This window comes from Streptomyces griseobrunneus (assembly GCF_046713465.1).
In the GTDB taxonomy this organism is placed as follows: Bacteria; Actinomycetota; Actinomycetes; order Streptomycetales; family Streptomycetaceae; genus Streptomyces; species Streptomyces microflavus.
In genome coordinates, this window is sequence record NZ_CP177080.1 from 7,612,895 (window position 1) to 7,843,580 (window position 230,686).

General features: G+C 70.9%; 170 protein-coding genes and 22 pseudogenes (2 of these 192 cut by a window edge). 119 read left to right on the top strand and 73 right to left on the bottom strand.

The genetic code is table 11. The features are described 5' to 3' along the window. Window positions 1-670 carry the end of a heavy metal translocating P-type ATPase gene (locus tag ACK8N7_RS34655; RefSeq protein ID WP_500445024.1) on the top strand. It extends 1,670 nt beyond the left edge of the window, so 670 of the gene's 2,340 nt are visible here — the last part of the coding sequence; its start codon lies beyond the left edge, outside the window; it ends in the stop codon at window positions 668-670. A 23-nt stretch (window positions 671-693) separates the two neighbouring features. Next, window positions 694-1,602 (top strand): GNAT family N-acetyltransferase, encoded by a 909-nt coding sequence (locus tag ACK8N7_RS34660; protein WP_500445026.1) that lies wholly within the window; start codon window positions 694-696, stop codon window positions 1,600-1,602. Between the two features lie 96 nt (window positions 1,603-1,698). Here the strand turns inward: ACK8N7_RS34660 and ACK8N7_RS34665 are convergent, their stop codons facing one another. Further along, a complete protein-coding gene (locus ACK8N7_RS34665) occupies window positions 1,699-2,076 on the bottom strand; it encodes an ArsR/SmtB family transcription factor (RefSeq protein ID WP_403214274.1) in 378 nt (125 codons plus the stop codon). Between the two features lie 101 nt (window positions 2,077-2,177). On the opposite strand from ACK8N7_RS34665, the pseudogene ACK8N7_RS34670 reads away from it, so the two are divergent. Together ACK8N7_RS34670 and ACK8N7_RS34675 are read left to right on the top strand one after the other, a co-directional pair. Next, a pseudogene (locus tag ACK8N7_RS34670) lies at window positions 2,178-3,217 on the top strand (Rieske 2Fe-2S domain-containing protein). Window positions 3,218-3,685: 468 nt separating this feature from the next. Next, window positions 3,686-5,212 (top strand): SpoIIE family protein phosphatase, encoded by a 1,527-nt coding sequence (locus ACK8N7_RS34675; protein ID WP_500445028.1) that lies wholly within the window; start codon window positions 3,686-3,688, stop codon window positions 5,210-5,212. On the opposite strand, the pseudogene ACK8N7_RS34680 reads toward ACK8N7_RS34675, so the two are convergent. After that, window positions 5,176-6,147, bottom strand: a pseudogene (locus ACK8N7_RS34680) (arsenic resistance protein); the annotation flags it as partial. The gene ACK8N7_RS34675 and the pseudogene ACK8N7_RS34680 overlap by 37 nt on opposite strands. A 230-nt stretch (window positions 6,148-6,377) precedes the next feature. Here ACK8N7_RS34680 and ACK8N7_RS34685 point away from each other — a divergent pair. Both ACK8N7_RS34685 and ACK8N7_RS34690 read left to right on the top strand, forming a co-directional pair. Beyond that, a pseudogene (locus ACK8N7_RS34685) lies at window positions 6,378-6,443 on the top strand (hypothetical protein); the annotation flags it as partial. A 77-nt stretch (window positions 6,444-6,520) separates the two neighbouring features. Next, window positions 6,521-6,580 (top strand): hypothetical protein, encoded by a 60-nt coding sequence (locus ACK8N7_RS34690; RefSeq protein ID WP_403214400.1) that lies wholly within the window; start codon window positions 6,521-6,523, stop codon window positions 6,578-6,580. A gap of 117 nt (window positions 6,581-6,697) precedes the next feature. On the opposite strand, the gene ACK8N7_RS34695 is transcribed toward ACK8N7_RS34690, so the two are convergent. The 3 genes and pseudogenes from ACK8N7_RS34695 to ACK8N7_RS34705 all read right to left on the bottom strand — a co-directional run. After that, the gene (locus tag ACK8N7_RS34695) at window positions 6,698-7,411 is read right to left on the bottom strand and encodes a M24 family metallopeptidase (protein ID WP_500445030.1); all 714 of its coding nucleotides are present in this window, start codon (window positions 7,409-7,411) and stop codon (window positions 6,698-6,700) included. A 116-nt stretch (window positions 7,412-7,527) separates the two neighbouring features. Further along, window positions 7,528-7,935, bottom strand: a pseudogene (locus tag ACK8N7_RS34700) (molybdopterin-dependent oxidoreductase); the annotation flags it as partial. A 41-nt stretch (window positions 7,936-7,976) separates the two neighbouring features. Then, a pseudogene (locus ACK8N7_RS34705) lies at window positions 7,977-8,732 on the bottom strand (LysR family substrate-binding domain-containing protein); the annotation flags it as partial. A gap of 11 nt (window positions 8,733-8,743) precedes the next feature. Here ACK8N7_RS34705 and ACK8N7_RS34710 point away from each other — a divergent pair. Both ACK8N7_RS34710 and ACK8N7_RS34715 read left to right on the top strand, forming a co-directional pair. Beyond that, the gene (locus ACK8N7_RS34710; RefSeq protein WP_500445916.1) at window positions 8,744-9,100 is read left to right on the top strand and encodes a DoxX family protein; all 357 of its coding nucleotides are present in this window, start codon (window positions 8,744-8,746) and stop codon (window positions 9,098-9,100) included. A 94-nt stretch (window positions 9,101-9,194) separates the two neighbouring features. Next, window positions 9,195-9,752, top strand: coding sequence for a hypothetical protein (locus tag ACK8N7_RS34715; RefSeq protein ID WP_500445032.1), 558 nt, complete (start codon window positions 9,195-9,197; stop codon window positions 9,750-9,752). A gap of 16 nt (window positions 9,753-9,768) precedes the next feature. Here ACK8N7_RS34715 and ACK8N7_RS34720 read toward each other — a convergent pair whose 3' ends face one another. Then, window positions 9,769-10,251 (bottom strand): molybdopterin-binding protein, encoded by a 483-nt coding sequence (locus tag ACK8N7_RS34720; RefSeq protein WP_403214284.1) that lies wholly within the window; start codon window positions 10,249-10,251, stop codon window positions 9,769-9,771. A gap of 186 nt (window positions 10,252-10,437) precedes the next feature. After that, the gene (locus ACK8N7_RS34725; RefSeq protein WP_055558570.1) at window positions 10,438-10,848 is read right to left on the bottom strand and encodes a TOBE domain-containing protein; all 411 of its coding nucleotides are present in this window, start codon (window positions 10,846-10,848) and stop codon (window positions 10,438-10,440) included. Between the two features lie 335 nt (window positions 10,849-11,183). Between ACK8N7_RS34725 and ACK8N7_RS34730 the strand changes: the two genes are divergently transcribed. The 8 genes from ACK8N7_RS34730 (at window position 11,184) to ACK8N7_RS34765 (ending at window position 31,457) form a co-directional block, all read left to right on the top strand. Continuing rightward, complete coding sequence (locus ACK8N7_RS34730) at window positions 11,184-12,539, top strand: lysine N(6)-hydroxylase/L-ornithine N(5)-oxygenase family protein (RefSeq protein WP_403214286.1); 1,356 nt, start codon at window positions 11,184-11,186, stop codon at window positions 12,537-12,539. Between the two features lie 87 nt (window positions 12,540-12,626). Continuing rightward, window positions 12,627-13,685, top strand: coding sequence for a FecCD family ABC transporter permease (locus tag ACK8N7_RS34735; protein ID WP_180288927.1), 1,059 nt, complete (start codon window positions 12,627-12,629; stop codon window positions 13,683-13,685). Between the two features lie 26 nt (window positions 13,686-13,711). Further along, complete coding sequence (locus ACK8N7_RS34740) at window positions 13,712-14,803, top strand: FecCD family ABC transporter permease (RefSeq protein WP_403214404.1); 1,092 nt, start codon at window positions 13,712-13,714, stop codon at window positions 14,801-14,803. Between the two features lie 77 nt (window positions 14,804-14,880). Then, the gene (locus tag ACK8N7_RS34745) at window positions 14,881-15,744 is read left to right on the top strand and encodes an ABC transporter ATP-binding protein (RefSeq protein ID WP_403214290.1); all 864 of its coding nucleotides are present in this window, start codon (window positions 14,881-14,883) and stop codon (window positions 15,742-15,744) included. A gap of 152 nt (window positions 15,745-15,896) precedes the next feature. Continuing rightward, window positions 15,897-16,946 (top strand): iron-siderophore ABC transporter substrate-binding protein, encoded by a 1,050-nt coding sequence (locus ACK8N7_RS34750; RefSeq protein ID WP_500445035.1) that lies wholly within the window; start codon window positions 15,897-15,899, stop codon window positions 16,944-16,946. 46 nt (window positions 16,947-16,992) lie between these two features. After that, window positions 16,993-18,780, top strand: coding sequence for an ABC transporter ATP-binding protein (locus ACK8N7_RS34755; protein WP_500445037.1), 1,788 nt, complete (start codon window positions 16,993-16,995; stop codon window positions 18,778-18,780). A 57-nt stretch (window positions 18,781-18,837) separates the two neighbouring features. Continuing rightward, complete coding sequence (locus ACK8N7_RS34760; RefSeq protein WP_500445039.1) at window positions 18,838-29,757, top strand: amino acid adenylation domain-containing protein; 10,920 nt, start codon at window positions 18,838-18,840, stop codon at window positions 29,755-29,757. Further along, complete coding sequence (locus tag ACK8N7_RS34765; protein ID WP_500445041.1) at window positions 29,757-31,457, top strand: ABC transporter ATP-binding protein; 1,701 nt, start codon at window positions 29,757-29,759, stop codon at window positions 31,455-31,457. The genes ACK8N7_RS34760 and ACK8N7_RS34765 overlap by 1 nt, the downstream gene beginning before the upstream one ends. Before the next feature lie 37 nt (window positions 31,458-31,494). On the opposite strand, the gene ACK8N7_RS34770 is transcribed toward ACK8N7_RS34765, so the two are convergent. After that, entirely contained in the window at window positions 31,495-32,628 is a 1,134-nt protein-coding gene (locus ACK8N7_RS34770) for an alpha/beta hydrolase-fold protein (RefSeq protein ID WP_500445043.1), read from the bottom strand. 253 nt (window positions 32,629-32,881) lie between these two features. Here ACK8N7_RS34770 and ACK8N7_RS34775 point away from each other — a divergent pair, with 253 nt between their 5' ends. After that, window positions 32,882-33,559, top strand: a complete 678-nt coding sequence (locus tag ACK8N7_RS34775; protein WP_500445045.1) for a helix-turn-helix domain-containing protein — start codon at window positions 32,882-32,884, stop codon at window positions 33,557-33,559. A 72-nt stretch (window positions 33,560-33,631) separates the two neighbouring features. Here ACK8N7_RS34775 and ACK8N7_RS34780 read toward each other — a convergent pair whose 3' ends face one another. Further along, on the bottom strand, window positions 33,632-34,390 hold the full coding sequence (locus tag ACK8N7_RS34780) for a universal stress protein (protein WP_500445047.1): 759 nt from the start codon (window positions 34,388-34,390) through the stop codon (window positions 33,632-33,634). A 251-nt stretch (window positions 34,391-34,641) separates the two neighbouring features. Between ACK8N7_RS34780 and ACK8N7_RS34785 the strand changes: the two genes are divergently transcribed. Continuing rightward, window positions 34,642-35,241: a universal stress protein gene (locus ACK8N7_RS34785; protein ID WP_500445918.1), complete on the top strand. Its 600-nt coding sequence runs from the start codon at window positions 34,642-34,644 to the stop codon at window positions 35,239-35,241. Here the strand turns inward: ACK8N7_RS34785 and ACK8N7_RS34790 are convergent. After that, window positions 35,124-35,807, bottom strand: a pseudogene (locus ACK8N7_RS34790) (response regulator); the annotation flags it as partial. The gene ACK8N7_RS34785 and the pseudogene ACK8N7_RS34790 sit on opposite strands and share 118 nt — an antisense overlap. Window positions 35,808-36,038: 231 nt before the next feature. On the opposite strand from ACK8N7_RS34790, the gene ACK8N7_RS34795 reads away from it, so the two are divergent. The 6 genes from ACK8N7_RS34795 to ACK8N7_RS34820 all read left to right on the top strand — a co-directional run bounded on the left by ACK8N7_RS34795 (window position 36,039) and on the right by ACK8N7_RS34820 (window position 42,759). Beyond that, complete coding sequence (locus tag ACK8N7_RS34795) at window positions 36,039-37,376, top strand: radical SAM protein (protein WP_015606790.1); 1,338 nt, start codon at window positions 36,039-36,041, stop codon at window positions 37,374-37,376. 272 nt (window positions 37,377-37,648) lie between these two features. Continuing rightward, entirely contained in the window at window positions 37,649-38,410 is a 762-nt protein-coding gene (locus tag ACK8N7_RS34800) for a DeoR/GlpR family DNA-binding transcription regulator (protein ID WP_032754931.1), read from the top strand. 143 nt (window positions 38,411-38,553) lie between these two features. Beyond that, window positions 38,554-39,924: an ABC transporter substrate-binding protein gene (locus ACK8N7_RS34805; RefSeq protein WP_500445050.1), complete on the top strand. Its 1,371-nt coding sequence runs from the start codon at window positions 38,554-38,556 to the stop codon at window positions 39,922-39,924. Next, the gene (locus ACK8N7_RS34810) at window positions 39,921-40,886 is read left to right on the top strand and encodes a carbohydrate ABC transporter permease (RefSeq protein ID WP_500445052.1); all 966 of its coding nucleotides are present in this window, start codon (window positions 39,921-39,923) and stop codon (window positions 40,884-40,886) included. Before ACK8N7_RS34805 ends, ACK8N7_RS34810 begins: the two co-directional genes overlap by 4 nt. Continuing rightward, entirely contained in the window at window positions 40,883-41,773 is an 891-nt protein-coding gene (locus tag ACK8N7_RS34815; protein ID WP_403214311.1) for a carbohydrate ABC transporter permease, read from the top strand. The genes ACK8N7_RS34810 and ACK8N7_RS34815 overlap by 4 nt, the downstream gene beginning before the upstream one ends. After that, window positions 41,770-42,759 (top strand): zinc-dependent alcohol dehydrogenase family protein, encoded by a 990-nt coding sequence (locus ACK8N7_RS34820; protein WP_500445054.1) that lies wholly within the window; start codon window positions 41,770-41,772, stop codon window positions 42,757-42,759. Before ACK8N7_RS34815 ends, ACK8N7_RS34820 begins: the two co-directional genes overlap by 4 nt. A 35-nt stretch (window positions 42,760-42,794) precedes the next feature. On the opposite strand, the gene ACK8N7_RS34825 is transcribed toward ACK8N7_RS34820, so the two are convergent. Further along, complete coding sequence (locus tag ACK8N7_RS34825; protein WP_403214315.1) at window positions 42,795-43,073, bottom strand: hypothetical protein; 279 nt, start codon at window positions 43,071-43,073, stop codon at window positions 42,795-42,797. Between the two features lie 397 nt (window positions 43,074-43,470). After that, on the bottom strand, window positions 43,471-45,663 hold the full coding sequence (locus tag ACK8N7_RS34830) for a pectate lyase-like domain-containing protein (protein WP_500445056.1): 2,193 nt from the start codon (window positions 45,661-45,663) through the stop codon (window positions 43,471-43,473). 356 nt (window positions 45,664-46,019) lie between these two features. Here ACK8N7_RS34830 and ACK8N7_RS34835 point away from each other — a divergent pair, with 356 nt between their 5' ends. After that, on the top strand, window positions 46,020-47,753 hold the full coding sequence (locus ACK8N7_RS34835) for a discoidin domain-containing protein (RefSeq protein WP_500445058.1): 1,734 nt from the start codon (window positions 46,020-46,022) through the stop codon (window positions 47,751-47,753). Between the two features lie 72 nt (window positions 47,754-47,825). Here ACK8N7_RS34835 and ACK8N7_RS34840 read toward each other — a convergent pair whose 3' ends face one another. Continuing rightward, entirely contained in the window at window positions 47,826-48,779 is a 954-nt protein-coding gene (locus ACK8N7_RS34840) for a DUF3048 domain-containing protein (RefSeq protein WP_500445060.1), read from the bottom strand. A 288-nt stretch (window positions 48,780-49,067) separates the two neighbouring features. On the opposite strand from ACK8N7_RS34840, the gene ACK8N7_RS34845 reads away from it, so the two are divergent. Further along, a complete protein-coding gene (locus ACK8N7_RS34845; protein WP_500445062.1) occupies window positions 49,068-49,514 on the top strand; it encodes a hypothetical protein in 447 nt (148 codons plus the stop codon). Between the two features lie 34 nt (window positions 49,515-49,548). On the opposite strand, the gene ACK8N7_RS34850 is transcribed toward ACK8N7_RS34845, so the two are convergent. From ACK8N7_RS34850 to ACK8N7_RS34865, 4 genes and pseudogenes are all read right to left on the bottom strand, one after another. Next, window positions 49,549-50,097 (bottom strand): CchlQ, encoded by a 549-nt coding sequence (locus ACK8N7_RS34850; protein WP_500445064.1) that lies wholly within the window; start codon window positions 50,095-50,097, stop codon window positions 49,549-49,551. A gap of 61 nt (window positions 50,098-50,158) precedes the next feature. Continuing rightward, window positions 50,159-50,992, bottom strand: a complete 834-nt coding sequence (locus tag ACK8N7_RS34855) for an ECF transporter S component (protein ID WP_500445066.1) — start codon at window positions 50,990-50,992, stop codon at window positions 50,159-50,161. Beyond that, window positions 50,989-52,476: an ATP-binding cassette domain-containing protein gene (locus tag ACK8N7_RS34860; protein ID WP_500445068.1), complete on the bottom strand. Its 1,488-nt coding sequence runs from the start codon at window positions 52,474-52,476 to the stop codon at window positions 50,989-50,991. The genes ACK8N7_RS34855 and ACK8N7_RS34860 overlap by 4 nt, the downstream gene beginning before the upstream one ends. Beyond that, a pseudogene (locus tag ACK8N7_RS34865) lies at window positions 52,473-53,255 on the bottom strand (CbiQ family ECF transporter T component); the annotation flags it as partial. The pseudogene ACK8N7_RS34865 and the gene ACK8N7_RS34860, both read right to left, overlap by 4 nt. Between ACK8N7_RS34865 and ACK8N7_RS34870 the strand changes: the two are divergent. The 4 genes and pseudogenes from ACK8N7_RS34870 to pgm all read left to right on the top strand — a co-directional run. After that, a pseudogene (locus ACK8N7_RS34870) lies at window positions 53,253-53,636 on the top strand (malate synthase A); the annotation flags it as partial. The pseudogenes ACK8N7_RS34865 and ACK8N7_RS34870 overlap by 3 nt on opposite strands. Further along, window positions 53,633-54,502 carry a 3-hydroxybutyryl-CoA dehydrogenase gene (locus ACK8N7_RS34875; protein ID WP_500445070.1) on the top strand — a complete coding sequence of 290 codons (870 nt, stop codon included), beginning with the start codon at window positions 53,633-53,635 and terminating at the stop codon, window positions 54,500-54,502. The pseudogene ACK8N7_RS34870 and the gene ACK8N7_RS34875, both read left to right, overlap by 4 nt. 247 nt (window positions 54,503-54,749) lie before the next feature. Next, the gene (locus tag ACK8N7_RS34880) at window positions 54,750-55,817 is read left to right on the top strand and encodes a chitinase (protein ID WP_403214330.1); all 1,068 of its coding nucleotides are present in this window, start codon (window positions 54,750-54,752) and stop codon (window positions 55,815-55,817) included. Between the two features lie 207 nt (window positions 55,818-56,024). Next, the gene (gene pgm, locus ACK8N7_RS34885; RefSeq protein ID WP_500445072.1) at window positions 56,025-57,668 is read left to right on the top strand and encodes a phosphoglucomutase (alpha-D-glucose-1,6-bisphosphate-dependent); all 1,644 of its coding nucleotides are present in this window, start codon (window positions 56,025-56,027) and stop codon (window positions 57,666-57,668) included. Between the two features lie 33 nt (window positions 57,669-57,701). Here pgm and rho read toward each other — a convergent pair whose 3' ends face one another. From rho to ACK8N7_RS34905, 4 genes and pseudogenes are all read right to left on the bottom strand, one after another. After that, complete coding sequence (rho, locus tag ACK8N7_RS34890) at window positions 57,702-58,841, bottom strand: transcription termination factor Rho (protein ID WP_500445074.1); 1,140 nt, start codon at window positions 58,839-58,841, stop codon at window positions 57,702-57,704. A gap of 280 nt (window positions 58,842-59,121) precedes the next feature. Then, window positions 59,122-59,361 carry a phosphopantetheine-binding protein gene (locus ACK8N7_RS34895; RefSeq protein ID WP_500445076.1) on the bottom strand — a complete coding sequence of 80 codons (240 nt, stop codon included), beginning with the start codon at window positions 59,359-59,361 and terminating at the stop codon, window positions 59,122-59,124. Further along, window positions 59,358-59,989: pseudogene (locus tag ACK8N7_RS34900) on the bottom strand (isochorismatase family protein). The gene ACK8N7_RS34895 and the pseudogene ACK8N7_RS34900 overlap by 4 nt, the downstream one beginning before the upstream one ends. Window positions 59,990-60,036: 47 nt before the next feature. Next, window positions 60,037-60,324, bottom strand: a pseudogene (locus ACK8N7_RS34905) (AMP-binding enzyme); the annotation flags it as partial. Window positions 60,325-60,330: 6 nt separating this feature from the next. On the opposite strand from ACK8N7_RS34905, the pseudogene fecE reads away from it, so the two are divergent. After that, a pseudogene (fecE, locus tag ACK8N7_RS34910) lies at window positions 60,331-60,447 on the top strand (Fe(3+) dicitrate ABC transporter ATP-binding protein FecE); the annotation flags it as partial. A 109-nt stretch (window positions 60,448-60,556) separates the two neighbouring features. Here the strand turns inward: fecE and meaB are convergent. Genes meaB through ACK8N7_RS34925 form a run of 3 tightly spaced genes read right to left on the bottom strand, consistent with a single transcriptional unit; the run spans window position 60,557 to window position 65,673 of the window. Next, window positions 60,557-61,561 carry a methylmalonyl Co-A mutase-associated GTPase MeaB gene (meaB, locus tag ACK8N7_RS34915; protein WP_500445078.1) on the bottom strand — a complete coding sequence of 335 codons (1,005 nt, stop codon included), beginning with the start codon at window positions 61,559-61,561 and terminating at the stop codon, window positions 60,557-60,559. 12 nt (window positions 61,562-61,573) lie between these two features. Then, on the bottom strand, window positions 61,574-63,811 hold the full coding sequence (scpA, locus tag ACK8N7_RS34920; RefSeq protein WP_403214340.1) for a methylmalonyl-CoA mutase: 2,238 nt from the start codon (window positions 63,809-63,811) through the stop codon (window positions 61,574-61,576). After that, complete coding sequence (locus tag ACK8N7_RS34925; RefSeq protein WP_500445080.1) at window positions 63,811-65,673, bottom strand: methylmalonyl-CoA mutase family protein; 1,863 nt, start codon at window positions 65,671-65,673, stop codon at window positions 63,811-63,813. The genes scpA and ACK8N7_RS34925 overlap by 1 nt, the downstream gene beginning before the upstream one ends. 291 nt (window positions 65,674-65,964) lie before the next feature. Here ACK8N7_RS34925 and ACK8N7_RS34930 point away from each other — a divergent pair, with 291 nt between their 5' ends. From ACK8N7_RS34930 to ACK8N7_RS34940, 3 genes are all read left to right on the top strand, one after another. Next, window positions 65,965-66,498, top strand: a complete 534-nt coding sequence (locus ACK8N7_RS34930; protein ID WP_500445082.1) for a DUF6325 family protein — start codon at window positions 65,965-65,967, stop codon at window positions 66,496-66,498. Between the two features lie 69 nt (window positions 66,499-66,567). Then, complete coding sequence (locus ACK8N7_RS34935; protein WP_500445084.1) at window positions 66,568-67,404, top strand: tyrosine-protein phosphatase; 837 nt, start codon at window positions 66,568-66,570, stop codon at window positions 67,402-67,404. Window positions 67,405-67,469: 65 nt separating this feature from the next. Beyond that, window positions 67,470-67,631 carry a hypothetical protein gene (locus ACK8N7_RS34940; protein WP_403214348.1) on the top strand — a complete coding sequence of 54 codons (162 nt, stop codon included), beginning with the start codon at window positions 67,470-67,472 and terminating at the stop codon, window positions 67,629-67,631. A gap of 97 nt (window positions 67,632-67,728) precedes the next feature. Here the strand turns inward: ACK8N7_RS34940 and ACK8N7_RS34945 are convergent, their stop codons facing one another. Next, window positions 67,729-68,331: a hypothetical protein gene (locus ACK8N7_RS34945; RefSeq protein ID WP_500445086.1), complete on the bottom strand. Its 603-nt coding sequence runs from the start codon at window positions 68,329-68,331 to the stop codon at window positions 67,729-67,731. Next, complete coding sequence (locus ACK8N7_RS34950; protein ID WP_500445088.1) at window positions 68,328-68,909, bottom strand: hypothetical protein; 582 nt, start codon at window positions 68,907-68,909, stop codon at window positions 68,328-68,330. Before ACK8N7_RS34950 ends, ACK8N7_RS34945 begins: the two co-directional genes overlap by 4 nt. 1,053 nt (window positions 68,910-69,962) lie before the next feature. On the opposite strand from ACK8N7_RS34950, the gene ACK8N7_RS34955 reads away from it, so the two are divergent. After that, window positions 69,963-70,691, top strand: coding sequence for a KAP family P-loop NTPase fold protein (locus ACK8N7_RS34955; RefSeq protein ID WP_500445090.1), 729 nt, complete (start codon window positions 69,963-69,965; stop codon window positions 70,689-70,691). 84 nt (window positions 70,692-70,775) lie between these two features. On the opposite strand, the gene ACK8N7_RS34960 is transcribed toward ACK8N7_RS34955, so the two are convergent. From ACK8N7_RS34960 to fxsT, 5 genes and pseudogenes are all read right to left on the bottom strand, one after another. Further along, window positions 70,776-71,915 carry a sensor histidine kinase gene (locus ACK8N7_RS34960; RefSeq protein ID WP_500445092.1) on the bottom strand — a complete coding sequence of 380 codons (1,140 nt, stop codon included), beginning with the start codon at window positions 71,913-71,915 and terminating at the stop codon, window positions 70,776-70,778. After that, the gene (locus ACK8N7_RS34965) at window positions 71,912-72,565 is read right to left on the bottom strand and encodes a response regulator transcription factor (RefSeq protein ID WP_403214358.1); all 654 of its coding nucleotides are present in this window, start codon (window positions 72,563-72,565) and stop codon (window positions 71,912-71,914) included. Before ACK8N7_RS34965 ends, ACK8N7_RS34960 begins: the two co-directional genes overlap by 4 nt. Window positions 72,566-72,628: 63 nt before the next feature. Continuing rightward, on the bottom strand, window positions 72,629-73,822 hold the full coding sequence (locus ACK8N7_RS34970; protein ID WP_500445094.1) for an ABC transporter permease: 1,194 nt from the start codon (window positions 73,820-73,822) through the stop codon (window positions 72,629-72,631). Next, window positions 73,816-74,175 (bottom strand): annotated as a pseudogene (locus tag ACK8N7_RS34975) (ATP-binding cassette domain-containing protein); the annotation flags it as partial. The pseudogene ACK8N7_RS34975 and the gene ACK8N7_RS34970, both read right to left, overlap by 7 nt. Window positions 74,176-74,221: 46 nt before the next feature. Then, on the bottom strand, window positions 74,222-76,396 hold the full coding sequence (gene fxsT, locus ACK8N7_RS34980) for an FxSxx-COOH system tetratricopeptide repeat protein (protein ID WP_500445096.1): 2,175 nt from the start codon (window positions 76,394-76,396) through the stop codon (window positions 74,222-74,224). A 197-nt stretch (window positions 76,397-76,593) separates the two neighbouring features. On the opposite strand from fxsT, the gene ACK8N7_RS34985 reads away from it, so the two are divergent. The 12 genes and pseudogenes from ACK8N7_RS34985 (at window position 76,594) to ACK8N7_RS35040 (ending at window position 93,751) form a co-directional block, all read left to right on the top strand. Then, complete coding sequence (locus tag ACK8N7_RS34985) at window positions 76,594-77,064, top strand: RICIN domain-containing protein (protein WP_403214369.1); 471 nt, start codon at window positions 76,594-76,596, stop codon at window positions 77,062-77,064. 767 nt (window positions 77,065-77,831) lie between these two features. Then, window positions 77,832-78,266: a TspO/MBR family protein gene (locus ACK8N7_RS34990; RefSeq protein WP_500445099.1), complete on the top strand. Its 435-nt coding sequence runs from the start codon at window positions 77,832-77,834 to the stop codon at window positions 78,264-78,266. Between the two features lie 436 nt (window positions 78,267-78,702). Next, the gene (locus ACK8N7_RS34995) at window positions 78,703-79,458 is read left to right on the top strand and encodes a transposase family protein (protein ID WP_500445101.1); all 756 of its coding nucleotides are present in this window, start codon (window positions 78,703-78,705) and stop codon (window positions 79,456-79,458) included. 16 nt (window positions 79,459-79,474) lie between these two features. Next, window positions 79,475-79,666, top strand: a complete 192-nt coding sequence (locus ACK8N7_RS35000; RefSeq protein WP_500445102.1) for a hypothetical protein — start codon at window positions 79,475-79,477, stop codon at window positions 79,664-79,666. Between the two features lie 860 nt (window positions 79,667-80,526). After that, window positions 80,527-81,288, top strand: a complete 762-nt coding sequence (gene mobF, locus ACK8N7_RS35005) for a MobF family relaxase (protein WP_500445104.1) — start codon at window positions 80,527-80,529, stop codon at window positions 81,286-81,288. A gap of 147 nt (window positions 81,289-81,435) precedes the next feature. Further along, window positions 81,436-82,272, top strand: coding sequence for a hypothetical protein (locus tag ACK8N7_RS35010; protein ID WP_500445106.1), 837 nt, complete (start codon window positions 81,436-81,438; stop codon window positions 82,270-82,272). A gap of 979 nt (window positions 82,273-83,251) precedes the next feature. Then, window positions 83,252-89,191: a DNRLRE domain-containing protein gene (locus ACK8N7_RS35015; RefSeq protein WP_500445108.1), complete on the top strand. Its 5,940-nt coding sequence runs from the start codon at window positions 83,252-83,254 to the stop codon at window positions 89,189-89,191. Between the two features lie 32 nt (window positions 89,192-89,223). Further along, window positions 89,224-89,433 carry a hypothetical protein gene (locus tag ACK8N7_RS35020; protein ID WP_500445110.1) on the top strand — a complete coding sequence of 70 codons (210 nt, stop codon included), beginning with the start codon at window positions 89,224-89,226 and terminating at the stop codon, window positions 89,431-89,433. Window positions 89,434-89,580: 147 nt separating this feature from the next. After that, window positions 89,581-89,787 carry a DUF8825 domain-containing protein gene (locus ACK8N7_RS35025; RefSeq protein WP_500445112.1) on the top strand — a complete coding sequence of 69 codons (207 nt, stop codon included), beginning with the start codon at window positions 89,581-89,583 and terminating at the stop codon, window positions 89,785-89,787. 1,106 nt (window positions 89,788-90,893) lie between these two features. Then, complete coding sequence (locus tag ACK8N7_RS35030) at window positions 90,894-91,214, top strand: DUF6355 family natural product biosynthesis protein (RefSeq protein WP_500445113.1); 321 nt, start codon at window positions 90,894-90,896, stop codon at window positions 91,212-91,214. Between the two features lie 1,025 nt (window positions 91,215-92,239). Further along, window positions 92,240-92,449: pseudogene (locus ACK8N7_RS35035) on the top strand (hypothetical protein); the annotation flags it as partial. Window positions 92,450-92,499: 50 nt separating this feature from the next. Then, window positions 92,500-93,751 (top strand): annotated as a pseudogene (locus ACK8N7_RS35040) (IS3 family transposase). 366 nt (window positions 93,752-94,117) lie between these two features. On the opposite strand, the gene ACK8N7_RS35045 reads toward ACK8N7_RS35040, so the two are convergent. Next, window positions 94,118-94,594 (bottom strand): MarR family transcriptional regulator, encoded by a 477-nt coding sequence (locus tag ACK8N7_RS35045; RefSeq protein ID WP_500445115.1) that lies wholly within the window; start codon window positions 94,592-94,594, stop codon window positions 94,118-94,120. A gap of 254 nt (window positions 94,595-94,848) precedes the next feature. On the opposite strand from ACK8N7_RS35045, the gene ACK8N7_RS35050 reads away from it, so the two are divergent. From ACK8N7_RS35050 to ACK8N7_RS35070, 5 genes are all read left to right on the top strand, one after another. Further along, window positions 94,849-95,331, top strand: a complete 483-nt coding sequence (locus tag ACK8N7_RS35050; protein ID WP_500445920.1) for a restriction endonuclease — start codon at window positions 94,849-94,851, stop codon at window positions 95,329-95,331. 139 nt (window positions 95,332-95,470) lie between these two features. Further along, a complete protein-coding gene (locus ACK8N7_RS35055; RefSeq protein ID WP_403219703.1) occupies window positions 95,471-96,091 on the top strand; it encodes a hypothetical protein in 621 nt (206 codons plus the stop codon). Between the two features lie 445 nt (window positions 96,092-96,536). Continuing rightward, window positions 96,537-97,769 (top strand): IS4 family transposase, encoded by a 1,233-nt coding sequence (locus ACK8N7_RS35060; protein ID WP_500445922.1) that lies wholly within the window; start codon window positions 96,537-96,539, stop codon window positions 97,767-97,769. Between the two features lie 239 nt (window positions 97,770-98,008). Then, window positions 98,009-98,805 (top strand): IS5 family transposase gene (locus ACK8N7_RS35065; RefSeq protein WP_500445117.1). Its coding sequence is split into 2 segments (ribosomal slippage): window positions 98,009-98,357 and window positions 98,357-98,805, totalling 798 coding nucleotides; the frame shifts between segments, so codons are not numbered across the junction. A gap of 533 nt (window positions 98,806-99,338) precedes the next feature. Continuing rightward, on the top strand, window positions 99,339-99,728 hold the full coding sequence (locus ACK8N7_RS35070) for a hypothetical protein (RefSeq protein ID WP_403219709.1): 390 nt from the start codon (window positions 99,339-99,341) through the stop codon (window positions 99,726-99,728). A 42-nt stretch (window positions 99,729-99,770) separates the two neighbouring features. Here ACK8N7_RS35070 and ACK8N7_RS35075 read toward each other — a convergent pair whose 3' ends face one another. Together ACK8N7_RS35075 and ACK8N7_RS35080 are read right to left on the bottom strand one after the other, a co-directional pair. Next, entirely contained in the window at window positions 99,771-100,019 is a 249-nt protein-coding gene (locus tag ACK8N7_RS35075; protein ID WP_403219711.1) for a hypothetical protein, read from the bottom strand. A 648-nt stretch (window positions 100,020-100,667) separates the two neighbouring features. Continuing rightward, window positions 100,668-101,105: a DUF4259 domain-containing protein gene (locus ACK8N7_RS35080; RefSeq protein ID WP_403219713.1), complete on the bottom strand. Its 438-nt coding sequence runs from the start codon at window positions 101,103-101,105 to the stop codon at window positions 100,668-100,670. 142 nt (window positions 101,106-101,247) lie between these two features. On the opposite strand from ACK8N7_RS35080, the gene ACK8N7_RS35085 reads away from it, so the two are divergent. Then, window positions 101,248-101,916 carry a hypothetical protein gene (locus ACK8N7_RS35085; RefSeq protein ID WP_500445963.1) on the top strand — a complete coding sequence of 223 codons (669 nt, stop codon included), beginning with the start codon at window positions 101,248-101,250 and terminating at the stop codon, window positions 101,914-101,916. Window positions 101,917-102,036: 120 nt separating this feature from the next. Here ACK8N7_RS35085 and ACK8N7_RS35090 read toward each other — a convergent pair. The 6 genes and pseudogenes from ACK8N7_RS35090 to ACK8N7_RS35115 form a co-directional block, all read right to left on the bottom strand. Then, window positions 102,037-102,219, bottom strand: a pseudogene (locus ACK8N7_RS35090) (transposase); the annotation flags it as partial. Next, a complete protein-coding gene (locus ACK8N7_RS35095) occupies window positions 102,176-102,442 on the bottom strand; it encodes a hypothetical protein (protein WP_403219734.1) in 267 nt (88 codons plus the stop codon). The pseudogene ACK8N7_RS35090 and the gene ACK8N7_RS35095, both read right to left, overlap by 44 nt. 15 nt (window positions 102,443-102,457) lie before the next feature. Then, window positions 102,458-102,556, bottom strand: a pseudogene (locus tag ACK8N7_RS35100) (hypothetical protein); the annotation flags it as partial. Between the two features lie 482 nt (window positions 102,557-103,038). Further along, on the bottom strand, window positions 103,039-103,359 hold the full coding sequence (locus ACK8N7_RS35105; protein ID WP_403219715.1) for an STAS domain-containing protein: 321 nt from the start codon (window positions 103,357-103,359) through the stop codon (window positions 103,039-103,041). A 148-nt stretch (window positions 103,360-103,507) separates the two neighbouring features. Next, window positions 103,508-104,239, bottom strand: coding sequence for a hypothetical protein (locus ACK8N7_RS35110; RefSeq protein ID WP_500445965.1), 732 nt, complete (start codon window positions 104,237-104,239; stop codon window positions 103,508-103,510). A gap of 284 nt (window positions 104,240-104,523) precedes the next feature. Further along, window positions 104,524-104,798, bottom strand: a pseudogene (locus tag ACK8N7_RS35115) (beta-glucosidase); the annotation flags it as partial. A gap of 358 nt (window positions 104,799-105,156) precedes the next feature. On the opposite strand from ACK8N7_RS35115, the gene ACK8N7_RS35120 reads away from it, so the two are divergent. The 12 genes and pseudogenes from ACK8N7_RS35120 (at window position 105,157) to ACK8N7_RS35175 (ending at window position 114,376) form a co-directional block, all read left to right on the top strand. Beyond that, the gene (locus ACK8N7_RS35120) at window positions 105,157-105,483 is read left to right on the top strand and encodes a PadR family transcriptional regulator (RefSeq protein WP_403219719.1); all 327 of its coding nucleotides are present in this window, start codon (window positions 105,157-105,159) and stop codon (window positions 105,481-105,483) included. Further along, a complete protein-coding gene (locus ACK8N7_RS35125) occupies window positions 105,480-105,836 on the top strand; it encodes a DUF1048 domain-containing protein (protein ID WP_403219721.1) in 357 nt (118 codons plus the stop codon). Before ACK8N7_RS35120 ends, ACK8N7_RS35125 begins: the two co-directional genes overlap by 4 nt. Window position 105,837: 1 nt before the next feature. After that, on the top strand, window positions 105,838-106,164 hold the full coding sequence (locus ACK8N7_RS35130; RefSeq protein WP_500445121.1) for a DUF1048 domain-containing protein: 327 nt from the start codon (window positions 105,838-105,840) through the stop codon (window positions 106,162-106,164). A gap of 289 nt (window positions 106,165-106,453) precedes the next feature. Continuing rightward, window positions 106,454-107,458 (top strand): ATP-binding cassette domain-containing protein, encoded by a 1,005-nt coding sequence (locus ACK8N7_RS35135; RefSeq protein WP_500445123.1) that lies wholly within the window; start codon window positions 106,454-106,456, stop codon window positions 107,456-107,458. Next, window positions 107,455-108,246, top strand: a complete 792-nt coding sequence (locus ACK8N7_RS35140) for an ABC transporter permease (protein ID WP_403219727.1) — start codon at window positions 107,455-107,457, stop codon at window positions 108,244-108,246. The genes ACK8N7_RS35135 and ACK8N7_RS35140 overlap by 4 nt, the downstream gene beginning before the upstream one ends. A 139-nt stretch (window positions 108,247-108,385) precedes the next feature. Further along, window positions 108,386-108,617 (top strand): annotated as a pseudogene (locus ACK8N7_RS35145) (DUF5655 domain-containing protein); the annotation flags it as partial. A 48-nt stretch (window positions 108,618-108,665) separates the two neighbouring features. Continuing rightward, window positions 108,666-109,898 carry an IS4 family transposase gene (locus tag ACK8N7_RS35150; protein ID WP_500441916.1) on the top strand — a complete coding sequence of 411 codons (1,233 nt, stop codon included), beginning with the start codon at window positions 108,666-108,668 and terminating at the stop codon, window positions 109,896-109,898. Between the two features lie 256 nt (window positions 109,899-110,154). Continuing rightward, a pseudogene (locus tag ACK8N7_RS35155) lies at window positions 110,155-111,088 on the top strand (IS5 family transposase). Between the two features lie 140 nt (window positions 111,089-111,228). Next, a pseudogene (locus ACK8N7_RS35160) lies at window positions 111,229-111,339 on the top strand (transposase); the annotation flags it as partial. Window positions 111,340-111,425: 86 nt separating this feature from the next. Next, the gene (locus tag ACK8N7_RS35165) at window positions 111,426-111,716 is read left to right on the top strand and encodes a hypothetical protein (protein ID WP_500445125.1); all 291 of its coding nucleotides are present in this window, start codon (window positions 111,426-111,428) and stop codon (window positions 111,714-111,716) included. Then, on the top strand, window positions 111,614-113,197 hold the full coding sequence (locus ACK8N7_RS35170) for a type I polyketide synthase (protein WP_500445127.1): 1,584 nt from the start codon (window positions 111,614-111,616) through the stop codon (window positions 113,195-113,197). Before ACK8N7_RS35165 ends, ACK8N7_RS35170 begins: the two co-directional genes overlap by 103 nt. A gap of 684 nt (window positions 113,198-113,881) precedes the next feature. Further along, window positions 113,882-114,376: a GNAT family N-acetyltransferase gene (locus ACK8N7_RS35175; RefSeq protein WP_403215580.1), complete on the top strand. Its 495-nt coding sequence runs from the start codon at window positions 113,882-113,884 to the stop codon at window positions 114,374-114,376. A 9-nt stretch (window positions 114,377-114,385) separates the two neighbouring features. On the opposite strand, the gene ACK8N7_RS35180 is transcribed toward ACK8N7_RS35175, so the two are convergent. Next, window positions 114,386-114,766, bottom strand: coding sequence for a VOC family protein (locus tag ACK8N7_RS35180; protein WP_403215578.1), 381 nt, complete (start codon window positions 114,764-114,766; stop codon window positions 114,386-114,388). A gap of 227 nt (window positions 114,767-114,993) precedes the next feature. On the opposite strand from ACK8N7_RS35180, the gene ACK8N7_RS35185 reads away from it, so the two are divergent. Continuing rightward, window positions 114,994-115,527, top strand: a complete 534-nt coding sequence (locus ACK8N7_RS35185; RefSeq protein ID WP_500445129.1) for a DUF6328 family protein — start codon at window positions 114,994-114,996, stop codon at window positions 115,525-115,527. A 5-nt stretch (window positions 115,528-115,532) separates the two neighbouring features. Here ACK8N7_RS35185 and ACK8N7_RS35190 read toward each other — a convergent pair whose 3' ends face one another. The 3 genes and pseudogenes from ACK8N7_RS35190 to ACK8N7_RS35200 all read right to left on the bottom strand — a co-directional run bounded on the left by ACK8N7_RS35190 (window position 115,533) and on the right by ACK8N7_RS35200 (window position 117,761). Beyond that, complete coding sequence (locus ACK8N7_RS35190) at window positions 115,533-116,357, bottom strand: VOC family protein (protein ID WP_403215574.1); 825 nt, start codon at window positions 116,355-116,357, stop codon at window positions 115,533-115,535. Between the two features lie 112 nt (window positions 116,358-116,469). Further along, window positions 116,470-117,374 (bottom strand): annotated as a pseudogene (locus ACK8N7_RS35195) (cation diffusion facilitator family transporter); the annotation flags it as partial. A 54-nt stretch (window positions 117,375-117,428) separates the two neighbouring features. Further along, on the bottom strand, window positions 117,429-117,761 hold the full coding sequence (locus tag ACK8N7_RS35200; protein ID WP_403215572.1) for a DUF6479 family protein: 333 nt from the start codon (window positions 117,759-117,761) through the stop codon (window positions 117,429-117,431). A gap of 88 nt (window positions 117,762-117,849) precedes the next feature. Between ACK8N7_RS35200 and ACK8N7_RS35205 the strand changes: the two genes are divergently transcribed. From ACK8N7_RS35205 to ACK8N7_RS35245, 9 genes are all read left to right on the top strand, one after another. After that, on the top strand, window positions 117,850-118,815 hold the full coding sequence (locus tag ACK8N7_RS35205) for an LLM class F420-dependent oxidoreductase (RefSeq protein ID WP_500445132.1): 966 nt from the start codon (window positions 117,850-117,852) through the stop codon (window positions 118,813-118,815). Between the two features lie 89 nt (window positions 118,816-118,904). After that, the gene (locus ACK8N7_RS35210) at window positions 118,905-119,294 is read left to right on the top strand and encodes a hypothetical protein (protein WP_015606738.1); all 390 of its coding nucleotides are present in this window, start codon (window positions 118,905-118,907) and stop codon (window positions 119,292-119,294) included. 47 nt (window positions 119,295-119,341) lie between these two features. After that, on the top strand, window positions 119,342-119,905 hold the full coding sequence (locus ACK8N7_RS35215) for a 2Fe-2S iron-sulfur cluster-binding protein (RefSeq protein ID WP_403215568.1): 564 nt from the start codon (window positions 119,342-119,344) through the stop codon (window positions 119,903-119,905). Further along, window positions 119,902-120,912: an FAD binding domain-containing protein gene (locus ACK8N7_RS35220; protein ID WP_500445135.1), complete on the top strand. Its 1,011-nt coding sequence runs from the start codon at window positions 119,902-119,904 to the stop codon at window positions 120,910-120,912. Before ACK8N7_RS35215 ends, ACK8N7_RS35220 begins: the two co-directional genes overlap by 4 nt. A 79-nt stretch (window positions 120,913-120,991) precedes the next feature. Further along, the gene (locus ACK8N7_RS35225; protein WP_500445137.1) at window positions 120,992-123,088 is read left to right on the top strand and encodes a xanthine dehydrogenase family protein molybdopterin-binding subunit; all 2,097 of its coding nucleotides are present in this window, start codon (window positions 120,992-120,994) and stop codon (window positions 123,086-123,088) included. Between the two features lie 170 nt (window positions 123,089-123,258). Beyond that, complete coding sequence (locus ACK8N7_RS35230; protein WP_015606734.1) at window positions 123,259-123,717, top strand: ATP-binding protein; 459 nt, start codon at window positions 123,259-123,261, stop codon at window positions 123,715-123,717. 151 nt (window positions 123,718-123,868) lie between these two features. Then, the gene (locus ACK8N7_RS35235; protein ID WP_500445139.1) at window positions 123,869-125,281 is read left to right on the top strand and encodes an NADP-dependent succinic semialdehyde dehydrogenase; all 1,413 of its coding nucleotides are present in this window, start codon (window positions 123,869-123,871) and stop codon (window positions 125,279-125,281) included. 53 nt (window positions 125,282-125,334) lie between these two features. After that, entirely contained in the window at window positions 125,335-127,713 is a 2,379-nt protein-coding gene (locus ACK8N7_RS35240) for a phosphoketolase family protein (RefSeq protein WP_403215560.1), read from the top strand. A 59-nt stretch (window positions 127,714-127,772) separates the two neighbouring features. Then, window positions 127,773-128,732 (top strand): D-2-hydroxyacid dehydrogenase family protein, encoded by a 960-nt coding sequence (locus ACK8N7_RS35245; RefSeq protein ID WP_403215558.1) that lies wholly within the window; start codon window positions 127,773-127,775, stop codon window positions 128,730-128,732. A gap of 49 nt (window positions 128,733-128,781) precedes the next feature. On the opposite strand, the gene ACK8N7_RS35250 is transcribed toward ACK8N7_RS35245, so the two are convergent. Continuing rightward, entirely contained in the window at window positions 128,782-129,897 is a 1,116-nt protein-coding gene (locus ACK8N7_RS35250; RefSeq protein WP_500445142.1) for a baeRF3 domain-containing protein, read from the bottom strand. A 135-nt stretch (window positions 129,898-130,032) separates the two neighbouring features. Here ACK8N7_RS35250 and ACK8N7_RS35255 point away from each other — a divergent pair, with 135 nt between their 5' ends. Together ACK8N7_RS35255 and glsA are read left to right on the top strand one after the other, a co-directional pair. Beyond that, entirely contained in the window at window positions 130,033-130,530 is a 498-nt protein-coding gene (locus tag ACK8N7_RS35255) for a DUF1269 domain-containing protein (protein WP_403215554.1), read from the top strand. A 191-nt stretch (window positions 130,531-130,721) separates the two neighbouring features. Beyond that, window positions 130,722-132,074, top strand: coding sequence for a glutaminase A (glsA, locus tag ACK8N7_RS35260; RefSeq protein WP_500445144.1), 1,353 nt, complete (start codon window positions 130,722-130,724; stop codon window positions 132,072-132,074). Between the two features lie 12 nt (window positions 132,075-132,086). Here the strand turns inward: glsA and ACK8N7_RS35265 are convergent, their stop codons facing one another. Both ACK8N7_RS35265 and ACK8N7_RS35270 read right to left on the bottom strand, forming a co-directional pair. Further along, on the bottom strand, window positions 132,087-132,905 hold the full coding sequence (locus tag ACK8N7_RS35265) for an endonuclease I family protein (RefSeq protein ID WP_403215550.1): 819 nt from the start codon (window positions 132,903-132,905) through the stop codon (window positions 132,087-132,089). A 218-nt stretch (window positions 132,906-133,123) separates the two neighbouring features. Then, window positions 133,124-133,678: a glycoside hydrolase family 25 protein gene (locus ACK8N7_RS35270; RefSeq protein WP_403215548.1), complete on the bottom strand. Its 555-nt coding sequence runs from the start codon at window positions 133,676-133,678 to the stop codon at window positions 133,124-133,126. 165 nt (window positions 133,679-133,843) lie between these two features. On the opposite strand from ACK8N7_RS35270, the gene ACK8N7_RS35275 reads away from it, so the two are divergent. The 9 genes from ACK8N7_RS35275 (at window position 133,844) to ACK8N7_RS35315 (ending at window position 163,774) form a co-directional block, all read left to right on the top strand. Continuing rightward, entirely contained in the window at window positions 133,844-134,056 is a 213-nt protein-coding gene (locus tag ACK8N7_RS35275) for a hypothetical protein (protein ID WP_015606725.1), read from the top strand. 139 nt (window positions 134,057-134,195) lie between these two features. Further along, entirely contained in the window at window positions 134,196-135,350 is a 1,155-nt protein-coding gene (locus tag ACK8N7_RS35280) for a methyltransferase (protein WP_500445147.1), read from the top strand. A gap of 102 nt (window positions 135,351-135,452) precedes the next feature. Then, a complete protein-coding gene (locus ACK8N7_RS35285; RefSeq protein WP_500445149.1) occupies window positions 135,453-136,631 on the top strand; it encodes an acyl-CoA dehydrogenase family protein in 1,179 nt (392 codons plus the stop codon). Between the two features lie 194 nt (window positions 136,632-136,825). Beyond that, entirely contained in the window at window positions 136,826-147,865 is an 11,040-nt protein-coding gene (locus tag ACK8N7_RS35290) for an amino acid adenylation domain-containing protein (RefSeq protein ID WP_500445151.1), read from the top strand. Window positions 147,866-147,889: 24 nt separating this feature from the next. Next, on the top strand, window positions 147,890-152,314 hold the full coding sequence (locus ACK8N7_RS35295; protein WP_500445153.1) for a beta-ketoacyl synthase N-terminal-like domain-containing protein: 4,425 nt from the start codon (window positions 147,890-147,892) through the stop codon (window positions 152,312-152,314). After that, window positions 152,307-160,676, top strand: coding sequence for a type I polyketide synthase (locus tag ACK8N7_RS35300; RefSeq protein WP_500445155.1), 8,370 nt, complete (start codon window positions 152,307-152,309; stop codon window positions 160,674-160,676). The genes ACK8N7_RS35295 and ACK8N7_RS35300 overlap by 8 nt, the downstream gene beginning before the upstream one ends. Further along, window positions 160,673-161,737 carry a ketoacyl-ACP synthase III family protein gene (locus ACK8N7_RS35305; RefSeq protein ID WP_500445157.1) on the top strand — a complete coding sequence of 355 codons (1,065 nt, stop codon included), beginning with the start codon at window positions 160,673-160,675 and terminating at the stop codon, window positions 161,735-161,737. Before ACK8N7_RS35300 ends, ACK8N7_RS35305 begins: the two co-directional genes overlap by 4 nt. Next, the gene (gene fabD / locus ACK8N7_RS35310) at window positions 161,737-162,984 is read left to right on the top strand and encodes an ACP S-malonyltransferase (protein WP_403215536.1); all 1,248 of its coding nucleotides are present in this window, start codon (window positions 161,737-161,739) and stop codon (window positions 162,982-162,984) included. The genes ACK8N7_RS35305 and fabD overlap by 1 nt, the downstream gene beginning before the upstream one ends. A gap of 307 nt (window positions 162,985-163,291) precedes the next feature. Then, window positions 163,292-163,774 carry a DUF5959 family protein gene (locus tag ACK8N7_RS35315; RefSeq protein ID WP_500445159.1) on the top strand — a complete coding sequence of 161 codons (483 nt, stop codon included), beginning with the start codon at window positions 163,292-163,294 and terminating at the stop codon, window positions 163,772-163,774. Between the two features lie 18 nt (window positions 163,775-163,792). On the opposite strand, the pseudogene ACK8N7_RS35320 reads toward ACK8N7_RS35315, so the two are convergent. Beyond that, window positions 163,793-164,441 (bottom strand): annotated as a pseudogene (locus ACK8N7_RS35320) (IS5 family transposase); the annotation flags it as partial. A gap of 514 nt (window positions 164,442-164,955) precedes the next feature. Between ACK8N7_RS35320 and ACK8N7_RS35325 the strand changes: the two are divergent. The 5 genes from ACK8N7_RS35325 to ACK8N7_RS35345 all read left to right on the top strand — a co-directional run bounded on the left by ACK8N7_RS35325 (window position 164,956) and on the right by ACK8N7_RS35345 (window position 171,030). Beyond that, window positions 164,956-165,702, top strand: a complete 747-nt coding sequence (locus tag ACK8N7_RS35325; RefSeq protein ID WP_500445161.1) for a hypothetical protein — start codon at window positions 164,956-164,958, stop codon at window positions 165,700-165,702. Further along, window positions 165,702-167,591: a hypothetical protein gene (locus ACK8N7_RS35330; protein ID WP_500445162.1), complete on the top strand. Its 1,890-nt coding sequence runs from the start codon at window positions 165,702-165,704 to the stop codon at window positions 167,589-167,591. Before ACK8N7_RS35325 ends, ACK8N7_RS35330 begins: the two co-directional genes overlap by 1 nt. 58 nt (window positions 167,592-167,649) lie before the next feature. Further along, window positions 167,650-168,075, top strand: coding sequence for a helix-turn-helix transcriptional regulator (locus ACK8N7_RS35335; RefSeq protein ID WP_403215532.1), 426 nt, complete (start codon window positions 167,650-167,652; stop codon window positions 168,073-168,075). A gap of 5 nt (window positions 168,076-168,080) precedes the next feature. After that, complete coding sequence (locus ACK8N7_RS35340) at window positions 168,081-168,497, top strand: VOC family protein (protein WP_403215530.1); 417 nt, start codon at window positions 168,081-168,083, stop codon at window positions 168,495-168,497. Window positions 168,498-168,636: 139 nt separating this feature from the next. Further along, window positions 168,637-171,030 (top strand): ATP-binding cassette domain-containing protein, encoded by a 2,394-nt coding sequence (locus ACK8N7_RS35345; protein ID WP_403215528.1) that lies wholly within the window; start codon window positions 168,637-168,639, stop codon window positions 171,028-171,030. 81 nt (window positions 171,031-171,111) lie between these two features. On the opposite strand, the gene ACK8N7_RS35350 is transcribed toward ACK8N7_RS35345, so the two are convergent. After that, the gene (locus tag ACK8N7_RS35350) at window positions 171,112-171,789 is read right to left on the bottom strand and encodes a TetR/AcrR family transcriptional regulator (RefSeq protein ID WP_403215526.1); all 678 of its coding nucleotides are present in this window, start codon (window positions 171,787-171,789) and stop codon (window positions 171,112-171,114) included. A 119-nt stretch (window positions 171,790-171,908) separates the two neighbouring features. On the opposite strand from ACK8N7_RS35350, the gene ACK8N7_RS35355 reads away from it, so the two are divergent. Further along, window positions 171,909-172,844 carry an SDR family oxidoreductase gene (locus ACK8N7_RS35355; RefSeq protein WP_500445165.1) on the top strand — a complete coding sequence of 312 codons (936 nt, stop codon included), beginning with the start codon at window positions 171,909-171,911 and terminating at the stop codon, window positions 172,842-172,844. 22 nt (window positions 172,845-172,866) lie between these two features. Here the strand turns inward: ACK8N7_RS35355 and ACK8N7_RS35360 are convergent, their stop codons facing one another. Beyond that, window positions 172,867-173,301, bottom strand: a complete 435-nt coding sequence (locus tag ACK8N7_RS35360) for a hypothetical protein (protein WP_500445166.1) — start codon at window positions 173,299-173,301, stop codon at window positions 172,867-172,869. A gap of 160 nt (window positions 173,302-173,461) precedes the next feature. On the opposite strand from ACK8N7_RS35360, the gene ACK8N7_RS35365 reads away from it, so the two are divergent. The 3 genes from ACK8N7_RS35365 to ACK8N7_RS35375 all read left to right on the top strand — a co-directional run bounded on the left by ACK8N7_RS35365 (window position 173,462) and on the right by ACK8N7_RS35375 (window position 178,389). Then, entirely contained in the window at window positions 173,462-174,349 is an 888-nt protein-coding gene (locus ACK8N7_RS35365) for an oxygenase MpaB family protein (RefSeq protein WP_500445168.1), read from the top strand. 31 nt (window positions 174,350-174,380) lie between these two features. Next, window positions 174,381-176,720 carry a serine/threonine-protein kinase gene (locus ACK8N7_RS35370; RefSeq protein WP_500445170.1) on the top strand — a complete coding sequence of 780 codons (2,340 nt, stop codon included), beginning with the start codon at window positions 174,381-174,383 and terminating at the stop codon, window positions 176,718-176,720. A gap of 76 nt (window positions 176,721-176,796) precedes the next feature. Continuing rightward, on the top strand, window positions 176,797-178,389 hold the full coding sequence (locus ACK8N7_RS35375) for a phytoene desaturase family protein (RefSeq protein WP_500445171.1): 1,593 nt from the start codon (window positions 176,797-176,799) through the stop codon (window positions 178,387-178,389). Between the two features lie 3 nt (window positions 178,390-178,392). Here ACK8N7_RS35375 and ACK8N7_RS35380 read toward each other — a convergent pair whose 3' ends face one another. Together ACK8N7_RS35380 and ACK8N7_RS35385 are read right to left on the bottom strand one after the other, a co-directional pair. Then, the gene (locus ACK8N7_RS35380; protein ID WP_500445173.1) at window positions 178,393-179,559 is read right to left on the bottom strand and encodes an SGNH/GDSL hydrolase family protein; all 1,167 of its coding nucleotides are present in this window, start codon (window positions 179,557-179,559) and stop codon (window positions 178,393-178,395) included. A 233-nt stretch (window positions 179,560-179,792) separates the two neighbouring features. Further along, window positions 179,793-181,694: a serine hydrolase domain-containing protein gene (locus ACK8N7_RS35385; RefSeq protein ID WP_403215512.1), complete on the bottom strand. Its 1,902-nt coding sequence runs from the start codon at window positions 181,692-181,694 to the stop codon at window positions 179,793-179,795. A 225-nt stretch (window positions 181,695-181,919) separates the two neighbouring features. On the opposite strand from ACK8N7_RS35385, the gene ACK8N7_RS35390 reads away from it, so the two are divergent. Both ACK8N7_RS35390 and ACK8N7_RS35395 read left to right on the top strand, forming a co-directional pair. Next, complete coding sequence (locus tag ACK8N7_RS35390; RefSeq protein WP_403215510.1) at window positions 181,920-183,029, top strand: NAD(P)H-dependent flavin oxidoreductase; 1,110 nt, start codon at window positions 181,920-181,922, stop codon at window positions 183,027-183,029. Beyond that, entirely contained in the window at window positions 183,026-184,576 is a 1,551-nt protein-coding gene (locus tag ACK8N7_RS35395) for an acyl-CoA synthetase (RefSeq protein ID WP_403215508.1), read from the top strand. Before ACK8N7_RS35390 ends, ACK8N7_RS35395 begins: the two co-directional genes overlap by 4 nt. Window positions 184,577-184,633: 57 nt before the next feature. On the opposite strand, the gene ACK8N7_RS35400 is transcribed toward ACK8N7_RS35395, so the two are convergent. Then, entirely contained in the window at window positions 184,634-187,054 is a 2,421-nt protein-coding gene (locus ACK8N7_RS35400) for an acylase (protein WP_403215506.1), read from the bottom strand. Window positions 187,055-187,240: 186 nt separating this feature from the next. Here ACK8N7_RS35400 and ACK8N7_RS35405 point away from each other — a divergent pair, with 186 nt between their 5' ends. Next, a complete protein-coding gene (locus ACK8N7_RS35405; protein ID WP_500445176.1) occupies window positions 187,241-188,740 on the top strand; it encodes an acyl-CoA synthetase in 1,500 nt (499 codons plus the stop codon). Between the two features lie 33 nt (window positions 188,741-188,773). On the opposite strand, the gene ACK8N7_RS35410 is transcribed toward ACK8N7_RS35405, so the two are convergent. From ACK8N7_RS35410 to paaK, 4 genes are all read right to left on the bottom strand, one after another. Continuing rightward, window positions 188,774-189,547 (bottom strand): amino acid ABC transporter ATP-binding protein, encoded by a 774-nt coding sequence (locus ACK8N7_RS35410; protein ID WP_500445178.1) that lies wholly within the window; start codon window positions 189,545-189,547, stop codon window positions 188,774-188,776. Beyond that, the gene (locus ACK8N7_RS35415) at window positions 189,544-190,422 is read right to left on the bottom strand and encodes an amino acid ABC transporter permease (protein ID WP_403215500.1); all 879 of its coding nucleotides are present in this window, start codon (window positions 190,420-190,422) and stop codon (window positions 189,544-189,546) included. The genes ACK8N7_RS35410 and ACK8N7_RS35415 overlap by 4 nt, the downstream gene beginning before the upstream one ends. After that, window positions 190,419-191,312 carry an ABC transporter substrate-binding protein gene (locus ACK8N7_RS35420; protein ID WP_500445179.1) on the bottom strand — a complete coding sequence of 298 codons (894 nt, stop codon included), beginning with the start codon at window positions 191,310-191,312 and terminating at the stop codon, window positions 190,419-190,421. Before ACK8N7_RS35420 ends, ACK8N7_RS35415 begins: the two co-directional genes overlap by 4 nt. Before the next feature lie 109 nt (window positions 191,313-191,421). Next, window positions 191,422-192,717: a phenylacetate--CoA ligase PaaK gene (gene paaK, locus ACK8N7_RS35425; RefSeq protein ID WP_403215496.1), complete on the bottom strand. Its 1,296-nt coding sequence runs from the start codon at window positions 192,715-192,717 to the stop codon at window positions 191,422-191,424. Window positions 192,718-192,899: 182 nt separating this feature from the next. On the opposite strand from paaK, the gene ACK8N7_RS35430 reads away from it, so the two are divergent. Next, window positions 192,900-194,423, top strand: coding sequence for an alpha/beta fold hydrolase (locus ACK8N7_RS35430; RefSeq protein WP_500445181.1), 1,524 nt, complete (start codon window positions 192,900-192,902; stop codon window positions 194,421-194,423). A 39-nt stretch (window positions 194,424-194,462) separates the two neighbouring features. Here the strand turns inward: ACK8N7_RS35430 and ACK8N7_RS35435 are convergent, their stop codons facing one another. Beyond that, a complete protein-coding gene (locus tag ACK8N7_RS35435) occupies window positions 194,463-196,088 on the bottom strand; it encodes an acyl-CoA synthetase (RefSeq protein ID WP_403215492.1) in 1,626 nt (541 codons plus the stop codon). A gap of 166 nt (window positions 196,089-196,254) precedes the next feature. On the opposite strand from ACK8N7_RS35435, the gene ACK8N7_RS35440 reads away from it, so the two are divergent. The 4 genes from ACK8N7_RS35440 to ACK8N7_RS35455 are packed head-to-tail and all read left to right on the top strand — an operon-like array spanning window position 196,255 to window position 200,253. Beyond that, entirely contained in the window at window positions 196,255-197,070 is an 816-nt protein-coding gene (locus tag ACK8N7_RS35440; protein WP_403215490.1) for a crotonase/enoyl-CoA hydratase family protein, read from the top strand. Window positions 197,071-197,093: 23 nt separating this feature from the next. Beyond that, the gene (locus ACK8N7_RS35445; RefSeq protein ID WP_500445184.1) at window positions 197,094-198,041 is read left to right on the top strand and encodes a Zn-ribbon domain-containing OB-fold protein; all 948 of its coding nucleotides are present in this window, start codon (window positions 197,094-197,096) and stop codon (window positions 198,039-198,041) included. Beyond that, window positions 198,042-199,094 (top strand): thiolase family protein, encoded by a 1,053-nt coding sequence (locus ACK8N7_RS35450; protein WP_500445186.1) that lies wholly within the window; start codon window positions 198,042-198,044, stop codon window positions 199,092-199,094. Further along, complete coding sequence (locus ACK8N7_RS35455; protein ID WP_500445188.1) at window positions 199,087-200,253, top strand: thiolase family protein; 1,167 nt, start codon at window positions 199,087-199,089, stop codon at window positions 200,251-200,253. Before ACK8N7_RS35450 ends, ACK8N7_RS35455 begins: the two co-directional genes overlap by 8 nt. A 70-nt stretch (window positions 200,254-200,323) precedes the next feature. On the opposite strand, the gene ACK8N7_RS35460 is transcribed toward ACK8N7_RS35455, so the two are convergent. Continuing rightward, window positions 200,324-201,907 carry a hypothetical protein gene (locus tag ACK8N7_RS35460; RefSeq protein ID WP_403215484.1) on the bottom strand — a complete coding sequence of 528 codons (1,584 nt, stop codon included), beginning with the start codon at window positions 201,905-201,907 and terminating at the stop codon, window positions 200,324-200,326. 294 nt (window positions 201,908-202,201) lie between these two features. On the opposite strand from ACK8N7_RS35460, the gene ACK8N7_RS35465 reads away from it, so the two are divergent. Continuing rightward, window positions 202,202-202,702, top strand: a complete 501-nt coding sequence (locus ACK8N7_RS35465) for a hypothetical protein (protein WP_214962296.1) — start codon at window positions 202,202-202,204, stop codon at window positions 202,700-202,702. Window positions 202,703-202,861: 159 nt separating this feature from the next. Here the strand turns inward: ACK8N7_RS35465 and ACK8N7_RS35470 are convergent, their stop codons facing one another. The 3 genes from ACK8N7_RS35470 to ACK8N7_RS35480 all read right to left on the bottom strand — a co-directional run bounded on the left by ACK8N7_RS35470 (window position 202,862) and on the right by ACK8N7_RS35480 (window position 207,671). Next, entirely contained in the window at window positions 202,862-205,075 is a 2,214-nt protein-coding gene (locus tag ACK8N7_RS35470) for a terpene synthase family protein (RefSeq protein ID WP_500445190.1), read from the bottom strand. Window positions 205,076-205,222: 147 nt separating this feature from the next. Further along, complete coding sequence (locus ACK8N7_RS35475) at window positions 205,223-205,939, bottom strand: transglycosylase SLT domain-containing protein (protein ID WP_403215480.1); 717 nt, start codon at window positions 205,937-205,939, stop codon at window positions 205,223-205,225. Between the two features lie 595 nt (window positions 205,940-206,534). After that, a complete protein-coding gene (locus ACK8N7_RS35480; RefSeq protein ID WP_403215478.1) occupies window positions 206,535-207,671 on the bottom strand; it encodes an aminoglycoside phosphotransferase family protein in 1,137 nt (378 codons plus the stop codon). A 231-nt stretch (window positions 207,672-207,902) separates the two neighbouring features. Here ACK8N7_RS35480 and ACK8N7_RS35485 point away from each other — a divergent pair, with 231 nt between their 5' ends. Further along, a complete protein-coding gene (locus ACK8N7_RS35485) occupies window positions 207,903-209,399 on the top strand; it encodes a DNA-binding protein NsdB (RefSeq protein ID WP_500445192.1) in 1,497 nt (498 codons plus the stop codon). Window positions 209,400-209,502: 103 nt separating this feature from the next. Here ACK8N7_RS35485 and ACK8N7_RS35490 read toward each other — a convergent pair whose 3' ends face one another. Continuing rightward, entirely contained in the window at window positions 209,503-210,927 is a 1,425-nt protein-coding gene (locus ACK8N7_RS35490) for a PP2C family protein-serine/threonine phosphatase (protein WP_403215474.1), read from the bottom strand. A gap of 446 nt (window positions 210,928-211,373) precedes the next feature. On the opposite strand from ACK8N7_RS35490, the gene ACK8N7_RS35495 reads away from it, so the two are divergent. The 3 genes from ACK8N7_RS35495 (at window position 211,374) to ACK8N7_RS35505 (ending at window position 212,486) form a co-directional block, all read left to right on the top strand. After that, on the top strand, window positions 211,374-211,856 hold the full coding sequence (locus tag ACK8N7_RS35495) for a phosphotransferase (protein ID WP_500445194.1): 483 nt from the start codon (window positions 211,374-211,376) through the stop codon (window positions 211,854-211,856). A 127-nt stretch (window positions 211,857-211,983) separates the two neighbouring features. Beyond that, window positions 211,984-212,148, top strand: a complete 165-nt coding sequence (rpmG, locus tag ACK8N7_RS35500) for a 50S ribosomal protein L33 (RefSeq protein ID WP_015606683.1) — start codon at window positions 211,984-211,986, stop codon at window positions 212,146-212,148. 77 nt (window positions 212,149-212,225) lie between these two features. Further along, entirely contained in the window at window positions 212,226-212,486 is a 261-nt protein-coding gene (locus ACK8N7_RS35505; protein WP_500445196.1) for a type B 50S ribosomal protein L31, read from the top strand. A 222-nt stretch (window positions 212,487-212,708) separates the two neighbouring features. Here ACK8N7_RS35505 and ACK8N7_RS35510 read toward each other — a convergent pair whose 3' ends face one another. Both ACK8N7_RS35510 and ACK8N7_RS35515 read right to left on the bottom strand, forming a co-directional pair. Then, a complete protein-coding gene (locus tag ACK8N7_RS35510) occupies window positions 212,709-213,359 on the bottom strand; it encodes a YoaK family protein (RefSeq protein WP_500445924.1) in 651 nt (216 codons plus the stop codon). 197 nt (window positions 213,360-213,556) lie between these two features. Then, window positions 213,557-214,057 carry a tetratricopeptide repeat protein gene (locus ACK8N7_RS35515; protein ID WP_403215468.1) on the bottom strand — a complete coding sequence of 167 codons (501 nt, stop codon included), beginning with the start codon at window positions 214,055-214,057 and terminating at the stop codon, window positions 213,557-213,559. A gap of 146 nt (window positions 214,058-214,203) precedes the next feature. Here ACK8N7_RS35515 and ACK8N7_RS35520 point away from each other — a divergent pair, with 146 nt between their 5' ends. The 7 genes from ACK8N7_RS35520 to ACK8N7_RS35550 all read left to right on the top strand — a co-directional run bounded on the left by ACK8N7_RS35520 (window position 214,204) and on the right by ACK8N7_RS35550 (window position 219,729). Further along, complete coding sequence (locus ACK8N7_RS35520; protein ID WP_500445198.1) at window positions 214,204-214,905, top strand: VanZ family protein; 702 nt, start codon at window positions 214,204-214,206, stop codon at window positions 214,903-214,905. A gap of 193 nt (window positions 214,906-215,098) precedes the next feature. Then, complete coding sequence (locus ACK8N7_RS35525; RefSeq protein WP_500445200.1) at window positions 215,099-215,887, top strand: DUF4389 domain-containing protein; 789 nt, start codon at window positions 215,099-215,101, stop codon at window positions 215,885-215,887. A gap of 88 nt (window positions 215,888-215,975) precedes the next feature. After that, the gene (locus ACK8N7_RS35530) at window positions 215,976-216,680 is read left to right on the top strand and encodes a DUF4230 domain-containing protein (RefSeq protein ID WP_403215463.1); all 705 of its coding nucleotides are present in this window, start codon (window positions 215,976-215,978) and stop codon (window positions 216,678-216,680) included. A 275-nt stretch (window positions 216,681-216,955) separates the two neighbouring features. After that, complete coding sequence (locus ACK8N7_RS35535; RefSeq protein ID WP_500445202.1) at window positions 216,956-217,471, top strand: lytic polysaccharide monooxygenase auxiliary activity family 9 protein; 516 nt, start codon at window positions 216,956-216,958, stop codon at window positions 217,469-217,471. A 194-nt stretch (window positions 217,472-217,665) separates the two neighbouring features. Continuing rightward, window positions 217,666-218,337 (top strand): TNT domain-containing protein, encoded by a 672-nt coding sequence (locus tag ACK8N7_RS35540; protein ID WP_164358075.1) that lies wholly within the window; start codon window positions 217,666-217,668, stop codon window positions 218,335-218,337. A 6-nt stretch (window positions 218,338-218,343) separates the two neighbouring features. Further along, window positions 218,344-218,577, top strand: coding sequence for a hypothetical protein (locus tag ACK8N7_RS35545; protein ID WP_403215459.1), 234 nt, complete (start codon window positions 218,344-218,346; stop codon window positions 218,575-218,577). A 144-nt stretch (window positions 218,578-218,721) separates the two neighbouring features. Further along, window positions 218,722-219,729: an alpha/beta fold hydrolase gene (locus tag ACK8N7_RS35550; protein WP_403215457.1), complete on the top strand. Its 1,008-nt coding sequence runs from the start codon at window positions 218,722-218,724 to the stop codon at window positions 219,727-219,729. 6 nt (window positions 219,730-219,735) lie between these two features. Here ACK8N7_RS35550 and ACK8N7_RS35555 read toward each other — a convergent pair whose 3' ends face one another. After that, window positions 219,736-220,101: an iron chaperone gene (locus tag ACK8N7_RS35555; protein ID WP_403215455.1), complete on the bottom strand. Its 366-nt coding sequence runs from the start codon at window positions 220,099-220,101 to the stop codon at window positions 219,736-219,738. A 73-nt stretch (window positions 220,102-220,174) separates the two neighbouring features. On the opposite strand from ACK8N7_RS35555, the gene ACK8N7_RS35560 reads away from it, so the two are divergent. From ACK8N7_RS35560 to lepB, 3 genes are all read left to right on the top strand, one after another. After that, a complete protein-coding gene (locus tag ACK8N7_RS35560; protein ID WP_500445205.1) occupies window positions 220,175-220,684 on the top strand; it encodes a mycothiol transferase in 510 nt (169 codons plus the stop codon). Window positions 220,685-220,796: 112 nt separating this feature from the next. Then, on the top strand, window positions 220,797-221,111 hold the full coding sequence (locus ACK8N7_RS35565) for a hypothetical protein (RefSeq protein ID WP_403215451.1): 315 nt from the start codon (window positions 220,797-220,799) through the stop codon (window positions 221,109-221,111). Between the two features lie 104 nt (window positions 221,112-221,215). After that, a complete protein-coding gene (lepB, locus tag ACK8N7_RS35570) occupies window positions 221,216-222,010 on the top strand; it encodes a signal peptidase I (RefSeq protein WP_500445207.1) in 795 nt (264 codons plus the stop codon). Here lepB and ACK8N7_RS35575 read toward each other — a convergent pair. The 4 genes from ACK8N7_RS35575 to ACK8N7_RS35590 all read right to left on the bottom strand — a co-directional run bounded on the left by ACK8N7_RS35575 (window position 221,987) and on the right by ACK8N7_RS35590 (window position 226,259). Beyond that, the gene (locus ACK8N7_RS35575) at window positions 221,987-223,993 is read right to left on the bottom strand and encodes a PTS fructose transporter subunit IIABC (RefSeq protein WP_500445209.1); all 2,007 of its coding nucleotides are present in this window, start codon (window positions 223,991-223,993) and stop codon (window positions 221,987-221,989) included. The genes lepB and ACK8N7_RS35575 overlap by 24 nt on opposite strands. A 100-nt stretch (window positions 223,994-224,093) precedes the next feature. Continuing rightward, window positions 224,094-225,062, bottom strand: coding sequence for a 1-phosphofructokinase (gene pfkB, locus ACK8N7_RS35580; RefSeq protein WP_500445211.1), 969 nt, complete (start codon window positions 225,060-225,062; stop codon window positions 224,094-224,096). Beyond that, window positions 225,059-225,820, bottom strand: coding sequence for a DeoR/GlpR family DNA-binding transcription regulator (locus ACK8N7_RS35585; RefSeq protein ID WP_403215596.1), 762 nt, complete (start codon window positions 225,818-225,820; stop codon window positions 225,059-225,061). Before ACK8N7_RS35585 ends, pfkB begins: the two co-directional genes overlap by 4 nt. A gap of 190 nt (window positions 225,821-226,010) precedes the next feature. Next, entirely contained in the window at window positions 226,011-226,259 is a 249-nt protein-coding gene (locus tag ACK8N7_RS35590; protein ID WP_403215443.1) for a DUF6296 family protein, read from the bottom strand. A gap of 192 nt (window positions 226,260-226,451) precedes the next feature. Here ACK8N7_RS35590 and ACK8N7_RS35595 point away from each other — a divergent pair, with 192 nt between their 5' ends. Further along, on the top strand, window positions 226,452-227,273 hold the full coding sequence (locus ACK8N7_RS35595) for a PepSY domain-containing protein (protein ID WP_403215441.1): 822 nt from the start codon (window positions 226,452-226,454) through the stop codon (window positions 227,271-227,273). Window positions 227,274-227,386: 113 nt separating this feature from the next. On the opposite strand, the gene ACK8N7_RS35600 is transcribed toward ACK8N7_RS35595, so the two are convergent. The 3 genes from ACK8N7_RS35600 to ACK8N7_RS35610 all read right to left on the bottom strand — a co-directional run. Further along, window positions 227,387-228,523: a serine hydrolase domain-containing protein gene (locus ACK8N7_RS35600; protein WP_403215594.1), complete on the bottom strand. Its 1,137-nt coding sequence runs from the start codon at window positions 228,521-228,523 to the stop codon at window positions 227,387-227,389. 252 nt (window positions 228,524-228,775) lie between these two features. Further along, window positions 228,776-229,279, bottom strand: coding sequence for a GNAT family N-acetyltransferase (locus tag ACK8N7_RS35605; RefSeq protein WP_403215439.1), 504 nt, complete (start codon window positions 229,277-229,279; stop codon window positions 228,776-228,778). Between the two features lie 20 nt (window positions 229,280-229,299). Then, a protein-coding gene (locus tag ACK8N7_RS35610; protein WP_500445213.1) for an ATP-binding protein crosses the window boundary here: on the bottom strand, window positions 229,300-230,686 show its 3' portion. Its footprint extends 647 nt past the window's final position; only the last 1,387 of its 2,034 coding nucleotides appear in the window; its start codon lies beyond the right edge, outside the window — the gene reads right to left on this strand; the stop codon is at window positions 229,300-229,302.

A 230,686-nucleotide genomic window follows, 5' to 3' on the forward strand; every position in this document is an offset into this window, starting at 1 on the left:
GACGGCGGTGGCGGTCGGCTGGGACGATGAGGTGCGCGGACTGCTCTTCGTCGCCGACGAGGCCAAGCCCACCAGTCGTCCGGCGATCGACGAGATGCGACGGCTCGGGCTGACGCCCGTACTCCTCACCGGTGACACCACCGGGGCGGCCCGGCGCATCGCCGACGACATGGGCATCACCGACGTCCACGCCGAGGTGCTTCCCCAGGACAAGGCGGCCGTCGTCCGCAGCCTCCAGGAGGAAGGCCGCACCGTTGCCATGGTGGGCGACGGCATCAACGACGCCGCCGCCCTCGCACAGGCGGACCTGGGCATCGCCATCGGAGGGGGAACCGACGCGGCCATCGAGGCGAGCGACATCACCCTGGTCCGCGGCGACCTGCGGGACGCCGCCGACGCCGTACGCCTGTCCCGGCGCACCCTTGGGACGATCAAGGGCAATCTGTTCTGGGCCTTCATCTACAACCTGGCCGGCATTCCCCTCGCCGCGTCAGGCGTCCTCAACCCGATGATCGCCGCGGCGGCCATGGTGCTGTCCAGCATCTTCGTGGTGACGAACAGCCTGCGGCTGCGCCGCTTCACGTCCTCATCGCAGACGGACGGTGGCCGCTCCAGGACGAGAGCGGCTAAGGCGCCGGCCTCTCCTCGGGACCTCGCGGGCGTCTCGTGATCGTCCACTCCCTGGGGCTGCCGGTGGCTCTCGTCGACGTGGATCAGGCCATAAGCGGTGAGTGGCGTGACCACGAGCGCCAGGTGGACGTGGTCAGGGTGCAGGACCCGCCCCACCACGCATGGCCATGGCTGAGGGAGGCGGGATTCCACCCGAAACCTCAGGTGATCATGTGGCGCGCCGAGGTACTGGAGCCGGAAGACACCTACCTCGCCGCCCTTTCCGGGAAGGACCGCTACGACATCCGCTCCGCCTACAGGCGGGCGGGCGAGGCGGGCCTCCTGATCCGCATCGAGCAGCTGACCCCCGAACTGCTCGACCAGTTCATCGAGTTGTACGAGCGACAGGTCGCCGGCATGAGACACGGGTGGGCGGTCGCAGTCCACCAGCGTGCGGACATCCTCGACGAGGCTGAGACCTATAGTGCGGTCACGGTCCGTAGTGGAAGCACCTTGGTGGGGGCCTGCCTGGATCAGGACCTGCCGGATCGTCAGGAGATGCGCGCTCGCTTCTCGGCCGTGACACCGGGACAGCGGAGCGGCAGTCTCTCCCGGGTCCTCTACTGGGAGACGATGCGAGAAGCACGGCTGAGGGGGAGGCGCTGGGCGACGCTCGGCCGGGACGTCAACCTTTACGGGCACCTGGGCAACGCGGGGCTGTTCAGCTTCAAGTCGAGGCTCGGCTTCACAGCTGTTCCCGGCCAGCTGGTGGAGCCCGGCACCGGATCTCATCAGGCCGACCGAGTGGTTGGCTTCGCCGCCCTGTCCGATCCCGCGCTGCTGCTCTCCTATGCGGATGTGGACGGCGAGGAGGCGGCCGTGTCGGCGCCGCTGCTGGGCAATCTGTTCAGTGAGCGGGAAGTGGACCCCCGCCCCTTCCGAGGAGCTGGGCTGGCAGGGCTGACTCTGCATGAAGTCCACCCACCCGCGTGAGTCGGGAATGCCGTACGACGGTGTGCGGTGCCCCTGCCGGGTGAGCGGCGGCGGGGGCTCGCGATCGGCCGGAGCCGGAGTCCAACGGCTGCCGGGTCACGCCTTTGCTGAGGCTGCGGAAAGTATGCGTCCCATCGCTGCGAGAGTTGTCGGATCGACCCGGTAGTAGATCCAGGTGCCCCGCCGCTCGGAGATCAAGAGCCCCGCCTCCCTGAGCCTCCTGAGGTGATGGGAGACCGTCGGTTGGGAGACTCCGACGTTGGATATATCGCAGACGCATGCCTCGCCGTCCTCGTGCGACGCGATGGCTGACAGGAGACGCAGGCGGATCGGGTCGCCGAGCGCCTTGAACAGCTGAGCGGCTGCCTCGGCTTCGTCACTGTTCAGAGGACGCTCGGAGAGCGGGGGACAGCACGACTCCACCGCGCGTGCGTCGGCGAACGGGGTCGTGGACAGTGCTCGCATCCTGTTCATAGCTCTATATTGACATATCTCGAATCAGGGTGACAGGGGCAGGCGCTCCGCCTCTGGCAGCGGCCAGGATGGAAGGGGCTTCCCACGTACGAGGGAGAGGTATGACCGGGAACCGCTCGGACAAGGTCGCACGCGGTCGGCCCCGGGAGCACCGGAATCCACGCTCCGGCCTGCCCGACCTGCGGCGGGTCGGGGCGAACCCGGACTTCTGGTACCCGGTCGCGCTCTCGCGGAAAGTGCGCAGCGGGCGGGTGGGCGTCACCGCGTTCGCCGGGGAGCGCATCGCGCTCTACCGCGGCCGGAGCGGTGCCGTCCATGCGCTGGAGGACCGGTGCGCCCACCGGCAGGTGCCGCTGAGCATGGGAGTCGTGGGCGGCGAGACACTCCGCTGCTGCCATCACGCCTGGGCCTACCGCGGCGACGGCCGCATCTCGCAGATCCCGTACCTGTCCAAGGGCGACGGCCGGCCGCCACGCGGCGTGCGCGCCTACCCGGTGCGCGAGGCGTACGGCCTGGTGTTCGTCTTTCCGGGCGACCCGGAGAAAGCGGCGGTCACCCCGCTGCCCGACGTACCCGGCTTCGCCTCGTCGAAGTACAGGACCATGACCTTCTCCCGGACGGTGCGCCGCCACTACTCGTTCATGCACGAGAACCTGCTCGACATGAACCACCAGTTCCTCCCCCGGGGCGTGGTCGGCAAACTCCAGCCGCAGCTGCTGGCATACGAGAGCGGCCCGCGTTCGGTGGAGGCCCGGTACCTGTTCACCCACACCGGGGGCAAGCGCAGTCGCAGTGCCCGCCTGCTCGCCGCCGAGGGTATCGGCGGCCAGGCGTCCAGCGACGTCATGACCGTCCGCACCGAGTACCCCTACCAGACTCTGGACCTGGTCCCGGAGAAGGCCGACCACCCGGCATTGCGTCTCTGGGCTGTGTACGTACCCGAGGACGCCGAGCAACGCACCTGCCACGCGTACGGCCTGCTCATGATCGAGAGCAGGGCGAGGACCGCAACCACGAGGTCTTCGCCCTGATCCTGGACGTCCGCGACGTGCTGCGCACCAACGGCGTACCTCTCGACCCCGACGTCACCGCCAACACCCGGGCGTGCGACGGCCGGGTGTGCGACGACCTGGTGCCCTGACGAGGCCCGCTCGCCGCACAACCGGGCCTCCGCAGCAGGACCCATGATCGTTCCCACGCGGACTCCGTGGCGGACGAGCGCGCAGACAGCTGATCGGGTGCTCGACGGACGCCGGGCGGCGCAGCACCTTCGCGAAGGCGTTCTGCGCGAGATCCTCGGCAGGGAAGACCGACTTCGGGACACGACAGGAGCATGCTCGTGGCCGTGAATCACCGGATTCGACAGGTCACAGACCTGCGGAAACGACCAGGGGCCCGAGCTCCCTCGCAGTCGGAACCACGGACAGCGCCCGTCCGTGATCAGAGGGTGGCGATTCGCGGGTTTCACTCGCACCGGCTCCTGCGACAGCCGTGGGTGTGCGCGTGCGCGTACCGGTGGCGCAGGGGGACGATGGGGAGGCCGGGGTGCGGACGCCCGCCGATGGTCCGCAGGCAGCGGTCCGGTCGGCGGCTGGAAGGAGCCTGGGTTATGGGTGCGACCGAGCCCTTTCGGGGCGAGCCTGGTACGGCGGGGGTGGTTCCGGCCGGACGGGGTGGCCTGCTGGATGTGCTGAACGTGGCCGCTGTCCTTCTCGACGCGGAGGGCAGGATCGACCTCTGGAGCCCGCAGGCCGAGATCCTCTTCGGCTACAGCGCCGAGGAGGCCCTGGGGCAGTACGCCGGCCAGCTGCTGATCGACAAGGAGTACCTGGACACGGTGCTGGCCTTGTTCGCCGGGGTCATGGAGGACGGCGAGAGCTGGGCAGGGGTCTTTCCCGTCCGGAACAAGGACGGCAGCACGCGGCGGGTGGAGTTCCGCAACATGCGGTTGCAGGACGACCAGCGCGAATACTGGGCGCTGGGTCTGGCCACGGACCAGGCGACGCTGCAGCAGGTGGAGCGGCATCTGGCGCTGTCGGCCCAGCTGGTGTCCCAGTCGCCGATCGGGCTGGGCATGCTGGACACCGACCTTCGGTACGTCTCCGTCAACCCGGCGGAGGAGCGGATGAACGGTGTGCCGGCCGCCGAGCACGTCGGACGGCACGTCCACGAGGTGCTGCCCCACCTGGACCCGTCCTTCGAAGCGGTCATGCGGGAGGTCCTGGCCACCGGGGTGCCGATCCTGGACCAGTACACCGTGGGCCGGACGGCAGCCGACCCGGACAATGACCACGCCTGGTCGATCTCCTTCTACCGGCTCGAGACCCCCAGCGGGGAAGTGCTGGGAGTGGCCACCTCCAGCGTCGATGTCACCGACCGGCACCGCGCCGTGGAAGAGCAACGACACACCGCTCTCACCCTCCAGCGCAGCCTGCTGCCCCATCCCCCTCCGCAGCGCCCCGGTCTCGACATCGCCTTCCGCTACCGCCCCGCACAGGCCACGATGGAGATCGGCGGGGACTGGTTCGACGTCATCCCCCTGAGCGGCGACAAGACCGCGCTCGTCGTCGGCGACGTCATGGGCAGCGGCGTCGGGGCCGCGGCCACCATGGGACAGCTGCGCACCGCCACCAGAACCCTGGCCGATCTCGACCTGGCTCCCGCCCAGGTCCTCTACCACCTCGACCACATCACCGACGGTCTCGGGACCATCGCAACCTGTGTCTACGCTGTCTTCGACCCCCGCGCCCTGCTGTGCCACGTCTCCCTCGCCGGGCATCTGCCGCCGGTCCTTCTCCACCCGGACGGCACACGCCGGCTGCTCGACCTGCCCACCGGAGCACCCCTGGGCGGCTGCGGCGTCTCTTTCGACACCACCACCATCGGCATCGCGCCGGGCGACCAGCTCGTCCTGTACACCGACGGGCTGGTGGAGACCCGCGACCAGCCCATCGACGAACGCCTGGGCGCTCTTCTCGACGTCCTCGACGACCCGGGCCGCTCGCTGGACGCGACCTGCGACCTGCTTCTGCACACCCTGCGCGCGGTGGGTGACCGCGACGACGTTGCCCTGCTCATCGCCCGGGCCGCCGCAGGCTTGTCGGCGGGGACGAGGCGGGGGACGAGGCGGACGTAGAGGACCATGGCGAGGACTTCGACGAGGGTCTGGGCGACGACCACGGCCGCCGCGACCGACAGGGCGTCGGGCAGGGCGAGCGCGAGGGGCAGGACCACCAGTGAGTTGCGGGTCGCACCGGAGAAGACGACCGCCCGGGAGGCCGGGGCGTCGAGACGGAACAGCCGGGCCACCAGCTTCCCGGCGAAGGCCATGATGATCAGGAAGGCCGCGTAGAACGGGATGACGGCGGCGACGTCGGCGAGGCTGTCGCCGAGCTCGGGGACCTGGGACGCGACCACGACGAAGAGGGTGGCGGCCATCAGCGGGACCATCGTGGTGGTCGCGGCGTCGGAGACCTTCTGCCCGGCGGGCCGACGGGCGGCCCATGCCTGAAGGGCCCAGGCCAGGGCGAGCGGGATGACGATCAGGACGACGAACGCCTCGACGAACGGGCCGGTCTCCACGATGTCGGCCAGTGCCGAGCCCATGAACAGATACAGGAACCCGGGCAGCAGGAGCATCTGCGCGACCAGCAGCAGCGGCGTGGCGGCCAGCAGGCGGCGGCCGGAGCCGCCGGCCAGCCCGGAGAAGACGATCACGTAATCCACACAGGGGCAGAGCAGGACGAGCAGCACGCCGATCCGTACGGCCTGGTCGGCGGGGAGGAAGACGAACATTCCGGTGACCGCCAGCGGTACCACCACGAAATTGACCACCAGAGCGGCGGACAGGAACCGGCCGTCGCGCAGAGAGCGGACCAGCTCGGCGGCCGGGACCTGGAGGAACGTCACGAACAGCAGCGCGCCGAGTACCGGGTTGATGGCGTGCTCCAGGCCGGGCCCGAAGGACGGTGCCGCCCACCCCACCAGGGCGCCCGCCGCCATGGCCCCGAGATACACCGCGATCTGGTGGTGTTCCATCCGCTCGACCGGACCTGACCGTTCCTGCGACACCGCGTGCTCCCTCGCCTGCCCGCCCGCACCACCTGGCGGCGGCCGTTGCCGTCATCCTCACAGGCCCGGCCTCCGCCCCCTGGCACGGGTGCCGAGATCACAGGCCCTGGTTTGCGGTGTTCCATCAGCAATTGCCTGGCAGGTGCGATGCGGTCACCACGGGGCCTTCTGCTCGGTACCACCGTCAGGGCGAAGGCCGCTGAGATCGCGGCCGGTACATCCGCGTGTCTGTGAGGCGCTCCATTGCTCTGAGCATCCGTAACCAGTTGGCCGGTACCGTCACTTCCGTCACCGCGGGCGAGGTCATGGCCGCCGTGCAGGTCCGCCTCGAAGGCCGGTCACCAAGGACGCGGTGGACGACCTCGGCCTCGCGGTGGGGACGCCCGTCATCGCCTTGGTCAAGTGCACCGAGGTCGAGCTGACCGGTCGCTGAGAGACCCTGGGGGCTGCGGTACGAGATCCTGGAGGGCCGCCTCGCCCTGTTGGGGCCGCCCGTTCCGTCCCGGCCGGGTGGGCCGCACGGGTCGTACGGCGTCGTGCGGGCGAATCCTCAGGCCAGATCGAGGAGTTGCTCGTAGAAGCCGCCGAAGCCCCGCGCCCGGTCCACGAGATGGATCTCAAGGATCCAGTGACAGGTCCGCCCGGCCTTGTCCGTCCGCCGCAGCGGGGTGTCGTTCTGCGGCGTGATGTAGGACTCCGCCTTCGCGCCGTCGTTCACCTCGTGCGGGAACTCGCCGACGAGGTGACCGGCGTGCCAGATGCCGATCTCCCAGCCGGCCTCCCCCGCGAGACGTTCCACCTCGGCGTGGAGCAGGCGGCCGGTGATGGTGGGGTCGGCGGCGAAGAAGGCCCGCCCCGCGTCGAAGATCAGGGGGAGGTCGTCGAGCAGCCGGTGCTTGTGCGGGTCGTCGCCGAAGGCGTAGGTGCGGCCGAAGTCCGCCTCGTACTCCTCGAAGATCGGGCCGAAGTCCGCGAACGCGACGTCGTCCTCGCCGATGGTCCGGTCCGGCGGGTTCTCCCGGTACGGGAGCAGGGTGTTGGGGCCCGAGCGGATGATGCGCTTGTGCCAGTGCTTGGTGGTGCCGAACATCTCGTTGGCCAGGTCCCGGATCCGGTCGCTCACCTCGCGCTCGCCCACGCCGGGCGCCACCAGACCACGCGCGGCCGTCTCGTCGAAGAGGGCGACCGCCTTCTCCTGAGCCGCGACGAGACCGGCGGCCCGGCGACTCTCGTCCGGTCCTGCCTGATCGACCCCGAACGTCATCTCGTTCCCCCGTCCAACTGCCGCCGTAGATCCCGCCCATCCTCACATATGCGAGGCCCTGTCGGGGGAAAGGTCGCACATACGTCAAATGAAGGCGGCGCGGCGGAGGCTGAGGATCAGCTCCGGAGGAGTGGAGCGGTGCCGTCGTCCTCGTACGCGTAGCGCCTGCCGGTCCATACGTCGCCGATGAGGTGGTAGCCGCGCTCCTCCCAGAACCCGGGCCGGTCGGCGGTGAGGTACTCGATTCCCCGCAGCCATTTCGGGCTCTTGTAGCCGTAGAGGTGCGGTACGACCAGGCGCAGCGGAGAGCCGTGTTCGGCGGTGAGCGGTTCTCCGCCCCGGTGGGTGGCCAGCAGGGTGGTGGGGGCGGTGAAGTCCGACAACCGGAGGCTGGCGCTGTAGCCGTACTCGGCCCAGGCCATGACATGGGTGACCCCCACGGCGGGAGGTGCGAGCCGCAGAATCGTCTCGGCGGGGATGCCGAACCACTCGTGGCCGGTCGAGGTCGTCCGGCGCGTGCCATGCGGAAGCGGCCCCCGACCGGCCGGGGGAACAACGCTGCGGGTCAGTTCACCTCACCCGCGCCCCGTCGGCCGTACGTGGCCATCGCGATGTCGATGAACGAGCGGACCAACGGGTTGGGATCGCCGCTGTTCCACGCCGCGACCACACGGCTCGGCGCCATGTCGGACAGCGGCACCACGGCCGGCTTCTCGGGCAGGTCGTGTCAGAGCGGGGCCAGGCCGGCCGTGCTGCTCCAGAGCACGGCCTGCAGACACTCCTGGACGTCGCGTACCACCGGGCCTTCGCGCGGGTCGCCACCGTGCCAGTAGGACTGCCAGACCGGGTCGGTTCCCGGCGGGAACCGGAACCAGCGGCGGTCCGCCAGGTCGGCCACCTCAAGGTGGTCGCGACGGGCCAGGGGATCGTCTGCGCGCAGCACCGCACCGACCGGATCCCTGCGCAGCTCACGCACCGCCAGGGCCGTCTCGACGAACGGCGCACGCGTCAGGGCGACATCGACCAGCCCGGCGCGCAGCCCGCAGGTCGGGTCGGTCAGGTCGGTGTCGCGGATGCGGATGTCGACGTCGGGGTGGCTCCGGCGGAAGGCGGCCGCCAGGCCGGCGATGCAGGGGTCGGAGCCGTCGCCCAGGATGCCGATGGTGATGGTCGCCTTTCCGGCCGCCGCGGCCACGCGGACGCGGACCAGGTCGGCCCGGTCGAGCAGCGCCCGCGCTTCGTCGAGCAGGACCGACCCCGCCGGGGTGAGCGTGACGCCGGTGGGCGAGCGGGCGAACAGCAGGGCACTGGCGGTGCACTCGGAACATGACCATCGCCATCGCCCACTGGACCGTTGCCGGGCTGCTCGTCGCCTTCTACCTCTACGCGGGCGCGGTCAAGGTCATCCGCAGCCCCGATCGGCTGCGTCCGATGACGGCCTGGGTGAACCGCGTACCGCTGCCCGCCGTCAGGGCGCTGGGCACGATCGAGATTCTGGGCGCCCTCGGACTGCTGCTGCCCCCGGCGACCGGCATCGCGCCGTGGCCGGCCCCGGCCATCGGGTTCGTGCTCCTGCAGATCGGCGCGATCGCCGTGCACCTGACCGGCGAGGACCGCCGGATCGCGCTCAACGCGGGTCTCATCGCCACCGCGGCTGCGGCCGGTGGGCTGGCCGTCGGCCGGCTGTGAGGCGGCCGGGGTGCAGTAGGGTCCCCTCCCGGTGGCCCCCTCCCGTACACGTCGGACCAGGCCACACCACACCGCCCCGCACCGAGGACCAGTCTTGACCCCCCGTTCCCTGGCGTTCTACGTGGACGTCGTCACCACCGGCACCATGCTCGGCGTGGGGCCCGCGGACTCTCCGGACCGCGTCACCGAGGTCCTCGGGCCGGACTTCGCCGAGAACACCTTCGGCAGTCGGAGCATGTGCCGTGACTACGGCCTCGCCGAGTTCCACTGGGACCGCGCTTTCGCGGACCGCCCCTGGTCCGGCAGCCACTTCACCCTGCAGGTGCACCGGCTCGCGTACCGGGACCGCACCCTCGTCAACGAGAAACTCCGTGACCGGTACGGACGGTTCACTCCCCGGCTCCGGTTCGAGAAGCTGCGACGTCTGCTGACGCGGCGCGGGGTCCCCCTGCTGGAGATCCCGGAAAGTCCGGGGAACGCCCCGTACTTCCGTACTTTCTGGCAGCCCGGTTCCCGTGCGGCCGTCTCCGTCATCGGCACCTACGGCGAATACAGCACGCCGGACAACCTGCGGGTCGGTGACGTGTACAGCGTCCAGGCCCCGATGGCCGCCGAGGAAGTGGAGTGGCGGCGGAAACGGGTGGCCGGATGATAAGGAGGTGCTCCGGTTACCGCGCCCCCGGCCATGCGCCGACCCAGACCCGGGTGATGGCGCTGATGTAGCGCGCCCCGCACCGGTCGACGGGTACCACCAGCTGGCTGCCTGCCGCGTCCAGGTCCTCATCGTCCAGCCGGGTGGCCAGGAGGACGGGGGCGTCGCTGAAATCGGCATCGATCTCCGCCCATGCCAGCACCGTGTGGTGCCCGTCGCCCCCGGACACCGCCAGGGCGAACCGGGACCGGTCCTTGCGCCGGCGGGTGTCGAAGAGCGGGTGTGAGGCGAGGGCGACCTCGCGCAGCAAGGGTCCTTCGAACACATGGCGCTGCGGCCCGCTGGTGGCGCAGTCGAAGACGACCTCCGCCCGGTGCTGCTTCCATCCGTCGCGCAGGTCACGCACCGTCAGGGTGGCGGGGCGGCCGACATCGCCCAGTACCGCCAGTGATGCGAGCTGTGTGGCAGGGGCGCGGTGTGGCGCACCGAGTCGGCTCATGGAGGATCCCCCAGTCGGACGGCCCGCGGGGCGGCTGCCAGGGAGGTATGCCCAGTGGGCGATCCGTCGAATCGCTCCTGCGAGGCCCTGTGCACCTACGGCCTGGCTTCTGGGAACCCGTCCAGGGGTTTCTCTTCACATCCGCCCGCCCACGGGCAGGCCCGGACCCCGATCGCGTCGACGCCGTCAGGCCTGGCTTCCGGGGCGATCGATGTGCACGTTGGTCGACTTGACCCGTGCCGTCGCCAGCACCCCCACTTCGAGGCCGAGTTCCTCCACGGACTCCCGGCTGATCAGCGACACCAGCCGGTGCGGACCCGACTGGATCTCCACCTGGGCCACGATGTCGTCCATCCTGACGGCGGTGACGATCCCGGCGAACGAATTCCGCACCGATGTCAGAGCACCGCCGTCGGGCACCGGGTGCAGGCCGGCGGCGCGCTCCGTGGCGAAGGCCGCCAGGCTCACCCCGTCGATCACCCGGTTCCCCGAGCTGCCCCGGTCCATCGCGAGGTGACCGCCGTCCGCCCACCGGCGCACGGTTTCCGGACTCACGGCCAGCAGCTCTGCGGCCTGGCCAATGCTGTACGAAGGCACCCCCGCACTTTAGGCCAACGGCGACGGCCCCGTCGTTGCACCGGCGACTCGGCGACTCGGCGACTCGGCGATCAGGCGAGCGTGGTGGAGGCCCGCTCCTCCGCGTCGCCGTGATCACGCCGTGTCATGCGCAGCTCATCACGAGCCACAACGACGTTGTCCGGCAATTCAATTGACGTGACTTCAGCCACCGGGTATCCGCTTTGCCCTATCGACAGCCCCGATCCAATTAGCTTAGGCTCACCTAAGTCGAGCTGGGCTGCTCTGTCGGCGTGCCCATCTCGCCCACCTTCCCCGGCGCCTGACAGGCGGCTTTCCCGCACGATGGGAGTGACATGTCACAGGTTCATCCTGGCGACGCACCACTGGTCCACGACCTCATTGGGATCGGCTTCGGCCCCTCCAATGTGGCCATGGCGATCGCGCTCAGAGAGCACAACACACGCGTCGGCGGGCAGGAGCCGGTCACCGCTCACTTCTTCGAGCAGCAGCAGAGCTTCGGCTGGCACCGCGGCATGCTGATCGACGACGCCACGATGCAAGTGTCGTTCCTCAAAGACCTGGTGACACTCCGTAACCCGGCCAGCGAATTCAGCTTCCTCTGCTACCTGCAGAGCAAGAACCGGCTGATCGACTTCATCAACCACAAGAACCTCTTCCCGCTGCGCGTGGAGTTCCACGACTACTTCGAGTGGGCCGCGGCCAAGGTCGACGACATGGTCTCGTACGGCCACGAGGTCGTTTCCGTGACGCCCTTCGTCCATGACGGCACCGTGGAGTACCTGGACGTGACCGTCCGGTCGGGCGGCGGCCTCGAAGTGCACCGGGCCCGCAACCTCGTCATCGGTACCGGGCTGCGGCCCGTCCTGCCGGAAGGGGTGCGGCGCGGCGAGCGCGTCTGGCACAACTCCGATCTGCTGCGCAAGGTCGACGGACTCGATGGCACCTCGCCCTCGCGGTTCGTCGTCGTGGGCGCCGGACAGAGCGCCGCCGAGAACGTCGCCTACCTCCACCGCCGCTTTCCCGAGGCCGAGGTCTGCGCGGTCTTCTCCCGCTACGGTTACAGCCCCGCCGACGACAGCAGCTTCGCCAACCGGATCTTCGACCCCGGGGCGGTCGACGAGTACTTCGCCGCGCCCGACAGCGTCAAGAGCCAGCTGATGGCCTATCACGGGAACACCAACTACTCCGTGGTGGACATCGACCTGATCGACGACCTGTACCGGCAGATGTACCGGGAGAAGGTCCTCGGCACCGAACGGCTGCGCTTCCTCAACGTGTCCCGGGTCACCGACGTCGAGGAGAAGCCCGACAGCGTCCGTACCACCGTGAAATCCCTCGTCACGGGCGAGGAGACGCCCCTGGACGCCGACATCGTGGTGTTCGCCACCGGCTACAGCCCCGCCGACCCGCTCGGACTCCTCGGTGAGGTCGCCGACCGCTGCCTGCTCGACGGCGAGGGCCGCGTCCGGGTCGAGCGCGACTACCGTATCGCCACCGACCCCGCCCTGAGCTGCGGAATCTATCTGCAGGGCGGTACGGAGCACACGCACGGCATCACGACGTCGCTGCTGTCCAACACCGCGATACGGGTCGGTGAGATCCTCGACTCGCTGCTCGACCGGAGCGTCAAATCCACCTCGGACGAGGCCCGCCCGGTCACCGACGGCACCGGCAGCGCCGTCGCGTAGGGGGGCATCAGGGGGCGCACCCGGCGGCGGGTGCGCCCCCGCCCGGCCATGGGTTTCGGTGGATCAATAGGGATAACGTACGTCCATATGAGCACGACTGCAGTCGAGCGCCCCGTGCCCAGGGGTGCAACAGAGATCCGCCGAGGGCGGGTTGTGGGATTGGGCACGCTGGTGGCGTTCCTCGCACTCGTCGCCGCCCTGTCGTTGGCCGTGGGTGCCCGTTCGCTCAGCCCCGCCGAGGTCTGGCACGGGCTGTTCGCGGCGGCGGACTCCGATCAGCGGCTGACCGAGATCCGGCTCATCGTGCAGACGGTCCGGGTGCCCCGCACGGTCCTCGCGATCGTGGCGGGGGCCGCCCTGGGCGTCGGCGGTGCGCTGATCCAGGGGTACACACGTAACCCCATAGCCGACACGGGGCTGTTGGGCGTGAACAGCGGCGCCTCGTTCGCCGTGGTGTCGGTGATCGCCGTGTTCGGCTTCACCGACCCGTTCCAGTACGTCTGGTTCGCCTTCGTGGGTGCGGCGCTCGCCGGTGTCGTCGTCTTCGGACTGGCGAGCATCGGCAGGGGAGCGGGCAACCCGCTGACCCTCGCCCTGGCCGGGCAGGGCATCACGGTCTTCCTGATGGCGATGACCACCGCGGTCGCGCTGACCGACCAGAAGTCGCTGAACGCGCTGCGGTTCTTCAACGCGGGCTCCGTGGCCGGGGTGGGATTCGACGTCATCTGGCCGGTGACCGGGTTCATCGCAGTCGGGCTCGTCCTGGCACTGAGCATGCTGCCCTCCCTCAACCTGCTCAACCTGGGCGACGACGTGGCACGCGGGCTGGGCGTGAACATCGTGCTGAGCCGGGCCGTCGGCATCGTCGCCATCACCCTGCTGGCGGGCGCGGCCACGGCGGCGTGCGGCCCGATCGCGTTCCTCGGGCTCATGGTCGCCCACGTGGCCCGGTATCTGACCGGGCCCGACTACCGCTGGCTGGTGCCGTACGCGGGTCTGCTCGGCGCCGTCGTCCTGCTGGTCTGCGACATCGTGGGGCGCCTGGTGGTGCGGCCCGGCGAGCTGGAACCGGGTGTCGTGGTCGCCCTCATCGGCGCCCCGTTCTTCGCGGTCCTGGTGTGGCGAGGAAAGTTCAAGAGCGCATGAGCAGAGCAGACATGAGCAGGGCGGACATGAGCGCGGTGGACATGGACAGGGCCGGCGTGGACAAGGCGGACGCGAACCCGGCGCTGGCGCCGGGCGTGCGGCTCGGGCAGGTGTCGTTCGTCTGGCGGCCCTGGCTCGTCCTGGTCTCACTGGTGCTGGCGGGGGCCGCCTTCCTGGTGTTCTGCCTCTCCATCGCCGTCGGGGACTTCCCCATCGGCCTGTCGCGGGTGATCGCCACACTGCTCGGCCAGGGCGAACAGGTCGACGAGTTCGTCGTGATGGACCTGCGGATGCCGCGCGCCCTGGCCGGCCTCGTCGTGGGGATCGCCCTCGGTGTGTCCGGCGCGATCACCCAGTCCGTCGCCCGCAATCCGCTCGCCAGCCCCGACATCCTCGGGATCACCAGCGGGGCCAGCGCGGTCGCGGTGTTCCTGGTGACGGTGTCGGGCGGAGCCGCCGCGGCGGTCGCGGGCACGGTGGGGCTGTCGGCGGCGGCGCTCCTCGGCGGTCTGGGCACGGGCCTGCTGGTCTACTTCATGGCCTGGCGGCGCGGGGTCGACGGTTTCCGGCTCATCCTCATCGGCATCTCGGTCACCGCCGTGATGCAGGCGCTCACGACCTGGCTGCTGGTGTCGGCCGACATCAGGGACGTGGCGCGGGCCCAGGCGTGGCTGGTCGGCTCGCTGGACGGCCGGTCGTGGGGCGAGGTCCACATCGCGCTCTGGGGCTCGCTGGCCCTTCTTCTCGTGGTGGCCACCGCCGCGTTCCAGTTCAAGCCGATGCACCTCGGTGACGACGTGGCCGCCGGGCTGGGCGTCCGGTACACCGGGGTGCGAGCCGTCCTCCTGCTGTGCGCGGTGCTCCTGGCCGCCGTGGCGGTGAGCGCGGCGGGCCCCGTCCCGTTCGTCGCGCTGGTGGCGCCCCAGGTGGCGATGCGGCTGGCGAGGTGCCCTACGCCGCCGATGGTCGCCTCCGGGCTGCTGGGGGCACTGCTCCTGATCGGTTCGGACCTCATCGCGCGGACAGCGCTGCCCATCACGCTTCCGGTCGGTGTGGTCACCGCCGCGATCGGCGGCCCGTTCCTCGTCTACCTGCTGGTACGGGCCAACCTCCGCTAGGTCGTGTCCGCAACGTCCTGAGGCGAACTCCCGCCGGAGGCAATAAGGTTAGGCGAGCCTAATTCGAGGGGGCGCTTGTGGTCGCGCAAATCATCACCGAGACCCGGACCGAGGTCGAGGGCGTCGCACGGCTGGCGGCGAGGGGCGTCACGGTCGGCTACGGCGGACGGGCGGTCATCGACGATCTCGACGTGGCCATCCCGCCGGGCGTGGTCACCACGATCATCGGCCCCAACGGCTGCGGCAAGTCGACGCTGTTGCGCACCCTGACGCGCCTGCTCAAGCCGGCCAAGGGGACGGTGGTGCTGGACGGCGAGGACATCGTCAAACTCAGGACCCGGGACGTGGCGAAGAAGCTCGGCCTGCTTCCGCAGGCGCCCGTGGCGCCCGAGGGGCTGACGGTGGGCGACCTGGTCGCCAGGGGGCGTCATCCGCACCAGAGCTGGCTGCGGCAGTGGTCGTCGGACGACGCCGGTGTCGTGGCGCGCGCGCTTGCCATGACCGGGGTGGCCGACCTGGCCGACCGTCCGGTCGACTCGCTCTCCGGCGGCCAGCGTCAGCGCGTCTGGATCTCGATGACCCTGGCCCAGGGCACCGATCTGCTGCTGCTGGACGAGCCGACCACCTATCTGGACCTCGCGCACGCCATCGATGTGCTCGACCTGGTGGACGACCTCCACGAGTCGGGGTGCACCGTCGTCATGGTGCTGCACGACCTCAACCTGGCCACGCGCTACAGCGACAACCTCATCGTGATGCGGGCGGGTTCGATCCTGGCGCAGGGGCATCCGCGTGATGTGATCACCGCCGAGCTGCTGTACGAGGCCTTCGGGCTGCAGGCCAAGGTGATCGACGACCCGGTGGGCGACCGGCCGCTCATCGTCCCGATCGGACGTACGCACGTGCGGCTCGAACCGATGGCCGATCCGTCGGTGAAGTGAGCTCGAAACAGGGGGACTTGGCTGTTATGTCGACCCCTTCTGGGTGCGGGAAAGTTATCAAGTAAGGCTAGGCTGGCCTCACTTCGGCGGGATAAGGTTTGCTCGCCCTCATACAGGGGCGCAATGGACAGCGCGAAAGCAAGGGATTCCGGATGCTTCTCCATCGAACGACGCTTGTGAAGCCGTGGCGGCGGCTGGCCGCGGCGCTTTCCGTCGCGACCCTCGGCGTCGGCCTCCTCGCGGGATGCGGTTCCGACACGGCGGCGAAGAAGAGCGACGACGCTCCGGCCGCCGACGCCGGCGCGTTCCCGGTGACGGTGGAGCACGCGTTCGGATCCACGAAGGTCGAGAAGGCCCCCAAGCGCGTCGTCTCCGTCGGCTACACGGACGACCAGGCCATCCTGGCGTTCGGCATCAAGCCGGTCGGCATGGTCGACCAGTACCCGAACCCGGTCGGCCAGACCCCCGACATCAACACCCAGTGGCCCTGGGTGAAGGAGCAGTGGGGCGACACCCGCCCCGAGGTCATCATGAACAACGGTGACGCGGGCCCCAACTACGAGAAGATCGCCTCCCTCCGCCCGGACCTGATCATCGCGGTCTACTCCGAGGTCGACCGGGCCGCCTACGACAAGCTCTCCAAGATCGCGCCCACCGTCGGCCGCACCAAGGCCGAGAAGGAGCCCTTCAGCGCTCCGTGGCAGGACAACGCGGTCCACATCGCCAAGGCGCTCGGCAAGGAGACCGAGGGCACCGCACTGGTGAAGGGCATCCAGGACAAGCTCGACACGGCCAAGAAGGACAACCCCGCGTTCGCGAGCCAGACCGCGGTCGCCCTCTCCTGGTACAAGGGCGCGGTGTACCCGTTCACCTCCACCGATGTGCGCGGCCAGCTCGTCACCGGTTCCGGGTTCGGCTACCAGACCGAGATCGACAAGATCGCCGACGGCAAGTTCTCCACCGAGCTCTCGCCCGAGCGCATCGACCTGGTCGACGTCGACCGTATCTTCGTCATCAACGACAAGGCGGACACGGAGGCGCTGAAGAAGTTCGAACTCTTCGCCAACCTGCCCGCCGTCAAGAACGGCAAGGTCTCCTACCTCCTGGACAGCGAGGGCCCCGCGATCGGCGCCGCCATGTCCCAGGGCACGCTGCTCTCCCTGCCGTACGCGATCGACGAGCTCGTCAAGTCGGCCAAGTAGAGATGACGGCCGAACCGCCCTCCCCCCACCGAGAACTGGCGATTGCGTGACAGTCACCGACACCCCTGCGGTCCCGACGAAGCTGCTTACGGCGACAGGGAGGGAGGCCACCGGCTGGGTCGCGGCGCACTGCCGCCGAGCCCCTTGGCTGACACTCTCCACCGTGCTCACCACCGTGGCCGGAGCGGCCCTCCAGGTGGTCCCCGTGCTCCTGCTGGGCCGGGTGGTCGACGGGGTGGTCGGTGGCGAATCACGCTCGGTGCTCGTCACGGTCGGGGTGCTGATGGGGGCCGCCGCGCTGTTCGGCGCGGCTGCCACCGCTGCGTCCACGTACCTGATCGGGCGGCTGGGGGCGGAGCTCCTCGCGCAGCTCCGGGAGAGCGCCGTCCGGGCGGTGCTGGGGATGCCGAGCGCCCGCGTCGAGCAGGTCGGCCGGGGCGATGTGCTCTCCCGGGTCGGCGACGATGTGGCCGTGCTGTCCAAGGGCATCCGGCAGGCCATCCCCACGGTGTTCTCGGCGGGGGTGCTGGTCGCCATCGCCACGCTCGGCATGTTCGGCCTGGACTGGCGGCTCGGCCTGGCCGGGGCCTGCGCCCTGCCGGCGTACGCGCTGGCCCTGCGCTGGTATCTGCCCAGGTCCGCGCCGCTCTACCGCGATCAGCGCATCGCCCAGGCCGACCGCGCGCAGGCGCTCATCAGCGGCCTCAACGGGATCGACACCGTACGGGCGTACCGCCTGGAGGGCGACGTCCGGGAGAAGGTCACCGCCGAGTCGTGGCGGGTGCGCAACCTCGGCGTCGAGGTCTTCCGGTTCTTCGGCCGGTTCGTCGGCCGGGAGAACCGCGCCGAGTTCATCGGTCTGGTCCTGATCCTGGTGGTGGGGTACGCCCTGCTGGAGGCCGACGCCGCCACCCTGGGCGAGGTGTCGGCGGCCCCGCTGATGTTCCACCGGCTGTTCACCCCGCTGGGCGCCATCATGTTCACCTTCGACGAGGCGCAGAAGTCGGGCGCGAGCCTCACCCGTCTGGTCGGGGTGCTGGGGGAGCCGGCCGAGGACCGGCTGGTGGGTGACGCGTCCGTCGCCCGGGCCGAGGCCGTACCGCACGCGGTGACCGTGGAGGGCCTGACCTTCAGCTACCCGGACACCGAGGAACCGGTCCTGCGGGACGTGAACCTGTCCATCCCGGCCGGCGGTTCGCTGGCGCTGGTGGGCGCGACGGGCGCGGGCAAGTCGACCCTTGCCGCGCTGATCGCCGGCACAGGGACCCCGCAGGCCGGCGCCGTACGCATCGGGGCGCGGGACCTCGCGGGGCTGGACGAGGCCGAGGCGCGCTCCCTGGTGAGCATCCTGACCCAGGAGACCCACGTGTTCTCCGGGTCGCTCGCCGACGATCTGCGGCTCGCGGCACCCGAGGCGAGCGACGAGCAGCTGATGGACGCGCTGCGGACCGTCGGCGCCGACACATGGGTCGAGCCGCTGCCCGGCGGGCTGAACGCCATGGTCGGCGAGGGCGGTGAGCGCCTGGACGTGACCAAGGTCGCACAAGTCGCTCTCGCCCGGCTGGTGTTGAGCCGTTCGCCGGTGGTGGTCCTCGACGAGTCGACCGCCGAGGCGGGCAGCGAGGGCGCCGCCGAGCTGGAGCGCGCCGTACTGGCCGCGTGCGCGGGCCGCACCACGCTGTACGTGGCCCACCGGCTGACCCAGGCGATGGCGGCGGACCGGATCGCCGTGCTGGACGCGGGGCGCGTGGTGGAGGAGGGGACCCATGAGGAGCTGGTGGCTCTGGGCGGCATGTACGCGCGGCTGTGGCGCGCGTGGCGCGAAGGTAGTTAGGTCAACCTCAGTAAGGTTAGGCTAACTTTTATGCCTTGGAAGGGTGCTGAGTCTTCGATGACGGAACCGACCGCTCCTCACGTTCTTCTCTCTCCCACCCATTTCGCCGATGTACGCCGGCGCATCGGCGACTACGGCGACCGGACCATCGCCGAAGCGTGCGCCATCGGACTGGCGTACTGGGCGACGGGGGCCGGCCCCGACGGCATCGACCTCACCCCCGGCACCTCGTTCGCCGATGTCCTCGGCTGGGTCGACAACGGCGGCGGTGGCAGCCGGGGTTGGGAGGTCGGCGCGGACGGCCTGAGCATCACCGTCCCCGACGGCGTACAGCCCGCCGAAGCGCGGCTGGCACTGCAGGATCTCGCCGACTTCCCGGACCGGCCCGTCGGCACCATCGGCCCGTCCGGCGTCGGGGCCCGGATCGAGACCCTGGCCGGATGGAACGACAACCGGGCCGACCGCATCCGCCCGACCATCATGGAGATGTTCCGCGAGCAGGCCCGCACCAGGCCCGACGCCGTCGCGATCATCGATGAGCACCGGACTCTGACGTACGGTGAGGCAGCCGAGAAATCCGCCCAGTTGGCCCACCACCTCGTCCGGCACGGCCTCGAACCCGAGGAGATCGTCGGGATATCGCTGGGCCGCTCCGCCGACATGGTCATCGGACTCCTCGCCGTGCTCCAGGCCGGGTGCGCGTTCGTGCCGCTCGATCCCCAGTGGCCCGCCGCCCGCAGGGCCGTCGTCGTCGAGGACGCCCGGGTCGTCCTCCAGCTCAACAGCTCGGGCGAGTCCGACGGGACCGAGCCGGACGCCGTCGCCGTCGACCTCGACGACTGGGCGTTCGGCTCCTGCCCGGCCGAGGCCCCCGAGGCACCGGTCCACGCCACCTCACTGGCGTACGTCATCTTCACCTCCGGCTCGACCGGGCGGCCCAAGGGCGCCATGATCCGCCACGAGGCGATCAGCGAACGCCTGCTGTGGCAGGTGGGCGAGATCCTGCGGTTCGGCCACGACGACGCTTCGCTGTTCAAGGCGCCGCTCTCCTTCGACATCTCCATCAACGAGATCTTCCTGCCGCTGGTCTCCGGCGGCAGGCTGGTGATCCTGCGGCCCGGCGGCGAACGCGACCCGCACCACCTGCTGAGCGTGATCGCCGAGCACCGGGTCACCTTCACCTACCTCGTCTCGTCCATGCTCGACGTACTCCTGGAGATCGAGGGGGGATCCGGCCGCCTCGACAGCCTCCGCCACGTCTGGTGCGGCGGCGAGGTGCTCACCCCGGAGCTGTACGAACGGTTCCGCACCCGGCTCGACATCCCCATGTACCACGGTTACGGCCCCGCCGAGACGACCATCGGCGTCTCCCACGTCATCTACCGGGGCGAGGCCGAACGCCTGTCGACCTCGATCGGCAAGGCCAACCCCAACACCCAGCTCTACGTGCTGGACGACGAACTGCGCCCGGTACCCGTCGGCGTCGGCGGAGAGCTGTACGTGGGCGGACTCCTGCTGGGACGCGGTTACGTCGGCGCGCCCGGCCTCACCGCCTCCCGGTTCATCGCCAACCCGTTCGCCTCCGACGGCTCCCGGCTGTACCGCACAGGCGACCTGGCACGGTTCGCCCCGGACGGGTCGCTCGACTTCCTCGGCCGCGCCGACAACCAGATCAAGATCCGCGGCATGCGGCTGGAGATCGAGGACGTCGAGGCCTCCCTCGCCGAACACCCCCGGGTACGCCACACCTGCGTCGTCGCCAGGAAGAACAGTGCGGGCGGCACCTACCTCGTGGGTTACGTCATCCCCTCCTCCACCGGCGAGGAGCTCACGGCGGACGCCGTCAAGGCCTGGGCCACCGCCCACATGGTCGACTACATGGTGCCCGCCCACCTCGTCGTCCTGACGGAGTTCCCGCTCACCGCGAACGGCAAGATCGACCGCGCCGCCCTGCCGGAACCCTCCCGGTCCACCGGGGCCGTCGCTGCTCCCGCCACCGAGAACGAACACCTGGTGTGCGCGGCCGTCGCGGCGGTGCTGCGCGTGGACGAAGTCGGCGTCGACCAGGACTTCTTCCAGCTCGGCGGCGACAGCATCCTGGCGATCTCGCTGCTGAGCGCCCTGCGGGAGGCGGGCCTCCATGTGACGGCACGCCAGATCTTCAGCAACAGCACGGTCGGGGCACTGGCGGCGGTGGCGAGCCGCGAGGACGTCTCCACCGTGGACCACGCCGACACCGCGACCGGCTCCGTCGTGGGATCGCCCATCGTGCAGTGGCTCGGCGAGACCACCGACGCGATCGACGGCTTCGTGCAGTCGGTCGTCCTGAACACCCCGGCGGAGCTGACCGCCGACGCCCTCGACACCGTCCTCACCGCCCTCCTCACCCGCCACGACATGCTCCGCGCCCGGCTGGTGCGCGGCGAGCGCTGGAGCTTCGACATCCCGCAGGCCGGACAGGCCACCGCGGGCTGGCAGGAGAGCGACGGGCCGCTGGAGGAGTGCGTCGAACGCGCCACCGCAGGGCTCGACCCGGACAACGGTGTGATGCTGCGCGCCGTCTGGCGCCGCGGAGCACGCCAACTCGTCCTGGTCGCCCACCACGTGGTCGTCGACGGCGTGTCCTGGCGGATCCTGATGGACGACCTGGCCACGGCCTGGCGCCAGCACGCCTCGGGCGCACCCGTCGAACTTCCCCCCGTCGGTACGTCGTTCAGGCGCTGGACCCAACTCCTCGGGCGCACGCCCTTCGACCAGGACCGCACGTACTTCCGGCGCGCCCTGCCCGGCGCCGACGCACCGATCGGCAGGCGCCCCCTCACCGAGGCCGACACCGTGGCCAGGGAGCGGACCCGGACCGTCTCCGTCGGCCCCGAGGAGACGGCCGCACTGCTGGGGGAGATCCCCGCCAGGTTCCACGCGGGCACCAACGACGTCCTGCTGACCGCCCTGGCCGTCGCCCTCGCCCGGTGGCGCCGCGACCGCGGGCAGGAACAGACCTTCGCCCACATCGAGCTGGAAGGGCACGGCCGCGAGGGCCGGTTCGTGGCGGACGCGGCCGGCTTCGACCCCGAACTGTCGCGTACGGTCGGCTGGTTCACCACCCTGTTCCCGGTGACCGTGGACCCCGGAACGGCCCCCGACCTCACCGCACCCGCCTACCTCGCCGCCGCCCTCAAGGCGGTCAAGGAGGACCTCTCCCGGGTGCCGAGCAACGGTCTCTCCTACGGCGCCCTGCGCTACCACACCGACACCGGACCGACCGTCCCCGCACCCCAGGTGCTCTTCAACTATCTGGGCCGCTTCGACGCCGGCGCCGCCGGGGAATGGCAGCTCGCGGGCACCACAGGGCAGCTGGGCGAGAAGCGCGACGCGAGGATGCGCCTGCCGCGCGCCCTGGAGTTCAACGCGATCGCCGAACCGGACGGAGACGGCGCGTACGGGCTGGTCACCACCATCTCCTGGCCCGAGGGCGTGTTCACCGACGCGGACATCGCCACCCTCGGCGACTACTTCGGCGCGGCACTGTCCGCCCTCGCCGCGCTGGAGGAGGGCGGCCACACCCCCAGCGACTTCCCGCTGGTGCCGCTCACCCAGGCCGACGTCGACGACCTCGACAGCACGGAGCTGAGCGACATCCTGCCGCTGACGCCGCTGCAGGAGGGCCTCTACTTCCACTCGGTCTTCGATGACGACGCCACGGGCAGCTACGTCGAGCAGCAACTCCTCACGCTGGACGGCGAGGTGGACGCCGACCGGCTCGCGGCGGCCGCCACCCGGCTGCTCACGCTCTACCCCAACCTGGCCGCGCGCTTCACGGCCCTCGCCGACGGCCGGGTCGTCTCCGTCGTCGAGAGCGGCACACGGGCGCCCTTCACCACGCTGGACCGCCCCGCCATCACCGACGAGGAGATCCGCGACCTCGCCGCGCGGGACCGCCGCGCCGGGTTCGACCTCGCCACCGGCCCCCTGATGCGCTACACCCTCATCCGTACCGGAGCCGGCCGCAGCGTCCTGGTGCAGACCGTGCACCACATCATCGCCGACGGCTGGTCCGTCCCGCCGATGCTCCGCACCCTGCTGACGGAGTACCACGCTCCGGGCTCGGTGTACCCGCTCGGCGGCTACCGGGACTACGTCGGCTGGCTCGCCGGACAGGACCAGGACGAGAGCGACCGCGTATGGCGCGAGGAGCTCGCCGGTCTGCCCGGTCCCTCCCTGGTCGCCGAAGGACACACCCCCTCGGAGCGGTTCGCCGACATCGCCGCCGAGCCCGCCGACGACATCGACATCGACATCGCCGCTCGGTCGGCGGGCGTCCCCCTGAGCGTGGCCGTCCACAGCGCGTGGGCGGTGACGCTGGGCGGCATTCTGCGCGGCCGGGACGTCGTCTTCGGTTCCACCGTCTCCGGGCGGGACGCCGAGGTGCCCGGCATCCGGGACATGGTGGGCCTCTTCATCAACACCATTCCCGTCCGCGCCCGTTGGGCCGCCGCCGACACCGCGTACGACCTGCTCGGCGCGGTGAAGGAGCACCAGAGCGCGGTGCTGGCACATCAGCACGTCTCGCTGGCGAGGATCGGCCGGCAGAGCGGCGCCGGTTCCCTCTTCGACACCCTGGTGGTGTTCGACGTGGCGACCGACGTGGACGCCCTGCGCGGGCCGGACGACACCCTCACCATCGCCGCCATCGTCAACGAGGGCGCCCCGCACTACCCGTTGACGCTGGTCGTCGAGCGGTCGCAGGACGGGCGCCCGCGCTTCAACCTGATCTACGACGGGGAGCTGCTGCGCCGGGAGAGCGCCGAGGCCGTCCTGTCCACGTTCACCCGGACCCTCACCGAGCTGCTGAGCCGCCCGGACGCCCTGGTCGACGCACTGACCTCCGAGGCCGACAGCGCCCCGGAGCAGGTCGCCCCGACGACCCTGGGTGAACTGTTCGACGCCGCGGCCCACCGCGACCCCGCGGCCACCGCCGTGACCCAGTGCGCTCCGGACGGCCGTACGCGCTCCCTGACGTACGGGGAACTCCGCGCTTCGAAGGGCGAGCTGGCGTCCGCCTTGCGCGCGGCCGGAGTCAGCCCCGGCCGACGGGTCGCCGTCGCCGTCCCGCGCTCCCTGGAGCAGGTCGTCGCACTCGTGGCCGTCGTCACCGCCGGAGGCGCGTACGTACCGCTGGATCTCGCCTACCCCGACGAACGGCTGGAGTACATCCTCGCCGACGCCGCCCCACAGGTCGTCCTCGTGGACCGGGAACAGCGCGACCGCTTCACCCGGCTGCTGGCCCGCGCCGGAGTGGAGGCCCGGGTGCTCGTCCAGGGCGACGATCTCCCGCCGGACGACACGACCGCCTCCGGGCCGAGGCCGCAGGACCCGGCGTACGTCATCTACACCTCCGGCTCGACCGGCCGGCCCAAGGGCGTCGTCGTCCCTCACTCGGCGGTGGCGACGCTCCTCGCCAACACCCGGCCGGACATGGGGTTCGGCCCGGACGACGTATGGGTCCAGTTCCACTCCTTCTCCTTCGACTTCGCCGTCTGGGAGCTGTGGGGCGCCCTCGCGCACGGTGGCGAGCTGCTGGTGCCGGAGTACGGGCTGACCCGCTCGCCCGTCGACTTCCACCGGCTGGTCCAGGAGCGCGGTGTGACCGTGCTCAACCAGACCCCGTCCGCCTTCCACCAGTTCATCGAGGCCGACCTGCACGCCGACCGGCCGGTCACGGCGCTGCGCCGCATCATCTTCGGCGGCGAGGCCCTGGACCTCGGGCGGCTGCGCGGCTGGGTCGAGCGGCACGGCACCGGTGCGCCCGAACTCGTCAACATGTACGGCATCACCGAGACCACCGTCCACGTCACCCACCGGGTGCTGACCGACGAGGACTTCACCGGCTCCACCGACATCAGCCCGATAGGCGGCCCCATTCCCGGTCTGGCCACCTATCTGCTCGACGACCGGCTCCGGCCGGTGCCGCCGGGCCGGGTGGGCGCCATCTACGTCGCGGGCGACCAGGTCTCCCTCGGCTACCTGGGCCGCCCCGGGCTCACCGCGAGCCGCTTCGTCGCGAACCCGTTCGCGGGCGACGGCTCCCGGATGTACCACACGGGCGACCTCGCCCGGCGGACGCTCGACGGTGAGCTGCAGTTCGCGGGCCGCGCCGACGACCAGGTGCAGCTGAGGGGATTCCGCGTCGAGCTCGGAGAAGTGGAGGGCGCGATAAGGGAGTTGGACGGTGTCAACGATGTGGCCGTCACCGTGGCGGACAGCGGCGACCACCTCGTCGCGCACATCGTGGGCGCCCCGCCCGCCGGCCTCACCGCCAGGCTCTCCGCCAAGCTGCCCGCGCACATGGTGCCGGGCCGGGTGCTGCCGGTCGACACGCTGCCGCTGACGGTCAACGGCAAGCTCGACCGCAAGGCCCTCACCGAGCGCGCCGCACAGCAGGACGGCCCACCGGGCACCACGGGCGGGTCCGACGCGCGGGGCGCGCTCACCGCCCTCGTCGGCATCTTCGCCGAGACGCTGCCCGGCGCCTCCGTGGACGCCGACACCGACTTCTTCGGCGCCGGGGGCGACAGCATCGTCGCCATCGCCGTGATCAACCGGGCCCGGGCACTGGGCCTGCCGATCGCCCCCCGCGACGTGTTCCTCCTCAGGACCCCGCGCGCCCTCGCCGGCCACCTGGCCACGCGCGCCTCCCAGGCCGCCGCGCCACCACCCTCCCGCCGCGAGGACGGCCCGCTGCCGCTCACGCCCATCATCCTGCGCCGACGTGAACTGGGCGGATCGCTCGCCCGGTTCGCCCAGGCCAGGACGGTGGCCGTCGCGGAAGGCACCGCCCTCGCCGACGTCCGGCGCGCCGCGAACGCCGTCGTGGCCGCGCACCCGGCCCTCCGGCTGCGGCTGCACGTCGAACACGGCGTGTGGGCCCTGCGCACCGACCCCGCCCGCGAGGCCACCGTCGCCGCACCCGACACCACCGACGCGACGGCCGCGGCGAACGAGGCCGCCGGACGGCTCGACCCCGAGGCCGGAGACGTCGTCGCGTTCTCCTGGCTGGCGGCGACCCACACCCTGGTCGTCACCGTGCACCACCTCGCCGTCGACGCGGTGTCCTGGCTGATCATCCTGGACGACCTGGCCACCGCCCTGGGCGGGGCAGCCCTGCCGCCGCCGACCACCCCGTACGCCGAGTACGCCGAAGCCCTGGCCGTAAGGTCCGCCGGGTCGGCCGACGGTCTCGGCCACTGGATCACCACCCTCCAGGCCCCGCCGCTGGACACGACCGAGCCCACGGAGCTGCGCGAGGCCACCGTCGTACTCCCGCCCGACGTCAGCGACCTGGTGACGCGCACCGGCCCCGGTGCCCTCGGCGTCGGCCTCACCGAGCTGCTCTGCGGCGCCCTGCGCTCCGCGCTCACCCACATCCAGCCCACCCCCACCGACCTGGCGATCGACCTGGAGCGCCACGGCCGGGTCCCGGCAGAGGAGCACCACGACTACACCCGCACCGTCGGCTGGTTCACCTCCATCGCCCCCGTACGGCTCACCCCGCACACCGACCCCGTCGCCGCGGCCCGTGAGATCAGCGAGCGCCAGCCGGACGAGGAGGGGCACGTCGCCTACGGCCGGCTGCGGTACCTCAACCCGCAGACAGCCCCCCTCCTGACCGCCCGCCCCCAGGTCCTCTTCAACTACCTCGGCCGGGGCAGCGAGTCGGAGGCCCTGAGGATCACCGACAGCGGTCAGGGCGACAGCCCGTACGCCGTCGAGGTCAACGCCTGGACCGACGACGCCACCGGCAGCCTGCATGCGGCCTTCACCCTCGCCGACGGCATCCCCGAGGCGATCACCGGCCACTGGCTCACCGCCCTGGCCCGGATCGCGAACACCTCCGCCACGGCCGAGCGCACGGCACCGGTCACCCCCCTCCAACGAGGCCTCTTCTTCCAGGCCCAGATGGCGGGCGCGGCCGGGCACTACGTCGCGCAGAGCTGGTTCACCTTCGACCGGCGCCTGGACACCGGCGCCCTGGCCGAGGCGATGGCGCACGTGATCGCGCGCCACCCGGTCGTCGGCGCCGGCTTCACCACCGACGACGACGGAAACCCGGTCCAGCTCCTCAAGGCGGGACGGCGGGTCGATGTCCGCACGGTCGAGCTCACCACGGACACCGAGGCCGAGGCCCTGCGCACCCGGGACCGCGAGAGCGGCTTCGACCCGGGGGAGCCGCCGCTGATCCGGCTGACCGTGGTGCGGCTGCCCGACGGCCGTGACGGCCTGCTGCTCAGCTACCACCTGCTGCTCTGGGACGGCTGGTCCCGCGAGATCCTGCTGCGCGACCTGTTCGAGGCGTACGAGGCCCTCGCCGCAGGGGAGCCGTGGGACGCCACCCCGGCCGTGCCGTGCTTCGAGGAGTACGCCCGGACCCTCGCCGCCAAGGACCCCGCCGTAGCGGAACGCTTCTGGGCGGAGCACCTGGCAGGGCTGCCGGGGCCGACGCTGCTCGCCGGACCGGCCCCGGCCCTCAGCGAGGAGCTGCCGCAGCCGATCGTGCACACGCTCTCCGCCGAGCTGACGGAGCTGCTCCGGGAAGCCGCCCGGGTCCACGGGGTCACCCTGAACTCGGTGCTGACCGGTGCGTTCGGCCTCCTGCTCGGCGCCCGCACCGGCCGCAGCGACGCCGTGTTCGGCGTGACCGTCTCGGGCCGGGAGGGCGAGGGGCACGGCGACATCGTCGGCGTACTCCTCAACACCGTGCCCATGTGGACGCGGGCGCGGCCCGAGGAGACGGTCGGCGCGTACCTGTCGGCCGTCCAGGCGGCCCGGGTCGCGGCGATGGACCACGAGCACCTGGGGCTCGGGGAGATCCAGCGGGCCGCCGGCCTCGACACCCTGTTCGACAACCTCTTCGTGCTCCAGAACTTCCTGGACCTGGACGCCTTCGCCGCGATGAACGCCCGCCACGGCATCACCTCCGTCCAGGCGGACGACTCCACGCACTACCCGTACACCTGGGTCGTCACCCCCGGCGACCGGCTCACCGTCAAGCTGGAGCACCGCCACGGCGACCCCGGGTCCGCCCGCCGCCTCCTCGACGACTACCTGAGCGTGCTGGAGGACGTGGCGCGCTCGACCACGGGGCGCATGGGCGCTCTGCGTGGCCTTGGACCGGACCCCGAGCCCGCCGAACGTACTGACGTCGGTACGGACACCGTCGTGGACCGCTTCGATCTCGCGGCCGACCGCGATCCGCAGCGGATCGCCCTCGTCGCTGACGGCGCGACGATGACCTTCGCCGAACTCCGTGACCGCAGCCGGGCCGTGGCGGGTGTGCTCGCCGGGCGGGGGATCGGCCCGGAGACGACCGTGGGCCTGGCGATCCCGCGCTCGCCCGACTGGATCGCGGCGCTCTTCGCCGTACTGAGGGTCGGCGCCGCGTACGTACCGCTGGAGCTGGACCACCCGGACGAGCGGATCGCGACCATCGTCGAGGACGCGCGGCCCGAGGTGATCCTCACCGTGAGCAGCGTCTCGCCCCGGCTGAGCGGCGAGCTGATCGAACTGGACCGCCAGCTGCCCGAGGCGGAGCCGTACGTCACGTTCGCCCCCGACGACCCGGACCGGCTGAGGCACCCCGCGTACACGATCTACACCTCAGGATCGACCGGGAAGCCCAAGGGTGTGGTGACCGAGTACGCCGGGCTCACCAACATGCTGATCAACCATCAGCGCCGGATCTTCGAACCGGTCCTCGCCGAGCACGGCCACCGGACCTTCCGGATCGCGCACACCGTGTCGTTCGCGTTCGACATGTCGTGGGAGGAGCTGCTCTGGCTCGCCGACGGCCACGAAGTCCACATCTGCGACGAGGAGTTGCGCCGCGACGCGCCCCGGCTGGTCGAGTACTGCGCCGAGCACGCGATCGACGTCATCAACGTGACCCCGACCTACGCCCAGCAGCTGATCGCCGAAGGGCTGCTGGACAACCCGCAACAGCGGCCCCCGCTCGTGCTGTTGGGCGGTGAGGCCGTCCCCCCGGCGCTGTGGCAGCGGCTCGCCGGGACCGAGGGGACGGTCGGCTACAACCTGTACGGGCCCACCGAGTACACCATCAACACCCTCGGCGTCGGCACCTTCGAATGCCTGGACCCGGTGGTGGGCGTGGCGATCGACAACACCGAGGTGTACGTCCTCGACCCCTGGCTTCGGCCGCTGCCCGACGGGGCGCCCGGTGAGCTGTACGTGGCGGGCATCGGCATCGCCCGCGGCTACCTGGGCCGGAGCGCCCAGACCGCACACCGCTTCGTCGCCTGCCCCTTCGGCGCCCCCGGCGAACGCATGTACCGCACCGGGGACCTGGTGGTCCGCCGTCCCGACGGGAACATCAGCTACCTGGGCCGCACCGACCAGCAGGTCAAGATCCGCGGCCACCGGGTCGAACTCGGCGAGGTGGAAGCCGTGTTCGCCGCTCACCCGGCCGTGCGGTTCGTCGCCGCGGTCGCCCAGCCCGACCCGCAGGTCGACGGTGCGTACCGACTGGCCGCCTATCTCGTCCTGGAGGGAGCGGAGTTGGCGGCGGTCGCCGCCGAAGTCGGCTCAGGCCTGCCGGACTTCCTGCGCCCGACGCATTTCGCACAGGTCGACAGCATCCCGCTGACCGTGAACGGGAAGGCTGACACCAAGGCGCTGCCGGAGGCCAGGCCGCTCGGCGCGCTGACCACGGCGGGAGAACGCGGCCCGGAGACGGAGACCGAGACCGCGGTCTGCGAGTTCTTCGCCGAGGCACTGGACCTGGACGACGACGAGGTGAGCGCGGTGAGCGACTTCGTGTCCCTCGGCGGACACTCCATGCTGGCGGTGCGGCTGATCGGGCTGCTCCGCCGCGAGTACGGTCCTGTGATCACCATCCGAGATCTGTTCACCCTGCGAACCCCGGAAGCGATTGCCCGCCACCTTGATGAAAACCGACACGCCTGATGAAAACTGACACGAAGCGGCCCCGCCCCGGGGCCGCCATCCTGCGGACCGCCCTGCGCCGCAACATCGGCGCCATGATCGCGGGCACCCTGCTCATGGGCCTGTACCAGGCGGCGGAGACCGCGTTCCCCATCGCGCTCGGACTGATCGTCGAGCACACGATGCAGGACCGCAGCCTCGGCTCGCTCGGGGTGTCGATCGGCTCGCTCGCCGTGATCATCACGACGGTCTCCCTGTCGTGGCGGTTCGGCATGAGGGTGCTGCAGAAGGCCAACACGACCGAGGCACACCGCTGGCGCGTCCAGGTCGCCGCCTGCGGGCTCCAGCCGGTGGCCAGGGACGTGGACGGCCTGAAGTCCGGCGAGATCCTCACCATCGCCACCGAGGACGCCGACCAGACCGCCGACATCATCGAGGTGGTGCCGCTGCTGATCAGCTCCCTGGTCGCGGTCGTCGTCGCGGCGGTCGCGCTGAGCCTGGCCGACATACGGCTCGGCCTGCTGGTGGTCGTGGGGACCGTCGGCATCCTGTCGACCCTGGCGGTGATGTCCAGGCGGATCGGCGCGAGCACCCAGGAGCAGCAGGCCAGGGTGGCGAGGGCCGGTGCGAAGGTCGCCGACCTCATCATCGGCCTGCGCCCGCTGCACGGCTTCGGCGGTAACCACGCCGCCTTCGGGTCCTACCGAAAAGTCAGCACGGACGCCAAGCGCCAGGCCATCACCGTCGCCCGGGTCAACGGGGCTTACGCCGGCACCGCGCTGGCCCTCAACGCCGTCCTCGCCGCCGCCGTCTCCCTGACGGCGGGCTGGCTGGCGTTCGAGGGCCGGATCTCCATCGGCGAACTGGTCATGGCCGTGGGCCTCGCGCAGTTCATCATGGAACCCCTCAAGATGTTCTCGGAGATGCCCAAGTACGTGATGATCGCCCGGGCCTCCGCCGAGCGGATGGCCTTGGTCCTCTCCGCCCCGCCGGTGACGGTCCCGGGCCCTGAACGCCCGGCCCCGGGCGGGGACCTGGAGGTCGACGGCGTCCGCCACGGGACCCTGCGGGGGCTGAAGTTCTCCGTTGCCGCCGGGGAGTTCGTGGCGATCGCCCCCTACCAGCCGCGTGCGGCGGCCGATCTCGTCTCGGTGCTCGCCGTGAATGTGGCGCCCCCGGCGTACGAGGGGGTGGTCCGGCTGAGCGGGCAGGAGCTCGCGGACCTGTCGGTCGAGGCGGTCCGGGAGCACATGCTGGTGAACCCGTACGACGCCGAGATCTTCGGCGGCACCCTCCGGACGAACATCGACCCGTCGGGCCGCAGCCGGACGATCCCCGAGGCCGTCGAGGCGTCGATGCTGACCGATGTCGTCGCCCTCCACCGCGACGGGCTCGACTACGCGGTCCGCGACCGGGGGGCGAACCTCTCCGGCGGGCAGCGCCAGCGGCTCTCCCTGGCCCGCGCGCTGGCCGCCGACACCGACGTCCTGGTCCTGCACAATCCGACGACCGCCGTCGACGCGGTCACCGAGCAGTTGATCGCGCGCAACATCGCGAAGCTGCGGCGGGGCCGCACCACGCTGGTGATCACCAGCAGCCCGGCCCTCCTGGACGCCGCCGACCGCGTGCTCGTCCTCGACGAGGGAGCCATCACCGCCGAGGACACCCACCGCAACCTGCTCGCGGGCGACGAGGCGTACTGCCTGGCCGTGGCCCGGTGAACCACCGGTGGGGGCGTTCTGCGCCCCCACCGGCGGCTCAGCCCAGTGCCCAGGCGACATCCCTGAGCAGGGCCTGCCGCCAGCCCGCCCGGTCGTGGTCCGATGCGGACCGCGAGACCCGCACCGTCGCCCCGGCCCGCTCGGTGAGCGACTCGGCCAGCTCGCAGTGGGGCAGCATCCGCTTCTCGTGCTCCCCGACGTCGAAAGCGCACCGCAACTGCGACAGGTCGGCCCCCTGGTGCAGGAGTTCGGCGATGGTGCCGCCGACCTGCCCGCCGAGCGGATCGGGCCGCTCCTCGGCGCCGGGCGCCCACCAGAACGACCCCGACTGGCAGGCGATACGGGAGACCAGCTCCGGGAACTCCAGCGCCGCGTACAGCGCGCTCAGCCCGCCCAGACTCTGCCCCGCCACCACCAGCCGGTCCACGTCCGCCCGGACACCGGATCCGGCCACCAGCGGCAGCAGTTCGTCCCGTACCGCCTCCCACAGCCCGCGCCCGCACCCGAACTCGGCCGACCGGTCCTTGGCCGGAAGGAAGACCAGGGTGACGGGTTCCAGCTCGCCGGCGGCCACGGCGGATTCGAAGGCCGTCATCGCCGGGTGGAGGTACAGCCAGTCGTCCCCGTCGAGCAGCAGGACCACCGGCCCGCCACCGGCGACCGGGTGGACACGGACGGTCCGCCGCCCGCCCAGCCGCTCGCTGCTCCACCGCAGCCGGGTGTCCGGGAGGGGCAGGATGTCGTCCGGGCCGACGGCCGGCCAGTGCGGCTGGGGCGGGGCGTCCGGGGTCGCGGCGATGGAGCGGTCGCCGCCCGCCCCGGCCGGGTTGAGGGGGTCGGCGCGGGCCTCGCCGTCCGCGAGGAACCGGTAGGTCACCCGCAGCCGCGCGGGCATGGGCACCTCGGCGTACCAGCAGTCCGTCGCGGCCCACCGCCGCAGGGACACGGGTCCCGACCAGCTCTCGAAGTCGAGGTCGGCCGGAGACCCCCGCCACAGGAACAGCGTCAGCCAGCCGTCGTCGGCGGGGACCGGCAGAGGGGTTCGCGCCGCGGCCCAGAACGCTTCGGTGCCGGGCTTGCCGGGAAGCCCGTACACGGCGAAGGGGCTCTCCGCGTCGTTGGGGAGACCGGGCCCGGGGCGGGATGCGGGGCGGGATGCGGGGCCGGTCATGGCCGGCCGGGGAGATCGAAGGCCGGGAGCCGGATGAGCAGGCGCATGAACATCTCCTGGTGAGAAGGGGAGGGGCTCGCTCTGGGTAAGGTGAGCCTAACCCGGCGGTCTTCAGCACTCCAGGGGTACTCCGCATCGCGAACTCCCCGGCCCCGGGGAGGCGTACGCCGGCCGGCTCCGCGCTGCGAGCCGTAAGGGCTCTCGCTAGCGTGGGTGTGCAGAGCCCTGCCCCGACGAGCAGAAGGACCTCACGATGGCCCGACCCCCGCATGCGGCGCGAGGCGACATCGGCCGACGCGTCGCGGCGCGCCGCCTGCAGCTCGGTCTGTCCCGGGAGGACGTGGCCCTGCGGGCGGGCGCCGCACCCGGCTACATCGAGTACGTGGAGGAGCAGTCCGCGACCCCCGGCATCGGCTTCCTGCTCCGGCTCGCCGACGCCCTGGAGACCACGGTCCACGAGCTGACCGGGGGAACCGTGGACCTGCCGGGAGGGCTCGGACGGGCGGCCCGCGAGGCCCGGATGGTCGAACTCGACGACACCGAGTGCTGGACCCTGCTCGGCGGCCACGGCGTCGGGCGGGTGGCACTCACCAACGACGACGGGCCGGTCGTCCTGCCGGTGAACTACCAGGTGCTCGACGGCGAGGTCATGTTCAGCACGGGGGACCGCTCCCCGCTCGCCCGCGCCGCCGACACCGAGATCGCCTTCGAGACCGACCACATCGACGACGCCTTCAGCAAGGGCTGGAGCGTACTGCTCGTGGGGACCGTCCGCTTGGTGGAGGACGAGGACGACGCCCGCAGGCTCAGGGAGACCGCGTACTCGACCCCCTGGGCGGGGGAGGGGCGTGAACGCGTCATGATCCTCACGCCCCGCCGCGTCACCGGGCGCAGGATCATCGTGGACGACGCCCCGGGGGAGCCCGGGTGATCCGGTAGGACCTGGAAAGGGCATGACGGTTCACTCGAAGGGCATGACGGCTCACTTCAGGATCGCGACGGTTCATTCGAAGGGCACGACGGCGACCGGGGCCGGGCTGTGATGGATCACGGCGTGCGCGACGTGGCCGAGGTGCGGGCCCACCGGGGAGCGCCGACTGCGCCGCCCCACGACCAGCAGACCGGCGCTCCGGGACGCGTCGACCAGCTCGGCCGCCGCCGGCCCGGCCACCGCCCGCTCCGTCACCCGCACGGCCGGGAACCTGTGCCGCCAGGGCCGCACCACTTCGGCCAGTCCCTCGGTGGCCTGCCGGCCGAGACCGCTGACGAGGCTCGGGTCCAGGACGGCGGAGTACCCGTAGGCCGGGGGCGGGGACCAACTGTGGACGACCCGCAGCTCCTCGTTCCGGCGGGCGGCCTCGCCGAAGGCGAAGGCGAGCAGCGGGTCGCACGGCTGCTCGATGTCGACGCCCAGGACGATGCCCGCGCGCGTGCTGCCCGAGTCCGTCCCGGACGAGGACGAATCCGACCGTACGAGCACCACCGGCCGCCGCGCCCGGCCGACGACGGCGAGCGACACCGAGCCGATCAGGAAGCCGACGACACCGCCGAGCCCCCGCGACCCCAGCACGGTCACCTCGGACTCGTTCGCGGCCGCGGTCAGCACGCCCGGCGCCCGCCCGCGCGCCATCTCGGCGACCCACTCCTCCACATGGATGAGATGCAGCGGAACGTCGAGCAGGGACGCCTCCTCCGCGGCCCACAGCGCTGCCGCGAGACTCTCGGGGGACTCGTCCATTCCGACGGTGACAGGCGGGGTCATGGCCATGGCCTCCTCGGTGCGCGGGGGCTCCGGGTGCGGAACCCTGCGTCCAGCCTCCCCGAGGCGGCGCCCGCCGGGTGAGGGGCCGAGAGGGCCGGATCGGGGCCGAAGGGCCCATCCCCGGTGGCGGCACCCCGGTGCGACCGTGGAAGGGAGCCCGCGGCCACCTCCGAGCTCCGGGCCACTCCCGAGGAGGAGCCGTGACCAGCGACCTTCCCGACCCCGCGGAACTCGGCGCCGTCGTCGTCGGAGTGGACGCGTCCCCGCAGGCGCGCGCAGCCGCCCTGTGGGCCGCCGCCGAAGCCGGCCTCCGCGGGCAGCCGCTCGGCATCATCCACGCCGCCGACATCGAGGGGCGTTCCGTGCTTACGTCGGCCGAGACCCTCCAGGCCCTGTGGGACACGGCACGCGACGTGCTGGACGAGACCGCCGGCGCCGTACGGGAGAGGTACCCGGACCTGATCGTGACGGAGGAGCTCAGCCGCGGCGACGCGGTGTCCGGACTGCGTGCGGCTGCCGGTGCCCGGGGCACGATCGTCGTGGGCAGCAGGGGGCTGGGCGGCTTCGCCGCACTGACGCTCGGCTCCGTCGGGCTGGGCGTGGCCGCGCGTACCGAGGTGCCGGTGATCGTCGTACGGGGCGAGGCCGACCGGTCGGCGACCGGGGTGGTCACGGCGGCCGTGCACGGCACGTCCGACCTCGACCGGCTGCTGATCGCCGCCGCCGACTGCTCCTGGTGCCCGTGCTCCCGTACCTCCGTCGCGATGACGGCCGCCTGGACCAGGCGCTCCACGCCGAGCTTCCTGAGCAGCCGGGAGATGTGGTTCTTGACGGTCTTCTCGGAGAGGTAGAGCCGCCCGGCGATCCGCCGGTCGGTCAGCCCCTCGCCGATGAGGTCGAGCACCGACCGCTCCCGCTCGGAGAGGACCGAGAGCCGCTCGTCCGCCACGGGACCGGCGGTCCCGGGGGCGCGCAGGGTGCGCATGAGCCGGGCCGTGGTCCCCGGGGCGAGCATCGACCGGCCCGCCGCCACGGTCCGTACGGCCGACACCAGGTCCGAGCCGTTGATCTGCTTGAGCACATATCCGGCCGCCCCGGCCATGATCGCGTCGAGGAGGGCGTCCTCGTCGTCGAAGGACGTCAGCATCAGACAGGCCAGCTCCGGCATCCGGGAGCGCAGCTCCCGGCAGACCGTGATGCCGTCCCCGTCGGGCAACCGGACGTCGAGCACCGCGACATCGGGCCGGAGCGCGGGGCCCCGGGCCAGCGCCTGGGCGGCCGTGGCGGCCTCCCCGACGACCTCCAGACCGGGCTCCGCCCCCAGGAGGTCGTGCAGCCCCCGGCGTACCACTTCGTGGTCGTCCAGCAGGAAGACCCTGACCGTAGCCCCGGCTTCGGCGGTCGGTGTGCCGGTCATGTGCGGCCCCTGGTGGTCGGTCGGCTGCCAGGGCCTCCGTGTGCACCGGACCCCGGCCCCCCGTCCTACCCGCATTGTCCCAGGGGCGGCGCCGAAGGGCCCCCGGATCCGTTCACCGCTGGTCAGTGCAGGTGGCAGAAGGCGTTGGCGTAGGCTTGCCCATCTGACTGGACAGACCTGCGCACCCGTTCCCGCGCAGGTGCGGTGGGGTGACTACGGAGGTTCGCGTACATGCCGAGCAGCAGTCGTACGGCACTGGTCGAGGACCTGATGGGGCGGTTCCCCGAGGTTCCCAGGGAAGCCGTCATCAAGGAAGACCTGCTGCGCGGCGGCATGGCCTTCGACGAGTCGGCGCTCAGCGGGTCCATCGGCGGTGCCACCGGTGACGTGAAGCCGAAGTCGTACTTCATCTTCTCCTTCGACCACCGCACGCTCCCGGAACTCGGCGCCGCCGCGCTAAACCGGCCGCCCGAGGAGATCGTACTCACCGGCGGCCCCTACGGGCTGCGCCGCACCGTCGTGTCGGTGCGGGTCAACCCCGACTCCCCGTACGTCGTGCGGGGCGGCGAGGACGGCGCGCTCGGCCTCTACCTGGACGGGGCGCGGATCGCCGACGTCGGGCTGCCGCCGATGCCGGAGTACTACCGCCACAAGCTGTCCAACGGCAAGTCCGTGATGGAGGTCGCCCCGACCATCCAGTGGGGCTATCTCATCTACCTGACGGTCTTCCGGGTGTGCCAGTACTTCGGCGCCAAGGAGGAGTGCCAGTTCTGCGACATCAACCACAACTGGCGCCAGCACAAGGCGGCCGGCCGCCCGTACACCGGGGTCAAGCCGGTGGAGGAGGTGCTGGAGGCCCTGGAGATCATCGACCGGTACGACACGGCCGGTGTCTCCCGCGCCTACACCCTCACCGGCGGATCCATCACCTCCCAGGTCGCCGGGCGCGACGAGGCCGACTTCTACGGGCACTACGCGAAGGCCATCGAGGAGCGCTTCCCCGGCCGCTGGACCGGCAAGGTGGTCGCCCAGGCGCTGCCCCGCGAGGACGTGCAGCGCTTCCACGACTACGGCATCCGGATCTACCACCCCAACTTCGAGGTGTGGGACCGGCGTCTGTTCCAGCTGCACTGCCCGGGCAAGGAGCGTTACGTCGGCCGGGACGAGTGGCACCGCCGGATCCTGGAATCGGCCGAGGTGTTCGGGCCGCGCAACGTCATCCCCAACTTCGTCGCGGGCATCGAGATGGCCGAGCCCTTCGGCTTCACGAAGGTGAGCGAGGCCATCGACTCGACCACCGAGGGGCTGCGGTTCTTCATGTCGAACGGGGTCGTGCCGCGCTTCACCACCTGGTGCCCCGAGCCCACCACCCCGCTGGGCAAGGCCAATCCACTCGGCGCGCCGCTGGAGTACCACATCCGCCTCCTGCAGGCGTACCGGGCGACGCTGGAGGAGTTCGGGCTCAACTCCCCGCCCGGCTACGGCCCCGCGGGCCCCGGCCGCGCCGTGTTCTCGGTCAGCTCCTTCATGGACAGCCTCGAAGGCATGGAAGAGGAGCCCGCCGTCTGAAGATCCCCGGGGAACGGGCACCGTTCCCCGGGGATCGGGCGCGATTCGGGCGCTCCGCCCCGGCCGAGCGGGCACCGGGAGCGCCCGGAAAGCCCGCCGGTACGCGCGTGACCAGCGACGGTCCCCCGCAGAAACGGGCACGAACGGGCAGAGGGAATCCGGCGAAGAGCCTGGTCGAGCGGTCGGCCCTGCTTGTACAAACGACACATGGGCCCGAACGGACCGGGACCACCGCCTGAACAGTGCCATTGCAAGAGCCAGGGATGTGTGTCGTGGACACCGACGAACGCCGCAGAGGAATTCTCGACACCGCCCGACGGGATGGATCGGTCGAGGTGAACGCCCTCGCGGCGCTGTTCGAGGTGGCCAAGGAAACCGTCCGCCGCGATCTGCACGTACTGGAGGAGCACGGCCTCGTCCGCCGGACCCACGGCGGCGCCTACCCGGTGGAGTCGGCGGGCTTCGAGACCACGCTCGCGGTCCGCACCACCCGTAACGTTCCGCAGAAGTCACGGATCGCGGCCGCCGCCGCCGATCTGCTCGGGGACGCCGAGACCGTCTTCGTCGACGAGGGCTTCACCCCCCAGCTCGTCGCCGAGGCGTTCCCCCGGGACCGGCCGCTGACCGTCGTCACGGCCTCCCTGGCCGTCGCCACCGTCCTCGCGGACGCAGAGAAGATCTCGGTGCTGCTGCTCGGCGGCCGGGTGCGCGGCTCCACGATGGCCACCGTCGACCACTGGGCCTCCAAGATGCTCGCGGGCTTCGTCATCGACCTGGCGTACGTCGGTGCCAACGGCATCTCCCGCGAGTACGGCCTCACCACCCCCGACCCGGCCGTCAGCGAGGTCAAGGCCCAGGCCATGCGCAGCTCCCGGCGCCGGGTCTTCGCCGGGATCCACTCCAAGTTCGGTGCGGTGAGCTTCTGCCGGTTCGCCGGTGTCGGCGACTTCGAGACCATAGTCACCGACGCGGGACTCTCCTCGGCCGAAGCCCAGCGCTACTCCCTCATGGGCCCCCAGGTCATCCGCGTCTGACCCGGCCGCCCCCGGTCCCGTAACGGCCGCACCACCCCTACGACCACCGCGCCCCGCCCCCCCCGTCGGGGCGCGGTTCGCCCTGGCCGCGCCACCCCCGTACGACCCGATCACCGAGCCGCTACGACTGATCAGGAGTCCCCATGCGTCACCACCCCCGCCGACGACACGGACCACACCGCCTGCCGCGCACCGGCGCCGCGGCCGCGGCACTCGCCCTCCTCGCCGCCGGCTGCGCCGGAGCGGGCGGGACCTCCTTCGGGGGAGGCGACGCCCTCAACGTCCTGATGGTGAACAACCCGCAGATGGTCGAACTCCAGAAGCTGACGAAGCAGCACTTCACCAAGGAGACCGGCATCACCGTCCACTTCACGGTGCTGCCCGAGAACGACGTCCGCGACAAGATCAGCCAGGACTACTCCAACCAGGCCGGCCAGTACGACATCGCCACCATCTCCAACTTCGAGCTCCCGTTCTTCGCCGAGAACGGCTGGCTGCGCCCGCTGGACCAGTACGTCGACGCGGACCCGGACTTCGACCAGCAGGACATCCTCCCGCCGCTGCGCGAGTCGCTGACCCACAAGGACGGCAAGCTCTACGCCCAGCCCTTCTACGGCGAGTCCTCCTTCCTGATGTACCGCAAGGACGTCTTCGAGAAGGAAGGGCTCACCATGCCCGCCGAGCCGACCTGGAAGGAGGTCGCCGAACTCGCCGCGAAGACCGACGGATCGCAGCGCGGGATGAAGGGGATCTGCCTGCGCGGGCTGCCCGGCTGGGGCGAGGTCATCGCCCCGCTCACCACCGTCGTCAACACCATGGGCGGCACCTGGTTCACCGAGGACTGGCAACCACGGCTGACCTCACCGGAGTTCAAGAAGGCCACCAAGTTCTACGTCGACCTGGTGCGCGAACACGGAGAGCTCGGCGCCCCGCAGTCCGGGTACGCCGAATGCCTCAACAACATGACCCAGGGCAAGACCGCCATGTGGTACGACGCCACCGCGGGCGCCGGATCACTGGAGGCCAAGGGCTCCCCGGTGAAGGGCAAGATCGGGTACGTACCGGCGCCCGTGGAGCAGACCGAGAGCTCCGGCTGGCTCTACACCTGGGCCTGGGGCATGCAGAACGCCTCCAAGAAGGCCGACGACGCCTGGAAGTTCATCTCCTGGGCCTCCGGCAAGGAGTACGAGGAGCTCGTCGGCGCCACCAGCGGCTGGTCCAACGTCCCCGCCGGGAAACGCGCTTCGACCTACGCCCACCCCGACTACCGCAAGGAAGCAGGGGCGTTCGCCGACGTCACCCAGCAGGCCATCTCCGCGGCCGACCCCAACAACCCCGGCATCCAGCCGCGCCCCACGGCGGGCATCCAGTTCGTCGGCGTACCGGAGTTCACCGACCTGGGCACCAAGGTCGCACAGGAGATCAGCGCCGCCATCGCGGGCCGCCAGTCGGTGGACGCCGCACTCGCCACCTCCCAGAAGCTGGCCGAGAAGGTCGCGGAGGAGTACCGATGACCACCACCACCGCCGTGCGGCCGACCCCACCCCGGCCGGCCCCGGCCGCCAAGCGTCCCACGGGCAGCAGAGCCCGCGCCTGGGCGACCCGCGCACCCCTCCTGCCCGCCCTCGTCTTCCTCATAGCCGTCACCCAACTGCCCTTCGTGGCAACGCTGGTGATTTCCTTCTTCGACTGGAACTCGCTCAAGCCGGACCAGCGCCACTTCACCGGGTTCGCCAACTACAGCTCCGTCTTCACCGACCCCGCCCTGCGCGAATCGGTCCTGACCACCGTCCTGCTCACCGCCACCGTGGTGATCGCCAGCGTGGTCCTGGGCCTCGCCTTCGCCCTGCTCCTGGACCGCACCTTCTTCGGCCGGGGGATGGTCCGCACCCTGCTCATCACCCCGTTCCTGATCGTGCCGGTCTCCGCGGCGCTGCTCTGGAAACACGCGCTCTACAACCCCGAGTACGGACTCTTCAACGGGGCGCTGACCTGGTTCGGGAACCTCTTCGGCATCGAGTCCGTCGCCCAGCCGGAGTGGACCTCCGAGATGCCGCTGATGGCCGTCGCCGCCGCCCTCGTCTGGCAGTGGACCCCGTTCATGATGCTGATCCTGCTGGCCGGACTGCAGAGCCGCCCCGCCGAGATGATGGAGGCCGCCCGGCTCGACGGCGCGGGACCCTGGCAGATGTTCCGCTTCCTGACCCTGCCCCACCTGCGCCGCTACCTCGAACTCGGCGTTCTGCTGGGCTCGGTGTACATCGTGCAGAACTTCGACGCCGTGTTCACCATCACCGCGGGCGGCCTCGGCACCGCCAACCTCCCGTACACCGTCTACGAGACCTTCTACCGGGCCCATGAGTACGGACTCGCGTCCGCCGTGGGTGTGGTCGTGGTGATCGGCACCGTGATCATCGCGACCTTCGCGCTCCGGGTGGTCTCCTCCCTCTTCCGTGAGGAGGCGAGCCGCGCATGAGCGCCTCGACCGCACCACCGCCCCGCACCCCCGCCACCGCGAGGAAGCCACGGCCCACGGGAAGCGCCCGCAGGCGCTCCACCGCACTGGGCCTGGCCGCCTGGGCCGTCGGCATCGTCTTCTGCCTGCCCGCCCTCTGGATGGTGCTGACCTCCTTCCACTCGGAGGCCGACGCGGCGACCAACCCGCCCTCACTGGCGGCCTCGCTGACGCTCGACGGCTACCGGACGTTCTTCGGCGGCGACGGCGGCCCGACCCCCTGGCCCCCGCTGGTCAACTCCCTCACGGCGTCGGTGGTCTCCACCCTCCTGGTGCTCCTGCTGGCGCTGCCCGCCGCGTACGCGCTCTCCATCCGGCCGGTGCGCAAGTGGACCGACGTGATGTTCTTCTTCCTCTCCACCAAGATGCTGCCGGTGGTCGCCGGCCTGCTGCCGGTGTACCTGTTCGCGAAGAACACCGGGCTCCTGGACAACATCTGGCTGCTCGTCCTGCTCTACACCTCGATGAACCTGCCGATCGCGGTGTGGATGATGCAGTCCTTCCTCGCCGACGTCCCGGTCTCCATCATCGAGGCGGCCCAGGTCGACGGGGCGAGGCTGCCCACCGTGCTGGGCCGGGTCGTCGCCCCGGTCGCCGCCCCCGGCATCGCCGCCACGGCCCTGATCTGCTTCATCTTCAGCTGGAACGAGCTGTTGTTCGCCCGGGTGCTGACCGGCGTGGTCGCCGGGACGGCACCCGTCCACCTGACCACCTTCGTCACCAGCCAGGGCCTCTTCCTCGCCCAGCTGTGCGCGGCGTCGGTGGTCGTGTCCCTGCCGGTGCTCATCGCCGGCTACGCCGCCCAGGACAAACTCGTCCAGGGCCTATCACTGGGAGCAGTCAAATGAGGGCAGCCATCGTCGAGGCCCCCGGCAAGGTGTCCGTCACCACGGTCGAGGACCCCGCGCCGGGCCGGCGTGACGTGGTCGTGAAGGTGGCGTCCTGCGGGCTCTGCGGCACCGATCTGCACATCCTCCAGGGGGAGTTCGCCCCCACCCTGCCGATCGTCCCCGGTCACGAGTTCGCCGGGGAGATCGTCGCCGTCGGCAACGACGTCACCGAACTGGCCGTCGGCGACAAGGTGGCCGTCGACCCCTCGCTGCACTGCCACGAGTGCCGCTACTGCCGCTCCGGCCGCGGCAACCTCTGCGACAACTGGGCCGCGATCGGCGTCACCGTGCCCGGTGGTGCGGCCGAGTTCGCCGTCGCCCCGGTCGCCAACTGCGTCAAGCTGCCCGAACACGTCGACGTACGGGACGCGGCACTGATCGAACCGCTCTCCTGCGCCGTACGCGGGTACGACGTCCTCAAGAGCAACCTGGGCTCCGAGGTGCTGATCTACGGCTCCGGGACGATGGGCCTGATGATGCTGGAGCTGGCCAAGCGCACGGGCGCCGCGTCGGTGGAGGTGCTGGACGTCAACGCCCAGCGCCTGGAGACCGCGAAGCTCCTCGGCTGCACGGGAGCGGCCGCCCGGGCCGAGGAGTTCGACCGCCCGGGCGGCTGGGACGTGGTCATCGACGCCACCGGCAACGCGGGGGCCATCCAGGACGGCCTGGGCCGGGTCGCCAAGGGCGGCACCTTCCTCCAGTTCGGGGTGGCCGACTACGCCACCACCGCGGTCATCGAGCCGTACCGGATCTACAACCAGGAGATCACCATCACCGGCTCGATGGCGGTCCTGCACAGCTACGAGCGGGCCGCCGCGCTCTTCGCGAGCGGGGTGCTGGACCCGGCCGTCTTCATCAGCGACCGGCTGCCGCTGGAGCAGTACCCGCAGGCGATCGACCAGTTCAAGGCCGGGGTGGGGCGCAAGATCGTGGTGCAGCCCTAGCGTGCGGGGGACCCCCCGGTCGGCGGACCTTCCGGTCAGCGGCCGGGCACGGAAGTGTCGGCGGCGAGCAGCAGTGTGTCCAGTGCCGCGCGGATGAAGGTGCTGTCGTCGGGGGTGACCAGGGTGAAGAGATGCAGCCCCGCCCCCGCGACTGTGATGTCGTACGGCTCGTAGGGGAAGCCGGCGCGGTCGTACGGATCCCGCTGCGGGGTCATCGAGAGCGATCGCCGGCCCGCCGCTTCGTAGAAGAGGGCCAGCGGACCGTCCCCGTGCTCGTCCAGGGTGTAGCCGGACGTGTCCCAGCTCGCCTCCATCTCCTCGTCGCGATGCGATGAGGAGGGCGCCGTGACCGGTGGACGTCCCGGCGCCACCGGGAACCCACGGCGCGAACACGCCGTCGGAGTCGTCTTCGCCGGAGGCGCACCGGAGCTCGGGCCAGCGGCTGAGCCATGACGTGAGAAACCGGTTCACCACGGCGGCGGCCGGTCCCTGCGCGAGGACGACGTGGTCCACTCCTGTGAACATGATTCCCTCAACTTCGCATCCCGGCCGAACGTTCCCGGCCGGGCCGCCGGGATGCGCGTGAACGGGGCGCAGGGGAGAGCCCTCCGGCGGACTGTCACGTCCGCCGGAGGGCGCCCGCGGTCTGCGAGGTGAGCCGGTCCGGGCCGCCGGACACCGGACCGGCACACCGGCCTCACACCGGGGGGATCAGGGGAAGTTGACCACGCTCGAAGGCACCGTCGACGTTCCCGAGGTGGGGGAGCCGATGTTGTTGATCACGTGCTGGTACTGCCCGTTGCCGCCGAGCGAGACGACCAGGAGGTTGTGGAACTTCACGCCCGGTTTCACCGGTGCCTTGAAGCCGTGTTCCTGGATGATCGTCGGGTCGACGTTGTAGTAGCAGTAGCTGCCCATGCCCCAGCCCTCGTGCTGTTCGACGGAGTCGTCGACCCGGTAGGCCGCGTACCCCTTCGTGCTGCCGTTCTGGATGGCGGCCTGGTTGGGTGCGTCGTACGCCTTCTCGTTCTGGAAGAAGATCGTCCGGCCGCGTTCGCCGTACCACTCCACGTCGTACTTGTTGAAGTGTTCGACGAACAGGCCGGTGGCCAGGACGTCGTCGCCGTTGACGCGGACGCCGTAGTCGGCCCGGTTGGTCTCCCAGCCCCAGCCCTCGCCGTGGTCGGCGCGCCAGATCCAGGTGTGGTCGATGATCGTGTCGTCGCTGTTGACCACCAGGCTGGTGGTCGCCTTGCCCGGGCCCGCGCCGCCGATGCGGATGAACACGTCCTGCACGGTGGTGGGGTTGGCCGAGTGGTCCGCGGAGGCGCCCTGCGGGCCGACCTCCAGCAGGGTGGGCGAGTTGACGGGACCGGCGTCGATGAGGAAGCCGGCCAGCTTCACCCCGTCGACGTCGGCGACCTTCATCGCGGTCACTCCGTTGTCCGGGATGATCGTGGCGAGGCCGAGACCGAGGACGACGGTGTTGGCGCGGTTCACGTTGATGGTCTGGTCGATGTGGTAGACACCGGGCGTGAACAGCAGGTTGAGGCCCTGGGCGAGCGCCGCGTTGATCGTCGCCGCGGTGGCGCCCTGCTTGACGACGTAGAAGCGGTTCAGCGGGATGGACTCACCCTGCTGGTTCCCGCTGTCCCAGGAGACGCCGCGCGCGTTGACGCGCTTCGCGGGGGCGAACACCTTGTACTCGTTGCCGTCCAGGTAGAGGAACGGCTTCTCGCGCGAGATCGGGGTGGTGTCCAGCGTGGTGTACGGCGGGTTCGGGTAGCTGGACGCGGGAGCGCCCTGGACGCCGGAGAAGGTCATGTTCCAGACCGCGTTGGTCCAGCCGCCCACCGAGCTGTCGCGGGTGTACCACTGCTGCTGGGAGTACGGGCCCACGGTGCCGTCGATCTTGCTGTCGGCGATGTAGCCGCCGCTGGCCCAGCCGTATCCGTCGGGCGCGAGGTTGAGTCCGCCCTTGATGTGCATGCGGCGGAAGGGGGCGGCCTGGGAGACGGCCCAGCGGTTGGTGCCGTTGACCGGGTTGAGGGTGAGGTTTTCGGCCGAACGCCAGAAGTTCTGCGTGGCGTTTCCGTTGAACCAGCCGGCGTCGACGGTCACGTCACCGTTGAACGTGGTGTCGTTCGGGTTGAGGCCGAGGCCCGCGATCTGGGTGTAGAACCCGATCTGCGCGTTGATGTTGTTGTACGTGCCCGGCTTGAAGAGCAGCGCGTGCCGGCCGGAGCCGAACTGCGCGGACTCCTGCTGCTGGAAGATCTCGTCGACCTTGCCCTGGATGTTCGGCGTGGAGGGGTCGAAGACGTGCACGTTCGGTCCGAGGTCGCCACCACCGGGAATCTCCGGGCCGCCGCCCCCGTCCCGGGTGCCGAAGACCTTGAACTCCCAGAGGGAGTAGCCGTATCCGGTGGCGCGCTCCGTGCCGGTCAGGCGTACGTAACGGGCCTCGCCGGAGACGGTGAGCGTCTCGTTCCCGCCCTGACTGGTCGTGGTGCTGTACGCGGTCGTCCAGTTGGTGCCGTTGGTGGAGAGCTCGATGCGGTAGCTCTTCGCGTGCGCGGCCTCCCAGGCGAGCTCGACCCGGCTGAGGGCGGCCGGGGAGCCGAGGTCGATCCGTATCCACTGCGGGTCGGAGAAGGCGCTGGACCAGCGCGTTCCGCCGTTCCCGTCGACCGCGTTGCCCGCGGCCGTGCCGCCGTTCTCCTCGCTGGAGGCGGTCGTCGGGCTGCCCTGGGAGAGCAGGACGGGGGCGGCCTGAGCCGGGGCGGCCTGAGCCACTCCGAGCAGGGCCGCGACCAGCGCGGTCACCAGCGCGAAGCCGAGGCCGCGCCATCGGTGGAGTGCGGCCATCGGGGGCCGCGAGGGTCTGACGAGGGCAACAGACATGTCCTGGTCTCCTGAGATGTCATAGGTGCGGGGGCGGAGGTGGGGGGGCGGGCGCAGCTCCCACAGAGGGGAGAGAGCGCTCTCTCGGTAGCCGAATGATTCTCCCGCGTTTCGGCCGCGTCAAGAGTTGTGCACAGGATCGGTGCGATCGGCCTCCGGAGGCGCTTGACGTTTCATCTCCTGAAAGCACACGGGTAGTTGGTGGAGTTCTGTGATGACGAGTCGGGTGACGCTCGATCGGCGGCCGGGCCCACTGGCCCGCGACCCCTTGACGGTTGACGCGGCTCCCGCCACGCTCCCCCCTGCGGGGGGAGCGCTCTCTCGGCCCAGCCTCCGCTACAGAGCAAGGAGTTCCCATGAACGCCCGTGGAACACCACGGCTTCGAGGCGCCCTGGCCGTCATGGCCGCGGTGGCCCTCCTGTTCACCCTCTCGGCGGCGCTCGCCCCGGAGCGGGCCGTCGCCGCGGCCGTCCTCGTCTCCCAGGGGAAACCGGCCACCGCCTCCAGCGCTGAAGGCCCCTTCACCGCCCCCAACGTCGTGGACGGCAATCCGGCGACCCGCTGGTCCAGCGAGTTCACCGACGACCAGTGGATCCGCATCGACCTCGGCACGAGCACCGCGGTCGGCCAGGTCGTGCTGAACTGGGAGGCCGCGTACGCCAGGGGCTACCGGATCGAGCTCTCCGCCGACGGGCAGCAGTGGACGACGATCCACTCCACCACCACCGGCACCGGAGGCTTCGAGACCCTCACCGTCTCGGGAACCGGACGCTACATCCGGCTGCTGGGCACCCAGCGCGCCACCCCGTGGGGCTACTCCCTCCACGAGTTCCAGGTCTACTCCACCACCGGCGGCAGCGACCCCGGCGGAGATGTCCTGCTCTCGTACGGCAAGGCCGGATCCGCCTCCACCTCCCAGCACGACGGCACCTGCTGGGAGTGCGGCCCGGACAAGGCCTTCGACCGGGACCCCGCGAGCCGCTGGGCCACCAGCCCCGAGGGCGGCTGGACCGACCCCGGCTGGATCGCCGTCGACCTCGGCGCCCCCGCCCGGATCAACCGGGTGGTCCTCCAGTGGGACCCGGCGTACGCCAGGGCCTACCGGATCGAGGTCTCCGACAACGGCGCCGACTGGCGGACGATCCACCAGACCGCCTCCGGCGCCGGCTTCAAGGAGACGCTGGACGTCAGCGGCACCGGCCGGCACGTACGGCTGTACGTCACCCAGCGCAGCGGTGAATACGGCTACTCGCTCTGGGAGTTCCAGGTCTGGGGTACTGGCGGAGCGCCGATCCCCGCACCACCGCTGCCCGCCGACCCCACGTACGACCGGCTGGTCTTCAGCGACGAGTTCAACGGCCCCGCCGGCGCCGCACCCGACCCGGCCAAGTGGGTCCCGGAGACCGGCACCGGACCCAACAACGAGCTGGAGTACTACACGAACAACAAGAACGCCGCCCAGGACGGCAACGGCTCCCTCGTCCTGGAGGCCCGCCGGGAGGCGACACCGGGCTCGGCCTGCCCGCCCGACCCGCTGAGCGGAAGCACCACGTGCCAGTACACCTCGGCGCGGCTCAACACCTACGGGAAGTTCCAGTTCACCTACGGCCGGGTCGAGGCGCGCATCAAGGTCTCCGGCACCCAGGGGCTCTGGCCCGCGTTCTGGATGCTGGGCGCGGACTACTTCGACAAGGGGCGCCCGTGGCCCTACACCGGTGAGATCGACATCATGGAACACGTCGGCAAGGAGCCGAAGACCGCCTACTCCACCCTGCACGCCCCCGCCTACAACGGCGCGGCCGGCTACGGAGGCCCCCACTCACTGCCCGGGGGCGCGGACTACGCCGGCGACTTCCACACCTTCGCCGTGGACTGGAACAGCACCGGCATGACGTTCCGGGTCGACGGCCAGGTGTCGTTCCGGGTCGACCGGGAGGAGCTGGAGCGCACCCGCGGCCCCTGGGTGTTCGACCACGACTTCTTCCTGATCCTCAACAACGCGGTCGGGGGTGACTGGCCGGGTCCGCCGGACACCACCACCCGCTTCCCGCAGAAGCTGAGCGTCGACTACATCAAGGTCTGGCAGTAGCAGGGCCTCACCAGGGGCGCGGTCCGGGTCACCGTCGGTGGCCGGGGCCGCGCCTCGCCGCGCCCGGAAGCCTCAACGGGGCGCGTACACGATCCAGAGCGGCCCGGAGGCCAGGTCGATCCGCTCGCCGCCCGGTGTGGTGAACGCCGTGTCCGCGTCCGCCGAGGGGCGCGCCCACCGGGCCTCGTACGCCTTCCCGTCACGCAGGACGTGCGCGGTCCCCGAGCCGACGGTCTCGGTGAACGGGGTGTTGTTCCCGGACCGGTCCCCGAAGGCCGAAGGGCGTACCGTCACGTCCTGCACGATCACCGTGGCGGCCCCGAGCCGCCCTCCTTCGCTCGTCCGGGCGGGGGAGCCGTCCATGGCGACCAGCCACCGCTCGCGCTCGGCGGACCAGGTGAAGGTCGTGCGCGCGGAAGGGAAGCGGACCGTACGGCTCTCCTCGGAGCTTCCGCCGGGCGGCGCCGGGCCGAACCTCAGCCCCAGCGCCTCCACGGCATCGGCCCCGGAAGCGGCGTACGGGATCCTCTCCGGCCGGAGATACAGATTGTGCGGGGCCGGCCGCTCCGGCCCGCGGAAGTACGCCCGGGGCGCGGCCGGCGGCGGCACGGCGTCGAGGGGCGCCCGGTCGATGGCCGGGAGGAGCCTGCTCTGGGCCCCGGAGAAGGCGAGCACCGGCCGGTCGAACTGGCGCAGCAGCTCCAGATCGGTCTCCCGGGCGCTGCGGACCGGTCCGATCACCGGCGGCAGCTCGGAGGAGTAGACCGCGAGGAGCCGGCTGAGACCGGCCTCCACCTGCTCGACATAGACGATGTCCGCCTGCTCGAGACCGGTCTGCGGACGCGCGGGCGCCACATTGTCGATCTTCACGGCGAGCACCTTCGCGTCCGTACCCCGGCCGGACGGGCTGTTGCTCCGGGTTTCGGGCCCCGAACCGTCCCCGCCCGTGCACCCGGCCGCGAGGAGGACCAGGAGGAGCACGGTGAGCAGCGCGGCGGCCGGTGTCTTCCCTCGGGCTACGGACATGGCGACCCGCCCTTCCGGGGCACCGGCCGGCCGTCCCGGCGGAGCGCTGCCGCGTCGCTGCCCTCTCTCCATCATCACGCACCGGGCCCGCTCACGGTTGCGTCCGCGCCCGTACCAGCCCCGGATGCCTCCGCACGTCCCGGTACGTGACCGCCCGGCCGGTGTGGCCGGAACTGAACCGCACCGCGTGCTCGATTCCGCTTCCGGTGGGACCGTCGGCTCTCTACGGTTGCACCAGCGGCGCTTTTACGCGTCCGTACGGTGACGGGTGAGGCAGAGGGGGGTCCGGTGGAAGCCGAGCTGACGGCACTGGCGGCATCGGGTGCGACGGCCTTCGTGGGGCTGATGGCCACCGAGGTGTGGAACCAGGCGCGCGGGCGGGTGGCCCGGTTCCTGGCGCGGGGCGAGGACAGCGAGGCCGTCGACGCCGAGCTGGAGGAGTCCCGCGAGGAACTGATCGCGGCGCGCCGGAGCGGCGACGAGGACGGCGCCGCGGACGTCGCGGCCCAGTGGCGGATCAGGATCCGCCGCGCCCTGCGGGACAACCCGGAGGCGGCGGACGAGCTCAGGGGTCTGCTCGACGAACTGGCCCCCCTGCAGCCGGCCGGTACCACCGTGTCGATCACGAACAACACCATCAGCGGGGGGTACTACAGCGGCCCGGTGCTCATGGCCCAGTCGATCCACGACGGCGTGCACGGGGCAGCGCCGCGGCAGGGACCGGGCACCCCGTGAGGGCCTCGGGCCGGCCTGGCCCCACCGGCCCTCCTCACGCCCCCGTCGTCAGCCCGTCCCGGCAGATCGGGCAGCGGGCCCTGCCGTCCCAGGCGTCCCAGCCGAAGGACTCCGGCGAGAACATCCGGTCCTCCAACTCCCTGCGCACCGCGACCCGGTAGGCCCAGACCCGGTCGAGGTAGGGGTGGTAGGCGTCGTTGAAGGCGGCGGAGGTGTGCCCGGCGCCCGTGCCCACCACGCGCCGGACCGCGCGCAGTTGTGCGAACGTCGCCTGCCCGGCACCGGCCACGTCGGCCGACGCGTCGATGAAGAACCGCTCGCGCACCTCGTGGACGGCCGCCTCGCCCAGGGCCGTGCGGGCGGCCCGGTCCGGGTCGGTGGAGGGGTCCTGGCCCTGGGCGATCTGCCGCAGCCGGGCGTGGCAGTCCCCGACGGCGGAGATGAACTCGATGTACACCGCGCGCCGCCGGTCCGCCGCCCCGTGGTTCTTCTCATGACGCTGGCGCAGATGGTCGGCCAGTACGGTCCCCGAGATGGCGATGAAGCCACCGCTGACCGTCGCGACGAGCGTCCCCCAGTCCACGACTTCCCCAAAGAAGTGATCGCCGTTCCGGCGGTTCCCGAATCTATCAAGGCCCGCTGCGTCAGGGGCCCTCGGACTTCGGAGCGGCGAACCGCACCGGGGCGCGGAAGCGGGCCTTGCGGGCGGCCCGGCGGAACGTGGTGAGGACGGCGGGGCCGGCCAGGGTGATGCAGACGAAGTTCGTGACGGCCCGCCCTGTGTCCCAGCCGAGCGAGGTCGCCACGTCGAAGGCGAGGTAGCGCTGCCACTGCTCGGTGAAGGGGAGGCGGGGCAGGTAGGCGATGGAGCTGTTCGGGTCCACCGAGAACGGCCAGAAGGAGAGGTTCAGCAGAAAACCGAAGAGATAGCCGGAGAGCGAGCCGTAGACGGCGAGCATCATCACCTCGCGGCGGCCCGTGGCGCGGGGCAGCATGCCCGCGAGCATGCCGACGAACGCGCAGCCGAACATCTGGTACGGCATCCACGGGCCGACCCCGCCGGTGATCAGCGCGGAGGCGAAGAGCGAGGTGCAGCCCAGCGTGAAGCCGAAGCCGGGACCGTAGACGCGGCCCGCCAGGACCAGGACGAAGAACACCGTCTCGATGCCCGCCGTGCCCGCGCCGAGCGGGCGCAGCGCGGCGTTGACGGCGGAGAGCACCCCGAGCATCGCCAGGGCCTTGGAGTTGATGCCGCCCTCGGCGATCTCGGAGATCACCACGCACAGGACCAGGACCAGCAGGACGCCGAAGATCAGCGGCGGAGCGTAGTTGGCCCCCATGCGCCCCGGTGCGACGAGGAACGGCCAGAAGAAGGCGACCAGCCCGAGGAAGGCGGCCATGGCGATGACGATTCCGGCGCGCGGGCCGATGCGGATGGCGCCCGCAGGGCGGCCGGTGAGGTCCGGCAGTTCCTTCACGCTCCCACCTCCTCGGCCGGCAGCGCCGACGCCACCTGGTCCACCGTCAGATACGGCAGCGGCGAGAGGATCTTCGCCACCTGCGGGGCGAAGACGGGGGAGGCGACGATCACTTCGGTGGTCGGCCCGTCCGCGACGATGTCGCCCTCGGCCATCACCACCACCCGGTCCGCCGCGCGGGCCGCGAACTCGACGTCATGGGTGGAGATCACCACCGACCGTCCCTCGGCGGCCAGTTCGTCGACCATGGAGATGAGCTGGGTCTTCGCCCGGTGGTCGAGCCCCCGGGTGGGCTCGTCCAGCAGCACCCGGGGCGCCGCCGTCAGCTGGATGGCGAGGACCAGCGCCAGCTTCTGCCCTTCGGAGAGGTCGCGCGGGTGGGCCGCGCCGTCGATGCCGGGAGCCAGCCGGTCCAGGATCACGCGGGCGGTGAGCCCGCCGTCCGACGCCGACGACTCGATGTCGGCCTGGTCGAGCTCCTGTTTGACGCTCTCCAGGTAGAGCAGGTCGGTCGGGGTCTGCGGGACGAGCCCGACGAGCGCTCTGGCCTCGGCAGCGGAGAGGTTCTTGGGGTCGCTGCCCTTCGCCGGTCCGCGCGAACCGCGGGAGCCGCCCGGTCCGCGCGAGCCGCCTGATCCGCGCGATGCGCCTGAGCCGGCCCCACCGTCCGGGCCACCCGTACCGTCCGCGCTGCCTGAAACGACCCGTACCGTACCGGACCTGCGCGGCCCCGAGCCCTGGAGCGCCCACAGGAGCGACGACTTGCCCGAGCCGTTGCGGCCCATCAGCGCGGTGATCTCGCCGCCCCGCAGGTCGAGGTCCACCTCACGGACCGCCGCGACACCCCGGTACGCCACCGTGATCCCGCGCGCGGTGAGCAGGGTCGCTCCGGGCTCCTCCGGCACCGGGCGGACGGCCGGGGCCGGGGTGCCCGCCAGCGCGGTGCGCAGCGGGGCGGCGGCCCGGCGTGCGTCCCGGACCGAGAGCGACAGCGGCGACCAGCGCGCTGCGCGGCCCAGCTCCACGACGGGCGGCGCGATCGACGGCGTGGCGAAGATGTCCGCCGGCGGGCCCGAGACCACGCGGCCGTCGCCGGGGAGGTGGATGACCCGGTCCGCGTACTGCACCACCCGTTCCAGCACCAGGACGCGGGGGTGGGCGGTGAGGACCGAGCCGATGGCCACGCGCTGCTGCCGCCCGCCGGAGAGCTCGTACAGCGCCCGGTGGCGCAGATCGGCGAGCCCCAGCAGATCGAGGGTCTCCTCCACCCGCTTGGGCATCACCGCCGGGGAGATCGCCAACTGCTCCATCGCGTAAGCGAGTTCCTCCTCCACCGTGTCCGTGACGAACCCGTCCAGCGGGTCCTGGCCGACCACACCGACGACATCGGCGAGTTCGCCCTCGTCGACCACCAGGTTCACGTCCCGCAGGACCGGCTCGTCGGCCCCGTCGTACACGACGGTGACCTGGTCGAAGGTGATCATGCGGCTTCCTCGGTGCGCGGCGCGGAGACGTACGGGACGGGCTTGCCCGGCGGCGGCGCCAGGAACCCGGCCGCCCCGGCGAGTAGGACGGCGGCGGCCGGGACGAGCGGCAGCGTCGGCCAGCTGAGCGGATGGATGGACGGGTTCAGCGCGGCCGGGTCGTAACCCACGTTGACGAACAGCGGCACCGCCGAGAGCACCCCGCAGGACGCCACCGCCCACTCCGCGAACCGCCAGGGATCGGGCCGGTACGTCGTCCGCGTCACCCGGCGCCCGCCGAGCCGCAGCCCGGCCAGGCAGAGCACCGCGCCGGCCGCCAGCGCGGGCAGCCCGAGCAGCTTCGGGGCGGTCGGGTCGAGGAGCCCGTACGCCCCGGCGCGGAGCCCGCACATGCCCAGCGGCATCAGCGCCCCGGTCAGGCGGCGCGAGCCACGCGTGGCGGAACCCGCCCGCCCGTAACCGCGTGAATCCATCGCCGCCGCCAGCCGCAGCGACCGCTCCAGCGCGTCCTCCAGCACGGGCACCACGATGCTCCGCAGCGCCTTGAGGCCCTTGTTGCGCCCGGCCCGCAGCCGGCGGGCGCGCGCCACCCGCTGGACGCTCTGGACCAGTTGCGGGGCCACGCTGATCGAGACGGTGACGGCCACGCCGAGCTCGTACAGCGCGCCGGGCAGCACGCGCAGCGCCCGTTTCGGGTTGGCGAGCGTGTTCGCCGCGCCGATGCAGCACAGCATGCAGGCGAGCCGGAGCCCGTCCGTGGCGGCCGACAGCAGCGCCTCGTCGCCGTACGCCGTACGGCAGGGCGCCCGACCCCGGCCGGTCTCCGCGACAACATCGCTGTCACCCTGAGCTACTACGACGCCTGGCTCAACGGACGGGGAGCCGTCGCCCTCAACGGCCTCATGGAGGACGCGGCGACCGCCGAGATCGCCCGGGCCCAGATCTGGCAGTGGCTCAAGCACAAGGCGGTCGACCGCGAAACGGTGGAGCGGCTCTTCGAGGAGGAGCTCGCCACGCTCGGCGCCACCTACCCCCGGGCCCGGCTCGACCAGGTCCGCGACCTCTTCGAACGCACCGCCCTCGCCAAGGAGCTGCCCGCCTTCTTCACCACGGAGGCGTACGCCCGCCACCTCGTCGGCCGACCGGCGGTCCAGGCATGAGCGCGCGCATCACCAAGGCCGGCGTCGCCGGCGGCGGTCAGATGGGGGCGGGAATCGCCGAGGTCTGCGCGTGGGCCGGAGTGCACACGATCGTCTGCGAGGCGGACGCCACGGCCGCCGACCGGGCCCGCGAGCGGGTCGCGATCTCCCTGGAACGTGCCGTGCAGCGCGGCAAGCTGGACCGCCTGACCGCCGAGGACTCCCTCGGCGGGCTGGTCTTCACCGGGGACCTCGACGCCCTGGCCGACCGTCAGCTCGTGGTCGAGGCCGTCGTGGAGAACGCCGAGGCCAAGACGGAGGTTTTCACCGCCCTCGACAAGATCGTCGAGGGCCCGGAGGCCATCCTGGCGACCAACACCTCCGCCACCCCCGTCATGCGCCTCGGCATGGCCACCCACCGCGCCGACCACGTGCTGGGCCTGCACTTCTTCAACCCGGTGCCCGTACTGCCGCTGGTGGAGGTCGTCCCCTCCCTGCACACCGCGCCCGCCACGGTCGCGGCGGCCGAGGAGTTCGTGACATCGGTGCTCGGCAAGACGGTGGTCCGCTCCCAGGACCGGTCCGGCTTCGTCGTGAACGCGCTGCTGATCCCGTACCTCCTCGCCGTGATCCGGATGGCCGAGTCCGGTTTCGCGACCGCCGCCGACGTCGACGTCGGCATGGAGCTGGGCTGCGCCCACCCGATGGGCCCGCTCAAGCTCGCCGACCTGATCGGCCTGGACACGGTCGCCTCCATCGCCGCATCGCTGTACGACGAGTTCAAGGAACCGCTCTACGCCCCGCCGCCGCTGCTCCAGCGGATGGTGGAGGCGGGGCTGCTCGGCCGGAAGACCGGCCGCGGGTTCCACACGTACGACCGGGGCTGAGGGGCCCGGGCCGGGGCCGCGGTTGAGGGACCGCGGCCGGTGCCGAGCGGGGTGCGGCGCAGTTGGCTGTGCTGCTTCCCACCCCGCCGCGGTGTCTCCGCGGCCCTCCTGACGGGCGGTCTGGTCCAGACCTCTTGACCGAAGGTCTGGACCATTCTACGGTTTGACAGGGTCACGACACGGGGCGGGTCGGGGCGAACCTTTCGCACCGTCGGCGGCGGACCCGGGCAGGAAGGACATACGGATCATGGGCCGTACATCACGGCTGCTGGGCCTCGGCCTGGCCGCGGCGCTCGTCGTACCGATGCTGGTCGGAGCCGCCCCGCCGAAGACCGCCGACTCCCGGAAAGCCTCGGCCGAGACCTGCGCGGTCAAGTCGAAGCCGACCGGCAAGGTGCTCCAGGGGTACTGGGAGAACTGGGACGGCGCCGCCAACGGTGTGCACCCGCCGCTCGGCTGGATCCCCATCACCGACCCCCGGATCACCCAGCACGGCTACAACGTCATCAACGCGGCCTTCCCCGTCATCCGCTCGGACGGCACCGTCCTGTGGGAGGACGGCATGGACAACACCGTCAAGGTCGCCACCCCCGCGGAGATGTGCCAGGCCAAGGCCTCCGGGCTCACCACCCTCATGTCGATCGGCGGAGCGGCCGCCGGGATCGACCTCAGCTCCAGCGCGGTCGCCGACCGGTTCGTCGCGACCGTCGTCCCGATCCTGAAGAAGTACAACTTCGACGGCATCGACATCGACATCGAGACCGGCCTCGTCGGCAGCGGCAACATCAACCAGCTCTCCCCGTCGCAGGCCAACCTCATCCGCATCATCGACGGCGTACTCGCCGCGATGCCGTCGAACTTCGGCCTCACCATGGCCCCCGAGACGGCGTACGTCACCGGGGGCAGCGTGGTCTACGGCTCGATCTGGGGCGCGTACCTGCCCATCATCAAGAAGTACGCGGACAACGGCCGCCTGTGGTGGCTGAACATGCAGTACTACAACGGCAGCATGTACGGCTGCTCCGGCGACTCCTACTCCGCCGGTACGGTCGCCGGCTTCACCGCCCAGACGGACTGCCTGAACAGGGGGCTCGTCATCCAGGGCACCACCGTCAAGGTCCCCTACGACAAGCAGGTCCCCGGCCTCCCCGCCCAGCCCGGCGCGGGCGGCGGCTACATGTCCACCTCGCTCGTCTCCCAGGCCTGGAACCACTACAACGGCTCCCTCAAGGGGCTGATGACCTGGTCCCTGAACTGGGACGGCTCCAAGGGCTGGACCTTCGGCGACAACGTGAAGCGTCTGCAGGGCCGCTGACCCCGATCCCACCGCGCCCCCGGTCCAGCCCCGGACCGGGGGCGAGGTGCGGTCCTGGCCGGACGGCCACGCGAGGAAGGCGTGAACCCGTCACGCACCGATGCGGGGCAAGGGGACAGAATCGGGTACGGATCGGGGTGATCGTCCGCCCCGGGACGGCGGCCCGTTCCCCGGGCCGGTGATGACGAAGACGCAAGAGGAGACCCGATGGTGCACGCACGGGCCGGGCAGCCGGCGCAGTCAGCGGACCTGGTCGACGTGGCACGGCTGGTGACGGCCTACTACGCCCTCCACCCCGATCCGGCCGAGCCCGCCCAGCGGGTGGCCTTCGGTACCTCGGGCCACCGCGGCTCCGCCCTCGCGGCGGCGTTCAACGACGACCACATCGCCGCCACCACCCAGGCGATCTGCGACTACCGGGCCCGTCAGGGGACCGACGGGCCGCTCTTCCTGGGCGCCGACACCCACGCCCTGTCCGAGCCCGCCCGGGTCACCGCGCTGGAGGTCCTCGCCGCCAACGGGGCCACCGTCCTGATCGACAGTGACGACGGCTACACCCCGACGCCCGCCGTCTCGCACGCCATCCTGACGTACAACCAGGGGCGCACCGAGCACCTGGCCGACGGCATCGTGGTCACCCCGTCGCACAACCCGCCCGCCGACGGCGGCTTCAAGTACAACCCGCCCAACGGCGGTCCGGCCGCCTCGGACGCCACCTCCTGGATCCAGGACCGGGCCAACGCCCTGATCGAGGCCGGACTCGGGGAGGTCCGCCGGATCCCGTACGCCCGCGCGCTGGCCGCCGACACCACGGGTCGCTACGACTTCCTGAGCCGTTACGTCGACGACCTGCCCTCCGTCCTCGACCTCGACGCCGTACGGGACGCGGGCATCCGGATCGGCGCCGACCCGCTCGGCGGCGCCTCCGTCGGCTACTGGGGGCGCATCGCGGAGCGGCACCGGATCGACCTCACCGTGGTCAACCCGCTCGCCGACCCGACCTGGCGGTTCATGACGCTGGACTGGGACGGGAAGATCCGGATGGACTGCTCGTCCCCGCACGCCATGGCCTCGCTGATCGAACAGCGCGACGCGTACACCATCGCCACCGGCAACGACGCCGACGCCGACCGGCACGGCATCGTCACCCCCGACGGCGGCCTGATGAACCCCAACCACTACCTGGCCACCGCCATCGACTACCTCTACACCCACCGGGAGGGCTGGCCCGCCGGGACGGGCATCGGCAAGACGCTGGTCTCCTCCTCGATGATCGACCGGGTCGCCCACGACCTCGGCCGCACCCTGGTGGAGGTCCCGGTCGGCTTCAAGTGGTTCGTCGACGGGCTGTTCGACGGCAGCCTCGGCTTCGGCGGCGAGGAGTCGGCCGGCGCCTCCTTCCTGCGCCGTGACGGCCGCGTCTGGACCACGGACAAGGACGGCATCCTGCTGGCCCTGCTCGCCTCCGAGATCACCGCCGTCACCGGCTCCACCCCCTCCCAGCGGTACGCCCAGCTCACCGCCCGCTTCGGTGACCCGGCCTACGCCCGCGTCGACGCACCCGCCACCCGCGGGGAGAAGGCGGTCCTGGCCAAGCTCTCCCCGCAGCAGGTCAAGGCCGACACCCTGGCGGGCGAGCCCATCACCGCGGTCCTCACCGAGGCACCGGGCAACGGGGCCGCGATCGGCGGCCTCAAGGTCTGCACCGACAGCGCCTGGTTCGCCGCCCGCCCCTCGGGCACGGAGGACGTCTACAAGGTGTACGCGGAGAGCTTCCAGGGGCCCGAACACCTCGGGCGGGTCCAGGAGGAGGCGCGCGCCCTGGTCTCGGAGGCGCTGGGCAGCGCCTGAGCCGGTGGGTACGCGACCACCGTGCCCGGCCCGCTAGGCGCCCGGCACGGTGGGCTGCACCTGACGGAGGAACGTCGCGTTGTCCGGGGTGCGGCGGACCTTGTCCAGCAGCGCCTCCAGGGCGCCGTGACCGTCCCGGGCGTGCAGGGCGCGGCGCAGCGCCCGTACGGTGGAGAGCTCGGCGGGGCCCGTCAGCAGCTCCTCGCGGCGGGTGCCGGAGCGGGCGATGTCGACGGCCGGGAAGACCCGCCGGTCCGCCAGCGAGCGGTCCAGGCGCAGCTCCATGTTGCCGGTCCCCTTCAGCTCCTCGAAGAAGAACTCGTCGGCGCGGGAGCCCGTCTCCACCAGCGCGGTCGCCAGGATGGTGAGCGAGCCGCCCTCCTCGGCGGACCGGGCCGCCCCGAACAGCTTCTTGGGGCCGGCCAGGGCCGCCGCGTCGACGCCGCCGCTCAGGGTGCGGCCGCCCGATCCGGCCGCGTTGTTGTGGGCGCGGCACAGCCGGGTGAGGGAGTCCAGCAGGACCACCACGTCGCGGCCCTGCTCGACGAGGCGCTTGGCACGCTCGACGGCCAGGTCGGCGAGGGCGATGTGCTCCTTCGCGGGCCGGTCGAAGGTGGAGGCGTACACCTCGCCGCGCACGGAGCGCCGCATGTCGGTGACCTCCTCCGGGCGTTCGTCCAGGAGGACCACCATCAGATGGCACTCGGGGTGGTTGGTGGCGACGGCGGCGGCGAGCTGCTGGAGCAGGACCGTCTTGCCGGTCCGGGGCGGTGCGACGAGAAGGCCGCGCTGGCCCTTGCCGACGGGGGAGACCAGATCGACGATCCGGAGCGCCGGACCGCCCTTCGGGGTCTCCAGCCGCAGCCGCTCGGTGGGGTGGACCGGCGTGAGGTCGTGGAAGTGGGCGCGGCCGCCCGAGGTCTGCGGCGCGAGGCCGTTGACCCGGTCGACGCCGGCGAGGACGCGCGGCTGTTCGCAGCTCCCCTCGACGGCGTCGCCCTTGCGCAGGCCGTACCGGCGGATCAGCGCGGGAGAGACCTTGATGTCGTCGGGGGAGGGGTGGCCGCCCCGGACGCGGAGCAGGCCGTGGCCGCCGGGGGCGGTGTCCAGAAGACCCGCGGCCCGGACGGGGCGCGGCTCACGGAGTACGGGGCGTTCGAGTGTGGTGGTCATGGGAGGGGTCCTTTCGCGGACGTGGCGAATGAGGGACCGGCGTACGGAGGGGCGGCATCGTCACGCCCGCACCGGGGCACGGAAGCCCGGCAGCCGGAAGGAGAGACAGCGAGAAACGCTGGGAAGAAGCTGGATCGCCGGTCGTACGAGGACGGGCGCAACAGCGATGGAGAGAGAACAGCACCGGTGCCCGACGAAGGGGCATCCACGTATGCTGATCGCACTGTAGCACGGTCCATCGGAAGAACGGTCGGAAGAACTGCCTACCGCCGCCGTCCGCTCAGGAGGTCACCCCGAGCAGCGGCCCCCAGGCTTCCAGGGCCGGCTTCTCGGCGAGGTCGGCGAAGGCCACCTCGATCCCGTGGTCGCGGCGCCAGGCGGCCGCCAGGGACATCAGACGGACGGAGTCGAGCCCGTAGTCGACGAGGTTCTCGTCGAGCAGGATCTCCTCCGGCTCCTCGCCGAGGATGTCGGCGACATCGGCGCGCAGCTGTTCGAGCGTCAGGGCCACAGCGGTCACTTCCCTTCGAAGACGGCCCGGGCGGTGGTGACGACGGCACACTTGCCGGCCGCCCAGCGCAGCGCCATCGCGTGGTCGTCGGCCGAGAAGTCCGCGACCGCGTCGGCCACCACGAAGGCCTGGATGTCCTGCATCCAGGCGTCGCACGCGGTCATCAGGACGCCGATGTGGGCGTAGACGCCGGTGAGGACGATCTGGTCGCGGCCCTGTTCGCGCAGCCGCTCCAGCAGATCGGTGCGGACGAAGCCGCTGTACTTCCACTTGGTGATGACGGTGTCGCCGTCGGTGGGCGCGACCTCGTCCGCGATGGCCGCCGCGTGCTCGTCGGCGGGCAGGCCGGGGCCCCAGAAGTCCTGCTGGAGCCCGCGCTCCTCGGCGCTCTGGCCGCCGGGCTGCGCGGTGTAGAGGACCGGCACGCCCAGGCGCGCGGCCTCCTTCTTCAACTCGGCCACATGCGCGAGGAGTTCGGGCACGGGTGCGGCCTGCCGGTCGTACGCCGACAGGAAGTAGTTCTGCAGGTCGTGGACGAGCAGCACGGCGCGCGCCGGGTCGACGGTCCAGTCGACCCGGTTGGCGGGCAGCTCGTCGGCGGACGGCCTGGGGTAGGGGTGATGGCGGGCAGAGCCATGGTGGAGAGGGTTCCGTTCCGGGGTTGCGGGACGTGCGGCACGAACGTCAGAGGGAAGGGGCGGGGGTAGCGGTGCGGGCGGCGGCGTTGCGCAGGTCCTTCTTGGAGACCTTGCCCACCCCCGTCTGCGGGAACGCGTCCACGAACTCGACCCGGTCCGGCACCTTGTAGGCGGCCAGGCCCCGTTCGCGTACGAACCGTTTGATCGCCACCGCCTTCAGCGGACCGGCGCCCGAGCGCAGGATCACGTACGCGCAGACGCGCTCACCCAGATACGGGTCGGGCTCGGCCACCACGTTCGCGTCGTGAACGGCCGGGTGGGCGAGGATGTGGTTCGGATCGTCGACGCCGACCTGGTGCGGGAGGTCTACGGCATCGAGGCCGAGATCCTCACCGCGACCTCCGACGGCGCCCCCGTCGTCGTACCGACCGTGAGCGCGCCCCCCGTAGCCGCCTGAGGCCCGGCAACCGACACCGACCGCCGCGCGACGCGGCTCCGAGACGCCGATGGGCCCCTCCGTCCAGGGGCCCATCGGTCTGTTCGTGTGCTGCTCGGCAGGGACCGTCTCAGGCGGCGCCGCCCGGCTCGTCGCCGCGGAACACGTGGAGGATCTCCTCGGCGGCGAGCGTCGCCGTCAACGTCCCCTCGCGAACCCGCTGTTCGAGCTCCGGGGCCAGCTTCCGCACCCCCGGATGGCTGCGCAGACTGTCCAGCAGCTCGTCGCGGACCATCGTCCAGGTCCAGTCCACCTGCTGGTCGCGGCGCTTGGCCGCCAGCCGGCCGGTGGACTCCAGGACCGTACGGTGCTGCTCCAGCCGCTCCCACAGCGTGTCGAGACCGGTCGACTCGCGGGCACTGCACGTGAGCACCGGCGGGGTCCAGGCCGCGTCCACCGGGTGCATCAGCCGCAGCGCGCCCGCCAGTTCGCGCGCCGCCGAGCGGGCCTCACGCTCGTGCGGACCGTCGGCCTTGTTCACCGCGATGGCGTCCGCAAGCTCCAGGACACCCTTCTTGATGCCCTGCAGCTGGTCGCCGGTCCTGGCCAGGGTCAGCAGCAGGAACGTGTCGACCATGTTCGCCACGGCCGTCTCCGACTGCCCGACGCCCACCGTCTCCACGAGCACCACGTCGTACCCCGCCGCCTCCATCACCACGATGGACTCCCGGGTCGCCTTCGCCACCCCGCCCAGCGTCCCGGCGGTCGGGGAGGGACGGACGAACGCGGCCGGGTCGACGGCGAGGCGTTCCATCCGGGTCTTGTCGCCCAGGATCGAACCGCCGGTACGGCTGGAGGACGGATCGACGGCGAGCACCGCCACCCGGTGCCCGAGACCGGTGAGCATCGTGCCGAGCGCGTCGATGAAGGTGGACTTGCCCACCCCCGGCACCCCGCTGATCCCGATCCGCCGGGCCTTCCCGGCGTACGGCAGCAACTGGCTCAGCAACTGCTGGGCCAGTACCCGGTGTTCGGCCCGTGTCGACTCGACGAGCGTGATGGCGCGCGCCACGAACGCCCGCCTGCCGTCGAGCACTCCCTGCACATAACTGTCGATGTCGATCTTGGCGGCCATCCGGTCAGCGGCTCACAGCTCGTGGCCGAGCGCTGCGGCGAGCCGCGTCACCAGATCGTGGGCCGCGTCCGGGATCACCGTCCCCGGCGGGAAGACCGAGGCCGCGCCCGCCTCATGCAGGGCCTCGATGTCCTGCGGCGGAATCACCCCGCCCACCACGATCATGATGTCCTCGCGCCCCTCGGCGGCCAGCTCCTCGCGCAGCGCCGGCACCAGGGTCAGATGCCCCGCCGCCAGCGAGGAGACGCCCACGATGTGCACGTCCGCCTCGACGGCCTGCCGCGCCACCTCGCCCGGCGTCTGGAACAGCGGGCCGACGTCCACGTCGAAGCCCAGGTCGGCGAAGGCCGTAGCGATCACCTTCTGCCCCCGGTCGTGGCCGTCCTGGCCCATCTTGGCGACCAGGATGCGCGGGCGGCGACCCTCCGCCTCCTCGAACGCGTCGACCAGCGCGCGGGTGCGGTCCACCGAAGGGGAATCCCCTGCCTCTTTGCGGTACACACCGGAGATCGTACGGATCTGCCCGGCGTGCCGCCCGTACACCTTCTCCAACGCGTCCGAGATCTCCCCGACCGTGGCCATCGCCCGCGCCGCGTCGACCGCCAGCGCCAGCAGGTTGCCCTCCAGGCCCGGACCCGGGGCGCGCTCGGCGGCCGCCGTCAGTGCCCGCAGCGCCTCCTGGCACGCCACCTCGTCGCGCTCCTCGCGCAGCCGCCGCAGCTTCTCGATCTGCTGGGTGCGCACCGAGGAGTTGTCGACCTTGAGGACGTCGATCTTCTCGTCGGTCTCCACCCGGTACTTGTTCACCCCGATCACCGGCTGCCGCCCGGAGTCGATCCGCGCCTGCGTACGGGCGGCCGCCTCCTCCACCCGGAGCTTGGGGATTCCCGCGTCGATGGCCTTCGCCATCCCGCCGGCCGCCTCTACCTCCTCGATGTGCTGCCAGGCCCGGTCCGCCAGATCGCGGGTCAGCTTCTCCACGTACGCGCTGCCGCCCCACGGGTCGATGACCCGGCAGGTCCCGGACTCCTGCTGGAGCAGGAGCTGGGTGTTACGGGCGATCCGCGCCGAGAAGTCGGTGGGCAGCGCCAGAGCCTCGTCCAGCGCGTTGGTGTGCAGCGACTGGGTGTGCCCCTGCGTCGCGGCCATCGCCTCCACACACGTACGCGTCACGTTGTTGAACACGTCCTGCGCGGTCAGCGACCAGCCCGAGGTCTGCGAATGGGTGCGCAGCGAAAGGGACTTGGCGTTCTTCGGGTCGAACTGCTTGACCAGCCGGGCCCAGAGCAGCCTGGCCGCCCGCAGTTTGGCGACCTCCATGAAGAAGTTCATCCCGATCGCCCAGAAGAACGACAGCCGGGGCGCGAACGCGTCCACGTCCAGGCCCGCTTCACGCCCGGCGCGCAGATACTCCACCCCGTCGGCCAGCGTGTACGCCAGCTCCAGATCGGCCGTCGCCCCGGCCTCCTGGATGTGATAGCCGGAGATCGAGATGGAGTTGTAGCGCGGCATCTTCTGCGAGGTGAACGCGAAGATGTCGGAGATGATCCGCATCGAGGGCGTCGGCGGATAGATGTAGGTGTTGCGGACCATGAACTCCTTCAGAATGTCGTTCTGAATGGTCCCGGCCAGCTTCTCGGGCGGTACGCCCTGCTCCTCGGCGGCCACGATGTACAGCGCCAGCACGGGGAGCACCGCGCCGTTCATCGTCATCGACACCGACATCCGGTCCAGCGGGATGCCGTCGAACAGCTGGCGCATGTCGTAGATCGAGTCGATCGCCACCCCGGCCATACCGACATCGCCGGTCACCCGGGGGTGGTCGCTGTCGTACCCCCGGTGGGTGGGCAGGTCGAAGGCGACCGACAGCCCCTTCTGCCCGGCCGCGAGGTTGCGCCGGTAGAAGGCGTTGGACTCCTCGGCCGTGGAGAACCCGGCGTACTGACGGATCGTCCAGGGCTGGTTGACGTACATCGTCGGGTAGGGCCCGCGCAGATACGGGGCGATGCCCGGGTAGCTGTGCAGCGCGTCCAGGCCCTCCAGGTCCTCGCCGGTGTAGAGCGGCTTGACCGTGATGCCCTCGGGGGTCTCCCAGAGCGGGGCCTCAGTCCCGTCGGCCGCCTCGGCCACGGCCGCCTGCCACTCCTCGGCGGAACCGGCCGGGGGAGCGGGGGACTCCAGCGCTACCTCGGAGAAGTCGGGAACGGAGGATTTCCCGGTGGATTTCTGTTCCGTGGGCGATGTCTGCATCACGCCACTCCCATGCGGTCGAGTACGGAGGTGAGAACGGCGACCGTGTCGCAGCCCGCGAAGACGTAGGAGTCGACACCGGCGTACTCGCCGGGGCGTCCCGCGAGGAACACCTGTGCCGCGCCCGCCGACTTCAGCGCCCCGGCCACCTGGTCCGCCTGCTCGGCGTACAGGGCGTCCGACGAACAGAGACAGGCCACGCTCGCACCGGAGGCGGTGAGGGCCTCGCCGGCCGTCGCCGCGTCCACCGACACAGGCTGGTGCACCGCCTCGATACCGCCCGCCCCGAAGAGGTTGACGGCGAACGAGACCCGCGCGGTGTGCGCGGCGGCCGGTCCCAGGGCGGCGATGAACACCTTCGGGCGCTCGCCGGTCGCCGCGAGGTGCGCGTCCGACCGGGCGCGCAGCGCCTCGAACGCCTCGTCGCGCCGGACCCGGGGCAGACCGCCCGGAGCCCCCGCGAACGCGTCGGGCGCCGGCTCGCGCTCCACCGGGCGCTCGGAGGGCATCGGGAACTCGCTGACCCCGGTGATCGGCTCCTTGCGGCGGGCCAGCTTCGCGCTGCGCGCCGCCCAGGTGGCGGCGAGCCGCTCCGCGACCAGCCCCGAGCGCAGGGCGGCCGGCAGCCCGCCCGCGCGCTCGGTCTCCTGGAAGAACGCCCAGGCGGCCGCGGCGAGTTCGTCGGTGAGCCGCTCCACGTACCAGGAGCCGCCCGCCGGGTCGATGACCCGGGCCAGATGCGACTCCTCCATCAGGATCGTGGAGGTGTTACGGGCGATCCGGCGGGCGAACGCGTCGGGCAGGCCCAGCGCGTGATCGAACGGCAGGACGGTGACGGAGTCGGCGCCGCCGACCCCCGCGCCCAGCGTGGCCAGCGTGGTGCGGAGCATGTTCACCCACGGGTCGCGGCGCGTCATCATCACCGGTGAGGTCACGGCGTGCTGGCGCTGCGCCCCGGCCGCGGGAGCCCCCGACACCTCGGCGACCCGCGCCCAGAGCCGGCGCGCGGCCCGCAGCTTGGCGATCGTCAGGAACTGGTCGGCCGTGGCCGCGTAACGGAACTCCAGCTGGGCGCAGGCCTCTTCCACGCCGAGACCGGCCGCCGTCAGCGCCCGCAGATAGGCGACGCCGGTCGCCAGGGAGAGCCCCAGCTCCTCGGCGGCCGAACCGCCGGCCTCGTGGTACGGCAGCGCGTCCACGGCGATCGCCCGCACCCCCGGGTACTCCCGGCCGCAGACCCGGGCCCAGTGGACGGCGGCGCTGAGGTCTGCCTCGATGCCGGTCCTGGCCTCGTGGCCGAGCGGGTCGGCGCCCAGCGTGCCCCGGGCCTCGCTCTTGGCGACACCGCGCTCCTCGTACAACCGCAGCAGCTCGGTGGCGGCGGCGTCCAGGTCGGCGGGGGCGTCGAGGACGACGGGCGCCAGGTCGAGGTAGACGCCGTCCAGCGCACGGGCGAGCGAGCCCACGGGGATGCCCGCCGGGCCGCCCACGGTGAGCCAGAGCGAGGTGACCCCGTTCTCCAGATCGCCGAGGACCGCCTCGTTGAGCCGGGCGGGGTCGCTCAGGGCATGGCGCTGGCGCACGTCCCAGCCGCCCGCCGCGTTCCCCTCGGCCCTGCTGCCCCGGGTGAAGGGCGCGAAGCCGGGGAAACCGGTGTCCGGCGAGGTGTCGTGTGCGGTGTAGAGGGGCCGGGTGGTGAGCCCGTCCTCCAATGTGGTGGACAGCGCTTCCTCGGCGGCCGAGCCCGAGACTTCCTTGCCCGACTTGCGCAGAACGCCTTCGACGAGGCTCTGCCACTGGTCATGGGAGGGGTCGGGGAACGCGGCGGCCGGAGAGAGCCCGTCAGCAGGCTGGACCGTCATGCTCAGATGCTAGGCCAGCACGGGGAATGCGCAGCAGGGGCACGTGCTGTGACCTTGCCCTCTCCGGTGTGCACTTGATCCTTTACTTACCGTGGCGTTACCGGCCCGAAGTTTTCGCGCAACCGGGGACCGGGTCGAGCCGGGCGCAACACGGCCATGGTCGACAACGGGGTGAATTTGACGGTTGATGCATATTATGTGCGAAGTTTTCCAATTTCTTATGTAATCCCTGGAATGCCCGTATTCACCCCGGAGCCCTCGCGGCCGCCGGGATGCGGAGAGGACGCGACCGTGGCCGTCGGACCTGTGGAACACCTCGTCATCGCCTTTCCCGGCAGCGGCTTCACCGGGGCCGTCGTGCCCGTCCTCGCCGACGCCGTGGCGTCCGGCGCCGTACGCGCCCGCGATCTGGCCTTCGTCCGCCGTGCCGAGGGCGGCGGACTGGCCCCGGTGGAGCTGGCCGAGCTGGACCCGGAGGGGGTCGTGCCCGCCGATACGGCGGAGGGCGGGGCGGCCGCGGCGCTGGGCGCCGGGGACGTCGAGGTGCTGGAGCGGACCGTGCCGCAGGGCGTGACGGTCGCCCTCGTCGTCAGGGAGGACCTGTGGACCTCGCAGCTCGCCCGCACCTTCCGGGAGGCGGGCGGCACGTTCGTCGGCCATGAGCGCTTCGGTGCGGCGGAGACGGCCGCGGCCGGTGAGGAGGGCGAGGCCGGGGAGGGGGACGACATCATCACCCGGCTGGAGCGGCTCGCCGAGCTGTGGCGGCGGGATGTGCTCACGGACGCCGAATTCGCGGAGCAGAAGGCGAATCTGCTCGCGGACTGAGTTCCGGCCGATGGGCCGGTGGGCCGGTGGGCCCCCAGGTGTTCTCATCAGGGAAAGAGGCAGTTCATCGTGCAGACCGCCCGGACCGTTCCGGCCGCCACCGTTGTCAATCTGCGCGACCTGGGCGGCATCGCCCTGGGCCGTGGCCACCGGGTGCGGCAGGGTGTCCTGTTCCGCTCGGGGCAGCTGAGCGAGCTCGACCCGGACCGCGACCGGGCGGTGGCCGCGCTCGGTATCCGTACGGTCGTCGACCTGCGCACCGCGGACGAACGGCAGTGGGCCCCGGACCGGCTCCCGGACCGGGCGCGGCTCTTCGTCGCCGACGTCCTCGGCGATCACCCCGGTGTGGCGCCGGCCCGGCTCAAGGCGCTGCTCGCCGATCCGGACGAGGCGGGACGCATGCTGGGCGGCGGCCGGGCCGAGGAGCTGTTCGCCGAGACCTACCGCAAGATGGTGCTCTCGCCCGGCGCCGCGGCCGCCTACCGGGCCTTCCTGGAGACCGCCGCCGACCCCGGTGCACGGCCGGTGCTCTTCCACTGCACGGCGGGCAAGGACCGTACCGGCTGGGCGGCGGCCGTCCTGCTGATGATCCTGGGGGCGTCGAGGGAGACCGTACGGTCGGACTTCCTCGCGGTGAACCCCGCCGTACGGGCCGCCTTCGCCCCGTACGTCCAGAAGTTCCTCGACGGCGGCGGTGATCCGGCCGTCGCGGCGGCCATCGTGGAGGTCCGCCCCCGCTACCTCGAAGTGGCGCTCGACGCGATGGACGAGCGGTGGGGCGGCCTTGACGGGTACGTACGCACGGGGCTGCGCATCCCCGAAGCCGCGCTGGACCGGTTGCGCGAGGGACTGGTGATCTCCGGCGGAGCCGCCGTGCCGTACGGAACGGACGGTCCTCGGGTGTGACATGGATACCCCTAGGGGGTATGTTGACGGTATCGGAAACCACCGTCGTCCGCTGGGGGACAGCCATGAACACCGGACTGAGAATCGCGGCCTTCGCCGCCGCGGTCGCCGCCGTCTTCGCCATCGCCTTCGGCGTGGGCAGGGTGGCGGGGCCGGACCCGGAGCCCACTCCCGGGCCCACGACCCATCAGCCCGCCACCCACCAGGAGGAGAGCCACGGAGGGTGAGTGCGGTGAGCGCCCGGGCCGCACACCGCAAGGGCCGGTCCCACCGGTACGTACCCGGTGGGACCGGCCCTTGCGGTGTGCGTCGTGCGGCCATCGCTCAGAGGCGCACGAGGCGTTCCGTCAGATCGCGGTACTGCTGGAGGGCGATCCGCAGATCCTCCGTCCCCGCCTCGGAGTGTTCGCCGTCGCGGTCGGCGCGCAGCAGGCGCGACCGGTCGGCGAGGGCCTTCGTGAGCCCGGCGACGACCTCGTCGAAGGTCGCGTCGGCCTCCTGCACCGCCTGGCGCGGGCTCTCCACGAAAGCGGCCACCGCCTGGTGGATACGGGCGTCGAACTTCTCCCGCTCCTCCGGGGCGAACAGCGGGCGGCCGTTCGTCTTCGCCGGGTCCTTGTCGCCGAGGGAGGCCGCCGTGCGACCGGTCTCCCCGCGGTCGGTGGCGCCCGTCGTCCGGCCGGTGTCCCGGTCCCCGTGGGTACGGGCGGGGTCGGCGTGCGTCTTGTCGGCCGCCGGGACGGACGCGCCGGTGGCGGCGCCGGTCGTCGGCGGCGAGCCGGACGGCTTGGCGGCCGTCGGCGGTACGGGCGTGCCGAGGGCGTTGCCGGGAGGCGTCACGGGCGGGACGTGCTCGGCCCCGGTCGACGGTGTGGCCCTGCTCGACGTGGAGCCGGTGTTCCCGGTGCTGTCAGGAGTCTGCGTCATGATGTGCCCCGTCCCTCGGTGAGCTGTCGGTTGCTGTGGTCGCGTGTCGCCGGGCCGTCCGCGAGGAGGGCGTCGAAGAGGCCGCGGGCCTCCACGAAGGCTTCGCGCATCTCCTCGGTGCCGGTGCCGTCGCTGCGCGCGGTGTGCACCCTGCGGTAGCCGTCGACATGGCGGGCGTGATGGACGGAGAGCGCGTCGGTGCGCTCCTCGAAGCTCCCGTCGGCCGGGAAGCCCCGGTCGCGGGAGAGGTCGGACAGCAGCGCGTCGGCCTCGTTGAGCGCCTGCTGCGGTGACTCGACGAACAGCTCCTGGGTGCGGGCCCAGCGGGCGGTGTAATCCGCGCGGGCCGCCTCGGTCAGCGGCCGCATCTCCAGGTCTCCATGGAGCTTCACCCGCTCACCGAGCTCGTGCTCGGCCGTCTTGGTGTCGCCGCCGTGCCGGGCGACCACCCGGTCGTACTCGGGGCCGAAGCGGCCCCGCAGCCCCCGGCCGCCGCCCTGAGCGCCGCGGACCAGGAAGAAGTAGACGGCGGCGGCCGCCACGAGGGCCACGGCGATGATGATGATCACTGTTGTCACGGCTACCACCCCCACCGCTCATCGGCCGGTACGCAGCTCTGTTGTCGCACAGTGGTCAACCCCTTTCGGTCCGGGCCCGGCGGAACGACCACCGGGCGGCGTGCAGGAGTCCGTGTACCCCCGAACAGCCGTTCATGCGCCGGAAGCTCGCGGAGTGCTTTGTGTGCCATGCACATGGCGTACCGATGTGGGCGTAACTTAGCTTTGGCTAGCCATAGCTAGCCTTGATTGGGAAGATCTTTCTCCCATCTCTCTCCCATGGAGGGCGGATGGGAGAAAGATGCGTGGGAGTCCCATCTCCGGACTGTTCGGTCAACCAGGGGCGCCGTGAGCTATCGCCGCCGAGGGGACTTGAGCCCGCCGGGCAAGCAGGGTGAAGTCCCATGCATGGTCGGGTCCGGGGCCGGGCCGGTGGTCCGTCAGCGGCGCTAGACCTTCTGTCGGCAGGCGGCGTCGCAGTACGCACAATCCGCACGCCCAGCAGAAACGGGCGTGCCGCAGGCGCCGCAGGGGTGAACCGATGTGTGGTGTGGGGTCTCCTGTCTCAAGTAAGGCACCAAGGGTACGGACCGGGTCCGTACCCTTTCCGGGCGCCCGAAGAGAGCCAGTCGCGTGCAGGCGGACCACGGGCTCGGACAGCCCGTTCCCAGTTGGGCCGACCGGGTGAGGCAGCGGCGCGGCCGCTCCAGCGCCGGCCGCGGGGACTGCGGACCCCAGGGCCATTGTCAAGATCTTCTACGACGCTTCGGGAACGAGGAAGTCGCCCGGGTCGGCCCGGGTCCCCTCCGCTCACATTCGTCCCACCGGCCACGGCCGCAGCGGCGCAGTGCAGGGAGTCCGGTGACGGACCCACGAGCGGGCCCGAGGCGACCGCGGCATTGTTGTGATAGATGAGGCCCTGGTATGAAGGCTGGTGCATGATCTGGACACCCACATCAGGTGCGCACTCGATCACCTGAATCGCCTCCGACGTTGCGTTGCTCTGAGCCGAGAAGCCGGGCGGCTGGCAAGGCGATGTGTGAGTGTGTGGATCGGCCTGCCGGGGGGCACCTGATGAGCGAATTGCAACTGTGGGACGACAATCCGACGACGGTCGATCTTCTCGGCCTCACCACGATCGTCGACACCGTCGTTGCTGCCCTTCAGCCACCGTCTCCGGACCCCGTGACCATCGGGGTTAACGCCCCTTGGGGCGGCGGGAAATCCACCGTCCTCGGCCTCCTGCACGAAGCGCTCGAAAGAGAACCCGGATTCCGCGTGATCCGGCTCGATCCGTGGGAGTTCGACGACCAGTTCGACGTACGCGGCGCGGTCATCGGCGAAGTCCTCCAGGACTTGCTGACCGCCTACCCGGACGGACAGCTCGACGTCCCCGTCAACGATCTCCTGGAACGCATCAGCTGGTCACGTGTGGCAGCCACCATGGCCCGCGGGCAGTTGGTTGCGCAGACCGACGAACTCATCAAGGCATTCACCCCTCGGGCAAGGGGCGACGCCAAGAGCCTGGCGGGATTCCGCGACGAGTTCACGAAGCTCCTGCAGCAACTGGAGCCCCTGAAGCGCCTGATTGTCCTGGTCGACGACCTTTGTGGACCGGATTGTCGACGAAGCACGGCACAGTGCCGACCCCGTGCGGCTGATGGAGCTCTTCGGCCTGTCCAACCTCTCGGCCACCAGCTACGTGCTGTCCGCGCACCCGGAGAGGAAGAACGGCCCCATCGCCCCGTAGGACCTTGTACCGACCGGACCGTGTGCCTGAACTGCCAGGTCGGAACCCGCTGACGCCCCACCCCCAACAAGCCAAGAGCGTGACGGGTTCAGAGGTGCAGATATCGCGCACGTCAGCGGTGCGCACCCGCCGCTTGATCACGCCGGTCGGGGAAACCGGACTTCTACCTCGAGGCCGCCCTGTGCGCCTGGCGCGGCCGTGGCCGTGCCGCCATGAGCGGTGGTGATGGAGCGGACGATCGCGAGGCCCAGTCCGTGGCCTCGATCCGGCCCCATGGTGGTGCGGTCTTTGCCGCGTCCGCGGCGGAAGGGTTCGAAGAGGGTGTCGATCTCGTCTGCGGGCACGGCGGGTCCGGTGTTCGTCACCCGCAGGCAGCACGGGGAGACACGTAGGTGAACTCGCCCACCGGGGTGGTTGTAGGCGATGGCGTTGCGCAGCAGATTGCTGATCAGTCGGCTGAGCAGTATCCGGTCGCCCCGCAGGAGAACGGGCTCGGTCTCCACCGAGAGGGTGACGCCGACCGCCTCGGCCGCCTGCCCACAGCGGGCGGCTTCCTCCTCTGCCACGGCCGAGAGGTCTACTGTCTCGGTTTCCACGAGGGCTTGCTCGCTTTGGGCGAGTACGAGCAGTCCGTCGATGAGGCGCTCGTTGCGCCGGTTGTCAGCCAGCAAGGACTCGCGTACGTCGGCGAGTTCCTCCGGGGTGGGGTTGTCCAGGCCGATCTGAAGGGCAGCGCGTTGCGCGGTGAGGGGGGTGCGCAGTTCGTGGGAGGCGTTAGCGATGAATCGGCGCTGGCTGTCGAAGGATCTCTCCAGGCGAGCCAGCAGCGCGTCGAAGGTGTCGGCGAGTTCCTTGAGCTCGTCCGGGGGTCCTTGGAGGGCGATGCGCTCATGCAGATTCTCCTGCGGGATGCGGCGAGCCGTGGAGGTCATGGCGTGCACGGGCCGCAGCACCCGTCCGGCCGTCCACCAGCCCACCGCGATCGCGAGAACGACCATGATGAGCAGTGCCACCGCTGACCAGGTCAGCACCTGGTCAGCGGCGATCTGCGCCAACTGAAGAGTTACTTGCCCGGGGGCATCGCTGGGCGTGGTGCCTTCCGGAACCGCCGTGAGCTGTTGTCCTATCAGCTGGTGTGCCTTGGCGGCGGTCCCGGCGCGGGACAGCAGGAAGACCAGGGTCAGCAGGATCCCGCCCAGCAGCGCGAACACCAGGCCGAACACGGCGGCGATCCGCGTACGTGCGGGGGCTCGGCGGGCGTGCGGTGCGCCGTTCACAGCACGTACCCGGCGCCGGGCACGGTACGGATCAGCGGAGGGTCGCCGAGCTTGGCCCGCAGCCGGCTCATGGTGACGCGTACGGCCGAGGTGAAGGGATCGGCGTGCGCGTCCCAGGCCCGCTCCAGGATCTCCTCGACACTCAGGGCAGCCCCGTCCGCCACCAGCAACAGGCGAAGTACCGAGAACTCCTTGGGCGAGAGATCGAGCGGCCGCCCGTCCCGCGTGACGGTACGACGGGCCGGGTCCAGGACGACTCCCGCCTTCTCCAGAACTGGCGGTACGGAGGGGGCGCTGCGTCGCCCGAGTGCCTGCACTCGGGCGACGAGCTCCAGGTATTCGAAGGGTTTGGCGAGGTAGTCGTCCGCTCCCAGATTCAGGCCCTCGACCCGGTCGTGAAGGCCGCCTGCCGCCGTGAGCATGAGGATCCGCGTCCGGGCCCCGGAGGCGACCAGCTCGGCGGCGAGGTCGTCACCCGACCTCCCGGGCAGATCCCGGTCCAGGACCACGACGTCGTAGTCGTTGACGGCAAGGCTGAGGGCCGCCTCATCGCCGTCGTAGGCGGTGTCGACCGCGAAGTGGTGGCGCCGCAGCCCGCGGGTGACCATGTCGGCGATCAGCCTGTCGTCCTCGACGACGAGTACCCGCATCTCATTCCCGTTCCGTTCGTACCGATGTACATAGTGCCGGCGGCCAGCATGGTGGTGGGGGCCTCAGGTCGCAGCGAGCGCGGCCGTGGGAGCCAGCCGGGCCGCCCGCACGGCGGGGTACAGCCCGGCGATACCTCCGATCAGCAGGGTGGCTCCTGTCCCGCCGGCCATCACCCATGGTGGCACCACCACCGGCCATCCCTGGCTGGCGGCGTAGGCGGTGGTGACACCCGAGCCGATCACGACGCCGGCTGCGCCGCCGAGGGCGGACAGCAGCAGGGATTCGGTGAGGAACTGAAGGCACACCTGGCCGCGGGTGGCTCCCAGTGACCGCCGTAGGCCGACCTCGGCGCGGCGCTCGAGGACGGAGATGACCATGGTGTTGGCGACGCCGATACCGCCGACCAGCAGTGCCACTCCGCCAAGGCCGAGGAGCAGGCCGGTGAAGGCCGCTTCGCCGGCCTGCCGGGCGGCGAGGGCGTCGGAGGGACGGGAGACCGCGACGGTGGAGGGGTCGGCCGGGTTGGCGGTCGGCCCCAGCAGGGCGCGGACCTCCTCGACCGCGTGCTCGGCTGAGCGGGCGTAAATGGTGGTGGGAGCGCCGTCGAAGCCCAGGTACTTCTTGCCGGCGTCCCAGCCGACCAGCGCAGAGGTGTCGATCGTGGAGGCGAGAGGCACGGGGTCGAGGATGCCCACCACGGTGAACCATTGATCGCCGAGCCACACGCGGGTGTCCGGCCCTGGCTCGGTGACGCCCAGGAGGCGCGCGGCCTCAGCCCCCAGTACGGTCACCGGGTACTGGCCGGTGACCTGGTTGAGCCAGTGGCCCTGGGCCGTCGTGGCACCCAGCGGTTCGAGCAGGTCCTGGCCGGCGGCGGCTACGGTCATGCCTCCGGACTGGCTCCGGGGGACCTTGTCCGTCCGGTAGACGTTCTTCCCCTCGATCACTCCGACGGCGCTGCTCGACTCGACGTTCTCGATCCGGCCGATCATGGCGGGGGACTCCTCCGCCAGCTTCGCTGTCCCCCCGGCCATGCTCCTGCCAGGGGAGGCGGTGAGCAGGTTCGTGCCGAGGCGGTCCAGGGCACGGTCCAGTTCGGCCCGGCTGGAGCTGGAGATACCGACGACTGAGACCATGGCGGCGATGCCGATGGCGATGCCCAGCGCGGACAGCAGGACGCGCACCGGGCGGCTGCGCAGACCGAATCCGCCTACGCGCAGACAGTCGGCCGGGCTGAGGCGTGCGGGGGTCAGCATGGGGCCTCTACCTTCTGGTCGGCGGAGTCCGCCTGGAGGAGTCCGCCGAGCATGACCAGTTGGCGGGGCAGTGAGGCGGCGATCGCCCGGTCGTGGGTGATGACGAGGATGGTGGTTCCCGTGGTGTTCAGTTCGTGCAGGAGCTCCATGACGGCTGCCCCGGTCTTCGAGTCGAGCGCGCCCGTGGGCTCATCGGCCAGGAGCACGGCAGGCTCGCCGACAACGGCGCGGGCAATCGCCACACGCTGCTTCTCACCGCCGGACAACTGGTGGGAGCGGTGCTCCATGCGGGCGCCCAGGCCCACCCTCTCCAGTGCTGCCGCCGCGCGTTCACGGCGCTCACGCGACGTGCGACGGGCACCAAGGCAGGGATGCGGACATACCGCCCTCCAGAGGGCGTCACTGCGCTCGCTCCAGCAAGCCGGTGACGAGGGCGAAGGCGCTTTCGGTCTTGGGGTGGGTTCGCCCCAGTTCGGCGTTCAGGATCAGCGCGCCCCTGCGTGCGAGGTCCGCTGCGGTGGGGTCGTTCAGCGCGTGGAGGGCTCGGGCTTTGAGTAGCAGGGCGTAGCCGACGTAAAGGTGGTCCGACGCGTAGCTGGTCTCGCGGATCCGTAGTGCCCGGGAGATCAACGGCACGGCCAGGGCGTGGTCGTCCAGGTCGAGGTGAACACTTGCCAGTGCGATCAAGTCGAAGCTCACGTACGGGTCGTTCGGCCCGTACGCTGCCTCGTCGATCCGTAGTGCCCGCTCGGCCAACGGCACCGCCTCCTTGTGGTCACCGAGCAGGTGCCGGATGCGCGCCAGGGTGGCCAGATCTGTCGCGATGGCGGGGCTGTCCGCCGGCAGGCAGGACTCGTGCAGGTTCAGCGCACGTTCCGCCATCGGACGTGCCAGCTGAGCCGCGCCGCGGTCCCGGTGGATCTGCGCCAAGGTGATCAGGTCGAAGCCGATCTCCGCGTCCCTGAGGTCGAGCAATTCGTCGATCGCTAGGGCCCGTTCGCACAGGGGTAACGCCACCTGGGGGTCGCCGATCGACAGGAGGAACGCCGACGCCAGCCTCAGCAGCTGCGCTGTCTCCGCTGCGCACTCAGGCGGGGGCTCGTCCCTGCTCAACGCGACAGCGTGCGGGAGCAGCACCTGCCATCGCAGGCGGGCGTCCGGGTCGCTGTGGATGTCGTGGGGCACGGCCCTGAGCAGTGCCCGGCACAGTCGCGCCCGGGCGTCGGTGCGCACATCGTCCGGCATCGCCGAGCGGATGGCGGCCTGCACCAGCCGGTGCAGCACCAGGCAGGAGGGTCCGCGCCTCGCGAGCCCCAGGCCGGCCAGAGCACCGACCGTGGCGTCCCACGCCACCTGGTCGGTCGCGGCCAAGTCCAGCGTCTCGGCGCTGCCGCTGAACAGGTTCAGCGGGATCGGGTCCGGTGCCAGCAGGGCACAGAGTTCCAGCAGCCGCTTCGCCTGAGGTCGCTCGGTCTCCAGCCGTCGCGCGCTGAGCTGCCACAGGGTGGCGACCACGACCGTCGGCCGGTTCGCCAGTTCACCCAGCGCGATCATGTCCTCCAGGCGCGACGTCAGCAGAGCCACGTACTCCTCGGGTGCCGTGTGGTTGTAGTCCATGTATCCGGCCGCTTGCTCCAGAGCCAAGGGCAGGTCTCCCAGACACTCGGCGATCCGGCCTGCCACCAGCGTGGTCATGCCGGCAACCCGCCGTGCCAGCAACTTCACCGATTCCGCCCTGGTGAATACGTCCAGGTCGACGACGCCGGCTCTGCTCGACCAGCCGCGCAACCGGGTCGTAACGATGACGTGACCGCTGTCCATGGAGTAGCCCGACGGCAGCGCGTCCACAAGCGTGCCGGGTTTGTCGCCGTTGTCGAAGACGAGCAGCCAGGGGCTGTGGTCCTGCAGGGCGCCGTACACCCGTGGGATGACCTGTTCGGAGACCACCTCGGCAAGTCCCAGCTCCTGGGCCAGCGAAGCGAACTGAGTGGGCACCAGATCGGGATCCTCAGCGTCCATGAACGCCACGAGCCGGTACTCCGACCGGTAGCGGTAGGCGTACTCGACCGCGAGCTGCGTCTTTCCGACACCGCCCAGCCCATGGATGACCTGCACTGCACCCTCATGACCCGAGGTAAGGCGCTGCCGCAACTCACCTAGTGCGGCGTCGCGGCCGGTGAAGTGGAGGTTGCGCGGGGGCAGGCGGTAGAACGCCGGTCGGTGCTGGGGGGCCGAACAACGCGGCGCCGGCGTATGAGTCTCTCGGACGGCGCTCTCGAGCAGGTCAGTGAGCGTGGCGTGGTCGCCCCGCAGGCTCGTGAGTTCCTCCTCCAGGGCCAGGTCGATCCTGCTGGCGTGCGCGGCCCTGACGCATGCGGTCACGTAGGCCGCGACGCGCTCCCAAGGGGGCGGCTTGGTGAACTTGCCTGCCAGCATGTCGGACAGCGACGAGCGGGTCAGGACCTTGTTCTGGTCGTAGGCCAGCAGTTGCGCCTGGGTGGGGGACCCCGAGGACGTGCGCAGCCGGCGCAACCGGTGGACAAACCAGCCTTGTGGTGAGCTCGGTCCTCCCATGCACGCGGCTTTCCCTTTCTCACTCTCCGGAATCGTCCGGACTCCGGAAGTCCCACGAAGTAGTTCAGCCAGCGGAAACGTCCGCAGAATCCGGGCTCCTCCGGGACCGGCACATCCGAACGCTGCCGCCCCTCAACGTAGTCAGCGGCACACATGCCGCAGCACATCCCGATCATCCGAACTCGAGGGGATCCACCATGGAACTCAAGAACAGCCTCACGCGTCTCGCCGGCGTGGGCGCAGCGATCGCATGCGGCTCGACACTGCTGCTCGGCGCGGCAACCTCGGCGCAGTCGGCGCCGGTGAACTACCAGGTGATCAACGGCAACAGCCGCAACTCCTGCCTCCAGGTGAACATCTCGGGCGGCAAGGGAAACCTCGTCCTCGGCACCTGTGACCGCAGCGCGAAGCAGGTGTGGCAGATCAGCGGCGGCGTCTTCAGGAACCCGGCATCGGGCCACTGTCTCGACGGCAACGGCGCGGACGTCTACACGTTCCCTTGCAACGCTGGCCAGTACCAGAAGTGGACGACCACGTCGGGCAGCCCGAAGTCCATCAAGCACAACCAGAGCGGCAAGTACCTCGACGCAAATGGAACCGTCGGGGCTCAGGTCGTCTTCCAGCCCACCATCGGGACCGCGTCCCGATGGGTGATCGACCAGGTGTGAGGGTCCAGCTGACTCCATGAGCGCGGCGGGTCGTTCCCTGGGACGGCCTGCCGTTCCCACCGACGGCCTCCGCATCCACAGCTCTGCCCAGGCCGCTCTGGTGGGGGCTTCTGCGGCAATGGGAGGAGACGGCGGGCCCTCGACAGAGGGCAGCCCTTCCACGCACGCACCGCCAAAGGCTGGTCCCAGTTGAGGGGGAGTCGTCACTGCAGCGATGGGTCGTCGCGACAAGCGGCACGCTCCGTGCGGGCGGAAGCATTCTGCGCTGAACGTGCTCGCCCATGCGGGTGAGTACGCGGCGCCTGCCATCGGCAGGGCCCGCTGCGGCCGGTAGAACGCGGTGATGATCAAGAACCTTGCGCGGTTTCAGCGGACTCTCTCGTCCTTGTCCTCCTTCTCGCTCGGTGACCTTCACCAGACCGACCGCATCGGCCAGAGTCGTCACGTCGGCGGCAGAGAGCCTGGGCCGGAGGACCGCACCGGCTGCACCAAGTTCAAGCACTGGAACTGCGGCGACGACTCGACCGACGGCTGCAACACCCGCGCGGATCCAGAACAGGGGAGACAGCACGCGGACGCGGTCCAACGTGCACCCCAGAGGGGTGCCGATGCTTCCGCAGCCGTTGGAGGGGCCCGGGCCGGGTACCTGTGGCAGGACGTCGCGCCTGTCCAGCGCGCCGCTCAGAGATAGGAGTGCACCCCCTTGCCATCGACACACAACGCCGGAGCGGCACCTGCCCGCCAGGAGCCGGCTCGTTCTGCTGCTGATGCTCGTACTCTGCTACGGCGTTGCTGGCGCGGGTGCGGCTGTTACCGGCGACGCGGGCAGCACCTACGCCGCACTCGACAAGCCCGCCTGGGCACCGCCCGGATGGCTTCTCGGCCCAGTGTGGACGCTGTTGTACGGGACGATCGCGGTGGCGGGCCGGCTCGTCGCGCGCCGCTCCGGTCCGGGGCGCCGCTCGGCACTCGTAGCCTGGGCGGTGCAACTGGCGCTCAACGCACTGTGGACCCCGCTGTTCTTCGCCGCGGAACAGTACGGCGTAGCGTTCCTCGATATCAGCCTGCTCCTGGCAGCGGTCGTATCCACAGTGCTGCTCGCCGCCCGGGTGGATCGCCGGGCTGCCTGGCTGCTCGTGCCCTACCTCCTGTGGGTCGGCTACGCGGCAGCGCTGAACCTTGCGCTCTGGCTGAACAACTGAGGCTCCCGCCCCGCCGGCGAAGGGTGAGAGAACTCAGGCTGTGACTTGTCGAGAGGGGCCTGGGCCGTGCCGCCCCGCCAGGCCCTGTGCCCTTCCGGTCCAGCTGTTTCGGAAGGCGAGGAAGCCAAGGCTCGTCGGGACCCCTCGGCAGGTGGAGCCTGGGGTCTTGTCTCGACGCGGTGTGCACAGTCAGTACCGTCCGATGGTCAGTGGCTGGGCCCGCTTTCGCTCCGTGTGGTGCTGTTGCTTCCCGCTGCACCGGTCGGAGGAGAACGCCGCCCAAGGTGACTGATCTGCGGTTTCATTTCAGGATTCCGCGACCGTGAGCCCTTTTCAAGCTGGCTGCTGACCGCGAGTTGGACTGTCCTGCGGAACAACGAAGCTCCTGGTAGACGGGTTCTCGACCAAGATCACCCGTGTCCGCCAGGAGCTTCGCGTGCTTGTCTACCCGTCCTCGATTGATCTGTCCAGCCGCACTTTGCGGTTCCTGACCAGGCAACTGACAGTCCGGCGGCAGGAGATCGGAACGCGGTGGCGGCGCCTTCCTGCCGGACGTCAGGCCCTGGTCGCCCTGGCCCACCTGCGGTGCGGTGACACTTACGCCCAGCCCGCCGCCGGGTTCGGCATCGGGATCGCGACCGTGTACCGCTGCATACGTGAAGCCGTCGAGGCCCTGGCCGCCCTCGCCCCGTCCCTGGACGAGGCGATGACGACGATCCGGGCGAAGGCGTTCGTGATCCTCGACCGCACCTTGCTGCCGATCGACCGCATCGCCGCCGATACCCCGTACTACTCCGGGAAACATAAACGCCACGGCATGAACGTCCAGGTCCTCACCCATCCCTTCGGACGACTGCTCTGGGCCTCGCCGGCTCTGCCCGGCTCGACTCACGACCTGACCGCCGCGCGGCAGCACGGGATCATCGAAGCCCTCGCCGATGCGGGGCTCAAATGCTGGGCGGACAAGGCATATCAAGGCGCCGGCGGATCCGTCCGGGTTCCGTTTCGGGGCAGCCGCCTCAAGCGATGGAAGCATCGCCACAACACCACCCACGCCAAGATCCGCTGCCTCGGAGAGCAGGCCATAGCCACACTCAAGAGCTGGCGTTTCCTACGGAAGCTTTGCTGCAGCACCAACCGAATCACCGACGTGGTGAAGGCTGTCCTCGTCCTTCACCACACATCAGCGTGAGGTTGGAAAAGGCTCCATGTCCCTGTCCCGGAAGCTGTACTGCGTGGCCCGCTCCACCACCGACGAGGGAAGCCTTCTGTGGAGCCGGCTCTCCACCGCAGGCATGTGGGCGCCCCTCGAACCGGTACCCGGTGGCGGCACCCTCGCCAATTTCCCGCCGGCCGCGACCTCATTCAACGGCCAGCTCAACGTGTTCTACCGCCGGTGACCACCCCCGACGACTGATCCGCCACCCCGGCGACGGATGACACGCAGGGGCGAGCGGCGCCGGTCCCCGCAGGGCGCAGGACGTGTCGACGCGGCCGGGAACCCTTCGCTTCCGCAGGGATCCCGACCGCGTGGCGGCTGTCGTCGCGGAAGGCGGAAAGTCCCAGGGGCGAACCCACGCCAGGCTCACCGCTACGAGGCAGATTCACCACCGGTTCCCAGAAAGAGCCCTCCGAGATTCGGCGAACCTGCGCGTTTCCTGTAAGCCGAGGCGAAACCGGCGGCCGGCGCAGGTTTGGGACGAAGGCGTCCCGGACGACGCGGCGGAAGCGCTGTCGCTGGGTGGGGGTGAGGAGCTGGAGGTCGGAGGTGGAAGCGGAGGAGCATCTCGAAGGTGGGCACGGTGTTCTTCTCCGGGCAGCACGACGCAGCCCTTGGCGCGCGCCGGGGGCTGCTGTAGGCGGTGCTCGTCGGTCGCCGTTCGGGTCGTGATGTGCGTGCTGCCGGAGAGCGATGACATTCGCGTCCGGCGAGCCGCTTCCCGCCTGACGGGACGCCGGGGTAGAAAGTTCGGCTCCTGCTCCCGCCTGGCGGGACGCTCTGCCGATCGGCCTTTCCCGGCAGGTCAGAGCCGTGTGACGTGGTCTCCATGACAGCAGATATCAGGGTTATCACGGCCGGTCAGATGTACGGGTACTACCTGCGCGAGACGGTTGTCGGTGACGATCGCCGCCCGGCGCGTACGCCGCTGCGCGCCGCCCAGGAGCAGGCTGGTGTTCCGGCCGGGCGTTGGATGGGCCGCGGTCTGGCCGTGCTCGGACTCGCGCCCGGTGAGGAGGTCACCGAGGCGCAGCTGCGAACTTGTTCGGGGAGCGGGGTCGGCATCCGCACGCGGACCGGATCGAGGCTTCCCGGCTCGCCGCTGGCGACTCCCCGAAGAAGGCGTTCAAGGCCGGCGCCCTCGGACGCCGGGTGACGGTGACAGGCGTGGACTTCGTCTTCCGGCCGCAGCCGACGATCTTCCTGCTGTGGGCGCTCAGGGATGAGGAGATCCGCCAGGTGATCGAGGCCGCGCACGGGTACGCGATCGTACGGGTGCTGGAGTGGATCGAGGACGAGATCGCGGTGATCCGGTACGGCAAGGACGGGATCTACCGTGTGCGGCCGCCCGGTCTGGTCGCCGCCCGCTTCCGCCACTACGAAGCCCGCTCGGGGATGCCGCTGCTCCATGACCATCTGCTGCTGTCGGTGAAGGGCCAGCGCCTGGACGGCACGTGGGGTTCGATCCACACCACGGCCCTGCACGAGAACACGGTCGCGGCCTCCGCGCTCTACAACGAGCTCGTGGCGGCGGAGGTCTGCGAGGAGCTGGGGCTGGCGACCGAGCCGCGCACCGTCACCCCGGGGCGCCGGCCGGTGATGGAGATCGCCGGGGTGCCGCACGAGCTGATCCGCTGGACCGCCCGGCGCAGCGACCAGATCGCCGCCTGCCTGGCCGAGCTGGAGCACGAGTACGTCACCGCCGTCGACGACAACGGCGAGGCGAAGTTCCTGCCCGTGGTCTCGGAGCGGGCCCGCACAAAGTTGAACCGGATCGCCGCCCGCAAGACCCGCCAGCTATAGAAGGAGAAGGCCTGCTCGCTCGCGCAGCTGCGCGCTGACTGGAAGCAGAGCGCGATCCTCACCTCCGGGGCGCCCGCCGACGTCACCAACTCCCTCCTCGAGCACGCCCGCGCTGCGGCTGCGGCGATCCGGGCCCGGATCGCGGCCGTGGTTGACATAGCTTTGGCGGCTGTCGACGTCGTCGCGACGGTGTTCGTGATGAACAAGGGCGGCCGATTCCACCGTCGGCATCTGCTCGCTGAAGCCCGCCGCCACCTCGCCCTCGTCCTGCGTGGCCGCCGTCGCGAGCCGGGCCTGGACGGCCAGGTCGTGGCGGCAGCCATCTCCACCTACTGCCTGGACATCAGCGAGCCGAAGACCGTACGCGGCCTGGAAGCGGGCTACCGCCTCTACACCGCCCGGTGGAACCTCTCCGACCTCCCCGCACGGCGCCGCCCCCCACCCGCCCCCGCACTCGACCCGGACCGGCTACCCCCGGCCGATCCCGGCGAGCCGCCTGCGCCCCGGTCCCCGGGCGAGGGCGCGGGGGAGTGGGAGATACCCGGCATCCCGCTGCAGTACGAGCGGGCTGTCCTCGCCGGTGCGGTGGTACGGGAGAAGCTGCGCACCACCGCCGCTGTGCGGGGCCAGGCGTACGACGTCACCGCGCACCAGCAAGCGGCAATGCCCGAACTCCTGCTCGCCCACCGTGACTCCGCCCTCGACCCCGAGCGAACGGAGCAGCAGACCGAACCGCGCTCGGCCGTCGACCTGACGGCGCTACGGGCCCTGAGGCAATCGCGTACGGATGAAGAAGCCTTGAAGTCCACCGCTGAGCAGCTGCACCACCTGACAGCCGCCTTCACGAAAGCCGGCGAGGAGGCCCGCGCCAGGACGAAGAAATACACCGGCCGGGAGATCACCACTCCGGTACACCCGGCCCGCCAGGACGAACAGCACCGCCCCCAGCAGCCGGGCCCGCACCGACCGGAAGCCGGCCGCTGAGCGCACGCGGCCGGAACTACTGACCAGGTAGCCAGGGCGTGTGTGACAGGCGTGCGGCGCTCCGGTGAGGCGTGCCGCTGCTCGTCTCCTCCTCCACACCGGCTGCAGCGAGAAGTGTCATCAGAGGAAGTTGGAACGCCCTGAACAGCCATTTTCCAACTGGCGCCTACCCGTTGGAACGGGGGCTCGGCTATGCCTGTCCCGGCCGTCCTGCTGGAACGAGAGCGGCTGGACCACGGCCGGGGCCAGAGCAGCTGCACGCCTCGTACGGGGGCCAGTTTTTGAAACCGGCCCCGGTTCGAGCAGCAGGTGGAACTGGTGACGCTCCGGCCGGGCTCACGTGGGCGAGGTCTTTTCCAACATCGTGTGCCCGTTGTCTGGAAGCAGGCAGGGAGCGGGTGCGCACATACGTTATCGAGGGAGAAGTCCCAAGGGGAGAAACAGCGCTGGGAGATAGCCGCGCGCGGGGTTCGAAAGGTCCGGCGGGACGATCACCCCATGGCAGGCCGTCGTGGCCGGCGTACACGGAGCCCTCGTTGTGTGACATCACACGGAGTGATTGATTTTCGCTTGGCTGATCCGGGACTGAGCTTCACAACTGGCAGCTCCAGTCGATCACGGTTGAGTATCACTTCGCAGAAGTGAATCTTGAAACGCCGACGTCTTCGATAAGCGTTTTTGTCCATATTTATGATTTTTAATCCGAAGTGGTAGTGCTGCACTCGAAGGTCCGTACCTTTCAAATCTCACTGTCAAGATCAAATAACAAAGATATGGCAAATTATTCACGCGATGCTTACTGAGGCGCCGACTCGCTCACCTTGTCCTTGCCTCTACTGTTCGCCCGACCGCTGAGTGTCGACCCATCCGGGCTGACTGTGCGGGTGCACATGGAGATTTGATGAAAAATTGGGGACGACAGGGATTCCTGTCTCCACGAGGGCTGGCTTCCCGTCCACTGGGTCGCATAGCACTGGCAGTGACTATCGTGATGGCCGCCGAGACGGCGCTGCTCTCTACGGCGACACCCGAGGCGATCGCCGCGGACGCAGTCCGGACCATCACGGAGCAGACGGCACCTTCCGAAGGTGGCGCGGAGGCACCGAAGTCGGTGTCGGAGGCGCTTCTGGCGGCGCGCCTGGAGAACCGGAAGGTCGAGGTGGTCTCGGAGAAGACCGAGACCTCTACCACCTGGGCCCTGCCCAGTGGAGAGCTCCAGACTTCCGCCTACGCCGCGCCGATCCGGGTGCGGCAGGAAGACGGCTCCTGGGACGCGGTCGACACCGACCTGGCGGATGCAGGAGCCGCGCTGGAGCCGAAGACCGCCGCCGCCGACGTCACCATCTCCGACGGCGGTGACACGCAGCTCGCCTCCCTGTCCAAGGGCAGCGCGACGTTCGGTCTCGGCTGGCACGAGAAGCTGCCCGTCCCGACGGTCAAGGAGGACACCGCCTCCTACGACCTGGGTGCCGGGCAGACGCTGGCGGTCACCGCGCTGTCCCAAGGGTTCTCCGAGAACATTCTGTTGCAGCAGGCGCCCGCACAAGACCCGGTCTACCGGATCCCCGTGAACCTCAAGGGGCTGGAACTCTCCCAGGCCGACTCCGGTCACCTGCTGCTCAAGGATCCCAAGGGCAAGCTGGTCGCCGAAGCCCCCGCACCGATGATGTGGGACTCCTCCAAGCATCCTGTCTCGGGTGAGTCGGAGCACCAGGCGCGGGTGACGACCACGATCGAAACGGCCCAGGACGGCACGCAGTCGCTGGTGCTGAAACCGGACGCTGCCTACTTCGGCCAGGACCTGACCTACCCCGTCACTGTGGACCCGACCTCCACCCTGGCTGTCACCACCGACACCTGGGTCCAGAACCCCGACTACCCCGACTCCCAGGTGTCGTCCACGGAGCTGAAGTCCGGGACGTACGACACCGGCACCAATGTCGCCCGCTCCTACCTGAAATTCGACGTGTCGAAGTTCAAGGGCAAGCACATCACCGACACCAACCTGGCGCTCTACAGCTCCTACTCGGCCACGTGCTCCACCACCGGCGCAGGCACCCAGGTACGCCGTGTGACCGCCGACTGGTCCTCCTCCGACGTGACCTGGTCCGCCCAGCCCGCGACGACGACCACAGGCGCGGTGACGAACAAGGCCGCACTGGGCTGGAACAGCACCTGCCCGGCCGGCACGGTCAACTTCGACGTGGATTCCATCGTCCAGGACTGGGCGGGCGGGGCGGCCAACTACGGCCTGCAGCTGCGCGGCGCCGACGAGAAGGACGCCACGACCTGGCGTAGATTCCGCTCGGCCAACTACGTCTCCGGCGACGGCTCCAGCGAGCCCCACCTGACGGTGACGTACAACTCCTACCCTGCCGTTCCCGTCTCCGGAGCCATCGCTCCGTCGCAGGTCAACGCGTACAACGGCAGCCGGTACGTCACCTCCCTGACCCCCACCCTGTCGGCAAAGGTGACCGACCCGGACGGGTCCAAGACCAAAGCCCAGTTCGAAATCACCCCCGACCCCGCGCACGCCGACACCACCTACACCTACACCGCGGCCTCGGCTCTGGTGGCTTCCGGCTCCATTGCGAGCGTCGCGGTCCCGTCCGCCACCGCCTTCCCCGCCGGAGCCCACCTGCGCTACCGGGTACGCGCCAACGACGGCACGGACGACGGCCCGTGGTCCGCTTACAGCACCTTCGTACTGAACACGGGCAAGCCCACTGCCCCGAGCATCACCTGCGCAACGTACGAGGCCGGCGCGTGGACCGCCAAGGCCGGCGCGGCGGTCGACTGCACACTCGACACCGACTCCACCGACGGCGCCGGCTACCACTGGGGACTCGACGACCCTGGCATGACCAAGCGGTCGCTGGACACCACCAACGGCTCCGGCGGTGACAAGCAGACCATCAGCATCAACCCGGCCAACGGCTGGCACACCCTGCAGGCCCGCACCGTCGACTCCGGCGGAAACCTCTCCACCGCCTCGACCGCCTACAGCTTCGGCGTCGGCACGGACGGCGCGGCCCTTCTCGCTCCTGGTGACGGCGACCGGCCAGCCCGGCGGGTCGGCCTGGCAGCCACCGGCAAACCCACCTACACCGGCGTGACCTACCAATACCGCCGAGGCGAGACCGACAGCTGGCACAACGTGCCGCTCGCCGCAGTGACGAAGAACGCGGATGACTCCGCAGTGGCCTCCTGGCCCATGACCTCGCCGAACGGGTCCGCCCCCGCACTGACGTGGAACATCACCACCTCGCTCGCCGAGGACGGACCGGTCGACCTGCGCGCGGCCTTCACCGATGGACTGAGCACCGGGTACTCCCAGCCCAACACCGTCACCGTGGACCGAGTCGCCGGCGATGCCCCCATGGAGAGCGTTGGCCCGGGGCAGGTCAACGACCTCACCGGAGACTTCGGCCTCCAGGCCACCGACGCCTCCTCCCATGGCATGTCCGTGACCCGATCCGCCTCCTCCCGTACGCCCCAGGCAGCAGCGAACGCCGAAGGCCAAGCCGCGATCTTCGGACCCCAGTGGACATCCGGCACCCTGGCCGAAGCCACCGAGTCGGACTGGGCCTACATACGCAAGACCTCCGCGACCTCGGTAGCTGTCGTCGACGCCAACGGCGGACAGACCGGCTTCACCGCCCTGTCCGCAGGAGGCTGGAAGCCCGAGCCCGGCTCCGAACGCCTCACCCTGACCGGGAACCTCACCGGAGTCCTCACCCTCAACGAGACCGAGGGCACCACGACCACGTTCAAGAAGATCGACCCCGCCGCAACCACCTGGCAGGTGTCCTCCAGCTACCGCCCCGCAGACAACACCACGATCAACGTGGTGTCCGAGAACGTGGTGACCGGCGGCACGGCCCTGGCACGCCCCCGGTATGTCATCGCCCCGACGTCAGCAGCCACGGCAGCCACGTGCGAAACCACCCCGAGCACCAAGGGTTGCCGCGTATTGGAGTACGAATACGCCACCGGAAGCACCGCCAGCGGCACAACCCTCGGCGACTTCACCGGCCAGGTGAAGCAGATCAAATCGTGGTCCACCGCCCCGCAGGCCTCGACCTCGACAGCGACACCCATCGCGGCCTACGTGTATGACGCCTCCGGCCGCCTGCGCGAAGCATGGGACCCCCGGACCTCACCGGCCCTCAAAACCACCTACACCTACGACACCTCCGGCCGCGTCCTGACACAGACACCGCCCGGAGAACTCCCCTGGACCTTCTCCTACGGCAGCGTCGGCACCACGACCACCGCAGGCCCAGGCATGCTGCTGTCAGCGAGCCGACCCACCCTCAAGCAGGGAACCACCAGCGAGACTGACGGCACCGCCACCACCAGCGTCGTCTACAACGTCCCCCTGAACGGCCCCAAGGCGCCCTACGCCATGGGACCTGCGGACGTAGCCGCCTGGGGACAGACGGACGTCCCCACCGACGCGACCGCCCTCTTCACCGCCGCCGCCGTCCCCGCCTCGCACGAGGGACCCAGCCTCAACGCGTCGGACTACGCCAACGCGGCCATCACCTACACCGACGCCTCCGGCCGCCAGGTCAACAGCGCCGCCCCCGGCGGCCACATCAACGCAGCCGAATACGACCACGCGGGCAACGCCGTACGCCAGCTCAGCGCCACCAACCGTGCACTGGCCCTCGGCAGCACCGACACCACACGCCAGCGACTGGCCCTGCTGGGCCTGGACCAACTGTCCATCGCCGACCGCGCCGAGCAGCTGTCCACCACCATGGAGTACTCCACCGACGGCCAGCGGCTGCTGGAGGAACTCGGTCCGCTGCACCCCGTCACCCTCGAGCGGAACCTCGCCGCCGCCACCGGCGGGAACCCGCTCGCCGCCGGCACCGAGATCCCCGCGCGCCGGCACACCCTGCACCACTACGACGAGGGCCGCCCCGGCACCGCCGCCGTCTCCAACCAGGAGACGAGCACTGCGACAGGCGCCTACATCGAGGGCTACCCCGCAGACGCAGACGTACGCAAGACGGCCACCACCTATGACTGGGCCACCGGCCTGCCCACCGCGACCGTCGACGACCCGGGCGGCCTGAACATCACTACCACCACGAAGTACGACACCAGCGGCCGTGTCATCAAAACCATCCGTCCCATGTCCAACGGAACCGACGCAGGCGCCACCGTCACCTCCTACTGGTCCTCCGGCGGTACCGGCCCCTGCTCCGGACGCCCGGAATGGGCCGACCTCCTGTGCTCCGTCGCCCCGGCAGGTGCGATCACAGGAAGCGGTACCAACCCCGACCACGCCCTGACCACCACCACCGAATACGACCGCTGGGGAAACCCCGCCAAGGTCACCCGTAGTGCCAACAGCACCACCGATGTCACGACAACCACCTACGACGCCGCAGGCCGGCCGACCAGGACCAGCGTGACCGGAGGCATCGGTGCCGCGGTCACCGACATCGTCACCACCTACGACGCCGCCACAGGCAAAACCGGCACGGTCTCCAGCAACGGCAAGACCGTCACCCACGAATACGACCGGCTCGGCCGCGAAGTCTCCTACCGGGACGGGGCGGGCAACACCGCCACCCGTCAGTACGACGCCCTCGACCGGCCGGTGAAGGTGACCGACTCCGCGCCCTCCACCACCACCTACGCCTACGACACCACCAAGGACCCCCGCGGCCTGACCACCTCGATCACCGACTCCATAGCGGGAACGACGACCGGCGCCTACGACGCAGACGGCAACCTGATCACGCAGTCCCTCCCAGGCGGCTACCGCCTCGACATCAGCCGGAACGAGAGTGACAACGAGACCTCCCGCGTCTACACCCATACCTCCACTGGCACCGTGCCACTCTCCGACACCGCGGCACTCACCGTCCACGGCGACCAGGCCGGACACACCCTCACCACCGGGACCAGCACCACATCGAATTACAGGTATGACGGAGCAGGCCGACGCACCGAGGTGACCGACACCGCCGACACGGAGTGCACCCGCCAGTCCAGCTCCTACAATGCCAACGGCGTCGTCGTCAGCCAGACCTCGACCAACGCCTCGTGCGAGACGATCACCACCGCACCCGCAGAGACCCGCACCTTCAGCTACGACAGCGCCGACCGCCCCGTCGACACCGGCTACGCCTACGACGCACTGAGCCGCTGGACCACCCAACCCGGCGGATCCGCACAGACCTACTACACCGGCGACCAGGTCCGCGAAGAGACCACCCCCACCCAGCGCAAGACATGGGACCTCGACGCAGCCGGCCGCAGCAGCTCCTGGACGACGGAGACCAAGAAGGACGACGGCACCTGGACCGCACCGCACCGCACCACCAACCACTACCGGACAGCGGGAGACGACCCCGCATGGAGCCTGGTAGGCACAGACAAGATCACGCGCAACGTCCAGGACCTCGAGGAACGCGTATCGCTCACCACCAGCGCGGTCGGGAACGCCATGGTGCAGTTCACGGACCTCACCGGTGCCTCAGCCGTCCAGCTCCCCACCACGCCCCTGCTGCGCAGCGCCATCGGGTCCACCGCACTCGGGGTCTTCGAGTACACCGTGGGCGGATACACCATGAAGATCCCCTCCGGCTGCTTCCTCACCCACAAGATCACCGGCAAGCGGCGATCCATCACCTACCAGATGGCCAGCACCGACTGCGTCGGCGTCGCCGCTCTCGCCTCGTTCTGCAACTGGCGCATGGACTTCGCCTACGCAGACACCTCGAACCGGACCTACAAGACCCTCAAGGGCGCCGTGCACATCACCTGCAAGCGCGGCGGCGGCACAACCCGCAAAATCGAGCAGAACCGGACTCTCGCCCACTACGGCAAGGCATGCGCCAAGCTCTACGTCAACGGATCGAGGCGAGCCACACAGTGCCACTACATCACCAAATAGAGGACGAACCTGAGCAGCGGCCGACTACCGGGATGTGGTGGCTGGAACTCCTCGTCTCCCTCACCGCCGCAGCCCTGGGCTACGGCCTCCTGATCGGTGCTCTCCACCTCGCTCCCCCCACCGAGCCGATCAGCCTCAGCACCGGCGCGAACCTCCTGCTGATTGCCGTCGCCATCGCCGTCGGCGCCTTCACAGGTAGGCGATTCAGAGCCTGGGGCCTGCGCCGAAGCACCCAGCGCTAAACGGCGCGAACACCACTCTGCCGTCCCACCCCCGTACACCCCGGAGGTGGGACGGCAGAGCGCCACCCCCACCAACTCTCAGTGAGCCCTCACATATCGATCGCCTGCCGAAACCGTTCCGGAGATCCCATTCGCCGCCGCGCCCTTATGGCTGGCTCTGACTGCATGCGCTCGCGGCGAGTGCGGGCAGAACGACGGCGAGTGCGACCTACCGAGCTGCGCCGCCGCCTGCTCGCGCTGTCCGCCCGGATCCACTGGCATCCGTTCTGGTCCACCCCGCCGGGCTGTCTGCCTGCGGCCCGGGTGGAGCTCCGGCAGCGGACCTACGGCGACCGGACATGGGAGACGGCGTGAGACGCGACAGAGCCCTGTCGAGTCGGCAGGAAGCGATCTTGCGTGTGATCCGGTCCTGGATCATCGAGCACGGGGAGGGGCCACCAGCCGGCAGATCGGTGTGCGGGCGGGTCTTTCCAGTACGAGCTCCGTCGCCTACCAGCTTGGCCGGCTCGAAGCGCGGGGTCTGATCAGCCGGACCGGCCGGGGCTGGAAGTCCTGCCACCTGGAAAGCTGACCGCCTCCGGCGGGGCGGGGGCGATAGCGGAACAACGGCCTGCAAGCCGTGAGCGAAGCGGGGCCGCTCCTCGGCAGGGAACGGAGTTGGAACGCCGTGACCTGCAATTTTCCAACTGGCGCCTACTGGTTGGAACGGTTCTGGGCTGTAGCTGTCCCGGCTGTTCCACTGGGAGTTCGCCAGGACACCGTCGGAGCCAGCGTAGATACGCGCCTCGTGCGGGGGCCGGTTTTTGAAACCGGCCTCGGCTCGCTGGCCTGTTGGAACTGGTGCCGCTTTGCCGGGTGCTGGCGTGGGTGAGGGCTTTTCCAGCGTCGTGTGCCGGTTGGAACGCCTGGCGGGTCAGTTGGAACTCGCCGGAGAAGCAGGCCGCGGGAGGGAGTGCCGGACCGGCGAGGAGTGTTCGCCGGTCCGGCAGTGCCCGATCATGCCGCACGTTCCGGTTCCGAGCACGGGAGGGCGGCACCCGGGTCCGCAGCCGGCATATATCAGGCCGCACCGTTGTTCGTGGCCTGCGTGGTGGTTGACGCTCCTACGATGCTCTCGTGACCACTCGCCGCGTCCGTGGCGCAGGACCCGAAGCTTCCGGGCCCAGCAGTATCCGCGCAGCCGAAGCCGACATCAAAGTTCTCGTGGGCGGGTTCCTCGACGGCTGGCTTCCGGACGGGCCGAGCATTCTGGACTGAGCCGAAGTTGGCGGAGTGACGAGCGGGCCTTCCAAGGCGCCTGCCGGTAACGTGACGGCGACTGGTGAGGAATGGTCATGGTTCCGTCACACTCGCCGCGCGGAGCGGTCATGGACCGCTGCGAGCCTCCTGTGTGGCCCCGCGACAGGTCCGGGGAGAAGGAGAGGCACAACATGTCCTTGCAGAAGAAGAGGAACCCTTCCATGCAAAAAACCGCAAGCAAGCTCCGCCTCGCGGCGGCCGCGTTCAGCGCTGTACTCCTCGCGGGCACGGCGCTCTCCGGAAGTGCCCACGCCGCGCCCGAGGGGAAAGCCGCCGCAGAGATAGGGGTCAAGGCCTGCGGCTACTACGAGACGCAGACAGACTCGTACTACGGACACTGCGGCAGCACCTGGGTCAAGATCCAGGTCGACATCGACTGGTGGCCGACCGACATCACGAGGTGCGTCCCGCCGGGCGAGACCCATCTCGGCACGACCGACGAGATCGACAACGCATGGGCCATCGCGGGCACCTGCGGCTAAGTGCCTGTTCCCGAGGCCGATATGACAGAGCTGCGGTTGTGATTGGTCGGAGAACGGCTCGTTGGATCTGGCCGCCTGGCCGCCTGACCTGCGGGCGGACGGGCGGACGGCGGCGAGCCGGCTTCCCACGATGGTGGGACGCCGGCTCGCCGGGTGGTACCACCGGTGATCGAGGCAAGCCTCCCCGGGCAAGCCCTTCTCGGAGGAAGGCTTGCCCAGGGCCGGGCAGGCTTGCCCACGGGGCTGTGACCTGCCCGGGTCAGGAATCGGGTCAGCAGCACACAGTGACGTCGTCCCGTCACCGGACCGCGCCCGGGGCCCTGTGGTGACGGCTCCCCGTCACAGTGGCCCGGACCTGTTCCGGTTCTTCGAGGAGGAAGGGCCCGGTGGCGCCAGGCGCGGGTGCGGCAGGTGCTGGAGCAGTAGCGGGTGTCCCGGCGGCGGCGCCCGCCGGAAAGGACCGGCTGCCGGCAGGCCGGGCAAAGCAGCCGCTCCAGCAGCTCGGCGTTCCCGGTGGCTGCGGCTTCGGCGGTCAGGACACCGACCGCGATGATGCGCCCGCTGGTCTGCCGGTCGCGGTACGCCTGGGTGCGGCAGGCACCGGAGCAGTACCGGCGCCGGGCCGATCCGGTCCGGGGAAGCCGGGCACCGCAAACCGCGCGCACGACTGCGAGCGTCACACCCCTCCAGTCTCCGCCCGCCCGCCACAGCCACGCCATCGCCGTTGCGTAGCCGGTTGCCCAACAGGTTGTTCAACCGGTTGCGTTCCTGGTCGCCTATCCGGTTGCCCGCCGGGTTGCCTGCCCGGATTCAGGGGCGGGCGTCTGTCGCAGGCCGGGCAAGGGCGCCGACACTTCTTTCTCCGCGCAGCCGGAGGAAGAGGCTGTTTCCCCTCCTCGGGGCGGCGGCCCTGGACGGCCGCGGTCGGTGAGGTCCAGGTCCTCAACACCAACTGACGCGGCGGTGCGGGGAGGTAGCAGGAGGGGCCGGCCGTTGCACGGATCCGAGGGTGGGAGGATGCGCTCATGGAGTTGGCTGACAGTGGCAGTGAGGTTGTGCACTACGTACGGTTCCAGTCGCCGCATCGGAACCGGCGGGGGCATTTCACCGGCGTTTTCGGGCTCATCAACACCCTTGCGCGGGAGGGGAAGCTCACCGAGGAGCAGGAGGCTTTCCGCCGGAGCAACAACAGCTGGTACAACGCCGCGTACACCGATCCTTCGACCGTCGACCCCTGAACCGCCCCGCTTCAAATAGAGACTCGATTTCGTGAAAGGATCGAGTCATGGCACGACCTTCCCGTTACCCGCTTGAGCTCCGCCGCCGTGCGGTGCGCATGGTCGCCGAGGTGCGCGACGACTACCCGACCGAGACGGCTGCTCTGCAGGCGTTGCCGAGAAGCTCGGCATCGGTTCCCGCGAGACGCTGCGGAACTGGCTGAAGCAGCACGAGATCGACGCGGGCCAGCGCCCGGGGACGACGACGGAGGAGTCCGCCCAGCTCAAAGCGTTGAAGAAGGACAACGCCGAGCTCAAGCGGGCGAACGACATCCTGAAGGCGGCGGCGAGTTTCTTCGCGGCCGAGCTCGACCGGCCACTCACACGCTCGTAGCGTTCATCGACGAGCACCGGGCCCGCTTCGGCGGCGTCGAGCCGATCTGCAGGACGCTCACCGAGCACGACTGCAAGATCGCCCCCTCCACCTATTACGCCCATAACAAACGCCTGGCCGAGGCCTCGCCCCGCACCTTGCGCGACGAGGAACTCAAGCCGGTCATTCGCGAGGTCTTCGCCGCCAACTACCGTGTCTACGGGGCCAGAAAGATCTGGCGCGAGCTGAACCGGCACGGCCACGAGGTGGCCCGCTGCACCGTCGAGCGCCTCATGCGCGAGCTCGGCATCACCGGCGCAGTCCGCGGCAAGCGGGTGATCACCACGATCCCCGGCGGGCAAGCCGAGCGGGCACCGGACCTGGTGGACCGGAACTTCGCCTCCACCGCACCGAACCGCTGCTGGGTCGCCGACTTCACCCACGTCAAGACCTGGTCCGGCGTCGTCTACATCGCGTTCGTCGTCGACACCTTCTCCCGCCGCATCGTCGGCTGGTCGGCCGCCGCTTCCAAGGAGACCCAGCTCGTCCTGGACGCCCTGGAGATGCCCCTTTGGCAACGCGTTCGCGATCAAATCCCCTACGCGAAAGGCGAGTTGATTCACCACTCGGATGCCGGCTCGCAATATACGAGCTTCAAACTCGCCGAGCACCTTCACGCCGTCGGCCTCGCGGCGAGCATCGGATCGGTCGGAGATGCGTACGACAACGACCTGATGGAGTCCGCGATCGGGCTCTACAAAACCGAGCTGATCAAGCCCGGCCGCCCATGGAAGACGCTCTCCGACATCGAACTGGCCACCGTCGAGTGGGTCGATTGGCACTGCCACCGCCGACTCCACGGTGAGATAGGGCACATCCCGCCCGTCGAGTACGAGACCAGCTACTACCTCACCACCACGAAACCCCAGGTCACAACCACAATCTAAGCTCTCTACCGAACCCGGGGCGGTTCAGTCAGTGCCGAGTGCCGCGAGCTCATCGCCGACATTGAGACGCAGCTGGACAAGGCCAGACAGAAAGGTGGGGACGACGGAATACTCGCGTTCTCGCGGCAACAACCCAGCGGGGAGGACTGCAGTGACGAGCTCCGCGACTTCTTCCGGAGCGATCGGTAAAGCCCTCCTCATTGATTGCTCCGGCTTTCGAGCAGCGGCCTATTGAGCCCCGGGCATGACAAGAAGCCGCGTCGGACCGGCGAGGAGTGATCGCCGGTCCGACGACCCGATCATGCCGTAAGCGTCGCGCATGACGGGAGTACCCCTGCATTCCGCAGTGGGACCAGTTTCGTCGGGTCAGCCGACGGCGTGCAAGGTGCCGCGTCGCTTGCTCGCGGCCGCCTTCTTGGCTGCGGCGAGCGCGGCTCTCTTCCTGCGCTGCTCGGCGACCTGGTCCTGGTAGGCGGCAACGGCCTGGTGGTAGTTGGCCACGTAGTTCTTGTGGTCCAGCCGGTCCGCGGTCGGCACGGCCCTGACCGCGTCGTGGGCGTCCTCGGGGGAGTTGTAGCCGGCCAGCATCGGGTTGATCTGGTGGATGCCGTTCTTGACCTTCTTGACGAGCTTGGCCAGCTCCAGCTCCCGCAGCGCCGCGTTCACGCTGGGCGAGTTGCTCAGCCTGAGCAACTCGCCCAGCGTGGCCTGGTCCATCTGGATACGACCGCCCGGCTCACTGCGCGCCCGGAGCTTGAGCAGCGCCCGGTAGTCAGCGGGCGGCAGGTCCAGGTCCGTGAGGAGACCGTCAGCGTTCGTCGCCGACCACTTCAAGGTACTCACTGGCCTGATCCCTCCTCCTCACGCTGCGCCCGGGCCAACCGGCGTGCAGCGCGTTCGTCGGCCCGCTTCTTCCGCGGTTCCTCGATCGCCTAGCGCATGTGCTCCAGTGACGGGAACCGCACCAGGTCGGGCAGGCTCTCGTCCCTGCGGATCCTAGAGATTGCCTTGTCCTGGTCGACCTGCACGTACTCGGCTTCGACCAGCTCAGTGCCCGGGATGAACTCTGCTACACGGTAGGAGTAGGGAGGGTTGAACTGGTAGACCCCACGGCGCACAAGGACGGCGACCGCGGCTCAGCCGTCGGCACTCCCGATCTCCAGCGGGTCAACGGAACCGCCCGCCACCTCTACGGCGCCGACGTCGTCCTGGTCGTCACCAACGGACGTTTCTCCACCCGCTGCGCACCCTTGGCCCAGCAACTGAACATTCACCTAGCCGACAGGCGGGTCCTCGCGAGGTGGGCGAGCGGGGGCGCCCTCTGTGGGAACTGCTCCCGAGCCCTGCAAGGGCCGGTAGCCCGCTGTCCGCGTCACGCCCCACCCCGAAAGGGGACCTTGGCCATCCTCAAATCCAGGCGGCAGATCCGCTGGAGCACCACCCGCGTCACAGCTGTCGTCGCCTCGAACTCGGCATTTGGTCAAGAAAGAAATGAGCTCGGTGCCCCCCGGGGGAATCGAAATACCACCAATTCTGGCGTAAGTTGTCGGACTTCAAAACGGCGAAGGCTGACATTCTGAAATTTCAGGCCAAAATTTGATGGATCGGTCTATTTAAAGACATTTAATTATTCGTTGGGTGCGGAGTGCGGTGGGTGTCCCTACGCTGATATCTGTCAGCCAGGGATTTTCTCAGGCGGCAAACCGAAGGATGTATCCCATGCGCTTCATGCGCACCACGGCCACCGCACGGACCTTCCTCATCGCGTCGATCTCCGTAGCCGGACTCACCTTCACTCCGGCTCTCGCCTCCGCTCACTCCGTATCAGGCGGTGTCCGGGCCCACTCCGCCCTGGGGATCCTGGGACTTCCCGGTGCCAACGGAGTCGACGGGGTCGGGACCAGCGGCGGCCTCGGTGGCCTCGGTGGCGTCGGTGGCGCAGCGGGCGCCAATGGCAACGGCGGCAACGGTGGTAACGGCGGCAATGCCAGCGGCACGGCGAGCGTGGGCGGCGCCGGCGGAACGGGAGGCGCCGGCGGCGCCAACGGGAACGGCGGAACCGGAGGCGCGGGCGGCAGTGCCACACTCGGTGGCACCGGTGGCAAGGGCGGTGTAGGCGGTGTCGGCGATGCCGGCGCCGGCATCGCCGGGGGCAAGGGCGGCAACGGCGGCGCCGCCACAGCCGGAGGCGGCTACAAGGGCGGCCAAGGAGGCGCCGGCGGTGCGGCCAGCCCGGTCTGCCCCGGCAAGCCCGGCGGCAACGGCACCGCCGCCACGTCCACCGCGGACGGCACCACCGGCACCACCGGCGCGGCCGGAAATTCCACTCTCCCCTGCTGAACCACCACAGACAGGCAAACGGAGCGCCCAGGGCAGCCAGGGCGGCTTGGCCCCCGATCCGCACCGCCTGACCACAGCCCGAAACGTGCCCGGCTGACCCACCCTTCAGCCGGGCAACGTGCTGCCCACCGCCCACCGATCCTGCTCGTCCACCACCAGGCCGCCAAGCGCGCCGCGAAGACGTCTGCGCTTCGATCGCGGCGACCACGCTGGAGCAGCTGGGGAACACCTGGACCCCCTGAACCGTCGCTGTGTGGAGGAATGTCGTGCCACCGCTCCCTACTGCGGGCGCCCCAGCAGGCCCGGCGCTCTAAGGGGCTCTATTTCGGACTGTCACCTGCGGGTTTGCACTTCCAAGGGGGTCTGGTTCGGAGCTAACGGGCAGAAAACTGCCCCTTAGAAGCAATACCGGTGACTTTGAGCTGTGTTGGTCGTTGGATGTGTTGTGCCAAGGCCTGGGCAGGTGAAGTCGTCGGGTGAGCGGTTGTCGGACCGGATCGCTTTGGGTGTGTTGACTCGGGTGTATCCACCCGGGGTGGTGGATGAGGTGATCGCGGAGTGCGGGCGCCGGGAACAGCGTTCCCGGCTGCTGCCGGCCCGGGTGGTGGTGTATTTCGTGCTCGCGATGTGCCTGTTCTCCGGTCAGGGCTATGAGGAAGTGGCCCGGCTGCTGACGCAGGGCCTGGAGCGTGTGCGGCAGTGGGAGAAGCCGTGGCAGGTGCCGACGACGGGGGCGATCGGCAGAGCCCGCAGACGGTTGGGGCCGGAGCCGTTGAAGGCCCTGTTCGCGCGGGTGTGCCTGCCGGTGGCCGCCCCGGGCACGGCAGGCGCCTGGTATCGCGGGTGGCGGCTGGTGGCCGTGGACGGCACCGTCTTCGACGTCCCGGACACCGAGGCGAACAGCACGTTCTTCGGCCGCCCCGGCTCCGGCCGAGGACAGCAGCGCAGTGCATATCCGCAGGTGAGGGTTGCCGCCCTGGTGGAGTGCGGGACGCATGCGGTGTTCGCCGCGGCGACCGGTCCGCTCTCGCTCCACGAACAACAGCTCATTCCCGCTCTGCTGGGCCGGCTGGAGCCGGGAACGCTTCTCATGGCCGACCGCGGCATCACCGGCTTCGAGCTGTGGAAGGCCGCTTCAGGCACGGGCGCGGACCTGTTGTGGCGCGTCCGGAAGAACATTGTGCTGCCGTTCCTCGAAGCCTTCGAGGACGGCTCGTATCTGTCCGAGATCGTGGGCACCGGCGACCGTGGCCGCCGTGATCCGGCCCGGGTCCGCGTCATCGAATACACCCTCGGCCGAGCCGGCGACGAGACGGTCTACCGGCTGATCACGACCATCTGCGACCCGGACCAGGCGCCTGCCAACGACCTTGCGAACCTCTACCACCAGCGATGGGAGATCGAGAACACCCTGGACGAGATCAAAACCCACCAAGGTGGCCGCCAGTTGGTCCTGCGATCGCAATACCCCGACGGCGTCGAGCAGGAAATCTACGGCTTCCTCCTCGTGCACCACGCATTACGCGACGTCATGCACCACACAGCTCACCAAGCCGGCCTCGACCCCGACCGGCTGTCCTTCACCCGAACCCTTCGCATCGCCCGCCGCCACGTCACCGACCAAGCGGCACTTTCCCCCCTCACGACTCAACCAAGCCCTGACCCACACCACCCGTGAGCTGCTGGAACGACTCCTCCCACCCCGCAGACAACGCTCCAACCCCCGTGTCATCAAACGCAAGATGAGCAACTGGCACCTCAAGCGCACCCACCACCGCAACCCACCCCAACCACCCACCAGAACCATCACACTCGTCCCACCCACCAAAGCAACCAGCAAATGCCAGAAGGCCGCCTAAATCACCGGTATTGCCCTTAGAAGTCATCTCATTTGGGCGACTCGGTAGAGTGTTGGCCATGGTGGGGGTCGTTGAGCGGTTGGTGCCGGACGAGTTGTGGGAGTTGTTCCAGCGGGTGGTGCCGGAGGCGCCGTCGCGGCCTCAGGGCGGTGGTCGGCGTCGGCACGGCGACCGGGAGGTGCTGGCGGCGATTGTGTTCGTGGCTACGTCGGGTTGTACCTGGCAGCAGCTGCCTTCGGCGTCGTTCGGCCCGTCCGGCGCCACTGCCCACCGGCGGTTCTCGGAGTGGTCGAAGGCCAGGGTCTGGGTCAAGCTCCACCGCCTGGTCCTCGACGAGCTCGGTGCCCGTGGCGAGCTGGACTGGTCGCGGTGCGCGATCGACTCGGTGAACATGCGGGCCCTGAAAAGGGGGACCTGACAGGTCCGAATCCTGTCGACCGGGGCAAGTACGGCTCGAAGATCCACCTGATCACGGAACGATCAGGTCTGCCCATATCCGTCGGCATCTCCGGGGCCAACCTGCACGACAGCCAGGCCCTCATCCCGCTCGTGAAGGGCATCCCGCCGATCCGCTCACGCCGCGGCCGACGACAGCGCAAGCCCGGCAAACTCCACGCCGACAAAGGCTACGACTACGCCCACCTGCGGCGATGGCTACGCGAACGCGGCATCACCCACCGCATCGCCCGCAAGGGAGTCGAGTCCTCACAACGACTGGGCCGCCACCGCTGGACCGTGGAACGAACCATGGCCTGGCTCGCCGGCTGCCGCCGCCTCCACCGACGCTACGAACGCAAAGCCGACCACTTCCTCGCCTTCACCAGCATCGCCTGCTACCGCAGACTCACCAAATGAGAAACGTCTTGACCGCTCTGTTCTGGTGAGCTGAAACAACCAGCCTGGCCCTGCTGGCCAGGGGCAGAGCACTATCACCGCTGATAGCGGCCTGGCCCTACCCGCAGGGCCGGACCTGGGGGACTAGGGATCATGATCGACCGTCGACCGCTCTCGCTCCCGCCTTCTCCGAGCCCGCTTCCGACGCTCCCGTACCCGCCCAGGCGGGTGGGCGCCGGCTGATGCCGGTCGAGCAGGCCGCCGACTTCCGCGAGCTGCCCGGCGAGACCGAGCCCGCACCCGCCCCGCCCCGGCCCGACGTCCGCTCGCCCCCGGCGGCTTCACCTTCTCAGACCCGGACCGCCATATCTGAGCGCTACCACCACGGGTTGCGCCACGTCCAGGACCAGCTCACCACCTGGCCCCACCGCCCGGTGTGCCAGCGCCTCCACCTGGACAGTGGTCGTAGCCGGCCCGGGTCCCGCCTCGGATACCGTGTTCCTCTACGGGGTGCCACAACGGATGTGACGCCCCCCACCGGAGGTAGTCAGCGTATGAGTTCAAAGCGCAGCAAGAATCCCGCCCTGCCCGTACTTGACGACGCGTTTCGACTCGCGTCGGTCAAGGACGCCGAAGAGTCCACCCGTGACTTGGTCGCGCGGCTGGCCACCACCGAGCTGCGCCGCGTTTCCCACCCGGGCCGGGTCACCTGGGAGCCCACCGATCAGGCCGAGCCCGTACCGGTCCCGCCGACTGTGGTCGACGGTGATGGGGACCTGTGGCTGCGGGACCGGGGCACTGGCACCTGGACCATGCCCGAGTTCAACCCGAAGGAGTTCCCGGCCCGCTGTGGCGAGGTTCTGACGTGGAACCAGCTTGCCCGCGAGTTCGGCCCGCTGACCGCACTGGCCGACGCCCGCCGCATCGGCGGCGGCCGGCGCTGACCGCCCAGCCTTCTGGGATGACCGCGCCCCCTGAAGTGCCCGTTAGCGGGTAGCTGGGAGCTCCAGCTCACCGCCGAACTCGACGATGGCGGCGAGCAGGTGAGCGTGGTGGTGGCGTGCGACCGCCTCGAGCAGCGTGGTGCGGGCCTGGCGCAGCCCGATGTCCTCGGTGCGGCCGGCGTCGGTGGACCAGCCGGATAGCGGTCGGCCTTCAGTTGCCGTGGTGAGCGCGCGGCCCAGCTCGCCCCGCCGGCCGGGCCGATGGACAGCGGTTTCAACCTGCCGATCCAACAGTGCACCGAGCAGCTGCAGCTCACCACCGCAGGTCAGAAGCCCGTAGCCCTGCCTCCAGCCCTCATGAGCGGACCCACCACGGCGGCCCGGCCCCGTGTGAGTTCCCCAAGCCCGTCTGGAAGGTTTTCGACAGGGTGGAGTCGAACCGGACCGGCCTGCCGTCGGTCGGCCCCCTCCCTCCTTCCTCCCCCCTGCGCGGCCGCGCCCGCGATGAAAGGGGCATGGTTTCAGGGGACATACCCCTGCCAGAACAGTGCCCTGGCCCGCCCTCCTGGGCCGCCTAGCCGCTGCCCCCGCAGGGCCCGGACATCCCCCGGTCTCGCAGGGCAGCAGTGCCCCCTCCTGGAGCTGCTGGGCCGCCCACTCGGTGACGTCGAGGAGTCGGCCGTCGAGTGGTCCGCCGACAAGTTCCGCGTACGTGTGGCCGGGCCAGCGGATGCTCGCCCCGACCGGCTCGGTCCCGTAGATCCATACCCGCCCATCCTGCCCACCCCGGAGGGTGACAAAGAGGGTGACTGGCTTTGTTGGCGTCACACGACAGCAGTTGTCGACGGCCTCGGAAGGCGCTCGCCGAGCCCGGATCTCGATGTCGACGAGAACGGGTTCTGGCTCAAAGTTCTGTGGGTCGTGACTGTAAGTCACCGACTAGATCTCGAAAAGGGCTTCCTCTTGTGGCGGAATCGGAGTGTCAAGGACGTCGCGGAGGCGGGTGATGTCCTGGCGCCACTTCGACCAGTTCGCGGCTTCGGCCCAAAGCTCGGCGAGTTCAGACCGGTTGGAGACCACTTGGTCCAGGGCGTCGACGGCGAGTAGTCGAAGGTCTGCGGGCAATTCGGGCAGCGGTTCTGATGGGCCGTAGTTCGAGCACACGGGCTCGCCGTCAGGGTGCTGGGCGACGACCAGGGCGGCCGCGGCCACTGCTCGCTCGCCGTCGGAGGTATCCAGGAAGTCCGCAGGCCCGGCGGCACGTTTGAGCACGCTCCGGACCATGGCTTCGCGTTCTTCCGCTGCTGCCTCGTCCAGGTCACCTCCGAAGTCGGCGGCGGTGTCGTTGCCGAAGGGGCCGATGTCCCAGGTGCCCATGTCTCTCCTCGCGTGGCTGCCTGGGGATCGTCGTATTGGCCGCTGACAGCGCGGTCACGAAGCGAGCAGTACCCGCTTGCGCAGGAGTTTGAAGCCAGCTCGTCCGTACATCTGCCGCTTGATCGTTTTGATGCGGGTTGACATGGTCTTCAACGACGCCCGAGCTCCAGGGCAGGGTCAGGCCGGCGGTGTCGGCCGCGAGGTCGCGTTCGAGGCCGTTGATGAAGGTGTGCATGTTGGGCAGGTCGTCGGCCCGGACCGCCGCGATCCACTAGGGGAGCCGTTCTCCCTGCAGCTGGGAGAGTATCTGCCCGAAGGAACGGACATGCCCGGCGAGGGCGTCCAGCTCGGGGCAGTGGGCCAGAACGGACTTGAGCTTCAGTCGCTCCCGCTCAGGAAGGGCGTCTGGGTGGGTGAGAATCCACCCAGCCACAGTTCTGGGCGACGCCGGCCGTCCCTCCGGCGCGGCATCCCGGAAGGGACGAAGGTAGGCGCGGACGGCACCGTATCCGCCCGCGTATCCGTGGCTCTGGATCTCCTTCCAGAGGGTCCAGGCATTCTTGCAGCCCTCGGCCCACCGCTCGGGCAAGTGCAGCTTGAACTCGTCGAGCTTCGTTCTGCGGTTTTGCCACTGTCCTTGAAAGAGTTCTTCCGGGGTTACCGCGTCGGCCAGGCGCTGAACGGTTCGGTAGGCCGTCCGGAGTTCGCGGGCAACCGCCCGCCGACTGTGTCCTTTGCCGAGCATTCCGTGCATGATGGCGTGTTTCTCGCGGATTCGATCGGCGAAGCGGTGTCCAGTCGGCCACGGTGACGCGCCAGCTTCGGGAGCCGGAGGCGCGGTGATGCTCTCGGAGCCGGGAACAATGAATGGCGCTCGCAGACAGGTGCGATGGCGCGATACGCATCGCTCGGTGGCTTCGCCGAGGTTGCGCCAGAGATGGAATCGGTCTGCGACCTGCACTGCAGTGGGAGCCCCGGTGCTGGCGCCTTCGGCGAAGAAGGGGGCACGGTCACGACAGACCACCTCGACCTCAGGACACTCAGCAAGCCAGGCGGCGACAGTGGCTGCCTCACGGTCCGGCAGCAGATCCACAAGGCCTGCCGGGTTCGACATCGACCAGCAGTGTCCCGTAGATACGGCCCTTGCGCATCGCGTACTCGTCGATACCCACTACCCGCGGGGCCGACGCAAGACCCACCTCGGCCAACACCGAACGCAGCCGGTCAGTCCGCTGAGCGTGACGGCGGGTCAGTCCCGGAATCTGCTCAACGAAGGTCTGCCGTCCGCAGGAGGTGTCCGCGCAGATGAATCGGCGGACCTGCAGGCGCAGCACCACACGCCTTCCCGCGCTGGGCAGATCAGCAGGAAACCGCAGGTAGAACCCATGAAGCCGGTTCGACCACCTTCCACAGCTCGAAGTCTCGGGCACGACACGGCCGCCACGGAGCATTTCAGGACGACCGAGCGAGAGCTGCAATGAAGATCAACCGTCACGGAGAGTTGATGCTTCACAGAAGTTGAGCCAGAACCCGAGAACGGGAGGCACCCGCCGGTACTCGGCAAGGCGAGACGATGGCCGCCACCTGTGCCGTAGACCCGGCGCTGTGGTCAGTGCGGAACGCCTCTTCCTCCCGCAGATCATTCAGTCTGTGAGGTTTCTTCGACCACAGCCCCGGCCCCGAGGGCCCGACGGGTGCTCGGGGTGCCAGGGAGGCGGGACCCGACGACGCCGCGCTCTCGCAGCGCATGGAGGTCCGGCAGGCGTATGCCGGGGAGAGCATCGAGGATGTCGGCCTCGGCCGCTCGGATGTTGCTGGGCGCGGGGGCGTGGGGTCCTGCGCCAAGGACGCGGCGAGTGGTCACGGAGCTCATCGTACGAGCGCGCACCGCCGAGAGCTGACCGCAAGCGGGACACAGAGCACGAGGTCCCTGTCAGGCGCTGCGGGCGGCTTCCACGGTGGGGTGGATCCGCAGGACCTGGTCGGCGCCCTCGATACTGATCAGTCGTGTGACGGCGGGGGAGGGTGCGGCGATACGGAGGTCGGTGTCCTGGTCCGTGGACAGGAGCAGGCACAGGAAGGTGGAGTCGCCGAAGGTGATGTTGCCTGCGTCCAGGATCAGCCCGCCGTGCGTGTGCACGGCTTCCTTGATCCGCGCTTCCAGCGGGGGCAGGGAGTCTTCGTCGAAGTCGCCATGCGGGGCGACTACGGGGAGCGGGCCGGGTGCGGCGGGCTGCGGCTGATGAGCCGACATCGACGGAGTATCCCCAACTGATCATGAATCGCGGGAACTGTTCGTCGATGCCGTGGAAGCCCAAGCCCTCAACCCCTGCCACCCTGACCGGAAACACCCGGGCCCGGCCCTCCCACCGGAGGGCCGGGCCCGGGTTCGTGCGGATCCGTCAGTGTGGGCTGCTGGGTCGTTGCATTCCGACCGCTTCGGCGACGTCCTTGGACAGGCTCTCGTGGGGCAGGCCGGCCTTCTCCACGATCCCGGCCAGCACCCCGGGTTTGGCGTAGTGGGCCCAGTCGGTCAGCCCGGCTTCCAAGCGGGCCAGGCGGCGCAGGAAACGCTCCATGTCGACGAGGCCGCCGCGCATTGCCTTGTACGAGTACGCGTACAGGTTCGCCCAGGCCTGCAGATGGCTCGCCTGGCCTTCGTACAAGCCGTCCTCGCCTCTTTGCCCGTGGTGGGTGAGGCCGCTCAGCGGCCGGAGCCGGTGGTGGCGGGCGGAAGAAGGCTTGTCGTGGACCCACAGTTCCGCGCTGCTGCCACTGGAGTCGACCACCACCGATCCGGACACTAGGTTCCACACCTCCTCGATGACGGCTGCGGCCTTGCCGATGTCGCTGGCCGAGCGGCCGGGTACCAACTGCACACGTCCGAACCAGCCCTTCCGGTGTTCCAGCACATCGAGAACCGCACCGGGCAGCGGCCCGTCGGGACAGGCGATCTCGCGGTCCCACATCTCCTGGGCGTCCCTGCTGCGTTGCAGGTACTGCTCACGTCGGCGCTGCTGTTCACGGTCTGCGATCAGGCCTTCTTCCCGTAGATCGTCCCTGGCCCTTCCGTTGTACCGGCGGTGCCGCTCAGGCGGATCCCGTGCGGAATTTTGGTCCGCGAGGCCGTCCACAGGCCGCAGCTCAGGGATCCCAAATCGCCAGAACCTATACACAGGGCAGAGCTTCTACGTTCTGTGTCCGCTTCCGGGTGTGAGGTGCCGGGACGCAGACAGAAAGGGCACGGCCATGGCGCAGACGAAGTTCGACAGGCAGGGCATCCCCGTCCAGCCCGGAGCCGTGCAGGGGACGGATGTCGGTGACGCGGGGGGTGCCCTCGGTGAGGGTGCCGGTCTTGCTCCGTCACCAGCACCAGCACCAGCATCAGCACCAGCACCAGCACCAGCACCAGCACCAGCACCAGCACCGGCACGGACGGCAACTCGTCTCGCAGTCGGGTCAGCAGCTCGTACAGGCCCGCTTCCACTGGCCAGTCCATCGCCGTGCGCGGGCCCTCCGCCGGGGTGAATGCCACATGCTGCTCCACGCCCGCCCTCGGCGAGGGCGACTCCACGCTGGGGGAGTAGGAGCTGATGTCCAGCGAGTCGATCGGGGTCGACGTGACCTCCAGGTCAGCGGCCTTCACGAACGACCAGTCCGTCACCCCACCAGGTCCTCCGGCAGCCGTCCGTTACTGGCCGACGGGGGGAGTGCAATTCCGGTCCTTGAGGCCGCAACGGCGCAGCACAGCACGGCGCTGGTGGTGGTCCCGGCGACGCGGTACGCCGCGGGAACACCGTGAGGAGGGCGACAAGACGTGCCACGGCGGCGTGAGCTGCACCTGCGACCTCGTCAGGCGCTGCGGACTGAACTCCGAGCGCGACGAGCACTGGCTCCGGGCTCATGACGACTTCTCTGTCAAGTTCAGCGTGTTGCGGTAGGGGAAGCACCGAGCCTGTCGGACTGCGCGGTGACATCCTCTACTACTCGGTGATACTGTGTAGTGGTACTCGGTACTACGCAGTACCACTAGGGCCGAGGAGGACTCGCAATGGACGACCTGACGGAGATGCTGAAGGGCACGCTCGAAGGATGCGTGCTCGAAATCATCGACAGGGAGGAAACGTACGGGTACGCCATCACTCGTCAACTGAACGAGCTCGGCTTCGCCGACGTCGTTGAGGGGACGGTGTACACGATCCTGCTGCGGCTGGAGCGAAACAAACTCGTCCAGGTGACGAAGCGACCTTCAGGAGTCGGTCCGCCGCGCAAGTTCTACGCGCTCAACGACGCCGGACGCGAGGAACTCGCGAAGTTCTGGACGAAATGGCTATACGTCTCATCACGCATCGACAGGCTCAAGGAGGGCGGCAAGTGAACTTCTGGGAGACCATCACAGGCAGCGATCTCACCAGGGACTGGAAGGCGTTCGAAGCCAGGGCCGAGGCCCTGCCGGACGACTACCGGGCTGCGTGGGAACAGATCAAGGGCCACCTCTTGCCCCACGGGGACTTCACCGGCCGCAACCTGATGCCGATCCTCGACGCCGCACTGGGGCTGCTCGAAGAAACCGCAGCTGACGGGCAGAGCGTCCACGAGGTACTCGGCGACGACATCCAGGGCTTCTGCACGGCGCTTGCCGGCGGTGAAGGGTCTCGAACCTACCGCGACCGGTGGCGCGAGCAGCTGAACAGGAACGTCGCAAGGAAACTGAACCGGCTGGGAGGCTGACGTGAGCATCCAGGACATCATCGAGGGCAAGAAGCAGTGGCGGGCGCACACGGCTCGGGTCAAGGCACTCCCGCCGGACTACCAGATCGTCTACAAGGAGATGCAGAAGTACTTCTTCAAGGTCGGACCGGTCGACCTGCCCGACGGGCCCCTGCTCCCCGGGATCGTCGACTTCTTCGAGGAGGGCGCCGCCGCGGGCAAGGGGGTCTTGGAACTGATCGGCACGGACGTCGCCGCGTTCTGCGACGACCTGGTCAAGGATTCGCCCACCTATGCGGACGCCTATCAGGAGTCCATCGGCGGGGACTCCGGCACGGCCGCGAAGTAGCGCCCCTCGCCCGATGTCAGTGGGCGTAGTTGCCGCACACGCGGTTCGTCCGGCTTGGCGCAGCGCACACAGGCCCGGGCCGACCGGTCATCAGCAGCCGCTCCAGTTCCTTCACCGAGGTGGTCGAGCAGGTCGCCGAGACAAAGCTCTAGGCGACCAGGTCCGCGGCGGCTGACCGCTGGCCACCATTCCCCAAGACGACAGGACTGACGTGTAGTCACGGACAGTCGCTCGATCTGGGTTCCGAAACAGCTTCCCCCTGTGTCTTCAGCCCCGAAAGGAAGTCACCATGCCTTCACCTGTCATGCCCACATCCAAGCAGGGGGACGGTCACCTGTCACCGACCGCAATCTCCGCCGTCGGGCTGCGCAAGGCATACGGCGAAAAGCTCGTCCTCGACGGGATCGATCTCCGCATCCCGGCCGGGACCGTCTTCGCCCTGCTCGGCCCGAACGGCGCCGGCAAGACCACCGCCGTGAAGATCCTCTCCACCCTCATCACGGCGGACGCCGGTGACCTGCACGTCGGCGGCCACGACCTGGTCGCCGACCCGCAGGCCGTACGCGCCGCGATCGGCGTCACCGGCCAGTTCTCCGCCGTCGACGGGCTGATCACGGGCGAGGAGAACATGCTCCTCATGGCGGACCTGCACCACCTGACCAGGCGCGAAGGACGCCGGGTGGCAGCCGAGTTGCTGGAACGCTTCGACCTCACCGAGGCCGCGAAGAAGCCCGCGTCCACCTACTCCGGCGGCATGAAGCGCCGTCTCGACCTCGCCATGACGCTGGTCGGCAACCCCCGGATCATCTTCCTCGACGAGCCGACCACCGGCCTCGACCCGCGCTCCCGGCACAACATGTGGGCCATCATCCGCGGCCTCGTCTCCGACGGCGTCACCGTCTTCCTCACCACCCAGTACCTGGAGGAGGCCGACGAACTCGCCGACCGCATAGCCGTGTTGAACGACAGCAAGATCGCCGCTGAGGGCACTGCAGAGGAGCTCAAGCGGCTCATCCCGGGCGGGCACATCCGACTGCGCTTCACCGACCCGGTCACGTACCAGTCCGCCGCTGACGCCCTGCGCGAGGTCACCCGGGATGACGAGGCACTGGTGCTGTCCATCCCCAGCGACGGCAGTCAGCGCGAACTGCGCTCCATCCTCGACTGGCTCGACTCCGCCGGCATCGAGGCGGACGAACTGACCGTCCATACCCCCGACCTCGACGACGTGTTCTTCGCCCTGACCGGCCCGGCCGACGCCCCCAACCAGCCCACCGAGGAGACCGTCCGATGAGCACTCTCTCCCTCGCCGTACGCGACTCGAACACCATGCTGCGCCGCAACCTCCTGCACGCATGGCGCTACCCATCCGGAACCCTGAACCTGCTGCTCACGCCGATCATGATGCTGCTGCTCTTCGTCTACATCTTCGGCGACGTGATGAGCGCCGGCATCGGCGGAGGGGGCGCGGACCGCTCCGACTACATCGCCTATATCGTCCCCGGCCTGCTGCTGATGACCGTCGGCAGTACCGTGATCGGGGCCGCGGTGTCCGTCAGCGTGGACATGACCCAGGGACTCACGGCCCGCTTCCGCACGATGGCGATCTATCGGGGCTCTCTGCTCGTCGGGCATGTCGTCGGCGGCGTGCTGCAGTGCGTGATGAGCGTGATTCTCGTCGGCGCCGTCGGGGTGGCCATGGGCTTCCGGTCCACGGATGCCACGGCACTGGAGTGGATCGCGGCGTTCGGGCTGATCACACTGTTCGCCCTGGCGCTCACCTGGATCGCGGTCGGGATGGGCGCGGCCAGTCCGAACCCCGAGGCGGCCGGCAACATGGCCATGCCGCTGATCCTGCTGCCGCTCATCTCCAGCGCTTTCATCCCGGCCGGCACGATGCCGGGATGGTTTCAGCCAATTGCCGAGTACCAGCCGTTCACCCCGGCCATCGAGACCCTCCGTGGCCTCCTCCTCGGCACCGAGATCGGCAACAACGGATGGATCGCGATCGCCTGGTGCCTCGCCTTGATCGCGCTCGGCTACCGGTGGTCGACAGCTCAGTTCAACCGCGACCCGAAGTAGCCGAGCGGACATCGCAGGAGCGCTGCTGCGCGCCGGCCGGCCGGATACTCACTCCCGATGCCCGTCTGTCGGCGCCTTCAGCAGCCGGTCCAGCTCGTTACCGGCCTCGTCGTACCCGGCGTCGGAGATCCGTTGCAGGCAGGTAGTTCGCCGGGCCCGCGGGCAGGTGGTTGCCCTGGCGGCTGCCGAGGTCAAGGGCTCGTCGATGGTGGAGCCGGCGAGCGCGGTCGACGAAGCTCTGCTCGGGCTCGGGCTCGGGCTCGGGCTCGGGCACGGTGTGAGCCGGGTCGAGCGCAAGCAGTACCGGGCGTATCAGCGGCTCCGAAGCTTCGCGTGCCCTCTGCCCGCCGCAGCACAGCAAGCTGCAGGTCTAGGCACAATACCGGTGACTTTGAGCTGTGTTGGTCGTTGGATGTGGTGTGCCGAGGCCTGGGCAGGTGAAGTCGTCGGGTGATCGGTTGTCGGACCGGATCGCTTTGGGTGTGTTGACGCGGGTGTATCCACCCGGGGTGGTGGATGAGGTGATCGCGGAGTGCGGGCGCCGGGAACAGCGTTCCCGGCTGCTGCCGGCCCGGGTGGTGGTGTATTTCGTGCTCGCGATGTGCCTGTTCTCCGGTCAGGGCTATGAGGAAGTGGCCCGGTTGCTGACGCAGGGGCTGGAACGTGTGCGGCAGTGGGAGAAGCCCTGGCGGGTGCCGACGACGGGGGCGATCGGCAGAGCCCGCAGACGGCTGGGGCCGGAGCCGTTGAAGGCCCTGTTCGCGCGAGTTTGCCTGCCGGTGGCCGCCCCGGGCACGGCAGGCGCCTGGTATCGCCAGTGGCGGCTGGTGGCCGTGGACGGCACCGTCTTCGACGTCCCGGACACCGAGGCGAACAGCACGTTCTTCGGCCGTCCCGGCTCCGGCCGGGGACAGCAGCGCAGTGCATATCCGCAGGTGAGGGTTGCCGCCCTGGTGGAGTGCGGGACGCATGCGGTGTTCGCCGCGGCGACCGGTCCGCTGTCGCTCCACGAGCAACAGCTCATCCCTGCTTTGCTGGATCGGCTCGAGCCAGGAACGCTTCTCATGGCTGACCGCGGCATTACCGGCTTCGAGTTGTGGAAGGCCGCTTCAGGCACGGGCGCGGACCTGTTGTGGCGCGTCCGGAAGAACATTGTGCTGCCGTTCCTCGAAGCCTTCGAGGACGGCTCGTATCTGTCCGAGATCGTGGGCACCGGCGACCGTGGCCGCCGTGATCCGGCCCGGGTCCGCGTCATCGAATACACCCTCGGCCGAGCCGGCGACGAGACGGTCTACCGGCTGATCACGACCATCTGCGACCCGGACCAGGCGCCTGCCAACGACCTTGCGAACCTCTACCACCAGCGGTGGGAGATCGAGAACACCCTGGACGAGATCAAGACCCACCAGGGCGGCCGCCAGTTGGTCCTGCGATCCCAGTACCCCGATGGAGTCGAGCAGGAAATCTACGGTTTCCTCCTCGTGCACCACGCATTACGAGAGGTTATGCACCACACAGCTCAGCAAGCCGGCCTCGACCCCGACCGGCTGTCCTTCACCCGAACCCTTCGCATCGCCCGCCGCCACGTCACCGACCAAGCGGCACTTTCCCCCCTCACGACTCAGCCGAGCCATGACCGACACCACCCGTGAGCTGCTGGAACGACTCCTCCCACCCCGCAGACAGCGCTCCAACCCCCGTGTCATCAAACGCAAGATGAGCAACTGGCACCTCAAGCACACCCACCACCGCAACCCACCCCAACCACCCACCAGGGCCATCACACTCGTCCCACCCACCAAAGCAACCAGCAGACGCCAGAAAGTCTCCTAAATCAGCGGTATTGGGTCTAGGCACTGTTTCTCGGATCTCCTGACGTGGGTGGGGTGTTGAGGCCAGGCTGGCTGTATGGGCCGTGGTGGTCTGACGAATGCGGAGTGGGATCGGCTGGAGTCGTTCTTACCTCCTGGTGGTGCGCGTGGTGGTCGGTGGAGCGACCACCGCCGGGTGATCAACGGGGTTCTCTACCGAGTGCGGACCGGTGTCCAGTGGCGGGATCTGCCCGAGTGGTTCGGACCGTAGGAGACGGTCTACAAACGGCATCGCCGCTGGTCAGCCGATGGGACCTGGCAGATGCTGCTGTCCCGCATTCAGACAGCTGAGGATGCCGAGGGCAGGATCGACTGGGACGTGTCGGTGGGCTCAACAGCAGTACGAGCCCACCAGCACGCCGCCGGCGCGAGGAAGGCTCCTCCGGCCACTGTTCCTCAAAAGGGGACCGGACGGGGGACGAACCAGGTCGATCCGGTACTGCGGAAACTGGCCGCCCGCCTGGAGGAGGTGGTCAGATCGGCGAATGCCTGGGACGTTCCCGCGGCGGATTCACCACCAAGATCCACCTCGTCGCCGACGGGCTATGCCGGCCCCTCGCCCTCGTCCTGACGCCCGGACACTACGGTGACGGGCCCCAGCTCGATCGGGTCCTGGAGCAGGTCTCGGTACCACGGGCCGGCGTCGGCCGGCCTCGCACCCGGCCCGACCGCGTCCTGGCGGACAAGGCCTACACGTCCCGCGGAAACCGCCGCTGCCTGCGACGACGCGGCATCCCCCGCACACCATCCCCGAACGCCTCGACCAGCAAAGACACCGCAAAATCCGAGGCTCCCGAGGCGGTCGACCGACAGGCTTCGACAGCGAGCGCTACAAGAAACGCAACACCGTCGAACGCACCATCAACCGCCTCAAGGGCTTCCGGGCCGTCGCCACCCGCTACGAGAAGCGCGCCTACATCTACCTCGGCACCGTCACACTCGCAGCCCTCGTCATCTGGCTCCGAACATGATCCAGGAAACAGTGCCTGTAGGGCTTGGTCACGTGCGATCCGTGATGGCGTGTCATCTTGATCGGTCGGGTCGTTGACCGGGTGTGCTGAGTGGGGAGTTGGCTGCGGTCCGGTGTGATCTGGAGGACTTCTCGGCGGAGATGTTCGAGCCGTTCGCGCGGGCGGATCAGCGGCGGTGGGGCGGGGTATATCTGCGGGGCCTGCTGCTGGACGGCGGGCGTAAGTCGGTGGAGCCGATGGCCGCCCGCCTGGTGGCGTTCCTGGAACAAGAGGAGGCGCGCGGGCGGACGGTCGCCTGGCGGATCTCGCGTTCACCCTGCGGTCCGGACGCGAGGCGATGACGGAGCGCCTGGCGGTGACGGTGCACTCGCTGCCCGAACTCCGGCGGATGCTGCGCGCGTTCGCGGAGACCGGCGACGGGATGGCGGTGCCGGGACTGCACCGGGGCAGCGCCGGGCACGACCGGGGCGCGGCCGCCGAGATCTGGGCCGACGACGACCTCCGGGAACTCCTTGCCGAACGGTGGTGCCGCGAGGGCAAGCACAGGACAAGCTGGCCGCGCTCTGGGCCGACGGGCTGGACCTGGACTGGCGGGCACTCCCCGGGGCGGTGCCGCCACCCCGCCTGATCTCCCTGCCGACGTACCCGTTCGCGAGGGACCGGTTCTGGATCGGGGACCTGGAGCCGGCCGGGGAGGCGACCAACACCGGTGTCCGTACGGGTGCGTCCACCAGCGCACCGACCGACGATCCCGCCGCCGTCGCTCCACGCACCGCACCGGAGACGTCACCCGAGGACCTGGCCGGTGTCACACCCGGCGAACGGGTCACACGGCTGGTGCGCGCGAAGATCGCGGACGTCCTGGTCAGGCCGCAGGACGAGATCGAGGGCGGGCTCGCGTTCGCCGACTACGGACTCGACTCCATCCTCGCCGTCCGTCTCGTCCATGTGCTCAACGAGGAGCTGGGTACCGACCTCTCGACCGATGTCGTCTTCGACCACAGCTCCGCCGACCGCCTCGCCGCGCATCTGCTCGCGGAGTACGGGCCCGTGGCTGCCCCCACCTCCGTCCCCCCGGCCCCCGCGACCTCGGCCCCCCGCCCGGCCCGGACGCCGAGCGGCGTCACCCCCGCCCGCCCGGAGACCGCCGGCGGCTCCGTTCCCGTAGGGCCGGCGACCGGCCCCGAGCCGATCGCCGTGGTCGGGATGAGCGGACGGTTCGCCGGTTCCGAGACCCTCGACGAGCTGTGGACCCATCTGGCGAATGGCGACGACCTCATCACGGAAGCGACCCGCTGGGACCTCCCGGCCACCGGGCCCGACGGATCGGCACGCTGCACGCGGGGCGGATTCCTCGACGGCATCGACCGGTTCGACCCCCTCTTCTTCGGGATCTCGGGCGTCGAGGCCGCTGTCATGGACCCCCAGCAGCGACTGCTCCTGGAAGAGGCATGGAAGGCCCTGGAGGACGCGGGCCACGCCGGACGGGAGCTGAGCGGGGCCCGCTGTGGTGTGTACGTGGGCTGCTGGAACGGCGACTACCACGAACTGGTCGGGGAGAACGGTCCGGCCCAGGCCTTCTGGGGCAACATGGCGTCCCTGATCCCGGCACGCGTCTCCTACCTCCTCAACCTGAAGGGCCCCGCCCTGGCGGTCGACACGGCGTGCTCCAGCTCGCTGATCGCGATCGACCTGGCCTGCCGGGGTCTCCGGTCGGGCGAGACGGACATGGCACTGGCGGGCGGCGTCTTCGTCCAGACGACTCCCCGCCTCTACGAGCTGGCCGGGATGCTCTCGCCGACGGGCCGCTGCCACACCTTCGATCACCGCGCCGACGGCTTCGTCCCCGGTGAGGGCGTCGGCGTCCTCGTGCTCAAGCGGCTGGGCGACGCGATCGCCGACGGGGACCACATCCACGGAGTCATCCGCGCCACGGGCAGCAACCACGACGGTGCGACCAACGGCATCACCGCGCCCAGCTCCGTTTCGCAGGAGGCCCTGCTCCGTGACGTCCACGCGTCCAGCGGCATCGACGCCGGACCGCACCACCGGAGTCCGGCCGCGCTGCGCTCCGGGATCCGCCGGATCAAGGTCGCCACCGGTCAGTGAGCTTCTTCAGAACGGCCAAGATCGAGTGACGGCTGTGCCTGCCGGCGTTGGCTGCTGTCGCAGCTGAAGGGGCCAGTCAACCAAGGAGAGTCGTTCACTCCCTGAGGTGCCCGCTGAAGAGGCTCAGTAATTTGCTCTTCCCCGGAACTTGCTCTTCCCCGGCGCCTGCCAGGCGGTCCGGATGAAGCGCCGCCGCACCGACCGCGAGACCGGCAAGGTCACATCACCACCGTCTAGGCGGTCACCAGCCGGCATGAGCTGCCCGGTGTGGAGCGTCCGTATAGCGAGGTGACGATCGCGATGGAGGAGCGGATCGTTGGGTATCTCCAGGCAGTCTGGGAGAAGGAACTGGTGGGAGCCGGGCTGTGGACACCCTCATTTCCCATCCGTCTCCCAGGCGATCCCGCGAAATCCACTCCGCCGCTGTTCAGCGGCCTTCCCACCCTGGAGTACTAGTGATTGTTTCGATGATCACCGTTGTCACGGCTACCACCCCCACCGCTCATCGGCCGGTACGCAGCTCTGTTGTCGCACAGTGGTCAACCCTTTCGGTCCGGGCCCGGCGGAACGACCACCGGGCGGCGTGCAGGAGTTTGCGTACCCCCGAACAGCCGTTCATGCGGACATGGCCCGTCGGAGTGGTCCGTGTGCCGTGCATGTGCCGCCGTACGTAATACTCGACGCATGAGATCAGGCGTTACGCACCCCGGGCGCGGCCCGCTCCGCCCGGACCCCCTGGTCCGCCGGGCCACGGCGCGTGACGCCCGCCGGCTCACCCGGCTGGTCCGGACGTCACGCGCCTACGAGGGCCCGTACGCTCCGATGGTCGCCGGTTACCGCATCGGACCGGACTACATCGAGACGCACCAGGTCTTCGTCGCCGCCGACCGCGGTGACGACCGGGTCCTCGGCTTCTACGCGCTGATCCTCCGGCCGCCGGAGCTCGACCTGATGTTCGTCGCCGACGAGGCGCAGGGGCGCGGCATCGGACGGCTGCTCATCGGTCACCTCCGCGAGGAGGCCCGGCGGGCGGGCCTGACCGGCGTCCGGATCGTGGCGCACCCGCCCGCCGAGGGTTTCTACCGCGGTGTGGGCGCCGAACCCACCGGCACGGTCCGTGCGAACCCGCCCGCGGTCATGTGGGACCGCCCGGAGCTCCTGCTCCCGGTCGGGCGCTGAGCGCCGCGCTCAGCCGCCGTAGGGGCGGGTGATGAGCTCCATGCCGTGACCGCTCGGATCGGGGAAGTAGACGCCCCGGCCGCCGTCGTGGTGGTTGATCTCGCCCGGGAGCTTCTGGTGGGGATCGGCGTAGTACGCGATCCCCAGCTCCTGGATCCTGCCGAACGCCGTGTCGAACTCCGCCTCCGAGATGAGGAAGGCGTAGTGCTGCGGGGTGATCGACGCTTCGGGAATCGTCGCGAAGTCCAGCGTGACGCCGTTCGCGAGGACGACGGGGATGAAGGGGCCCCATTCCGGTCCGATTTCCAGGCCCAGCAGATCCGCCAGGAACTCGGCGGACTCGCGGTTGTCGCGGGAATGAATGATGGTGTGGTTCAACTCGACCGACACGGTGGAATGCCTCCAACGGGCATCTCACGGGCTACCTCCACGCCTCACCCGGACGGTGACCGACGCGCGATGCCGTAGGCGCGATCCTAAACGAACGGTATGACGCGGTCGAGCGGGAAGTACGGGCCGTGCCCGTGGGATTGAGCCGGTGAGGCCGGGGCACATGTAGTCCCGGATCGAACGGGTGTGTCAGTGCTCCCGGTCGCGTCGAGTCGAGGAGAGTGCCCGTGTCAACGACCAACGGCAGAGGCCGCGAGGAGACCGAGGAGGAGCGGGCGGACCGGCAGTGGTCCGAACTGCTCCAGGAGCTGCGCGTCGCCCAGACCGGGGTGCAGATCCTCTTCGGCTTTCTCCTCGCCGTGGTGTTCCAGCCGAGGTTCGCCGACCTTTCGGACGTGGACCGTGACATCTACATCGTCACGGTGGTGCTCGGCTCGGCGACCGTGGCCGCGCTCATCGGCCCCGTCACCTACCACCGGCTGCTCACCGGCCGCCGGATGAAGCCCGAGACGGTCATCTGGGCCTCGCGCATGACCGTGGTCGGGCTGGTGCTGCTGTTCTTCACGATGTGCTCGACCCTGCTGCTGATCATGCGGGTCGCCCTCCACAACACCTTCGCCCTCTGGCTGGTCGCCGGGATAGCGCTGTGGTTCCTGGCCTGCTGGTTCATCTTCCCCCTCTGGGCACTGGCCCGGGGCCGCTCCGGACAGCCCACGGACGAGCCGCGCGAAAGCGACTCGTCCGCCGGCACCCGGGACTGAGCGGCTCAGCCCTCCGGGCCCACCGGGCTCCGCACGTCGGTCACCGTGAACAGCGCGCCGTCCGGGTCCCGCAGGGTGGCCTCCCCGCCGCCGAGGACGGACCGTTCCTCGACAAGGGAGCCGCCCTGCCGAACGGCCTCCGCCACCGTCACGGGGACGTCCTCCACCGGGAACTGCACCTGCCAGTGCGGCCGCACCAGCGGATCGACGGCCGCCTCCACCGCCCCGGAGCTGATCCGGGCCAGCGGCCGCCCCTCGCACCGCACGATGACCTCGTCACCCTCGTACGCGACGTCGCAGCATCCGGGACGTCCGCTCGCCCAGTCGAGTACCTCGCCGTAGAAGATCGCCGCGTCGAAGGCGTTACGGGTCCGCAGCCGCAGCCAGGCGTGCGCGTGGTCGTCGGGGGCCGGCGGCGAGGTGGCGGGCTCGGTGCGCTCCCAGAGGCCGAACGAGGCGCCGTCGCGGTCCGAGGCCAGTACGCCACGCCCCTTGCCGAGAGTCAGCGGCCCCACCGCCACCGTTCCGCTGCGCTCCCGGACCCGGGCGGCGGCCACGTCCGCGTCCGCCACCGCGAAGTACGGCGTCCAGGCCACCGCGACCTGGTAAGCGGTCGACACGGCGAAGATCCCGGCCACCGGAATGTCGCTCCGGCGCGCCACGGAGAACTCGGCGCCGAGGTGCCCCGGGCGGAACGACCAGCCCAGGACCCCGGCGTAGAACTGCTGGGCGGCCTGGAGGTCCCGGGTCATCAGCGTGACCCAGCACGGGGCCGCCGGGCCCGTCAGGGGCGCCGCGGAGGGGGCTCTGCGGGGATCGCTTCCGGTCATGGTCCACTGCCTTCTCGCGGGTGTGCGCCGCAGGGGGCGGCCGCTGCGGTCCAGCACCCACCCTCGGCCGAACCGTGCGCGGGCGCAACGCGGGCCGCGCTCTCAGACTGATGCGCGGCGGGGCGTTCGTGATGTCCAGGAAGACCTGGTCGGCCTGCGCCCACCGCTCGCACATCGCGTGCCGGATGCGCATCGAGACCTCCTCCACCCGCTCGCTGTCGATGGCGGGAGCCAGGTCGATCCGGGCCGCCACCAGGACGGAGTGCATGCCCAGGCGCATGGTGAGGAGTTCGGCGACGTTGTCGATCTCGTCCTGGCGCATGAGGAAGCCCACGAGCTCGCGCCGGAGCCCGGGATCGACGGACTACTCCCCGATGAGCTGGTCCCGGGCGTCCCGGCCGAGCCGGAAGGCGACGTGGACCAGGAGCAGCCCGATACCCAGTGAGGCGGCCGCCTGCCAGACCACGCTTCCCGTCGCCAGGTGCAGGGACATCCCGGCGATCGCCAGGCTGACACCGAGCACCGCCGTGCTGTCCTCCGCGATGACGGTGCGCAGCGCCGGGTCGAGGGCCGCACCCTTCTCGCCCCGCGCCTGGTGCAGGGCCCGGGCCAGCGACGTGCTCTCCGCGACGAGGGCGACGCCGAGCACGATCAGCCCCGCGGTGTATCCGGTGGGTGGCTCGTCGTCGTCCCCGCGCAGCGCCGAGAGCCCTTGGTAGAACGAGAAACAACCGCCCATCACGAAGATACCGACCGCGGCGAGGAGCGCCCAGAAGTACCGCTCCTTGCCGTAGCCGAACGGGTGACGGGATCGGCGGGGCGGCGGCTGCGCCGGAGGGCGGCGAGCAGGAAGATCTCGTTGAGGCTGTCGGCGACCGAGTGGGCCGCCTCGGACAGCAGGGCGGGCGAGCCGGAGACCAGCCCTCCCGCGGTCTTGGCTGCCGCGATCACGAGGTTTGCCGCCAGCGCGACCAGGACCGTGACGCGGGTTCGTCGGTCGGCGGCCGACCGGCTCAACACAACCTCCGGTGACGAGGGGGCCGGCGGACCCGCCCCCTGATCGCGGACGGGTCAGCTGCGCGGGGGGTCGGTGTCGGGCGGGATCGGCTCGTTGCCGTGGTCGTTCAGTTCGTACGGGGACAGGGAGTGACCGTCCTCGGGGAACTTGCCCGTGGAGTGCGGATCGCTCCGGTCGATATGGGTGCGCCCCTCCGGCTTGCTGGGCTGCTCGTGGGGGTGCGGCGGCGGCAGCTCGGCATCCTTCTTGCGCTTGCCCAGCACGAATCCGCCGATCAGCAGACCGACCACGGCGAGCGCGGCGACGGGAAAGATGATCGCCAGCGCGCCCGTGCCGTCGGCGAGAAGGGCGGCCAGTGGCTGCGTGGCTCCGTTCGATACGTCCATGGTTGCCGCATACCCCGGGGGGAGGGTGTCAGTCGGCTGTTCACATCAATTCATGTTTTATGAGTATCTCAGGGGAAAAGCGTTTCGCATGGTGCGAATCGGCTACACGATGATGACCGAACAGACCGGACCGCGGGAGCTCGTACGGGACGTGGTGACCGCGGAGAAGGCGGGATTCGACTTCTCCGTCACCTCCGACCACTACTTCCCCTGGCTCCGGGAGCAGGGCCATGCCCCGTACGCCTGGGCGGTGCTCGGCGCGGCGGCGCAGGCGACCGAGCGCATCGGCCTGATGACGTACGTGACCTGTCCGACCACCCGCTACCACCCCGCCGTCGTCGCCCAGAAGGCCGCGACACTCCAGATCCTCGCCGAGGGCCGGTTCCGGCTGGGCCTCGGCTCCGGCGAGAACCTCAACGAACACGTCGTCGGCGCGGGCTGGCCGGCCGCCCACGTACGGCTGGAGATGCTCGAAGAGGCGGTGGAGATCATCGGCGCCCTCTTCGACGGCGGTGACGTCAGCCATCACGGCACCCACTTCGACGTCGAGAACGCCCGGCTGTGGGACCTGCCCGGGACCCGGGTGCCGATCGGCGTCGCGGTCTCCGGCCCGGCCTCCTGCGCCCTCGCGGGCCGCAGCGCCGACCTGGTGATCGCGACCGAGGCGAAGAGCGCCCTGCTGGACGGCTTCGACCGGCACGGAGGCACCGGGAAGCCCCGGGTGGGCCAGCTGCCCGTCTGCTACGACCACGACCGGGGCGCCGCGGTGGCCCGCGCCCACGAACAGTTCCGCTGGTCGGTCGGCGGCTGGAAGGTCAACTCCGAACTCCCCGGGCCCGAGAGTTTCGCCCAGGCGACCGAGCTCGTCCGCCCCGAGGACGTCGCGTCGGCGATCCCGTGCGGGCAGGACGTCGAGGAGTTCGTCGACGCGGTGCGCGCCTACAGCGAGGCGGGATTCACCGAGATCGCACTGGTCCAGGTGGGCGGGGAACACCAGCAGTCCTTCATCTCTTGCGCGGAGAAGTCCCTCCTGCCCGCTCTGCGCGAGCTGTAGCCCTCTTCGGCCCTCCCGTGTCGCCGTCGGCCCGATGCGGGGTCAGCCTGGAGTGGACCCGAAGGCCGACACCCGACGGAAGGAACCCCGTGAACAGCACCCCCGAACGAAGCGGCGACGACTCCACGGCCGGCCAGGAGGTGCTGGTGTCGCTGAGCCGGTGCGACCTCGCGGACGCGCGGAGCGTGTTCGGCGTGCTCGGCAGCGCCTTCGACTCCGACCGGGACGCGGGCGACGAACCCGAGGCGACGAGCGGCCCCCGCCCGACCGTCTGGGTCACCACCGTCGACGTCTCCGAGCCCAAGGCCCCCGCCGAACCCGTGACGCTCTCCGCCCCGGTCACGGTGGACGCCCAGGGCGGCTACTGGGCCGTCGACCGGCTGCGCGACCACCTCACCGGCGCGTTCGCCGTGCGCGTCGTCGGCACGGCGGCGGGGGATCAGGAGCAGGAGGTCAGGCTCCGCCTGGAGAACCGCTGACACGTCCTCGTCGCCCCAGCAGGACCCGTAGTGAAAGGTGTTCGAGCATGGATTCCCTCGCCCTGGAAGCGGTCACCGCACCGGAACCGGTCACGGTGGAACGTTCCACCGTGACCCTGCACGTCAACGGGGAGGAGACCGAGCTGACGCTCGACCACCGCACCACGGTCCTGGACCTGCTGCGGGAACAGCTCGGCCTGACCGGTGCCAAGAAGGGCTGCGACCACGGCCAGTGCGGCGCCTGCACGGTCCTCGTGGACGGCCGCCGCGCCAACAGCTGCCTGCTCCTCGCCGTCGCCCAGGACGGTTCGGCGATCACCACGGTGGAAGGACTCGCCGACGGCGACACCCTGCACCCCGTGCAGCAGGCGTTCGTCGAGCGCGACGCCCTGCAGTGCGGCTACTGCACCCCCGGGCAGATCTGTTCGGCCGTCGGCATGCTCAAGGAGGCGGCCGACGGCCACCCGTCCCACGCCACCCCGCCCGACGCCCTGACCGAGTCCCCCGCCCCCCTCGGCGCGGACGAGATCCGTGAGCGGATGAGCGGCAACCTGTGCCGGTGCGGGGCCTACCCCCGGATCGTCGAAGCCATCGAGGACGTGACGCCGTGAAACCGTTCGGCTATCAGCGACCCACCACCACCGCCGAAGCCGTACGGCTCTGCGCGGCGGGCCCCGGAGCCCGCTTCCTGGGCGGCGGGACCAACCTCGTCGACCTCATGAAACTCGGCGTCGAGGAACCGGGCCTCCTCATCGACGTCACCAAACTGCCGCTGGACCGGGTGGTCCGCACCCCGGACGGCGGTCTGCGGATCGGCGCCACCGTGCGCAACAGCGACCTCGCCGCCCACCCCGACGTACGCCGTGACCACCCCGCGCTCTCGCAGGCGCTGCTGGCCGGGGCCTCGGGGCAGCTCCGCAACACCGCCACCACCGGCGGCAACCTCCTCCAGCGCACCCGCTGCTCCTACTTCCAGGACGTCTCCAAGCCCTGCAACAAACGGCTCCCCGGCTCCGGCTGCCCCGCCCGCGAAGGCTCCCACCGCGACCTCGCGATCCTCGGGCACTCCCCGGAGTGCGTGGCCACCAACCCGTCCGACATGGCCGTGGCCCTCGCCGCCCTCGACGCGACCGTGCTGCTGCTGGGACCGGAGGGCGAACGGGCCGTCCCCGTAACCGAGTTCCACCGGCTGCCGGGGGAGAACCCCGACCAGGACACCGTGATCAGGCCCGGCGAGCTGATCACCGAAGTGGTGCTCCCGCCGCCGGCCCCCGGCACGGTCTCCCGCTACCGCAAGGCCCGCGACCGCGCCAGCTACGCCTTCGCCCTGGTCTCCGTCGCCGCCACCCTCCAGGTGGACGCCGGCCGCGTCGAGCGGGCCACGCTCGCGTTCGGCGGCGTCGCCCACCGGCCCTGGCGCGCCCGCCGGGCCGAGGCCGAACTGCTCGGCGCCCCCGCCACGCCCGCCGCCTTCCAGCATGCCCTGATCGCCGAACTGGCCGAGGCGCAGCCCCTGCGCGACAACGCCTTCAAGGTGGACCTCGTCCGCCGCGTGGCCCTCGACGTCCTCGGTGAACTCTGCGAGCCGCAAGGTCCCGAGGCCGGCCCGGCCATCTGACCCCCACCTCACCGACCGCCTGACCCCCACCCCGCCGACCGCCTGACCCCCGCCCCACCGACCGGAGGACCCCGCCGCCATGCCCCACGCCCCGCAGCTCACCGGTGCGCCCGTCGTCCGCAGGGAGGCCCGGGACAAGGTCACCGGCACCGCCCGGTACGCGGCCGAGCACACCCCGCCCGGCTGTCTGTACGCCTGGCCGGTCCCGGCCACCATCGCCGCCGGCCGGGTCACCGCCGTACGGGCGGTCGACGCGCTCGCCGTCCCCGGTGTGCACACCGTGCTCACCCACGACAACGCGCCGGCCCTCGCCGAACCCGAGGACCCGATCCTCGCCGTCCTCCAGAGCGACCGTGTCCCGCACCACGGCTGGCCGATCGCCCTGGTCGTCGCCGAGTCCCCGGAGGCCGCCCGGACGGGCGCGGGGCGCCTTCTCGTCGAGTACGAGAGCACCGAGCACGATGTGACCCTCACCGAGGACCACCCGGGCCTCTACACGCCCGAGAAGGCCAACGGGGGCTTCCCCGCCGTCCGCAAGCGGGGCGACTTCGAGCGGTCCTTCGCCGCCGCCCCCGTCCAGGTCGACGCCACCTACCGCCTGACCTCGCTGCACAACCACCCCATGGAGCCGCACGCCGCCACCGCGTGGTGGGCGGACGGACACCTCACCGTGCACGACTCCAGCCAGGGTTCCGACGCCGTGCGCAAGAGCCTCGCCCGGGTCTTCGGCCTCGGCCCCGAGCACATCACGGTCGTCTCCGAGCACGTCGGCGGCGGCTTCGGCTCCAAGGGCACCACCCGCCCGCAGGCGATCATGGCCGCCATGGCCGCCCGCCACACCGGCCACCCGGTCAAGATGGTCTTCCCCCGCGCCCAGCTCGCGGAGGTCGTCGGCCACCGGGCCCCCACGATCCAGCGGGTGCGCCTGGGCGCCGACCTCGAAGGCGTCCTCCAGGCCGTCTCGCAGGAGATCGTCACCCACACCTCCACCATCAAGGAGTTCGTCGAGCAGGCCGCCGTACCCGCCCGTGTCATGTACGGATCCCCGGACAGCACGACCACGCACCGGGTGGCCGCCCTGGACGTCCCCAGCCCCTCCTGGATGCGCGCGCCGGGTGAGGCCTCGGGGATGTACGCGCTGGAGTCGGCCATGGACGAACTCGCCTCCGCCCTCGGCATGGACCCGGTCGAACTGCGGCTGCTCAACGACCCGGCCACCGAACCGGACAGCGGCCGCCCCTTCAGCAGCCGGGGCCTGGCCGCCTGCCTGCGCGAGGGCGCGACCCGCTTCGGCTGGCACGGCCGCGACCCCCGCCCCGCCGCCCGCCCGGAGGGCCGCTGGCTCCTCGGTACGGGCGTGGCCTCGGCGACGTACCCCGTCCTCGTCTCCCGGTCCACCGCCCGCGCCCACGCGGCAGCCGACGGCACCTTCCGGATCGAGGTCAACGCCACCGACATCGGCACCGGGGCCCGGACCGTCCTCGCCCAGATCGCCGCCTCGGCCCTCGCCGTCGACGTGGACACCGTCGACGTGCGGATCGGCTCCACCGACCTGCCCACCGCCCCGCTGGCCGGCGGCTCCTCCGGCACCGCCTCCTGGGGCTGGGCCGTCCACAAGGCGGCGACCGGGCTGGCCGCCCGCCTCGCCGACCACCGGGGGCCGCTGCCCGCCGAGGGGTTCACCGCCACCGGTGACACCGAGGAGGAGACGGCCGCCGAATCCCCGTACGCCCGGCACGCCTTCGGCGCCCACTTCGCCGAGACGGCCGTCGACTCCGTCACCGGCGAGGTCCGGGTGCGTCGGCTCCTCGGCGTGTACGCCGCCGGGAAGATCCTCAACGCCCGTACCGCACGCTCCCAGTTCACCGGCGGCATGGTGATGGGCATCGGCATGGCGCTGACCGAGGGCTCGGCCATCGACCCGGTCTTCGGCGACTTCACCGCCAAGGACCTCGCCGCCTACCACGTGCCCGTCAACGCCGACACCCTCGACATCCAGGCGCACTGGATCGACGAGGACGACCGCCACCTCAACCCGATGGGCTCCAAGGGCATCGGGGAGATCGGCATCGTCGGGACCGCGGCCGCCATCGGGAACGCGGTCCGCCACGCCACCGGGGCCCGGCTGCGCGAACTGCCGCTCACCCCCGACCGGCTGCTGCCCTACCTCCTCTGACGCGGGGCGGACAGCCCTCACCAGGGCGAACTGCTCATCTGTTGCGCGGACGGCCCACCCGGGTGACCCTAATGAGTGACCCAGAAGTGATCAGTGCTCACGCTTCGTGTTCGGGGGTTGTTGGTACGACGGGGTGAAGCATGTGGGCCTCGCGGTGAGGAGCCTCGACGATGACCGTTCCACTCGACCGGCACTATTCGGTCGAACTGCAGGTGTCGGCAGAGCGCGTTTCCCAGGTGCGGCGCATCGTCGCCGCGCACCTTCGTCACTGGAGTCTCGAACTCCACGTCCGGCCGGTGTGCCGGGCCATGGACGAACTCCTGACCAATGTCCACCGGCATGTCGGTGACGCCAACCAGTGCGTCGTCGAACTCCGCTGGACCGGCCGGCACGTCACCGTGTCCGTCGCCGACAACAGTGCCCGGATGCCGCGGCTGCTGCCGGCCGGCGGCGGGCTGAGCCGGGTGATGGCCCTCAGCGACAGCTGGGGCACCTGCCGGACCACGGACGGCAAGGTGGTCTGGTTCACCCGCTACGCCCAGGCGCAGCAGACCGCGGGACTGCTGCCGTACCCCCCGCTGCCCGGCGTGCGCGAGTCCCGCCGCGCCCCGCTCGCGGCGCTCGTGTAGATCCCCACAGCACCGCACACCCGGCCGACGCGGAACGTGCCCCATCCGGCACGCATGATCCGCGTCGGCCGGGTACGTGCGAGAGGGGCCGCGTTGCGCCCGACCACGCGGCGCGGCACCGTCGAAGTACCGACGCAAGGAGGTCACTGCCATGCCCATCGCGACGGTCAACCCCGCGAACGGCGAACTGATCAGGTCCTACGACGCCCTCGGCGAGGAGGAGACCGAGCGCAGGATCACCGCCGCCCACACCACTTTCCAGCAGTACCGCACCACCCCGTTCGAGCAGCGTGCCGCCTGGCTGAACCGGGCCGCCGACCTGCTGGACGCGGACCGCGACACCATCGCCCGCACCATGACCCTCGAAATGGGCAAGCCGGTCACCGCGGCCCGCGCCGAGGCTGCCAAGTGCGCCAAGGCGATGCGCTGGTACGCGGCCAACGCGGAGCGCCTGCTCGCCGACGAGCACCCGGACCCCGCCGATGTGACGGACTCCGGTGCCTCCCGGGCCCTGGTCCGCTACCGCCCGCTCGGTGTCGTCCTCGCCGTGATGCCGTGGAACTTCCCGCTCTGGCAGGTGGTGCGCTTCGCCGCTCCCGCGCTGATGGCGGGCAACGTCGGCCTCCTCAAGCACGCGTCGAACGTGCCGCAGACCGCGCTCTACCTGGAGGAGCTGTTCCACCGCGCCGGATTCCCGGCGGGCTGCTTCCGTACGCTGCTGATCGGCTCGGGCGCCGTCGAGGCCGTCCTGCGCGACCCCCGGGTCGCGGCGGCCACCCTCACCGGCAGCGAACCGGCCGGCCGCGCCGTCGCCGCCACCGCCGGTGACGAGGTCAAGAAGACCGTGCTGGAGCTCGGCGGCAGCGACCCCTATGTCGTGCTGCCCTCGGCCGACGTCGAGAAGGCCGCCGCCACCGCCGTCACCGCACGCGTCCAGAACAACGGCCAGTCCTGTATCGCCGCCAAGCGGTTCATCGTCCACGCCGACGTGCACGACACGTTCGCCGATCACTTCACCGCCGGGATGCGCGCCCTCACCGTCGGCGACCCGCTGGAGGAGACCACCGACGTCGGGCCGCTCTCCAGCGAGCAGGGCCGCACCGACCTGGAGGAGCTCGTCGACGACGCCGTCGAACGCGGTGCCACCGTCCTGTGCGGCGGCGGCCGGCCCGACAGGCTCGAAGGCGGCCTGGAGAACGGCTGGTTCTACAACCCGACCGTGCTCGCCGGGATCACCCCCGCCATGCGCATCCACCGCGAGGAGACCTTCGGCCCGGTCGCCACCCTCTACCGGGTCGCGGACCTCGACGAGGCGGTCCACCTGGCCAACGACACGCCGTTCGGGCTCAGCTCCAACGTCTGGACCCGGGACGCGGGGGAGCAGGAGCGGTGCGCCCGCGACCTGGAGGCGGGCGGGGTCTTCTTCAACGGGATGACCGCCTCGCACCCCGCCCTGCCGTTCGGCGGGATCAAGCGCTCCGGTTACGGGCGCGAGCTGGCCGGGCACGGCATCCGCGAGTTCTGCAACGCCACCACGCTCTGGTACGGCCCCGAGAACACCTGACGGGTTCCGGCCGGATCCACCCGTGCGCCGTCACCCATGAGGAGACCTGCTCCGTGAGCGACACCCACACCCCGTCCACCCTCTCCGACCAGGAACTCGCGGCGCTCGACGCGCACTGGCGCGCCGCCAACTACCTCGCCGTGGGCCAGATCTACCTGATGGCCAACCCCCTGCTGACCCGGCCGCTCACCCCCGAGGACATCAAGCCGCGGCTGCTCGGCCACTGGGGCACCTCACCGGGGCTCAACCTCGTCCACACCCACCTCAACCGTGTCGTCAAGGACCGGGGCCTGAAGGCCCTCTGCGTCTGGGGCCCCGGCCACGGCGGCCCGGCCGTCCTCGCCAACGCCTGGCTGGAGGGCAGCTACTCCGAGACCTATCCCGACGTGCCCCGCACCACCGAGGGCATGGGCGTGCTCTTCAAACAGTTCTCCTTCCCCGGCGGGGTGCCCAGCCACGTCGCCCCGGAGACGCCCGGCTCCATCCACGAGGGCGGCGAACTCGGCTACGCCCTCACCCACGCCTACGGCGCCGCCTTCGACCACCCCGATCTGCTGGTGACCTGCGTGGTGGGCGACGGCGAGGCGGAGACCGGACCGCTCGCCGCGTCCTGGCACTCCGACAAGTTCCTCGACCCGGTCCACGACGGGGCCGTCCTGCCGGTCCTCCACCTCAACGGCTACAAGATCGCCAACCCCACGGTCCTGGCCCGGCTGCCCGAGGAGGAGCTCGACCAGCTCCTGCGCGGCTACGGCCACGACCCGCTGTACGTCACCGGCGACGACCCGGCCACCGTCCACCGGGCGATGGCCGCCGCGATGGACACCGCCGTCGAGCGGATCACCGCGTACCAGCGCGCGGCACGCGAGGACGGGGCCACCGAGCGCCCCCGCTGGCCCATGATCGTGCTGCGCACCCCCAAGGGCTGGACCGGTCCCAAGGAGGTCGACGGGCTCCCCGTCGAGGGCACGTGGCGCTCCCACCAGGTCCCGCTCTCCGGGGTCCGGGACAACCCGGAGCACCTGCGGCAGCTGGAGGCCTGGCTGCGCTCCTACCGTCCCGAGGAGCTCTTCGACGCGGACGGCCGCCCCACCGACCAGGTCCTCGCCTGCGTCCCCGAGGGGACGGCGCGGCTCGGCTCGACCCCGTACGCCAACGGCGGTCTGCTCCTGCGCGACCTGCCGGTCCCGCCCCTGGAGGACCACGCCGTACGCGTCGACAAGCCGGGCTCCGCCTCCCACTCGCCCACCCAGGTGCTCGGCGGGCTCCTGGAGGGCGTCATGGCAGCGACGGCCGAGCGCCGGGACTTCCGGGTGGTCGGCCCCGACGAGACGGCGTCCAACCGGCTGCAGGCCCTCTACCGGGCGACCGGGAAGGCCTGGCAGGCACAGACCCTGCCCACCGACGAACACCTCGCCCGCGACGGCCGGGTGATGGAGGTGCTCTCCGAACACCTCTGCCAGGGCTGGCTGGAGGGGTACCTCCTGACCGGACGCCACGGGCTCTTCTCCAGCTACGAGGCGTTCGCCCACATCGTCGACTCGATGGTCAACCAGCACATCAAGTGGCTGCGCACCTCGCGCCGGCTGCCCTGGCGGCTCCCCATCGCCTCCCTCAACTACCTGCTCACCTCGCACGTCTGGCGCCAGGACCACAACGGCTTCTCGCACCAGGACCCCGGATTCGTCGACCACATCCTGAACAAGAGCCCCGAGGTCGTACGCGTCTATCTGCCGCCGGACGCCAACACCCTGCTCTCGGTCGCCGACCACGCGCTGCGCAGCCGGGACTACGTCAACGTGATCGTCGCGGGCAAGCAGCCGACCTTCGACTGGCTCACCCTGGAGGAGGCCCGCGCCCACTGCGCCCGCGGGGCCGGGGCGTGGGAGTGGGCCGGGACCGAGGACGGCAGCCGCGAGCCGGACGTGGTGCTCGGCTGCGCAGGGGATGTCCCGACCCAGGAGGTCCTGGCCGCCGCCGACCTGCTCCGCCGTCATCTGCCGGAGCTGGCCGTGCGGGTGGTCAACGTGGTCGACATCGCCCGCATGCTGCCGCACGCGGAGCACCCGCACGGGATGCCGGACTCGGAGTACGACGCCCTGTTCACCCGCGACAAGCCGGTGATCTTCGCGTACCACGGCTATCCGTGGCTGATCCACCGCCTCGCCTACCGCCGGGCGGGCCACGCCAACCTGCATGTGCGCGGCTACAAGGAGGAGGGCACCACGACCACGCCGTTCGACATGGTGGTCCGCAACGACCTGGACCGCTACCGGCTGGTCATGGACGTCATCGACCGGGTGCCGGGGCTCGGCGTCCGCGCGGTCGCCGTACGCCAGGCGATGGCCGATGTCCGTACCCGCCACCACGCGTGGATCCGCGAGCACGGAGTCGACCTGCCCGAGGTCGAGGAGTGGAGCTGGAGCGGCTGAGCCACTTGGGGCGATCATGGAGGGTGTCCGCCCGACCCCGTCCCGCCGGAGAGCCCCACATGAAGCTGCGCTGCGCCGTGATCGAGGACTTCCAGTCCGCCGCCACCACCGTCGCCGACTGGTCGTCCGTCACCGCCGACGTGGACGTCGTCACGTTCACCGGGCACCTGGGCTCGACGGACGAAGTGGCCGCCGCCCTAGCGGAGTTCGACATCGTCGTCACCCTGCGCGAACGGGTCCCGTTCCCGGCGGAGGTGTTCGCCCGCCTGCCCCGGCTCCGGCTCCTGATCGCCTCCGGCATGCGCAACTCCGTGATCGACTTCGCCGCCGCCGAGCGGCACGGCGTCACCGTCTGCGGCACCGCCAGCTCCTCCACCCCGCCCGTCGAACTCACCTGGGCCCTGCTGCTCGGCCTCGCCCGCTCCATCGTTCCCGAGGCCAACGGCCTCCGTGCGGACGGGCCCTGGCAGTCCACCGTGGGCGCCGACCTGCACGGCCGCACGCTCGGCCTGCTGGGCCTGGGGAAGATCGGCAGCCGGGTCGCGCAGGTGGGCCGGGCCTTCGGCATGGAGGTGGTGGCCTGGAGCCAGAACCTCACGGAGGAACGCACCCAGGAGGTCGGCACCGCGCTCGCCGCGTCCAAGGAGGAGCTGCTGGAGGCCGCCGACTTCGTCTCCGTACACCTGGCGCTGAGCGATCGCACCCGGGGCCTGATCGGCGCCGCCGAGCTCGCCCGGATGCGCCCCACCGCCTACCTGGTCAACACCTCCCGGGCCGCCATCGTCGACCAGGACGCCCTGCTCGCTGTCCTGCACGCCGGGACCATCGCCGGGGCCGGGCTCGACGTGTTCGACGTCGAGCCACTCCCGGCCGGCCACCTGATGCGCACCGCCCCGCGCCTGCTGGCCACTCCGCACCTGGGGTACGTCTCCCGCGCCAACTACGCGACGTACTACGGCCAGGCCGTCGAGAACATCCGGGCGTTCCTCGACGGGGAGCCGGTGCGGCGGATCGGCTGAGGGCGCCTCGGAGGGGGTGGCCGGGGCGCCCTCAGCTGCGCACAGAGACTCAGAACCGCAGCGCCGCCGCGATCCGCCCGTGCCCGGCCAAAGAGTCGTCCTCGACGAACACCACATCGGCCCCGCCGTCCAGCGCCGCCTCGATCAGCTCGTCCACGATGTCCTCGCGGACCTGCTGGTCCTCGGACTGCGTGGTCCCCTCCGGGACCGGCTCCAGGTGTCCGTCGGTGACCCGGACGGTGGTCTGGAAGTGCTCCTCCACCGCGACCAGACCCACCCGGCCCTCCCGGACGGCGGCCCACACCTCGTCGAGCCCGCCGGCGAACGCGTGGGCGCTGCGGGCGTTGTCGAGGCGGGTCCCGACGTCGGCGGTGGCCTGCCGGGCCCCTTCCTCCAGGGCGGGCCGCAGCTCCTTCAGGACGTCGGCGGGCGGGAGGTCGGCCGGGGCGCCCTTGGCGATACGTCCGACGGCCCCCTTCGAGCTCTCGCCGACCTCGTCCAGCAGGGCGAGGGCGGGCGGCAGCCCCATCACGTACAGCGGACGCGGGTCGGCGGCCAGCACGGCACGCAGCTTCTGGTCGACGGTACGGAAGAAGTTCCGCGTGTCCTCGTAGGTGAACGTGCTCGGGGTGTCCCCGATCCGCTCCTCGCGCTGCGGGTTGGGTGCCTCCTTCGGCGCGGTCAGCGGGAAGCCGCCCAGCTCCCGCACCTCGATGCCGCCGTCCGTGCCGTTCCACAGGGTGGCGTGGTCGGCGGCGACGGTGAGCGCCCAGTACGGCCGCGCCTGGGCCTTCGCGGCGACGAGATTGCGGGTGAGGTAGCTGTCGCTGAGCACCACCCGTTCGGGCGCGGTGCGCGGAAGCTGCCAGATCAGGTGCTCGTCGGCCGTGGCCAGGACGACCAGCGAGTCCAGGGCCCGGCGCGGGTCCACCTCGTCGACGGCCCGGTCCAGCTCGGCCCGGATGGCGGCGGCCGTCTCCCGGCTCACCTGCGGATCGGCGTCCAGGCGGTGGCCCGCCTCCGCCACCAGGTTGCGCAGCCGCACCGGGTCCTGGTTGTTGTCCGGGGCCGTGCGGTGGGTCGGCATGGTCAGGGACAGGGCCGGATAGGGCCGGGTCGCCCGCAGCTCCCGCAACAGGCCGGCGGTCAGGGCGTCCGTGTCCATCGTTCCCTCCCAGGGCTTTCACCCGCTCCCGTAGGAAGCGGATGCGTATGAAGCGGATACGTCAATGAGTCAATTCATACCTTTTGATCCTAATATGGGCGAGTTGGTGATCACTGGCTGCGGGAGGTGTGCGCGATGTCCACGCTCACGGTGTGGAAGTTCCGGACGGCCGAGGGCGCGGAGGACGTCGAGGAGGCGCTGAAGTCCTTCCAGAAGGAAGGGCTGATCAAGATCCTCGACGCGGCGGTGGTCAGCTGGCCCGCCGACCGGGCGAAGCCCAGGACGAAGCAGCTCCTCAACCTCGTCGGCGCGGGCGCTCTCAGCGGCACCTTCTGGGGGATGCTCTTCGGGCTGATCTTCCTGATGCCGCTGCTCGGGGCGGCCATCGGAGCGGCGGCCGGGGCGCTCGGCGGCAAGCTGGCCGATGTCGGCATCGACGACGACTTCATCGCCGAGATCAAGGAGAAGGTGACGCCGGGAACCTCGGCACTGTTCCTGCTCACCCGGGACGAGGTGCCCGGCCGGATCGGCGCCGAACTGCCCGGCGGCGGCGCCGAGCTGCTCCACAGCAACCTGGACACCGAGCGCGAGGCCAGGCTCCGCGAGATCTTCGGCGACGACACGGCCGCGTGAGACCGCTGCCACCGCTTCCTGGCTCTTCTCCCCCTCCGATTGGACGGACCGTCCGTGAAAGCGAAACCCTCTCCGCTCCGAGCCGGCGTCCCCGCCGCGGCCGTCACCCTCCTCGCCGCCTCCACCACGGCCTGCGGCGTGAAGATCTTCCCCGGGTCGTCCGGGCCGAGCGCGGCTGATGGGCGACGCGGATGAGTGCCGCCGACGCGGTGACCGACTCGCTCAACAGGATGCGCGCCGAATTCGGCGACCTGCCCGGTGGCCGCCCGGCCGACTACATCCCGCAGCTGGGCCTCGCCGACCCGGACGCCTTCGGGCTGGCCCTGGTCAGCATGGACGGGCACAGCTACAGCGCGGGCGAGGCCGATGTCCCCTTCACCATCCAGTCCGTCTCCAAACCGTTCATCTACGCCCTCGTACTCTCCGTCCTCGGCCTGGACGAGGTGAGCCGGTGGGTGGGCGCCGAGCCGAGCGGCGACGCGTTCAACGCCATCAGCCTCGAACCCGGCACCGGCCGGCCCGCCAACGCGATGGTCAACGCCGGGGCCATCGTCACCACCGCCCTGATCCCCGACACCCCCGGCGAACCCGCCTTCGAACGCATCCTGCGCTGCCTCGGCCGCTTCGCCGGGCGTGAACTGGACGTGGACGAGGAGGTGTTCGCCTCGGAGGCGATGACCGGTGACCGCAACCGGGCGCTCGCCTATCTGATCCGCGCCACCGGCACCATGCCCGTCGACCCGGTCCTGGCAGTGGACCGGTACTTCCGCCAGTGCGCGGTGCGCGTCACCGCCCTCGACCTCGCCACGATGGCCGCGACCCTCGCGTACGGCGGGCTCAACCCGGTCACGCGCGAGCAGGTCGTCTCGTCGGAGGTCGCCGCCCAGGTGCTCGCCGTGATGGCCACCTGCGGGATGTACGACGGTTCGGGGGAGTGGCTGCTGCGGGTCGGGCTGCCCGCCAAGAGCGGGGTCTCCGGCGGACTCATCGCGGTCGGCCCCGCCCGCTTCGGCGTCGCCACCTACAGCCCGCCGCTGGACACCGCCGGCAATTCGGTACGCGGCCAGGCGGCGCTCCGGGCGCTCTCGGAGCGGTACGGGCTCCACCTGATGCTCAACCCCGCGCTGCCCGGATCCACCGTCAGCCTCGTAACGACCGCCGACGACCTGCCGTCCGCGCCCTCGGCCGACCACGAGCGGGTCCTGCACGAGCAGGTCGGCGTGGTCGCCGCGCAGGGGGCCATCGATTTCACGGCCGCCGAGCGCGTGCTGTACGCCTTGGACGAGTCGGGGCCGGACCAGGACAGTCCCGTCGTGCTCGACCTGCACGACGTCACCGCAGTCGACCCCGTCGGCCTGGGGATGCTGCACACCGGTCTCGCCCGGCTCGCCGCCGACGGCCGGCGCGCTGCGATCGTCGACCCGCGCGATCTGCTGGGCCCGCCGGACGTCGTGAGGGAGGGCACCGGCCAGGACCTGCCGCGCTACGCCACGCGCGAGGCCGCGGTGGAAGGGAGCGCGCGGGCCCTGGCCGGGGAGGGCTGAGCCGGACCGGGGCTACCAGATGGCCCCGACCCACTCGGGGTGGTCGATGAACGGGTTCCGGTTGTGCTGGAACTGCTCGAATATCACGTCGTTACGGCGCTTCTCGAAGGCGTCTGGCGGGTCTTCCTGGCTCCACTGCTTCAGGACGGACAGCTTGCCCATCTTCGGGGCGGAGCCGTTGTTCACCTGGTCGTTGGGTTCGAGGTCGGCGAAGGAGTCGGTCCCCTCGTAGCGCACCGCCATGTAGAGGATCATGCGGGCGACGTCTCCCTTGACCGCGTCACGCGGTTCGAAGGAGTCGCCGTCGGTGTAGTTGCCGGGCGCCTCGCCCAGCTGGCTGCCGCCGTTGTCGAAGTCCTTGTTGCCTCGGGAGGAGTTGACCGAGACGTCCTCGGGGCGCAGATGGTGGACGTCGGTGCCCGGGCCCGTGGCCGTACCGAAGTCGCCGTGCGACTTGGCCCAGACGTGCTCGCGGTTCCACTGGTCGGCGTTGCCGCCGTTGTCGTTCTTGGACTGGGAGCGCCCGGTGTAGAGGAGGATCACGTTGGAGGAGTTGGCGGGGTCCTCGTCGGTGGCCTTGAGCGCGTCCCACACCTGGCTGTAGGAGAGCTTGGTCTGATCGCTGATGATCGTGTGCAGGGCGCCCTTGAGCTCGGTGCCGGTCCTGCCGAGGGCGTCCTGGTAGTACGTGTCGTCGAGAGCGGCGGCGAGGGTGGCGGGACGGTCGGGCGGGGTGTCGGCGGGTGCCGCTGCGGCGGTGCCCGCGAGGACGGCGACGGCTGCCGCGGTGGCCAGCAGTGGACGCGCGTAGAACGTATGGCGACGGGACATGTGGGGTGTCCTCTCGAAACACGGGCACCGCGACACCGGCCCTGGGTGGGGGCGCCGGTCGGGGTGGCCGGGTGATGTGTGGTAGGGGGAGCCTTCCACACGCACAGTGGCCCACGTGTGAACGCTGTGTACCTATCATGTGCAGGTCAAGATTGAGGCTCGCCGGACCCCTGGGCCTCCGGGCCGGTACGCGGGCCCCGGCCAGGAGGTCCAGGCTGCTACCCGGCGGTGGCCCAGTCGCGCAGGGCCTGGACCGAGCCGAAGTCGGCGACGTTCCGGTCGAGGGGGTCGTCGGTGTACTGGTGGATCCGCCAGGAGGCCTCGATCCGGGGCTTGCCCGCGGCGACGTAATCGGCGATCCACAGCCCGTCGCCCGCGTAGCCGCTGGTGTCGTGGGTGCGCCAGAAGGCCCGGTTGCAGTACAGGAGGACCCGGTGGCCGGGCCGCTCCCGTTTCACCGCGCGCAGGAATCGGTCCTTGTCCGCGCTGCTCGCGCGCGTCCCGCCGCCGGTCTGCTCCCAGTCGACGGCGAGCAGATCGCCCTCCTTCTCCGGGGTCTTGCTCAGGAAGTACGCGACCTGGTCCTTCACATCCCCCGGCCACAGGAAGTGGTAGAAGCCGACGACGCACCCGGCGTCCCGGGCCCGCTTCACCTGGGCGTCGAGACGTGGATTGACATAGGTGCGGCCCTCGGTGGACTTGATGAAGACGAAGTCGAGACCGTCCGTGTCGTAGGAGGGCTGGTAGGCGCTGACGTCGACGCCGTGGAGCATGGGCACCGCCTCAAGAGGTGAGAAACGACGTTCCGGTTCTGCCCACTCCTCGTACGGCTCAATGACCGGTTCACCCTCCCGGGTGGCCCGCCGGGTCCGGGACCCCTCGGATGCGGCCCGGCCCGTGCGGCGCGAGAATTGCCGCAAGGACCAGGAGGAGGCGGCATGAGCGAAGACCCCGAATCCGTATCCGCGGCCGCGCCCGAGGTGCGGGGAATCACCCCCGACCGGCTTCTGCACACGGGCGCGAGCGACAGGCCGAGCGCGGAGGACCTGGTGCTCGCCTCCGGGCGCGACCTGAACCCCGAGAGCCTGGAATGGGCGCGGCGCAAGCTGGCCGAGGAGGGGCGCGCCGCCCTCGACAAGCAGCTTCCCTGACGGGGTCCGCGGCCCTGCCGCGAGGCCCCCGGGGCGTGCCCGGCGACCGCCCCCGGGGACCGGGCGCCGGGGCGATACGACCGGGGGGCCGGGGAGCGTGTGGGGCGCCCCCGGTTCCCTCGGTTAGCCTGAGTGACATATGAACCGTTTGACGACCTCACAGGGCACTTTCGAGCTTGCCCGCTTCCCCGAGCACCCGAGCGATCCCTTCCGGGCATGGGACGCCGCCGACGAATACCTGCTCCGGCGGCTGACGGACCCCGAGACGGGCCCCGTCGACCTCGCCGGCACGGTCGCCGTCGTGGGGGACCGGTGGGGAGCCCTGGCCACCGCGCTGGCCGCCCACCGGCCCGTCCAGATCAGCGACTCCTACCTGGCCCGGCGCGCCACCCAGGCCAACCTGGACCGCAACGGTCTGGACCCGGACTCCGTGACGCTGCTGTCCTCCCGCGACACCCCGCCGGACCGGATCGACGTGCTGCTGGTCCGGGTGCCCAAGTCGCTGGCCTTCCTGGAGGACCAGCTCCAGCGGATCGCCCCCGCGCTCCACGCCGGCACGGTGGTCATCGGCACCGGCATGGTCAAGGAGATCCACACCTCGACCCTCAAGCTCTTCGAGCGGATCATCGGACCGACCCGCACCTCCCTCGCGGTACGCAAGGCGCGGCTCATCTTCAGCACCCCGGACCCCGAGCTGCCGCGTACGCCGAGCCCGTGGCCGTACCGCTACGAGCTGCCCGCCGACGTCGGTCCCGCCTCCGGGCGTACCACCGTGAACCACGCCGGGATCTTCTGCGCCGAGCGCCTGGACGTCGGCACCCGCTTCTTCCTGAAGCACCTGCCCACCCGCGGCGGATCCGTCAGGGTCGCCGACCTCGGCTGCGGCAACGGCGTCCTCGGCCTCTCCGCGGCGCTCGCCAACCCCGACGCGCACGTCACCTTCGTCGACGAGTCCTACGGGGCCGTGGCCTCCGCCGAAGAGACGTTCCGCCTGGGCGCACCGGCGGGTGCCAAGGCGGACTTCCTGGTCGGTGACGGGCTCGCCGGCCTCGCCCCGGGCAGCATGGACCTGGTGCTCAACAACCCGCCGTTCCACTCCCACATGGCGACCACCGACGCCACCGCCCGCACGATGTTCGTCGGCGCGCGCACCGCGCTGCGACAGGGCGGCGAACTCTGGGTGGTGGGCAACCGGCACCTCTCGTACCACACCCACCTGCGCCGGATCTTCGGCAACTGCACCACGGTCGCGGGCGATGCGAAGTTCGTGGTCCTGCGCGCCGTCAAGCGCTGACCGCGAGCCGCAGCGTCCCCGGCCCTTCCAGATTCTTGCAACACGTTCTACTGTGTGCGCCGCCGCACACGGGCGACGCAGACGCGAGACTCTGGAGGGGCCGTGCACCTCGAATACACGCCTGAGCAACAGCAGTTGCGTACCGAACTGCGCACCTACTTCGCCGGTCTGGTCCCCGACAACGCCTACGCCCGCTACGCGGAACCCGCCGCCCAGAAGCGCTTCTACCGCGAGACGATCCGCCGGCTCGGCACCGACGGCTGGCTGGGCGTCGGCTGGCCGAAGGAGTACGGCGGCCGGGGGCTGACCCCGATGGAACAGTTCATCTTCTTCGACGAGGCCGCCCAGGCCGGCGTGCCGCTGCCGCTGATGGCGCTGAACACGGTCGGGCCCACGATCATGCAGTTCGGCACCGACGAGCAGAAGACGTACTTCCTGCCGAAGATCCTCGCCGGGGAGATCGACTTCGCGATCGGCTACAGCGAACCGGACGCGGGCACCGACCTCGCCGCCCTCAAGACCCGCGCGGTCCGCGACGGGGACGCCTACGTCGTCAACGGCCAGAAGATCTGGACCACCAACGGCGACACCGCCGACTGGGTCTGGCTCGCCGTGCGCACCGACCCCGAGGCCCCGCCGCACAAGGGCATCACCATGCTCCTGGCCCCCACGAGCGACCCCGGCTACTCCTGCACCCTGATCAACACGCTCGCCTCGCACGACACCACGGCCAGCTACTACGAGAACGTCCGCGTCCCCCTCACCCACCGCGTCGGCGAGGAGAACAAGGGCTGGCGGCTCATCACCAACCAGCTCAACCACGAACGCGTCACCCTCGCCGCCCACGGCACCATGGCGGTACGAGCCCTCCACAACGTCCAGCGCTGGGCCGCCGACACCAAACTCACCGACGGCCGCCGCGTCATCGACCTCGCCTGGGTCCGCACCCTGCTCGCCCGCACCCACACCCGCCTGGACGCCATGAAGCTGCTCAACTGGCAGATGGTCTCAGCCCTCCAGGACGCCACCCTCACCCCCCAGGACGCCTCGGCGGTCAAGGTCTACGGCTCCGAGGCCCGCCGCGACGCCTACGCCTGGCTGATGGAGATCGTCGGCTCGGCGGGCCCGCTGAAGGAGGGCTCCGCCGGCGCGGTACTCCACGGCGAACTGGAGCGCGGCTACCGGTCGGCGGTCATCTTCACCTTCGGCGGCGGCAACAACGAGATCCAGCGCGAGATCATCTCGTGGATCGGGCTGGGGATGCCTCGGGTGCGGCGGTGAGCCGGGTGTGACGAGACTCTTCAGTCGGCATTGAAGCGGAATTGTCGGCACTGAGCGCAGCGCTCGGCCTGACGTGCGATGGGCTTGGCTTGTTGGCGGCCACGCTCCGACGTGCCGTTCTGCGAACAGGCTGGCGACCGCGTCCGTTTCCGGCCGAAACGCATAAGTGATGTGTGCCACAGTGGAACAGACGTATGAACACGCAACGGTATGCGGGTCATACTGATTGTCATGACACCGACGGCACATCCGTGGGCGCCTGCTGCTCGCTGCTGCGCGCAGGCCTCAAGCGCCCGGCCGAGATGTCGCGTTCGATCGACCTACCGGGGTGCGTCGACTCGTGCCCTTACCGCGGCACCCTGGTGTGCCGCGCCGATTTCGGCTCGATCCGCAATTGCACCTGTACCCACCACGGCTGGTCCTACGACCTGGCCGACGCGCTGGTGAGCGTGCCGAAGCGGTCGGACCATCCCGAGTCGTTCGACACCCCCGCGTGTGATCTGGTCGAGGTGCCGTACGTCGAATCACCACAGGAGCCCGTCATGAGCCTTCGCGCGCTCGCCCGCATGTATGCCGACGGCGAGATGTCGACGACGGAGGTACTGGCCGAGCTCGACAGACGCGTGGACATTCCCTTGTCCGAGGGGCAGCGCGGCCTGTGGGCACTTGCCAAGATGGAGCCGGAGACGTATGCGTACAACGTTCCCGTGTGCTTTTCGTTTGCGGACGTAGATACCGCGGCGCTTCAGGCCGCATTCCGCGACACGCTTTCCCGGCATCCGCTTCTCTCGTCCGCGGTGCGCGAGACGGATGACGGGCCGCGTCTGTCCCACGGAGACGCGGACGGTTTCTCCGTCGAGTACGTGGACATCTCCGATGTGCCCTCCGGTCGAGTGCTGGACTTTTTGAAGGAAAGGGCGAGGCGGCCGTTCGACCTGTCCGGTGGTCCCTTGACCAGGCTGGCTGTCCTGCGTCGCTCCGCGTCCGAGGCGTACGTCCTGCTGGTCGTTCATCACCTCGTGATCGATGGAGTGTCGGGGCGTCTCGTCATCGACACGCTGTTCAGTTCCTACCGGGCGCGGGTCGAGGGGCGGGACGTGCCGATCGAGGTGGGCTCCGCCTCATTCGGTGAGTTCGTCGCGTGGGAGCGGGACGCACTCGCCGGCGAACGCGCCGAGGAGGACCGCGAGTTCTGGGTGCGGGAGCTCGCCGGCGCGGACGTCCTCACAGGGTTACCCTCGCAGGTGGCTCTGGTGCCGGACGCGCCTCATGTGGGCGAGGTACACACCAGCCGGCTGCCGAAAGAGCAGGCCGCCGCCATCGCGGCCTTCACCGCTTCACATGAGATCAGCCCGGGGATCTTCTTCCTTGCGGCCTTCCTGACTCTGCTGCACCGGTACACCGGAAGCGAGGACCTCGTCATCGGGATGCCGGTGGCCGGGCGCCCCACGGAACACTTCGACCCGGTCGTCGGCTGCTTCGTCAACACGCTGCCCGTCCGGAGCAGGCCGAACGCCTCCGAGGAGTTCACGTCGTTCGCCCGGCGCGTGCAGTCCACGGTGCTCGAAGTACTCGAGCACGGGACCTACCCGTTCCACCGGATCGTGGACGATCTCGGTGCCCGGGGCGCGGATCCGCGGTCGCCGCTCTATCAGATCGTGTACAACTACCAGGATTCCGCTCTCTCCGGATACCTGGGCGAGCGGGCCCGCGCCACCGGCGAGACGGACTTCGAGCTCGTCGACGGGCTGTACCAGCTGGGTGAGTACGACCTCACGGTGGACGTGGCTCCCGGTGACGGGTTCCTGGTGAACTGGAAATACCACCCCGACGCCTTCTCGGCCCACGCCGTCGCGCGCATGGCGGAACACTTCGCCACCCTGGTGGACAGCATCCTCGACGCGGACGGGCAGTCGCCGATCGGCAGGCTGAACCTGCTCGACGACGAGGAACGGCGCCTCGTCATCGAGGCATGGAACCGCACCGAGGCCGACTTTCCCGCGCATCGGACGTGCTGGGACCTCTTCGCGGAGCAGGCAGAGGCGAACCCGGATGCCCCGGCGGTCACCTGCGGGGACCGGACTCTCACCTATCGCGAACTCGCGGACCGCAGCTCGGCGCTGGCGCAGGCGCTGACGCGTCAAGGCGTCGGCCCCGGGGACGTCGTAGGGGTCTGCTACGAGCGGTCACTCGACCTTGTCGTGGCCCTCCTCGCCGTCATGAGGCTCGGCGCGGTGTACCTGCCCCTGGACGACCGGCTGCCGGCCGAACGCCTCTCCTACATGGTCGAGGACAGCGGCGCGCAACTCGTCATCTGCCATGAGGCGGTGATGGACAGGCTGGCCGCCGTGGGGACGCCGAAGGCGAGGCTGTACCCGACGGATCGCCAGGATGATCAGGTCGCCCAGGCACGGGCAGCGGCGGGGGAGACGACCGCCGATTCGCCGGACTCGCGAGCCTCGACACCTCCGGCCGCCTACATCATCTACACCTCGGGCAGCACGGGGAAGCCCAAGGGCGTCGTAGTTCCGCACGCGGCGCTGACCAATTTCCTGCTGGCCATGGCGCACACGCTGGGAGTGGGTTCCGACGACCGGCTGCTGGCCGTCACCACGCACAGCTTCGACATCGCCGCCCTGGAGCTCTACCTCCCGCTGATCACCGGCGGCCAGGTCTGCATCGGTGAATCGGCCACGGTCGCCGATGCCACGCTGCTGGCCGAAAAGGTCGCCGACTGGCGGCCCACCATCATGCAGGCCACTCCGGCGACCTGGGCCATGCTGGTGCGCGTCGGGTGGCAGAACACCGAGGGCGTCAAGGTGTTGTGCGGCGGCGAGGCGTTACCCGACGGTCTGAAGGACCAACTCGTGGCGCGCGGCGAGGCCTGGAACCTGTACGGGCCCACGGAGACGACCATCTGGTCGGCGGCCAAGCGGCTGCGCCGTGAGGAGCCGGTGACCATCGGCAGCCCCATCGCGAACACCCAGCTGTACGTCCTCGACCAGAACATGAGTCCCCTGCCTGTAGGCGTGACCGGCGAGCTTCACATCGCAGGCGACGGGGTGGCCCTGGGCTACCACCGGAAGCCGGAGTTGACGGCCGAGCGCTTCCTGGACAACCCGTTCGCGCCCGGACGGCTGTACCGGACCGGCGACCGCGCGCGCCGACTGCCGAACGGCGAGATCGTCGTCCTGGGCCGGATGGACAACCAGGTCAAACTGCGCGGCCATCGCATCGAACCCGGTGAGATCGAGGCGGTGCTCGATGCCCACCCGGAGATCGGCCGAAGCGTCGTCCTGCTCGACCATGTCGGCCTGTCGGACAGGCTCACGGCCTATTACGCCGGGAACGGGGACGCGCCGGTCGACGCCGCGCTGCTGCGCGCGGAACTCGCCAAGACCCTCCCCGCCTACATGCTGCCCGCCGCATTCGTGGCCCTGGACGCCTTTCCGCTCACGGCGCACGGCAAGGTCGACCGGGCGAAGCTGACCGAGACCGCCCGGACGGTGCCGCTCCCGGCCGCCGACAGCCCGGTGGCCGCGCTCGACATCGAGCGGACCGTGCGCGGGATCTTCGAAGAGGTGCTCGGCTCGCGTGATATCGATCGTGCCGCGGGCTTCTTCGACATCGGCGGTGACTCGTTCGCGGCCATCGAGGCGGTGGAGCGGATCAACCGCGAGTTCGGCTCCTCGTTGCGACCCACCAGCGTTTTCGCGCACCCGTCCGTCGCGACGATGGCCCGACACCTGACGGGGCTGCTGCCTGCTGGGCGTGCATCTGCGGCGCAGCCGGTCGAACCCGAGCAGCACCCTGATCCGCGCCATGCCACTCCGGCGGCCGACGACGCCTCGCTCGATGATTCGATCGCGGTGATCGGCATCTCCTGCCGGTTCCCGGGAGCCATGGACCACCGCGAATTCTGGTCCGCGCTCGTGGAAGGACGCAGCGGCTCCACGTCATGGTCGGCCGAGGAACTGCGTACGCTCGGAGTGCCGGAGGCGCTGATCACCCGACCCGGATACGTGCCGCAGCGGTCGGTCGTGGACGGCAGGGCGGAGTTCGACGCGGCGTTCTTCGACATCTCCCCCCGCGACGCCGAGTTCATGGACCCACAGGCGCGCTTGCTGTTGCAGCACGCGTGGCAGGCGTTGGAGGACGCCGGTTACCGCCCGGAGGACGTTCCCGGGACCAGCGTCACCACGTCCACGAGCACGAACTTCTACCAGGCCCTGCTCCCGGCTCTGATGGCGAACGCGTCGGGCCCGCGGGTCCTGGCGAGCTCCGAGACCTACGCCGCGTGGCTGTTCGCCCAGGGCGGCACGGTGCCCACGATGATTTCCACGAAGCTGCGCCTGCGTGGCCCCAGCATGGCGGTGAGCACCAACTGCTCTTCGGCGCTGAGCGCGGTGCACGTCGCCTGTCAGGGACTCCTGGCCGGCGACGTGGACCAGGCGATCGTCGGCGCGGCCAGCCTGTTCTCCGCGGGGGAACTGGGATACGTGCACCAGCCGGGCCTGAACTTCTCGAGCGACGGGCGCAGCCGCGCGTTCGGCGACGCCGCCGACGGCATGTCCGGCGGTGAAGGTGTCGGCGTGGTCGTCCTCAAGCGCGCCAGTGAGGCGATCGCTGCCGGCGATCACATCTACTGCCTGATCCGCGGCGTCGCGGTGAACAACGACGGCGGTGACAAAGCGGGGTTCTACGCGCCCGGTGTGCGCGGCCAGGCCGAGGTGATCCGCAAGGCGCTGGACAAGGCGGGCACGGACCCGTCGACTATCAGCTACGTCGAAGCGCACGGCACGGGCACCAGGCTCGGCGACCCCATCGAGGTCGCGGCTCTGACCGAGGCGTACCGCCACTACACGGCACGCAGCCAGTACTGCGGCATCGGCTCGGTCAAGAGCAACATCGGCCACCTGGACGCGGCCGCGGGGATCGCCGGCCTCATCAAGGTGGCCCTGGCCCTGCAGCATGGAGAGGTTCCGCGGACCCTGCACAGCGACGTGCCGAGCTCGGAGATCGACTGGGACGAGTCGCCGTTCTTCGTGGCCGACCGGAATCTGCCGCTGGACGGCGATAAGCCCGCGCGGGCGGGACTCAGCTCCTTCGGGATCGGCGGCACCAACGTGCACGCCGTACTGGAACAGGCGCCGACCGGTGCGCGGGCCGCCGGACGCCCCGGCCCCCAAGCGGTAATCCTCTCGGCCCGCGACGGGCAGCGGCTCGGCGTCCTCGCGCGGCAGCTTCTGGAGTTCCTGCCGGGATACCGGGACGCGCACGGCGATCTGGCGTCGCTCGCGTACACGCTGCAGGTCGGGCGGCGGGCGATGGCCGAACGAGTGGTCTTCGTCGTGAACGACGTCGACGGGCTGATCGCAACCCTTCAGGACTACGACGAGCGCGGGGCGCGCGGAACGGTGTTCGAAGGCACGGCCCGACGGCCCGAGGACAAGCTGCTCGGCCTCTTCGGTCGCCCCGGGGAGCTGCGAGACCTGGTCGCCGGGTGGCTCGAACACGGGGAGTGGGACAAGATCGCGCCCCTGTGGGTCAACGGCATCGACGTCGAGTGGCGCGTCTACCACGGCGCGAATCCGCCGTTGCGGGTGAGCCTGCCGACGTATCCGTTCGCTGCGAAACGGTACTGGCCGGCTGCCGAGGCGGTGCCGGTGCCTCGGAGCCCCGACCCGCTCGACGCCGTGTCGGTTCCCCGGGTCACCGACCCGCTCGACGCGGCATCGTTGCTCGTGGCCGCGGCCAGGCCTGAGAGCGTCGAGACGTTCCTGTCCGGTCGCACGTCCGCCACGGACGAGATGGACAGCCTCTCGCGCCCGCTCGTGCTCGCACAGCTGGTGGCGGCGGGACTCTTCGACGCGCCCGTTCGCCGCGACCTGATCGGGCAGAGGATCACGCCGTCCTTCGCCCAGTGGCTCGACCACACGGTGACCGTGCTGCTGAGCCACGGAGAACTCGTGAGTGAGGGCGCATTCGTGGCGCCCAGGAAGAGTGCGCCAGGCCTCGAACAGGCGTGGCGCACCTGGCGCGCGTGGAAGGACGTCCGTGCCGAAGATCCGGAGCTGGCGGCCAAGACCGGCCTGACCGAGCGCATGGTCGAGGCCCTGCCCGCGATCCTGTCCGGGCGGACTAAGGCCACGGCGGTCATGTTCCCGGGCGGCTCCTTCGAGCTGGTCGAACCGGCGTACCGGGGGAACGCGACGGCCGACTACTTCAACGACGTGACGGCCGGCGCGGTGCGCGCGGAGGTGGACGCCCGCCGCGACGGGATCCGGCTGCTGGAGATCGGAGCGGGCACCGGCAGCACCAGCGAGCGCGTTTTCGCCCAGCTGAGAGGCCGCGACCTCGCCGAGTACTGCTATACGGACGTTTCGAAGGCGTTCCTGATCGACGCGGAGCGGCGGTTCGCCGGCCACGTGCCGAACTTGTCCTTCACGACCTTCGACGTGGAGCGGGAGCCCGGCGCACAGGGACTTACCGCGGGCGACTACGACATCGTCATCGCCAACAACGTCCTGCACGCCACCAAGGACATCGTGCAGGCAGTGCGTCATGCCAGAGCACTGCTGCGGCCCGGCGGAGTCCTCGTACTCAACGAGCTCGCCCGGAACGACTGGTGGTCGCACCTGACCTTCGGGCTCCTCGAAGGATGGTGGCGGTTCACGGACGGAAGGCGTATCCAGGGCGGACCGGCGCTGTCCTCGAACTCGTGGCGCGAAGTGTTGCGGGAGTGCGGGTTCGACACGGTTGAACTGCTGGCGGAGCCCGCCCGCGACCTGGGCCAGCAGGTACTGCTGGCGCGCGCCGGTTCGCCCGTCCCGCGCCGGGATCCGCTTCCTGCCGCGCCCGGTTCGCTCGAGGAGCACGTCCGCGCGACCGTCGAGCGGATCCTCGCCGAAACGCTGAAGCTGACTGCGGATGAGCTCGCCGCCGACAAGCCCTTCGCCGACTACGGACTGGACTCGCTCACCGGCGTCTCCCTGGTGCACCGGCTCAACGAGTCGCTGAGCACCGACCTCGATCCGAGCGTGCTGTTCGAGAACCCGTCCATCAGGCGGCTGACGAGTTTCATCGTCGACGAGGAGGGCGCCGCCATCGTGGCCGCGGTATCCGAGGCGTCCGCCGTACCCGGGCCGTCCGTGGTACCCGAGGCGTCCGCCGTACCCGGGCCGTCCGTGGTACCCGAGGCGTCCGCCGTATCCGGGCTGTCCGCCGTATCCGGGCCGTCCGCGGTATCCGAGCCGTCGGGCGGTGGCCGGGAGCCCGTCGCGATCGTCGGCATGAGCGGCCGGTTCCCGGGCGCCCGGGATACCGACGAGTTCTGGGACCTGCTGGCCTCCGGCCGGGACGCCGTCTCGAAGGTGTCCCGCTGGGACCTCGCGTCGCTGGGCAGCGTCTGCCTGGACGGCGGTCTCCTGGACGGCGTCGACGAGTTCGACCCGCTCTTCTTCGGGATCTCCGGTGCCGAGGCCGTCTACATGGAGCCGCAGCAGCGGCTGTTCCTTCAGGAAGCGTGGCGGGCGCTCGAGGACGCGGGCCACGCGGGCGAGTCGCTCGACCGCGACCGGTGCGGTATCTACGTGGGCTGCGCTGCGGGCGACTACCTGGATCTGACGGGGCCGTCCGACTACCCGGGCCAGGCACTGTGGGGCAACATGAACTCGCTCGTGCCGTCCCGCATCGCGTACTACCTGGACCTGCACGGGCCGGCGATGGCGGTCGACACCGCCTGCTCCAGCTCGTTGGTCTCCCTCTACCTGGCGTGTCAGGCGCTGTGGGCGGGCGAGGTCACCACGGCGATCACGGGCGGGGTCTACGTCCAGAACTCGCCGCGGCTGTATCTGGCGGCGTCGCGGGCCGGGATGCTTTCCCCGACGGGCCGGTGCCGTTCGTTCGACCAGGCGGCCGACGGATTCGTGCCCGCAGAGGGAGTCGGTGCGCTGATCCTCAAACGGCTCTCGGACGCCGAGGCGGACGGCGACCACATCCACGGCGTGATCCGTGGAATCGGGATCAACCACAACGGCACGACGAACGGGATCGCCGCGCCGAACGGGACCTCGCAGGAACGGCTGATCCGGCAGATCTATCAGGACTTCGACATCGACCCCGCGGGGATCGGGTTGGTCGAGGCACACGGCACCGGAACCAAGCTCGGCGATCCGGTGGAATTCCGGGCGCTCGACCGCGCGTTCCGCGGCTTCACGGACGCCGAGCGGTTCTGCTCGCTCGGCTCGACAAAGGCCTCCATCGGCCACGCGCAGGCCGCGGCCGGCGTGATCGGCGTCATCAAGGCACTGCTGGCGATGAGGCACGAGGTGATCCCCGGTCTGCCCCACCACACCGCGACGAACTCCAGTGTCGCGCTGGCCGGCAGCCCGTTCTTCGTGCACACGGAGCCGAGGCGATGGGCCGTGCCCGAAGGCGGCAAGCGGCGCGCCGCGGTCACGTCGCTCGGCGCGAGCGGAACCAACGCCCACGCTGTCATCGAGCAGCCGTCGCAGCCGCACACGCCGCAGCGGAGCAGGCAGGACGGGGCCCGGTTGATCGCGCTGTCGGCGGCGACGGAGCACGCTCTGCGCGAACAGGTGGCCCGGCTCGCGCGCCACTGCCGCGAGCACCCGGACCTCGATGCCGGCGACGTGAGCCACACACTTCTGCTCGGCCGCAGGCACCTGCGGCATCGATGGGCGAGTGTGGTCCGGGATATCGCGGAACTGGAAAACCGGTGCACTGCCTGGCTCTCCGGGCAGGACATTCCGGCGCAGAGCGCAGACTCCAGGTTGCAGGCACTCGCCCAACAGTTCCTTGACGGTGAGGCACCGGATTTCGCCGAGTTGTTCCGCGACAGCCGCTACCGCCGCGTTCCGCTGCCCGGATACCCCTTCGAGCGGGAACGCTATGCGCTGCCGATCCGCGCGGCGGCGGACGATGGGCCGCGGCGCGATGGGGGAGTCCTCACCGGCGACGAGTTCTATCTGCGTGAACATCAGGTGCAGGGAACCGGGATCGCCCCGGGGGCCATGTATCTGCAGTGGGTCGCAGCAGCGGCGAGGCGGACCGCGAGCGACGCGGTTCGCCTGCACGACATCGTCTTCCTGCGACCCCTCTCGGTGTCGGGGGTGCCGCGCGCACTGAGGGTGGCTCTTCGCGCCGACGGCGACGTCACCCGGTTCATGGTGTCCTCAACGGAGTCCGCCGGAGACGAGCCCGTTCTCCATTGTCAGGGCGAGGTGTCCGCCGCGGAGCCGACGGCTGCGCAGGCGCTCGATCTGCCTGCGCTGCTCCGGGATTTCCGGTCCACGGAATTCGACCCCCTGCGGTTCTACGCCGAGTGGCGGGATCGCGGCATCGCCTACGGCCCCACGTTCCAGGGGGTCGTGGCGGTGCACCGCGGCGACAACGCGGTGCTCGCCGAACTGCGGCTGCCCGGCGCGGCGTCAGGAACCATGGACGGCCTCGTCCCGCACCCGGCGCTGGTGGACTCGGCGATGCAGTGCATGCGCTTGCTCGACGGCGACGATCGGGTCGGGTTGGTGTTCACCATCAAGTCGGCCGAAGTCCTCGCCCCCGGCGCGACCACCATGTGGGCCCTGATCCGCCGTGCCGAGGACGCGCGCGGCGCGGACCGGATCGACATCGACCTCGCGACCGACGACGGCACGGTATGCCTGCGGCTGCGAGGCATCGCAGGCCGTCGAGCCGAGCAGACGCCGGACCCGGCGGACGGCGTCACCACTCTGGTGCCGGTGTGGGATCCTCTTCAGCGGACGGAATCCGCGACGTGGCCGCAGGGTTCCGAATCAGTGGGCATCATCGCGTCCCCAGGGCAGGCGCGGGACGTTCTCATCGCGCGCCTGCCAGGCGCGCACGTGGTCGCGGACCCGTCGCAGAGTACGCACGACGACCTGGAGACGTCCCTCCGGTCGGTCCCGGAACTCGACCATCTGATCTGGGTGGCGCCCAGCGCTGTGGACGACCGGTCCGGTGCGAGCGTCGTCGAGGGCCAGGCCGGCGGCTCGCTGCATGCCTTCCGCACAGTGAAAGCACTTCTGGCCGCAGGGTACGGCGATCGCTCATTGGGCCTGACCCTGATCACCGAGCGGGCGCACGCCGTCCATGAGGCCGAGGTCGTCGACCCGGCGCACGCCGGTGTCGCCGGCCTGGCGGGGTCGACTGCGAAGGAGTACCCGGACTGGCGGGTGCGGGTGGCGGACGTCGAGGACTACGACGCGCCTTCTCTCGCCGCGGTGCTCGACCTGGCCGCGGCCCCGGACGGCAACCTGCGTATCCACCGCGACGGCCGTTGGCACGGGCAGCGGCTGATGACTGTTCAGCCGTCCTCGCCGACGTCGTCCCGGCTGCGGCAGGGCGGCACCTACGTCATCATCGGCGGGGCGGGCGGCCTCGGCACGGTCATCAGCGAGTACTTGATCCGCCGGTACCACGCCCAGGTGGTGTGGCTCGGACGCAGGCCGCAGGACGCGCGCGTCGAAGCCGCTATCGCTCAGGCGACCGGCGGGGACGGGCCTGCGCCGCTGTACCTGCGGTCCGACGCCACCGACCTCGCGTCCCTGCGCGCGGCGAAGGACGAGATCGTACGACGGTTCGGCGCGGTGCACGGCGTCATCCACTCGGGCCTCGTGTTCTCGGGGGCGAGCCTGGCCCGGATGAGCGAGGCGCAGTTCGAGGACGTGCTGCGCGGCAAGGTCGACGCGAGCGTCCGGTGCATGCAGGTGTTCGGCGGTGATTCGCTCGATTTCGCACTGTTCCTGTCCTCGATCAACTCCTACCTCAAAGCCATCAAGCAGGCGAACTACGCGGCCGCCTGCACGTTCCTCGATTCGTTCGCACCGACGGTGCAACGCCACTACGGCGCTGCCGGCAAGGTGCTGAACCTGGGCTACTGCTTCAACAACGCACCCACCGAGGGAGAGCGGGGCGCGGTGGTCGGAGCGCAGGCGCCGCTCATCCAGCCGGACGAGCTGACGGCGGCGATCGAACGGCTGTGCGCGGGGCCGGTCAGCAGGCTGACGCTGATGAAGTTCAGTCCCGCGCTAAACGATCGGGGCATCGTTCTGGGCGACGACGAAATCATCCTCCCCACGGCCGTGCCGCCGGACGCTGTGCCCGCCGACGTCCAGGAACCGGCGGCGGTGCCGGGCGGCGAACTGGAGCGGCTACGCGTCCGCACCGCAGAGCTGACCGCGCTCGCGATCTGATCGCGGCCTTCGAAGGGACTGACCATGAAACAGCTGCTGCTCGACTTTCTCTGGTCCCATCTGCGCACGCTCGGCGCGTTCCGTGAATCCGGGCAGACGCCGGAGGCCGCACGGAAGTCGGCAGGCCTCGCGCCGGGGTACGGCGCCTGGTTCGACGAGTGCCTCCGCGTCTTCGAGGGGGCCGGCTACATCGACCGGCGGGACGGCAGGATCCTGCTCGACGATGCCACGCGGTATCGGCCGATCGAGCAGCTTTGGCGCGAGTGGGAGACGGCAAAGCCCGCGTGGCAGGAGAATCCGGACCTCGCGGCCACCCACCTGCTGGTGGAGACCACCTTGCGTGCCTTCCCCGACATTCTCAGCGGACGGCGACCGGCCACCGAGGTCATCTTCCCCGGGGGATCGCTGGAGCTGGTGCAGAACGCCTATACGACCAACCCGGCGTCAGCCTTCTTCAACCAGGTGCTGGCCGCCGACGTGGTGGCGCGGCTGCGACGGCGGGCACGGGCCCTGACGGCGGATGGCGCGCGGATCCTGGAGATCGGCGCCGGCACGGGTGCCACGAGCGCCGTCGTCCTGGAGGCGCTGCGGTCCGCACAGCTGGACGTGCGGGAGTATTGCTACACCGACATATCAAGGGCCTTCCTGAACCACGCGGAGCGTTCGTTCGGTGCGGGAAACCCTTCGCTGACCTGCGAAATCCTGGACATCGAGCGCCCGGTGGCGGATCAGGGCCTCACCCTCGGCGGGTACGACGTCGTGGTCGCCGCCAACGTCCTGCATGCCACCCGGGACATCCGCCACACCCTGCGCAACGCCAAGGCGCTTCTCCAGCCCGGCGGACTGCTGGTCCTGAACGAGCTGACCGCGAACAACCTGCTCAGCCAGTTCTCGTTCGGCCTCCTCGACGGATGGTGGCGCTACGAGGACCCGCACCTGCGTATCCAGGGCAGCCCGCTGCTCTCCACGGCGCACTGGCGGCACGTCCTGACGCAGGAGGGATTCCGCGCGATCGCTCTGCCCGCGCAGGATGCCGAGGATCTGGGACAGCAGATCATCGTGGCCGAGAGCGACGGCGTCATACGGCAGGCGACGGCCATGCCGCGCCCGTCCGCGCCGCAAGTGGCGCCGGTGCGCGAGAGTGCGGCGCGGGCCGTGGCCGATCTCAGCGCCGGGAGCGAGCCCGGAGACCGGCTGCGCGCCCACATCGAGGCAGTCGCGCTCGATGTGCTGGCAGAGGCGTTGGACATCCCGCGGGCGAGGATCGGCCGGGGCGAGCCCTTTTCGAACTACGGGCTCGATTCGATCTTCGCGGTGAACGTGGCCCGGACCCTCGGCGGGACGCTCGGCATCGACCTCGACATCACCGTGCTGTTCGAGCACAACACCCTTGCCGAGCTCGGGGAGTTCATCGTCTCCGAATACGCCGAGGACCTCCGGGATGTGCTTCCGCCGGAGCCCGCACCGCCGGACCGGGCGCCCGGTCCTGTGCGGCCCCGACCTCAGCCCGATCTCGACGAGGCCGCGCTCGACGGCATGGCGATCGTCGGCATGTCCGCACGCTTCCCCGGGGCCGACGACGTCGACGAGTTCTGGCGGATCGTCGAGCAGGGCGGACGGTGCATCACCGCACCGCCGGAAAAGCGTGCGGACTGGGCGGGCTGCGGCGACGAGGCAGCCGCGCTGCGGGGCGGATTCCTCGACGGGGTGCATGAGTTCGATCCTCTCTTCTTCCGCATGTCGATGACCGAGGCGCGCCAGGTGACGCCGGAGCTGCGCCTGCTGTTGATGACGTCGTGGAACGCCGTCGAGGACGCGGGCTATCGGCCGGCCGAGCTGCGGAACCGGCCCACGGGCGTGTTCGTCGCTACGACGCAGAGCGAATACCGGCCCGCGGCCATGGACCTGATGAGCCTGCCGTCGCCCGCGATGGTGCCCAACCGGATCTCGTACCTGCTCGACCTCAACGGCCCCAGCGAGCAGTGCGACACGACGTGCTCTTCCTCGTTCGTGGCCCTGCACCGGGCGATCCGGTCCATCCGCGACGGCGAGTGCGAGCAGGCGCTCGTCGGCGGGGTGAACCTGGTGATGTCGCCCGCAGGTTTCGGCGGGATGCAGGCCGCGGGGATGCTCAGCCCGCGCGGCGACGTCCGGCCGTTCCAGCAGGGCGCCGACGGTACAGCGCGCAGCGAGGGCGTCGCCGCCGTACTGATCAAACCACTGAGCCGGGCCCTGGAGGACGGGGACTTCGTCCACTGCGTCGTGCGCGGCACCGGCGTGGCCCACGGCGGCAGGGGCGTGTCCTTCACGGCACCGAACATCAGGGGCATGAAGACAGCCGTCGCGCACGCCTACGCCGACGCCGCGATGGATCCGGGCGCCGTGGACTACATCGAGACCCACGGCATGAGCTCGATGCTGGCGGACAGCGCGGAGCTGGCGGCGCTCGGCGCCGGAAGCCGCAGCGAGGACGACAGCGAAGACGTGACGTATCTGGGCAACGTGAAGCCCTGCATCGGGCACACGGAGGTGGTCTCCGGCCTGGCCGCGCTGGTGAAGACCGCGCAGGCGATGCGGCACGGCGTGATCCCGGCGATCCCGGGCTTCGGGCGGCTGCACCGCGACCTCTCCCTCAAGGGGACGCGGCTGCGCATCGCCGCGCAGAACCTGCCATGGCCCGAGCGCACCGACGACGCCGGTCGGCCGCTGCCGCGCCGCGCGGGCATGCACAGCTTCGGGATCGGCGGCGTGAACGCGCACGTTGTGCTGGAGCAGCACATCGCCTCCGCGAACCTGGACGACGACCCGGGTGCGCAGGTCCTCGTGCTCTCGGCGCGGAGCATCGATGCTCTGCGCGAGCGGGCGCGCCGACTGATCCATCGGCTCGCCGAAGCGGATCCGCGCTCCTGGGCGGACATCGCGTACACGTTGCAGGTCGGCCGCGAAGCGATGAGCTGCCGACTGGCGTTCGTGGCGCAGAGCACCCACGAGGCCGCTCGCATTCTGGGCGGTTGGCTCAACGGCGACCCGGACACGCTCGCCCACGTCGCGTTCGCGGACGGCGTCGATCCTGCTGCCGGCGCCGAGCACGACGGGAAGCCGACGCAGCTCGACCACGTACCAGAACACTGGGCCGCGGGCACGTCCATCGACTGGGACCTGATGCATCGTGGCGCTCGACGCAGGCGGATCCCACTGCCCGGGTACCCCTTCGCACGTCTGACGTGTTTCGCCGAGCAGGCGCCGCGGTCGGATCAGGCCTCGCACACCGGCGTCGGCCCTCCGGACGGCGAAACCTTCGTCGCCGACCTCGTCGCCTCGGTGCTGGGCCTGCCGCGCCACGAGATCGACGGCACGAGGTCGCTCGCCGATTACGGTCTCAACTCCCTGCTCCTGGTCGCGATGCTGGGCCGGATCAGCAATGTGTTTCCGGGTTTCCAGCCTGAATGGTGGCAGCCGCACGACACGTTGAACGACGTGGTCGCGAGGCTGCCTGAGGCGGAGGCCCGCTCCACGCACGTGCCGGCCCCGGAGCTCGTGCGCCTCAACGGCGAGACCGAGGGCAGGCCGGTCTTCTGGATCCACGGCGCCCTCGCCGGCGTCGAGTCCTACCGCACGATCGCCGAGCGGATCGACCGCCCGTTCTACGGCATCCAGGCCCGTGGGCTGCTGACCGAGGACGCGCCGGTCGAGGGCGTCACGGCCATGGCCGAGTACTACACCGAGGTCATCCGCTCGGTGCAGCCCGAGGGGCCGTACGACGTCGGCGGATTCTGCCTCGGCGGCATCGTCGCCTATGAGGTGACCCGGCGGCTGCAGGGGCAGGGCCAGGACGTGGCCTCGCTGACGATGGTGGACTCGCCGGACGAGACCGGCCTGGCGAAGTCGAACGCGAGCGGGTTCCAGTCGGCGCGGAGCGCGGCTCTGCAGGTCGTCAATTCCTTGCTCTGGCCGGCGGGGGAGAAGGACCCGGCGCTCTTGCGTGCCCGTCTCGTCCACCGGGACGAGGTCGCGGAGGACCTGGACGAGGACGCGTTCGTACTGCGGCTCGCGGAGTTGGCGGCCGAGCGCGGGCTCGCCATGAGACCTGACCGGATCGCGCGGTTCGTCAGGCGCAACATGGCGATCCAGCTCGCCTACCGGCTCGGCGAGCACACCATCAGGCCTCTGCCGCGGCCGGAAGCCGTGGTGTGCACCTACTTCAGCAACCGGCGCGGGCTCTTCCTGGGCGAGGTCGAACCCTACTTCCAGGTCGCCGGCGAGACCTTCTCCCTCGACCACGTGAACTACCAGCAGGACTGGGGGCGCGAGCTGCCGGGCCTTCGCCTGGTGGAGATCGACGCCGCGAACCACATGACGATCCTGAACGACGCGGGGCCGCTCGCCGCGATCGAGGAGACATGCCTGGCGCTCTACGCGCCCGACGAGATCGGGGCTACCCGTGGCTGACCGGACCGCCGCCCGGACGTACGACCGCCACGAGCCGGTGGCGATCGTCGGCATCGGTTGCCGACTGCCGGCACTGATCGAGGATCCGACCGCACTCTGGCAGGCTCTGCTCAAGGGTGTCGACGCGGTGCGCCAGGTGCCGGCCGAGCGGTGGAACGCCACCGCATGGGCCGACGCGGAGGCGTCCGGCGGGGCGGCGAACCGTCGAGGTGGATTCCTCGACGACGTCACGGGATTCGACGCGGAGCACTTCGGCATCCCACCGGCCGAGGCACGGCAGATGGACCCGCAGCAGCGGATCGCCCTGGAGGTGGCGTGCGCCGCGGTCGAGGACGCGCGGCGTTCCACAGCGAGTCTCGCGGGCACCCGCACCGGCGTCTTCATGGGCGCGATGTGGCAGGAGTACCCGCTGTTCACGCAGGGCGCCGCCGAGGCGATCCACGCACACTCGGCCATCGGCTGGGACAACTCGGTGATCCCGTCCCGCATCGCCTACGCGCTGGGGCTGCGCGGCCCCGCGATGGGCGTGGCGACCGCGTCGAGCTCCTCCTTGGTCGCGGTGCACCTCGCCGTGCAGAGCCTGCGCTCCGGCGAGTCGGACTTCGCACTTGCCGGCGGCGTCAACCTGATGCTGCATCCGAACACCTCGGTGGCCTTGACGAAACTCGGCACGCAGAGCCCTGCCGGCCTGAGCCGGGCCTTCGACGCCGACGGCGACGGCTACGCCCGGGGCGAGGGCTGCGCGGTGGTCGTGCTGCGCCGGCTGTCCGACGCGCTCGCCGACGGCGACCGCGTCTATGCGCTGGTGCACGGCAGCGCCGTCAACAACGACGGCGCGACGGACGGACTGACCGCCCCCAGCCACGAGGCGCAGACGGAGGTGCTGCGGTCGGCATGGGAGAACGCCGGCATCGCGCCGAGTGCGGTGTCGTACGTCGAGGCGCACGGCACGGGCACACCCCTGGGCGACGTGACGGAGGCCGGCGCGCTCGGCACCGTGTTCGGGCCCGACCGGCCCGCGCCGCTGCGCATCGGCTCGGCGAAGACGAACTTCGGCCATCTCGAGCCGGCGGCCGGCGTGCTCGGGCTCGTCAAGGCCGCGCTGGCGGTGCACCACGGCCTCATTCCGCCGAGCCTGCACTTCCGCACACCGAACCCGCGCATCGATCTCCCCGCCGAACGTCTGGAAGTGGTCACCGAGGCAGCCGCGTGGCCGGCCGGGCCGCGGTTCGCGGGGGTGAGCAGCTTCGGATACGGCGGCACCAACGCGCACATCGCCCTCGGCGAGGCGCCCGAGGGCGCCCCGGTACAGGCCGCACCGGACGCGGGCGGTCCGGTCTGCCTGGCGGTGTCCGGCACGAGCCCGCACGCGCTCGCGCGTAACGCCGCACGGCTGGCGAGCCACCTCGGGCAGTCACCCGGGACGAGGCTGTCCGACGTCGCCTACTCGCTGGCGACGACCCGCACGCAGCACCCCACGCGCGGCGTGGTGATCGCCGGCACGACGGAGGAGGCGGTGGCCGGTCTGCGGGCGCTCGCCGCGGACGAGAGCCACGACGCGGTAGTGACGGGCGCGGCCGCCGGTCGTGGCCGCGTCGCGTTCGTCTTCCCCGGCCAGGGCGCCCAGTGGTGGGGGATGGGCCGGTCGCTGTGGGAGCAGAACGCCGCGTTCCGCGAGGCCGTGACGGCCTGCGACGAGGCCCTCACCCCGCACACCGGGTTCTCGGTCGCCGCAGTCGTGCGTGGGCAGGACGGTCTCGCACCGCCCTTCACGCGGACGGACGTGGTGCAGCCGGCGTTGTTCGCGATGTATGTCGGTCTCGCCGCGATGTGGCGCGCCTGGGGCGTCGAGCCCTCGGCGGTCGTCGGCCACAGTCAGGGTGAGGTGGCCGCGGCCGTCGTCAGCGGGGCGTTGAGCCTGGCGGACGGCGCTCGAATTGTGGCGTTGCGCGCCCGGGCCGTGCACGATCATGCGCCGGACGGGGCGATGGGACTCGTGGAGCGCCCGGTGGGCGAAGTCATCGAGGAGCTGGCGGCCTACGGCGAGGCGCTGTCCGTCGCGGTGGTGAACACCGCGCGATCGACCGTCGTGGCTGGAGACGCCGAGGCGGTGGACCGCTTCCTCGCGCAGATGGAGGCCACCGGCGCGTACTGCCAGCGCGTGGACGTGGACTACGCGTCGCACAGTCCGCACATGGATTCGCTGCTGCCCGCGCTGCGCGAGCAGCTCACGGGCCTTGCCCCCGCGGATGCGGGGATCGCCTTCTATTCGAGCGTGACGGGGGAGCGGGCAGGCGGGCCGGAGCTCGACGCGGACTACTGGTGCCGCAACCTGCGCGAGCCGGTGCGCTTCGATCGGGCGCTGGAACGCCTGCGAGCGGACGGGTTCGGGGTCTTCGTCGAGGTGAGTCCGCATCCGGTGCTCCAGATAGCCCTGGCGCAGGGAACCGAAGCCGACGGGGCGGCCGTCGTGGTGGGCAGCTTGCGCCGCGCTCACGGCGGGATCGAACAGGTGCTGCGGGCGCTGGCGGAGCTGCACGTCCAAGGGGTCCCGATCCCATGGAAGCGTGTGTTCCCGGCCTCGGACACGCGCAGGGCGGACCTTCCGACGTACGCGTTCGAACGCCGCAGCTACTGGCTGGACGAACACGACGACGCGATCCCGGTCGTCAGCAGTGCTTCGTGGCGCGAGGACGTGATGGCACTGCCCGAACCCGAGCGTCCGGGATCGATCGTCGCACTCGTCACGGAGGAGGCCGCGGCCTTGCTCGGCCGGCCCGCGGAACGCGTGCGCCCCGACCTGACGCTGCGCGAACAGGGTTTTGACTCCCTCATGGTGGTCGAGCTGCGAAACCGGCTCAGCGCACGGACACGGGTCCCGCTGCCCACCGTGCTCGCCTTCGACTACCCCACACCGCAAGCAATCGCGACACTGCTGCTGACGCACGCCGGTGCGCAGGACGAGGCCCCGGAAGTCTCGCCCGCCGTCGCCGCGGTGCCCATGCGGCCCGACGATGACGACCCCGTCGTGATCGTGTCCATGGCCTGCCGGCTTCCGGACGGAATCGACACGCCCGAAGCGTTCTGGGAACTGCTCGCCGACGGCAGCGAAGCCTCCTCCCCGTTCCCACAGCGCTGGGACGGGTGGGATCTCGGCACGATCGAGGAGGCGGAGCGCGCCACCACCGGCAGGCGCTTCGAGCGCAAGGGCGGCTTCGTACGCGACGTCGAGGACTTCGACGCCGCGTTCTTCGGGCTCAGCCCCCGTGAGGCGCTGTCCCTGGACCCGCAGCAGCGGCTCGTCCTGGAAGTCGTATGGGAGGCACTCGAGCGGGCCAATCTGCGCACCGCGTCCCTCGAAGGCAGCAACACAGGTGTCTACCTCGGCGCGATGAGTTCGGACTACGACGTCGCTCGGCGCTGGGACGTCGGGAGCAGCGACGGCTACAAGATCACTGGCAACGGGTCGAGCCTGATCTCCGGGCGCGTGGCCTACACACTCGGCCTGTCCGGGCCGGCGCTCACCATCGACACCGCGTGCAGCTCGTCGCTCGTGGCCCTGCGCCTGGCGTGCGAGGCGCTGCGCAGCGGCGAATGCGACCTGGCGCTCGCCGGCGGAGTGACCGTGATGAGCACCCCGCAGATCTTCGTCGAGTTCAGCCGCCTCAACGGGCTCGCGGCCGACGGCCGCTGCAAGAGCTTCGCCGACGACGCCGACGGGACGAGCTGGGCGGAAGGCTGCGGCGTCCTGGTGCTCAAGCGGCTCTCGGACGCGAGGCGCGACCGTGACCGTGTGCTGGCCGTTGTGCGGGGCACCGCCATGAACCAGGACGGCCGCAGCCAGGGGCTCACCGCGCCGAACGGCCTCGCGCAGCAGCGCGTGCTACGCAGTGCCCTGGCCGACGGGGGACTGACCCCGGCCGACATCGACGCCGTCGAAGCGCACGCCACGGGCACCGTGCTCGGCGATCCCATCGAGGCCGGCGCCCTTGCCGCAGTGTTCTCGGGTCGCGTGCGACCCCTGCACCTGGGATCGGCCAAGTCCAACATCGGCCACGCCCAGGCGGCCTCCGGCGTCATCGGCGTCATCAAGATGGTGATGGCTCTTCAGCACGAGTGGCTGCCCCGCACGCTCCACGCGGAAAGGCCGAACACCCGGATCGACTGGACCGGCGGCGAACTGGAGCTCCTGCGGCAGCCGAGGCGGTGGCCGCGGACACGGCGGGTGCGTCGCGCCGGCATCAGCTCCTTCGGTATCAGTGGCACGAACACGCACGTCATCATCGAAGAAGCACCGGAGACCGTCGTCGCGGACCGGCCCGGCGACGATCTCGTCCACCCGTTGGTGATCTCGGGCACCGACGCGGCCGCCCTGCGTGCTCAGGCCCAGCACTGGGCCGAGTGGCTCGACGCGCGGCCCGCCGCGTCGATGCGGGACATCGCCTACACCTCCGCCGTCGGCCGTACGCACTTCGACGCGCGCGCCGTGGTCTTCGCGGGCAACGCCCTGGACGCTGCCGAAGCCCTGCGGGCGGTCGAGCCCGGCTCCGGCACGGCGCCGGGGGAGATCGCCTTCGTATTCGGCGGTCAGGACGCGCAGCCGCCAGGGCTGAACAGTCAACTGCTGGAGCAGAGCGCGGTGTTCCGCGACACCGTGGTGGAGTGCGACGCGGTCCTTACGCCGTTGACCGGCTGGTCCGTGCTGAAGGTGCTGCGCGGCGAGGAGGACGTGAACAGTCCGGATGTGCTGCCGTGCACGCTGTTCGCGACCTACCTCGGACTCGCGGCGCTGTGGCGCAGTTGGGGTGTGGAGCCGGCGGCGGTGGTGGGCAACGCGCAGGGCGAGGTCGCCGCCGCCGTGGTGAGCGGGGCGTTGAGTTTGGAGGACGGTGCCCGCGTCATGGCCCTTCAGGCTCGCGCGCGCCCGGGGGACGCGGTCGGCGGTGCGATTCCAGGGATTGCCCCTGCCCGGACTTCCATCCCCTTCTATTCGTGCCTGACGGGCGAGGTCGTGCCGGGCCCGGAGCTCGGCGGCGACTACTGGTTCCGCGACCTGACGGAGCCGGAGCCCATGAGGCTCGACCGCGCGTTGGAGCGGCTGCGCGGCGAGGGCTTCGGAGTGTTCGTCGAGGTCGGCCCGCCCTCCGAAGGTGCCTCGGGCGGGGTGGACCAGCTCTGGCGAGCGGCCGCCACGTTGTTCGAGCGGGGCTTCTCCCTGGACTGGGAGCGAGTCCTCGGGTCCCGTGGCGCCGGCAAGGTCGACGTCCCGACGTACGCGTTCCAACGCCAACGCTTCTGGCTCGGCGAGCTTCCGACCGGGCCCGTCGCGGTGACGGCGAGTCGGTCTGCGGACAACCACCCGTGGTTCGATGCGATCACGACTCTCGCCGGCATCGGCGGTCACCTGTTCACCGGCCGGCTGACGCTCGACGATTGCCCGTGGCTGGCCGATCACGTCGTCAACGGGCAGGTCTACGTGCCGGGCGCGGGCTTGATCGACGCTACGCTGTTCGCCGCCCGGACCGCAGGTGCCGACACCGTGGCAGACCTGACGCTGCTGGAGCCGGTCGTCCTCCTTCCGGGCCGCGCGCTGCGGATCCAGGCCACCGTCGGCGATCCGGACGCGCACGGACGACGCCCCTTCGCGTTCCACAGCCAACCCGAGGACACGGATGAGCCGCTGATCTGGCAGCAGCACGTGACCGGAGAGTGCGTGACCCGCGCGCGCGTCGGCGCCACGATGCCGCCGGACATCGACAACTGGCCGGTGCCCGATGCCCGGGCCCTCGACATCGAAGCCTTCTACGGACGCGCCCTCGCAAACGGGCTCGACTACGGCCCGGCTTTCCGAGGACTGCGCGAACTCGCCTGCCGCGACGGCGTCTACTACGCGCGGGTATCGCTTCCGGGCGCGCTGGATCCGGCCGACCACGGCCTGCATCCGTCGCTGTTCGACGCGGCACTGCAGGTCGTCGTCGCCGGTCTGATGGAGGCGGGTGCGGTTCCTGGGCCGCTCGTCCCGTTCATCTGGTCGGACGTCGAGCTGTTTCGTGCCGCAGGCAGAGAACTGACCGTGCGAGTGTCGTTCGAATCCGGCGTGGACGAGGACCTCGCGCCGGCCACCGTATGGCTGGCCGACCCGGCAGGCCACCCGGTGGCCCGGATCGGCAGGCTGAAGTTCCAGCGCGGCAGGCGTCGCGGACACCCGTTCGCCGAGCACCTCTACCGCGTCGGCTTCGAACGCGTACACCCCGTGGCCGAAACCCCCGACCCTGCGGGCACCCTGGTGGTCGGCGACGCGGAGTTGGCCGCGGGGCTCGGAGCCGACGTCGTACCCGATCTGGACACCCTCGTGATGCGGCTCGATGTCCGGGCGGATACGCCTCGGCGACTGCTGTTCGCGCTGCCTGACTGCGCGTCCGCTCAGTGGTACGACGCGGAACGGAGCGCCGCCGAAGCGCTGCGGACGCTTCAGGTGTGCTTCGGCGATGCCCGGCTCCAGGGCGCGGAGCTCGTCTGGATCACCCGTGACGCAGTGTCATCGAGCCCTGGCGATCAGGTAGGGAACTGGGCCCATGCCGCAGTGTGGGGCATGGTGCGCACGGCCCGCACGGAACAACCTGAGCGCGTCCTGCGCCTGATCGACCTCGATCCCGGTACCCCGGACTTCCGGCTCCTGGCGCGCGTGATCGAGACCGGCGGCGAGCCGGAGTGCGTGCTGCGCGGCGAGACCGCTCACGTGCCACGAGCAAGGCCGACCGTCGAGGAGGTCGACGCGCTCGTCCTGCCGGACGAAGGCAGCTGGCACCTGCATCAGCGGCAAGACGATCAGCTGGACGTCATCGCCGCCACGCACGACGAGGGCGCGCCGGAGCCGGTCGCGCCGTGGGAAGTCCGCGTCGAGGTGCGCGCCGCCGGGATGAGCCCGGGGCACGCACAGGTCCTGGAGTTCGCAGGGATCGTCATGGAGGCCGGCAGCGGCGTCACCTCCGTACACGCGGGTGACCGGGTCACGGGCAGTGCGGCAGGCGCGCTCGGCAATCGGATCCGCGTGGACGGTGCCGCCCTCGGGCCGATGCCCGCGAACCTCACCTTCGCACAGGCGGCCGCTGATCCGTCCGCCCCCGATTCGAGGCAGGACAAGGGGTCGTTCACTGCCTTCGACGTACGCGACGCGCGGTATGCCCTGCGCCACGCGCGGCAGAACGCTGCGCACACGACCGTGCTGACCTTGCCGCGCGCCCTCGACCCGGACGGCACGGTGCTGATCACCGGCGGTCTCGGCGAGCTCGGCGGCGCGCTCGCCGCACACCTGGTCCGCGCGCACGGAGCACGGCGGCTCGTGCTGCTGTCGCGGCGCGGTGGCAACATCCCCGACGCCGGCTCGTTCGTGCGGGAGCTCGAAGCCGCGGGCGCCGAGCGAGTGGACCTGGTCGCGGGCGACGTCGCGGACCGGGCCGCAGTGGCTGCGGTACTCGAAGGGATCCACCCGGGCCATCCCCTCACGGCCGTGTTCCACCTCGCCGGCGTGCTCGACGACGGCCTGGTGGAGGGCTTTACCGCAGAGCGGCTGCACCGGGTGATGGCACCCAAGGTCCAGGGCGCGCGCGTGTTGGACGAGTTGACCGAGCGGCTGGACCTGGCCGCGTTCGTACTCTTCTCCTCGGCGGCCGGAACGCTGGGCACCGCAGGACAGAGCGGGTACGCCGCGGCGAACGCGACGCTGGACGCCCTGGCGGCTAACCGGCGCAAGCGGGGTCTGACAGGACTCAGTCTCGCTTTCGGGCTCTGGGAACAGGCCGGAGTGGGCATGACCGCCCACCTCGGCAAGGCCGAGCTGGGACGCCTGCGGCGTCAGGGGATCGGTGCCCTGACCTTGACCGAGGGCCTGAATGCCCTGGATATCGCACTTGCGCGGCCAGAGACCCAGCTGATGCCCGTGCGCCTGGAACTGGCATCGTTGCGACACGCGCTCGGCGATGCGGAGGCGCCTCCCTTGCTGCGCGACATGCTGCAGCGCACAACTGAAGGGCGCCAAGCCGAAGTTTCCGAGACCGCACAGTCGCTCGATACGCGGATGGCGGACGCCTCCGAAACCGAACGGCCGGCTCTGCTGCTGGACCTTGTCCGCAGCGAAGCCGCCGACGTGCTCGGCCTGCCCGGACCCGACAGCGTGCCGGCCGACAGAACACTGCGTTCCCTCGGGATCGACTCGCTCACCATGGTCCAGTTGCGCAAGCGCCTCGCCAAGCGGCTGAACACCACGCTGCCCGCCACATTGGTGTTCGACTACCCGACCGCCGAGGCCATCGTCGGGCTCCTGCTCCACGACGTCACCACCCTGAGAGGGAACGAGAAGTGAAGACAGAGGCCCTGTTCATCGCGGGTACCGCAACCTACCTGCCCCCGGCGACCAAGGTCGAACAAGCCGTCGCCGACGGCCGGTTCGACGCCCAGGACGCCGAGGACACGCAGCTCGAGTCGGTCTGCGAGGCCACGGACGAAACTCCGCCCGAGATGGCAGTGGCCGCTGCCAGAGATGCCCTGGAAAGGTCGGGTCACCGGGCCGAGGACATCGCGCTGCTGCTGCACGCCTGCGTGTACTTCCAAGGCCTCGAGCTCTACCCGACGGCTTCCTACATCCACCGCGAAGTACTCGGGGACCATTCGGCGCTCGCCTTCGAGATCAAGAATGCTTCCAACGGCTGCATGACCGCGTTGGACATCGCGGCGCGCTCCCTCTCGGCCACCGACGACGTGGCGGCGCTGGTGACCACCGCCGACAAGGTCAGTCGGCCGGCGATCGACCGCTGGAACAGCGACATCGGCATCGTCCCCGGCGACGGTGCGTCGGCGATGGTGCTCAGCAAGAGGTCTGGGTTCGCACAGGTGCTGAGCACCTCCACGGTGTCGGATCCAACCCTTGAGCGCCTGCATCGCGGCGACGCGCCCTTCACGCCTCACCACGACCCCACACTCCCCATCGACCTGCGTCTGCGCAAACTGCAGTACCTGGGAGACGTGGAGCTCGACGAGTTCACCCGCCGATTCCGGGCCGGCCTCAGCGACTGCGTCGATCGTGCCCTGCACGACGCGGACATTCGTCTGGGCGACGTCGCCCGGTTCGTCGTTCCGAACTTCGGACGCATCGTGCTGCAGCGCGAGGTCCTCGCCGCACTCGATATCGACCTCGATCTCACGACCTGGTCCTGGGGTCGCACCGTCGGCCACCTCGGCGCGGGCGACCAGATCGCCGGACTCGACCACCTCGTGCAGGAGCGCGCCGTAGACGTCGGCGACCTCTGCATGCTGCTCGGCGTCGGCGCCGGCTTCACCTGGACGTGCGCCGTGGTCCGGATCATCGAGCTTCCCGAATGGCCGACGCCGTCGGCCGGATTCGACCTCGGGGGCGGGCGGATCTGATGCGCTGCTACGTGTTCCCGGGACAGGGCACCCAGAAGAAGGGGATGGGACGAAGCCTGTTCGGAAGGTTCCCCGACCTCCGTTGCCGCGCCGACCGGGTCCTCGGATACTCGATCGAAGAGCTCTGTCTGGAAAACCCGGAACGACGGCTGTCCGAGACCGTGTACGCGCAGCCCGCGATCTACGTCGTCAACGCGCTGCACTGGTCAGCGGCGCAGGAGGACCTGCCACCCGCGGACTTCTTCGCGGGCCACAGCCTCGGCGAGTACAGCGCACTGTTCGCGGCCGGCGCCTTCGACTTCGAAACCGGCCTGACGCTGGTGCAACGCCGTGCGGAACTGATGGGTCAGGTCAGCGGCGGTGCGATGGCCGCAGTCATCGGCGTCTCCGAGCAGATCGTCGAGGAAACCCTGAAGCAGCACGATGCCACCGGCGTCGTCATCGCCAACTACAACGCGCCCGAACAGTTCGTGCTCTCCGGCAGCCGCGAGGAACTGGCGCGGATCAAGTCGGTCTTCGGGAAGGTGGAGGGTGTCCGAGGCTTCGTCCCGGTCAAAGTCAGCGGACCCTTCCACGCGCCGGCGATGGCCCCGGCCGCCGCGCGCTTCCGCACCCTGCTGGCCTCGGTCGACGTGGGCGAACTGCGGACACCGGTCATCTCCAACGTGACCGGCCGGCCGTTCGGCCCCGATGCGCGGGAAGTCCGCGAATTGCTCGCCGAGCAGATCGCCAAGCCCGTCCGCTGGACCGACTGCATCCGGTATCTGCGGGACGCGGGCGTGTCGGATTTCACGGAACTGGGCGAATCGAAGGTGCTCACCTCGCTCATCGACCGGATCACCACCGCGCAGGAGCCCGCGCCCGACCTACGCCGAGACCTGATCGAGCGCATCAAGCGCGAGATCCTCCAGCCGGAGATCGGCGACGAGGCGCTGGGCTTCGACGAGGACGCGTCGTTCCGGCAGCTCGGCCTGAACTCCATCATCTACGTGCGCCTGGCCCGCCGGGCCGGGACGGTCCTCGGCGTTCCGATCAAGCCGGACGTCATCTTCCAGCACCGTTCCTGCGCCGCCCTGGCGGACTACCTCCTGACCCGCGACGACGTCGCCCAAGCCGCAGCGTCCGAGGCCCCACCCGCGCCTTTGCGTGAATACCAGGACGAACGGGTGACGGCCCTGCTGCGCGACTGCGCGAACGGGACCCTCAGCGTGGACCGGACCATCGAGGCGATCCGCGCCCTCGCGTGACGAGCGCCGAATGAGCCGCCACTTCGTCCTGCCGTAGGGGAAGCGCACGAACACGTGGACGCCGTCCCCCTGACCTACCCGGGTGCCAAGACCGAAGCAGACGTACTCCCCTGCCCATCCCGCATCGCCGCCCCTCGCCCTGCGCCTCACCACCGGCATCGCCCACACTCACCATCAACTCGCCGCAGGCATCCCGGCCGCTCACGAACCCGACCTCGCCACCTCGCTCGCTGTCGCCGCGGTGCTTCTGGCAACGGAGGGCGACCTTTCCGCGGCGCTGAGAACTCCTGGCAAAATGAGATGAAGGATGCCCTGGGGTCGGGCGAGGATCGCTCGGTACTCGCCGACGAAAGGGCAGCTATGGGCGATTGACCCCCCGAGGGAGCTCATCTCGCTCGCTGATGACGAGGGCAACAGTGCCTCGGTCAACGTTCCGAGGCGTAGTCCCGGGTGGGCCGCTGGGCTCGACGCGGAGATCGTCGTCAAGACACCTTTCGTGTCCGGCCGTATCGACCTGGCGTTGTACGTTGCGAGGCTGGAGAGTTGGGCAGACGCGCTGGACCGGCTCGGCACCGGAGAAGATGTGGCCTGGATGGAGATGAGCAGCGGGCCGTCCATCTCTATCCAGCTCACGGGCGAGCGCGACTGCCCGGAGGTGGTCGTGGAGGACGAGTCCGGGTCCATGGTCACCGTGCGGGTCCCGGTCGTCCCGCCGGACGACTGGATTGCTGACCACCGCCACCGTCTGCGCCAGGTGATGGATCACTGGGTCCCGATGCTGTCAGGGTAGGTAGGGCGACAAGTTCGCCCGCAGGCGGCGGAACCAGTGCAGGTGGGCGAAGGCGCGCTCCACGACCCGGCGTCGGGTGCCCAGGCCGGAGTCGTGCTCGGTACCGCCGCGGGCCATCACCGGTTTCACGCCGAGTGCCCCTGACGAGGCGCCGGTACTTGTCGTGGTCGTAGCCACGGTCGCCGAGTAGCGCATCGGGTCGGCGACGGGGCCGGCCGCGTTTGCCCCGCACCGCTGGCACGGCCTGCAGGAGCGGGACGAGCTGGGTGACGTCGTTGCGGTTACCGGTCAGCGTGGCCGCGAGCGGAATACCGGTCGCGTCGGTGATCAGGTGGTGTTTGCTACCGGTTCTGCCCCGGTCAACAGGGCTTCGTGCCGTCTTGGGCCCCCTTTTTGACGCCTGGACGTGGGAGCCGTCGACCGTCGCCCGGAAGAAGTCCAGGGCGTTCGCACCGCGGAGCTTGGCGAGGAGAACCTCGTGCAGCCGGGGCCACACACCGGCCTCGGTCCCCTCGGCCAGGGCGGCGCCAGCAGGTCATGCCCGAGCCGAAGCCGAGTTCCTGCGGCAGGTGTTCCCGACGATCCCGGTATGCAGCTGAAGCACCAGCCGGTCCGGATGTCGCTTGCGCCCCGGATGGCGGGCCCGGCGTTCTGCCTTGGGCAGCACTTGGAGTCCCGGTGCCCAAGCTGCTGAGCAGCGTTCGCTTCGACATCGACATCGACATGGTCGAGGCGGAGGCTGCCGACCTGGACGAAGGGGCGCCGGCCCACACTGCCTGGCGCGTTCTCTGCGACAAATGCCAACTATCTCTCTTATTCGTACCGACAGTTGCTGAACCTAATTGGCATCAGAGCAGGTCACGAACGGTGCCTGATGCCAACTAAGAATCCTGGTCACAGCTGGGCTGCGACGAGGATCCCTGATCGGCACAGATACCGAGGCTGTCCCGCAGACAGGGGTGGTTGCCTCGTCAACTGCTCCGTTCGGGAAGCCGCATGGGGCCCGGGAAGACACCCGCACCGGCCGCTGCCGAGCATCCGTACCGCATTCCCGGTCGGCTTGCAGGGTGGCAGGAATGTAGAAGACTTGGTTATGAAGGCGATCGCGATCAGAGGCAGCCATGTTCTCTCGTTCCGAGCACCAATCCCCTGCGGATGCGGCCTCGCTACGAGCGCCTCATGTGACGCGTTCAGCCGCGATGACACTCGCCGTCCTCGCCGCCCTGGTCGCCGTGGTCCGCGCCGTCGGCGGCCAAGGAGACCCATGGCAGGCGAAGGGCTGGATATCCGTCTTCGAGGGCCCCGCCGAGTGGTTCATGCAGTTCATCGAGGGCGCTTCCCGCCTGGTGAAGGGTGGCAGCGACGGTGCCTCGTTCAGCGCGAGGCTCGGTTGTCTGCTGCTTCTCATCCTCCTGTTCGTGGCGCTCCGGCGCTGGATGCTCATGTACTACGCCCACAAGCCGGGGGCCGTGGACGTGAAGAAGCTCGTCTCCTCCGCCCCGGGGATGGAGCAGCAACTGGAGGGGCTGACCGCGCAGTTGCGCAAGCAGCTGTCGGAGACGAACCTCTACCCTCCGACCGCGCTGCCGGCGGAGGCACCGGCCGACAACTTTCTCGATCTGCTCGGTGACGTCGACCTCGAACCCAAGAAGCTGGGCACCAGCCTGCTCCGCCTCTTCAGCCGCCTGCGACCGAAGATCGCCTACACGGTCCGCGGCGTCCTCCGGCTACGGGAGCAGGAGCCCGGTTTCGGCATCACCGTCACCGTCACCTCCTACCGGTCCGCGGCGTCCTCCGGCTACGGGAGCAGGAGCCCGGTTTCGGCATCACCGTCACCGTCACCTCCTACGCGATCCGGGGCAGCCGCACGGAATCGATCTGGAGTCAGGCATGGGAGGACGCGATACAGGAGGCGGGATACTGGGTGATGGCAACGCTGGTGCCGGTCACCCGGGCCGGCCGGCGCCCCCCTTGGCAGGAGTGGTGCGGCCGGGACCTGCCACCCGAGCTGTTCGCCGCCTACCAGCAGGCCCGGGAGCTCAGCGGGCAGCGGAAGTTCGACGACGCGCTGGAGAGTTACTACGAGGCGTTGCGGTTCGACCCGACCAACCTCTACCTCCGCACGCAGATCGCCGGGATACAGGAGCAGCTCTGGCTGCACCTCGACGCCCTGGAGACCTACTACGGAGCCCTCCGCCTGGACGGCCGGAACAGCGCGCAGCGCAACGCGCGGACAGGGATGCGCTCCTGGGACCCGCGCCGGACCCTGCGTCATCGCTACGCCTGGTGGCGCAGCGGTGTCCTGGAAGCGCGCTTCCGTTACGCCGTCGTCCTCGGGGTGGCGGAGCGGACCGCCGATCAGTGGTGCAAGGGCGACGATCCGCCGTGCCCGCGGCGGACGCACGCCCGGAAGCAGATCCGGCAGGCCCTCGCCCCCGCGCTCGCCGCACGGCACTGGCGTGCCTTCACGGGGCTCAAGCCGCCCGGCCGGGCCGAGCCCTTCGGGCCGGACCAGGAAGGGCCCGTCAGGGAGTGGCTGGAGACGGAACTCGGAGAGCGGCAGCGGTATCCCATCGTCCGTGAGATCTTCCAGCTCGCCTGCAGGGAGGAGATGCAACAACTCGCCGCGGACTATCCCCGCATGATCCGCCTCCGGCACCCGTTCGTCCGGGCTCACGGAACACTCACCCGGACCTCCCTGCGGCTCAACCGGGATGTATGGGCACCCCTGCGGCTGGCCTGGGCCCATGAGGACGCGGGGAGCGACCGCATGGAGCTTCTGGAGAACCCCCTGCCCTGGCCCTCCTCCGCGGACACGCTCGCGCGCCGGATCAGGAGCGCCAGAGGCGGCTTCCGCGGAGTACACCGATGGCTGTCCCCGGGCTGGCGCCTGTGGCAGGACAACTACAACGCCGCGTGTGTGTACGCGGTGGCGATGAACGGAGCCGGGGGGCAGTCGGGAAGTCAGGAACGCCGAGCCCTCGCCGACCTGGCAGTGGACGAACTAGAGGGCGCGGGGCACGCCGATGTGAGCGGCTTCCATCCGGTCACCCGGTCGTGGCTGCTCATCGAGGACCCGGACCTGGAGAAACTGCGCCAGGAGAGCCGCTTCATCCGTTTCGAGCGGGAGACCTACCCGCACGCCGCGCCGGACCGTCATCGGCCCGAACGCCCTCTGCGGCCGGAGATGAAGGCCTACGGCAGGCAACTGCTGAGTGGATGCGCCGCGGTCATGGAACACACCTGGCGCCTGCGCCGCGGGCAGCTTCCCGCCGAGCCGTACGTCCTCGGCGAGTGGTTCGTCGGCGAGGCCGAGCTCTGGCGGTGCGTCGAACGCATCGCCTCGAACCAGGGGCGCAACTGGCGTGACCGCGAGAGACTCCTGCAACGCGTCAGGGAGGTCGCCGACAGGAGGCTGCTGGTCAGGTGCGGGCTTCCGTCGAGCCTGCCCGAGATGGACGACCTGCTGGACGAAGCGGCCTGGGACACGGTCGACGGCGTGCAGGAAAGAATCAAGAATTTCGAGCAGACATTCGAGAAACGCCTCTCGGTGCTGAGCCTTGCCGTGGCGGTGGGACCGGACGGTTCGGCCGACGGCCGCTCCCCGATCAGCCTCAGCGCCCAGTGGCTGGCCGCCGTGCGGCGGAACGGCACATCTGCGGCCGTCGTCAAGCAGGCCGCTGCCCAGCAGGCGTGCTCGGACTACGAGACCGCCTGGCGGGCGGTACGCGATCTCCTCGACCCCGATCAGAGCGCCACGGCACTCTCCGACGCACTGCAGCGCTTCCACGCGCCACAGAACGGGGCCCTGCTGTGATCGGACCGGGCGGGCCGCGCCGCGCCGGCTCATTCCGCCCCCATGGGAGGATGGCCGAGTGACGCTGGAGGACCTCGTCCGGCTGCGCCGGGCCCGTGACCGGATGGACCGCGACTACGCGGAGCCGCTGGACGTTCCGGCGCTGGCGCACGGCGCTCTCATGTCGCCGGGCCACTTCTCCCGCAGCTTCCGTGCCGCGTACGGCGAGACACCGTACAGCTACCTCATGACCCGCCGCATCGAACGGGCCAAGGCGTTGCTGCGCCGCGGGGACCTGTCGGTGACGGAGGTCTGCTTCGCGGTCGGGTGTACGTCGCTGGGGTCGTTCAGCTCCCGCTTCACCGAGCTGGTCGGCGAGAGCCCCAGCGCCTACCGGGCGCGACCCCACGAGGAGGGTGCCGCCATTCCGGCCTGTGTCGCCAAGATCCACACGCGACCGGTCAGGAATGGAGAAGCAAAAGGAGCATCCCCGCCCGTAGCGTGAAGCACATGGAAATCAAGCTCTCACAGACCTTCATCGCCGTCGACGACCATGACAAGGCGCTCACCTTCTACCGGGACGTTCTCGGCCTGGAGGTACGCAACGACGTCGGGTTCGAGGGGATGCGCTGGGTGACGGTCGGATCCCCGGCGCAGCCGGACGTGGAGATCGTCCTCGAACCGCCGCTCGCCGACCCGAACGCCCCGGCCGCCGACCGGCAGGCCATGGCCGAGCTGCTGGCCAAGGGCCTGCTGCGCGGCGTGATCTTCTCCACCGACGACGTCGACGCGACCTTCGAGCGCATCCGCGCCGCGGGCGGCGAGGTGCTCCAGGAGCCGATCGACCAGCCGTACGGCGTCCGTGACTGCGCCTTCCGCGACCCGGCCGGCAACATGCTGCGCTTCAACCAGCCGCGCAAGCACTGACCTCGTCGATGGGCCGGTTCCGCTGCCGGGCGGTACCGGGGCGACGAGAATGAGACCTGCTGTTCGAAGCCGGCGAGAACGAGCCGGGGCCGCCGCGGACGTGCCTGAGCGGCGGCCCCGCGCAACAGATGGAGAGACGATGAGCAAGGCCGAGAGAACCGGATCGCGGACGCCTGCGCCGCCGATCGCCGACAGCCACGAAGTGATCCGTGTGCACGGGGCGCGCGAGAACAACCTCAAGGATGTCGACATCGAGATCCCGAAGCGCCGGCTGACGGTGTTCACCGGGGTCTCCGGCTCGGGCAAGAGTTCTCTGGTGTTCAACACGATCGCCGCGGAGTCGCAGCGGCTGATCAACGAGACCTACAGCGCCTTCGTGCAGGGCTTCATGCCGACGCAGGCCCGGCCCGAGGTCGACGTACTCGAAGGGCTGACGACGGCGATCATCGTCGACCAGCAGCGGCTGGGCGCCGACCCCCGCTCCACGGTCGGCACCGCCACCGACGCCAACGCCATGCTGCGCATCCTCTTCAGCCGGCTCGGCAAGCCCCACATCGGCTCTCCCAACGCCTTCTCCTTCAACGTCGCCTCCATCAAGGCCAGCGGCGCGATCACCGTCGAGCGGGGCGCCGGGACGAAGACCGAGAAGCAGACCTACACCCGTACCGGCGGCATGTGCGTCCGCTGCGAAGGCCGGGGCACGGTCTCCGACATCGACCTCACCCAGCTGTACGACGACACCAAGTCGATCGCCGAGGGCGCGTTCACCATCCCCGGCTGGAAGTCGGACAGCTGGTGGACGGTACGGACCTACGCCGAGTCGGGCTTCCTCGACCCGGACAAGCCGATCCGCAAGTACACCAAGAAGGAGATGCAGGACTTCCTCTACCGGGAACCGACCAAGGTGAAGGTCGAGGGCGTCAACCTCACCTTCGAGGGGCTGATCCCCAAGATCCAGAAGTCGTTCCTCTCCAAGGACAAGGAGGCGATGCAGCCGCACATCCGGGCCTTCGTGGAGCGCGCGGTCACCTTCACCACCTGTCCCGAGTGCGAGGGCACCCGCCTCAGCGAGGGTGCCCGGTCCTCGAAGATCAAGAAGATCTCCATCGCCGACGCCTGCGCCATGCAGATCAGCGACCTGGCCGACTGGGTCCGCGGGCTGGACGAGCCCTCGGTGGCGCCCCTGCTCGGCGCACTGCTGGGCACCCTCGAATCGTTCGTGGAGATCGGCCTCGGCTACCTCTCCCTCGACCGGCCCTCGGGCACGCTGTCGGGCGGCGAGGCGCAGCGCGTCAAGATGATCCGCCACCTCGGCTCCTCGCTCACCGATGTCACCTACGTCTTCGACGAGCCCACCATCGGCCTGCACCCGCACGACATCCAGCGGATGAACGGCCTGCTCCTGCGGCTGCGGGACAAGGGCAACACCGTGCTCGTCGTGGAGCACAAGCCGGAGGCGATCGCCATCGCCGACCATGTCGTCGACCTCGGCCCCGGCGCCGGAAGCGCGGGCGGCACCGTCTGCTTCGAGGGCACGGTGGAAGGGCTGCGGGCCGGCGGCACCCTCACCGGCCGTCACCTGGATGACCGGGCCGTCCTGAAGGAGAAGGTCCGTACGCCCTCCGGCACGCTGGAGATCCGCGGCGCGTCCGCGCACAACCTGCGGGATGTCGACGTCGACATCCCGCTCGGGGTGCTCTGCGTGGTCACCGGGGTCGCCGGCTCCGGCAAGAGCTCGCTCATCCACGGGTCGATCCCGGCCGGCGAGGACGTGATCTCCGTCGACCAGACCGCGATCCGCGGTTCGCGCCGCAGCAACCCGGCGACGTACACCGGGCTGCTCGAACCGATCCGCAAGGCGTTCGCCAAGGCCAACGGTGTGAAGCCGGCCCTGTTCAGCGCCAACTCCGAGGGCGCCTGCCCCACCTGCAAGGGCGCCGGTGTCATCTACACCGACCTGGCGATGATGGCGGGCATCGCCACCGTCTGCGAGGAGTGCGAGGGCAAGCGGTTCGAGGCCTCGGTGCTCGACCACCACCTCGGCGGCCGCGACATCAGCGAGGTGCTCGCGATGTCGGTGGACGAGGCCGAGAAGTTCTTCGCCGAGGGGGAGGCCCGCGTCCCCGCCGCGCACAGGATCCTCACCCGCCTCTCCGACGTCGGACTCGGCTACCTCAGCCTCGGCCAGCCGCTCACCACGCTCTCCGGCGGCGAGCGGCAGCGGCTGAAGCTGGCCACCCACATGGGCGAGAAGGGCGGCGTGTACGTCCTCGACGAGCCGACCACCGGTCTGCACCTGGCCGACGTGGAGCAGCTCCTCGGGCTGCTCGACCGGCTCGTCGAGTCCGGCAAGTCGGTGATCGTCATCGAGCACCACCAGGCGGTCATGGCGCACGCGGACTGGATCATCGACCTCGGCCCCGGCGCCGGTCACGACGGCGGCCGGATCGTCTTCGAGGGCACCCCGGCCGACCTGGTCGCCGACCGCTCCACCCTCACGGGCGAGCACCTCGCGGCGTACGTGGGGGGCTGACGGGGGAACAGCGTACGGGGCCGGGGGAGAGGTCTTCCCCCGGCCCCGGTGCGTCGTGGACCGAGCCCCCGGCAGCCCGGATCACCCCCGCGCCAGCACCCCCGCCAGCAGCACCTGCAGCATCTCGCGCAGGGTGGCGGTGAAGTCCAGCCGCAGGGCCGCCAGTTGCGGGTCGGCCTCATAGGCGGCCAGCATCGCCGCCGACGGCTGCGCATGCGTCCAGATCGCCCCCGTCACCAGCAGCGTTCCCGCCGCGACGCGACCCGCCCGGTGGGCGTCCAGCTCGGGTACGCGCTCCCCGATGAGCCGCCCCAGCTCCATCACGTTCGCGATGGCCGCGCGCTTGTACTCGGCCGCCACCTCCGCCGACACGTTCCGCTCCAGCACCGCGGCCTGGGCGCTGATCAGGTCGCAGAGCACCGGCCGGGCGGCGAGCGAGTCGGCCAGGACGGCGGCGACCCGGTCGGCCCGTTCGGCGACCGGTGCCCCGTCGTCCACCGCCGCCGCGAACTCCTCCGCCAGGCCCGCCAGCCAGTCGCGCTGCGCACTGCCCAGCAGCTCCAGCAGGACGGCCTCGCGCGATTCGAAGTAGCGCAGCACGTTCGACTTCGCCAGCCCCACGCGGCGGCTCAGTTCGTTCAGGCTCACCTGCGCCACGGGCAGCTCGGTGAGCATCGCCGCCGCGGTGTCGAGGATCGCCTGCCGGCGTACGGCGCGCTGCTCCTCGCTGCGGGCGCGCAGGAAAGGCGTCTCTGTCATGACACCACCCTACAGACCCTCGGTCTGTTGTTATCGGACCGGCGGTCTGCTAGCTTCGGAGGAGCAACAGACCGCCGGTCCTTTACGAGGGGTCCGGCCTGCAACCGAAGGAGCCCGCCATGTACGCCGTGCCCGACCAGACCGGGAAACTCGTCGTCGTCACCGGCGCCAACAGCGGCACCGGCAAGGAGGCGGCCCGCCGCCTCGCCGGGGCCGGCGCCCAGGTCGTCCTGGCCGTCCGCACCCCCGCCAAGGGCGAGCGGGCCCGCACCGAGATCCTGGCCGAGCACCCCGGCGCCCGGATCCAGGTCCGCCGCATCGACCTCGCGGACCTGGCATCCGTCGAGACGTTCGCGGACGGGCTCATCGCCGACGGCACCCCGCTCGACCTGCTGCTCAACAACGCGGGCGTGATGGCCCCGCCCACCCGGATGACCACCACCGACGGCTTCGAGCTCCAGTTCGGCAGCAACTTCCTCGGGCCGTTCGCCCTCACCGTCCGCCTGCTCCCGCTGCTCCTGGCCGCCCCCGCACCCCGGGTCGCCACGATGAGCAGCGGAACCGCCAACTACGGCCGGATCCACTTCGACGACCTCCAGTGGGAGCGGCGCCGCTACAGCCCCAACCTGAGCTACGCGCAGTCCAAGCTCGCCGACCTCGTGCTGACCCGGCAGCTGGCCGGCATCGCCGCCGAGCGCGGCTGGAACCTGCTGAGCACCGGCGCCCACCCCGGCTACACCCGCACCAACCTGCAGACGGCGGGCGCGAGCCTGGGGCGGGACAAGCCCAAGCGCTCCCTGCTCAACTCGTTGACCGTGCTGCCCTCCCAGCTCCCCGAGCAGGGCGCGGAACCGCTGCTGTACGCGGCGGCCGACCCCGGGGCCGTACCCGGCGGTTACTACGGCCCCGGCGGCCCCGGCGGCCGCTTCGGACTCGTCGGCCCGACCGCCCCGGCGCGCATCACCCGCCGGGCCCTCGACCCCGCCGCCAACGCCCGCCTCTGGGCCACCGCCGAACAGCTGACGGGGGTCTCGCTGCCCGCCGAGGTGTCCTGATCACCGGCCCCGCCGGCCCCGCTCAGGACGGCCGGTCGCGGTCGAGCCACGACGGGACCTCGGGAACCTCCGCGTCCCACGCCCGCGGCGGCTCCGGCAGCACCACCGGGCGGCGCCGCACCGGCGGAGGCGGCCGCACCGGTTCCGGTTCCGGGAGGGCCGGCGGCTCGGGCTCCGGCGCGGCACTGTCGTAGAGCTGCTCGATCACCGTGAACCGGCAGTGGAAGCTCTGCCAGGTCCCGTCCAGGACCAGCACGAACCCGTCCCTCTCCCGGTAGAGCCTCCGGCGCTCCGGACCGGTCGGATGGACCGGCCGGTACGCCTCGGCCCGCTGCCGCTGGACCTCCAGCGCCTCCTCGCGTGTGCCGTCCACATGGTCCATGACACCGGCCGACCAGACCCGGCGCTGCCCGCCGAACCCGAGGTTCTGCTCCACGAGCAGTCCCCATCCGGGCATGATCCCCCCACTTGTCGCTCGTCACCCGACCCGCTGTCCCGCCCGCGCCCCTGCCCCGCAGGAGCCCCGCGCCGTACCATTGTTCCTGATCTTGTTACGCGAACGGGCACCGCCCGAGTGCACCGCCCCGAGTACACCGCCGAGCCGGAGGTACACGCGGATGAACGACGCCGACCCCGGCCTCTTCGGCCCCCGATCGGTCACCTGGCAGATGCACGGCGACCCGATGATGTGGATCGCGGGCGTCCGGGCGCTCTACCTCCAGGCCCTGCACCCGCGCGCCGTGCGCGGCGTGACGCAGAACTCCGACTTCCGCCGCGACGCCTGGGGCCGGCTCCTGCGCACCGCCTCCTTCGTCGGCACCGTCACCTACGGCACCACCGCCGCCGCCGAACAGGCGGGCGCCCGGGTCCGGAAGATCCACCGCACCCTCAAGGCCACCGACCCGGCGACCGGGGAGACGTACGGCATCGACGAACCGGAGCTCCTCCTCTGGGTGCACTGCGCCGAGGTCGACTCCTACCTCCAGGTCCAGCGCCGCTCCGGTTTCCCCCTCACCGACGCCCAGGCCGACCGGTACGTCGACGAACACCGCGCCGGAGCCCGCCTCGTCGGCCTCGACCCGGCGCAGGTACCCGCCACGGCCGCCGCGCTCGCCGCCTACTTCGAGCGGGTGCGCCCCGAACTCGCCCTGGGACCCGAGGCGGCCGACGTCGACGACTTCCTCCGGAACCCGCCCGTCCACCCCCTGCTCCGCCCGGCGCGCGCCCTCGTCTGGCGGCGCGTGGCAGCACTCGCCTACCAGTCACTGCCCCCGTACGCCCACGCGTTGTACGGCAGACCCGCTCCGCCTCCGGCCACCGTCGACCGGCGGCTGCGCGCCACCGGGGCCGTACTGCGCGCGATCCCGGACCGGCTGCGCTGGCAGCTGCCACCCGGGCACATTCTCAAGGCCATGGCACGCCTCGGCCCCGGCAGCCGCCCCGCCGCGTACCGGCTCCGCCGGGAGGCCGCCATACTGGACGGGCCGGGGAGGGCGCAGCGGTAGCAGCGGGGACGACGGGGGCGGGAAGCGGCAGATGGCGGACACCAGGCTGATCCAGAGCCGGTACCGGCTGCTCGATCTGATCGGGCGCGGCGGCATGGGCGAGGTGTGGCGGGCCCGCGACGAGTCGCTGGGCCGCCTGGTCGCCGTCAAATGCCTCAAACCCATGGGCCCCCAGCACGACCAGGCGTTCACCCGCGTCCTGCGCGAACGCTTCCGCCGCGAGGCCCGGGTCGCCGCCTCGCTCCAGCACCGGGGCATCACCGTCGTCCACGACTTCGGAGAACACGAAGGCGTCCTCTACCTCGTCATGGAGCTGCTGGACGGGCACAACCTCAGCCAGCTCCTGGAGGGGAACCAGCAGCGTCCGCTCCCCGTCGAGCAGGTCGTCGACATCGCCGAACAGGTCGCCGATGCGCTCGGCTACACCCATCGGCAGGGAATCGTCCACCGGGATCTGAAGCCCGCCAACATCATGCGGCTCACCGACGGCACGGTGAAGATCTGCGACTTCGGCATAGCGCGCCTCGGCCATGACATCGGCGTCACCTCCCGCCTCACCACCACCGGCATCGCCATGGGCACCCCGCACTACATGTCGCCCGAGCAGATCGGCGGGAAGGAGGTCGACCACCGCAGCGACCTCTACTCGCTGGGCTGTGTGCTGTACGAGATCGCCACCGGCGTACCGCCGTTCGACCTGGACGACGCCTGGGCCGTACTCGTGGGACACCGCGACACCCAGCCCGAACCGCTGCGCACCCACCGTGCCGAACTCCCCGGCTTCCTCGACCGGGTCGTCCTGGACCTGCTGGCCAAGGCCCCCGACGCGCGGCCCGCCGACGCGGGCGATCTGCGCCGCCGCATCGTGCTCGGCCGCACCGGCGAGCAGCCGGTGACCGGCCTCGCGTACCCGTCGGCGGCCCTGACCGGCGGGTACCTTCCCCCTCCACCTGCCGCTCTCCGCCCGGACCTTGAACACAGGGACCCTGAACGCCGGGAGCCCGACCGCCCGGACCTTGAACGCCCGGACCCCGAACTGCCCTCCTGGGCAGGGAACATGTCCACCGGGCACAAGGCGACCGGCTCCCTGAACCGGGGGATCCACCTCCCCGACCCCGCCGCCGGACTGACCGGCCGGTGGACCACCGCGACGAGCACCGCAACCGCCGCGCCGCCCGGCGCCGACGGCTCCACCGGCGTCCCGCACGCCCGGCCCGCCGCCACGCCCGGCCTCCTCGCCGAGCTGGCCGGGCGCCACAGTTCGGGCATCGACCTGGGGCGGCTGGGCCGCTGGGAGGAGGCGGGCGACGTGCACCGCGCGGTCGCCGCCCGGCGCGAGAGCGTCCTCGGCGCCGATCACCCCGACACCCTCGCCAGCCGCTACGAGGTCGGCTTCACCCTCAGCCGCACCGGCCGGGCCGCCGACGCGCTGCGCGAATTCGGCCAGGTCGCCGCGGGCCGTGAACGCACCCTGGGCCCCGACCACCCGCAGACACTCGCCGCCCGGCAGGAGACCGCCTACGTCCTCGGGCAGCTAGGCCGCCACTTCGAGGCGCACCAGGTGTACGCGGCGGTCCTCGCCGCCCGGGAACGCTCCATGGGCCCCGACCACCCGGACACCCTGCGCTGCCGCCACAACCTCGCGTTCAACCTCAGCCGGCTCGGGCGGCCCGAGGAATCGTGGCAGCTGGCCCGCCAGGTCGCCGACGACCGGGCCCGGCTGCTCGGCGCGACCCACCCCGACACGCTCGCCACCCGGTACGAAGTCGCCTACACCCTGGGCCGGCTGGGGCGCTGGGCGGAAGCCCTGGAGACCTACCAGGACGTCGCCCGGGCCCGCGCCGCCACCCTCGGCGCCGACCACCCCGACACCCTCGCCGCCCGCTACGAGGCCGGCATCAGCCTCGGCCGGCTCGGCCGCAGCGCGGAGGCCCTGGAGCTGTACCGGGGCCTGGTCGCCGACCGTACGCGGGTGGGCGGCCCGTCCGACGCCGAGACCTTGCGCGCCCGCCACGGCCTGGGCGTCAACCTGGGGCGGATGGGCCACTGGGAGGAGGCGCTCACCGAGGCGCGCGAGGTCTGCGCGATCCGGGAGGGCACCCTCGGCCCCGACCACCCGGACACCGTGATCAGCCGCCGCGAGGTCGCCGTCGCCCTCGGCTGGCTCGGCGGCTGGACCGACGCCCTCACCGCCTACCGGCAGGTCGCCGAGGCACGCGACCGGGTGCTGGGCCCCGACCACCCGGAGACCCTGGCCGCCCGCCACGACGAGGCGCACTGCCTGGACCGGCTCGGCCGCACCGAGGAGGCCGCCGAGCTGTACCGCACCCTCGCCGCCCACCGCGCCCAGAACGCGCTGCCGCCGCACTGACCACGGTCCCGGCCTGCGGTTACGGGCCCGGGGGCTACCTCTGGCCGGGACGCGGCCCCGCATGTTACGAAGGTGCATGCCCGCACCCGAGCCGTCCGCACCCCAGTCGCCCGCCCACCAGCCGCACGCCCCCACCCGGGGCCGCTACGACGCCGTGATCGTGGGCGGCGGCCACAACGGTCTGGTCGCCGCCGCCTATCTCGCCCGCGCCGGACAGTCCGTCCTCGTCCTGGAACGCCTGGACACCACCGGGGGAGCGGCCGTCTCGACCAGGCCCTTCGCCGGAGTCGACGCCCGCCTCTCGCGCTACTCCTATCTGGTCTCCCTGCTGCCGCAGAAGATCGTCCGCGATCTCGGCCTGGACTTCGCCGTCCGCAAGCGGATCGTCTCCTCCTACACCCCGGTCGTCCGCGAGGGACGCCCCACCGGGCTGCTCGTCGGCGGCGACCGGACCCGGGAGTCGTTCGCCGCGCTGACCGGCGGAGAGCGGGAGTACGCGGCCTGGCAGCGCTTCTACGCCATGACGCAGCGCGTCGCCGAACGGGTCTTCCCGACCCTGACCGAGCCGCTGCCCGCCCGGGACGCGCTACGGGCCCGGATCGACGACGCGGACGCCTGGCGGACCCTGTTCGAGGAGCCCATCGGGGTCGCCGTCGAGCGGAACTTCACCGACGACCTGGTACGTGGCGTGGTGCTGACCGACGCCCTGATCGGCACCTTCGCCGACGCCCACGACGCCTCGCTGCTACAGAACCGGTGCTTCCTCTACCACGTGATCGGCGGCGGAACCGGCGACTGGGACGTCCCCGTCGGCGGCATGGGCGCCCTCACCGACGCCCTCGCCCAGGCCGCCCGGTCGGCGGGCGCCGAGATCCGCGTACGGCACGAGGCGACCCGTATCGAGACCGACGGCACCCACGCCGAGGTCACCGTGCGCACACCGGACGGCGAACATGTCGTGGCCGCCCGCCGCGTGCTCGTCAACGCCTCCCCGCAGGCGCTCGCCGCCCTTCTCGGGGACACCCCGCCGCCGCCCGCCGAGGGCGCCCAGCTCAAGGTGAACATGCTGCTCACGCGGCTCCCTCGCCTCCGGGACCGGTCCATCGACCCCCGGCAGGCGTTCGCCGGTACGTTCCACATCGCCGAGGGGTACGGGCAGCTGGCCGACGCCTACCGGGACGCGGCGGCCGGACGGCTCCCCGCCGCCCCGCCGTCCGAGATCTACTGCCACTCGCTGACCGACCCCTCGATCCTCGGCCCGGACCTGGCCGCGCGCGGCTACCAGACCCTGACCCTCTTCGGCCTGCACACCCCGGCCCGGCTCTTCGCCGCCGACAACGACGGCGCCCGCGCCGCCCTGCTCAAGGCCACCCTCGCCGAACTCGACGCCCACCTGGAGGAGCCGGTCACCGACTGCCTGGCCCTCGACGAGAACGGCGAACCCTGTATCGAGGCCAAGACCCCGCTCGACCTCGAACGCGATCTGCGCCTGCCCGGCGGCCACATCTTCCACCGCGACCTCTCCTTCCCGTACGAGGGCGAGACGACCGGGCGGTGGGGCGTGGAGACCGCCCACGCCAACGTCCTGCTCTGCGGGGCGGGCGCGGTACGCGGCGGCGGGGTCAGCGGGGTGCCCGGCCACAACGCGGCTATGGCGGCCCTGGGTTAGCCATTACCGCAGGTCCCGGCGTTCGACGGCGGCGGCGATGGCCGTGTGGCCCGCGGGCCCCGGGTGCAGTCCGTCGCCGCTGTCGAACGCGGGCAGCAGCCGGGAGGGACGGTCCGGGTCGCGCAGCGCCGCGTCGAAGTCGGCGACGGCATCGAAGATCCGCCCGGTGCGCACGGTCTCGTTGACCTGCCGGCGTACCGCGTCCTGCTCCGGTGTCCAGCGCGTCCACCCCTCGAAGGGCGCGATGGTGGCGCCCACCACCCGCAGACCGGCGGACCGGGCGCGCAGGGCGAGTTGGCGGTACGCGGCCACCATCCGCGACGGGTCGCGCTCGACCGGCACCTGGTGCAGGTCGTTGACGCCCAGATGCACCAGGACCGTCCGCAGCCCCGGCAGCGACAGCACGTCCCGGTCGAAGCGGGCTTGGGCGCCCGGCCCGTTGCGGTCGCTGCCGAGCAGCAGCCGGTTGCCGCTGATGCCGAGGTTGGCGACGGCGGCCCCGGGCAGCCAGCGGGCCAGCTGGTCGGGCCAGCGGAGGTCCGCGTCGTCGGGCGTCCCGGTGCCCTCGGCGATGGAGTCGCCCAGCACGGCGAGGACCGGGCCGCGCGCCCCGGTCGTCTCGACCCCGGTGAGGAGGAGGACGGACCGGGTCCGGACCCCGTCGACCGTGTGCCAGGCATGGGTGTTGCGGTGGAAGGACAGCGGGCCGGTGGGGCCCGGGAGCCGCGTCTCGACGGTCAGCGGGGACCCGTCCTCCACCCGCAGCCCCTCCACCGGGTCGCTGGTGAGGGAGGCTCCCGCCGCCAGCCACTCCTGCGGCCGGCCGGCGAAGGTGACCGGGTGGCCGTCGGCGGTCACCGGACCCACCAGCACCGGCGCGGTCCCGAAGGCGTGCCCGTACCGCACTCTGACCTGCCCGCCCGCCGAGAGCCGCAGCCGCGCGGTGCAGAGCCCGTCGGTGAGACCGCCGGCCGCGACCGGGTCGGCCGCCGTGGGCGCGGTCTGCGCGGTGGCCCAGGAGGTGGCCCAGGGAGTGGCCGGGCGTGGGCGGTCCGGCGCGGTGTGCGGGGCCGCCGACGCGTCCGGGGCGGCGGTGAAGGCCGCCGTGATCCCGGCCGCCGCCGCGTACAGCAGACCTCGCCTCGCCGGTACGGGGACGCGGCCGGTCACCGGGAGAGCGCCGGGGCGGAGGGGGCGGTGCGCCGAACGCTGCTCATGGGATGTGCCTCCTGGAATCGACCACGGGGAACGGGCGGGCCGAGCGGCTCGCGAGCGGCCCGTGCCATCCAACGGCCCCCGGATGAACCGGTAATGACGTCGTCCCGCACCGGGCGCGACGCCATTGTGGCGGCACCGCCCGGCGGGAGCCGGCCCACCACGCGCGGCGCCGCCCGCCCTGCCGCTCAGTCGGCCGACAGGAGCCAGCCCGTCGCCCCGATCCGCCCCGCGTCCCGGGGCCTGGCGGAGTCGAAGACCGTGGTCCCGCCGTCCCGCACCCGGAGGGAGCCCACGTACGCGCCACGCCCCACGTACAACTGGTCCGTGGTGTAACGCCACCGCAGCTGGACGCTCCTGCCGCGCCAGGCCGACAGGTCCGCCTCCAGCCGGTGCCACACCCGCCCCGACCAGCCGGAGACCCAGCCCTCCGGGTGCGACTGCGGGTCCGGGCGGTGGTGGCCCGAGCCGGGGCCCGCGGTGGTGAACGGCACCGGCTGCCACTCCTGGCCCGCCGACGCCTCCAGCACCAGCCGGTCGGAGCCGGGTTCGGTGTCCCACCACAGGGCGCACTCCAGGCGGGAGCGCGCGGACCTCAGGCTCAGCGCGGGCAGGGCCAGGGTGGCGGTCGACGCGCTCGCCATCCCGGAGAACCAGGCGGCACGTCCCCGCTCCGGCCGGACCGGGACGGCCCGGGCCAGCTGGTTGGCGGTCGCCACCCGGGGCGCGCTGCCCGAGCGCCAGCTCCGTACGGGATGGACGGAGTTGCCCAGCACGACGAGGAAGGTGTCGGTCGACGGGTCGAGCACCAGGCTGGTCCCGGTGAACCCGGTGTGGCCCGCCGTGCGCGGGGTGGCCATCGCGCCCATGTACCAGTGCTGGTAGAGCTCGAAGCCGAGGCCGTGCTCGTCGCCCGGGAACGCGGTGTTGAAGTCCGTGAAGAGGAGGTCGACGGAGGCTTCGGACAGGATGCGGGAGCGGCCGTAGACGCCCCCGTTGAGGAGCGTCCGGGCGAGGACCGCCAGGTCCCAGGCGCAGGAGAACACCCCGGCGTGGCCCGCCACCCCGTCGAAGCTGTAGGCGTTCTCGTCGTGCACCTCGCCCCAGACCAGGCCGCGTTCGAGTCCGGACCACGGCAGCCGGGCGTCCTCGGTGGCCGCGATCTTCGGTTTCCAGGAGGCCGGCGGGTTGTAGCGGGTGCGGTGCATCCCGAGCGGAGCAGTGATCTCGTCCCGGAGCAGGGCATCCAAGGTGCGACCGGTGATCCGTTCCAGGATCAGTTGCAGCGAGATCAGGTTGAGGTCGGAGTAGAGATAGGCGCTGCCCGGGGTGGACGCCGGGATCTCGCTCCAGAGCATCCGGAGCTTCCCCTCCCGGGTCGGCTCCTTGTAGAGCGGGATCCAGGCCCGGAAACCGGAGGTGTGCGTGAGCAGCTGACGGACCGTGATGTCCTGCTTCCCGCCACCCGCGAAGTCCGGGAGGTACGAGGCCACTGCGGCCTCCAGCTCCAGCTCGCCGCGCTCGATCTGCTGGACCGCCAGGATCGAGGTGAACAGCTTGGAGATCGAGGCCAGGTCGAAGACGGTGTCCTCGGCCATCGCGATCTGCCGGTCCGCCGGGAACTCCACCCCGGTGTCCGTCGTCTCGTCGTACGCCGAGTAGCGCACCGCCTTGCCGATCGCCCGGTGCAGCGCCACCGTCCCGCCCCGCCCGGCGAGCAGCACCGCGCCCGCGTACCAGGGGTGCTTGGGGGTGTCGGCGAGGTAGCCCTCCGCCTCCCGGACCAGCTGGTCCAGCGGCCCCTGGACCAGCCCCGCGCGCACCGCACTGCCGCGCCGCAGCGTGGGCCGGTGCGTGGGCGGGTGGGCCCCTGATCCCATGCTCGCTCCCGTCTCCGCCGTCACCGGGCCCCTGCCCGGCGGGCCCTGCTCGGCCGCCCCGGCCAGGGGGATCGGCCCCAGGGCCAGTGCGCCGCCCAGCGCCAGTATCCCGCCGCCCAGCCTCCGGCGGCCGATGCCGCTCCCGGTGGCGTCGCCCTGCGGGGCCCCGCCCCCTGCCGTGTCCTCGTTCTCCGCCTCGTACCGGGTCATCCGCAACTCCTTCCCTTGGCCGGAGCCGGCCCACCGGGGCGGTCCCCGCGTGAGCACCCCGGCGCGAAAGTAACTTCCGAAATATCGCCGAGCAGTGAAAGTTCCTGCCGCCGCCGAGGTTACTGTCGCCCCCGCCGTCCCGAACGCCTCCGGGCCCGCAAAGAATCTGACACTGCATCAGAAAATCTCTTCCCTCGGCTGGCCGGCTGCGGCATCCTGCCGCCCATGGAGACGGAGCTGAGCAGAGAACTGGGCATCGAGCACGCCATCTTCGGCTTCACGCCGTTCCCCGCCGTCGCGGCCGCCATCAGCAGAGCCGGTGGACTGGGGGTGCTCGGCGCGGTCCGCTACACCGACCCGCAGGAGCTTGCCCGCGACCTCGACCGGCTGGACGGCCTCGCCGACGGCAAGCCCTACGGCCTCGATGTCGTCATGCCGGCCAAGAAGGTCGAAGGGGTCACCGAGGCGGACGTCGAGGCGATGATCCCGGACGGGCACCGAGCCTTCGTCCAGGACCTCCTCACCCGCCACGGCGTACCCGAACTCGCCGAGGGGGAGGCGTCCGGCTGGCGCATCACCGGCTGGATGGAGGAGGTCGCCCGCAACCAGCTGGACGTGGCCTTCGACTACCCGATCAAGCTCCTCGCCAACGCCCTCGGCTCCCCGCCCGCCGACGTCATCGAGCGCGCCCACGCCCACGGGGTCCTCGTCGCCGCCCTCGCCGGAAGCGCCGAACACGCCCGCCGGCACGCGGCGGCGGGCATCGACGTCGTCGTCGCCCAGGGATACGAAGCAGGCGGCCACACCGGTGAGATCGGTTCCATGGTGCTCGTCCCCGAAGTCGTCGAAGCCGTCGCCCCGCTGCCCGTGCTGGCCGCCGGAGGCATCGGCAGCGGCGAACAGGCCGCCGCCGGGCTCGCCCTCGGCGCCCAGGGCGTCTGGCTCGGCTCCCTCTGGCTCACCACCGAGGAGGCAGACCTCCACTCCGAGGCCCTCACCCGCAAACTCCTCGCCGCCGGCTCCGGCGACACCGTCCGCTCCCGCGCCCTCACCGGGAAACCCGCACGCCAGCTCCGTACCGAATGGACGGACGCCTGGGACGACCAGGCAGGGCCCGGCACCCTGCCCATGCCGCTCCAGGGGCTGCTGGTCGCCGAGGCGGTCTCCCGGATCCAGAAGTACGAGGTCGGGGAGCTGCTCGGCACCCCCGTCGGGCAGATCGTCGGCCGGATGACCAGCGAACGCAGCGTGCAGGCGGTCGTCGACGACCTGACGCGCGGCTTCGAACGGGCCGTCACCCGCATCAACCGCATCGCCGGAAGGAGCGCCACGTGAACCAGCCGCCCAACGGCTTCTGGGCCCAGGCCGCCGCCGACCCCGACCGCGCCGTCCTCATCGCACCCGACGGCGAGGAGTGGAGCGCGGGCCGTCTGCACGCCGACGTCAACCGCATGGTCCACGGACTTCGCGCGGCCGGGATGCGCGAGGGCGACGCGTTCGCCGTCGTCCTGCCCAACGGCACCGAGCTGCTCACCGCCCATCTAGCCGCCTCCCAGGCCGGCTTCTACCTCGTACCGGTCAACCACCACCTCGTCGGCCCCGAGATCGCCTGGATCGTCTCCGACTCGGGCGCACGCGTCCTCATCGCCCACGAACGTTTCGCGGCCGCCGCGACCACAGCCGCCGACGAGGCAGGGCTCCCGGAGAGCCACCGCTACGCCGTGGGCACCGTCCCCGGCTGCCGCCCCTACGCGGACCTGCTCGACGGCCACCCCGCCACCCCGCCCGGGAACCGCACGCTCGGCTGGGTCATGAACTACACCTCGGGCACCACCGGCCGCCCGCGCGGTATCCGCCGCCCGCTCCCCGGCAAGCTCCCGGAGGAGACGTACCTCGGCGGCTTCCTCGGCATCTTCGGCATCCGGCCGTTCGACGACAACGTCCACCTGGTCTGCTCACCGCTCTACCACACGGCCGTGCTCCAGTTCGCGAGCGCCGCTCTGCACATCGGCCACCCGCTCGTCCTGATGGACGGCTGGGCCCCGGAGGAGATGCTCCGGCTGATCGGCACCCATCGCTGCACCCACACGCACATGGTCCCCACCCAGTTCCACCGGCTGCTCGCGCTGCCCGACGAGGTGAAGGCCCGTTACGACGTCTCCTCCATGCGCCACGCCATCCACGGGGCCGCGCCCTGCCCCGACCATGTGAAACGCGCCATGATCGACTGGTGGGGGAGCTGCGTCGAGGAGTACTACGCGGCCAGCGAGGGCGGCGGCGCGTTCGCCACCGCCGAGGAGTGGCTGAAGAAGCCCGGCACCGTCGGCAAGGCCTGGCCGATCAGCGAGCTCGCCGTCTTCGACGACGACGGAAACCGGCTGGCGGCAGGCCGACTCGGCACGGTCTACATGAAGATGAGCACCGGTGGCTTCAGCTACCACAAGGACGAGACCAAGACCCGCAAGAACCGCATCGGCGACTTCTTCACCGTCGGCGACCTCGGAGTCCTGGACGCGGACGGCTATCTCTTCCTCCGCGACCGCAAGATCGACATGATCATCGCGGGTGGCGTGAACATCTACCCCGCCGAGATCGAATCCGCCCTGCTCACCCACCCCGCCGTCGCGGACGCCGCCGCCTTCGGCATCCCGCACGCCGACCGGGGCGAGGAGGTCAAGGCCGTCGTCGAACCGGCCGAGGGGTACGAGGCGGGGGACGCGCTCGCCGCCGGGATCCTCGCCCACTGCGAGGAACGGCTCGCCGGCTACAAGCGCCCCCGCTCGATCGACTTCATCGCCGTGATGCCCCGCGACCCCAACGGGAAGCTCTACAAGCGGCGGCTGCGCGAACCGTACTGGGAGGGGCACCCACGCCCCCTGTAGGAACGGGCCGGGTCCGCGAGAAGAGCTGCCCCCTCGCGGACCCCGTCCGTCGGTCGGCTATCGCCGCTCCTGCACCCGCACCACCCGCAGGTGCGGCGAACGGGCGATGTCCTTCTCGCAGAACCGGGACGTCACCCAGCGCTCACCCGAGAACAGCCGCGTCTGGTCGCTGTGGTGCGGCGAGTTCGGGTTCGACGACTGGGAGTACGTGAGCAGCGTCCGGGCCACCGGGCACCGGCTGCCGTCCCAGCCGACCGCCTGGATGTAGCTGGAACCGGCCGACACCTCGGCGTACCCGCCCGCCGCCGGGTTCCACACCGGCTCGATCTTGTTCCAGATACCGAGCGACTCCGTACCGCCGCCGACCGGGATGCGCTTCCCGTTCCGTACGACGAACTGGTGCTTGCCCAGCGGCGCGTCCAGCGCGATGCCCGCCGCCCGCAGCTCCGTGACCGTGTCGGCCAGGGCCTGGCCCAAACCGGGCGCTGCGGTGTTGAGGCCGCGCGGGGTACGTACCGGATCGGCCGGGTCGAACGGCACCTTCCACCGTTCCGCCGCGGGGAAGGCCACCGCCTTGCGCCAGAACCGGTCGAAGAGCAGCGCACCCCGGCTGTCGCTGTCCACTCTCCGGTCCCACCGCCGCAGCACCGGGCAGGCCGCCGACACATCGACCGCCGTACCGCTGCTGCCCACGGCCGTCCCGCCCGGCAGCTCCGCACACCACTTCGCCACGTCGGCCGCGACCAGATCGCCGGTCGGCGCCCGGTTCGCGAGCTGCTGGCGCTCCAGGTCCGTGACGCGCAGCCGCCCCCTCTCCGCCATCGCCGCGACATCCTCGATCGCGCCCCGGGTCCGGATCGACCGCTGGGTGGCGGTTGTGCCGAAGACCCGCTCGTAGCCGGTCAGCGGCCGCTCGGCGTTGGTCAGCCAGGCGCTGTCGTTGGAGTTCTCGACGTACGGGGTGTTCTTCAGCGTCGGCATCCGGCCCGGCCCGAAGATCCCGGGCTGCACCGCGTCCCGGTCCCTCCCCAGGGCGCACGCCGACTTCGACCCGTCGAGCACCGCGAGACCGGCCGACGGATAGGTGGCCTGGCCCAGCGGGGTCGAGCAGCGTGCCGCCAGCTCGTCCGTGATCCTCGGCAGCACCTGCGACTGGGAGAAGAAGGAATTGCCCGACCGGTCGGCGGCGATCGTGTTCACCCAGGGCAGGCCCTGGGAGCGGTGGAGCGCCCGCTCGATCCCCGAGGTGGAGCGCGCCCTGCTGAAGCCGAGCGAGGTGTCGGCGCTGCGCAGGTTCACCGCGTTCGGGTCGTTCAGCGCGTACGCGGTGGTCGCCGTCCAGGGCAGTGGCAGCGCGGCACCCAGCGAGGTGACCACCGGGCCGTACCGGGTCCACCACTGCGTCCGGGTCACCGGGGCGGCGTCCTTCACCGGCACGGTGACCGTGCGCCGGTTCATCCGCTGCGGCTTCCCGTCCACCAGATAGACCGTGGGATCGGCCGGATCCAGGGTCAGCTGATGCAGATTCAGTGTGACGCCGGTCGCCACCGTGTGGCTCCACGCGACGTCCGCGTTGTGCCCGATCGAGATGGTCGTCGAGCCGAGCAGGGATCCGCCCGCCACGTTCAGCTCGCCGGGGATCGTCTGCTGCGACTGCCAGAACCGGCGGCCGCCGTCCCACGGGTAGTGCGGGTTGCCCAGGAGCAGCCCGCGACCGTTCGCCGTGGTGGAACCCCGGAAGGCGACCGCGTTGGAGCCCATGTCCGCGTGTCGAGTCGACAGGAGCCGCTGGGCGGCCGCTGCCGCTTCCTTCGGGGTGACCCCGGCGGCGGGCGGTGCGACCGTCGGCGGCTGCGCGGCGGTGATGCCGTCGATGCCGCGCCCCTGGCCGCCGAGCACCGCCAGGGCGAAGCCCCGTACCGCCACGTCCAGCGTGGTGACCGGCCGCACCCAGGAGGCGCCCCGGCAGGCGGGGTCGGTGATGCGGTCGCGGTTCTTCCTGAGCCACGCGTTGTACCCGGCGGCGAACCCGCGCATCGACTCCTCGGCGTCGCGGCTCGGACCCGCCGGAGCCGGGACCTTCAGCAGCTTCTCCACGGTGCCGCTGTCCCGGACACCACGGAAGTACAGATCGCTGGAGAGGTTCTTCGCCGCCGAGGAGAGGGAGAAGTCCGGGGCCGCGTCCGGGCCGAAGAACTTCGACCGCTCGCCGCGCACCGTGACGAACCCGTCCGCCAGCGTGCACACCTGGTCGGCGGCCTGCGCCCAGCCGGTGCCGAAGCCCAGGTTCGCGTAGTCCTTCGCCACGATGTGCGGAATGCCGTACTCCGTGTACCGGATGGTGGCGGACAGCCCGCCGCCCGACGGATGCCGGGCCTCCGATGCTCCGGAAGCCGCGGCCGGCGGCAGCGAGGCCGACACGGTCAACAGGGCGAGACCGGAGACCGCGAACAGTCTGAGACGGTTACGGAAGGTCAAGGGTGTTCCTCCCAACAAGGCGGATGGCCAAGACGGTTCGCCCGGTCACCCCGGGCGGCCACGCGCCACTCAGCCAGGGCGCCGCGCCCTCTGTCAACCGTCTGGTCGGTATCCGGCCGCCCGGCGCTCCCCGACACTCCCCGCAGGCCCCTTGACCCGCCGGGCCCGGCCGCACAGGATCACGCCATGACCGGTGTACGCAGCAGCACAGTCGACGGCGTCCTCACCCGCAGCGCCCGCCGCACCCCGGAACGGACCGCCGTACGGTATGGAGACCGGGCCTGGACCTACCGTTCGCTCGACGCCGCCGTCTCCACCGCGGCCGCCGTCCTGACCGGCGAACACGCGCTGCACCCCGGCGACCGGGTGGCCTCGTACGCCCACAACTCCGACGTCCATCTGATCGCCTTCCTCGCCTGCGCCCGGGCCGGGCTCGTCCACGTACCGGTCAACCAGAACCTCACCGGCGACGACCTCGCCTACCTCCTGAACCAGTCCGGCTCCGCCCTCGTCCTGACCGACCCTGACCTCGCCGGACGGGTCCCCGCAGGCCGTCCCGTACGCGCCCTGCGCGACGCACCGGGCTCGCTCCTCGACGCCCTGGACACCGAGCGGCCCTTCACCCCGGAGCGCGCCCCCGGCTCCGGCGACCTGGTGCAACTGCTCTACACCTCCGGCACCACGGCCCTCCCCAAGGGTGCGATGATGACGCACGGGGCCCTGGTCCACGAGTACGTCAGCGCGATCACGGCCCTCGGCCTGGCCGCCGGCGACCGGCCCGTCCACTCGCTGCCGCTCTACCACTCCGCCCAGATGCATGTGTTCCTGCTGCCGTACCTGGCGGTCGGCGCGGAGAACACCATCCTGGACGCCCCCGACGCCGGCCGGATCTTCGGCCTGGTCGAAGCGGGCCTGGCCGACAGCCTGTTCGCCCCGCCCACGGTCTGGATCGGTCTCGCCAACCACCCGGACTTCGCCACCCGCGACCTCACCGGCCTGCGCAAGGCGTACTACGGGGCGTCGATCATGCCCGTACCCGTCCTGGAACGGCTGCGCGCCCGTCTGCCGGACATCGCCTTCTACAACTGCTTCGGCCAGAGCGAGATCGGCCCGCTCGCCACCGTCCTCGGCCCCGACGAGCACGAGGGCCGGATGGAGTCCTGCGGCCGCCCCGTCCTCTTCGTGGAGGCCCGTGTCGTCGACGAGGAGGGCCGCGAGGTCCCGGACGGCACTCCGGGCGAGGTGGTCTACCGCTCACCCCAACTCTGCACCGGCTACTGGGACAAGCCCGAGGAGACGGCGGACGCCTTCCGTGACGGCTGGTTCCGCTCCGGCGACCTCGCGGTCCGCGACACCGAGGGCTTCTTCACCGTCGTCGACCGGGTGAAGGACGTCATCAACTCCGGTGGGGTCCTGGTCGCCTCCCGGCAGGTGGAGGACGCCCTCTACACCCACCCCGCCGTCGCCGAGACAGCGGTCATCGGCCTGCCCGACGACCGGTGGATCGAAGCCGTCACCGCCGTCGTCGTCCTGCGCGGCGAGGCGAGCGACACCGAACTCATCGACCACGCCCGCGAGAAGCTCGCCCACTTCAAGGCGCCCAAGCGGGTCGTCTTCGTTGACGAACTCCCGCGCAACGCGAGCGGGAAGATCCTCAAACGGGAGCTGCGGGACCGGCTGGCCTGAGCACGCCCCCGTACAGCCGCCCGGCCCGCAGGCCTACAACCGCCCCGCCTCCACGATCCGCCGCAGGAACCTCTGCGTGCGCTCCTCCCGGGGCGCGCCGAACACCTCGTCCGGGGTGCCGCGTTCCAGCACCACCCCCGCGTCCAGGAAGCAGACCTGGTCGGCGACCTCGCGGGCGAAGGCCATCTCGTGGGTGGCGATCACCATCGTCATGCCCTCGTCCTTCACCTCGCGGACCAGGCTCAGCACCTCGCCCACCAGCTCCGGGTCGAGGGCGGCGGTGATCTCGTCCAGGAGCAGCAGCCGGGGTCGTACCGCCAACGCCCGCACGATCGCGGTGCGTTGCTGCTGGCCGCCACTGAGCCGGTCCGGGTACTCATCGGCCTTCGCGCCGAGCCCCAGCCGCTCCAGGAGCTCGCGGGCCCGCCCCTCGGCCTCGGTCCGGGAGAGGCCGTGGACGCGCTGCGGGGCCAGGGTGATGTTCTGCATGATGGTCAGGTGCGGGAAGAGGTTGTACGCCTGGAACACCACCCCGATCCGGCGGCGCACCGCGTCCGCGTCGGTCCGGGGGGCGGTGATCTCCTCGCCCTCCAGCCAGATCGCCCCGTCGTCGATCTCCTCCAGCAGGTTGGCGCAGCGCAGCAGGGTCGACTTCCCGGACCCCGAGGCGCCGATCAGGGCGGTCACGGTGTGCGGGGCGACCTCCAGGTCCACGTCCCGCAGCACCAGCGAGGTACCGAACGACTTGCGGACGGCCTCCATCCGCAGCACCGGAGATCCCGTGGCTGTCACCGGTGCTGCGCTCATACGAGTCCTCCCTGGGCCCGTCGCCGGTCCATCCGGGCCGTCACCCAGTCGGTGAGCCGGGTCATCGGGATGGTCAGCGCGACGAAGACCAGGCCCGCCACGACGTACGGGGTGTAGTTGAAGTCCTTGCTGGCGATGATCTGCGCCGCGTACACGGCGTCCACCGCCCCGGCGATCGAGACGAGACCGGTGTCCTTCTGGAGGGAGACCAGGTCGTTGAGGAGCGGCGGCACCACCCGGCGCACCGCCTGGGGCAGCACCACGAAACGCAGCGTCTTGCCGCTGCTGAGCCCCAGCGACCGGGCGGCGGCCCGCTGCGAGGGGTGCACGGACTCGATGCCCGCCCGGAAGACCTCCGCGACGTACGCCGAGTACGTCAGCACGAGCGCGGCGCCGCCCAGCAGCACCGGATCGTTGGTCACGCCCTCCAGGCGCAGCGCGGGCACCCCGAAGACCACCATCAACAGGCAGATGATGAGCGGGAGCCCACGGAAGAAGTCGGTGTACGCGGTGGCCAGCGCCCGGACCGGGAAGAACACCGGCCCACGCAGGGTGCGGGCCACGGCCAGCAGCAGGCCGAACGCGAGCACGGCACTGCCGCACACCGCCAGCAGCCGCAGATTCAGCCACAGGCCCTCCAGGACCTGCGGCAGCGCCACGCGCGCGTAGTGCGGGCTGAAGAACGTCTCCTGCGTACGGTCCCAGCCGGGCGAGCCCGTGATCAGCAGGAACAGCACCACACCCGTCACCAGCGTGCTGGTCGCGGCGATCGCCGTAGCCCGCCGGGTGCGGGCACGACGGTGGCGTTCGCGGGCGATCCGGCGCTCGGAGGGAACGTACGTGTCCTCCTCGGGGAGGGTCTTGTGCAGTGTCACTTGAGCACCGGCGCGTCGACGGCGTCGGAGAGCCACTCCTTCTCCAGGGCGGCGAGCGTGCCGTCCTTCCGCAGCGCGTCCACCGCACCGCTCACGCAGGAGGTGAGCGTGGACTCCTTGTCCAGGACCAGGCCGAACTGCTCCGGCTTGTCGGCGGAGTTCGGGAACTGGCCGACGACCTCCGCCTCCGGCACCTCGGCCCCGGTGATGTAGAAGGCGGTGGGCAGGTCCACCACGATCGCGTCCACCTGGCCGGTCTTCAGGGCCGACTTGGCGAAGTCGTTGCGCTGGTAGACGGCCGGCTTCGTATCGGGCTTCACCAGGTCGTTGATGAAGTCCAGGCTGGTGGTGCCAACTTGGGCCCCCAGCTTCACCTTCTTGAGGTCGGCCACGCTCTTCGCACCCGCCGCCTTCGACGACTTCAGTGCGACGACCGCCTGGCGCACGTCGTAATAGCCGGAGGAGAACGCCACGGCCTTCTTGCGGGACTCGCTGATGGAGACCTGGTTGATGTCGAAGTCGAACTTCTTGGCGCCGGGTGCGAACGCGCTGTTGAACGGTACGTGCTGCCAGACCACCGCATCGCGGCCGTAACCGAGCTGCTTCGCCACCGCGTACGCCACCGCCGACTCGAACCCCTTGCCGTTGGACGGCTCGTCGTCGGAGAACCAGGGGGCGTACGCGGGCTTGTCCGTGCCGACGGTCAGCTTCCCCCCGACCTCGGTGGCGAGCCCGCCCGGCGCGCACGCCCCGGTCTCCGCGCCGGCCTGGCCCGAGGTCTTCGTCTTCTCCTCCGATTGAGGGGCGCAGCCGGTCAGGGCGGCGCAGAGGGCGACGGCGGAGCAGACGGCGGTGACCGTGGTGACCAGGGAACGGTTGGCGAGATGCATAGCGGGAGACTGGCAGTGCCCGGGCCTCTCTGTCGAGATTTTCGAGCAGGTGTCCGCATAGTGGGAACGGGTGTTGCGGTGGTGTGAACACACCGGTCACCGGGGCTGTTCACCCCGTACCGGACTCCCGGAGGTCCACGATCCGCCGGATCTTGCCCACCGAGCGCTCCAGCGTCTCCGGGTCCACGATCTCGACCCCCACCGACACCCCGATCCCGTCCTTCACCGCCGCCGCGATCGCGAGCGCCGCCTTCTCCCGGTCCGCCGCCGTCGCGTCCGCCCGCGCCTCCGCCCGGACCGTCAGCGCGTCCAGGCGCCCCTGCCGGGTCAGCCGGAGCTGGAAGTGCGGGGCGACGGCGGGCGTACGCAGCACGATCTCCTCGATCTGGGTCGGGAACAGGTTCACCCCGCGCAGGATCACCATGTCGTCGCTGCGCCCGGTGACCTTCTCCATCCGGCGGAAGTTCCGGGCCGTCCCCGGCAGCAGCCGCGTCAGGTCCCGGGTGCGGTAGCGGATCACCGGCATCGCCTCCTTGGTGAGCGAGGTGAAGACCAGTTCGCCCTCCTCACCGTCGGGCAGCACCTCACCGGTGATCGGGTCCACGACCTCCGGATAGAAGTGGTCCTCCCAGATGTGCAGCCCGTCCTTCGTCTCCACGCACTCCTGCGCCACCCCGGGGCCCATCACCTCGGAGAGCCCGTATATGTCGACCGCGTCGATGGCGAACCGGTCCTCGATCTCCCGGCGCATCGCCTCGGTCCACGGCTCCGCGCCGAAGATCCCCACCTCGAGCGAGGTCGTGCGCGGGTCGACGCCCTGCCGTTCGAACTCGTCCAGCAGCGTCAGCATGTACGACGGCGTGATCATGATGATCTCGGGCCGGAAGTCCTGGATCAGCTGCACCTGGCGCGCGGTCATCCCGCCGGACGCGGGGATCACCGTGCAGCCGAGCCGCTCGGCCCCGTAGTGCGCGCCGAGTCCGCCGGTGAACAGCCCGTACCCGTAGGCCACATGGACCTTGTGACCGGGCCTGCCGCCCGCCGCGCGGATCGACCGGGCGACCACGTCCGCCCAGGTGTCCAGGTCCCGTTCGGTGTAGCCCACGACGGTCGGGCGCCCGGTCGTGCCGCTGGAGGCGTGGATGCGCCGGACGTCCCGCTCCGGCACGGCGAACATCCCGAAGGGGTAGTTGTCGCGCAGGTCGGCCTTCGCGGTGAACGGGAAACGGGAGAGGTCGGCGAGCGTACGGCAGTCCTCGGGCCGGAGACCGGCCCCGTCGAACGCCGCCCGGTAGAACGGCACGTTCTCGTAGGCGTGGCGCAGGGTCGTGCGGAGCCGTTCGAGCTGGAGGGCCTCCAGATCGGCGCGGCTCAGCTGTTCCGCCGCGTCCAGCATGGCTGTCATAAGGGCCCTTCCTCTCCCGAACCGGGCGACCGATCATTCGGTCGATCTTCCTGGGAGCAGTAATTCAGGAGCCCGGGGGTGCTGGCAAGAGGGGCGCACGGATCGCCCGCGGACGGGCCCGCGGCTCGGCCTGTGGCGAAGCCCGGTGCGCCGGAGCGCGCGCTCCTGTTTGGATGGACGGCATGCCGACCTTCTCCGCGTACGACACGACCCGGCTCGCCTACCACCTGGTGGGGGAGGGGGAGCCGCTGATCTGCCTGCCCGGCGGACCGATGCGGGCTAGCGCGTACCTCGGCGACCTCGGCGGGCTCTCCGTCGTACGGCAGCTGGTCCTGCTCGACCTGCGGGGTACGGGCGGTTCCGCCGTACCGGAGGACCCGTCGACCTACCGCTGCGACCGGCTCGTCGACGACGTGGAGGCGCTGCGCGAGCACCTCGGCCTGGACCGGATCGACCTGCTGGCCCACTCGGCGGGCGCGAACCTGGCCCAGCTGTACGCCGCCCGGCACCCGGAGCGGCTGCGCACCCTCACCCTGATCACCCCCTCCACCCGGGCCGCCGGTATCGAGGTGACCCACCAGGACCTTCGCGAGGCCGCCGAACTGCGCAGCGGCGAACCCTGGTACGCCGAGGCCCGGGCCGCCCAGGAGGCGCTGCTCGCCGGAGGGCCCTTCGCCGAGTTGTGGCCCGCCGTCCGGCCGCTCACCTACGGCCGCTGGGACGCGGCCGCGCAGGCCCATGCCGCCGCCTCCGCCGGGCAGACCAACCCCGAGGCGCGCGGTCGCTACGACGCCGAAGGTGCGTACGACCCCGCCACCACCGTCCCCGCCCTCCGCGAGCCGGCCGCGCCGGTGCTCGTCATCGCCGGGGAGTACGACGGGCACCCGAGCCCGGACCGGGCGACGGAACTCGCCGCGCTCTTCCCGCACGGCGAGTTCACCGCCCAGCGGGGCGCGGGGCACTTCCCGTGGCTCGACGACCCGGGCGCCTTCTCCCGTACCGTGGCGGCCTTCCTCGATCCGGACGTCCTCACCGTGCGGGCGGGCGGCGTCCGGCTCGCGTACCGGGTGTGGGGCGAGCCCTCGGCCCCGCCCGTCGTCCTCCTCCACGGCCGGGCCGGATCCTCCCTCACCTGGACCCGGATCGCCGAGCAGCTCGCCGCCGAACACCGCGTGTACGCCCCCGACTTCCGGGGCCACGGGCTCAGCGACTGGCCCGGCCGCTACTCCTTCGAGCTGTTCCGTGACGACCTGCACGCGTTCCTGGAGGCGCGGAACCTGGCCGGCGCCACCGTCGTCGGGCACTCCATGGGCGGGGTGGCGGCCTATCTCCTGGCCCAGCGCGAGCCCGGGCTCATCGGGCGGCTGGTCATCGAGGACGCCCCGCCGCTCCTCCCGCTCGACCCGCCGCGCCCGCCCGCCGTGCGCCCTGAAGGCGAGCTGGACTTCGACTGGGCCGTCGTACCGGACATCGACGCCCAGCTGAACGACCCGGATCCGGCGGCCCGCGAACGGCTGGCGGAGATCACCGCCCCGACCCTGGTCATCGGTGGCGGCCCCACCAGCCACATCGACCAGAAACAGCTCACCCACATGGCGGACACCATCCCCGGAGCCACGTTCGTCACCATCGAGGCGGGCCACCTCGTCCACACCACCCGGCCGGACGCCTTTCTTGAGGCGATCAAGGCGTTCGGCCTGGGATGACCTGTCAGCCGTCAGCGAGCAGCGGCCAGCCGTCAGCCGCTAGCTGTTGGCTCCGGCCGCCTTCGCCGCCACCGCCTTCGCCCAGCGGTAGTCCGCCTTGCCGCTCGGCGAGCGCTGGATCCGGTCGGTGATGACCAGGGCTCGGGGGATCTTGTACCCGGCGAGCCGGTTCCGGCAGTGGGCCTGCACGGCATCGAGGTCCAACGCCTCCGCCCCCTCCCGCAGTTCGAGGACGGCCGCGACCCTGCTTCCCCAGCGCTCGTCGGGGACGCCCGCGACGAGTGCGTCGTACACGTCCGGATGCGACTTGAGCGCCTGCTCCACCTCCTCCGGATAGACCTTCTCCCCACCGGTGTTGATGCACTGCGAGCCCCGGCCGAGCACGGTGACGATGCCCTCCGCGTCCACGGTCGCCATGTCGCCCAGCAGCACCCACCGCTCCTCACCCTTGCGGAAGAAGGTGTCGGCGGTCTTGGCCGGGTCGTTGTAGTAGCCGAGCGGCACATGGCCGCGCTGTGCGATGCGGCCCGGCTGGCCCGGTGCCACCGGCTCGTACGTCACCGGATCGACCACGGCCGTACGGGCGTTGACCTGGACCCGGAACCCCCGCTCGGGGCCCGAGTCGGCGGTGGCCGTGCCGTTGAAGCCGGATTCGGACGAGCCGAAGTTGTTGAGCAGCATCACGGTCGGCACGAGCGCCTGGAACTCGGCCCGCACCGAATCCGACATGATCGCCCCCGAGCTGGAGACGGAGAACAGCGACGAGCAATCGGTCCCGCGGAGCGCACCGTTGAGAGCGTCGATCAGCGGGCGCAGCATCGCGTCACCCACCAGCGACACGCTGGTGACCTTCTCCTTCTCGATCGTCCGGAGAACCTCATCCGGGACGAACTTGCGGTGTATCAGGACCCGTTGACCGAAGTTGAACCCGATGAACGCGGTGAGCGTGGAGGTGCCGTGCATCAGCGGGGGAGTCGGGAAGAAGGTGATGCCGTCACCGCCCGCCGCCACCCGCTCCGCCAGCTCCTGCGGACTCTTCACCGGATCGCCGGTCGGTGCGCCGCCGCCCAGACCGGAGAAGAACAGGTCCTCCTGACGCCACATCACGCCTTTCGGCATCCCGGTCGTGCCGCCGGTGTAGATGATGAACTGGTCGTCCGCGGAGCGTGGTGCGAAGCCGCGCAGGGGTGAGCCGGAGGCCTCGGCCTCGGTGAAGGGGACGGCCCCCGGGCCCGGAGGTGCGGCGGCGGGCCCCACGCGGACCAGGTGGCGCAGGGCCGGCGCCTGTGCGGACGCCGCCGCCACCCGCTCGTCGAACTCGCCGTCGAAGACCAGCGCCGTCAGGTCCGCGTCCCGGTAGAGGTAGACCAGCTCCTCCTCCACGTACCGGTAGTTGACGTTGACCGGCACCAGCCGGGCCTTGAGCGCTCCCAGGACCGTCTGGAGGTACTCGATGCCGTTGTAGAGGTGCAGACCCAGGTGCTCGCCCGGGCGGAGGCCCGCGTCGATGAGGTGGTGGGCGATCCGGTTGGCGGCGGCGTCCAGCTGGGCGTAGGTGAGGCGTCGCTCGGCTCCCGTACCGGGATGGTCGACGTACAGGAGCGCCTCGCGGTCGGGGACCACGTCGACGACCGACTCGAACAGGTCGGCAAGGTTGTACTCCACCGTTCCTCCTGACCCCGGGTGACTGGCGACTCGGCCGTCATTAGAGCGCCGGGCGGCACAAGTGGGAAGGGGTGGCGTCGAAAGAATCTGACGAGCTGTCAGAAAACTATTGAACTGCGACCCCGCCTACTGCAACCTGTTCCAGGTCTGGAGACGGGAGTTCGTCATGGGCGGTACGGAACACCTCGGTACGGAACACCTCACCGTGGAGCGCCAGGGCGCCACGCTGGTGCTCACCTTGAACAGACCACAGGCCAGGAACGCGCTGTCGCTGCCGATGCTCGTCGGACTGTACGACGGGTGGCTCGCGGCCGACGCGGACGACGGGGTCCGCTCCGTCGTCCTGACCGGGGCGGGCGGCTCGTTCTGCTCCGGCATGGACCTCAAGGCGCTGGCGGGCGGCGGGATGGAGGGTGAGGAGTACCGGGAGCGGATGACCGCCGACCCGGACCTGCACTGGAAGGCGATGCTGCGCCACCACCGCCCGCGCAAACCGGTGATCGCCGCCGTGGAAGGGCCGTGCGTCGCCGGCGGCACCGAGATCCTCCAGGGAACGGACATCCGGATCGCCGGGGCGGGCGCCACCTTCGGGCTCTTCGAGGTCCGCCGCGGCCTCTTCCCGATCGGCGGCTCCACCGTCCGGCTGCCCCGCCAGATCCCCCGCACCCACGCCCTCGAAATGCTCCTCACCGGCCGCCCCTACACCGCCGGGGAGGCCGCCGCCATCGGGCTCATCGGCAGGGTCGTGCCCGACGGCACCGCCCTGGAGGAGGCGCTCGCCGTCGCAGAGCGGATCAACGCCTGCGGGCCGCTGGCCGTCGAGGCGGTCAAGGCCTCGGTCTACGAGGGCGCCGAGCTGGCCGAGAGCGAGGCGCTGGCCGCCGAACTCAAGCGCGGCTGGCCCGTGTTCGCGACCGAGGACGCCAAGGAGGGCGCTCGCGCCTTCGCCGAGAAGCGCCCGCCCGTCTACCGGCGCGCCTGAGCCCCGAGCCCATGGAGAGAGCCATGCCCGATGTCCTCAGCGCCCCGCTGGTGGTCGAATTCCCCTTCACCCGTTCCCTCGGCCCCGTCCAGAGCGCCTTCCTCACCGGACTGCGCGAACGCACCGTCCTCGGGGTCCGCACGGACGACGGCACCGTGCTCGTACCGCCCGTCGAGTACGACCCCGTCACCGCGAACGAGCTCCGCGAGCTCGTCGAGGTCGCCGCCACCGGCACGGTCACCACCTGGGCCTGGAACCCGTCCCCGCGCCGCAACCAGCCGCTGGGAACCCCGTTCGCCTGGGTGCTCGTCCGCCTCGACGGAGCCGCCACCGCGCTCCTGCACGCCCTGGACGCCCCGGGCCCCGACGCTGTACACACCGGGATGCGGGTCCGGATCCGCTGGGCCGCCGAGCGCACGGGCGCCATCACCGACATCGCCTGCTTCGAGCCGTACGAGGGTGAGGCAGGACCGGACGAACCCGTGCCGCACGACGGGGAGTTCACCGACCCCGTCACCGGCATCGTCGCCCCCGCCCGCCTCGACTACGTCCACACCCCCGGCCGCGCCCAGAGCGCCTACCTCAAGGCCCTCGAGGGGCACCGCACCGTCGGCGAACGCTGCCCCGCCTGCCGCAAGGTCTACGTACCGCCGCGCGGAGCCTGCCCCACCTGCGGCATCGCCACCGAGGAAGAGGTCGAGGTCGGCCCGCGCGGGACCGTCACCACCTTCTGCATCGTCAACATCAAGGCGAAGAATCTCGACATCGAAGTCCCTTACGTCTACGCCCACATCGCCCTCGACGGCGCCGACCTCGCCCTGCACGGCCGCATCGCGGGCATCCCGTACGACCAGGTCCGCATGGGCCTGCGCGTCGAGCCCGTCTGGAGCGAGGGCGCCCGCCACCCCGACCACTACCGGCCCACCGGCGAGCCCGACGCCGACTACGACACGTACAAGGAGCTGGTGTAGATGCGAGACGTGGCGATCGTCGCCTTCGCCCAGACCGCGCACCGGCGGCGTACCGACGAACTCTCCGAGGTCGACCTGCTGATGCCCGTCCTCCACGAGGTCCTCGGCGCGACGGGCCTCAAGGCGAACGAGATCGGGTTCACCTGCTCCGGTTCCGCCGACTACCTCGCCGGACGGGCCTTCTCGTTCACCATGGCGCTCGACGCCGTCGGCGCCCACCCGCCCATCTCCGAGTCCCACGTCGAGATGGACGGGGCCTGGGCGCTGTACGAGGCCTGGGTGAAGATCATGACCGGCGAGGCGGACACCGCGCTCGTCTACTCCTACGGCAAGTCCTCGCCCGGCGAGGTCCGAGACGTCCTCACCCGCCAGCTCGACCCCTACTACCTCGCCCCCCTCTGGCCGGACTCCGTCGCGCTCGCCGCCCTCCAGGCCCAGGCCCTCATCGACGCGGGCGACACCGACGAGGCGGCCCTCGCCGACATCGCGGCCCGCAGCCGAACCGACGCCACCGCCAACCCGCACGCCCAGCTCACCGGGGACATCCCCGCCGGCGACCACCTCGTGCACCCGCTGCGGACCGGCGACTGCCCGCCCATCGGGGACGGGGCCGCCGCCGTGATCCTCGCCGCCGGGGACACCGCCCGCGCCCTCTGCGCACGGCCCGCCTGGATCCGGGGCATCGACCACCGCATCGAGGCTCACAGCCTCGGCGTCCGCGACCTGACCGACTCACCCTCCACCCGGCTCGCCGCCCAGCACGCCGGAGCCTTCGAACGGCCCGTGGACACAGCCGAGTTGCACGCCCCGTTCACCTCGCAGGAGGTCGTCCTGCGCAAGGCCCTCGGGCTCGGCGACGACACCCGTATCAACCCGTCCGGAGGCGCGCTCGCCGCCAACCCGATCATGGCGGCGGGCCTCATCCGGCTGGGCGAGGCCGCCGCCCGTATCCACCGCGGAGAGTCCGACCGGGCCCTCGCCCACGCCACCTCCGGGCCCTGCCTGCAGCAGAACCTGGTCGCCGTCCTGGAAGGGGAGAGCACTCATGCCTAAGGAGCCCGTCGCCGTCGTCGGCATCGGCCAGACCAAGCACGTCGCCGCCCGGCACGACGTCTCCATCGCCGGACTGGTCCGCGAGGCGGCGGTCCGTGCCCTGGAGGACGCCGGACTGACCTGGAGCGACATCGACGCCGTAGTCATCGGCAAGGCGCCCGACTTCTTCGAGGGCGTCATGATGCCGGAGCTGTATCTCGCGGACGCCCTCGGAGCCGTAGGCAAGCCGATGCTCCGCGTCCACACGGCGGGATCGGTCGGCGGCTCGACCGCACTCGTCGCCGCCAACCTCGTCGCCGCCCGCGTCCACCGGACCGTCCTGACCCTCGCCTTCGAGAAACAGTCCGAGTCCAACGCCATGTGGGGGCTCTCCCTGCCCGTCCCCTTCCAGCAGCCCCTGCTGGCCGGGGCCGGCGGCTTCTTCGCCCCGCACGTGCGCGCGTACATGCGCCGTTCGGGAGCCCCCGACACGGTCGGCTCCCTCGTCGCGTACAAGGACCGCCGCAACGCGCTCAAGAACCCCTACGCGCACATCCACGACCCCGGCATCACCCTGGAGAAGGTCCAGGCCGCCCCCATGCTCTGGGACCCGATCCGCTACTCCGAGACCTGCCCCTCGTCCGACGGGGCCTGCGCGATGATCCTCACCGACCGGGAGGGCGCCGCCCGGGCACCGCACCCGCCGGCCTGGGTGCACGGCGGCGCGATGCGCAGCGAGCCGACGCTCTTCGCGGGCAAGGACTTCGTCTCCCCGCAGGCGGGCAAGGACTGCGCCGCCGACGTCTACCGGCAGGCCGGGATCACCGACCCGCGCCGGGAGATCGACGCCGTCGAGATGTACGTCCCCTTCTCCTGGTACGAACCGATGTGGCTGGAGAACCTCGGCTTCGCCGGTGAGGGCGAGGGCTGGAAGCTCACCGAGGCGGGCGTCACCGAACTCGACGGCGACCTCCCGGTCAATCCCTCGGGCGGTGTGCTGTCCACCAACCCCATCGGCGCGTCCGGCATGATCCGCTTCGCCGAGGCGGCCCTCCAGGTACGGGGGAGGGCCGGCGAGCACCAGATCGACGGGGCCACCAGGGCGGTCGGCCACGCCTACGGCGGCGGGGCGCAGTTCTTCGCCATGTGGCTCGTCGGATCGGAGCCCCCGCCGGGGTGAGATCCCGGCCCGCTGCCCGCTGCCCGCTGCCCGCTGCCCGCTGCCCGCTGCCCGCTGCCCGCTGCGCGCCTCAGGGCAGGGGGCAGCTGACCTGCAGCACCCGTTCGGCCAGCCGGCCCGTGAGGCGGCCGTCGGTGACGGCTGCCTCGGCGAGCCAGTCCGCCGCGGTCAACTGCTCCACCAGAGGCTCCAGTTCGTCGGGCTCGACGGCACACCAGGAGGTGAGGGCCGCCACGTCGACGCCCTCGCCGTCGGCCCCCAGCCGTCCGTCGGTACTGGTCCGGACGGCCAGGGCCAGGGCGAGGAGCCGGGCGGCGGCACCGGTCTTCTTCTTGCGGAGCTTCTTGTCACCGACGACCCGCTGGGCCCATCCGCTGAGCTTGGGACGCGTCTTCCGGCCGAAATCGAACGGGCCCTGCCCGTCGTCGTCGGGCATCAAGGACGGGATGGTGATCGGGGTGGGGCTCTCGGGCCGGGAGTCGAGCAGATCGTCGGCGGTGCCGGGGATGGACAGCCACCCGGAGTCGACGAGCCGCCCGATCAGCTCCTCGGGCTCCGTCAGGGGCAGCCCCCTGACGTCCTGCCCCACCAGGTTGCCGGTGCCGGTGAGCGCCGAGCGCAGGGTCAGCATCACCGCCATCAGACGGGCCTCGGGGCCGGGCAGCGGGGTGTGCTCGGCGACATGGGCGAGGACCGTCCGTGCGTGCTCCCACTGGGTGAGCCCGGGCAGCAGACGGTTGGTGACCTCTCCGTCGCCGACCGGGCTCTGGCCGGTGCGCTGCTGGTGCTGGAGGAGAGCGGCGTCGGCCGCCTGCTCGGCGCGCCGGGCCTCCAGCCTCAGCTCGGTCTCACCGGTGACCTCCGCCCAGGTGCGGAAGGCCTTCGCCTTACGGGAGTGGAGTTCGGCGAGCTCCGCCAGATCGGGTTCGGGGCGCTGCTGGTAGGCGCGGAAGAGGTCGCCCAGCTCGATCAGTTCGTCACGCAGGGCGACCGGGTGCAGATCGTGCGGCACGATCCGCTGCGCGATCTTCCCGTACCGACGGCTGCGCCGGGGCTTCGGGGTGCGGGGGCCGGGCACCCCCTGGGGAGCGGGCACCCCCTGCGGGGCGGGGGCCGCGGAGGAGGGGGCGTGGGAGAAGTGCGGGCCGATCGCACCGGCCGGACGGTCGGCGCCGGCCCGGGCTCCTGCCGCGGGGAGCGGTCGGGCGGCGGCCGGTCCGGTGGCGGCCGGGGCGGTGGCGACGATCTTCGCGGAGGGGTGGGCTGCCGCGCAGCGCGCGCAGCACTCCAGCGCCCGCCACCAGCGGCCCTGCCGGTCGTTGATGACGGCCATGACGACCGGGCCCCCGCACCGCGACGGTGTGGCCCGATCGCGCGGGCCCGCGTCCCGGACGTGCGTGTGGCACTCCTCGGCCCGGCAGGCGCAGTACGCCTCGGGCCGGGGTCCCGAGGCGGCTCGCAGATGTGTCGCGAGGTGCGCCACGGCCGCCGTGCGGCCGGCGGCTGCGGAGGGCAGAACCTGGGGGGTGCAGGCCGGACGGCTGCACGAGACGCGCACTGTCGCACCGCCCCGGTCGGCCGCGTCCAGGCGCACCGTCCACGCGCGTCCCGCCACCCGTTCTTCCAGCCCGCTCACTGTGCCCTCCACCGTCATCCTGTCCTCTCTTCCGGCGCACCGCCGTCCCCGTACGCACCGCTGCCGCGACGGACGGGGCACGGCGGTGGATCCAACGCTATGCGGCACGGGGCCCCGAAGTGGGTGAACTTGCTGCGATTCCACGCGGAAGAGTCTCTGCCGGGCACCCCGTGATGCCTGCCGGGCCCCCTCGTGATCCCTGCCGGTGGCCGCAGGGCCGCCCCGTCGGCGGCCGCGGGGCCGGTGCCGCAGGGTGGAGTTCCGCCCCGGGCCCGGCTCCGCAACGTGAGCCGGGCCACGTAACATGTCAGCATGTCCTTCCTCCGCCGCCGTAGCGCCGCAACACCCGCGGGCCCGGACTTCGATGTCCTGGCCATGGACCCGGGGGACTGGCCCGGCAACCTCGGCGCCGGTCTGCTCCCCGCGCCCGACGGCAGCTGCCAGGGCGTCTTTCTCCGTTACGACCTGTACGGCGGCCGCGGCCCGGCCATGATCATCGGCAATCTCCCGGCCGGTTCGCCCGCCCGTGAGACCGAGGACGGCCAGGTTCCGTTCGAGGTGGCGCAGCTGCTGCTGGCCCTGGAGAACGACGAGCCGGTCGAGGTCGTCAGCAGCGAGGACGTCCCCGTGATGCAGGGCGACAACCTGCTGATCGTCCGCCGGGTGAAGCTCTCGGAGAGCCGTATCGCCTGCGTCCAGTTCGATCGCAGCGACGGGGTGCTCGTGACCATCGCCAGCTGGGACCGGCCCATCACCGACGATCTGTACACCCTCCTCAAGCCCCTTCCCGCAGAGCTGTTCCAGCAGGGCTGAAACGTCTCTGCATAGGCCGCCCGAATATGCCGGGCGGCCTATTTTCATGCCTGCCCGGGGCTTTTCACGCCTGCGTGGGGCCCGCCGGACGCCGACGGCCCGCCGTGAGGTGCTCACGGCGGGCCGTCGGCCGGGATCCGCAGGGACGCGGGACCAGGACTAACCCCTGCTGCCCGCCAGTTCTGCCATCAGCCGGGTCACCTGTGCCGCTGAGGTGCCGAGCCCCGTGGGGCCGCTGAGGTGCCAGGGGGCGGCGTGCCCGCCCCGCAGGTCCTCCTCGCGGTACCGGCGGCAGCCCCGGTGCCAGATCAGGATGCCCGCGATCCAGTGCTTGAGCTCCAGCACATAGCCCGCCAGTACTTCCCGCGCCTCGGCGTCCAGGTCGAAGTCGTCGTACAGCACCGGGAGTTCGACTTCCGCCACATGGAGGAACTGCCGCAGCCGGGAGTTCATCAGGTCGTGCACGATCGCGACGCCCGTCGGATAGTCGACCCCGAAGAAGTTCTGCACGACCAGGACGCCGTTGTGCACCTCACCCTCGTACTCGATCTCCTTCTGGTACGAGAACAGGTCGTTCATGAGGCACGCGTAGTCCGCCGCGGCGTTCTCCAGCGACCGCATCGGGCCGCTGCGGTAGACCGCTTCCGGAACGGTCCTGCCGTGTCCGAGCCGGCACAGGCTCATCGTCAGGTCCGAACCGAAGGTCGCCCGCCGCATCTCGACGTAGTCGACCGGATCGGGGATACGGTTCTGCGCCTGGTTGGCCAGCTCCCACAGCCAGCTCGCGGTCATCGACTCGATCGCGTCCCGGAAGGTGCGCCGCCCGCCCAGGTCCATCGGCGCCGAGGTCCGCTGCCACAGATCGCCCAGCGAGCGCTCCAGCGCGTTCACCGGCTCCGGGGTGGATTCGCCGTCCAGCGGCATGAAGAGGGAGAGCCGCTCATTGGCCAGCCGTGCCCCCGCCAGGTCCCTGGCCCGCCCGTGCACCACGGGGAACCAGTCGTCGCCGTACGTCCCCCAGGCCAGCCACCCCGAGGAGAGGTCCAGCTCGTCCGGTGTCGCGTCCGGGTGCAGCCCCGCCGCGCACAGGGGGAGGTCGATCGCGATGATCCGATCCTCGTCCCAGATGTGCGAGCCCGGAACCCCCGGCTGCGCCTCCAGGATGCCCATCCGGCGCGCCCAGTCGACGAGCCGGACCCGGGCACCCTCCAGGTGCGGGCTGAGCGTCGTCCCGAACGGCAGGTCGAGGTCGGGGATCAGGGAGGGGCCCACATGCTGGTACGGCAGATGGCTGTGGCTGCGGGCCCGCGCCGTCTCCGAACGCGGCGTGAACTTGATCGAGGCGGCGGACATGCCGAAGCCCGCCACCGCCTTGCCGGCCCCGCCCCCGTTCATGTACCGGCTGGAGCGCATGTGCCATTCGTGGCCGCCGGACTGCCAGTCCTGCAGCCCCTTGACGTACGCGAGGACGGACGCGGTCCGCGCCGGATCGAGGCCCTTCTCCGCGCAGAGCGGGCCCAGCTCGGTGAGGGCGGTGTTCTCGAACTGCTGGAGCCGCGAGGTCAGCAGGTCGTTTACGGCCTCGGCGGCCTCCTGCGTGGAGCAGCCGAGGAACTTCTCCAGGACCAGGACCCCGTTGCTGTTCTCGCCCTCGTCCTCGACCTCGCGCTGGTACGAGAACAGGTCGTTGCGCAGGTGCACCCCGTCGGAGAAGGCGTCGCGCAGGACCCGCAGCGGGCGGGAGTCGGCCACCTCGGCGGGTACCTCGGCGTCGGCCGCGTACTCCACGAGCCCGGCGGACCAGGGGGCACCGCCGACCTTGCGGCGCATCTCGATGTACTCGACGGGGTTCGCGATGCGCCCCTCGTTGATGTTGGAGAGCTCCCACATCGACTCGTTGAGCAGGTTCTCCGTCGCCTCCGCGAACCGGGCCCGCCAGGCGTCCGACATCGCGGGGACCGTGCGCGTCCACAGATCGGCGAGGCCCGCCTCGACGGGGTTCTCCGGCTCCGGCGTCGCGGCCCCGCGCTCCATCGGCATGAAGGCGGGAAGCCGGTCCAGATACCGCTTGGCGCCCGCACGGTCGGGCGTGCGCTTGAACAGCTCCAGGAAGTGGTCGTCGAAGAAGAAGACCCACACGTACCAGTCGGTGACCAGGGACAGTGCCTCGGCCGAGCAGTCGGGGTGGGTGTAGGCGCAGAGCAGGGCGTAGTCGTGCGCCTCCAGGTCCTTCTCCTCCCAGATGCCGGATCCCTCCAGCATCCCCATGCCGCGTGCCCACTGACGGGTGTGCGCCCGTGCCGCCTCCACATGAGGGTTGAGCCGTGCCGGATACGGAACATAGAAGTCCGGCAGTGAGAAGGGCTGTGCCATGTGCGTCAGGCCTTTCCAGAAGCCTCCGCGCGGAGTGCGCGCGGACCGGTGGTGTCCGCGCCAGCACTACCCTTCGGCCATCCGGGGCACGCATAACAGCGATTAGTCACATAATCGCGGGGGGTCCGCTCGGTAGGCGGAGTCGGCTCAGTAGGCGGAGTCGACGTTGTCGATCGAGCCGTACCGGTCCGCGGCGTAGTTCGCGGCGGCGGTGATGTTGGCGACCGGGTCGGTGAGCTTCTTCGGGGTGCCCTTGACGTGGTACGTGTCGAAGGTGGGCTGGATCACCTGGAGCAGACCCTTGGAGGGGATGCCGTTCTGCGCGTTGATGTCCCAGTCGTTGACGGCGTTCGGGTTGCCGCTGGACTCGCGCATGATGTTGCGGTGCAGCCCCTCGTAGGAGCCGGGGATGTTCTTCTTCTCCATGATGTCGAGCGACTCGCGTATCCAGCCGTCGAGGTTGTTCTTGTACTGCTTGGGCGCGGCGACGGCCTTGCGCTCGGTGGAGCGGTTGGCGGCCTGCTTCTCGGAGCGCTCCTTCTCGGCGGCCTTCTTCGCCGCCGCCTTGCGCTCGGCCACAGCCTTCTCCGTGGCGGCCTTGCGGTCGGCCACGGCCTTCTTCGCCGCTGCCTCGTTCGCGGCCGCCTTCTTCGCGGCGGTCTCCGTGGCGGCCTTCTTGGCCGCGATCTCCTTGGCCGTGGGAACACCTGCGGCGATCTTCTCGGCGGCGATGGAGGACTTGGCCGCGGTGGGCTGTGCCTCGCTCTGCCCGCCGGTCGCGGCGATGGCCGTGACGGAACCGGCCGCGACGAGCACGGCGGTGGCGAGCTTGTGGGAGCGGGTGATGCGGATGGTGCGGGGCATGCGTGAGCTCTTCCTGTTGGGGACGGGATCTGCGGCCCGTGGCCGCGTGAGCAGAGACCGAGGGGGATCGGCTGCCGACCGCCGGTGGGCGCTCGTCGCAGGCTCGGTCTCGGTGCTTGCCGGGATCCATGGTTAACGGCCACCGACACAGGAAGCAATGACCTCATTTACTACTACTGGTAGTAGATAGGGCGGAATACCGCTTTTGGGTGTTTCGTCGCGCCGCAGGGGAGGGCCCGCAGCCACTACCGGACGTCGTAGGTGACGTGGGTCTCGTGGCGCGCCTCACCCGGCGAGGGCTCCGGGATGCCGCTGAGTCAGCGCCCGGTCACACGGGGCCGCGCCTCGCGGGGGTGTCCGGGCCGCCGGAACGAGCCGCCGAGCGGCTGCCGGAAGCTCCCCTCGGCCGAGGGGAGAAACGCAGAACAGCGCGCTGCGGGACCGGTGTGTCGGCACCGGCCCCGCAACGCGCTTCCTCTACACAGTGGCTTCTCAGTCGTGGGTCTCGGTCGTGGGTCTTGGGGGGAAGGCGGCACACCCGCCTTCCCCCCAAGACCCACGCGGCCGCGCCGTCGGCACGGCGTCGCGCGCGGGCTCAGCGCGTCCCGACCGCCGCCCGCACCGCCCGCCGCGCCATCGCGCAGTCGTCGTGCAGCCTGCGCAGCAGCAGCCGCTGCTCCTCGCCCGAGGAGAGGGCACCGGGCCGGTCCTGGCCCGCGCCCGCCGCGGGCGCCTCGCGCATGGTGCGCTGCACAGCCGTCTCGTAATTACGGATCTCGCGGGTCAGGACGAGCATCAGATTCACCAGGAACGCGTCCCGCGCGGCCGGCCCCCTGGCCTGGGCGAGCTGGCTGATCTGGCGCCGCGCCACCGGGGCGTCACCGAGCACCGCCCACAGGGTCGCCAGGTCGTAGCCCGGCAGATACCAGCCCGCGTGCTCCCAGTCGACCAGCACAGGACCGGTCGGTGACAGCAGGATGTTGGAGAGCAGCGCGTCACCGTGGCAGAACTGGCCCATGCCCTGGCGCCCGCCCGCCTGGGCCAGACCGTGCAGCAGCTTCTGCAGATCGCCCAGGTCGCGGTCGGTGAACAGGCCGAGCTCGTGGTAGCGCGAGATCCGTGACGCGTAGTCGAGCGGCGCCTCGAAGAGTCCGGGCGGCGGCCGCCAGGCGTTGACCCGGCTGATCGCGCCGAGCGCGGCACGGATGTCGGCCCGCGGGGGCGCCTCCGCCGGGTGGCGGGTCAGCGCGGCCACCCGGCCGGGCATCCGCTCGATCACCAGCGTGCAGTTCTCCGGGTCCGCCGCGATCAGCCGGGGCACCCGAACCGGGGGGCGGTGCCGGACGAACGCGCGGTACGCCGCTATTTCGTGCTGGAACCGCTCCGTCCAGGCGGGGGAGTGGTCCAGTAAACACTTCGCCACGGCGGTGGCCCGCCCGGTCGTGCCCACGATCAGGACCGAACGGCCGCTGCGCCGCAGGACCTGGACCGGGTTGAACTCGGGGCAGATGCGCTGCACGGAGGCGATGGCCATCCGCACCTGAGCGCCCTGCGGCCCGGAGAGGTCGATTCTTCCGCTGAGGGGTCCGGCACCCGGTCCCGTCGCCCGCCGGGTCCGGCCCAGACCCTGCGCCGGTGCGCCGGCGTGGGGGGCGAGATACGGCCCGCCGCCCGTCCCCATGGGACGGAGCGGCCGGGGCGGGGCGGACACGGAGGACGATGCTGTGTACATGGGCGAGACAGGTCCCTTCGTGCGCCGACAAGTTACGTGCGCCAACCCGGCCGACGGCCGTTCGGCACCCTGGGGAGTACCTAGGGCTGCCGGGCGGGGTGGCGCTTTCCTACCTGACACCGGGGCGCGGGTGGCAGACCATCTGGCGGACCCTGGCGAACCCTGGCGAATAGTCCCGGCGCATCTGACAGGGGGTTAGTGTCAAGTCAGCCGAGAACCTGGGGGCTTGACGTGACCGGAGAACCCAACACCCGCCTTTCTGACCTGTTCGGCCTGGCCGGCTGGTCCAAGGGCGAACTCGCGAGAATGGTGAACCGGCAGGCGGCGGCCATGGGCCACCCGCAGCTGGCCACCGACACCTCGCGGGTCAGGCGCTGGATCGACATGGGGGAGTCCCCCCGTGATCCCGTGCCCGAAGTGCTGGCAGCCCTGTTCACCGAGCGGCTCGGCCGTGTCGTGACCATCGAGGACCTCGGGTTCGGCCGGCGCGGGCGTGTGGGAAAGCGGCGTGACTCAGGGACGGAACACGATCCCGATCAACTGCCGTGGGCGCCCGAACGGACGGCAGCGGTCCTCACCGAATTCACGGGAATGGACCTCATGCTCAACCGACGCGGCTTGGTGGGTGCGGGCGCCGCGCTCGCCGCCGGCTCCACCATCGCCGGCCCCATGTACGAATGGCTGCACAGCAACCCCGCTCCGGCGGCCGATGCTCCACGCGCCAACGATCCCCAGCACGCCGCCCCCGCCGGTCTCGACCGGTACGAGGCCGCGCCCGTGGGATCCGAGGAGATCGAGGCACTGGAGCACTCGGTCGAGGTGTTCCGTGCCTGGGACGCCTCCCGCGGCGGCGGACTCCAGCGCAAGGCCGTCGTGGGCCAGCTCAACGAGGTGGGCGGCATGCTCGCCTACCGCCACCCCGACCATCTCCAGCGCCGCCTCTGGGTCGTCGCGGCCAACCTCGCCGTACTCGCGGGCTGGATGTCGCACGACGTCGGCCTCGAACCCACCGCCCAGAAGTACTTCATCATCGCCGCCCACGCGGCCCGGGAGGGCGGCGACCGGCCGCGCGCCGGTGAGGCGCTCTCCCGGGCCGCCCGCCAGATGGTCCACCTGGGCCGCCCCGACGACGCCCTCGACCTGATGAAGCTGGCGAAGTCCGGCTCGGGGGAGGAGACCCTGCCCCGTACGCAGGCGATGCTGCGCACCATCGAGGCCTGGGCGCAGGCGGCGATGGGCCGGGGCCAGGCCATGCGGCGCACCCTCGGTGAGGCGGAGGAGCTCTTCGTCTCGGACAGGGGAGACGTGCCATCGCCGAGCTGGATGCAGATGTTCGACGAGGCCGACATGCACGGCATGCAGGCCCTGGCGTTCCGCACCCTGGCCGAGCACGACCCGGCGGCCGCGCCCATCGCCCAGCGCCACGCCAAGCTGGCCCTGGAGCTGCGGGTCAACGGGCGTCAGCGGTCCAAGCTCTTCGACCACATCTCGCTCGCCTCGGCCTGCTTCATCGCCAACGACCCCGAACAGGGCGACCGTTACGCCCGGCTCGCCCTGGTGTCGATGGGGGAGACCTCCTCGCACCGCACCTGGGACCGGCTGCGCGAAATGTACCGGCTCACCGGCCAGTTCGCGGGATACGCCAAGATCCAGGACCTCCGCGAGCAGATCGAGCGCTCACTGCCGCAGAGCCCGGTCGCCAAGAAGGTCAGGGGTGCGCAGGCCTGACCTCCTTACGCGTCCGCCGGCGGAGGCCGTAACCGCCGCGCGTACCCACCGTCATGACGCCCCGGCAGCACTCACCACCGGTCCTGTGCGCGCACGCGCTCCCTCACGCCCCGATCCGGGCGACCAGCACACACGCGTCGTCCAGGCGTTCGGTCCCGCCGAACTCCTCGACCACGCCCCGCACGCACTCCTGTGCCGTACGGGCCTGTGCGAACCGGGAGGCGAGGGCGAGCAGCTCCTCCGGGCCCGTACCCCGGTCGCTGCGCCGCGTCAGGCCGTCCGTGTGCAGCACCAGTACGTCACCGGGGAGCAGGCGCACCTCGTCCTGCTCGTAGGCGACCCGGGACGCGGCACCGAGCAGCACTCCGTCCGGGGGCGTCAGCTGCCGCCCCGTCCCGTCGCGGAAGAGCAGCGGCGCGGGGTGTCCCGCCTGCGCCCAGGAGAGGAGGCCGGTCGCCGGGTCGAAGCGGCAGCACAGGGCGCTGCCCAGGGCGGGCTGTACCGACGTTTCGAGGAGGTGGTTGAGGTGACCCATCAGGGCGCCCGGCTCGATACCGGCGACGGCCATGCCGCGCAGGGCGCCGAGCATCATGGCCATGGCCGACGTGGCGGGAATCCCGTGCCCGGTCAGATCGCCGACGGTCAGCAGGGTCCGGCCGTCCGGCAGCTCCATCGCGTCGTACCAGTCGCCGCCGATGAGGCCGCTGGACGCGGAAGGGAGGTAGTGGGCGGCGATGTCCAGGGCACCGGGGCCCTGCTGCGGTAGGCGTAACGAACCGCGCCACGGCGGCAGGACGGTCTCCTGGAGCTCCACCGCCATCCGGTGCTCCGTGCGCTCGATGCGCTCGTCGGTCTGCGCCGAGTCCCGGGTCCGGCTGACGGTCTCCTCGCTGCGGCGCAGCTCGCTGACGTCCCGCAGGACGGCCCACATGGAGGCGGTGCAGCCCTCGGAGTCGAGGACCGGTTCGCCCGTCATGTGGAGCGTGCGCACCCGGCTGTCGGGGAGCACGATGCGGAACTCCCCGTCCATCGGCCGCCCGTCCACGAGGCAGCCCGTCACCATGGAGGTCAGTCTGGGCTGGTCGTCGGGGAGCAGTACGGACGGCAGGTCGTCCAGGGAGAGCGGTGGCGAACCGGGCGGCCGGCCGAAGATCTCGTACAGCTCCTCCGACCAGCTGACCTCGTCGGTGAGGAGGTTCCACTCGGCGCTGCCCACCCGGTTCGGCGCGGAACCGGCCGGCGGGCCGTCCACCCGTGCGTCGCCGTCCCGGGGGGCGGAGCGCTGGGCCGGCAGACCGGCCTTGAGCTGACCGAGCTGTTCGTCGAGGTTGTCCAGGTGCTGGACAGCCAGGTCGCACAGGGCGCGCTGCCAGCGCGCCTGGGGGCCGTCCTCGTCGGTCACCGCCGCGTTCCGTCCCACGGCGTCCACGTCTCCGCGCAGCCGGCGCGTGCGGTGGATCAAGGCGTCGACGGCATCGTGCGCGGGGGGCTGTGGTGCGGGGCGGTCCGCGAACAGATGGGACGGCATCTCGTACTCCGATACAGGCGCGGTGCGGCCGGGTCTCAGGGGTCGACCGCTATCGACTGTCGCACAGGCTGCGGCGGCCCGTAAGGGATTCTGCAACACTCGATGCGTTGTTGCTTATGGCATATGCCACCGGCTGCGCGAGCGGGGAGAACCTCCGAACGGGCGTACGGATAGGGGGTGTTGGCCTGCCCCATTGGCATAGGCACCCGCCGGTACAGGCGCTGGTCGTAAATGCGTGTGCGCATGACAGGGGCCGCCCGGCAGGATGCCTCGCATGCCCGGACGGCCGAGCGTCATCCTTCCCCCGCGGTCCGTCCTTGACGCCTTCGGTGTGCGCGGCACCCCCGAGTCGCTGGCCGGTGGTCAGGGGCGCAGCGTGCGGGTCGGCGGGGCCGTTCTGAAGCCCGCGGAGGGGGTCCGAGGGGGAGTGGGAGTGGGCCGCGTCCGTGTTCGAGCGACTGTGCCGGGGCGCCGGCTTCCGTGTGCCGAGGCCGCTGCGGTCGGCGGACGGGAGCGGTGTGGTCGAGGGCTGGACGGCCGCCGAGTTCGTGGAGGGCCGCCCCGGTCCCCGGGGGCAGTGGCCCGGGGTCGTCGCCACCGGCCGAGCCTTTCACGCCGCCCTGCGGACGCAGCCCCGCCCCGGCTTCCTCGACCGCCGGACGCATCCCTGGGCGGTGGCCGACCGGGTCGCCTGGGGTGAGGAGGAGGCCGACGTGGTCGCGGAGCTCACCGATCCGCTGTCGGCCCTGTTGGCCCTGCGCAGGCCCGTGGAGGCGGCGGCGCAGCTCATCCACGGCGACCTCACCGGCAACGTGCTCTTCGCGCCCGGCCGGGACCCCGCCGTCATCGACTTCTCCCCCTGCTGGCGGCCGCCCCTCTGCGCGGAGGCCGCGGAGCGCGGACCCGACGGGGGCTGGGTGTACCTCTGACGGCTGCCGGACCGGGGCGATCCGGTCCGGGAATGCCGACGTGGTGTGCCGCGTTACCCCACCAGAACGAAAACGAATCCCATTCCCGTTACGGGGGTGGGGTCGTCGAGCACCACGGGAGGCGCCCATGGCACGCAGCGAACTGAGGCCCGTCGTGACCCTCCGGTCCACTGCCGGAACGGGCAGCAGCTATGTGACCCGCAAGAACCGCCGCAACACCCCCGACCGGCTGGAACTGCGCAAGTTCGACTCGGCCGCCGGGCAGCACGTGCTCTTCCGTGAAGCCCGCTGACCGCAACCGCCCGCAGCGCAGAAGAGACCCGTCCCCCTGTACGCCACCGCCACCGGCGGTGAGGAAGGAACGCATCGATGAAGTCCCGTATCCATCCCGTCTCCCGCCCCGTGGTCTTCCGTGACCGCGCCGCGGACGTCGCCTTCCTGACCCGCTCGACCGCCGACTCCGGCGAGCGCGTGACATGGGAGGACGGCAACGCCTATCCCGTCATCGACGTGGAGACCTCGTCGGCGAGCCACCCCTTCTACACCGGGGGCCGTCAGGTGCTCGACACGGCGGGCCGCGTCGAGCGGTTCCGTCGCCGCTACAGCACCGAGGACGCGTCCCGTAGCTGACGGGACCGGGTCCGTCGAAGGTGGAACCGGGAATTCCGTGCCATGGAGCACATCCATGGGGGCGGGTTCCCGGGAACAGCCCTAGATGGTTTATCGTTCATCTATACGTGGGTGTGAGGGGGACAGTGTCCCCGGGCCTCACCAACTGCACATGGGGAAGATCGCACAGCCGAAGCCCCATGGAGCTCCTCGCCGAGAGGCGACCGCCCTTCATACCCGCACTCAAGCCGCCCCGGCTGGATTCCCCCGATCCGGCCGGGGCTTCCCCGTACCCGGCTGCCGCCCCCCGCGCGGTGCCGTTTCGAGGGCCAGCGCTCCCCCCGCCAGCACCACCGCCCCCAGCGCGGCCCCAGGGCTCCACCACCGCTCTGCCCCGGCCGCGAGCGCCGCCCCGGCCACCGCCGCCCCCAGCCGGCCCAGCACCCAGACGTCCGCCGGCTCCAGCTCCCGTACCGCCGCGCGGCCGGCCAGCGAGGTGAGGGTCCCGGTGAAATAGTTCGTCGGCGTCACCCGGATGCGCCCCTGGATCCCCATCGCCAGCGACACGAGGGCCAGCAGCCCGAGCCGGTCACTGTACGACGCCACCAGATCCAGCCCCCACAGCAAGGCCGCCGCCCCGAGCAGAACGGTCTCGGCCAGCAGCATCACCCAGAGCCGCAGCCCCAGCCGCCCGGCCATCAGAGCGCCGGACGCGGCCCCGCAGGCGTACGCGGCCAAGGCGGTGGCGACCCGCAGCGCCACGCCGTCCTCGCCCGCTCCGGCGGCCGAGGCCCCGAGCAGGACCAGATTCCCGGTCATCACCCCAGCGAAGACCTGTCCCACACAGAGGAAGACGAACGCGTCCGCCGCCCCGGAAGCCGCGGACAGGAGCAGCAGCGCCCACGCACCGCGCCGCGCAGGGCCGTCGGCACGCGGCGCAGCGGAGGAGGACGCGGAGGGTGAGGGCGGCGAGGGCGGGGGAGCGGAATGCACGCGAGCATTCTCGGTACCCGCGCGCTCCCGAACCGCTCCCGGCGCCAGACGTGGCGCGCCGCGTGCCGGTGCCCGGGGTCACCCGGCCCGGAGCCCGGTCACATCGTCTCGTGGAGATCCTTCGCGTAGTGCTCGATGGCGGGCCGGTACTTCTGGACATGCCGGTCGTCACTGGTCGACGCCACCAGCCGCAGCAGCAGCCGCATCGCCTCGTGGTACTCCTCCGTGTTGAACAGGGCCATGGCCAGGAACGTCTGCAGCGCCCCGTCGTCCGGGAACTCCTCGATGCCCCGGCGGAGCGTCTCCACGGCCTGCCCGTACCGCCCGAGCACCCGGTACGTACTGCCGAGCCCGAGCAGCGCCCCCCGCCGGTCCTCCGCCCCGAGCCCCGTCCCCGCCAGGCTGCGTTCGTAGTACGCCACCGCCTCGGTCTCCAGGCCCAGGACGTCGTGGACCCAGGCGGTCCGGTAGGCCACCTCCGCGTCGTCGGGGAACCGGGAGGTCAGCGCGAGCAGCCGCTCGCGCGCCTCCCCGGCCCGGCCCTCCTCGCGCAGCCGGTCGGTCTCGGCCAGCAGATCCTTCTTCTCACGTGCGCTCATCCGCCCATCGTCGCAGGCGGCACCGGAGAGCCGGACGTTTTTTGAGGCCCGGATGCCCGCCCGCGTGTTTTCCGCCCCGGCGGGGGCATCTGTCCGCCATGACTGCAGAGACGAATACCCCTACGCGACAGGGGACATGGCTACGCGTGTTGCTGAGGGTGACCGTCCTGACGGTGGTGCTGCTCGGGCTGGTGGCGTTCTCCTTGTTCCTGGCCAAGGTGACGCTCACCCCGTCACCGGCCTCCGAGGACATCGTCACATCGAATCTGCAGCCGGGCCGGTCGCTGCGCCAGTACGCCGAGGACTACACCTTCCTCGCCGCGTGCAAGCAGGCGGGCGGAAACCTGCTGCTCGGTGTGCCCTTCGGGCTGCTGCTCCCGTTCATCGTGCCGCGCCGCCTGCGGATGATCAGCATGACGCTGCTGACCGCGGCCGTCATGGTCCTCGTGGAGCTGATCCAGGGTGCCCTGGTCGCCGGCCGCGCCTTCGACATCGACGACGTAATCCTCAACACGGCGGGCGCCCTGCTCGCCTACCTGCTGGTGGGCCGCCGGATCAGCCACCACTACCACGCGCACGCGCACACCCCCCGGGCCGAGGCGGGGAAGCCCGCCCCGCAGCCGAAGGGCGCGGCTGAGGCGACGGCATTCCGGACCAGGACGAAGGCCCCGGCGAAGACCGGGACGAAGACCCGGGCCACGACCAAGGCGAAGGAACCGTCCAAGGCCGGGGCGAGGACCGGTGGCACACGCCTGGGGAAGGCCAGGGGTTCGGGCGGGCGCCCCACCGGCGACGGCGCACAGCCCGGCTCGGGCCGCGCCCTGCTGGACCGGCTCCGCAGGCGCTGACCGCAGGGGCCGGCACAGGGCGCTGCTCCACGCGCTGACGGACGCTCCGCCCCCATGTGCCCGCCACTCCTCAGGCAGGGGCCGCCCCACCCGTTCGGGCCGCGGCCGTTTGCGGGCCGTCCCGTGCGGCCGCAGCGTGGGGGCACGTCCTGCGCGCGGATGCCGTGCGGACCCCCTGCCGAGGAGGAGCGTCATGGCCGACGGCCGATGGAGCCCGGGCCGCAAGCAGGCCGACGCCGACGAGTTCAGGCCCGTCCTCGACATCGTCGAGCCCGGCCACCAACGCCGGCTGACGGTACTGCTGCGCCTGCTCCTGCTGATCCCCCACTTCGTCGTGCTGTTCTTCCTGCACATCGCGGCCTTCTTCACCGTCATCGTGGGCTGGTTCGCCGCCCTGGTGCTGGGGCGGCTGCCCGACCCCGTCTTCCGGTTCCTCGCCCGGTTCCTCGGGTACGACATGCGCGTGTCGGCGAGCCAGATGCTGCTGATCGACCGCTACCCGCCCTTCGCCCTGACCCCGCCGCCGGACTACCCGGTCCAGATCGACGTACGCCCCACCGCCCTCAACCGGCTCGCGGTCCTCTTCCGGATCTTCCTGATGATCCCGGCGGCGATCGTGCAGAGCCTCGCGGTCTACGGGTGGTGGGCCCTGGCCTTCGTCTGGTGGCTCATCACGCTCGTCCTGGGCCGGATGCCGCGCCCCCTGTTCGAGGCGACGGCGGCCACCCTGCGCTACCGGATGCGGTTCTCCGCGTACGCCATGATGCTCACCCCGGCCTACCCCAAGGGCCTCTTCGGCGACGACGGCCTCGCCGTATCGCAGGGGCACCCCCGCTCCGCCACCCGGCCGCTGGTGATGAGCAGCGCCGGCAAGTGGCTCGTGGTGCTCTTCCTGGTGCTCGGTCTCGCGGGCAACGTCACCACATCGGTGACCACCTCCACGTCCTCCGACGACACCACGGAGCTGTCCGGCCGTCCGTGAGGGTCCCTCGTCTGCATCCGTCTACCCGAACTGGCCGATTTCGCAGGGGAGATGGGTTGAAAGAGCGTCGGCGGGTCACATGCAGTCCATGACGTCCAGCGACGCAACCACGGATCCCGCCCCGCAGAGCGGGAAGAAGCGCACGTCCCGTCCCGGGCGGGGAGTGCTGAAGATCGTCGGCATCGGCGCGGCGATCCTGGCCCTGCTGTTCGCCGGCGGCAGGCTCAGTCTGCTGCCGAGCCTCGACGGCCTCTTCGGGGAGGAGACCCACGACCGGTCGGGCCCCGCGGTCCTCAAGTCGATCCAGGACATGAGCGCGTACGAGGCTGCCTCGGGCAACTTCCAGGTCGTCGTCGACCTGGAGAAGGACGCGAAGTTCCTGCCCGACGCGGTACGCGGCACCCGCACCCTGTTCGTCGGCGCGGGCACCGTCGACGCCTCCGTCGACCTGGGCAAGGTCGGAGAGGACGGCGTCGTCATCAACGAGGACCGCACCACCGCCGAGATCCGCCTGCCGCGCGCGGTGCTGGGCAAGCCGGCCCTGGACCCGGACCGCTCCTACGCCGTCTCCAAGCAGCGCGGCCTCTTCGACCGGCTCGGCGACCTCTTCTCCGACAATCCGAGCAGTGAGCAGGCGGTCAACCAACTGGCCGTCCGGCACATCGGCGAGGCGGCGAAGGAGAGCGGGCTGACCGCCCGCGCCGAGAAGAACACCGCGGACATGCTGAAGGGGCTGCTCGGCTCCCTCGGCTTCGAGCGCGTCACGGTCCGCTACGGCGACGACCAGGGCTGATGGCGCCGAACGGCCCGGCGCGGTGACCGTCCGTCGCGGACCGCGCCCGGCCGGCGCCCCTCCCGCCCCAGGCGCCCCACCCTTGACGCGTACGCGACGGTGAGTATGGTCTAGGCCAAGTGCAAGGCCTTTCCGGCACCGGTCATCAGGCCTGTCCGGCAAGGGACTTGCAGCCCTTCGCGCCTCGTTGGCCCCACACTCGCGAGGCCTCGCCGCCGAAGCCGGGCCCCCCACGGCCCGCCACCGCGCGGTGCGGTCTCATGTGAAGGAGAAGCATGTACGCGAAAAGGAAGACCGCACTCGCCGTCGGTGCCGTTCTCGCCCCGGTCCTCGCCCTGAGCCTCCCGGCGAGCTCCGCCAGCGCCCACGGCTACATCTCCAACCCGCCCAGCAGGCAGGCGCAGTGCGCCGCCGGCACGGTCAGCTGCGGCTCGATCAGCTACGAACCGCAGAGCGTCGAGGGCCCGAAGGGGCTCACCAGCTGCAGCGGCGGCAACAGCGGGTTCGCCGAGCTCGACGACGACTCCAAGGGCTGGGCGGTCACCCCGGTGAACCGCTCGCAGCAGTTCGAGTGGAAGCTCACCGCCCGGCACTCGACCAGCACCTGGCAGTACTTCGTCGGCGGCGAGAAGATCGCCGAGTTCGACGACGGCGGCGCGCAGCCCGGCGCGACCGTCGCCCATCAGGTCGACTTCGGCAACAAGGCCGGTCAGCAGAAGGTCCTCGCGGTCTGGAACATCGCGGACACCGTCAACGCCTTCTACGCCTGCATCGACGTCAACGTCAGCTGACCGCAGGCCCTGTTCCGTCCGTCGCGCCCCGGCCGGGCCCCAGCTCCACCCGGCCGGGGCGCGGTGCTGTTCCATCAAGGACCGGCACGGTCCGTCATGGCCGGAAAGCGGCATGGCGCGGCTGCTCCAGGTAGCCGAGCGGTTACCCTTCGTCAGCTGTCTGATTGATCATCAGTGCTTGAGGGGATTCCTGAATGAACCGCATGCGTACCGTACTTGCCGCGCTCGGCATCACCGCCGGACTGATCACCGCCCCCGCCGCGAACGCCGCCCCGCAGCCCGACGCCCCGGTGGCCGCCGAGCGGCACGAACCCTGCACCGGCGAATACCGCGGCGACGCCCGGCTCGGCCCGAAGTGGCTGCCGAACAAGCGCCTGGCCCCGGTCGGCCCGCTCCTGAAGGGCTACCAGCGCACCGGAGAGCTGTCCCCGCAGGCCTTCCTCAAGAAGTACTGGGAGGGGCCCGCGGACACCGGGAGCTGGAAGTACCCGCCCAACGACGGCTTCGCCGAGGTCAACGGCGAGATCGACAAGGAGCCCTCCAAGCTCCGCCCCGGCCAGCGCCTGGACCGCTTCGGCTCCGAGTACGGCGGCTACCTGGCCCCGGCCGGCGACGCCTACGCCGAGCGCGCCCTGCCCCCGCAGAACCTCAACACCCGTGAAGCGGCGACCCCCTGCGACTACCGCGTCTACAAGGTGGCGAAGCCCTTCTGGGTCTGGCAGGGCAGCATCGCCCCCTGGTTCGAGCAGCCCGGCGGCGGCCGGCAGATCAAGCTCGACGCCGTCTTCCTGAACCCGGGCGAGGGCGAGCGGCTGAACGTGAAGTGGCTGCTGGACCACGGCTACCTCACGTCCGCGGGCGCGTAACCCCCGATGGACCGTCACGCGTTGCACGCCGCACTCGTGGAGGCCGGGATCCCCGGCGGCTACTACCGGATCGAGGGCGTCCACGAGCCGGTCCCCACCCCGCCCGACTTCCTCTTCGTGCGACGGGCGGCGGACGGCGGATGGGAGACCGGCGCGTACGAACGCGGCCGGGACGAAGTCCTCGCACACCACCCGGGCGAGGCAGCCGCCTGCGCACACCTGCTGCGGCTGCTCGTCTGACCCCCTTTGCCGGTCCGGCAAAGATCCTTGTGCGGGCGGCGGGCACCCCCGAATGATCGTGACCGGGCGGCCGGGCTCCGGCCCGGCCGCCCGACCGAACCCGTCACGACCGCCCCGCCCGCCCGGGGCCCCCGAGGAGGACCCATGCCGCAGCCCGCCCCCGTGCCCCCGGCGGACTCCACCACCCCGCCCGGCGCGGTCCACCGCCTGGTGAACACCCCCGGCGGCCGCATCCACCTCGTCGAGCAGGGCACCGGACCCCTCGTCCTCCTCGTCCACGGCTTCCCCGAGTCCTGGTACTCCTGGCGCCACCAGCTCCCCGCGCTGGCCGCCGCCGGATACCGGGCCGTCGCCATCGACGTACGCGGCTACGGGCGTTCCGCCAAGCCCGCCGCCACCGACGCGTACCGGATGCTCGCCCACGTCGCCGACAACACCGCCGTCGTCCACGCCCTGGGCGAGGAGACGGCCACCGTCGTCGGCCACGACTGGGGCTCGCCCATCGCGGCCGACAGCGCCCTGCTCCGGCCGGACGTCTTCACTGCCGTCGGCCTGCTCAGCGTCCCGTACTCCCCGCGCGGGGAGCACCGCCCCACCGACGGCTTCGCCCGGATCGGCGGCGACCAGGAGTTCTACGTCAGCTACTTCCAGACCCCCGGCAGGGCCGAGGCGGAGATCGAACGGGACGTACGCGGCTGGCTCGCCGGCTTCTACACCGGGCTGACCGGCGGCACCCTCACCCCCGAGGAGCACGGCAGGCTCTTCTTCGTACCCCCGGGTGCGCGGCTCGCCGACCGCTTCCCCGCCGGCCCGCTGCCCGCCTGGCTCACCGAGCCGGACCTGGACGTCTACAGCGGGGAGTTCGAACGCTCCGGCCTCACCGGCGCCCTCAACCGCTACCGCAACGTCGACCGGGACTGGGAGGACCTCGCCGCCTGGCACGGAGCGCCCATCACCCAGCCCTCCCTCTTCATCGGCGGCGCGCTCGACGCCTCCACCACATGGATGGCGGACGCCATCGACGCCTACCCGACCACCCTCCCCGGCCTGTCCGCCGCCCACATCCTCGAAGGCTGCGGCCACTGGATCCAGCAGGAACGCCCCGACGAGGTCAACCGGCTGCTGACCCAGTGGCTGGACGGGCTGCGGTAGACCGGCTCAGCAGGCGAAGCCGCGGGTCGCCGCCGTCGCCCGCAGCAGATCCCGTACGAGCGTGAAGTCGATCTTCTCCGGGTTGCGGAAGCGGAGACACCCCTTGCCCATGTCGTGGCCGGCCAGCCGGTCCGCGAACGCGTCCCGGACATCCGTGCGCAGGAGATAGAGCGAGATGTACTGCTTCTGGCTCGCGAAGGCGACCTCGCCGGTCCCGTCCCGTTCGTAGGCGGGCATGCCGTACGCCATCACCTCCCGGAACCCCGTCAGCTCCGCGCGGCACAGCGCGCGCAGCTCGGTGAGCGCGCCCCGGCGGGCGTCCGGCAGCTCGGCCAGGTACTGATCGACGTCTTCCGCACTGCTCCGGACCATGCGCCGATCCTAAGCGGGCGGCCCGCGTGTGTCGGAGCGCGGTTCGCACCGGCCAGGAGGCGAAGGTGAGCGGATGAACAGTGCGAACATGCTGGCCGAGGCGTTCGACCGGGTCGGGGAAGCGGTCCACGCGGCGGCCGAAGGGCTCTCGGCGGACGACCTCAACGCCCGGATCGACGACGGGGCGAACTCGATCTCCTGGCTGATCTGGCACCTCACCCGGATCCAGGACGACCACATCGCCGACGCCGCCGGCACCGGCCAGGTCTGGCTCACCAAGGGCTGGGCCGACCGCTTCGGGCTCCCGTTCGACGAGGCGGCGACCGGATACGGGCACAGCGCCGACGAGGTCGCCGCCGTCCGCGTCGACTCCGCCGACCTGCTCCTCGGCTACTACGACGCCGTCCAGGAACAGACCCTCGGCTTCGTCCGCGGACTCGACGGCCGCGCCCTCGACCGCATCGTCGACGAGGCGTGGTCGCCCCCGGTGACCCTGGGAGTCCGGCTGATCAGCGTCATCGCCGAAGACCTCCAGCACGCGGGGCAGGCCGCATTCGTGCGGGGTGTACGGGAGCGCGCATGAGACCGGCCCGCGGACGAACCGCCTCCGCACCCCGTGCACCCTCCCAACAGCGGTGCCATACTCGGAAGCAGTCCGCCGCAGAGGCTTGTCATCGTCCGAAAGGCGACACGTCATGAGCTGGGCATCGTGGACGACCAGCGGTGTCTTCGCGGGAACAGGCGGAGTCCGCACCGAAGAAGCCGGCATCCTGAGCGGAGACCTCACGGTGCACACGACGTGGTCCGACGGCCAGGCGTCGGTGGCCGTGCAGTACAGCGGCTCGTCGGACTGGTTCACCCTGGCGGGGAGCCCCGTGCCGTGCGCCTCCGAGGAGGAGAGCCGCGCCTTCCACCAGAGCGTGGTCGAAGCCGTACGCCAGGGCGACGGAGCCACGCTCCCGCCGGACGGCACCGCCCCCGCCGCACCGCCCCCGGCGTCCGCGTCCTGAGCGGCGACCCGCCGCGTCCGCCGCGCCCCATAGAGTGACCCGACAAGATCCGTTCCCCCACCGGTGGGGCGGGTGCGCGGGGACACGGGGCGAGGAGCGGCGTAATGGTGCGTGCGGGTGCACGGCGGGCGGGAAAGGGCAGGCACCGGCCGTTCTGGGTGGAGCTTCCGCTCCTCGTCGGGGTCGCCCTGGTGCTGGCTCTGCTCATCAAGACCTTCCTGGTCCAGGCCTTCTCCATCCCGTCGGAGTCCATGCAGAACACCCTGCAGAAGGGCGACCGGGTCCTCGTCGACAAGCTGACCCCGTGGTTCGGATCCGAACCGGAACGGGGCGAGGTGGTCGTCTTCCACGACCCGGCCGGCTGGCTCGACGACATGGCCGTCGACCCGCCCAACACCGTGCAGAAGGTGCTCAGTTTCATCGGTGTGATGCCGTCGGCCGAGGAGAAGGACCTCATCAAGCGGGTGATCGGCGTGGGCGGTGACACCGTGGAATGCGCCGGCGACGGACCGGTGAAGGTCAACGGGAAGGTTCTGGACGAGCCCTATGTGTTCCCCGGCAACACCCCGTGCAGCAACGACGGCAGGGGCACCTTCAAGGTCACCGTCCCGCAGGGCAGGCTCTGGGTGATGGGCGACCACCGCCAGGCGTCCTCGGACTCCCGCTACCACCGCGACGACCGCAACGACGGCATGGTCCCGGAGGACGAGGTCGTCGGCCGCGCCGTCGTCGTCGCCTGGCCGGTCGGCCGCTGGAGCACCCTGCCCGTCCCCGACACCTTCTCCACCGCGGCCGGCGCGGCCCTGCTCCCCGGACCGGCGGCGGCCGTGGCCGCCGCCGTCCCGCTCGTCCTGCTGCGCCGCCGCCGCGCGACGTCAGGCGCTGACGCCCACCCGTGAGCCGGTGACCTCGGCCCCCGCCTCCGAGGCAGGGGCCGCCGCCGTCCGGCGGGCACCCTTGAGCAGGACGACCAGCGCGGTCGCCACGAGGGTGCCCGCGGCGATCGCCAGCAGGTAGAGGAACGGTTCACCGATCAGCGGCACGACGAAGATGCCGCCGTGCGGGGCGCGCAGGGTGCACCCGAAGGCCATCGACAGCGCACCGGTGACCGCACCGCCCGCCATCACCGACGGGATCACCCGCAGCGGGTCGGCGGCGGCGAACGGAATCGCGCCCTCGGTGATGAACGAGGCGCCCAGCACCCAGGCCGCCCGGCCGTTCTCCCGCTCGGTCTTCGTGAACAGCTTCTTGCGTACGGTGGTGGCCAGGGCCATCGCCAGCGGCGGGACCATACCCGCCGCCATGACCGCGGCCATCACCTTGAGGCTGCCGTCGGTCGGATCGGCGAGACCGCCGACCGCGAACGCGTACGCCACCTTGTTCAGCGGTCCGCCCATGTCGAAGCACATCATCAGGCCGATGACGACACCGAGGATGACCGCGTTGGAGCCCGACAGGCCGTTCAGCCAGTCCGTGAGGGCGCTCTGCAGTGCGGCGATCGGCTTGCCCACGACGATGAACATCAGGAACCCGACGACCGCCGACGCGATCAGCGGGATCACCAGCACCGGCATGATCCCGCGCAGCGTCGCATGGACCGGGACCCGCTGGATGGCCATCACCACCGCACCGGCCAGCAGACCGGCGACGAGACCGCCGAGGAATCCCGCGTCGACGGTGAGCGCGATCGCTCCGCCCACGAACCCGGGCACCAGCGCGGGACGGTCCGCCATCCCGTACGCGATGTACCCGGCGAGCACCGGCACCAGGAAGCCGAAGGCGGCGGAGCCGATCTGGTTGAGCAGCGCGGCCCAGCTGTCCATCTGCCCCCAGACGAAGTGGTCGGCGACCGACTTGGCGTCCACGATCTCGTAGCCGCCGATGGCGAACGACAGGGCGATCAGCAGCCCGCCCGCCGCGACGAACGGCACCATGTAGCTCACGCCGGACATCAGGTACGTACGCAGCCGGACCCCGAAGTGCGCACCGTCCGCGCCGGACCCGCCGTCCGCACCGCTCTCCGGCCCGTCCCCGCCCTGCGGTACGGCGGCGATCTCACCGCGCTCCGCCTTGCGGCGGGCCTCGGCGATCAGCTCGGCGGGCCGGTTGATGCCCGCCTTCACCCCGACGTCGACGAGCGGCTTGCCCCGGAAGCGCGCCTTCTCCCGCACCTCGACGTCGTGCGCCCAGATGACCGCGTCGGCCCGGGCGATGACCGCGGGGTCCAGCTTGCTGAAACCGGCCGACCCCTGCGTCTCCACCGTCACCGCGACGCCCTCGGCGAGCCCTGCCGCCGTCAGCGACTCGGCGGCCATGTAGGTGTGCGCGATACCGGTGGGGCAGGAGGTGACGGCGACGATCCGGAAGGGGGCGTCGTCCCCGGCGGGGGCGGCCTCTTCGGCCGCCTGTATCGGCGTCGTGGCTTCGGGCTCCGGCGTCGGCTCCTCGCCCCGGATCAGCGCGGCGACCGTGCCCGGGTCGTCCCCGGCGCGCAGGGCGGCGGTGAACTCCGGGTCCATCAGCCTGCGGGCCAGCCCCGACAGGATGGTCAGATGGTCGTCGTCCGCCCCGGCCGGCGCCGCGATCAGGAAGATCAGGTCCGCGGGACCGTCGGCCGCACCGAAGTCGATGCCCGAGGCGCTGCGCCCGAACGCCAGCGTCGGGGCGCTCACATGCTCGCTCCGGCAGTGCGGGATGCCGATCCCGCCGTCCAGGCCCGTCGGCATCTGCGCCTCGCGGGCGGCGACATCGGCCAGGAAGCCGTCGAGGTCGGTGACGCGGTGTGCGGCCACCATCCGCTCGGCGAGCGACCTCGCGGCGGCGTCCTTCGTTGCTGCGGACAGATCGAGGTCGACCAGTTCCGCGGTGATCAGCTCACTCATCGCGGTGCTCCTTGTTCGGGGACCGCCCTGCGGCGGTTCGGGGGACGGAAGGCGGTGGGATCGTGCGGGGGGTGGAGATCGGGGTGGGCGGACGCGGCGGTCATCGGGTGTTCACGGCGGCCCATGGGGCGGGCTCCGTCAGCGGGCGGTCCAGGGGGACATCGGCGCTCACCACGACCGCCGACCGGTCGAGATCGGCCGGGGTGGGCATGAGGCTCCCCGCCAGCTGCACCGCCGCCGCCCCATGGGCGACGGCCGAGGCGAGTGCCTCGGGGCCCTGCCCGCCCGCCGTCAGGAAGCCGGCCAGGGACGCGTCCCCGGCGCCGACATTGCTGCGTACGGTCTCCACCCGGGCGGTCGCGAAGTACGCGCCCGACGCCTCCACCAGCAGCTGCCCGTCGCCCCCCAGGCTGGCCAGCACCGACCGGGCGCCCCGCTCGCGCAGCTCCTCGGCGGCCTTCAGCGCGTCGCCGACCGTGGCGAGCGGACGGCCGACGGCCTCGGCGAGCTCCTGGGCGTTGGGCTTGATCACATCGGGCCCCTCCCGCAGGGCCGCCGTCAGGGCCGCGCCGGAGGTGTCCAGCGCGATCCGCGTACCGGCCCGGTGGCTCCGTGCGACCAGCTCCGCGTACCACTGCGGCGCCAGCCCGCGCGGCAGGCTTCCGCAGCACGCGATCCAGTCGGCGGAGGCGGAACGGGCCCGCACCGCCTCCAGGACGTCCTCCGCCTCGGCGGCGCTGAGCTCGGGACCGGCCGCGTTGATCTTGGTGAGGGTGGAGTCGGGTTCGACGAGCGTGATGTTGATCCGGGTGCTGCCGGTGACCGGCACCCCGGCGGCCTCGATGCCGTGCTCGCCGAGCAGCCGGGCGAGCAGCGCGCCCTCCGGCCCGCCCATCGGCGCGACGGCGACCGTGCGGTGGCCGGCCGCCGCGACCGCGCGGGAGACGTTGACGCCCTTGCCGCCCGGGTCGACGCGGTCCGCCGTGGCCCGCAGGACCGTGCCGCGGACCAGCGCCGGCAGCTCGTAGGTCCGGTCCAGGCTGGGGTTGGGGGTGACGGTGAGGATCATGCGCGTACTACTTCCGTGCCCCGGCTCTCGATGGAGCGGGCGTCGTCGGGGCTGAGGCCCGTGTCGGTGATGAGGAGGTCGACATCGGTGAGGTCACCGAAGCGGGCGAAGTGCCGCTGCCCGAACTTGCCCGAGTCGGCGAGCAGGACGACCCGGCGGGCGGCCTTGACCACCGCACGCTTCACGGCGGCCTCGGCGAGGTCGGGTGTGGTGAGGCCGCTGTCGGGCGCGAAGCCGTTGGTGGCGAGGAAGACGACGTCGGCGCTGATCTCTCCGTACGAGCTGAGCGCCCAGGCGTCGACCGCCGCCCGCGTCCGGTGCCGGACCCGGCCGCCGACCAGATGCAGCGCGATGCCCGGGTGGTCGGCGAGGCGGGCGGCCACCGGCAGCGCGTGCGTCACCACTGTCAGCGCGGCATCGACGGGGACGGCCGCGGCGAGCCGGGCCGTCGTGGTCCCGGCGTCGATGATCACGTTCCCGTCCGCGGGGAGCTCGGCGAGCGCCGCCTGCGCGATGCGGTCCTTCTCGTCGGCGGCCACGGCGTCGCGCTCGGCGAGGTCGGGCTCGAAGTCGAGCCGCCCGACCGGGATGGCGCCGCCGTGCACCCGGCGCAGCAGCCCGGCCCGGTCCAGCGCCTTGAGATCCCGCCGGACGGTCTCGGCGGTCACCTGGAACTCCTCGGCCAGGGAGAGCACATCGACCCGGCCGCTCTCCTGGGCGAGGCGGAGGATCTCCTGCTGACGCTCCGGTGCGTACATGTGGTTTCGTATCCGTTTCATGCCCGAGTCTGTGGTTTCGCGCTCAGATTACGTCCGGGGTTCGGGAAAGTAAACACATTCGGGCGAGAAGTGGGCATGGGTGGGCATGAGTGGGAGTGGACGGGTATGGGGGCGCGCACACGTCGGCGGGGCGCACCGTTCACCGGTGAGCCCCGCCGTGTCCGTCTGCTCAGCGCCTCCCGGCAGCGCCCTCGCCCAGTGGCCGGGCCAGCAGCGGGGTACCGGGTACCTGATGTCCTCCGCTGGCGAGCATCCGCACCTCGCCCCGGTCGCTGATCTCGGCGCGGACGATCCCCGTCTCGTCCTCGTACACCGGAGAACCGCCCGCCCCGGTCCGGTCGGTCAGCCGGACGGCGACCACGTCGTCCTCGGCGCCGGAAATCTGGAAGATGAGTTCGTAACGCTCCGTGTGCTCCATGAGGGCCTCCCGGCCGGGCCGCGACGATGTCCGGCCCTGACCCCATTGTTTCCCACCCGCGCGCGAGTCGCCCGGGGAGCGGAGGGGGCAGGCTCGTTCGCGGCGGCCAACGGGCGGAGCTGTCCGGTCGATCGGGTGACTCCGACATGTAGGACAACATGACTGGTCCTGGCGGGGGCTAGGCATGCGTACATGAGACTTGAGCCCCGACGAAACAACCGTCCTTCCCTACGCTCCCGCAACCTCGGGGCGACCGGTGCCGCCGCCTGCCTGGCGGCCGCCGCTCTCCTGCTGACGGCCTGTGGTCAGAGTTCGGACAGTGCGACGTCCGCGGCCACCGAAGCCGCGAAGGTCGTCCCGCAGAAGACGACGGCCTCCCCGTCGGCCACCGCGGACCTGACCGAGGACCAGCAGGAACGCAAGAGGGTGCTGGACGCCACCAAGGTCACTTTCGACGACGCCGCGACGACCGCGGTCGGCGAAGTGGCCAATGGCAAGCTCGTCGATCTGGACCTGGAGGGTGTGGACGACGACGACCGCGACGAGAGCCCGAGCCCGACCGGCAGCGGGAGTCCGACCGGCAGTGCCAGCCCCACCGGCAGCGCCGGCCCGACGGGCAGCCCGGCCGCGACCGGTTCGCCGAGCGCCAGCCCGGGCGCCGACGGCCCCGTCTGGGTCGCGGAGGTCGCCGAGAAGGACGGCACGGTCCACACCGTGCGGATCAACGCGGTCGACGGCAAGGTGATCGAGGCCCGCGTCGACGCGGACCAGGACGCCGAGGACAAGAAGCAGACGGCCGACTGGCTCGCCCAGGCCACGCAGACGCCCGAGCAGGCGGCCAAGGTCGCCACGGAGAAGAAGAAGGGGACCGTCACCTCCGTCAGCCTCGACGACAACGACGGCAACGGCGTGATCTGGTCGGTCGACGTGGTCGGCTCCGACTGGAAGAAGACCACGTTCGACGTGGACGCCAAGAACGACACGATCGTCCGCGAGGAGACCGACAACGACTGACCGTCCCCGGACGGTGCCGACCCGGTGGTGTGTCCGCAGGGGCGCACCACCGGGGTGGGTGAAGGAAGAAGGGGTATGCCGGAAACCCGGCGTACCCCTTCTCCTGTGCCCCGCTATGCCTTGTGCGCCTTGCGCGGCTCCAGCAGTCGGCAGACGAAGTCCTCCTGGAGGCCGCGGAGGGTGGCCAGCAGCCCCGGGTTCGTCGTGCTGTTGACCTGCGAGGTGAGCGAGACGGTCAGTGACCGCTTGCCGTCCTTGGTGGCCGCCGCCAGCTGCGTGTAGCCGGGGAAGTTGCCGGTGTGGCCGTACACGGTCCCGCACCGCGTCTTGTACGAGAAGAGGGCGAGCCCGGCCTCGTTGCGCCCGGGCCCGGCCGGTTCGGAAGCGCCCGCGACGAACGTCAGCTGCCGGCGGCGGACCGCCGGACCCAGGTCACGTCCGCCGGCCCAGGCGCGGATGAATGTGCCGAGGTTCTCGGGGGTGGAGACGATGCCGCCCGACGCCCACACCCCGGAGGCGCTGATCGCGGTGGAGAGGTCCTCCGGGGGGTTCGGCGGGTCCACGTCATAGCCGTGCAGGTACGGATCGGGCAGCCGGTACCCCTGGGGGAGCGTGGTCGCGCGCAGCCCCAGCGGCCGGTACACGATCTCGGCCAGCAGCCGCTCGTAGGGGGTACCCGTCGCGGCCTCGGCGATCAGGGCCACGGCGATGTTGTCGGAGTTGGAGTAGCGGTACGCCGAACCCGGCCGGAACCGCAGCGGTTCCCCGGCGACGTACCGCAGCAGCTTGCGTGAGTCGAAGTGCCTGCGCGGATCGGCTGCGAACTCGGCGATGAACCCGGGGGACTCGGTGTAGTCCGGCAGTCCGCTGGTGTGGTTCAGGAGCTGGGCGACCGTCACCCGGTGCCAGGCGGCGGGGAGCCGGGGCAGCCACCGGCCGAGGGTGTCGTCGAGCGAGAGGCGGCCCCGGTCGGCCAGGTGCAGCGCGACCGCGCCGCTGAAGGCCTTCGCCACACTGGCGATCCGCATGTGGTCGGTGGGTTGCGGCGGCCGTCCGGTACCGGCCTCGGACGTACCGGCCCGGTACACCTCACTGCGGCCGCCGGCCGTCAGTACGGCGATGGCCCCGGGCGGCCCGCCGGGAGTGTCGACGAGCGCCCGGAGCCTGCGCTGCAACTCCCGGTCGACCGGTCCGTGCGGTCCATGGGGGCCGTCGCCCCCGCCACCGCCCGCCCGGGCGGGACCGGTCATCAGCCCGGCGATCGAGGCGGCGGCCACGACGGCCACGACGGCTGTTCGCCGCAGCGGCCGTGAAGGGGCGCGCAGAAGGGGACGTGTGGGCACGGGTGTACCTCCTGAAGGTGTGGGTCGGGCGGGCCGCCCCCCTGCCACCGGCTGCCGCGAGCTCAGCATCGGGCGGCCGGCCCGAGTCCGCTCCCGAGGTGGACCATCCGGCCGATCACCGCCACCCGCCCGTCTCCCCGTCTCGTTCGGAAGCGCCCCTCACGGAGCCGGGACTGTACCCCCGCGCAGATCGAGGACGTAGCGCAGTCCCGGGCGGTCGCCGAACATGACCTCCTCCACCGGCTCGAACCCGGTGCGGGCCAGTACCGCGCGGGAACCCGTGTTGTCGAGCGTCGTCTCCGCCCGCAGCACGGTCAGTCCGTACTCCTGGGCCGCCGGCACACAGAGCTGCCGGACCGACCGGGTCGCCAGCCCGCGCCCTGCGGCCTTCTCGGCGATCCGGTAGCCCAGCTCGGCCGAACCGTCCTCGACCCCGACGAGGTTGATCCGGCCCAGGAGCGCCCCGTCGGCGTCCTCGACGACATGGAAGTGGTGCAGCCCCGCCTCCTGCTCGGCGAGCAGCTCACGGTGGCGTGCGGCGAAGCCCGTGAAGTAGTCGTCGCCCCGGTCGGGCACCGAGGTGGAGAAGTACGCGCGGTTCTCCCGCTCGAACGCGAGCAGCGCCTCGGCATGGCCGGCCGTGAGCCGGCTGATGATCGTCATACCGGGATGCTAGGGCCTGTTCACGAGGGGAGTTGACGCTCCAGGGCATGGGCCAGGCCGCGCTCGGCGTCGTCGGCCGAGGCCCGGCGGTAGGCGCGTTCGTACGCCGTGTTCCCGGCCGCCCGCCGTGCCTGGAGCTCCCACTGCTCCCGGATCGCCCCGAGCTCGGGGGTGCCGCGGTGGGGGTGGCCGATGAGCCGCCAGTACGTGTGTCCCGTGCCGGAGGTACGGGCCGCCGCGACCCCGTCCCCCTGGGCGGCGATGGCACCGGCGAGCAGGTCGAGGCCGAGGGCGATGCCGAGGCTGTCGTGGAGCTCGTGCTTGCTCGCGAGCATCGCGCGGGCGTGGCTCTCGGCGTGGCGGGGGCGGCCCTGCAGCAGATGGATGAGGGCGAGCTGGTGATCGGCGTAGGCCCGCCCCCAGTGCTCGCCGAAGCGCAGGCTTATCCGCTGGAGCCGGGTAGCCTCCTCGTACGCCTCGTCCAGCCGGCCGAGCGCCGACAGGGCGAACAGGCGTATCACCCGGCAGCGCATCTGGGAGGGTGCGTCGGCGGGGTCCCCCGGGTGCAGCCGCAGGGCGTGGTCGCTGACCAGGTGCGCGGTCTGCGGCCTCCCCATCATGAGATAGGTGAAGCTCATGGAGTGGGCCGCCGAGAGGGCCGCCTCGGCGTCCTGGCCGAGGCGGGCCGCTTCCTCGCACTCCGCACCGGCACGGCGCGCCGCCTCGTGGTCGCCCTGGAGGGTCAGCGTGATGCCGAGGGCCCAGAGCGCGCGGGTGCGGTGCGGGCCCGCCGAGAGGGGCAGGGCCAGCACCCGCTCCAGGTAGGTCCGGGCCTGGTGCAGATGGCCGCAGCAGCTCCAGAACAGACCGGCGCACCCGGCCATCTCCATCGCCTTCTCGGGGTCCTCGGCCAGCAGGTGCTCCAGGGCGGCGCAGAGATCCGGGTGGGTGGAGGCGACCCTGCGGTACCAGTCGACCTGCCGGGGGCCCAGCCAGCCCGCGTGCGCCTGCACGGCTATCTGCGCGAAGTGGCGCGCGTGCCGGTCGGCGAAGAGCGTGTCCTCCGCCAGCTCGGCGAGCCACATCGCCCCGTACTCGCGCAGCGTGTCCAGCATCCGGTAGCCGTCACCGGTCCGCCGGAGCACGGACTGCTCGGCGAGGCTCTCCAGCGCGGGGGCGATGGCCTCGCCACCGAGGGGTCCGCCCGCGCACACCGCCTCCGCGTCGGCCGTCATGATGACGCCCCGGAAGACGGAGAGCCGGGCCCACAGGAGCCGTTCGAGCGGGGCGCAGAGCTCGTGGCTCCAGCCGATCGTGGTGCGCAGGGCACGGTGGCGGCGGGGCCAGAGCGTGTCGTCGCTGAGGGCGTCCAGCCGGGAGGCCAGCCGCCCGGTGATCTCCTGCGCG

What these genes read in the sequence shown, in the direction of transcription:
- ACK8N7_RS34665 (WP_403214274.1), bottom strand. Translation starts at nt 2,076, where the DNA reads ATGAACAGGATGCGAGCACTGTCCACGACCCCGTTCGCCGACGCACGC.
- ACK8N7_RS34675 (WP_500445028.1), top strand. Translation starts at nt 3,686, where the DNA reads ATGGGTGCGACCGAGCCCTTTCGGGGCGAGCCTGGTACGGCGGGGGTG.
- ACK8N7_RS34695 (WP_500445030.1), bottom strand. Translation starts at nt 7,411, where the DNA reads ATGACGTTCGGGGTCGATCAGGCAGGACCGGACGAGAGTCGCCGGGCC.
- ACK8N7_RS34720 (WP_403214284.1), bottom strand. Translation starts at nt 10,251, where the DNA reads ATGAGCCGACTCGGTGCGCCACACCGCGCCCCTGCCACACAGCTCGCA.
- ACK8N7_RS34730 (WP_403214286.1), top strand. Translation starts at nt 11,184, where the DNA reads ATGTCACAGGTTCATCCTGGCGACGCACCACTGGTCCACGACCTCATT.
- ACK8N7_RS34735 (WP_180288927.1), top strand. Translation starts at nt 12,627, where the DNA reads ATGAGCACGACTGCAGTCGAGCGCCCCGTGCCCAGGGGTGCAACAGAG.
- ACK8N7_RS34740 (WP_403214404.1), top strand. Translation starts at nt 13,712, where the DNA reads ATGAGCGCGGTGGACATGGACAGGGCCGGCGTGGACAAGGCGGACGCG.
- ACK8N7_RS34750 (WP_500445035.1), top strand. Translation starts at nt 15,897, where the DNA reads ATGCTTCTCCATCGAACGACGCTTGTGAAGCCGTGGCGGCGGCTGGCC.
- ACK8N7_RS34760 (WP_500445039.1), top strand. Translation starts at nt 18,838, where the DNA reads ATGACGGAACCGACCGCTCCTCACGTTCTTCTCTCTCCCACCCATTTC.
- ACK8N7_RS34765 (WP_500445041.1), top strand. Translation starts at nt 29,757, where the DNA reads ATGAAAACTGACACGAAGCGGCCCCGCCCCGGGGCCGCCATCCTGCGG.
- ACK8N7_RS34770 (WP_500445043.1), bottom strand. Translation starts at nt 32,628, where the DNA reads ATGACCGGCCCCGCATCCCGCCCCGCATCCCGCCCCGGGCCCGGTCTC.
- ACK8N7_RS34775 (WP_500445045.1), top strand. Translation starts at nt 32,882, where the DNA reads ATGGCCCGACCCCCGCATGCGGCGCGAGGCGACATCGGCCGACGCGTC.
- ACK8N7_RS34780 (WP_500445047.1), bottom strand. Translation starts at nt 34,390, where the DNA reads ATGACCCCGCCTGTCACCGTCGGAATGGACGAGTCCCCCGAGAGTCTC.
- ACK8N7_RS34795 (WP_015606790.1), top strand. Translation starts at nt 36,039, where the DNA reads ATGCCGAGCAGCAGTCGTACGGCACTGGTCGAGGACCTGATGGGGCGG.
- ACK8N7_RS34805 (WP_500445050.1), top strand. Translation starts at nt 38,554, where the DNA reads ATGCGTCACCACCCCCGCCGACGACACGGACCACACCGCCTGCCGCGC.
- ACK8N7_RS34810 (WP_500445052.1), top strand. Translation starts at nt 39,921, where the DNA reads ATGACCACCACCACCGCCGTGCGGCCGACCCCACCCCGGCCGGCCCCG.
- ACK8N7_RS34815 (WP_403214311.1), top strand. Translation starts at nt 40,883, where the DNA reads ATGAGCGCCTCGACCGCACCACCGCCCCGCACCCCCGCCACCGCGAGG.
- ACK8N7_RS34820 (WP_500445054.1), top strand. Translation starts at nt 41,770, where the DNA reads ATGAGGGCAGCCATCGTCGAGGCCCCCGGCAAGGTGTCCGTCACCACG.
- ACK8N7_RS34825 (WP_403214315.1), bottom strand. Translation starts at nt 43,073, where the DNA reads ATGGAGGCGAGCTGGGACACGTCCGGCTACACCCTGGACGAGCACGGG.
- ACK8N7_RS34830 (WP_500445056.1), bottom strand. Translation starts at nt 45,663, where the DNA reads ATGTCTGTTGCCCTCGTCAGACCCTCGCGGCCCCCGATGGCCGCACTC.
- ACK8N7_RS34835 (WP_500445058.1), top strand. Translation starts at nt 46,020, where the DNA reads ATGAACGCCCGTGGAACACCACGGCTTCGAGGCGCCCTGGCCGTCATG.
- ACK8N7_RS34840 (WP_500445060.1), bottom strand. Translation starts at nt 48,779, where the DNA reads ATGTCCGTAGCCCGAGGGAAGACACCGGCCGCCGCGCTGCTCACCGTG.
- ACK8N7_RS34860 (WP_500445068.1), bottom strand. Translation starts at nt 52,476, where the DNA reads ATGATCACCTTCGACCAGGTCACCGTCGTGTACGACGGGGCCGACGAG.
- ACK8N7_RS34875 (WP_500445070.1), top strand. Translation starts at nt 53,633, where the DNA reads ATGAGCGCGCGCATCACCAAGGCCGGCGTCGCCGGCGGCGGTCAGATG.
- ACK8N7_RS34880 (WP_403214330.1), top strand. Translation starts at nt 54,750, where the DNA reads ATGGGCCGTACATCACGGCTGCTGGGCCTCGGCCTGGCCGCGGCGCTC.
- pgm (WP_500445072.1), top strand. Translation starts at nt 56,025, where the DNA reads ATGGTGCACGCACGGGCCGGGCAGCCGGCGCAGTCAGCGGACCTGGTC.
- rho (WP_500445074.1), bottom strand. Translation starts at nt 58,841, where the DNA reads ATGACCACCACACTCGAACGCCCCGTACTCCGTGAGCCGCGCCCCGTC.
- meaB (WP_500445078.1), bottom strand. Translation starts at nt 61,561, where the DNA reads ATGGCCGCCAAGATCGACATCGACAGTTATGTGCAGGGAGTGCTCGAC.
- scpA (WP_403214340.1), bottom strand. Translation starts at nt 63,811, where the DNA reads ATGCAGACATCGCCCACGGAACAGAAATCCACCGGGAAATCCTCCGTT.
- ACK8N7_RS34925 (WP_500445080.1), bottom strand. Translation starts at nt 65,673, where the DNA reads ATGACGGTCCAGCCTGCTGACGGGCTCTCTCCGGCCGCCGCGTTCCCC.
- ACK8N7_RS34940 (WP_403214348.1), top strand. Translation starts at nt 67,470, where the DNA reads ATGAACACCGGACTGAGAATCGCGGCCTTCGCCGCCGCGGTCGCCGCC.
- ACK8N7_RS34945 (WP_500445086.1), bottom strand. Translation starts at nt 68,331, where the DNA reads ATGACGCAGACTCCTGACAGCACCGGGAACACCGGCTCCACGTCGAGC.
- ACK8N7_RS34955 (WP_500445090.1), top strand. Translation starts at nt 69,963, where the DNA reads ATGAGCGAATTGCAACTGTGGGACGACAATCCGACGACGGTCGATCTT.
- ACK8N7_RS34965 (WP_403214358.1), bottom strand. Translation starts at nt 72,565, where the DNA reads ATGCGGGTACTCGTCGTCGAGGACGACAGGCTGATCGCCGACATGGTC.
- ACK8N7_RS34970 (WP_500445094.1), bottom strand. Translation starts at nt 73,822, where the DNA reads ATGCTGACCCCCGCACGCCTCAGCCCGGCCGACTGTCTGCGCGTAGGC.
- fxsT (WP_500445096.1), bottom strand. Translation starts at nt 76,396, where the DNA reads ATGGGAGGACCGAGCTCACCACAAGGCTGGTTTGTCCACCGGTTGCGC.
- ACK8N7_RS34985 (WP_403214369.1), top strand. Translation starts at nt 76,594, where the DNA reads ATGGAACTCAAGAACAGCCTCACGCGTCTCGCCGGCGTGGGCGCAGCG.
- ACK8N7_RS34990 (WP_500445099.1), top strand. Translation starts at nt 77,832, where the DNA reads ATGCTCGTACTCTGCTACGGCGTTGCTGGCGCGGGTGCGGCTGTTACC.
- ACK8N7_RS35000 (WP_500445102.1), top strand. Translation starts at nt 79,475, where the DNA reads ATGTCCCTGTCCCGGAAGCTGTACTGCGTGGCCCGCTCCACCACCGAC.
- ACK8N7_RS35020 (WP_500445110.1), top strand. Translation starts at nt 89,224, where the DNA reads ATGTGGTGGCTGGAACTCCTCGTCTCCCTCACCGCCGCAGCCCTGGGC.
- ACK8N7_RS35025 (WP_500445112.1), top strand. Translation starts at nt 89,581, where the DNA reads ATGGCTGGCTCTGACTGCATGCGCTCGCGGCGAGTGCGGGCAGAACGA.
- ACK8N7_RS35030 (WP_500445113.1), top strand. Translation starts at nt 90,894, where the DNA reads ATGCAAAAAACCGCAAGCAAGCTCCGCCTCGCGGCGGCCGCGTTCAGC.
- ACK8N7_RS35055 (WP_403219703.1), top strand. Translation starts at nt 95,471, where the DNA reads ATGCGCTTCATGCGCACCACGGCCACCGCACGGACCTTCCTCATCGCG.
- ACK8N7_RS35070 (WP_403219709.1), top strand. Translation starts at nt 99,339, where the DNA reads ATGAGTTCAAAGCGCAGCAAGAATCCCGCCCTGCCCGTACTTGACGAC.
- ACK8N7_RS35080 (WP_403219713.1), bottom strand. Translation starts at nt 101,105, where the DNA reads ATGGGCACCTGGGACATCGGCCCCTTCGGCAACGACACCGCCGCCGAC.
- ACK8N7_RS35085 (WP_500445963.1), top strand. Translation starts at nt 101,248, where the DNA reads ATGGTCTTCAACGACGCCCGAGCTCCAGGGCAGGGTCAGGCCGGCGGT.
- ACK8N7_RS35105 (WP_403219715.1), bottom strand. Translation starts at nt 103,359, where the DNA reads ATGTCGGCTCATCAGCCGCAGCCCGCCGCACCCGGCCCGCTCCCCGTA.
- ACK8N7_RS35120 (WP_403219719.1), top strand. Translation starts at nt 105,157, where the DNA reads ATGGACGACCTGACGGAGATGCTGAAGGGCACGCTCGAAGGATGCGTG.
- ACK8N7_RS35135 (WP_500445123.1), top strand. Translation starts at nt 106,454, where the DNA reads ATGCCTTCACCTGTCATGCCCACATCCAAGCAGGGGGACGGTCACCTG.
- ACK8N7_RS35140 (WP_403219727.1), top strand. Translation starts at nt 107,455, where the DNA reads ATGAGCACTCTCTCCCTCGCCGTACGCGACTCGAACACCATGCTGCGC.
- ACK8N7_RS35165 (WP_500445125.1), top strand. Translation starts at nt 111,426, where the DNA reads ATGACGGAGCGCCTGGCGGTGACGGTGCACTCGCTGCCCGAACTCCGG.
- ACK8N7_RS35175 (WP_403215580.1), top strand. Translation starts at nt 113,882, where the DNA reads ATGAGATCAGGCGTTACGCACCCCGGGCGCGGCCCGCTCCGCCCGGAC.
- ACK8N7_RS35190 (WP_403215574.1), bottom strand. Translation starts at nt 116,357, where the DNA reads ATGACCGGAAGCGATCCCCGCAGAGCCCCCTCCGCGGCGCCCCTGACG.
- ACK8N7_RS35200 (WP_403215572.1), bottom strand. Translation starts at nt 117,761, where the DNA reads ATGGACGTATCGAACGGAGCCACGCAGCCACTGGCCGCCCTTCTCGCC.
- ACK8N7_RS35205 (WP_500445132.1), top strand. Translation starts at nt 117,850, where the DNA reads ATGGTGCGAATCGGCTACACGATGATGACCGAACAGACCGGACCGCGG.
- ACK8N7_RS35215 (WP_403215568.1), top strand. Translation starts at nt 119,342, where the DNA reads ATGGATTCCCTCGCCCTGGAAGCGGTCACCGCACCGGAACCGGTCACG.
- ACK8N7_RS35225 (WP_500445137.1), top strand. Translation starts at nt 120,992, where the DNA reads ATGCCCCACGCCCCGCAGCTCACCGGTGCGCCCGTCGTCCGCAGGGAG.
- ACK8N7_RS35230 (WP_015606734.1), top strand. Translation starts at nt 123,259, where the DNA reads ATGACCGTTCCACTCGACCGGCACTATTCGGTCGAACTGCAGGTGTCG.
- ACK8N7_RS35235 (WP_500445139.1), top strand. Translation starts at nt 123,869, where the DNA reads ATGCCCATCGCGACGGTCAACCCCGCGAACGGCGAACTGATCAGGTCC.
- ACK8N7_RS35245 (WP_403215558.1), top strand. Translation starts at nt 127,773, where the DNA reads ATGAAGCTGCGCTGCGCCGTGATCGAGGACTTCCAGTCCGCCGCCACC.
- ACK8N7_RS35250 (WP_500445142.1), bottom strand. Translation starts at nt 129,897, where the DNA reads ATGGACACGGACGCCCTGACCGCCGGCCTGTTGCGGGAGCTGCGGGCG.
- ACK8N7_RS35255 (WP_403215554.1), top strand. Translation starts at nt 130,033, where the DNA reads ATGTCCACGCTCACGGTGTGGAAGTTCCGGACGGCCGAGGGCGCGGAG.
- glsA (WP_500445144.1), top strand. Translation starts at nt 130,722, where the DNA reads ATGAGTGCCGCCGACGCGGTGACCGACTCGCTCAACAGGATGCGCGCC.
- ACK8N7_RS35265 (WP_403215550.1), bottom strand. Translation starts at nt 132,905, where the DNA reads ATGTCCCGTCGCCATACGTTCTACGCGCGTCCACTGCTGGCCACCGCG.
- ACK8N7_RS35270 (WP_403215548.1), bottom strand. Translation starts at nt 133,678, where the DNA reads ATGCTCCACGGCGTCGACGTCAGCGCCTACCAGCCCTCCTACGACACG.
- ACK8N7_RS35275 (WP_015606725.1), top strand. Translation starts at nt 133,844, where the DNA reads ATGAGCGAAGACCCCGAATCCGTATCCGCGGCCGCGCCCGAGGTGCGG.
- ACK8N7_RS35280 (WP_500445147.1), top strand. Translation starts at nt 134,196, where the DNA reads ATGAACCGTTTGACGACCTCACAGGGCACTTTCGAGCTTGCCCGCTTC.
- ACK8N7_RS35290 (WP_500445151.1), top strand. Translation starts at nt 136,826, where the DNA reads ATGAACACGCAACGGTATGCGGGTCATACTGATTGTCATGACACCGAC.
- ACK8N7_RS35295 (WP_500445153.1), top strand. Translation starts at nt 147,890, where the DNA reads ATGAAACAGCTGCTGCTCGACTTTCTCTGGTCCCATCTGCGCACGCTC.
- fabD (WP_403215536.1), top strand. Translation starts at nt 161,737, where the DNA reads ATGCGCTGCTACGTGTTCCCGGGACAGGGCACCCAGAAGAAGGGGATG.
- ACK8N7_RS35315 (WP_500445159.1), top strand. Translation starts at nt 163,292, where the DNA reads ATGCCCTGGGGTCGGGCGAGGATCGCTCGGTACTCGCCGACGAAAGGG.
- ACK8N7_RS35330 (WP_500445162.1), top strand. Translation starts at nt 165,702, where the DNA reads ATGGCAACGCTGGTGCCGGTCACCCGGGCCGGCCGGCGCCCCCCTTGG.
- ACK8N7_RS35340 (WP_403215530.1), top strand. Translation starts at nt 168,081, where the DNA reads ATGGAAATCAAGCTCTCACAGACCTTCATCGCCGTCGACGACCATGAC.
- ACK8N7_RS35345 (WP_403215528.1), top strand. Translation starts at nt 168,637, where the DNA reads ATGAGCAAGGCCGAGAGAACCGGATCGCGGACGCCTGCGCCGCCGATC.
- ACK8N7_RS35350 (WP_403215526.1), bottom strand. Translation starts at nt 171,789, where the DNA reads ATGACAGAGACGCCTTTCCTGCGCGCCCGCAGCGAGGAGCAGCGCGCC.
- ACK8N7_RS35355 (WP_500445165.1), top strand. Translation starts at nt 171,909, where the DNA reads ATGTACGCCGTGCCCGACCAGACCGGGAAACTCGTCGTCGTCACCGGC.
- ACK8N7_RS35360 (WP_500445166.1), bottom strand. Translation starts at nt 173,301, where the DNA reads ATGCCCGGATGGGGACTGCTCGTGGAGCAGAACCTCGGGTTCGGCGGG.
- ACK8N7_RS35365 (WP_500445168.1), top strand. Translation starts at nt 173,462, where the DNA reads ATGAACGACGCCGACCCCGGCCTCTTCGGCCCCCGATCGGTCACCTGG.
- ACK8N7_RS35370 (WP_500445170.1), top strand. Translation starts at nt 174,381, where the DNA reads ATGGCGGACACCAGGCTGATCCAGAGCCGGTACCGGCTGCTCGATCTG.
- ACK8N7_RS35375 (WP_500445171.1), top strand. Translation starts at nt 176,797, where the DNA reads ATGCCCGCACCCGAGCCGTCCGCACCCCAGTCGCCCGCCCACCAGCCG.
- ACK8N7_RS35385 (WP_403215512.1), bottom strand. Translation starts at nt 181,694, where the DNA reads ATGACCCGGTACGAGGCGGAGAACGAGGACACGGCAGGGGGCGGGGCC.
- ACK8N7_RS35390 (WP_403215510.1), top strand. Translation starts at nt 181,920, where the DNA reads ATGGAGACGGAGCTGAGCAGAGAACTGGGCATCGAGCACGCCATCTTC.
- ACK8N7_RS35405 (WP_500445176.1), top strand. Translation starts at nt 187,241, where the DNA reads ATGACCGGTGTACGCAGCAGCACAGTCGACGGCGTCCTCACCCGCAGC.
- ACK8N7_RS35410 (WP_500445178.1), bottom strand. Translation starts at nt 189,547, where the DNA reads ATGAGCGCAGCACCGGTGACAGCCACGGGATCTCCGGTGCTGCGGATG.
- ACK8N7_RS35420 (WP_500445179.1), bottom strand. Translation starts at nt 191,312, where the DNA reads ATGCATCTCGCCAACCGTTCCCTGGTCACCACGGTCACCGCCGTCTGC.
- paaK (WP_403215496.1), bottom strand. Translation starts at nt 192,717, where the DNA reads ATGACAGCCATGCTGGACGCGGCGGAACAGCTGAGCCGCGCCGATCTG.
- ACK8N7_RS35430 (WP_500445181.1), top strand. Translation starts at nt 192,900, where the DNA reads ATGCCGACCTTCTCCGCGTACGACACGACCCGGCTCGCCTACCACCTG.
- ACK8N7_RS35440 (WP_403215490.1), top strand. Translation starts at nt 196,255, where the DNA reads ATGGGCGGTACGGAACACCTCGGTACGGAACACCTCACCGTGGAGCGC.
- ACK8N7_RS35445 (WP_500445184.1), top strand. Translation starts at nt 197,094, where the DNA reads ATGCCCGATGTCCTCAGCGCCCCGCTGGTGGTCGAATTCCCCTTCACC.
- ACK8N7_RS35450 (WP_500445186.1), top strand. Translation starts at nt 198,042, where the DNA reads ATGCGAGACGTGGCGATCGTCGCCTTCGCCCAGACCGCGCACCGGCGG.
- ACK8N7_RS35455 (WP_500445188.1), top strand. Translation starts at nt 199,087, where the DNA reads ATGCCTAAGGAGCCCGTCGCCGTCGTCGGCATCGGCCAGACCAAGCAC.
- ACK8N7_RS35460 (WP_403215484.1), bottom strand. Translation starts at nt 201,907, where the DNA reads ATGACGGTGGAGGGCACAGTGAGCGGGCTGGAAGAACGGGTGGCGGGA.
- ACK8N7_RS35465 (WP_214962296.1), top strand. Translation starts at nt 202,202, where the DNA reads ATGTCCTTCCTCCGCCGCCGTAGCGCCGCAACACCCGCGGGCCCGGAC.
- ACK8N7_RS35470 (WP_500445190.1), bottom strand. Translation starts at nt 205,075, where the DNA reads ATGGCACAGCCCTTCTCACTGCCGGACTTCTATGTTCCGTATCCGGCA.
- ACK8N7_RS35475 (WP_403215480.1), bottom strand. Translation starts at nt 205,939, where the DNA reads ATGCCCCGCACCATCCGCATCACCCGCTCCCACAAGCTCGCCACCGCC.
- ACK8N7_RS35480 (WP_403215478.1), bottom strand. Translation starts at nt 207,671, where the DNA reads ATGTACACAGCATCGTCCTCCGTGTCCGCCCCGCCCCGGCCGCTCCGT.
- ACK8N7_RS35490 (WP_403215474.1), bottom strand. Translation starts at nt 210,927, where the DNA reads ATGCCGTCCCATCTGTTCGCGGACCGCCCCGCACCACAGCCCCCCGCG.
- rpmG (WP_015606683.1), top strand. Translation starts at nt 211,984, where the DNA reads ATGGCACGCAGCGAACTGAGGCCCGTCGTGACCCTCCGGTCCACTGCC.
- ACK8N7_RS35505 (WP_500445196.1), top strand. Translation starts at nt 212,226, where the DNA reads ATGAAGTCCCGTATCCATCCCGTCTCCCGCCCCGTGGTCTTCCGTGAC.
- ACK8N7_RS35515 (WP_403215468.1), bottom strand. Translation starts at nt 214,057, where the DNA reads ATGAGCGCACGTGAGAAGAAGGATCTGCTGGCCGAGACCGACCGGCTG.
- ACK8N7_RS35525 (WP_500445200.1), top strand. Translation starts at nt 215,099, where the DNA reads ATGGCCGACGGCCGATGGAGCCCGGGCCGCAAGCAGGCCGACGCCGAC.
- ACK8N7_RS35530 (WP_403215463.1), top strand. Translation starts at nt 215,976, where the DNA reads ATGACGTCCAGCGACGCAACCACGGATCCCGCCCCGCAGAGCGGGAAG.
- ACK8N7_RS35535 (WP_500445202.1), top strand. Translation starts at nt 216,956, where the DNA reads ATGTACGCGAAAAGGAAGACCGCACTCGCCGTCGGTGCCGTTCTCGCC.
- ACK8N7_RS35540 (WP_164358075.1), top strand. Translation starts at nt 217,666, where the DNA reads ATGAACCGCATGCGTACCGTACTTGCCGCGCTCGGCATCACCGCCGGA.
- ACK8N7_RS35545 (WP_403215459.1), top strand. Translation starts at nt 218,344, where the DNA reads ATGGACCGTCACGCGTTGCACGCCGCACTCGTGGAGGCCGGGATCCCC.
- ACK8N7_RS35550 (WP_403215457.1), top strand. Translation starts at nt 218,722, where the DNA reads ATGCCGCAGCCCGCCCCCGTGCCCCCGGCGGACTCCACCACCCCGCCC.
- ACK8N7_RS35555 (WP_403215455.1), bottom strand. Translation starts at nt 220,101, where the DNA reads ATGGTCCGGAGCAGTGCGGAAGACGTCGATCAGTACCTGGCCGAGCTG.
- ACK8N7_RS35560 (WP_500445205.1), top strand. Translation starts at nt 220,175, where the DNA reads ATGAACAGTGCGAACATGCTGGCCGAGGCGTTCGACCGGGTCGGGGAA.
- ACK8N7_RS35565 (WP_403215451.1), top strand. Translation starts at nt 220,797, where the DNA reads ATGAGCTGGGCATCGTGGACGACCAGCGGTGTCTTCGCGGGAACAGGC.
- lepB (WP_500445207.1), top strand. Translation starts at nt 221,216, where the DNA reads ATGGTGCGTGCGGGTGCACGGCGGGCGGGAAAGGGCAGGCACCGGCCG.
- ACK8N7_RS35575 (WP_500445209.1), bottom strand. Translation starts at nt 223,993, where the DNA reads ATGAGTGAGCTGATCACCGCGGAACTGGTCGACCTCGATCTGTCCGCA.
- pfkB (WP_500445211.1), bottom strand. Translation starts at nt 225,062, where the DNA reads ATGATCCTCACCGTCACCCCCAACCCCAGCCTGGACCGGACCTACGAG.
- ACK8N7_RS35585 (WP_403215596.1), bottom strand. Translation starts at nt 225,820, where the DNA reads ATGTACGCACCGGAGCGTCAGCAGGAGATCCTCCGCCTCGCCCAGGAG.
- ACK8N7_RS35590 (WP_403215443.1), bottom strand. Translation starts at nt 226,259, where the DNA reads ATGGAGCACACGGAGCGTTACGAACTCATCTTCCAGATTTCCGGCGCC.
- ACK8N7_RS35595 (WP_403215441.1), top strand. Translation starts at nt 226,452, where the DNA reads ATGAGACTTGAGCCCCGACGAAACAACCGTCCTTCCCTACGCTCCCGC.
- ACK8N7_RS35600 (WP_403215594.1), bottom strand. Translation starts at nt 228,523, where the DNA reads ATGACCGGTCCCGCCCGGGCGGGCGGTGGCGGGGGCGACGGCCCCCAT.
- ACK8N7_RS35605 (WP_403215439.1), bottom strand. Translation starts at nt 229,279, where the DNA reads ATGACGATCATCAGCCGGCTCACGGCCGGCCATGCCGAGGCGCTGCTC.